Source organism: Nostoc sp. LEGE 12454, from assembly GCF_056620565.1.
The window spans coordinates 1-220,279 of sequence record NZ_JBWQXL010000011.1; the positions used below are offsets into that span (position 1 = coordinate 1).

The 220,279-nt window shown below is 41.7% G+C and carries 215 protein-coding genes, 1 tRNA gene and 2 pseudogenes; 92 read left to right on the forward strand and 126 right to left on the reverse strand.

Features of this window, described 5'->3' with window-relative positions; genetic code table 11:
* On the reverse strand, positions 1-321 hold the full coding sequence (locus tag AC1F2U_RS14105; protein ID WP_480261685.1) for a DMT family transporter: 321 nt from the start codon (positions 319-321) through the stop codon (positions 1-3).
* Between the two features lie 311 nt (positions 322-632).
* On the opposite strand from AC1F2U_RS14105, the gene AC1F2U_RS14110 reads away from it, so the two are divergent.
* From AC1F2U_RS14110 to AC1F2U_RS14120, 3 genes are all read left to right on the forward strand, one after another.
* The gene (locus AC1F2U_RS14110) at positions 633-1,811 is read left to right on the forward strand and encodes a GNAT family N-acetyltransferase (RefSeq protein ID WP_480261686.1); all 1,179 of its coding nucleotides are present in this window, start codon (positions 633-635) and stop codon (positions 1,809-1,811) included.
* 477 nt (positions 1,812-2,288) lie between these two features.
* The gene (locus tag AC1F2U_RS14115; protein ID WP_480261687.1) at positions 2,289-2,489 is read left to right on the forward strand and encodes a hypothetical protein; all 201 of its coding nucleotides are present in this window, start codon (positions 2,289-2,291) and stop codon (positions 2,487-2,489) included.
* A 457-nt stretch (positions 2,490-2,946) separates the two neighbouring features.
* Complete coding sequence (locus AC1F2U_RS14120) at positions 2,947-4,269, forward strand: serine hydrolase (RefSeq protein WP_480261688.1); 1,323 nt, start codon at positions 2,947-2,949, stop codon at positions 4,267-4,269.
* Between the two features lie 251 nt (positions 4,270-4,520).
* Here AC1F2U_RS14120 and AC1F2U_RS14125 read toward each other — a convergent pair whose 3' ends face one another.
* A complete protein-coding gene (locus AC1F2U_RS14125) occupies positions 4,521-6,689 on the reverse strand; it encodes a cytochrome-c peroxidase (protein WP_480261689.1) in 2,169 nt (722 codons plus the stop codon).
* A gap of 285 nt (positions 6,690-6,974) precedes the next feature.
* Here AC1F2U_RS14125 and AC1F2U_RS14130 point away from each other — a divergent pair, with 285 nt between their 5' ends.
* Together AC1F2U_RS14130 and AC1F2U_RS14135 are read left to right on the forward strand one after the other, a co-directional pair.
* Complete coding sequence (locus AC1F2U_RS14130) at positions 6,975-7,898, forward strand: DMT family transporter (protein WP_480261690.1); 924 nt, start codon at positions 6,975-6,977, stop codon at positions 7,896-7,898.
* Positions 7,899-8,405: 507 nt separating this feature from the next.
* A complete protein-coding gene (locus tag AC1F2U_RS14135; RefSeq protein ID WP_480261691.1) occupies positions 8,406-10,115 on the forward strand; it encodes an alpha/beta hydrolase in 1,710 nt (569 codons plus the stop codon).
* Between the two features lie 111 nt (positions 10,116-10,226).
* On the opposite strand, the gene AC1F2U_RS14140 is transcribed toward AC1F2U_RS14135, so the two are convergent.
* Both AC1F2U_RS14140 and AC1F2U_RS14145 read right to left on the reverse strand, forming a co-directional pair.
* The gene (locus tag AC1F2U_RS14140) at positions 10,227-10,670 is read right to left on the reverse strand and encodes a type II toxin-antitoxin system PemK/MazF family toxin (RefSeq protein WP_480261692.1); all 444 of its coding nucleotides are present in this window, start codon (positions 10,668-10,670) and stop codon (positions 10,227-10,229) included.
* The gene (locus AC1F2U_RS14145) at positions 10,664-10,906 is read right to left on the reverse strand and encodes an AbrB/MazE/SpoVT family DNA-binding domain-containing protein (RefSeq protein WP_094342324.1); all 243 of its coding nucleotides are present in this window, start codon (positions 10,904-10,906) and stop codon (positions 10,664-10,666) included. Before AC1F2U_RS14145 ends, AC1F2U_RS14140 begins: the two co-directional genes overlap by 7 nt.
* A 312-nt stretch (positions 10,907-11,218) precedes the next feature.
* Between AC1F2U_RS14145 and AC1F2U_RS14150 the strand changes: the two genes are divergently transcribed.
* The 3 genes from AC1F2U_RS14150 to AC1F2U_RS14160 all read left to right on the forward strand — a co-directional run bounded on the left by AC1F2U_RS14150 (position 11,219) and on the right by AC1F2U_RS14160 (position 16,283).
* Complete coding sequence (locus AC1F2U_RS14150) at positions 11,219-13,672, forward strand: ATP-binding protein (RefSeq protein ID WP_480261693.1); 2,454 nt, start codon at positions 11,219-11,221, stop codon at positions 13,670-13,672.
* Between the two features lie 52 nt (positions 13,673-13,724).
* Positions 13,725-14,198, forward strand: coding sequence for a response regulator (locus AC1F2U_RS14155; protein ID WP_480261694.1), 474 nt, complete (start codon positions 13,725-13,727; stop codon positions 14,196-14,198).
* Between the two features lie 279 nt (positions 14,199-14,477).
* Complete coding sequence (locus AC1F2U_RS14160; protein WP_480261695.1) at positions 14,478-16,283, forward strand: GAF domain-containing sensor histidine kinase; 1,806 nt, start codon at positions 14,478-14,480, stop codon at positions 16,281-16,283.
* A gap of 29 nt (positions 16,284-16,312) precedes the next feature.
* Here AC1F2U_RS14160 and AC1F2U_RS14165 read toward each other — a convergent pair whose 3' ends face one another.
* On the reverse strand, positions 16,313-16,813 hold the full coding sequence (locus AC1F2U_RS14165; RefSeq protein ID WP_480261696.1) for a hypothetical protein: 501 nt from the start codon (positions 16,811-16,813) through the stop codon (positions 16,313-16,315).
* A 454-nt stretch (positions 16,814-17,267) separates the two neighbouring features.
* On the opposite strand from AC1F2U_RS14165, the gene truB reads away from it, so the two are divergent.
* A complete protein-coding gene (gene truB / locus AC1F2U_RS14170) occupies positions 17,268-18,152 on the forward strand; it encodes a tRNA pseudouridine(55) synthase TruB (RefSeq protein WP_480261697.1) in 885 nt (294 codons plus the stop codon).
* Positions 18,153-18,510: 358 nt separating this feature from the next.
* Here truB and AC1F2U_RS14175 read toward each other — a convergent pair whose 3' ends face one another.
* From AC1F2U_RS14175 to AC1F2U_RS14190, 4 genes are all read right to left on the reverse strand, one after another.
* Entirely contained in the window at positions 18,511-19,290 is a 780-nt protein-coding gene (locus tag AC1F2U_RS14175; protein WP_480261698.1) for a hypothetical protein, read from the reverse strand.
* 201 nt (positions 19,291-19,491) lie between these two features.
* Positions 19,492-20,328, reverse strand: a complete 837-nt coding sequence (locus tag AC1F2U_RS14180; RefSeq protein WP_480261842.1) for a CheR family methyltransferase — start codon at positions 20,326-20,328, stop codon at positions 19,492-19,494.
* A gap of 21 nt (positions 20,329-20,349) precedes the next feature.
* Positions 20,350-20,898: a hypothetical protein gene (locus tag AC1F2U_RS14185; protein ID WP_480261699.1), complete on the reverse strand. Its 549-nt coding sequence runs from the start codon at positions 20,896-20,898 to the stop codon at positions 20,350-20,352.
* A gap of 185 nt (positions 20,899-21,083) precedes the next feature.
* On the reverse strand, positions 21,084-21,650 hold the full coding sequence (locus AC1F2U_RS14190; RefSeq protein WP_480261700.1) for an HD domain-containing protein: 567 nt from the start codon (positions 21,648-21,650) through the stop codon (positions 21,084-21,086).
* Between the two features lie 251 nt (positions 21,651-21,901).
* Between AC1F2U_RS14190 and AC1F2U_RS14195 the strand changes: the two genes are divergently transcribed.
* The 3 genes from AC1F2U_RS14195 to AC1F2U_RS14205 all read left to right on the forward strand — a co-directional run bounded on the left by AC1F2U_RS14195 (position 21,902) and on the right by AC1F2U_RS14205 (position 24,261).
* Positions 21,902-22,642, forward strand: a complete 741-nt coding sequence (locus AC1F2U_RS14195; protein WP_480261701.1) for an LmeA family phospholipid-binding protein — start codon at positions 21,902-21,904, stop codon at positions 22,640-22,642.
* Between the two features lie 33 nt (positions 22,643-22,675).
* Positions 22,676-23,227, forward strand: coding sequence for a DUF2231 domain-containing protein (locus AC1F2U_RS14200; protein ID WP_292729525.1), 552 nt, complete (start codon positions 22,676-22,678; stop codon positions 23,225-23,227).
* Between the two features lie 623 nt (positions 23,228-23,850).
* On the forward strand, positions 23,851-24,261 hold the full coding sequence (locus tag AC1F2U_RS14205; RefSeq protein WP_480261702.1) for a hypothetical protein: 411 nt from the start codon (positions 23,851-23,853) through the stop codon (positions 24,259-24,261).
* Between the two features lie 335 nt (positions 24,262-24,596).
* Here AC1F2U_RS14205 and AC1F2U_RS14210 read toward each other — a convergent pair whose 3' ends face one another.
* Positions 24,597-27,977, reverse strand: a complete 3,381-nt coding sequence (locus AC1F2U_RS14210) for an alpha-mannosidase (protein WP_480261703.1) — start codon at positions 27,975-27,977, stop codon at positions 24,597-24,599.
* 87 nt (positions 27,978-28,064) lie between these two features.
* Here AC1F2U_RS14210 and AC1F2U_RS14215 point away from each other — a divergent pair, with 87 nt between their 5' ends.
* Both AC1F2U_RS14215 and AC1F2U_RS14220 read left to right on the forward strand, forming a co-directional pair.
* Positions 28,065-29,705, forward strand: a complete 1,641-nt coding sequence (locus tag AC1F2U_RS14215) for a hypothetical protein (RefSeq protein ID WP_480261704.1) — start codon at positions 28,065-28,067, stop codon at positions 29,703-29,705.
* Positions 29,706-29,920: 215 nt separating this feature from the next.
* Positions 29,921-30,217, forward strand: a complete 297-nt coding sequence (locus AC1F2U_RS14220) for a hypothetical protein (RefSeq protein ID WP_322713521.1) — start codon at positions 29,921-29,923, stop codon at positions 30,215-30,217.
* A gap of 4 nt (positions 30,218-30,221) precedes the next feature.
* Here AC1F2U_RS14220 and AC1F2U_RS14225 read toward each other — a convergent pair whose 3' ends face one another.
* The gene (locus AC1F2U_RS14225; RefSeq protein ID WP_480261705.1) at positions 30,222-31,112 is read right to left on the reverse strand and encodes a lysophospholipid acyltransferase family protein; all 891 of its coding nucleotides are present in this window, start codon (positions 31,110-31,112) and stop codon (positions 30,222-30,224) included.
* 305 nt (positions 31,113-31,417) lie between these two features.
* Between AC1F2U_RS14225 and AC1F2U_RS14230 the strand changes: the two genes are divergently transcribed.
* The gene (locus AC1F2U_RS14230; RefSeq protein ID WP_480261706.1) at positions 31,418-32,338 is read left to right on the forward strand and encodes an alpha/beta hydrolase; all 921 of its coding nucleotides are present in this window, start codon (positions 31,418-31,420) and stop codon (positions 32,336-32,338) included.
* 255 nt (positions 32,339-32,593) lie between these two features.
* Here the strand turns inward: AC1F2U_RS14230 and AC1F2U_RS14235 are convergent, their stop codons facing one another.
* The 9 genes from AC1F2U_RS14235 to arsM all read right to left on the reverse strand — a co-directional run bounded on the left by AC1F2U_RS14235 (position 32,594) and on the right by arsM (position 39,899).
* Positions 32,594-34,435, reverse strand: a complete 1,842-nt coding sequence (locus AC1F2U_RS14235; protein WP_480261707.1) for an RNA-binding domain-containing protein — start codon at positions 34,433-34,435, stop codon at positions 32,594-32,596.
* A gap of 294 nt (positions 34,436-34,729) precedes the next feature.
* Entirely contained in the window at positions 34,730-34,915 is a 186-nt protein-coding gene (locus tag AC1F2U_RS14240; protein ID WP_480261708.1) for a type II toxin-antitoxin system VapC family toxin, read from the reverse strand.
* 2 nt (positions 34,916-34,917) lie between these two features.
* Positions 34,918-35,232, reverse strand: a complete 315-nt coding sequence (locus AC1F2U_RS14245; protein ID WP_480261709.1) for a ribbon-helix-helix domain-containing protein — start codon at positions 35,230-35,232, stop codon at positions 34,918-34,920.
* A gap of 96 nt (positions 35,233-35,328) precedes the next feature.
* Positions 35,329-35,658, reverse strand: a complete 330-nt coding sequence (locus AC1F2U_RS14250) for a hypothetical protein (protein WP_480261710.1) — start codon at positions 35,656-35,658, stop codon at positions 35,329-35,331.
* 50 nt (positions 35,659-35,708) lie between these two features.
* Positions 35,709-36,479, reverse strand: coding sequence for an SDR family NAD(P)-dependent oxidoreductase (locus AC1F2U_RS14255; RefSeq protein WP_480261711.1), 771 nt, complete (start codon positions 36,477-36,479; stop codon positions 35,709-35,711).
* 6 nt (positions 36,480-36,485) lie between these two features.
* Positions 36,486-36,692, reverse strand: coding sequence for a hypothetical protein (locus AC1F2U_RS14260; RefSeq protein WP_480261712.1), 207 nt, complete (start codon positions 36,690-36,692; stop codon positions 36,486-36,488).
* A 58-nt stretch (positions 36,693-36,750) separates the two neighbouring features.
* The gene (gene arsS, locus AC1F2U_RS14265; RefSeq protein ID WP_480261713.1) at positions 36,751-37,758 is read right to left on the reverse strand and encodes an arsenosugar biosynthesis radical SAM (seleno)protein ArsS; all 1,008 of its coding nucleotides are present in this window, start codon (positions 37,756-37,758) and stop codon (positions 36,751-36,753) included.
* A gap of 43 nt (positions 37,759-37,801) precedes the next feature.
* Entirely contained in the window at positions 37,802-38,767 is a 966-nt protein-coding gene (locus AC1F2U_RS14270; RefSeq protein ID WP_480261714.1) for an inorganic phosphate transporter, read from the reverse strand.
* 163 nt (positions 38,768-38,930) lie between these two features.
* Positions 38,931-39,899 carry an arsenosugar biosynthesis arsenite methyltransferase ArsM gene (arsM, locus tag AC1F2U_RS14275; RefSeq protein WP_480261715.1) on the reverse strand — a complete coding sequence of 323 codons (969 nt, stop codon included), beginning with the start codon at positions 39,897-39,899 and terminating at the stop codon, positions 38,931-38,933.
* Positions 39,900-39,919: 20 nt separating this feature from the next.
* On the opposite strand from arsM, the gene AC1F2U_RS14280 reads away from it, so the two are divergent.
* A complete protein-coding gene (locus tag AC1F2U_RS14280; protein WP_480261716.1) occupies positions 39,920-40,087 on the forward strand; it encodes a hypothetical protein in 168 nt (55 codons plus the stop codon).
* A gap of 74 nt (positions 40,088-40,161) precedes the next feature.
* Here AC1F2U_RS14280 and AC1F2U_RS14285 read toward each other — a convergent pair whose 3' ends face one another.
* The gene (locus AC1F2U_RS14285; RefSeq protein WP_480261717.1) at positions 40,162-40,836 is read right to left on the reverse strand and encodes a response regulator transcription factor; all 675 of its coding nucleotides are present in this window, start codon (positions 40,834-40,836) and stop codon (positions 40,162-40,164) included.
* Positions 40,837-41,005: 169 nt separating this feature from the next.
* Positions 41,006-41,293 carry a Mo-dependent nitrogenase C-terminal domain-containing protein gene (locus AC1F2U_RS14290; RefSeq protein WP_480261718.1) on the reverse strand — a complete coding sequence of 96 codons (288 nt, stop codon included), beginning with the start codon at positions 41,291-41,293 and terminating at the stop codon, positions 41,006-41,008.
* A 660-nt stretch (positions 41,294-41,953) separates the two neighbouring features.
* Here AC1F2U_RS14290 and AC1F2U_RS14295 point away from each other — a divergent pair.
* The 6 genes from AC1F2U_RS14295 (at position 41,954) to AC1F2U_RS14320 (ending at position 48,508) form a co-directional block, all read left to right on the forward strand.
* Positions 41,954-42,082 carry a hypothetical protein gene (locus AC1F2U_RS14295; protein WP_480261719.1) on the forward strand — a complete coding sequence of 43 codons (129 nt, stop codon included), beginning with the start codon at positions 41,954-41,956 and terminating at the stop codon, positions 42,080-42,082.
* 93 nt (positions 42,083-42,175) lie between these two features.
* Complete coding sequence (locus tag AC1F2U_RS14300; protein WP_480261720.1) at positions 42,176-43,669, forward strand: sensor histidine kinase; 1,494 nt, start codon at positions 42,176-42,178, stop codon at positions 43,667-43,669.
* 15 nt (positions 43,670-43,684) lie between these two features.
* Positions 43,685-44,113: a response regulator gene (locus tag AC1F2U_RS14305; protein ID WP_335000001.1), complete on the forward strand. Its 429-nt coding sequence runs from the start codon at positions 43,685-43,687 to the stop codon at positions 44,111-44,113.
* 84 nt (positions 44,114-44,197) lie between these two features.
* Positions 44,198-45,235 carry a sensor histidine kinase gene (locus tag AC1F2U_RS14310; RefSeq protein ID WP_480261721.1) on the forward strand — a complete coding sequence of 346 codons (1,038 nt, stop codon included), beginning with the start codon at positions 44,198-44,200 and terminating at the stop codon, positions 45,233-45,235.
* 27 nt (positions 45,236-45,262) lie between these two features.
* Entirely contained in the window at positions 45,263-47,734 is a 2,472-nt protein-coding gene (locus tag AC1F2U_RS14315) for a GGDEF domain-containing response regulator (RefSeq protein ID WP_480261722.1), read from the forward strand.
* A 156-nt stretch (positions 47,735-47,890) separates the two neighbouring features.
* Positions 47,891-48,508 (forward strand): class I SAM-dependent methyltransferase, encoded by a 618-nt coding sequence (locus AC1F2U_RS14320; protein WP_480261723.1) that lies wholly within the window; start codon positions 47,891-47,893, stop codon positions 48,506-48,508.
* A 96-nt stretch (positions 48,509-48,604) separates the two neighbouring features.
* Here AC1F2U_RS14320 and AC1F2U_RS14325 read toward each other — a convergent pair whose 3' ends face one another.
* Positions 48,605-49,102 carry a GNAT family N-acetyltransferase gene (locus AC1F2U_RS14325; RefSeq protein WP_480261724.1) on the reverse strand — a complete coding sequence of 166 codons (498 nt, stop codon included), beginning with the start codon at positions 49,100-49,102 and terminating at the stop codon, positions 48,605-48,607.
* Positions 49,103-49,433: 331 nt separating this feature from the next.
* Between AC1F2U_RS14325 and AC1F2U_RS14330 the strand changes: the two genes are divergently transcribed.
* Both AC1F2U_RS14330 and AC1F2U_RS14335 read left to right on the forward strand, forming a co-directional pair.
* Positions 49,434-49,628: a hypothetical protein gene (locus AC1F2U_RS14330; protein ID WP_480261725.1), complete on the forward strand. Its 195-nt coding sequence runs from the start codon at positions 49,434-49,436 to the stop codon at positions 49,626-49,628.
* A 616-nt stretch (positions 49,629-50,244) separates the two neighbouring features.
* Positions 50,245-51,423 carry a sensor histidine kinase gene (locus AC1F2U_RS14335; protein WP_480261726.1) on the forward strand — a complete coding sequence of 393 codons (1,179 nt, stop codon included), beginning with the start codon at positions 50,245-50,247 and terminating at the stop codon, positions 51,421-51,423.
* Positions 51,424-51,632: 209 nt separating this feature from the next.
* On the opposite strand, the gene AC1F2U_RS14340 is transcribed toward AC1F2U_RS14335, so the two are convergent.
* From AC1F2U_RS14340 to AC1F2U_RS14350, 3 genes are all read right to left on the reverse strand, one after another.
* Positions 51,633-52,352, reverse strand: coding sequence for a DUF4079 domain-containing protein (locus tag AC1F2U_RS14340; protein WP_480261727.1), 720 nt, complete (start codon positions 52,350-52,352; stop codon positions 51,633-51,635).
* A 336-nt stretch (positions 52,353-52,688) separates the two neighbouring features.
* Positions 52,689-54,308 carry a glycosyltransferase family 39 protein gene (locus AC1F2U_RS14345; protein ID WP_480261728.1) on the reverse strand — a complete coding sequence of 540 codons (1,620 nt, stop codon included), beginning with the start codon at positions 54,306-54,308 and terminating at the stop codon, positions 52,689-52,691.
* Between the two features lie 175 nt (positions 54,309-54,483).
* Positions 54,484-56,139, reverse strand: a complete 1,656-nt coding sequence (locus AC1F2U_RS14350; protein ID WP_480261729.1) for a glycosyltransferase family 39 protein — start codon at positions 56,137-56,139, stop codon at positions 54,484-54,486.
* A gap of 561 nt (positions 56,140-56,700) precedes the next feature.
* Here AC1F2U_RS14350 and AC1F2U_RS14355 point away from each other — a divergent pair.
* Positions 56,701-59,367: a bifunctional diguanylate cyclase/phosphodiesterase gene (locus AC1F2U_RS14355; protein WP_480261730.1), complete on the forward strand. Its 2,667-nt coding sequence runs from the start codon at positions 56,701-56,703 to the stop codon at positions 59,365-59,367.
* Here AC1F2U_RS14355 and AC1F2U_RS14360 read toward each other — a convergent pair.
* On the reverse strand, positions 59,341-60,171 hold the full coding sequence (locus tag AC1F2U_RS14360) for a GNAT family N-acetyltransferase (RefSeq protein ID WP_480261731.1): 831 nt from the start codon (positions 60,169-60,171) through the stop codon (positions 59,341-59,343). The genes AC1F2U_RS14355 and AC1F2U_RS14360 overlap by 27 nt on opposite strands.
* 754 nt (positions 60,172-60,925) lie before the next feature.
* On the opposite strand from AC1F2U_RS14360, the gene AC1F2U_RS14365 reads away from it, so the two are divergent.
* The 4 genes from AC1F2U_RS14365 to AC1F2U_RS14380 all read left to right on the forward strand — a co-directional run bounded on the left by AC1F2U_RS14365 (position 60,926) and on the right by AC1F2U_RS14380 (position 65,882).
* Positions 60,926-61,996 carry an LOG family protein gene (locus AC1F2U_RS14365; RefSeq protein ID WP_480261732.1) on the forward strand — a complete coding sequence of 357 codons (1,071 nt, stop codon included), beginning with the start codon at positions 60,926-60,928 and terminating at the stop codon, positions 61,994-61,996.
* A 487-nt stretch (positions 61,997-62,483) separates the two neighbouring features.
* Positions 62,484-63,806: a D-alanyl-D-alanine carboxypeptidase gene (locus AC1F2U_RS14370; RefSeq protein WP_480261733.1), complete on the forward strand. Its 1,323-nt coding sequence runs from the start codon at positions 62,484-62,486 to the stop codon at positions 63,804-63,806.
* 267 nt (positions 63,807-64,073) lie between these two features.
* Positions 64,074-65,291 carry an HhoA/HhoB/HtrA family serine endopeptidase gene (locus AC1F2U_RS14375; RefSeq protein ID WP_480261734.1) on the forward strand — a complete coding sequence of 406 codons (1,218 nt, stop codon included), beginning with the start codon at positions 64,074-64,076 and terminating at the stop codon, positions 65,289-65,291.
* Positions 65,292-65,510: 219 nt separating this feature from the next.
* Positions 65,511-65,882, forward strand: a complete 372-nt coding sequence (locus AC1F2U_RS14380; RefSeq protein ID WP_480261735.1) for a WD40 repeat domain-containing protein — start codon at positions 65,511-65,513, stop codon at positions 65,880-65,882.
* Between the two features lie 10 nt (positions 65,883-65,892).
* Here AC1F2U_RS14380 and AC1F2U_RS14385 read toward each other — a convergent pair whose 3' ends face one another.
* The 7 genes from AC1F2U_RS14385 to AC1F2U_RS14415 form a co-directional block, all read right to left on the reverse strand.
* Positions 65,893-66,105, reverse strand: a complete 213-nt coding sequence (locus AC1F2U_RS14385) for a hypothetical protein (protein WP_480261736.1) — start codon at positions 66,103-66,105, stop codon at positions 65,893-65,895.
* Positions 66,106-66,153: 48 nt separating this feature from the next.
* Entirely contained in the window at positions 66,154-67,056 is a 903-nt protein-coding gene (locus tag AC1F2U_RS14390; RefSeq protein WP_480261737.1) for an MBL fold metallo-hydrolase, read from the reverse strand.
* 11 nt (positions 67,057-67,067) lie between these two features.
* Positions 67,068-67,451: an aspartate 1-decarboxylase gene (gene panD, locus AC1F2U_RS14395; protein ID WP_480261738.1), complete on the reverse strand. Its 384-nt coding sequence runs from the start codon at positions 67,449-67,451 to the stop codon at positions 67,068-67,070.
* Between the two features lie 114 nt (positions 67,452-67,565).
* Entirely contained in the window at positions 67,566-68,078 is a 513-nt protein-coding gene (locus AC1F2U_RS14400; protein ID WP_480261739.1) for an inorganic diphosphatase, read from the reverse strand.
* Positions 68,079-68,499: 421 nt separating this feature from the next.
* Entirely contained in the window at positions 68,500-68,685 is a 186-nt protein-coding gene (locus AC1F2U_RS14405; RefSeq protein WP_334839187.1) for a TLTLP motif-containing protein, read from the reverse strand.
* Between the two features lie 1,074 nt (positions 68,686-69,759).
* On the reverse strand, positions 69,760-70,731 hold the full coding sequence (locus AC1F2U_RS14410; RefSeq protein ID WP_480261740.1) for an Npun_F2552 family protein: 972 nt from the start codon (positions 70,729-70,731) through the stop codon (positions 69,760-69,762).
* 88 nt (positions 70,732-70,819) lie between these two features.
* Positions 70,820-72,241 (reverse strand): aspartate ammonia-lyase, encoded by a 1,422-nt coding sequence (locus AC1F2U_RS14415; protein ID WP_480261741.1) that lies wholly within the window; start codon positions 72,239-72,241, stop codon positions 70,820-70,822.
* A gap of 130 nt (positions 72,242-72,371) precedes the next feature.
* On the opposite strand from AC1F2U_RS14415, the gene pgsA reads away from it, so the two are divergent.
* Positions 72,372-72,908: a CDP-diacylglycerol--glycerol-3-phosphate 3-phosphatidyltransferase gene (pgsA, locus tag AC1F2U_RS14420; protein WP_480261742.1), complete on the forward strand. Its 537-nt coding sequence runs from the start codon at positions 72,372-72,374 to the stop codon at positions 72,906-72,908.
* Positions 72,909-73,085: 177 nt separating this feature from the next.
* Here the strand turns inward: pgsA and AC1F2U_RS14425 are convergent, their stop codons facing one another.
* The 3 genes from AC1F2U_RS14425 to AC1F2U_RS14435 form a co-directional block, all read right to left on the reverse strand.
* A complete protein-coding gene (locus tag AC1F2U_RS14425; protein WP_480261743.1) occupies positions 73,086-73,961 on the reverse strand; it encodes an SMP-30/gluconolactonase/LRE family protein in 876 nt (291 codons plus the stop codon).
* Between the two features lie 122 nt (positions 73,962-74,083).
* Positions 74,084-74,680 (reverse strand): SMI1/KNR4 family protein, encoded by a 597-nt coding sequence (locus AC1F2U_RS14430; RefSeq protein WP_480261744.1) that lies wholly within the window; start codon positions 74,678-74,680, stop codon positions 74,084-74,086.
* 135 nt (positions 74,681-74,815) lie between these two features.
* Positions 74,816-75,757, reverse strand: a complete 942-nt coding sequence (locus tag AC1F2U_RS14435) for an NAD-dependent epimerase/dehydratase family protein (RefSeq protein WP_480261745.1) — start codon at positions 75,755-75,757, stop codon at positions 74,816-74,818.
* A 280-nt stretch (positions 75,758-76,037) separates the two neighbouring features.
* On the opposite strand from AC1F2U_RS14435, the gene AC1F2U_RS14440 reads away from it, so the two are divergent.
* From AC1F2U_RS14440 to AC1F2U_RS14470, 7 genes are all read left to right on the forward strand, one after another.
* Entirely contained in the window at positions 76,038-77,180 is a 1,143-nt protein-coding gene (locus tag AC1F2U_RS14440) for a glycosyltransferase (RefSeq protein ID WP_480261746.1), read from the forward strand.
* A gap of 111 nt (positions 77,181-77,291) precedes the next feature.
* The gene (locus tag AC1F2U_RS14445; protein WP_480261843.1) at positions 77,292-78,047 is read left to right on the forward strand and encodes an undecaprenyl-phosphate galactose phosphotransferase family protein; all 756 of its coding nucleotides are present in this window, start codon (positions 77,292-77,294) and stop codon (positions 78,045-78,047) included.
* 477 nt (positions 78,048-78,524) lie between these two features.
* The gene (gene gmd, locus AC1F2U_RS14450; protein ID WP_480261747.1) at positions 78,525-79,604 is read left to right on the forward strand and encodes a GDP-mannose 4,6-dehydratase; all 1,080 of its coding nucleotides are present in this window, start codon (positions 78,525-78,527) and stop codon (positions 79,602-79,604) included.
* 23 nt (positions 79,605-79,627) lie between these two features.
* A complete protein-coding gene (locus AC1F2U_RS14455) occupies positions 79,628-80,572 on the forward strand; it encodes a GDP-L-fucose synthase family protein (RefSeq protein ID WP_480261748.1) in 945 nt (314 codons plus the stop codon).
* Positions 80,573-80,644: 72 nt separating this feature from the next.
* Positions 80,645-81,220 carry a 5-formyltetrahydrofolate cyclo-ligase gene (locus tag AC1F2U_RS14460; RefSeq protein ID WP_480261749.1) on the forward strand — a complete coding sequence of 192 codons (576 nt, stop codon included), beginning with the start codon at positions 80,645-80,647 and terminating at the stop codon, positions 81,218-81,220.
* Positions 81,221-81,258: 38 nt separating this feature from the next.
* Positions 81,259-81,744, forward strand: coding sequence for a catalase (locus AC1F2U_RS14465; RefSeq protein WP_480261750.1), 486 nt, complete (start codon positions 81,259-81,261; stop codon positions 81,742-81,744).
* On the forward strand, positions 81,737-81,928 hold the full coding sequence (locus tag AC1F2U_RS14470; protein ID WP_480261751.1) for a hypothetical protein: 192 nt from the start codon (positions 81,737-81,739) through the stop codon (positions 81,926-81,928). Before AC1F2U_RS14465 ends, AC1F2U_RS14470 begins: the two co-directional genes overlap by 8 nt.
* Positions 81,929-82,075: 147 nt before the next feature.
* Here the strand turns inward: AC1F2U_RS14470 and AC1F2U_RS14475 are convergent, their stop codons facing one another.
* Complete coding sequence (locus AC1F2U_RS14475) at positions 82,076-82,708, reverse strand: DUF416 family protein (RefSeq protein ID WP_480261752.1); 633 nt, start codon at positions 82,706-82,708, stop codon at positions 82,076-82,078.
* 200 nt (positions 82,709-82,908) lie between these two features.
* Between AC1F2U_RS14475 and AC1F2U_RS14480 the strand changes: the two genes are divergently transcribed.
* Entirely contained in the window at positions 82,909-83,745 is an 837-nt protein-coding gene (locus AC1F2U_RS14480; protein ID WP_334716902.1) for a carbohydrate ABC transporter permease, read from the forward strand.
* Between the two features lie 91 nt (positions 83,746-83,836).
* On the opposite strand, the gene AC1F2U_RS14485 is transcribed toward AC1F2U_RS14480, so the two are convergent.
* Together AC1F2U_RS14485 and AC1F2U_RS14490 are read right to left on the reverse strand one after the other, a co-directional pair.
* Complete coding sequence (locus AC1F2U_RS14485; protein ID WP_480261753.1) at positions 83,837-84,490, reverse strand: sugar transferase; 654 nt, start codon at positions 84,488-84,490, stop codon at positions 83,837-83,839.
* Positions 84,491-84,955: 465 nt separating this feature from the next.
* A complete protein-coding gene (locus AC1F2U_RS14490) occupies positions 84,956-89,011 on the reverse strand; it encodes a hypothetical protein (protein ID WP_480261754.1) in 4,056 nt (1,351 codons plus the stop codon).
* Between the two features lie 634 nt (positions 89,012-89,645).
* On the opposite strand from AC1F2U_RS14490, the gene AC1F2U_RS14495 reads away from it, so the two are divergent.
* From AC1F2U_RS14495 to AC1F2U_RS14510, 4 genes are all read left to right on the forward strand, one after another.
* Positions 89,646-90,347, forward strand: coding sequence for a Crp/Fnr family transcriptional regulator (locus tag AC1F2U_RS14495; RefSeq protein ID WP_094349203.1), 702 nt, complete (start codon positions 89,646-89,648; stop codon positions 90,345-90,347).
* A 13-nt stretch (positions 90,348-90,360) separates the two neighbouring features.
* Positions 90,361-91,101: a DUF2232 domain-containing protein gene (locus tag AC1F2U_RS14500; RefSeq protein ID WP_414516326.1), complete on the forward strand. Its 741-nt coding sequence runs from the start codon at positions 90,361-90,363 to the stop codon at positions 91,099-91,101.
* A gap of 63 nt (positions 91,102-91,164) precedes the next feature.
* Positions 91,165-92,427 (forward strand): nicotinate-nucleotide--dimethylbenzimidazole phosphoribosyltransferase, encoded by a 1,263-nt coding sequence (locus AC1F2U_RS14505; RefSeq protein ID WP_480261755.1) that lies wholly within the window; start codon positions 91,165-91,167, stop codon positions 92,425-92,427.
* A 167-nt stretch (positions 92,428-92,594) separates the two neighbouring features.
* Entirely contained in the window at positions 92,595-93,542 is a 948-nt protein-coding gene (locus AC1F2U_RS14510; RefSeq protein ID WP_480261756.1) for a hypothetical protein, read from the forward strand.
* 656 nt (positions 93,543-94,198) lie between these two features.
* On the opposite strand, the gene AC1F2U_RS14515 is transcribed toward AC1F2U_RS14510, so the two are convergent.
* Entirely contained in the window at positions 94,199-94,570 is a 372-nt protein-coding gene (locus tag AC1F2U_RS14515) for a hypothetical protein (protein WP_480261757.1), read from the reverse strand.
* A 356-nt stretch (positions 94,571-94,926) separates the two neighbouring features.
* Between AC1F2U_RS14515 and AC1F2U_RS14520 the strand changes: the two genes are divergently transcribed.
* Complete coding sequence (locus AC1F2U_RS14520; RefSeq protein ID WP_480261758.1) at positions 94,927-96,084, forward strand: extracellular solute-binding protein; 1,158 nt, start codon at positions 94,927-94,929, stop codon at positions 96,082-96,084.
* 114 nt (positions 96,085-96,198) lie between these two features.
* On the opposite strand, the gene AC1F2U_RS14525 is transcribed toward AC1F2U_RS14520, so the two are convergent.
* Both AC1F2U_RS14525 and AC1F2U_RS14530 read right to left on the reverse strand, forming a co-directional pair.
* Positions 96,199-96,774, reverse strand: a complete 576-nt coding sequence (locus tag AC1F2U_RS14525) for a hypothetical protein (protein ID WP_480261759.1) — start codon at positions 96,772-96,774, stop codon at positions 96,199-96,201.
* Between the two features lie 47 nt (positions 96,775-96,821).
* A complete protein-coding gene (locus tag AC1F2U_RS14530) occupies positions 96,822-97,598 on the reverse strand; it encodes a class I SAM-dependent methyltransferase (RefSeq protein WP_480261760.1) in 777 nt (258 codons plus the stop codon).
* Between the two features lie 121 nt (positions 97,599-97,719).
* Here AC1F2U_RS14530 and AC1F2U_RS14535 point away from each other — a divergent pair, with 121 nt between their 5' ends.
* Positions 97,720-98,607 (forward strand): LysR family transcriptional regulator, encoded by an 888-nt coding sequence (locus AC1F2U_RS14535; protein ID WP_480261761.1) that lies wholly within the window; start codon positions 97,720-97,722, stop codon positions 98,605-98,607.
* Between the two features lie 22 nt (positions 98,608-98,629).
* Here the strand turns inward: AC1F2U_RS14535 and AC1F2U_RS14540 are convergent, their stop codons facing one another.
* Entirely contained in the window at positions 98,630-101,218 is a 2,589-nt protein-coding gene (locus AC1F2U_RS14540; RefSeq protein WP_480261762.1) for a U32 family peptidase, read from the reverse strand.
* Positions 101,219-101,460: 242 nt separating this feature from the next.
* On the opposite strand from AC1F2U_RS14540, the pseudogene AC1F2U_RS14545 reads away from it, so the two are divergent.
* Together AC1F2U_RS14545 and AC1F2U_RS14550 are read left to right on the forward strand one after the other, a co-directional pair.
* A pseudogene (locus AC1F2U_RS14545) lies at positions 101,461-101,877 on the forward strand (element excision factor XisH family protein).
* A complete protein-coding gene (locus AC1F2U_RS14550) occupies positions 101,865-102,197 on the forward strand; it encodes an element excision factor XisI family protein (protein WP_480261763.1) in 333 nt (110 codons plus the stop codon). Before AC1F2U_RS14545 ends, AC1F2U_RS14550 begins: the two are co-directional and overlap by 13 nt.
* On the opposite strand, the gene AC1F2U_RS14555 is transcribed toward AC1F2U_RS14550, so the two are convergent.
* Positions 102,190-102,456, reverse strand: a complete 267-nt coding sequence (locus AC1F2U_RS14555; protein WP_480261764.1) for a hypothetical protein — start codon at positions 102,454-102,456, stop codon at positions 102,190-102,192. The genes AC1F2U_RS14550 and AC1F2U_RS14555 overlap by 8 nt on opposite strands.
* Positions 102,457-102,681: 225 nt before the next feature.
* On the opposite strand from AC1F2U_RS14555, the gene AC1F2U_RS14560 reads away from it, so the two are divergent.
* Positions 102,682-104,091 (forward strand): hypothetical protein, encoded by a 1,410-nt coding sequence (locus AC1F2U_RS14560; protein ID WP_480261765.1) that lies wholly within the window; start codon positions 102,682-102,684, stop codon positions 104,089-104,091.
* A gap of 54 nt (positions 104,092-104,145) precedes the next feature.
* Here the strand turns inward: AC1F2U_RS14560 and AC1F2U_RS14565 are convergent, their stop codons facing one another.
* The 5 genes from AC1F2U_RS14565 to bchL form a co-directional block, all read right to left on the reverse strand.
* Positions 104,146-104,289: a hypothetical protein gene (locus tag AC1F2U_RS14565; protein ID WP_480261766.1), complete on the reverse strand. Its 144-nt coding sequence runs from the start codon at positions 104,287-104,289 to the stop codon at positions 104,146-104,148.
* Between the two features lie 11 nt (positions 104,290-104,300).
* Positions 104,301-105,215 carry a nucleotidyl transferase AbiEii/AbiGii toxin family protein gene (locus AC1F2U_RS14570; RefSeq protein WP_480261767.1) on the reverse strand — a complete coding sequence of 305 codons (915 nt, stop codon included), beginning with the start codon at positions 105,213-105,215 and terminating at the stop codon, positions 104,301-104,303.
* A 162-nt stretch (positions 105,216-105,377) separates the two neighbouring features.
* A complete protein-coding gene (locus AC1F2U_RS14575; RefSeq protein WP_480261768.1) occupies positions 105,378-106,781 on the reverse strand; it encodes a ferredoxin:protochlorophyllide reductase (ATP-dependent) subunit N in 1,404 nt (467 codons plus the stop codon).
* A 201-nt stretch (positions 106,782-106,982) separates the two neighbouring features.
* Positions 106,983-107,777 carry a DUF5331 domain-containing protein gene (locus tag AC1F2U_RS14580; protein WP_480261769.1) on the reverse strand — a complete coding sequence of 265 codons (795 nt, stop codon included), beginning with the start codon at positions 107,775-107,777 and terminating at the stop codon, positions 106,983-106,985.
* A gap of 32 nt (positions 107,778-107,809) precedes the next feature.
* Positions 107,810-108,676 (reverse strand): ferredoxin:protochlorophyllide reductase (ATP-dependent) iron-sulfur ATP-binding protein, encoded by an 867-nt coding sequence (bchL, locus tag AC1F2U_RS14585; RefSeq protein ID WP_069070723.1) that lies wholly within the window; start codon positions 108,674-108,676, stop codon positions 107,810-107,812.
* Positions 108,677-109,000: 324 nt separating this feature from the next.
* On the opposite strand from bchL, the gene AC1F2U_RS14590 reads away from it, so the two are divergent.
* On the forward strand, positions 109,001-109,132 hold the full coding sequence (locus AC1F2U_RS14590; RefSeq protein WP_480261770.1) for a hypothetical protein: 132 nt from the start codon (positions 109,001-109,003) through the stop codon (positions 109,130-109,132).
* A 245-nt stretch (positions 109,133-109,377) separates the two neighbouring features.
* Here AC1F2U_RS14590 and AC1F2U_RS14595 read toward each other — a convergent pair whose 3' ends face one another.
* From AC1F2U_RS14595 to AC1F2U_RS14610, 4 genes are all read right to left on the reverse strand, one after another.
* Positions 109,378-109,632, reverse strand: coding sequence for a TIGR02450 family Trp-rich protein (locus AC1F2U_RS14595; protein ID WP_012410754.1), 255 nt, complete (start codon positions 109,630-109,632; stop codon positions 109,378-109,380).
* 165 nt (positions 109,633-109,797) lie between these two features.
* The gene (locus AC1F2U_RS14600) at positions 109,798-110,181 is read right to left on the reverse strand and encodes a hypothetical protein (RefSeq protein WP_480261771.1); all 384 of its coding nucleotides are present in this window, start codon (positions 110,179-110,181) and stop codon (positions 109,798-109,800) included.
* Positions 110,182-110,306: 125 nt separating this feature from the next.
* On the reverse strand, positions 110,307-110,963 hold the full coding sequence (locus AC1F2U_RS14605; protein WP_480261772.1) for a GDYXXLXY domain-containing protein: 657 nt from the start codon (positions 110,961-110,963) through the stop codon (positions 110,307-110,309).
* A gap of 176 nt (positions 110,964-111,139) precedes the next feature.
* Positions 111,140-112,588 (reverse strand): DUF2157 domain-containing protein, encoded by a 1,449-nt coding sequence (locus AC1F2U_RS14610; RefSeq protein WP_480261773.1) that lies wholly within the window; start codon positions 112,586-112,588, stop codon positions 111,140-111,142.
* Positions 112,589-113,061: 473 nt separating this feature from the next.
* Here AC1F2U_RS14610 and clpB point away from each other — a divergent pair, with 473 nt between their 5' ends.
* On the forward strand, positions 113,062-115,680 hold the full coding sequence (clpB, locus tag AC1F2U_RS14615; RefSeq protein WP_480261774.1) for an ATP-dependent chaperone ClpB: 2,619 nt from the start codon (positions 113,062-113,064) through the stop codon (positions 115,678-115,680).
* A 95-nt stretch (positions 115,681-115,775) separates the two neighbouring features.
* Here clpB and AC1F2U_RS14620 read toward each other — a convergent pair whose 3' ends face one another.
* Positions 115,776-116,342: an SRPBCC family protein gene (locus AC1F2U_RS14620; protein WP_334879475.1), complete on the reverse strand. Its 567-nt coding sequence runs from the start codon at positions 116,340-116,342 to the stop codon at positions 115,776-115,778.
* 422 nt (positions 116,343-116,764) lie between these two features.
* Here AC1F2U_RS14620 and AC1F2U_RS14625 point away from each other — a divergent pair, with 422 nt between their 5' ends.
* The 6 genes from AC1F2U_RS14625 (at position 116,765) to AC1F2U_RS14650 (ending at position 122,436) form a co-directional block, all read left to right on the forward strand.
* The gene (locus tag AC1F2U_RS14625) at positions 116,765-116,959 is read left to right on the forward strand and encodes a hypothetical protein (protein WP_292729343.1); all 195 of its coding nucleotides are present in this window, start codon (positions 116,765-116,767) and stop codon (positions 116,957-116,959) included.
* Between the two features lie 106 nt (positions 116,960-117,065).
* Positions 117,066-117,230: a rubredoxin gene (gene rd, locus AC1F2U_RS14630; RefSeq protein ID WP_334719257.1), complete on the forward strand. Its 165-nt coding sequence runs from the start codon at positions 117,066-117,068 to the stop codon at positions 117,228-117,230.
* 51 nt (positions 117,231-117,281) lie between these two features.
* Entirely contained in the window at positions 117,282-118,523 is a 1,242-nt protein-coding gene (locus tag AC1F2U_RS14635) for a BaiN/RdsA family NAD(P)/FAD-dependent oxidoreductase (RefSeq protein ID WP_480261844.1), read from the forward strand.
* Between the two features lie 238 nt (positions 118,524-118,761).
* Positions 118,762-119,844 (forward strand): hypothetical protein, encoded by a 1,083-nt coding sequence (locus tag AC1F2U_RS14640; protein WP_480261775.1) that lies wholly within the window; start codon positions 118,762-118,764, stop codon positions 119,842-119,844.
* Between the two features lie 134 nt (positions 119,845-119,978).
* Positions 119,979-121,031 (forward strand): UDP-3-O-(3-hydroxymyristoyl)glucosamine N-acyltransferase, encoded by a 1,053-nt coding sequence (gene lpxD / locus AC1F2U_RS14645; RefSeq protein WP_480261776.1) that lies wholly within the window; start codon positions 119,979-119,981, stop codon positions 121,029-121,031.
* A gap of 673 nt (positions 121,032-121,704) precedes the next feature.
* Positions 121,705-122,436, forward strand: a complete 732-nt coding sequence (locus AC1F2U_RS14650) for an iron-containing redox enzyme family protein (RefSeq protein WP_480261777.1) — start codon at positions 121,705-121,707, stop codon at positions 122,434-122,436.
* A 327-nt stretch (positions 122,437-122,763) separates the two neighbouring features.
* Here AC1F2U_RS14650 and AC1F2U_RS14655 read toward each other — a convergent pair whose 3' ends face one another.
* Positions 122,764-123,669, reverse strand: coding sequence for a CoB--CoM heterodisulfide reductase iron-sulfur subunit B family protein (locus tag AC1F2U_RS14655; RefSeq protein WP_480261778.1), 906 nt, complete (start codon positions 123,667-123,669; stop codon positions 122,764-122,766).
* 423 nt (positions 123,670-124,092) lie between these two features.
* Here AC1F2U_RS14655 and acpP point away from each other — a divergent pair, with 423 nt between their 5' ends.
* The 6 genes from acpP (at position 124,093) to AC1F2U_RS14685 (ending at position 129,021) form a co-directional block, all read left to right on the forward strand.
* Positions 124,093-124,347: an acyl carrier protein gene (gene acpP, locus AC1F2U_RS14660; RefSeq protein ID WP_480261779.1), complete on the forward strand. Its 255-nt coding sequence runs from the start codon at positions 124,093-124,095 to the stop codon at positions 124,345-124,347.
* Positions 124,348-124,582: 235 nt separating this feature from the next.
* Positions 124,583-125,833, forward strand: a complete 1,251-nt coding sequence (fabF, locus tag AC1F2U_RS14665) for a beta-ketoacyl-ACP synthase II (RefSeq protein WP_480261780.1) — start codon at positions 124,583-124,585, stop codon at positions 125,831-125,833.
* A gap of 113 nt (positions 125,834-125,946) precedes the next feature.
* Entirely contained in the window at positions 125,947-126,102 is a 156-nt protein-coding gene (locus AC1F2U_RS14670) for a hypothetical protein (RefSeq protein WP_157816647.1), read from the forward strand.
* Between the two features lie 54 nt (positions 126,103-126,156).
* A complete protein-coding gene (tkt, locus tag AC1F2U_RS14675; protein ID WP_480261781.1) occupies positions 126,157-128,184 on the forward strand; it encodes a transketolase in 2,028 nt (675 codons plus the stop codon).
* A 123-nt stretch (positions 128,185-128,307) separates the two neighbouring features.
* Positions 128,308-128,601 carry a hypothetical protein gene (locus AC1F2U_RS14680; RefSeq protein WP_480261782.1) on the forward strand — a complete coding sequence of 98 codons (294 nt, stop codon included), beginning with the start codon at positions 128,308-128,310 and terminating at the stop codon, positions 128,599-128,601.
* A 9-nt stretch (positions 128,602-128,610) separates the two neighbouring features.
* The gene (locus AC1F2U_RS14685; RefSeq protein ID WP_480261783.1) at positions 128,611-129,021 is read left to right on the forward strand and encodes a PIN domain-containing protein; all 411 of its coding nucleotides are present in this window, start codon (positions 128,611-128,613) and stop codon (positions 129,019-129,021) included.
* A 33-nt stretch (positions 129,022-129,054) separates the two neighbouring features.
* Here the strand turns inward: AC1F2U_RS14685 and AC1F2U_RS14690 are convergent, their stop codons facing one another.
* The 3 genes from AC1F2U_RS14690 to AC1F2U_RS14700 form a co-directional block, all read right to left on the reverse strand.
* Positions 129,055-130,098: an HNH endonuclease gene (locus AC1F2U_RS14690; protein ID WP_480261784.1), complete on the reverse strand. Its 1,044-nt coding sequence runs from the start codon at positions 130,096-130,098 to the stop codon at positions 129,055-129,057.
* A 586-nt stretch (positions 130,099-130,684) separates the two neighbouring features.
* Positions 130,685-131,764 (reverse strand): hypothetical protein, encoded by a 1,080-nt coding sequence (locus AC1F2U_RS14695; protein ID WP_480261785.1) that lies wholly within the window; start codon positions 131,762-131,764, stop codon positions 130,685-130,687.
* Positions 131,765-131,817: 53 nt separating this feature from the next.
* Positions 131,818-132,801: a hypothetical protein gene (locus AC1F2U_RS14700; protein ID WP_480261786.1), complete on the reverse strand. Its 984-nt coding sequence runs from the start codon at positions 132,799-132,801 to the stop codon at positions 131,818-131,820.
* A gap of 512 nt (positions 132,802-133,313) precedes the next feature.
* Between AC1F2U_RS14700 and AC1F2U_RS14705 the strand changes: the two genes are divergently transcribed.
* The 5 genes from AC1F2U_RS14705 to AC1F2U_RS14725 all read left to right on the forward strand — a co-directional run bounded on the left by AC1F2U_RS14705 (position 133,314) and on the right by AC1F2U_RS14725 (position 139,002).
* Positions 133,314-134,066 (forward strand): response regulator transcription factor, encoded by a 753-nt coding sequence (locus tag AC1F2U_RS14705; RefSeq protein WP_334900939.1) that lies wholly within the window; start codon positions 133,314-133,316, stop codon positions 134,064-134,066.
* 53 nt (positions 134,067-134,119) lie between these two features.
* On the forward strand, positions 134,120-135,439 hold the full coding sequence (locus AC1F2U_RS14710; RefSeq protein ID WP_480261787.1) for a sensor histidine kinase: 1,320 nt from the start codon (positions 134,120-134,122) through the stop codon (positions 135,437-135,439).
* 28 nt (positions 135,440-135,467) lie between these two features.
* Positions 135,468-136,136 carry a phosphate signaling complex protein PhoU gene (phoU, locus tag AC1F2U_RS14715; RefSeq protein WP_322672278.1) on the forward strand — a complete coding sequence of 223 codons (669 nt, stop codon included), beginning with the start codon at positions 135,468-135,470 and terminating at the stop codon, positions 136,134-136,136.
* Between the two features lie 430 nt (positions 136,137-136,566).
* A complete protein-coding gene (locus AC1F2U_RS14720) occupies positions 136,567-137,196 on the forward strand; it encodes a Crp/Fnr family transcriptional regulator (protein WP_480261788.1) in 630 nt (209 codons plus the stop codon).
* A gap of 132 nt (positions 137,197-137,328) precedes the next feature.
* Entirely contained in the window at positions 137,329-139,002 is a 1,674-nt protein-coding gene (locus AC1F2U_RS14725) for an iron uptake porin (protein WP_480261789.1), read from the forward strand.
* Between the two features lie 82 nt (positions 139,003-139,084).
* On the opposite strand, the gene AC1F2U_RS14730 is transcribed toward AC1F2U_RS14725, so the two are convergent.
* Complete coding sequence (locus AC1F2U_RS14730; RefSeq protein WP_334835477.1) at positions 139,085-139,345, reverse strand: hypothetical protein; 261 nt, start codon at positions 139,343-139,345, stop codon at positions 139,085-139,087.
* 232 nt (positions 139,346-139,577) lie between these two features.
* Here AC1F2U_RS14730 and AC1F2U_RS14735 point away from each other — a divergent pair, with 232 nt between their 5' ends.
* The 3 genes from AC1F2U_RS14735 (at position 139,578) to AC1F2U_RS14745 (ending at position 142,362) form a co-directional block, all read left to right on the forward strand.
* Positions 139,578-140,180 (forward strand): DUF3318 domain-containing protein, encoded by a 603-nt coding sequence (locus tag AC1F2U_RS14735; RefSeq protein WP_094349161.1) that lies wholly within the window; start codon positions 139,578-139,580, stop codon positions 140,178-140,180.
* Between the two features lie 107 nt (positions 140,181-140,287).
* A complete protein-coding gene (locus AC1F2U_RS14740; RefSeq protein ID WP_480261790.1) occupies positions 140,288-141,850 on the forward strand; it encodes a hypothetical protein in 1,563 nt (520 codons plus the stop codon).
* Positions 141,851-142,170: 320 nt separating this feature from the next.
* Positions 142,171-142,362: a hypothetical protein gene (locus AC1F2U_RS14745; protein WP_480261791.1), complete on the forward strand. Its 192-nt coding sequence runs from the start codon at positions 142,171-142,173 to the stop codon at positions 142,360-142,362.
* A gap of 186 nt (positions 142,363-142,548) precedes the next feature.
* Here AC1F2U_RS14745 and AC1F2U_RS14750 read toward each other — a convergent pair whose 3' ends face one another.
* From AC1F2U_RS14750 to AC1F2U_RS14775, 6 genes are all read right to left on the reverse strand, one after another.
* A complete protein-coding gene (locus AC1F2U_RS14750; protein ID WP_480261792.1) occupies positions 142,549-142,953 on the reverse strand; it encodes a hypothetical protein in 405 nt (134 codons plus the stop codon).
* Positions 142,954-143,395: 442 nt separating this feature from the next.
* On the reverse strand, positions 143,396-144,169 hold the full coding sequence (hisA, locus tag AC1F2U_RS14755) for a 1-(5-phosphoribosyl)-5-[(5-phosphoribosylamino)methylideneamino]imidazole-4-carboxamide isomerase (protein ID WP_334835488.1): 774 nt from the start codon (positions 144,167-144,169) through the stop codon (positions 143,396-143,398).
* 47 nt (positions 144,170-144,216) lie between these two features.
* Complete coding sequence (locus AC1F2U_RS14760; RefSeq protein WP_334900929.1) at positions 144,217-144,516, reverse strand: DUF3593 domain-containing protein; 300 nt, start codon at positions 144,514-144,516, stop codon at positions 144,217-144,219.
* Entirely contained in the window at positions 144,513-144,848 is a 336-nt protein-coding gene (locus tag AC1F2U_RS14765; RefSeq protein ID WP_099099641.1) for a DUF2499 domain-containing protein, read from the reverse strand. The genes AC1F2U_RS14760 and AC1F2U_RS14765 overlap by 4 nt, the downstream gene beginning before the upstream one ends.
* Before the next feature lie 289 nt (positions 144,849-145,137).
* Positions 145,138-146,136, reverse strand: a complete 999-nt coding sequence (locus AC1F2U_RS14770; protein ID WP_480261793.1) for a glycosyltransferase family 2 protein — start codon at positions 146,134-146,136, stop codon at positions 145,138-145,140.
* 108 nt (positions 146,137-146,244) lie between these two features.
* Positions 146,245-146,955, reverse strand: a complete 711-nt coding sequence (locus AC1F2U_RS14775) for a TVP38/TMEM64 family protein (RefSeq protein ID WP_480261794.1) — start codon at positions 146,953-146,955, stop codon at positions 146,245-146,247.
* A 450-nt stretch (positions 146,956-147,405) separates the two neighbouring features.
* Between AC1F2U_RS14775 and csaB the strand changes: the two genes are divergently transcribed.
* From csaB to AC1F2U_RS14790, 3 genes are read left to right on the forward strand one after another with little or no spacing between them, the layout of a single operon-like run.
* Positions 147,406-148,443, forward strand: coding sequence for a polysaccharide pyruvyl transferase CsaB (gene csaB / locus AC1F2U_RS14780; protein ID WP_480261795.1), 1,038 nt, complete (start codon positions 147,406-147,408; stop codon positions 148,441-148,443).
* Between the two features lie 31 nt (positions 148,444-148,474).
* The gene (locus tag AC1F2U_RS14785; protein WP_480261797.1) at positions 148,475-148,792 is read left to right on the forward strand and encodes a hypothetical protein; all 318 of its coding nucleotides are present in this window, start codon (positions 148,475-148,477) and stop codon (positions 148,790-148,792) included.
* A gap of 17 nt (positions 148,793-148,809) precedes the next feature.
* Entirely contained in the window at positions 148,810-149,136 is a 327-nt protein-coding gene (locus AC1F2U_RS14790) for a hypothetical protein (RefSeq protein WP_480261798.1), read from the forward strand.
* Between the two features lie 49 nt (positions 149,137-149,185).
* Here AC1F2U_RS14790 and pgeF read toward each other — a convergent pair whose 3' ends face one another.
* Entirely contained in the window at positions 149,186-149,971 is a 786-nt protein-coding gene (pgeF, locus tag AC1F2U_RS14795) for a peptidoglycan editing factor PgeF (RefSeq protein ID WP_480261799.1), read from the reverse strand.
* A gap of 77 nt (positions 149,972-150,048) precedes the next feature.
* Here pgeF and AC1F2U_RS14800 point away from each other — a divergent pair, with 77 nt between their 5' ends.
* Together AC1F2U_RS14800 and AC1F2U_RS14805 are read left to right on the forward strand one after the other, a co-directional pair.
* Positions 150,049-150,867 (forward strand): biotin--[acetyl-CoA-carboxylase] ligase, encoded by an 819-nt coding sequence (locus AC1F2U_RS14800; protein ID WP_480261800.1) that lies wholly within the window; start codon positions 150,049-150,051, stop codon positions 150,865-150,867.
* 206 nt (positions 150,868-151,073) lie between these two features.
* Positions 151,074-152,657 carry a M23 family metallopeptidase gene (locus tag AC1F2U_RS14805; RefSeq protein WP_480261801.1) on the forward strand — a complete coding sequence of 528 codons (1,584 nt, stop codon included), beginning with the start codon at positions 151,074-151,076 and terminating at the stop codon, positions 152,655-152,657.
* Positions 152,658-152,770: 113 nt separating this feature from the next.
* On the opposite strand, the gene AC1F2U_RS14810 is transcribed toward AC1F2U_RS14805, so the two are convergent.
* Positions 152,771-153,451 carry a riboflavin synthase gene (locus tag AC1F2U_RS14810; protein ID WP_480261802.1) on the reverse strand — a complete coding sequence of 227 codons (681 nt, stop codon included), beginning with the start codon at positions 153,449-153,451 and terminating at the stop codon, positions 152,771-152,773.
* 340 nt (positions 153,452-153,791) lie between these two features.
* Between AC1F2U_RS14810 and AC1F2U_RS14815 the strand changes: the two genes are divergently transcribed.
* From AC1F2U_RS14815 to AC1F2U_RS14830, 4 genes are all read left to right on the forward strand, one after another.
* Complete coding sequence (locus AC1F2U_RS14815; RefSeq protein WP_190730096.1) at positions 153,792-154,289, forward strand: bifunctional nuclease family protein; 498 nt, start codon at positions 153,792-153,794, stop codon at positions 154,287-154,289.
* A gap of 148 nt (positions 154,290-154,437) precedes the next feature.
* Entirely contained in the window at positions 154,438-155,568 is a 1,131-nt protein-coding gene (locus AC1F2U_RS14820; RefSeq protein WP_480261803.1) for an aldo/keto reductase, read from the forward strand.
* A 205-nt stretch (positions 155,569-155,773) separates the two neighbouring features.
* Positions 155,774-157,582 carry an ABC transporter ATP-binding protein gene (locus AC1F2U_RS14825; protein WP_480261845.1) on the forward strand — a complete coding sequence of 603 codons (1,809 nt, stop codon included), beginning with the start codon at positions 155,774-155,776 and terminating at the stop codon, positions 157,580-157,582.
* Between the two features lie 195 nt (positions 157,583-157,777).
* Positions 157,778-158,395 carry a Uma2 family endonuclease gene (locus AC1F2U_RS14830; protein WP_480261804.1) on the forward strand — a complete coding sequence of 206 codons (618 nt, stop codon included), beginning with the start codon at positions 157,778-157,780 and terminating at the stop codon, positions 158,393-158,395.
* A gap of 28 nt (positions 158,396-158,423) precedes the next feature.
* On the opposite strand, the gene AC1F2U_RS14835 is transcribed toward AC1F2U_RS14830, so the two are convergent.
* Positions 158,424-158,654, reverse strand: coding sequence for a type II toxin-antitoxin system HicB family antitoxin (locus tag AC1F2U_RS14835; RefSeq protein WP_104899038.1), 231 nt, complete (start codon positions 158,652-158,654; stop codon positions 158,424-158,426).
* 282 nt (positions 158,655-158,936) lie between these two features.
* On the opposite strand from AC1F2U_RS14835, the gene AC1F2U_RS14840 reads away from it, so the two are divergent.
* Positions 158,937-160,742, forward strand: coding sequence for an RNA-directed DNA polymerase (locus AC1F2U_RS14840; RefSeq protein ID WP_480261806.1), 1,806 nt, complete (start codon positions 158,937-158,939; stop codon positions 160,740-160,742).
* Positions 160,743-160,852: 110 nt separating this feature from the next.
* Here the strand turns inward: AC1F2U_RS14840 and AC1F2U_RS14845 are convergent, their stop codons facing one another.
* On the reverse strand, positions 160,853-161,779 hold the full coding sequence (locus tag AC1F2U_RS14845; RefSeq protein ID WP_480261807.1) for a LysR family transcriptional regulator: 927 nt from the start codon (positions 161,777-161,779) through the stop codon (positions 160,853-160,855).
* A gap of 694 nt (positions 161,780-162,473) precedes the next feature.
* Here AC1F2U_RS14845 and AC1F2U_RS14850 point away from each other — a divergent pair.
* Positions 162,474-163,031, forward strand: a complete 558-nt coding sequence (locus tag AC1F2U_RS14850; RefSeq protein ID WP_094349133.1) for a hypothetical protein — start codon at positions 162,474-162,476, stop codon at positions 163,029-163,031.
* Between the two features lie 77 nt (positions 163,032-163,108).
* The gene (locus tag AC1F2U_RS14855) at positions 163,109-163,753 is read left to right on the forward strand and encodes a DUF3318 domain-containing protein (protein WP_292729213.1); all 645 of its coding nucleotides are present in this window, start codon (positions 163,109-163,111) and stop codon (positions 163,751-163,753) included.
* Positions 163,754-163,896: 143 nt separating this feature from the next.
* Here AC1F2U_RS14855 and AC1F2U_RS14860 read toward each other — a convergent pair whose 3' ends face one another.
* Positions 163,897-164,694, reverse strand: a complete 798-nt coding sequence (locus AC1F2U_RS14860; RefSeq protein ID WP_480261808.1) for a 7-carboxy-7-deazaguanine synthase QueE — start codon at positions 164,692-164,694, stop codon at positions 163,897-163,899.
* A 198-nt stretch (positions 164,695-164,892) separates the two neighbouring features.
* Between AC1F2U_RS14860 and AC1F2U_RS14865 the strand changes: the two genes are divergently transcribed.
* The gene (locus tag AC1F2U_RS14865) at positions 164,893-165,942 is read left to right on the forward strand and encodes a sugar transferase (RefSeq protein WP_480261809.1); all 1,050 of its coding nucleotides are present in this window, start codon (positions 164,893-164,895) and stop codon (positions 165,940-165,942) included.
* Between the two features lie 290 nt (positions 165,943-166,232).
* Here AC1F2U_RS14865 and AC1F2U_RS14870 read toward each other — a convergent pair whose 3' ends face one another.
* The 6 genes from AC1F2U_RS14870 to AC1F2U_RS14895 all read right to left on the reverse strand — a co-directional run bounded on the left by AC1F2U_RS14870 (position 166,233) and on the right by AC1F2U_RS14895 (position 171,936).
* A complete protein-coding gene (locus AC1F2U_RS14870) occupies positions 166,233-167,690 on the reverse strand; it encodes a YcjF family protein (protein ID WP_480261810.1) in 1,458 nt (485 codons plus the stop codon).
* Between the two features lie 103 nt (positions 167,691-167,793).
* Positions 167,794-167,870: transfer RNA gene (locus tag AC1F2U_RS14875), tRNA-Met, on the reverse strand.
* A 46-nt stretch (positions 167,871-167,916) separates the two neighbouring features.
* Positions 167,917-168,870 carry an asparaginase gene (locus tag AC1F2U_RS14880; RefSeq protein ID WP_480261846.1) on the reverse strand — a complete coding sequence of 318 codons (954 nt, stop codon included), beginning with the start codon at positions 168,868-168,870 and terminating at the stop codon, positions 167,917-167,919.
* Positions 168,871-168,979: 109 nt separating this feature from the next.
* Positions 168,980-169,480, reverse strand: a complete 501-nt coding sequence (locus AC1F2U_RS14885; protein ID WP_322694231.1) for a CGLD27 family protein — start codon at positions 169,478-169,480, stop codon at positions 168,980-168,982.
* Positions 169,477-169,935: a ribosome silencing factor gene (rsfS, locus tag AC1F2U_RS14890; RefSeq protein WP_181928677.1), complete on the reverse strand. Its 459-nt coding sequence runs from the start codon at positions 169,933-169,935 to the stop codon at positions 169,477-169,479. The genes AC1F2U_RS14885 and rsfS overlap by 4 nt, the downstream gene beginning before the upstream one ends.
* 726 nt (positions 169,936-170,661) lie before the next feature.
* Positions 170,662-171,936 carry a glycosyltransferase family 4 protein gene (locus AC1F2U_RS14895; RefSeq protein WP_480261811.1) on the reverse strand — a complete coding sequence of 425 codons (1,275 nt, stop codon included), beginning with the start codon at positions 171,934-171,936 and terminating at the stop codon, positions 170,662-170,664.
* Positions 171,937-172,296: 360 nt separating this feature from the next.
* Between AC1F2U_RS14895 and AC1F2U_RS14900 the strand changes: the two genes are divergently transcribed.
* From AC1F2U_RS14900 to AC1F2U_RS14925, 6 genes are all read left to right on the forward strand, one after another.
* Positions 172,297-173,475 carry a DNA cytosine methyltransferase gene (locus AC1F2U_RS14900; protein WP_480261812.1) on the forward strand — a complete coding sequence of 393 codons (1,179 nt, stop codon included), beginning with the start codon at positions 172,297-172,299 and terminating at the stop codon, positions 173,473-173,475.
* Between the two features lie 158 nt (positions 173,476-173,633).
* Complete coding sequence (gene deoC, locus AC1F2U_RS14905) at positions 173,634-174,314, forward strand: deoxyribose-phosphate aldolase (RefSeq protein WP_480261813.1); 681 nt, start codon at positions 173,634-173,636, stop codon at positions 174,312-174,314.
* 90 nt (positions 174,315-174,404) lie between these two features.
* Positions 174,405-175,394, forward strand: coding sequence for a DNA repair protein RecO (gene recO / locus AC1F2U_RS14910; RefSeq protein ID WP_480261814.1), 990 nt, complete (start codon positions 174,405-174,407; stop codon positions 175,392-175,394).
* Positions 175,381-177,033, forward strand: coding sequence for an MFS transporter (locus AC1F2U_RS14915; RefSeq protein WP_480261847.1), 1,653 nt, complete (start codon positions 175,381-175,383; stop codon positions 177,031-177,033). Before recO ends, AC1F2U_RS14915 begins: the two co-directional genes overlap by 14 nt.
* Before the next feature lie 354 nt (positions 177,034-177,387).
* Positions 177,388-178,536 (forward strand): glycosyltransferase family 4 protein, encoded by a 1,149-nt coding sequence (locus AC1F2U_RS14920; RefSeq protein ID WP_335196933.1) that lies wholly within the window; start codon positions 177,388-177,390, stop codon positions 178,534-178,536.
* A 150-nt stretch (positions 178,537-178,686) separates the two neighbouring features.
* Complete coding sequence (locus AC1F2U_RS14925; protein WP_480261815.1) at positions 178,687-179,082, forward strand: hypothetical protein; 396 nt, start codon at positions 178,687-178,689, stop codon at positions 179,080-179,082.
* A 19-nt stretch (positions 179,083-179,101) separates the two neighbouring features.
* On the opposite strand, the gene AC1F2U_RS14930 is transcribed toward AC1F2U_RS14925, so the two are convergent.
* The 9 genes from AC1F2U_RS14930 to AC1F2U_RS14970 all read right to left on the reverse strand — a co-directional run bounded on the left by AC1F2U_RS14930 (position 179,102) and on the right by AC1F2U_RS14970 (position 186,970).
* Complete coding sequence (locus AC1F2U_RS14930) at positions 179,102-179,911, reverse strand: peptidase (protein ID WP_480261816.1); 810 nt, start codon at positions 179,909-179,911, stop codon at positions 179,102-179,104.
* Between the two features lie 10 nt (positions 179,912-179,921).
* Positions 179,922-180,155 carry a preprotein translocase subunit SecG gene (secG, locus tag AC1F2U_RS14935; protein WP_480261817.1) on the reverse strand — a complete coding sequence of 78 codons (234 nt, stop codon included), beginning with the start codon at positions 180,153-180,155 and terminating at the stop codon, positions 179,922-179,924.
* Between the two features lie 91 nt (positions 180,156-180,246).
* Positions 180,247-181,845 carry a 2,3-bisphosphoglycerate-independent phosphoglycerate mutase gene (gene gpmI / locus AC1F2U_RS14940; protein WP_480261818.1) on the reverse strand — a complete coding sequence of 533 codons (1,599 nt, stop codon included), beginning with the start codon at positions 181,843-181,845 and terminating at the stop codon, positions 180,247-180,249.
* 221 nt (positions 181,846-182,066) lie between these two features.
* On the reverse strand, positions 182,067-183,761 hold the full coding sequence (locus AC1F2U_RS14945; RefSeq protein WP_480261819.1) for an ABC-F family ATP-binding cassette domain-containing protein: 1,695 nt from the start codon (positions 183,759-183,761) through the stop codon (positions 182,067-182,069).
* Positions 183,762-183,916: 155 nt separating this feature from the next.
* Positions 183,917-184,711 carry an Rpn family recombination-promoting nuclease/putative transposase gene (locus AC1F2U_RS14950; RefSeq protein ID WP_480261820.1) on the reverse strand — a complete coding sequence of 265 codons (795 nt, stop codon included), beginning with the start codon at positions 184,709-184,711 and terminating at the stop codon, positions 183,917-183,919.
* Positions 184,712-184,745: 34 nt separating this feature from the next.
* Entirely contained in the window at positions 184,746-185,243 is a 498-nt protein-coding gene (locus tag AC1F2U_RS14955) for a hypothetical protein (RefSeq protein ID WP_480261821.1), read from the reverse strand.
* A gap of 261 nt (positions 185,244-185,504) precedes the next feature.
* Positions 185,505-185,963, reverse strand: coding sequence for a hypothetical protein (locus AC1F2U_RS14960; protein WP_480261822.1), 459 nt, complete (start codon positions 185,961-185,963; stop codon positions 185,505-185,507).
* A gap of 116 nt (positions 185,964-186,079) precedes the next feature.
* Positions 186,080-186,538, reverse strand: a complete 459-nt coding sequence (locus AC1F2U_RS14965; RefSeq protein WP_480261823.1) for a DUF29 domain-containing protein — start codon at positions 186,536-186,538, stop codon at positions 186,080-186,082.
* 69 nt (positions 186,539-186,607) lie between these two features.
* Positions 186,608-186,970, reverse strand: a complete 363-nt coding sequence (locus AC1F2U_RS14970; protein WP_094328443.1) for a helix-turn-helix domain-containing protein — start codon at positions 186,968-186,970, stop codon at positions 186,608-186,610.
* Positions 186,971-187,209: 239 nt separating this feature from the next.
* On the opposite strand from AC1F2U_RS14970, the pseudogene AC1F2U_RS14975 reads away from it, so the two are divergent.
* A pseudogene (locus AC1F2U_RS14975) lies at positions 187,210-187,657 on the forward strand (hypothetical protein).
* A 9-nt stretch (positions 187,658-187,666) separates the two neighbouring features.
* Here AC1F2U_RS14975 and prfA read toward each other — a convergent pair.
* The 31 genes from prfA to rplC all read right to left on the reverse strand — a co-directional run bounded on the left by prfA (position 187,667) and on the right by rplC (position 205,707).
* Positions 187,667-188,764: a peptide chain release factor 1 gene (gene prfA, locus AC1F2U_RS14980; protein WP_163927947.1), complete on the reverse strand. Its 1,098-nt coding sequence runs from the start codon at positions 188,762-188,764 to the stop codon at positions 187,667-187,669.
* A gap of 104 nt (positions 188,765-188,868) precedes the next feature.
* The gene (gene rpmE, locus AC1F2U_RS14985) at positions 188,869-189,111 is read right to left on the reverse strand and encodes a 50S ribosomal protein L31 (RefSeq protein WP_069070756.1); all 243 of its coding nucleotides are present in this window, start codon (positions 189,109-189,111) and stop codon (positions 188,869-188,871) included.
* Between the two features lie 102 nt (positions 189,112-189,213).
* A complete protein-coding gene (rpsI, locus tag AC1F2U_RS14990; protein ID WP_012410698.1) occupies positions 189,214-189,630 on the reverse strand; it encodes a 30S ribosomal protein S9 in 417 nt (138 codons plus the stop codon).
* Positions 189,630-190,091 carry a 50S ribosomal protein L13 gene (rplM, locus tag AC1F2U_RS14995; RefSeq protein ID WP_012410699.1) on the reverse strand — a complete coding sequence of 154 codons (462 nt, stop codon included), beginning with the start codon at positions 190,089-190,091 and terminating at the stop codon, positions 189,630-189,632. The genes rpsI and rplM overlap by 1 nt, the downstream gene beginning before the upstream one ends.
* Before the next feature lie 116 nt (positions 190,092-190,207).
* Positions 190,208-191,056: a tRNA pseudouridine(38-40) synthase TruA gene (gene truA, locus AC1F2U_RS15000; protein ID WP_181928658.1), complete on the reverse strand. Its 849-nt coding sequence runs from the start codon at positions 191,054-191,056 to the stop codon at positions 190,208-190,210.
* Positions 191,057-191,175: 119 nt separating this feature from the next.
* Positions 191,176-191,526 carry a 50S ribosomal protein L17 gene (rplQ, locus tag AC1F2U_RS15005; RefSeq protein WP_094349105.1) on the reverse strand — a complete coding sequence of 117 codons (351 nt, stop codon included), beginning with the start codon at positions 191,524-191,526 and terminating at the stop codon, positions 191,176-191,178.
* 31 nt (positions 191,527-191,557) lie between these two features.
* Positions 191,558-192,505, reverse strand: a complete 948-nt coding sequence (locus tag AC1F2U_RS15010) for a DNA-directed RNA polymerase subunit alpha (protein WP_480261826.1) — start codon at positions 192,503-192,505, stop codon at positions 191,558-191,560.
* A gap of 311 nt (positions 192,506-192,816) precedes the next feature.
* Positions 192,817-193,212, reverse strand: coding sequence for a 30S ribosomal protein S11 (gene rpsK, locus AC1F2U_RS15015; RefSeq protein ID WP_069070761.1), 396 nt, complete (start codon positions 193,210-193,212; stop codon positions 192,817-192,819).
* Between the two features lie 54 nt (positions 193,213-193,266).
* Positions 193,267-193,647 (reverse strand): 30S ribosomal protein S13, encoded by a 381-nt coding sequence (rpsM, locus tag AC1F2U_RS15020; RefSeq protein WP_094328449.1) that lies wholly within the window; start codon positions 193,645-193,647, stop codon positions 193,267-193,269.
* A 118-nt stretch (positions 193,648-193,765) separates the two neighbouring features.
* The gene (gene rpmJ, locus AC1F2U_RS15025; protein WP_015129703.1) at positions 193,766-193,879 is read right to left on the reverse strand and encodes a 50S ribosomal protein L36; all 114 of its coding nucleotides are present in this window, start codon (positions 193,877-193,879) and stop codon (positions 193,766-193,768) included.
* A 119-nt stretch (positions 193,880-193,998) separates the two neighbouring features.
* Entirely contained in the window at positions 193,999-194,223 is a 225-nt protein-coding gene (gene infA / locus AC1F2U_RS15030; RefSeq protein WP_006276978.1) for a translation initiation factor IF-1, read from the reverse strand.
* A gap of 175 nt (positions 194,224-194,398) precedes the next feature.
* A complete protein-coding gene (locus AC1F2U_RS15035) occupies positions 194,399-194,953 on the reverse strand; it encodes an adenylate kinase (protein ID WP_480261828.1) in 555 nt (184 codons plus the stop codon).
* Positions 194,954-194,955: 2 nt separating this feature from the next.
* Positions 194,956-196,266 (reverse strand): preprotein translocase subunit SecY, encoded by a 1,311-nt coding sequence (gene secY / locus AC1F2U_RS15040; RefSeq protein ID WP_194043964.1) that lies wholly within the window; start codon positions 196,264-196,266, stop codon positions 194,956-194,958.
* A gap of 74 nt (positions 196,267-196,340) precedes the next feature.
* A complete protein-coding gene (gene rplO, locus AC1F2U_RS15045; protein ID WP_190942902.1) occupies positions 196,341-196,784 on the reverse strand; it encodes a 50S ribosomal protein L15 in 444 nt (147 codons plus the stop codon).
* A 103-nt stretch (positions 196,785-196,887) separates the two neighbouring features.
* Positions 196,888-197,415, reverse strand: coding sequence for a 30S ribosomal protein S5 (rpsE, locus tag AC1F2U_RS15050; RefSeq protein ID WP_094349099.1), 528 nt, complete (start codon positions 197,413-197,415; stop codon positions 196,888-196,890).
* A 93-nt stretch (positions 197,416-197,508) separates the two neighbouring features.
* Positions 197,509-197,871: a 50S ribosomal protein L18 gene (rplR, locus tag AC1F2U_RS15055; RefSeq protein ID WP_094349098.1), complete on the reverse strand. Its 363-nt coding sequence runs from the start codon at positions 197,869-197,871 to the stop codon at positions 197,509-197,511.
* Between the two features lie 2 nt (positions 197,872-197,873).
* The gene (gene rplF / locus AC1F2U_RS15060; RefSeq protein WP_163927942.1) at positions 197,874-198,422 is read right to left on the reverse strand and encodes a 50S ribosomal protein L6; all 549 of its coding nucleotides are present in this window, start codon (positions 198,420-198,422) and stop codon (positions 197,874-197,876) included.
* A 72-nt stretch (positions 198,423-198,494) separates the two neighbouring features.
* Positions 198,495-198,896 (reverse strand): 30S ribosomal protein S8, encoded by a 402-nt coding sequence (gene rpsH / locus AC1F2U_RS15065; RefSeq protein WP_094349096.1) that lies wholly within the window; start codon positions 198,894-198,896, stop codon positions 198,495-198,497.
* A gap of 20 nt (positions 198,897-198,916) precedes the next feature.
* Positions 198,917-199,465, reverse strand: coding sequence for a 50S ribosomal protein L5 (gene rplE / locus AC1F2U_RS15070; protein WP_094349095.1), 549 nt, complete (start codon positions 199,463-199,465; stop codon positions 198,917-198,919).
* A gap of 126 nt (positions 199,466-199,591) precedes the next feature.
* The gene (gene rplX, locus AC1F2U_RS15075) at positions 199,592-199,945 is read right to left on the reverse strand and encodes a 50S ribosomal protein L24 (RefSeq protein WP_069070771.1); all 354 of its coding nucleotides are present in this window, start codon (positions 199,943-199,945) and stop codon (positions 199,592-199,594) included.
* The gene (gene rplN / locus AC1F2U_RS15080; RefSeq protein ID WP_099101129.1) at positions 199,945-200,313 is read right to left on the reverse strand and encodes a 50S ribosomal protein L14; all 369 of its coding nucleotides are present in this window, start codon (positions 200,311-200,313) and stop codon (positions 199,945-199,947) included. The genes rplX and rplN overlap by 1 nt, the downstream gene beginning before the upstream one ends.
* A gap of 46 nt (positions 200,314-200,359) precedes the next feature.
* A complete protein-coding gene (gene rpsQ, locus AC1F2U_RS15085; protein WP_094349093.1) occupies positions 200,360-200,608 on the reverse strand; it encodes a 30S ribosomal protein S17 in 249 nt (82 codons plus the stop codon).
* A 6-nt stretch (positions 200,609-200,614) separates the two neighbouring features.
* Positions 200,615-200,842 carry a 50S ribosomal protein L29 gene (gene rpmC, locus AC1F2U_RS15090; protein WP_480261830.1) on the reverse strand — a complete coding sequence of 76 codons (228 nt, stop codon included), beginning with the start codon at positions 200,840-200,842 and terminating at the stop codon, positions 200,615-200,617.
* A gap of 3 nt (positions 200,843-200,845) precedes the next feature.
* Positions 200,846-201,271: a 50S ribosomal protein L16 gene (gene rplP, locus AC1F2U_RS15095; RefSeq protein WP_069070775.1), complete on the reverse strand. Its 426-nt coding sequence runs from the start codon at positions 201,269-201,271 to the stop codon at positions 200,846-200,848.
* 88 nt (positions 201,272-201,359) lie between these two features.
* A complete protein-coding gene (gene rpsC, locus AC1F2U_RS15100) occupies positions 201,360-202,142 on the reverse strand; it encodes a 30S ribosomal protein S3 (protein WP_094342453.1) in 783 nt (260 codons plus the stop codon).
* Between the two features lie 52 nt (positions 202,143-202,194).
* A complete protein-coding gene (rplV, locus tag AC1F2U_RS15105; protein WP_069070777.1) occupies positions 202,195-202,551 on the reverse strand; it encodes a 50S ribosomal protein L22 in 357 nt (118 codons plus the stop codon).
* Between the two features lie 108 nt (positions 202,552-202,659).
* Positions 202,660-202,938, reverse strand: a complete 279-nt coding sequence (gene rpsS, locus AC1F2U_RS15110; protein ID WP_012410721.1) for a 30S ribosomal protein S19 — start codon at positions 202,936-202,938, stop codon at positions 202,660-202,662.
* A 107-nt stretch (positions 202,939-203,045) separates the two neighbouring features.
* Complete coding sequence (gene rplB / locus AC1F2U_RS15115) at positions 203,046-203,909, reverse strand: 50S ribosomal protein L2 (RefSeq protein ID WP_480261831.1); 864 nt, start codon at positions 203,907-203,909, stop codon at positions 203,046-203,048.
* A 130-nt stretch (positions 203,910-204,039) separates the two neighbouring features.
* Positions 204,040-204,354, reverse strand: coding sequence for a 50S ribosomal protein L23 (locus tag AC1F2U_RS15120; RefSeq protein ID WP_094349089.1), 315 nt, complete (start codon positions 204,352-204,354; stop codon positions 204,040-204,042).
* Positions 204,347-204,985 carry a 50S ribosomal protein L4 gene (gene rplD / locus AC1F2U_RS15125; RefSeq protein ID WP_289800116.1) on the reverse strand — a complete coding sequence of 213 codons (639 nt, stop codon included), beginning with the start codon at positions 204,983-204,985 and terminating at the stop codon, positions 204,347-204,349. Before rplD ends, AC1F2U_RS15120 begins: the two co-directional genes overlap by 8 nt.
* A gap of 89 nt (positions 204,986-205,074) precedes the next feature.
* Positions 205,075-205,707: a 50S ribosomal protein L3 gene (rplC, locus tag AC1F2U_RS15130; protein ID WP_094349087.1), complete on the reverse strand. Its 633-nt coding sequence runs from the start codon at positions 205,705-205,707 to the stop codon at positions 205,075-205,077.
* A gap of 1,035 nt (positions 205,708-206,742) precedes the next feature.
* On the opposite strand from rplC, the gene ndhN reads away from it, so the two are divergent.
* On the forward strand, positions 206,743-207,219 hold the full coding sequence (gene ndhN / locus AC1F2U_RS15135) for an NAD(P)H-quinone oxidoreductase subunit N (protein ID WP_480261832.1): 477 nt from the start codon (positions 206,743-206,745) through the stop codon (positions 207,217-207,219).
* Between the two features lie 35 nt (positions 207,220-207,254).
* Here ndhN and AC1F2U_RS15140 read toward each other — a convergent pair whose 3' ends face one another.
* From AC1F2U_RS15140 to AC1F2U_RS15150, 3 genes are all read right to left on the reverse strand, one after another.
* Positions 207,255-207,752, reverse strand: coding sequence for an N-acetyltransferase family protein (locus AC1F2U_RS15140; protein ID WP_480261833.1), 498 nt, complete (start codon positions 207,750-207,752; stop codon positions 207,255-207,257).
* Between the two features lie 312 nt (positions 207,753-208,064).
* On the reverse strand, positions 208,065-211,376 hold the full coding sequence (locus AC1F2U_RS15145; protein ID WP_480261834.1) for an efflux RND transporter permease subunit: 3,312 nt from the start codon (positions 211,374-211,376) through the stop codon (positions 208,065-208,067).
* Between the two features lie 78 nt (positions 211,377-211,454).
* The gene (locus tag AC1F2U_RS15150) at positions 211,455-212,900 is read right to left on the reverse strand and encodes an efflux RND transporter periplasmic adaptor subunit (RefSeq protein WP_480261835.1); all 1,446 of its coding nucleotides are present in this window, start codon (positions 212,898-212,900) and stop codon (positions 211,455-211,457) included.
* A 544-nt stretch (positions 212,901-213,444) separates the two neighbouring features.
* On the opposite strand from AC1F2U_RS15150, the gene AC1F2U_RS15155 reads away from it, so the two are divergent.
* Complete coding sequence (locus AC1F2U_RS15155) at positions 213,445-213,984, forward strand: phycobiliprotein lyase (protein WP_480261836.1); 540 nt, start codon at positions 213,445-213,447, stop codon at positions 213,982-213,984.
* 264 nt (positions 213,985-214,248) lie between these two features.
* The gene (locus AC1F2U_RS15160; RefSeq protein ID WP_480261837.1) at positions 214,249-214,569 is read left to right on the forward strand and encodes an RNA recognition motif domain-containing protein; all 321 of its coding nucleotides are present in this window, start codon (positions 214,249-214,251) and stop codon (positions 214,567-214,569) included.
* 255 nt (positions 214,570-214,824) lie between these two features.
* Here AC1F2U_RS15160 and AC1F2U_RS15165 read toward each other — a convergent pair whose 3' ends face one another.
* The 6 genes from AC1F2U_RS15165 to AC1F2U_RS15190 all read right to left on the reverse strand — a co-directional run bounded on the left by AC1F2U_RS15165 (position 214,825) and on the right by AC1F2U_RS15190 (position 219,961).
* Positions 214,825-215,001 carry a hypothetical protein gene (locus tag AC1F2U_RS15165; protein ID WP_335196950.1) on the reverse strand — a complete coding sequence of 59 codons (177 nt, stop codon included), beginning with the start codon at positions 214,999-215,001 and terminating at the stop codon, positions 214,825-214,827.
* 314 nt (positions 215,002-215,315) lie between these two features.
* Positions 215,316-216,074 (reverse strand): YebC/PmpR family DNA-binding transcriptional regulator, encoded by a 759-nt coding sequence (locus AC1F2U_RS15170; RefSeq protein ID WP_480261838.1) that lies wholly within the window; start codon positions 216,072-216,074, stop codon positions 215,316-215,318.
* 175 nt (positions 216,075-216,249) lie between these two features.
* Positions 216,250-217,818 carry a metallophosphoesterase family protein gene (locus AC1F2U_RS15175; protein WP_480261839.1) on the reverse strand — a complete coding sequence of 523 codons (1,569 nt, stop codon included), beginning with the start codon at positions 217,816-217,818 and terminating at the stop codon, positions 216,250-216,252.
* Between the two features lie 135 nt (positions 217,819-217,953).
* On the reverse strand, positions 217,954-218,379 hold the full coding sequence (locus AC1F2U_RS15180) for a type II toxin-antitoxin system VapC family toxin (protein ID WP_104906391.1): 426 nt from the start codon (positions 218,377-218,379) through the stop codon (positions 217,954-217,956).
* A 7-nt stretch (positions 218,380-218,386) separates the two neighbouring features.
* Positions 218,387-218,602, reverse strand: coding sequence for a hypothetical protein (locus AC1F2U_RS15185; protein WP_480261840.1), 216 nt, complete (start codon positions 218,600-218,602; stop codon positions 218,387-218,389).
* Between the two features lie 126 nt (positions 218,603-218,728).
* Positions 218,729-219,961, reverse strand: a complete 1,233-nt coding sequence (locus tag AC1F2U_RS15190; protein ID WP_480261841.1) for a damage-control phosphatase ARMT1 family protein — start codon at positions 219,959-219,961, stop codon at positions 218,729-218,731.
* Between the last annotated feature and the right edge of the window lie 318 nt (positions 219,962-220,279).

Sequence of the window (220,279 nt, forward strand, 5' to 3'; positions counted from 1 at the left end):
TCATTGACTTGCATTGATCCCAATTACCCCAATGATAATTAAGGAGATCGACACAAGTTTGATGAATGTGGCAGATTCCCGAAACCAAATAATCCCAATAAGAGCTACTAGAATAGTTCCCAATCCAGCCCAGACAGAATAGGCGACACTTACTTCAAGTCTCTTGAGAGCAAAGGTCAAAAAAGTAAAACAAAGTCCATAGAAGACAAATATTAATACTGAAGGAACTATTTTAGTAAATCCCTCCGATAATTTCATGCAAGTTGTGCCTGAAACCTCAAAGAGGATTGCTAATATAAGGTAAATCCAACTTGTTGACATATTTTTTGTAAGTGGTTTGTTAAGAGCAACTGCCCTAAAAATAGAATAAACACTCCTAAAGTAACTCATTAAAAATTTTTACAAGTGTAATCTCAATTCTCCATGAAGATGCTTTAGAGGGTAGGCGTCGCGGGAGATAAATATATGCAGCTTCACAAAGAAACGGTATAGGTGTTCCAACATTTAAAACCAAACGTGCAGTAGTATAATTGAGGCTGATTCCGGGGCTTTATGGCGATGAAATTGCTCAAGTATTAGGGCAACATCTGCTGTAGTGTGATTGTGTTTTTGTCCTACTAATGGTATGAGAGATGACGGCTCAATTTGAATACAGCACTCTTGCCCATCCACAGGATATTCAGCAGCTTGGGAGTATCTTTGAGCAGTGTTTTATCAGCGGAGTTGGTGGCGAGGAAGCTTACATCAACCTGATTGGTGTAGAAAATTTTCGTATTATTCGTCAGTCAGAGCAATTAATTGGTGGATTGGCAACTCTGGATATGGGTCAGTGGTGGGGTGGTGAGCGTGTACCAATGACGGGAATTGCCGTAGTGGGTATTGCTCCAGAGTATCGTGGTTCGGGAGGTGCGATCGCTCTCATGCAGCAGACGCTCAAGGAACTTTATGCTAGAGGTATACCGCTCTCTGCTCTTTATCCAGCTGTGCAAAGTTTGTATCGAAAAGTCGGGTATGAGCAAGGGGGTAGCTGGTGTAATTGGGAAATTGCAACTAAAAGTATCCAAGTGCGAGAGCAACCCCTACCTTTAGAACGAATAGTGAGTATCAATCATCAAGTATTTCATCAACTATATCAGCAGCAGGCAAGACTAACGCATGGATATTTAGACCGACATCCCGCAATCTGGGAGCGCTTAATCCAACCAGATGAGAAGGAAATATTTTACGCATATTTTATCGGTACAAAAGAGAAACCCGAAGGCTACATTCTCTTTAGCCAACATTCAACAGAAGATGGCGCAATCTTGCGAATCAAAGATTGGGTAATTCTCACAGCTGCGGCTGCACAAACATTCTGGTCTTTTCTTGCCAGTCATCGCTCCCAAATTGAGCGCGTGCGATGGAGGAGTTCTGCAATTGATTCTTTGACATTGCTGCTACCAGAGCAAACTGCCAAACTTAAGAATACGATGCGTTGGATGCTGCGGGTAGTAGATGTAGTCAAGGCGCTGGAGATGCGGGGTTATCCATCGGGAATTGAAACTGAATTGCACTTAGATATTCAAGATAATTTGCTAGATGCAAACAATGGTAAATTCATTCTTTCTGTTGCCAATGGACGCGGTGAAGTTACAAAAGGTGGAAAAGGTGAGTTGCAGCTAGATATCCGAGAACTAGCACCAATATATACAAGTTTGTTCACACCCTACCATTTGCAAATAGCCGGAAAACTGCATGGGACAAAAACAGCTATTTCAACAGCTACGCAAATATTTGCAGGTAGTTCTCCTTGGGTGGCTGATTTTTTTTAACGTGAGATGTCAACTAACTTTTTTCGAGGGACAGTTTAGTTTTAGTCAAACCAGCCAGAGGGATTAATTTTGTCAAGCTTCGTCAAATAAGGAAAAGTAGATGTTTTTATGAAACCCCTGATTTCTCCTATTCTGGTTTGATACATTGCTGATGTCACATTTCGGAAATAGTAGTCTGTCAAGGAATAATTGACGAGTCCATTCTTTGTAGAGACGGCGATTTATCGCGTCTCTCTAACGTGTTAGTTTTTTAGACGCGATAAATCGCGTCTCTACATGAGGGTTTCTGGCTTATCCCAAGCGTATTGGGATAAAACTAAAACTGGTCTGACTTGTGTGTACACCGTAGCCCCGCAAGCGGGGAGGGGCTGGGGGTGGGGTGCAAGACTTGAGGAAATCATAACTAATTATACGGACATGATATTAAAAAGGTTTGGTCCAGCCTCACAAAGAAATGGTATTAGAGAAGGTTAATTTTTGCAGGTCAATGCATTAAAGATGCAGGTCAATGCATTAAAGGTGCAGGTCAATGCATTAAAGGTGCAGGTCGATGCATTAAAGATGCAAATCGATACATCAAAGGTGCAGGTCGATGCATTAAAGATGCAAATCGATACATCAAAGGTGCAGGTCGATGCATCAAAGGTGCAGGTCAAGAGACTTGTGTGTACACCGTAGGCAAAGGAGGCGGAGCCTCTAGGAGGACATTCCCAGCCTCCAACTGGGAACGAGACAATATCTAAAAGCTGGTTCTAAGCTGGCTTTCACATTAAGTTGACACCTATAGGCAATGCCGTGCCCTGACGCGAAATCTATATGTATTAGGGTTTTAGTGAATAAGTTTTACTTTCTCTCTCTACAAAACATAAGTTGGAAACATAATTAATCCTTCGCTCGTCCTTCCGCTAGATTAACAATTTCTGTTGTTGTCAACTCACACCACAAATCAAACTGTCAGCGATTTACTTTAAATAAGTAATGATGATTTATCGTGCTTATCTAATCCCAAACATCATCTCACAAAATAACTCAACGGGATTTATGACTTTTTCTCCGGAAGTTCAGCACAGTCATCAGAAAACAATCTAAGTAAACCTGATTAGTTTCTCCTTACTTGCACACCCACATTCACAACATGAAATCACATCTACTGGCGATTGGTTTAAGCAGTTTGGTTCTAGTTGCAGGACAAGCTAAAGCCTCACAATTACAGTCTTGGTACTATGATTCTAGCCAAAACCAATTAGACCTAACTACCACTTCGGGAATAGAACCAAAAGCCTTTTTATTAGATAATCCTAATCGATTGGTAATTGACTTACCCGGAACTAATTTTAATTCCGATACTGTCAAACGAAGTTTTGGTAAGGCGGTGAAAGAAATTCGCCTCGGCAAACCAGACTCTCAAACCACTCGTTTTGTCGTCGAGTTAGCTCCTGGTTATGATGTTACTTCCCAAAATATATCAGTTAAAGGAGATTCCCGTTCTCATTGGAGTTTCAAATTCAATTCATTTAACCGCCAAAGTAATCCCATTGTTGGAGAAAATCGAGAAGATATTGCCATCAAATCCACAGATGCATCGACATTTGCCGGAGTTGTGAATCTTGGTCAAGAGATGGCTGGTATTACTTCTCAAATTCGTACTTTGTTAGCAAGTTATAAAACATTAAATCCAGGAATATTTTTCTTAGATTTAGATACAGGAAACTATATAGATATTAATGGCGAAAAAAGATTTGCTGCTGCCAGTACAATCAAATTTCCCTTATTAGTGGCTCTTTTTCAAGAAATAGACGCTGGTAGAATTAAACTCACCGATAAATTAGTGATGCGGCGCGATTTAAAGGTTGGCGAATCTGGAATTATGCAATACAAACCCATCGGCACTAAATTTAGTGTCTTGGAAACTGCTACCTTGATGATGACAATCAGCGATAATACCGCCACAAATCTGGTTCTCGATCGCTTGGGTGGTGCCACAAAAGTTAGTCAACGTTTTCGTAGCTGGGGATTGCAAAATACAGCAATGCGGAATCTACTTCCAGACATTCCTGGCAAAAATACAACCAGTTCCAAAGATTTAGTCAGATTGGCGGCGTTAGTTTTTAACAATCGTTTGCTTTCCCCAAGTAGCCGCGATCGAGTTTTAGGCATTATGCGCCATGTTAAAACCAATAGTTTACTACCAGCTGGTATCGGCCAAGGAGCGACCATTGCCCACAAAACTGGTACATTGAGATTTATCATCGGTGATGCCGGTATTATTCAAATGCCCAACGGCAAAAGCTATTTAGCAGGTGTTTTGGTGCAAAGACCAAACTACGATCGCAGAGCAGGCGATTTTGTCCGTGAAGTTTCCAGAAGAGTCTATAATTACCTAGACAATACCAAAGTTAGTAATATACAACCGATAGTTGACGATGCCTCCGGCGGGCTACGCCTACCCACTCGTTAGTCAAGCGATACTAGTCCACCACATCAACTTTGAAAAGTGCTGAGTGCTGAGTAATTCACTCTAAGCCAAGGCACTCACTACTCAGCACTGAGTAAGATAAATAAGTTCGTAGTAAGGACTTTAGTCCTTGGCTTGAGGGCTAAAGGCCTCACTACAAACTCCGCAATTGCACCAAATAGCAAAAATAGGGACGTACCTCTGTACGCCCCTACATATCTATCTGTATTCAGGTATTTCGTCGTGAAATGAGATTAACTGAGGAAATTTGGTGTACCACCATTACCACTCCTACCAACAGCAGGAATTTCCACTGTGTCATCTGTAGCTTTACCAGTGCCGTCATTGACAACGTAATTAGTGTTACCTACATGTCCATTAGGGATAAACAATTGTGGATGGTCAAAGGGCGCTTTATCAAAGCGAACTCGGTCATCAGTCAGTCCTTTTAAAAAGGCGACCAATTCCTGTTTTTCTACTGGTGAAAGATTTAGCGGCGGAAGTACTCCATAATCGCCACCACGATTGTAAAAATCAATCACTTGCTCTAGAGTTGCCTGACCTCCATTGTGAAAGTAGGGAGCAGTTAGTTCCACATTGCGAAGTCCGGGTGCTTTGAAAGCTCCGTTTGCAAACACAGGTTCACTGGAATTCAACGGTGGATTAAGGGTTGGGGGATTTTCGCCCAGGAGATCCTTAAATTTACCCAACTGAGCCAATCGTGCTTCTGAAAGCGGATTAGGTTGACCGTTATTCTGCAAACCGTCATAACCACCCAAACTGGGGTCTTCTGTGGTCGGTCTGACACCGATATTGAAGAAGCCAGTGTCTTCAGGGGATTTGGGGCCGAACGGCGCACGTTTGATTCGTCCCTCTTTAGCCACATTGCTGACTGAAGCAGCTGTTAATTCTAATCCACTGTGGCAACCAATACACAGAGCTTTGCCCTCAAACAGTCCTTTCCCTCGTTGCTGCTGCGCGGTTAAGGCGCTGGTGTTTCCTTCCAAGTAGCGATCGTAGGGCGTATCATAGGAAATGAGCGTAGACTCGTACAATTGAACTGCCAGCCCAAAGAATAGCGAGAAGTTGTACTCTAGCAATGTGTACTCATTAGTCGTCAAAGAGCGATCGGGCCTCTTGATAATAGTCCGTTTACCGTCAGAGTCAACTTGGATGAGTCGATTAGAATTCCACCACTCCGGCTTGAAAGCCTCTTGAATCATCTGAGTGTAGGTTTTATCTTTAATTCCAGGTTGAGGCGATCTACTATCTTTACCTAAAACGCTGTCTTGTGGATGCACAATCTGTTTAGCTAGCGGTCTTAGAGGTAGTAACTTTTTCGCAAGTTTTCGGGGGAGCTTTTTACCCTTATCAATCCTCAGAGGTGTTATGTCAATTCGCCCGAATTGATTAACCCCCCCGAACTTATCACCAATTTCTTCAAAAGTGCGACCATCTGCGGATGCCTCAAAGGAACTGAGTGGCGGCCCGACAGCTTGAGATGCCAAAGACGAGTTCTTGAGGCTGACTTTTACAAATTCTACCCTAATTGGGTTTATAGCCTTGACGACAGCAGCGTTAGGATCTCTTAAACCGAAGGGATTCACTCCATTAAAGATATCTTGTGCCCTGCCATCCCAAAAGTTGCGGAAGTTGAATGCGGCATTAATCACGGTTGGCGTGTTACGCGGCGCAACGCGCCGCACATTGATACCTTTTACGTTAAACACCGAATCTGGCTCAGTTGTAACTTTGTCTTCTGCATTCCCAGGTGTGACATCCACAAACTTCGTATTGAAGATCCCCTGAGAAGAACTGATATCGTTACGGTCAGATACAACAGTCTTAGGATCGTTTGGGTTTGACAGCTTGTGGAAAGGAAAATCTTCTGGTTTGAGTTGATAGTTTGGTAGTCCGCCGACATTGAAAACTGAATCTGGATTCTCTGTACCATCGGCGTTGACCCGCAAAAGCCCAGGAGCAATCTGATTTTTGGATCTATTGTCAGCTCCAGCATGGAAATGACAACTAGCACAGGAGGTCTTTCCATCGCTCCCAACCTGCATATCCCAAAAAAGAGTCTTTCCTAATTTGATTGCAGCCGTTTTGTCTTTTACGAAGTCTCCAAGATTGTCAGGTTCTGGAACCGATACACTCTTGAGCGAAACTGGAGGCGGGCCTGTAACCTTTGCTGATACAGTATTTCCAGCTATTACCGCTGCCAGAATAATGGCAGCAATTGTTATAGTCCTTGAAAATCTCGATCTCAAGTAGTTAGGCTTGCCATATCTGAATCTCCACTCTTGCCGCTTTATTTTTGTCACCAAAGATTTGAGCAAAAATCGACCTCTTGAGGTCAGCAATAAGTAACTAGATAAGGCAGTCGTAAAGATTACTAAGCTGATTATGGGTATAATCCCCATAGTTGTATTATAAAGTAACACCGAGATAAAGTATACATTTCCGAGGAAGTTTGAAAATTAATATTCATGTAAAATGAACAAGCGAATTACGAATTTTACGTGAACACAAAAAAAACACCCTCTTCGGGTTACGAATCATAAATTGAGTTGGATAAATTGATTATTTTATATTGAATTTGCATTAACTAAACTATTAATATATTTTATCGATAAGAGTTTGATAAAATGTTTAAATATTTAAATTAGATATAACTTACTTATCAGTCCTAATTTTAGGATATTTTAATGTTACTACATCAAAGTTCTGGTCGGTGGCGCTTAGGGCTAGCATTATCATTATTGACAGTGTTATTGTGGGGAGTTTTACCTATTGCTCTTGCAGTAACTCTACAAGTACTTGATGTCTATACCGTAATTTGGTTTCGTTTTTTAGTATCATTTATACTGCTTGCTGTGTATTTAGGGACACGCGGCAAATTACCAAAATTAGAACAACTGCGCTCTGCTTCTGGAAAATTATTAGCGATCGCGACAATATTTTTAGGGATTAATTACTTTTCGTTTACCCAAGGTTTAGCATTAACATCGCCTGCTAACGCTGAAGTTCTCATTCAATTATCTAGCCTTTTATTAGGTTTTGGAGGGTTAGTAATTTTTAAGGAACGTTATCGGCTGTCTCAATGGATTGGCGTTAGTGTAATGATTTGCGGTTATGTTTTATTTTTTCGCGAACAACTAACGAATTTAATTACAGCACATGGCACATATATACTAGGTAGTGTTTTAATTGCGTTAGGATCGACAGCCTGGGCTATTTATGCTTTGGCACAAAAGCAGTTATTACAATCTTTATCTTCCACCAGTATCATGTTGGTCATTTATGGAGGCTGTGCTTTATTATTCACTCCTCTAGCTAAAGTTAAATCACTTTTGATACTTGATACTTTCCATTTAGGAATGTTGATTTTTTGTGCCTTGAATACCTTAATTGCTTACGGTGCTTTTTCTGAATCATTACAACATTGGGAAGCATCACGAGTAAGTGCAGTAATAGCTTTAGCTCCCATTGTGACATTAATAGCAGTCGCGGTTGTATCAGTTATTGCACCTTCTTGGACACCACCAGAACACTTCACCCTCATAGCAATATTTGGAGCAGGTTTAGTAGTTACAGGTTCAGTAGCGATCGCCTTGGGAAAAGCTGATTAAATGCCATGTTTTTCAGGATTTTTACTAGGTTTTTTATCTAGTAAATTTGTGCAATATTCAAAGCTACAACATAAATACTGAGGCAGACTATTTTTTATTTGTTATGATTTAATAGTGAAGGCAAACTACTGAAGTCAGCCGGATACTTTACCCATCTGCGTGACTTTGTAGGATTTGATTGTTGACTTTATAGCCGAAATATCCTTGCAAAAGAATTCAAAAATCAAAATTCAGGAGTCAGAATAAATTACTAGGGCATTGGGAATCACTACTTTATTTGACTACTCAATCTAAGATTTGGTAGAGATTTTAAACCCATTTATACCCATAATTTGAAGCCAGCTACATTCGCAAGTCATACATAATTCATCGTGAATTATAACTACTGACTCCTAAATTCTGTTTTGATAAAGTTGAGGCTAATAACTTTAAGTAAACCAAGCAGGGCGCCCGAATAACTACCAAAGCCAACACTTGATAAAACCAGACCACCGAAACAGTTGAGCGATGAATAGTTTGTTTGGTAATTGGGCCAGCACCCTCAGAAAAAATTCTTTATTGCTGGTTCTTTCAATGGTGCTGCCAACATTTGGAATTAGTAATTCTGTCTTGGCAGCAGAGCGGATTTATGCATCTTATTCAGCTTTGGAGCTTTCTATTTCAGTCAGGACTTTAGAGAACTACGCCAAAACAGGTGTAATTAACGAAGACTTAGCAGCCTATCAGCGATATCTGCCTTTAGAACAGCTTCAAGAATTGCGGCGGATTTTGCTTAATCGTGTAAAAGTTAGTCCAGTAGTAGTTTCACAACTTCTCTACACACCACAAGGAGAATTTTTACTGCATCGATTGGCGCAAGTGATTAAAACCAGTCAATCAGAACCAGGATTTGGTACTTTGCGTTCGGCGCTAATTTTAGCCTCTGGTGAATCGGGAGGCTTGACACTTTTAAATGTGTTGCGTAAATATCCCACCAGCAGCATTCGCCTTGATGTCGCCGAGACTTTGGAAATAGCTACGGAATTGGAGAAACTTGTTAACCAAACCCATCAGGCGATCGCAGCTGTTTCCCAAAAGTCTAAAATAGAAGCTGAGAGCATTTCCCAACCAAATTTCTCGCAATTACCCGATTTAAAGGTTCCGGGAAAATTTAAGTCGCAAAAATACATCCTGAAGTTTTTCGACTCCACCCGCAATCGGCTTTTATTGACTGATGTTTACATTCCCAATGTCCAGAAGACTGCACCGATAATTGTCATTTCTCACGGCTTGGGTTTAGACAGCAGCAACTTTCAATATTTAGCCACTCATCTAGCTTCTTACGGATTTGCCGTCGTTGTTCCCAATCACCCTGGTAGTGACGCCAAGCAATTGCGTTCTCTGCTAAATGGACACGCCATTGAAGTAGCAGAACCAAGCGAATTTCAAGACCGACCTTTGGATGTAACATATATACTGAATCAATTGCAAAAAGATAATCAATCTGATTCACGGTTTAAAGGTCGCCTAAATCTGCAACAAGTCGGAGTATTTGGTCAATCTTTGGGAGGCTACACAGCCTTGGCGTTGGCAGGCGCTAAAATCAACTTTGAGCAGCTAAAACAAGACTGTCAACCAGCAGCACTACAAAATACCTGGAATATGTCTTTACTGCTCCAGTGTCGCGCTTTAGAATTGAGCATTAGTAAGTCTGGCAAAGATTATAACCTGCGGGATGAGAGAGTAAAAGCTGCGATCGCAGTTAATCCCATTACTAGTTCGATTTTCGGCAAAGCTGGTTTAAGTGAAATTAAAACTCCAGTGATGATTGTCAGCAGTAGTGATGATACAGTTGCACCAGCTTTATCCGAGCAAATTTTACCTTTCTCCTGGTTGCCAAATTCCCAAAAGTATCTCGTCATGCTTGTTGGTGGCACACACTTTTCCACCATTGGCAATGCAAATCCTGGAAATCAACAAGTAGCATTACCTGCTGATATGATTGGCGATGCTTCTCAAGCGCGTCGTTACATGAATGTTTTGAGTTTACCTTTTTTCCAAACATACATTGCAGGCAAGCCGCAATACACACCGTACCTTAACGCCGCTTACACTCAAAGCATTTCTAGTAAATCTCTTGGTTTGAGTCTCGTCAAGTCATTGAATACAACTGAATTAGCACAATTATTGGATATTAAAGGAGCCAAAACCGTAAAAAAAAAGTTCCCAACACCATAGTCAGCTTCGGATTTTGGATGTTGGATATTGGTGTTGCATTGCTGCATGTAATGATTTTTATTTGATTTGTACAGACGTAATTAATTACGTCTGTAAAATTTATTTGCGTCTTTATAAAATCAGAGGTTCAATTTTTGCTTGGACTTCTTCAATTAGCTCCTGTTCAACTTTCTCTACAAACAAAACCTTTCTAGCTTTCCAGTCTAGTGATTTGATCTGATCGGCTAGCACCACGCCACTGGTTATCATTCCGTCAGGAAGCGGAACCTCAAAGTTAAGACCTTTTTTTTGATTAGTAATCGGACAAATTAGAACTATAGAAGCCATTCGATTGTATTTTAATGGCGACATAACTAAAAAAGGACGATAGCCCATCTGCTCACGCCCTTGAGGTTTTAGTTCAATATTAAGCGTTTCAGCAATATCTTCAAATGACATTCCTGATGTTCCCAGAGCTAATACACGTCGGATCGAATCAGCCGTAATTTGCTTTGTAGTTCCGCAGTCTAACTTGACAATATCACCTCTATCTGGAATGTATGGTTTAACTACCAAACTTCATTCCCCACAGCAGATCCAGTATCTATTTCAGAATGGAAATTATCTGGAGTCATACCTTCCAATAATTCATCAAGCGTATATTTTTTTCGCTGCTGCGGCGTGATGACAATACTATTGCCTGAAATGCTGAAAGTTATATCTGTCCCCTCTTTGACATTAACTTGTTCAGCCAAAGCTTTCGGAAGTCGAATAGCTAGACTGTTTCCCCACTTAGCAACAACTGTAGTCATAACTAGCTCAAAATAAATGCTTTCTTAGAGAATTTCATACCCAAATATAATACTTTCGGAGCTTGACGCACCTATTTTGGACTATTTTACGTATCTACTTTGAATATACCATAATTTGTATTTTCGCTATGTTATGGAAGCCTTGCCACGCGACTACACCATCTTCTAGTTATTTGCACTTACCTTAACTAGTGTAAAAACCATAATTAGCACAGATATATGCGATCGCACTCATACTTCTCGACCTATACTTTAAAGAAATATGACATTTAATTGCGTTATTGTAAAAGTCAGCTTTACATAAGTTCAGTTATGAGCCAGCCGGAATATACTACAGCCCAAGCTACTGCCCTGACTAACCACGATCGCAAACCTATTCACATACCTGGCTCTATTCAACCTCATGGCATTCTCCTGGCACTCAGTAATCAGCTAGAGATATTACAAGTTAGCAATAATACCCAAGTGTATTTGTGCAAAGCTCCAGAAGATTTGCTCGGTCAACCTTTGAGCTATTTACTTGAACCTCAACCAGTGGAAATTGTCAAGCAGTGCTTAGTAAAAAAGGTTGGCAGCGCTAATGCTTTTAAAGTATTAATAAATACTTTGTATGGGGAAATATACTTTGATGCTATTGCTCATCGTACAGAAGAAGCTGTGATTCTGGAGCTAGAACCAACTGACTCGGAATTTGAGGTGAGTTTCTTAAACTTTCATAGTTTTGCGAGTGAAGCGATCGCTAAAATGCAAAGGACATCCAATCTGGGAGAATTTTTGCATTTAGTTGCTGAAGAAATCCAAAAAATCATCGGTTTCGATCGGGTGATGGTCTATCAATTTGACGAGTCAGAAGCGGGTTCTGTTGTTGCAGAAGTTAAACGAGAAGATTTATCACCTTATTTAGGACTCCACTATCCCGCTACAGATATTCCAGCGCAAGCTAGGGAGTTATACACGCGCTGCTTTCTCCGATTTCTCCCCGATTTGACTGCCGAACCTGTCAAACTAGTTCCAACGGAAAATCCGACAACACATCAGGATCTTGACTTAAGCTATTGTCTGCTACGGAGTTTTGATTGGTGTTGTACTGAATATCATCAAAATATGGGAGTAAAGGCTCTTTTGGTGATTTCAATTATTCAAGAGCAGAAGCTTTGGGGATTAATATCCTGCCACCATCAAACACCGAAGTATATTTCTTACGAAGTCCGTAAGATGTGCGAATTTTTGGGACAAATTGCATCTTCAGAATTAGCGCACAAAATTAGTCACTCGGAATGGGATTATAAAGTAAAACTCAAATCGCTACAGTCAGAGTTTCTAGAATCTATTTCCCAAGCAGACAATTTTATCGATGCCCTAATCAAACCGGAAATTCGCTTGCTCGATCTTGTTAGTGCTTCAGGAGCGGCGGTTTGTCTGGATAATGAAATTAACCTTGTGGGAACAACACCGAATATTGATGAAGTTCAGGCACTCATTGAATGGGCGGATACCCAAGTTAGTGACAACCTGTTTTCTACCGATTCTCTGCCGAAGCTTTACCAAGAGGCGCTGATATTTAAAGATACTGCTAGTGGCTTGTTGCTACTGCGGATTTCTAAAATTCGGCGCTATTACATTCTTTGGTTTCGCCCTGAAGTTATCCAAACGGTACACTGGGCAGGAAATCCCCAGGAATCCATGCAAGCTCAGGCAGACGGTAGCTATACCCTATCTCCCCGAAAATCCTTTGAACAATGGCAAGAAACGGTTAGATTAACTTCTCTACCCTGGAAAGCTTGCGAACTTGACAGTGCGATCGCTTTGAGGAATGCGATCGTTGGTATTGTACTCTCGAAAGCGGATGAATTAGCTAAAATCAACCTGGAGTTAGAGCGCAGCAACCAAGAACTAGCATCCTTTGCCTACGCCGCTTCCCATGACCTCAAGGAACCTTTGCGGGGCATTTATAATTTTTCAACAGTGCTGTTAGAAGACTATGCCCAAGTATTAGATGATGATGGTATTGAGTGCTTGCAAACAGTAGTATCCTTGTCTGTACGCATGGAAACTCTGATAAATGCTCTATTGCGACTCTCGCAGTTAGGACAAGCACAACTGCGCTTGCAAGCAACTGACCTCAACGAATTACTCAACCAAGTAATTGACATTTTTCGTGCTAGTCGCCAAGACTCCGGGCTTGTGGATATTCGCATTCCTCGCCCTTTACCAACAGTTTTATGCGATCGAGTCCTGGTTAATGAAGTCTTCAGTAATCTGCTTGCTAATGCGTTCAAATATAACGATAAGACAGAGCAATGGGTTGAGATTGGCTACTTTTCTCAAGAAGAGGCAGAGGAGCAGAGGGGCAGGGGAGCAGAGGGGCAGGGGGGCAGGGGAGCAGAGGGGCAGGGGGGCAGGGAAGCAGGGGAGCATACTTCTTTACGGGAGGCTGCGCCAACGACTGCGCTCAGTAAACGGGGAAGCAGGGGAGAAGTTGCCATCGTTTCCCCTCTGCCCCTCTGCCCCTCTGCCCCTCTGCCTCTTGTGCCCCATGCTCAATGCCCAATATTTTATATCCGAGATAACGGTATTGGAATTCCAGAGCATCACCTAGAAACTATCTTTAGATTATTTAAGCGGCTCCATTCTCAGGAAAAGTACGGTGGAGGAGCAGGTGCGGGACTAGCTATTGTTAAGAAGATTGTTGAGCTTCATAACGGTCAAATTTGGGTTGAATCTACCGTAGGCGTTGGCTCAATTTTTTATTTTACGCTGGAATAGTTTAAGATAGTAACCAAATATATATTTTTGTTAAGCTCTTTTAAGACCACGAATGACAAAAAAACTTCATGAACCGCTGCTCGTTGTTGAGGACAGCAATGAAGATTTTCGGATGCTACAACGTCTAATGCGGCGTATGTCCGTCCAGAATCCCATACACCGTTGTACGAATGGGGATGAGGTTTTAGAGTTTCTTTATCAACAGGGAAACGATCCCTACGCTAAGGACGAAGACCTACCCAACTCAAAAGTAGCATTACGACCCTCTGTAATCTTGCTCGATCTCAATTTGCCAGGTATTGATGGGCGTGACATTTTAGATCGGCTCAAGCAAGATAAGAGTTTCAAGGGAATCCCCATCGTTGTTTTTACCACATCATCTAACCCCAAGGATATTGAATTGTGCTACCAAAAGGGCGCAAATGGATATCTGGTAAAACCGATGGATGCTCAGGAACTAAAAAAGACGATCCAGGCATTTGTAGACTACTGGCTTGAAGCCAATACGCCGCCTGTGTTGGATTAATTTTTTTATTTTTTGTCGATCTAACAGCAGGGGAAAAATGATAATAAAGGAGACGGCTCAGAGGACACAGAGACATTTTCCTCTTTGAGTCACTGTGTCTGTTTGTCTTTGTTAGATTCCTTTTCCCGATTTTCCTGTTTTTGACTATTTGGTATTTCTTTAGGATTACTAAAGAATTTAGATTTTATTTACACTTATTTTATATTATTTTTAGAATTATGCAAGAAAACACAATCTGGATAAAAGGGATCTATATGGCTCCCTGATCCTCATAACCTTATGTTGGACACATGGACGCTACTTATCATCGATGATTGTGCCGCAGATCGGAAAATCTATCGTCGATATCTTTTGAAAGATCCGCACCAGTCCTACCAGATTTTGGAGGCAGACTGTGCAGAAGAAGGACTTGCTTTGTGCCAAAAAGTACGCTGCGATGTCATTTTGCTGGATTTTTGCCTACCTGATATGAGTGGGTTAGAACTTTTCGATCGCATTCAGCAAGAGATATTTAAGACTTCTGTCCCCGTGATTATGTTGACAGGGCGCGGTGATGAAGAAATCGCTGTGCAGGTAATGAAACGGGGTGCTTTGGATTACTTAGTCAAGCACAATCTTACACAGGATGTGCTGCAACTAGCAGTCCGCAACGCCATTAAGCAGTCGTGCTTGCAAGCCCAACTGCTCAAAACTCAGGAGAGACAACGCCTAATTGCCACGACTGCTTTACGAATTCGCCAGTCTCTTAATCTAGAGCAAATTTTGAATACGGCTGTAGCCGAAGTACAGCAACTTCTGAAGTGCGATCGCGTGATGGTTTATCAGTTTGCCCCAGATACAGATGGTAAGATAGTCGCCTCATCAGTTGAGTCATACAGCACTGTAGCATTGTGCGATCGCGTTGGCCCTGGAGCAGGGGAGCAGGGGAGCAGGGGAGCAGGGGAGCAGGGGAGCAGAGGGGCAGAGGAGCAGAGGAGTAGGGAGGAAGTTGCAGTAGGTATTTCCCCTCTGCCCCTCTGCCCTTCCGCCCCTCTGCCTCTTGTACCCAATACCCATTACCCCTTATCCCCAGAGGGGGGCGTACCTTCGCCAATCCCTTATATATATGAGCTTGGCTTGTGTAATTGTGTCAGCCTAAAAGAGCAATTTAATACTAAAGCAAATCTGGTAGTTCCGATTAATCTGAGCAACAATGGGAACCCAACACCCAAGCTTTGGGGTTTATTGATTGCTCACCATAACTCCGGGGAGCGACACTGGCAAACTGATGATGCAGAAATGCTCAATGAAGTTTCAGTACAGTTAGCGATCGCTATTCAACAGGCGGAATTGTTAGCCCAAACTCAAGCAGCCCTTGCCAAAGAAAAGCAACTCAACGTATTTAAATCCCAAATAATTACAACGGTTTCCCATGAGTATCGAACGCCGCTAACTTCAATTCTGGCTGCGGCATCAACTTTGGTAAAACATAGCCAGCAACTAGATGAGTCTAAACAACACAGGTTCTTGGGAATAATTGAACAGAAAGCAAGGTATATGTCCAAACTTGTGGATAATATGCTTCTGGTTAACCAACTTGAACTGGAAAAACCCAAGTTTCAACCAACCTCAGTTGATTTACTACAATTTTTTTCTGACCTTTTAGAACAAGAGCGAGAAACAGTAGGCGATCGCCACGAATTGATTTTTCAAATTACAGGTAATCATCATGGATTTTGGGGCGATCGCGGACTTTTGCAACAAATTTTTATTAACTTAATGTCCAATGCAATTAAGTACTCTCCAGATGGAGGTAGTGTAGAATTCCACCTGATCGGCAAAGAATCAGAAGCAATTTTTTACATTAAAGATCGCGGAATTGGCATCCCGATCGCAGATCAAGAAAATTTGTTTCAATCCTTCAGTCGTGGAAGTAACGTTGACACAATTCCTGGTACAGGCTTAGGGCTAGCGATCGCTAAAGCTTGTGTCGAGTTACATAGTGGCAATATTACTTTGTCAAGTGAAGTGGGGCAAGGAACTAAAGTTACAGTTAGCTTACCGAAAATATGTCCAATTGGTCAACTATCCCCATCATCCACTTGATTTAGATAATTTTAAAAAGCATATTGTAATTACCTATCTTGAATTTCTATCTTGCTAATCAACCATTCTTTGATTGTTTTTCCGCAAGGCTCAGAACTTTGGCAATCACTGACATTCTCTAGAGAATAAGACATTTTTACTTTTTTGTTGACGTATTTATCTGGTTCGCAAACCTCAAAGACTGCACCGACACCTTCATATACTTTGCCATTTTCATCGACAACAGTAACGTAGCATTTTAAGTCTCCGTTTTGCATATCTTTGATAGTACCAGAACTTGGATTATCGTTTTTAATTTCCTTAGATTGATTGTTTTTAGGAGATGTTTTTTCGGTTGATGCTGACTTAATATTTTTTTTGTTATTATCTAGTTGATTTACAGAAATAGATTCAGAATTAACTTGGGTAGCTGTTGCAGTATTTGCTGGATTAACTTTATTCTGTTGAGAAGCACTATTGCCAGAGTTACTACAACTCACAATCAACATAGAGCAAAAAAGCAATGTAGTAGTGAAAAGTGATTTTTTCATTTGATTTATGTTAGTAAAAACTATTGATAGTTGTTTTGCTAAAAGCGCTATAGGTCAATACAGTTCAGTTAAGCGTTTCTTCCTTTTCTTTGCGTCCTTTGCGTCCTTGGCGGTTCGTTAAAAAAATTGACTTTGGCAAAGGATTTTAGCCTTAAATGAACCGTATTGCGCTATAGGTAAAATCTTTGATTGACAATAAAAACTTTCATGAAGTTTTCTATGGAATTTCTTGATTATTACAGTTTTATGTCTTGGAAGTTAGAAATGACATCGTGATATTTGCGGAAAATACTCGGCGTTATCTGCACTTTTTGGATATTATTCGGTAAAGTGCTTAGAGAATGTCTTGATACTGATAAAATAATGCTTAAATAAACTTGAATTGCTAAATATTAATGCTTTGAGCATTAAACTAAGTATTTAATAGAGTTTAGAAGCTGTAAGTATTGATTTTGTGTTATTTCAAGGTTTTCTCAACTTAAACAAACCATTTGGCTGGACTTCCCACGACTGCGTAGCGCGGGTGCGGAAATTGTTGCGCCTCAAACGTGTAGGACATGCAGGAACCTTAGATCCAGCAGCAACAGGGGTTTTACCGATCGCACTTGGTAAAGCCACAAGATTATTGCAATATCTGCCAGAAAACAAAGCTTACAAGGCTACCATTCGTTTGGGTGTGCGGACTACAACGGATGATTTAGAAGGTGAAATCATTAGTTCTCAAGCTTGTGCTGGATTGAGTTTGGCAGAGGTGAAAACTGCACTGGCACAATTTGAAGGCAAGATTGAGCAAATCCCACCAAATTATAGTGCAATTCAAGTGGATGGGAAACGTCTCTACGACTTAGCACGCCAAGGGAAAATGGTGGAAGTTCCAGTGCGAACAGTGGAAATTTTTCAGATAGATATTTTGGATTGGAGAGAAGGAGATTTTCCCGAATTGGATGTGGCGATCGCCTGTGGATCTGGTACATATATTAGAGCGATCGCTCGTGACTTAGGTGCAATCTTAGAAACTGGTGGCACTCTTGCGGCTTTGATCCGTACCCAAAGCAGTGGGTTCGATTTAACAGATAGTCTCACTTTTACCGACTTAGAAACTAAACTGCAAGGCGGGACGTTTCAACCTCTTGCCCCTGATGCAGCGTTACAACATTTGTTGTCTGTGACTTTACCAGCAACATCTGCTCAAAAATGGTGTCAAGGTCAGCGAGTTTCTCTGAACTCTGAGGTTACTGGGATAGTAAGAGTTTATCAAGAAGAGACTCACTTTTTAGGTGTTGGACAATTGCAAGATGAAGTGTTGATTCCGCAAATGGTTTTTGAACCAATTTCTTGAAGAAGAATTCAGGAGTGGAGCCGGAGACACTCCGCCTCCGGTAAGAATCAAGATGTTCTCTACAAGACGCTCCGTATAGCTTGCTTTATTCGCTGCAAGGGTACGCTGACTCGCATTGGTGTCAACTTAAGCTGAAAGCCTTTTCAAATCTCGTTTCCAGCCCAGACACTGGAAATGCACTTCAATTGCGGCTCTGCCGCCAGAAAGGGAGGCGGAGCCTCTAGGACAGCATTCCCAGTTGGAGCAGGGGAACGAGACAACGAGACAATATGTAAAAGCTGGTTCTAGGCTGGCTTTCACGCTATGCACCAGTTGCACGTAATTTAATTCTTAATTCTGACTCCTGAATTCTTTCTTGTTAAACTAAATAACTTGTATTTGGTACGATCGCAAAGAAGGCATACTCATACCAAGCAGTCCAGATGAAACTGCGAATCCATCGCTGACGCTTTTCGGGACTCAATTCATATTCAAACGCCCCACGAGATACATCAATGGAAGATAGATGAGAGTTGCAACCGCAGCCATGCTGATAAGTAAAACCGTATTTAGAAGCAATACTTTGCACCTTCATTTGAATAGCAAACACCTTACCTGCATGGAGTATGGCATCCCAAGAACGTTTGTGTTCGATATCGCGTTGGTCAAATCGCAAGGCACGTTCTTCAAAAACATGATCGCGGTAAATTGGGGCTAAATGCACGTGATAAAAGCTAGCAGGTAGTTCATAACCAAACTCATTGAACAAATCTATGCCAATACGAGCCACTTTTACTTCATCAGCGTAATCGATTCCTTTTGACTCCACATCACGGAGAATTTCTGCAAAGTTCGGATAGCTGTGTTTGAGAAAGTCTTGTCCAAAAAACTCTAGGGTTTCCCATGCTAGTTGTGCAAATAACTGGGAAAATGATGGTATTAGGTGAGCTAGTTGGGGGCGATCGCTAAATAAATCAACATCACCACGTTCTAATTTATACAAAAATAGCTGTGCCATCTCAACATAGCTTTGGGGTTGGGAAAGTCCGACACTCGTGGTTCCTCTAGCAATGTCTTGCCATATAGAAGGTAGTTGAGAAACATGAACCGCATTTTCTCCAGCAATGACTGCAACAGGAGGACATTCGAGAAGTTGCATCGACAATCTCCTTTAATACTTTAATGTGTAATTTACCTTAAGCGATCGCTAAATGTATCTTATGAACACAATAAAAAATGTTTGACAGACTGTCTTTTGACAACGAGCGCAATTTTATTCATAATTTTCGGGATATTGGGCATTAGTTATTTTAGGATAATTCATAATTCATAAATCAATTACCTATTCAAAGCATTCTTTTTACCCACCAGCTATTTTCCTATATATTTTCTCACCCTTAATTAACTCTTCATAGTACTGCTCATAAGAGGTGAACCTGATAGATTCTTGTCTTCCTAAACCCAAGATGCCAAAGGTGCAAAGGCTATTATAAAACAGTTCGTGTACTCGCTTTTGAAGTGTCTGATTAAAATATATGAGGACATTACGACAAAGAATCACATTAAACTCATTAAAAGAACTATCAGTGGCTAAATTGTGCTGGGCAAAAACAACATTTTCTCTTAGGGACGCTCGAAAAATAGCATTGTCATAAGCTGCTGTATAATATTCTGAGAAAGATTTCTTGCCGCCTGCTTTCAGATACAGGTGTGTATATTCCTGCATCATTTTCAGCGAGAAAATCCCATTTTTGGCATTTTGTAATACCTTCTCGTTCGTATCAGTGGCATATATGCGGCAACGGTGATAAAGTCCTTCTTCTTGCAGTAAAATTGCCATTGAATAGACCTCTTCACCAGTTGAACATCCAGCGTGCCAGATCCGAATAAATGGATAGGTTTGTAAGAAGGGAATAACCTGATGTCTGAAGGTATTATAAAAGCTGGGATCGCGAAACATTGATGTTACATTCACCGTCAGAGCAAGCAAAAATCTTTCTAAATAGGCGCGATTATGCAGTAACCGCTCTTGCAATGCAGAAATATTTGCTATCCCTTCTAATTGCATGAAGCCCTGAATACGGCGCTTAAGCGATGAAAGAGCATAATTGCGAAAGTCATAACCGTAGTACTGATACACACCTTCCAAGAGCAGGTGTATTTCTATGTCCTCCAAGATCGGTTTGGGCAGAGGCATAATATTCATAATTCATCGGTTTCAGTTTAACCAAGTGGCTTTTATTACTAAAACAGCGATCGCAATTATTGAAATTCCAGCTAGCCATCTAACCTGATAGCGCAGATTTTTTATTTCTTGGCTCAGGCTTTCTCTTTGTGGGATGGAATATGGTTCTAGTTGTACAACTTCAATAGCTACTTGTTCGGGTGTCTTTTGGGGATTTTCAAACGAGACTTGCGTGTGTAGCCAATTAGTAATCAGTTGCGGACAGTTCTTTTTAAACCAATTTAAAGCTATGATTCTAAAAACTGGTTTAGACATTCGGGCAATTAATTTCATCACCCTGTTTAAGGGTTTCAGCCGAAGCTTTTGATTAATCAAATTGACTGAACCAACATCATAAAGACAATCCAGAATTAGTTTTACAGTAGCTTCTTCACTGTTAATCAAGTTTTGCAGTAAAAGCAGAACATCACGCATACGCTCTGCTTCCGTATACTTTTCTGCCAAGTTTTCTGGAGGACTTACTGAAGGATTTACAGTTGGATTTACAGTTGGATTTAGGGTGTTTTGTCTTACTATCGTCATATTGGTAACATACCAGCCATAATAATCTCAGTACACCTATCTACCGAGAGAAAGATTTTTTATCTAGAGATAGAACCTAAAAGCCAAAATTCCTTCGTGAGAAACATGACTATATCGTGTTTGTAAAAAATCTGTTTGTCTAGTTCTAATAAATCTTTTATCTACTTCTGGATAAATAAATTTTTTTATTTAGATGCTAAGACTTCAATTTCTGAAATCACCCGTTCTAATTCCTCAATTATTACAGTGCTTTCAGTCTTTTTAAAGGCATCTACAAGCGCTCGATAATACCAAAGAGTACCTTCTTTACGCCCATGAAAACGCTCCCAAAGTGATTCGCCCAAAATGCGATAATCTTTGAGAATAGACTGGGCATTGTAAAGTTTATCCGCTGATGACACCAGCAGAACTGATGGGGAAGCAGTAGCAATATGAGCAATGTATGCCTCCTTGCGCTGTCGCCAAGGGGGTTTTGGAGTTGTATCAGCGTCAGTACAACCATCTACAATTGCCGTTACATTGTCACCAAAGCGACGGCGAATTTCTTCTCGTGTTGCAGCGCCACCTTGATCTTCGATCGCATCGTGTAAGAGAGCTGCGATCGCTTCATCTTCATTTGCGCCGTATTCTAAAGCAATACTGGCGACACCTAATAAGTGGGCAACATAAGGGACGCCTGAACCTTTACGAACTTGGTTAGCGTGTAGTTGGGTGGCGTAGGTAAGGGCTGCGGTAAAACGTTCTGAGAGCATTGTATAAAAAAGTTTTAGCAGTCAGAATAACTCAACTGAAATATTGGGATTGTGTCAATTTTATAACAAATCGCTCCAAGTGCAGAGGTCATAAAGGATAAAAAGGGTACGGAGGTAAAATTAAAATTTGAAATTTGAAATTAGATAGACAACGTTTAAATCTATATTCCATCGCCAGATAGATAAAACTCTGCTGTTAGTTTATTAAATTTACTCAAGGATGTGCTTTAAACTAGGAGTTAATTTAGATAATGGCAGACAATCCTGGATTAGGAGAGCAAGCGCTCAATAAAGCGGCAGAAATAGGATTATCTAGTCAATTAGATGAAGTCGAAAATTTAGATGTAGACATCAAGACAGACCCGCTGAAACTGGTTCAGGGAGAGGTGGATGAAGTCACGATTGAAGGTGAAGGTTTAGTTATGCAGAAAGACCTCCGTATGGAGGAATTGGAAATGCAAATGACTAATGTTGCCATTAATCCTCTAAGTGTGGCTTTTGGTAAAATTGAACTAACTAAACCAACTGAAGCTAATGCACAAGTTGTGTTAACCGAAGCTGATATCAATCGTGCTTTCAACTCAGAATATGTGCGATCGCAACTGCAAAGTCAAAAAATACATATTAACGGACAACTGACGACTATTGAACCTCAAAATGTAGATTTTCGATTACCGGGTAATGAGAAAGTAGCACTAAATGCCAGCATAAAATTAGTAGAAGCTGGTGAAAATCAGCAAGTTGCTTTTTCCGCAGTCCCCAGAATTAGCAGTAATGGAAAAAGTGTTGCTTTGGAAAATGTCGAGTATGGCGAAAGTGAGGAAATATCGCCAGAGTTGACAAAAGCTTTGATCGATCAAACTAGCGAAATTTTGAATCTAAGTAACTTTGATTTAGATGGCATGAGTCTGCAAGTCAACCAACTAAAAGTAGAAGTAGGCAAACTAATCCTACAGGCTGAAGCTTATGTGGAAAAAATTCCTTCAGCTTAAAAATGTAACGTTCATAAATTCAGGATACTAATAATGGAAACTACAGAAACAACGCAAACAGGTTCAACACCTTTTCCAAATATTCCACCAGTTATTGAAAGTAACGACAGTGAGTATCGTGATACTGGTGTACCCAGTACAGTTGCGATCGCCGGACATCCCCTACACCCCTTGAGCGTGATCTTTCCCATAGCATTTTTAGCTGCTGCCTTGGGAAGTGACATTGGTTATTGGTTAACTGGCGATTTCTTTTGGGCTAGGGCTTCGCTATGGTTAATCGGACTTGGATTAGGTGGAGGCATCCTTGCATCTGCGATCGGTCTGAGCGACTTTGTGAAAATTGAACGAGTCCGCAAGCGCACCGCCGGTTGGACGCATTTGATACTTAACGTTTCTATACTAGTTTTATCACTCGTTAACTTTCTCCTACGCTTGGGTGACGCTGAATCCCGAATCGTACCTTGGGGACTGTTAATCTCGCTTGTTGTCGGTACGCTAACCAGTGCTTCTGGTTGGTTCGGTGCTGAACTCTCTTATCGCCACAAAATTGGTGTAGTGGGTGGAGGTAGCAGAAGATATCCTTAAAGGATGTGTAAGGCAGTGTTTCGACTACGCTCAACAATCAGACAGGAGGCAGAAAGCAAGTGGTAACAGAGCGTAGTCGTACCACTTCGTGGAAGCAAGCTACGCGCAGCGTCTCGTAGAGAAGTGCAGCCTCTTGTAGAGAAGTGAGGCATGAAGATAGGAAAACGCAGCACTTAACAAGATAGTTGCCTGAAGCTACAAATCCAGTCACAGATTATTATTTACAGCTTCCGCTAAGAATATTTAGCAGTTATCGTTTGTATTTGATACAGTTTTGATACATCTTGTGGAATCGAAATAAGTCCGATCTAAAGCTTTTCTAAATTAAAAGTTGGGAGGATATTTTCCTTGCTCAGTAAGGCTTTTGAACCCATCTAACAATAAAAAATATAGCTTGTTTAATTAATAACTGTATACTTTATCTATGTGGTAAAAAAAATACATCCTGTTAAATACTAACTATTTATATACACAAACTTATAAAAATTGCAATTATACAAAAGGGTGAAATTGCAATATTGAATTTCATACTAAATTAAGTTTAAAAAAATGCGCGATCGCTAATTTTCAGACTTTAAAGTGTTTTAATAAAGTTATTACCGAAAGTTTAGAGAAGCAAAAACATGAAAGGTTTCAGGAAACTATCCTCAATAGCAGTGTTGCTATTTGCCTTTGTGTCTCCGCCCTCATTAGCTGAAGCGAAAGATATTTCTCTAAGTAATGTTCTGAATGAACAGAGCGTTGCGCCAGATGCCAACCTGGTTGGAAATAAAACCGGAGAGGTTTTGATTGCTCAACGGTGGTCAAGAAGATACCAGAACAGACGACGGCAGATAATCCGACGACGGCAGCCCTACGGACGATACCAGAGAATCCAACGACGGCAGCCTTATGGACGATACGAGAGAATCCAACGACGGCAGCCCTACGGACGATACGAGAGAATCCAACGACGGCAGCGTTTTGGAGAACGCCAGATTATAGAACGACGGCAGCCCTACGGACGATACCAGATTATCCGCCGACGCTATTAGAGATAGCAGTGAAAACTACGTAGACATAATACCCTTCTCTTAACCGAAAGGCTGCGCGTAGCTTGCTTCCAGAAAGTGCTATGGGAAGGCTCCAGCTACATGAATTTTGCCTACTAAGGATTTCGGATAAGGCAGATAATTAGTTTTTAAAGATGTCTATTGAGGAATGGTGATACAAATAGGCCAATTGTTAATAGGATATCTGGTGAAAAAGAATGTAGAGATGCAGTGCTGGTAAATCTCTACAAGGGTTTTGAATAGCACATATTTAATTTCACCAGATGTCTAATGGTTAGTAGTTGTTCTATTAATCACTAACCATTAACTATAGTGGCTCACTCCAGCCTGGGATTAATCGCTGGTATCACCTTGAAATTGGCGATTTTCCAAGGTTGTATCATCAAGATTTGTTGCTGAGATGAAAATTCAGTACTGTCAGAGCGCTCTAATAAATCTACTGTATTTCCAAGATTTAACCCTAAATCACTTTGCAAAGATAACTCGGCTGTTTCTCCGTGAGATTCATAACATCGCAGAATTAACTGCTGTGGATCGTCTTCAGATGGCTTCAAGGCCATCAAAATTAAATTTTCAGCTGATAAATCTAGGAAACTTACTCCTTCAATAGTGCCAGTAGCGGAGGGTTGAGCCAGCGGCCAATTGAATATCACTTGCAACGGTATATTCAATTCATAGCCACGCCGTACTGTATGGGCTGATTCCCAACTATCAGCATGAGGATACAAGGTATATTTGAACTCGTGAAAACCTCGGTCAGCTTTTGAGTCTGGCCAATTAGAACTGCGTAGCAGTGTTAGGCGGAGTTGATTTGGTTTGCTGTCATAACCGTATTTACAATCATTGAGCAAACTGACACCATAACGATTTTGGATTGCGGTATCTGTGTGTGTGTCTTCTGCTGTTAAATCAGCCCAACGCAAAGCAGGAACTTCCCATTTTGCTTGTTCTGCGGGGGTTTGCGGTTTAGTTGGACGGCGAATCGCGCCACAGGGAATTTCATAAGTAGCAAAGTCGGCTTCAATATTTAGAGGAAAAGCAGCTTTCACTAATACATGATTTTCTTGCCAATTGACAGTTGTAGCAATGTTCAGCAGAGGTGAACCAGCTTGCAGAATATAGTCTTGGCAAAATTCCGATTCACCCAACTGACGCACCACGCGCACACGACTTTGCACCGGGCCTTGTTCTAACCACTGAATAGATTGAAGATTTGTTGAGGGTAAGGGATGTTGAGCATAATTGGGGTCTATATTCCAAGCATCCCAATATTGCCCACTGTCTTTAAAAGCTTGCAGTTGATTCCCCGCCCCACTCAAAACTTCTCGCTGATAAGTTTTGTCAAAAACACTTGATAAATCTCCGGTGTCAGGATCTATAACAACTCGCAAGAATTCATTTTCTAAAATCCAGTCTGGGAAAAGTGGGGGAGATGAGGGAGAGACGCGATTAATCTCGTCTGTAGTGGAGAGTGAAGGGGAAAGCCAAAATATGCGGTAGCCTACGGGGGGAATTTCGGTAGCGAGAAATAGTATGGTTGATGGTTCAGATAATTGGGAGACTAGCTGGTTTCCAGAAGCATCGTAAATCTGCCATCCTTGGGTATTTGTTGGTGGTGTGGGTAAGGCTACAGAGATTACCTCAGAACGTTGCCAATTGAGAGAATTGAAAACAAAAATAGGCAGACTATCGGGTTTTGGTGGTTCTGATAGGGTAATGTGAGATGCGATCGCTAAAAGTGATTCTTGTAATATTTTCGTTCCCACTTCTTCCACTTGCTGCCATTGGGGCAACGCATCTGTGTAAACTTGGGTAATTGAAGAGCCAGGTAAAATATCGTGAAACTGTTGAAATAACACCTGCTTCCAAGCTGCTTCGATTTCTGCTTTAGGATATGTCATACCACAGCTTACAGTTGCCAAGGTAGCAAATAGTTCAGCTTGATATAATAAATTTTCACAACGACGATTCCAGCGTTTTTGATCTGCGTGGGTAGTGTAGCAACCGCGATGAAATTCTAAGTATAGTTCGTCATTCCAAGTAGGGAATGACAGAGAATCATCACTACTGTCTTCTGCCTCACTTCGACTCCTTTCGACTTCGCTCAAGGCAAGTCGCTCAGTGACCACCTGCCTTCTGACTTCTGCCTCCTGCCTCCTGCCTCCTGCCTCACTTCGACTACGCTCAGTGACCACCTGTCTCCTGCCTCCTTTACTGATTTGCTGTAAATACTTTTCAGCCGTCGTAAATTCTAAGTCTGGGAAGAAAGGTGACTTTTGCCAGCGTTGGGCGGTTTCTAACATATCACGGGTGGGGCCGCCGCCGTGGTCGCCGACACCGGGAAGCCAGAGGGATTCTGGTAAACCAGTTTGAGTTTGCCATTCAAGAGCATAAGTTGCCATTTTAACTGGGTCTATAGCTTCACCGATGGGTGCAGACATCAAACTAAAGACTTCACTGCCATCAGGCGATCGCCACCAAAAAGCCCCATAATCAAATTTAGTAGTATCATTCCACCGCAACTTCTGCGTCACAAAATACTCAATTCCGGCATTAGCGAAAAACTGCGGTAAAGTTGCACAGAAACCAAAAGAATCTGGAACCCATTCTACAGTTGAAAACTTGCCAAATTTCTCCTGGATATAGCGCTGACCATACAATAACTGACGGACTATTGATTCACCTGCAATTAGGTTGAGTTCAGGTTCCACCCACATTCCGCCGACAACTTCCCAACGTCCGGCGGCTACCTGTGCTTGAATTGCCCTAAACAAATCCGGGCGATGTTCTTCAATCCAAGCATAAAGTGCGGGACTTGAATGACAGAAAATTAACTCAGGAAAATCTGCTTGCAACTTCAGAACCGACTCAAAAGTATTTTGCGCCGCATTCCAAGTTTCACTCACAGGCCATAGCCATGCTAAATCTAAGTGAGCATGACCCAGTAAAAAAATTTTAGATTTTTGATCCCCCCAACCCCCCTTCAAAAGCAGGGGGGCTAAGAGGTCGGATTGAATTAGGTTTTGGCGTAGGGACAAAAACGATCTTACTAACTCTTCCTCGGTGTCCTCTGCGCCTCTGTGGTTCGTAACCTCCCCCACCATCGCCGCCAAAACATCCAACCTCTCCAGCGCAAATTTTTCCAAATAAAGTTGCACCACAGCTAACTCATCAGCCACAAAACCCGGATCGGGATTATTATCAACATAAGACTCATAAACTAGGAGCGATCGCACTAAAGCACCATCACAATGTCCCGGACTCACTAACCGCAAAGCCACAGTGAATTCTTCCCCTGGCGTCACCCCCTGACTGAGAAGCACTCTCGGCGAACAATCAAATAAATCACCCTCCAGCACTAACTCGCCATTTACATAAATCTCAGCAGAATCCGCCCACCAAACCAGCGCCAGCCGCAAAGACAACCCCGCCAAGGGATAACCGTGTAAATCTTGGGGAACCACTAATCTTTGCACTAGCCATAGCACTTTTTTCCCGCCCGTCCAAGCAATATGTTCTTTAGCATTCAACTGGACAGGTTGCCAATAAGACAAATCAGCAGCTACAACATCAGTAATAACTAGGTCAGATTCCTGATACAGCCACGTAGACTGAAGATTAACTTGACAAAAAGAGCGCAGTTGCTCAATTGCTTGTGAGATAAATTTGGTCTGGGATTGAGAGACAGTCGGGGTCATATATTCGCTAAGATGAGGTGTTGGTCGTTTTTATTGTTTGGCGCGAGTCTCACAACTTAACAAGACTTGAACTAAAAAATTACTACTATGTCTTCTGGTTCCTCTGGTCGTTATCAAAGCAGACTATTTAACTTTGTCCACCAGCAATCTCGGCGGGTGACACAACAGTGGGAACACACCTTCCGGCATTTGCAAGTCGCCACTAAGTGGGGTGTCGAGGTACTACTTTACCCAGTGTATCTACTGTTTCAGTCATCTGAATCATCTGGGAAAACGCTACATACTAAAGAACCACAAACTAGATTAAAGTTACAACCAAATGATACCGATTTTCAGCCTGAAACTCTACCTAATGCTGATAGTCCCATTCAAAACGTACTAGAGGCAGTCAATTACCTGTCATCAGATGAACCCGCCTCCACTCCTACGAAAGCATCTGCACATTTCAATCCCTTGGCTTTATTGGGAGTTTTTCGGCTGAAATTGGTTGAAAATAACTCTAGTCTTACTCAATCATCAAATATTACGGCTAATCAAGCTGTCAGTCTCAACCCTTCACAATTAGACAATGCCCTTCAACAGCGTCTGCCAATAGTGCGAGGAATTGCCACAAATTTGATGAATCGAAATTTAGTACTTGTTACTGCCGACAATGAAATTCTAGATATCTTAACACCCGAACAACAGGCAAAATTAGAAGACCGAATTATTAACGAAGTTGCTAATTACTGGCAGTCCTGGCGTTTCATTATAGCTAAAAAAGAAACGCAGCTATTACCACAAATTGACCGATTATTAGCAAAACTCACTGACGTAAATCCAGCTAAAATTCCAGTTTTAGCTGAGGGTATACCAAAAAATTTACTCAATACAGATAGATTTTTAGCATTTCTAGATATAGCCGTTGCTAAGTTGGAATCGAATGCTTTAGTCCCAGTGCAAGAACGCAGCCAGGAAATTGTCCAAGTTGCCCAAACTCAGTTAAACATATTTCTTTATGGCAAAGAGCAATTAGCTGCCAAAGGAGAAATTGCCCCTAACGCTGATGGTTTAGAAACTCATTCACAGAATTTTCAGGCTTTGATTGAGGCGGCGCTGAATTACTTTTTTGGTGTTGGTAATAGAAAAACACTTGAGACAACAATTAGTAATGAGAAATTGCCAGGTAAACTCTTTTCGTCACGCTTTAGAAAAGCCTTATCCAAAAGCCCTCTGGGAGAGAACCAGGATTTCACAAACGATCCTTGGCTAACGTGGAATGATTTATTTGGTAACACCGAAACCGTTGCTGACAAGCCAGTTACACTTTCTGGGAGGAAAAATCCTGCTTTAGCCCCAAGTTTATCAATAAGGCATTTTCCACAAAATAATTTGAGTGTAAAACAACCTAAATTCGGATCTGGTTTGGTACAAAGAAAACAACCAAGTAGTAATCTCGCCTCAAGTCAAAAAACATCTGGAAAAGTCGCCTTTGTAAAACAAACTCAAACCGGTATTTCCCAAACTAAAAGCGAGAGTCGTAACGGGGAAATGTTGAAACCACAGTTTCACCAAAGCAGTCAAGTTGAGGCGCAGCCAGACTGGATAGAAACGAAAGCAACTTTAACTGGCTATGAAAAGCACCCCTTAGAGCAACTTTTGGAATGGCTTGATTATGTTATGGTCTGGCTAGAAGAGAGATTTGTCAAGATTTTTCAGTCGTTGCGGCAGCTGTGGCAAGGGAAATAATACTAATTCGTAATTCGTAATTCGTAATTCGTAATTTGTAATTCGTGATTAAGACTTGTCAGATTGCATCTAGGTTTCCAGGTTTATATCTGTAGCCTAATTTTGGATAATTTGTATAAGCTGGCAGATATTTTTGAATAAACTATTATAATAGTAACAATTTTTCAAGTTAAGGATAATCAAGATTATCTATAATGTTATTGGTGGCTGTCTAAGTGAAAATTATTGTTTACTGTAAATACTTCAATTTCAAAAATCCATTAGATAAACCGAAAATTGAGACGTTTGTGGTAAATCTGCCTCAAATCCCTAAGATAGGTGAAACAATTGTAGTCGAAAGAATTTCACCCCAAAAGCAGTTTGTAATTATCTTTGAATATATTGTGACAGCAGTGCAATTTAATGCATCTAGGGAATCAGCTGATTCAGCAGATGCCCAGGTAAGTGCATTTTTGAACCACTGTTGGGAGGGAACATCAAATTTCAAAGTTACAAACTTTTTAGAAAAATAATTTCTTACCACAATATATGATTGAGTAAATAACGTAACAGCTTTAATCCGGTTGGTTCGGGGTAATCGGTTGGCAACAAAGCCAGCATTGCATTTTGCAATTTTTCCAAAGCAATGTCTACTTCCTGGCGCTTTGGTCTAGTTTTTTGGGGAAAGTGTAACGGTTCGCCTACCCGAATTGTTAACTCTTTTCCCAAATAGAGATCGTGAGTTCCAATCAGCGCAACTGGAATAATCGGTACACCAGCCCGCAAGGCATAAATTACCGTCCCGCGTTTTAAGGGAAGATGCAATTGAGCTTCAGCAGTTCCTAGTCTTCCTTCAGGAAAGAGAATCATCCCATCCCCACGAGTCAAAATTGCCAGAATAATCCGGTCTATCTGTCGCAGTGTATGCATGTCTTCCCCTGTGGGTACTGTCTGTTTAATTGCTGCGGCTAGCTCAACTAAATCTTGCCTTCCTGCTTTAGCCGCTTCTATGACAGCAATTTCTTCTTTCCACACCCGTTCCAAAGGAATCACGCCTCCTGCAAAATCCAGGATGAAGCGCTTCCACCACTTGTTATAGAGGGTACGAGCATCGCCCAGGATGTAATAGTAAGGTTGGGTAGGGAGTTCAGCTAGGAGGAGTAAAGGATCGATGTGGTGGAGATGGTTGACTGCTAGAATTGCAGGTTTCTGAGGTATCCTGTCGAGGTGTTCGACCGTTACTTTGAAAAAGGAATGGATAAGCGATCGCATTACAAAGCGACGCAGCCCTGAGTTTGCTCTAGATTCAAAATGCCCTTGACTAATGGCTTCGAGACGATTGAGAGTTTTTTCGATCATCTGGCGAACAGCGCGATCGCTAGCCGCAGCTACACCCTCTTTTACTCGCTTGATTGCAGCAGCACTCAAGGGTGGCAAAGTTTCTAATTGTGTATTATCTTCCTGCTGATGGCTAGATTTTGAATTGGAAGTTACCCCATCAGCTAGGTCTTGCCGAACAGATTCCCTAGAATAACTTTTGATAACACCCTCTTTGAATTCATAAAATAATCGTAATTCTTGAGGTTATATTATTAACCAACCCACGGTTAGAAGTTGTGGAATCATTTTCAGGATATTTTAACTACATGAGAGTAACTCAATTAACTCTAATTACTCTATTAGATGTTAACTTTTTAGTAGCTTGTTGGGAAAATACGTAAAAAATTAACCAGATGATTGACCGTAGCGATCGCCTAGCTTCTCGTAAAGAAGGCAGATTTCCAGGTGTTGGAGGACTTGAACTGTATTACCAAAGCTGGCATCCAGAGGGTAAAGTCCGGGCAATATTAGCTATTGTGCATGGACTTGGAGCGCATAGCGATCGCTACAGTAATGTAATTGAGCAGTTGATACCCAAGCAATACACTATCTACGCCTTAGATTTGCGCGGTCATGGACGCTCACCAGGTCAGCAAGGCTATATCAACGCTTGGAGTGAGTTTCGTGAAGACTTGGGAGCTTTTTTACAGTTAATTCAGACTCAGAATCCTGGATGTCCAGTTTTTCTCTTGGGTCACAGTTTAGGCGGGGTGATTGTCTTAGATTACATTCTGCGCTATCCCCAACAAGCATCATTATTGCAGGGAGCGATCGCTCTTGCGCCAACCTTGGGGAAAGTTGGGGTTTCACCGATTCGGGTACTTTTAGGAAAAATGCTCTCACGGGTGTGGCCGCGTTTCACCCTGAATACAGGCATTGACACCAGTACTGCTTCACGAGATCCGCAGGTTGTAGCTGCGATCGCTCAGGATACAATGCGACATACCCTTGCTACTGCCCGTCTAGCTACAGAATTCTTTGCAACAGTTGATTGGATTAATGCTCACGCAGGTGATTGGCAATTACCATTGTTGATTTTGCACGGTGGCGCAGACCGAGTGGCTTTGCCAGGCGGAAGCGACATCTTTTGCCAACGGGTAAAGTATACAGATAAGCTGAGAATCGAGTATCCAGAAGCTTATCACGAAATTCAGCGTGACCTCAATTATCGGGAGGTAATGGCTGATTTGGAAGATTGGTTAGAGCGACATCTAGCACCTGAAACAGCGCAGTTAGGAAGGGGAAGTGGTGAGTTAGAGTTTCCCAGTTTTTAGCTTTCAGTACAGAGGCTTGATTACTCTATCGTCAAGCAATGCATAGGCGTAGCGTGTCGTAGTCCCAAAGCTTGAGGATATGAATAATGCAATATGCCAAGGTATAGAGAATTTATTGCATAGTCGCAGTTGATACGAATATTGTTGTAAGACTGTTGACCCAAGATGATGAATTAGAATTCAACAAAAGTCTAAAAATTTTCAAGGCTTAAGATGTTTTTATAGCAAATACGGTGAAGTTGGAGTTGGTATTATTTACAAATCAAGCTTAAGCTGTATTGGCTCTTTCTGCTCAGGCTGCGGTTTTGCATCAGAGGGTTTTAAAGAAGTTACTTTGGAGTCATCGCTTGCAGGTATATCTATATCTTGGGTCAAGGTTGTATGTTGTTTGGCATCTTCAATTAAGTCTACAGGTACTTTGACATCTTTGGTCAAGATATAGTAAGCACTACGTCCTCCAATCCCCATTTGGCATAGCAGTCCTCGACGGGCAAGTTTACTCAGTAAGTAGGTCGCTTGTCCACCATTGATGCGGCATAACTCAGCTGTTTGTGTTCGTGTAATACGTTCATGCTTACTTATGTATTGCACAATCATCTGTTCCATCTGTAGTTCTTCAAAACCACGACGGCGAACGTATGCTGCTGGACGACCCATTTGGCGATAAACTGAGGCACTAAGATGGTACTCTCGTTGCCGTGCAGTCTTGATTCGCTCTACCAAACCATTCTCCATCAATTCTTCAAGGACGCGGCGAGCATTGGACTCTCCTTTTTGAGTCAGACGCCCTGCTTCAACGATATTTATTTCTCCTTCTTGCCTAAGATAATTGAGGAGTATTAGTTCATCCAAGGTAAGCAGCCGTTTTAGTCGCCTCTCCTCAGCTAAAATAATTTTCACAAAATCTAAATCAGCTTTTCCACCAGGTAGCCGAACAATGACATTTGAATTGGTAGTAGCGGAATAATCTGGCAGTGGATGTCCAGTGCGTAATTGACCAGAATATATAAGTCCAATTCCACGACCAGTACGTTCTACCAAACCTATTCGCTTGAAGATATCAGCGAGTAATGGATTTCTTGGTAAAGGGCCGCTAACTAATAAAGAATCCAATTGAATGCCTTCAACAAAACCCCCTGGATTTCTAATAACTAACGCATCATCGTGTGTCTGAATATGAACTGCTCCTATACGATTGTAATCGCGGTGGGTAAGTGCATTATTAACAGCTTCTCGAAATGCACGTGGATCATAAGCTGGAACACCTACACGAAAGAGGTCAACTGTTAATTCATTTTCTTCATTTCGTAAGCTAAATGCTTCCATAATGCGCTCAAAAACGCGCAACAAAGGCCAGCGATAAAATTCATTGATTGCAACATCTTGACCCCTTAACACTTGAAAAGCTACTTCGTGCGTCGGAACTTGCTCACTCAAGACACTTTCTCGCCCAATAACAAGTAAACCCGCAAGTGTTGGTACTAAATCATCTCCCCGTACAAAACCCAAAGCTTGTGCTAATTCCCGGTCAGATAAATCTTGAAGCGATATATCGCCACGATATTCACTTAGCAATCGCCGGAGACGAACAAACTCAAGTGGATCAAGGTCATCCCAGGTAGTTCCAGTTATCAGCCGTGCTGTCACATCACGCTGACCTCGGTCAGCATACCAAGTATCTATTTCACTCGCATAAAGTGGTTGGCATTGAGGTTTTCCACGCGTATCTAATCGACGTATCAGCGTTCGACCATTGCTTGTTGATACCAATTGCGGTGCAGTGGGTACGTTTATTACAGCCACGCGTCCTTCAGGCAAATCAATCATTGCCGTTTCTACGGACAGAGATGGTGTTGTTTTACTTGCTATCAAAGCAGACAACAAACCTGGAGAAGATTCTGCAAGCTTTTGATTTAAGCCTGTTATACAACCATCATCCTCCACACCAATAACTAGTTTGCCACCATGCTTGTTAGCAAGGCATACTACAGCTTCTACCAATTCATTCTCAGGTAGTGGTTTGCGATCGCTTTTAAACTCTACAGTCAGAGTTTCGCCATCACCTATGAGTTTTATGAGTATTTCTGGAGTTATCATGCCTATAGTATCCTAGCGATCGCATGTTGAAAAATAACAACTACAGTGTTGTTGGATCAACCGCTACAATTCCTTCAGACGCATAACGAATGAAATCTTTAGTATTGAATGTCAAAATATGCGTCACACTATTTGCCTTCATATTAGCAACGAGACGAGCATCATGCACTTGGACACCTGACACACTGAATGCAACAACAAGCTTACGCCACTCAGGGTAAATAGTAGGCATATCAGGCAACAATGGAAAGAGGCGTTCAATCAGTCGCAGCAGCCTATCTGCATCTGTTGGTGTTAAGCCAAATCCGTTTTTGCTGGTCTTGTAGCAACATTCCAAAACTCAACGCAGTTTTGCACGGTGATTTGCAGTGTATGCCCATCGCGTCGCAGTTTTCGGATCGCAGTTCGTATTATTGGGTGTAGTGGGTGAGTGCGATCTACAAAACGCAGTAGGATGTTAGTGTCTATGAGGTATACCACTGCTAAGGATGATCCTCATAAATACTCTCACGAGTCACAGCATAATCTGACAGCACTGCTAAATTTGACCCAACACATAGCGCAAATTCGTCAGCTAACTTATCTGCAACGACTTCAAACTCCTCATTGTTCAGTTGACCCTGTGTCTGAAGCTTTGCCATCAACTGAGCGCATTTTCCTTCTTGGCTTTTGCACTGTTGATCTTGAAAGATTAGCTCTTGAAGATATTCACTGGCTGAACTATAACCGCCTTTAGCTACTTGTTCTTCGACAAAGACTTTCATCGACTCAGGTAAGGAAATCTGAATGTTAGTCATACCTTAAGATATCTGGTGGGCGATTTTATCTACTACGTTAGCATTGCGATCACATCTACTTCTATCAAACAGGCGATCGCACCTTCAAATGTAGAGTCAATTGTTTGTATTATCCGAAAAATATATTGTTGAGGATTGAGAGTTTTTTTCAACCAAAATAGGTTCTCCCTTTACTCCTCCACGAGTAAGAGTACAAATCTTATAAAGGTTTTCACACGCAAAGATTGCTAGAACTAGCTCTTTCCCTGTTTGGTAAGAGGATGGTAAAGCTTTTCCTACCTCGCATTCCATATCAATTTCGCGATCGCGCCACTGTAACTTCCAAATACGCTTTTCGGTTATTGGTGCTTTAAGAGACTGAGCAAGAGCACTATAAACCTGCTCTGCTTTGATATCATCCTTGGCTGCTGGCACAAAAAACTTCATAGGCTGAGGTTACAAATAACGTAGGTTTCATTAGCATCAGCGTAACGCAGTTACCAAGGCAATCTGCTCCCATCCCACGAGAAAAGGTGTCCACTATCGCCTTCTTGAAGCTGTTCGATGACAGCCAATAATTGGGTAACAGTACGTTCCACTGAAAATAATTTTTCCGCAGGGACATTTCTCTGGAAAGGACGAGAAAGACGCGTATCAGTTGTACCAGGATGCAATGTTACTATTAATGCTTTCGGACAACTTCTTTTATACTCAATTGCCGCAGTTCGCATCAACATATTGAGTGCTGCTTTAGAAGCCCGATAGCCATACCATCCACCAAGTTGGTTATCGCCAATGCTGCCCAATTTAGCAGAAATAGTGGCGAACACGCTGCGTTCTTTATGACGAAACAGAGGCAATAAATGTTTAGCCAGTAAGACAGCACCAATACTATTTGTCTGAAAGTAGCGCAGCAAATTTTCTGAATTGATCTGTCTTAAGCTTTTTTCAGGTTGCAAAGTATTTTCATGTAACAGTCCTACACAGTTGACTACCAAATGCAGTTTGTCAACTTGTCTATGTATTTTTTGAACAGCTTCAATAATCTGTAACTCGTCAGTGATATCCATCTCCACACAAATTAATCGCTCAGGATATTCGTCTGTAAGAGTTATTAACTCTAAGGCCGATTCCGGTTGACGAGAAGTTGCATAAATTTTAACTATTCTGCGATCTTGTAGCAATTTTTTCACCAAACCCAAACCAATACCTTGGCTGGCTCCCACAATCAAAGCATTGACAGGATTAATTTCATCGATAAAAGACATATCAATTTAGATAACTTGTGGAGGTATTTGATATTCATAGCGAGAGACAAAATAAGCACCAATTTGTCTCTGGCTGCGATCGCGGAAACCAAAGCCTTGATATACTGCTCTCAGGCGCGGACGCGAATCATCGCAATCTAGACGTAAATAACGTTTACTAAGTGTTTGTGCGCGTTCAACAGCCCAAGTCAACAGTGTCGAACTACGAAGCAATGTACAAATGCTGACTCTTCCTCAGAGATATCGGGCCAGAAAAGAAATACTCTAGTTCTTAGAGCAAAGCGCCACCACAACTAGAACCACACCCAGCAGTACAACCATAGCAATAAGCAGCAGTTTGTACCTCACCGATCGGGTCTAAATTGCCAGCTTCTAACAATTTACCAACTGTCAAAGTTTCACCATTACGAGTTTTTGCAGGCAAATTCATCATTTGGTTAAAGTCACAATCATATACATTGCCGAGATAGTCAATTGAAAGTTCATCGCGACACATTAAATGTTCAACTGTGCTGGGATTAAAATGCGACTCTAAAAACTGCAAATAGCTAGCGTACAGTTTTTTCCGTTCTAAATGCATTTTGGTTCTACCAACTGGTAGATTGGTAAAGGTGAAGAGGTTGTTAAACACAATATTAAAATGTTCTTGTAAGAACATTTTGTAATCTCGTTCTAGGTTGCTCTGTTCGGGAGCTAAAGAAAATTTTTCATCGGTGGGTAACTGGGGATTAAAAACCAAGTCCAAAATTAAGTTTTGGTCTTTACCATAGCCGAGTTGGTTAAGCCACTGCAAAGCTTTGACTGAACTATCAAAAACACCAGTACCGCGCATTTTATCAACATTATCTGCTAGGTAACAGGGTAGAGAAGCCACAATTCTTACTTGGTGTTTAGCAAAGTATTCTGGTAAATCACCAAATCCCTCTTCAAAATAAATCGCCAAATTAGACCGGACAATGACTTGTTTACCAGTTCCTTTTGCTGCTTCTACCAGTGGCTTAAATCCATAATTCATTTCAGGTGCGCCACCAGTCAAATCCACAATTTTAATTTCGGGAAATTTATGGATTACTGAAATCAATTGTTCGCAAATTTCAGGAGAAAGTTCTTCTGTACGTTTTGGCCCGGCTTCGACATGACAGTGTGTACAAGCAAGATTACAACGCTTACCTAAATTAATTTGTAAAACAGTGATTCCTTTTTTTGTCAAAGGTGAACTGAGTTTGTTTTTAAAGGCTGTGACTGCTGTATCTCGTATTATTTTTGCTTGAGTTTGCATTAGTTACTACTCCTAAAAAGTTGCACAACAATCTTTAATTTTTCTAACCTTGCAATAATCTGTAGGTTATTGCACTAATAATTGCAGCAGTTGGTAAAGTTAAAATCCACGATAGTAGAATCTGATAAAAAACACGAGTATTAGATTTAGATTTTTTGTTAATTAATCCAACACCAAAAATAGAACTAACTGAAACGTAAGTGGTAGAAACTGGAAGCCCAAACTGAGTAGCTGCAATGACTAGAACTCCAGTTACTATATTTGCTGATAAGCCTTGAGTCTGATTCATTGAGGTAATCTTTTCACTCATGGTTATTGCAACTTTTTGGGAGTTCAGTAAACCGCCAAGTGCCATTGCGATCGCTATCACGATCGCTCCTCCCTGAATCGAGAAATATTCAATAATTAGGATGAGTGAAACAATCTTAGGAGTATCATTTAATCCTCTAGCAAAACTGATAATTCCAGCGCTGAAAAAATGACAACCATCAATCATTTTTTGGTTGACTGGTAGATGCCATTTTGAATTAATATAGCCAGATAAGCTGTAAATTCCTGCTCCCAAGGGAATAGCAACGATTGGACTGAGTAATAAAGGCAAAACAAAGGAAGTTCCTAAAGCTGCAAAATTAACTTGTAGTCCGATCGCAACTAATCCAGCGCCAACCAGCGCACCTGTTAAACTGTGAGTTGTGGAAATGGGAAACCCGATGAGGGTAGCAATGATTACAGTCAATCCAGTCGCGATCGCGACTGCAAGATGAAACTCTGGAGAATTAGCGATCGCATCAGGTAATAGTCCTTTTCCAGACAAGTTTTTAATTAATGCTCCTGCTAAAAAAGTCGCAGTTATTGCACCAGCAAAAGTTGTGAAAGTTGCCCACAAAATTGCTGTTTGATAGCTGCTAGTTCGGCTACCAAACAGCGTCGCTACACCTTTAAAATTATCATTTGCTCCATTTGAGTATGCTAAAAAAAGCGTAGCTAAAAATAGACTAATTAACAACATTTTGGAGTTTATAAAAAAGAAGTCAGAATTCAGAATCTAGAATTCAGAATGTAATTAGTGAAATATTCAAATTGTGCATTCATCACCCAGCGATGCACTGAGCTTGTCGAAGTGTCGCACAGAACCACTCTGAATTCTGACACCTGAATTCTTTCTGAACAAATTAACAGCAGCCACCACCGCTATAGTGCCAGGTTGAATTGGTAACAATTATTTCTGCTGGGTTACTAGCAACAAGTTTAGCAGCAGTTTTATCACACACCGCAGCCGGAATACCTAGCTGAAGTATATGACCTGCAAAATCATCAAAGAAGGGTTCAGAACCAGCATAAATTGCTGTTTTTCCAGTGAAAATGCAAGCACCATCTTCTGGAATTACAACTTTAAATGAGACTGAATCCAGACTTTCTAAAAGTAGGTTTTCTTCTAAATTATAAGTCTGGGAATCTAGTAGGCGATAAGGACGACGGGCACGAATTTCAACTTGGCCAAAACCAGCATTTATAATCTTTTCAGTATACTCTTGATATGTGAGTGCGCCTGATAAACACATGGCTCTGAGTCGCTCATCTTCTTGAAGATGTGCTGGAATGGGACGAGTCGCAATTGGATCGCTCATCTGCAAGCGTCCACCTGGTTTTAACACCCGATATGCTTCTTTTAAAGCACGAGTTAAATCTTCTGGTTCAAAGATGTTGAAAAGACAATTTTGTGCCACGATATCAACGCTAGCATCAGCAACAGGTAAGTTAAAAGCATCACCTTCGCGGATTTCGACAAAGCTAGTGTTAAACCAGGGGTTTTCTTGAGCAGCAATTTCCAAATTACGTGTAGCTGCTTCCCGCATGGCCCCAACAGGTTCAACGGCAATTACAGCACTTGCATAACGGGAAAAATAAGCGAATTGCAACGCTTCTAAGCCGCCACCAACGCCGACGTACAGCACAGTAGGTTGCTTTCCTAGTTCGGTGGGGTGAACAGTGGTGCCACAACCATAATTCATTTCCTGCATTGGCAAAGGAATTTTCAATCCTGGTAATTGCAGGGGCGTACTTTGTACACAACAAAGTCCAACTTGCGGGGTTTGGGCAACTTCGCGATAGAACTGCGCTGCTGTTTCTAGATAGGTCATGCCACTTTGAGTTTTGGATTTTGGATGATTACAGCTTTGTGCATCCTAATATAATTAACTCTGAGTTGGATGAGTTTTTGGTGAGATTGCCAAAAACCCTAAATATTTTTATGATGAAGGATTGGGGACTAGAAATACAACTCTTGGAAAGGCTGTACCAACGACAAGTGGTAGTTGAGCGTAGTTGAAACTCAGTGTATCGCTGGGGATTAGGGGAATAAGGAAGAATGATTGAAAAGTCTTTCGCTTGTCTTTCTCGAATTCAATCATGCAATGTGTAGCCAACACCGATCACAGTTTGAATCAGGCATTTTTCGTTATTGGCTTCAAGTTTCAGGCGCAGGTAGTTAATGTAGGGTTCAATGATGTTGGCATCGCCCATGAAGTCATAACCCCAGACTTCCTCTAAAATGCGATCGCAGCTAATTATCTGTCGCGGATGGGCCAGCAAATATTCTAGTAAATCAAATTCCTTCGCAGTTAACTCTATTAACCGCCGATCTCGATATACTTCCCGCGTGCGACGATTTAAACTCAGGTCTTCAAATTCTAAAATATCTGCGTACTCTACTTGATTGTTTCTTCGTAGGCGAGCGCCGACTCTGGCTAATAATTCATCAACGCTGAAGGGTTTAACGAGGTAATCATCAGCACCAGCGTCTAAACCTGCAATGCGATCGCTCACTTCATCTTTGACGGTTAATAAGATTATCGGCACTTTCTCAGCGATACTCCGCAGGCGGGTGCAAATTTCCCACCCCGACAACCCAGGCAACATCCAGTCTAAAATTACTAAATCCAGATGCAACTCCCTGGCTGCGGTGAGTGCAGTTAATCCATCGTAGGCAATACTGACTTGATAACCTTCATAATTCAATTCCAATTCGATAAATCGTGCCAGTTTGACCTCATCTTCAATCAGTAAGATGTGCGTCATGATGATCTTAATAATTTCAGCAGGATACGGGAAGCAACAATAGTGCCAGCTACTTAATAGCCAAACATCTAATTAGGTGTACGTTAGCTTAGTATAAACCTGAGTAAGTAACAACCGTAAATCTGCAATTACCGATCGCTGCTCGATCGAAGAACAATCCAACTGGCTATCAGCAATAAGCTGTGATATCTTCACCACATTCATCGGCAAGATAACAGAGCGCTCTAAAACGCAAACCAACCACTTCCTCGTATAGAGGATTTAATTTACACATAGGTGGAATATGCAATAGCTTCCGGCCAAGCAGCATGATGTCTCGCTCAAAGGGACATTGAGCAGGAATAGCTTTGCATAGAAAATGAGCCAATTTGGAGTTATGAATTTCTATCGTTTCCAACCACTCGCGGACTGGGTGCAGTAAATCTTTGTATAAGCGAATTTGAATAAAGCTTGTCATAATTTTTCACCTTGATAATTTCAAACTAGATTGAGTTTTTTGTATTTGAACCTCTATAAATAAATACAGTTAGGTTTTATAGTTTTATGCACTTGTTACTTTTTCTTTGGTTCTCTACAGAGGTAGAAATAGTAATGTTAACTACACATTCAAGTACTACAGTTCCCGATAATTTGTCCTGACTTTCCACTTCATATTGAAAAACCCATCCAAAACTGAACCCCCTAACCTTTCTCTAGTAGAGAAGCTCGATTTTCAGGGCAAAAACGTAGACAGGATAACGCTTTTGGGCAAATTGGTACTATTTGACAAACATTTCGGCTCAATCTCTGGACGATGCAGAATTTTTCAGGTTACTGATAGTACTTTACGTTTCTATTTAGTCTACGCATTTGTCAATCAATTTAATATCAAGCTAATATAAGTAAAGATTTTTAAGTGTAATTGCTGATGTCGTTTAGCACATTAACATAATTTATGCAAGCGAAAAGATCGTGAAGATGGCTGCGGAAATATACTGAATCATTTAACAAAATTTATTATTTGCCTTCTCATGTCTCAGAAAATATACGGTCACAATCATTAACTAATTATAGATATCCTTTATTAGAGCTAATTCGCTCTCAAAGTTAAGAAACTTGGTATCAGTTACTAAAAACTATGACGAGTAGTTGGGCTGCTAGTCACCCTTCTCTTTCAAAGACGGGAACGCGTGACGATTCTAACGGCGCTAACGCAGCGATCGCGATCGTCTCATTGGCACAGTCTCTCGTAAAGAAAAGAAGATAGCCAGTAGAGACCGACTGTTACCGTTCTACAGCACTGGCTCACCGTTTTTACCAATTTAGCCAGCAGCTACTTTTTCAACTAGGAAGGTAAAAAATGGAATGGGCTATTTACAAAAAGAATACAGGCAGTTTTGTAATAGCAGTCGCAATTATGACTGGTGTTGGGGTTATCTCATATCTTAGTTTGCTTCAGTATAGAGAAAACGCTCAATGGGTAACACATACACGCGAGGTGCTTGAAAAGACAAAAGAAGTAATGTCACAGATTAAAGATGCAGAGACTGGACAACGAGGCTATCTTCTCACAGGCAAAGAACGGTATCTGGAACCGTATCGCACTGCAACTGGCGAGATTGCTCAGAAACTTAAGACTCTACGCCAATTGACTGCGGATAACCCGAATCAACGGCGGCGGCTCGATCGCCTCGAACCTCTGATAACTAAAAAACTGGTTTTGATTGAACAGACGATTAACGCTAGGAGCAAAAACTTAGAGTCCGCGTTGCAAATAGTTCAGACAGATCGGGGTCAGCAGATTATGGAGGACATCCGAATCCTGACCACAGCTATGGAGAATGAAGAGAATGAGTTGTTGAAACAGCGATCGATGAAGGCGAACGCTAGCGCTCATCAAACAACTTTGCTGACTATTTTTGGTAGCATTATCGCTTCTGCGATCGTCGGTTTCGCAGCTACAATCACCAATCAGGAACTGATCAAACGCAAACGGATGGAAAATTCTCTGCAAAAGGCTCGCGATGAGTTAGAAATAGAGGTTAACAAACGGACTGCCGAACTGAGAAACACTAACAATGAATTGCAAACTGAAATTAATGAGCGTAAAAAGGCGGAGTCAGAGATTCTGCGTCTGAACGTCCAGCTTGAGGGGCGAGTTGCAGAACGCACAGCACAACTCGAAGCCACTAACAAAGAGATGGAAGCATTTAGTTATTCTGTGTCTCATGACCTGCGCGCCCCCTTGCGGAGCATCGATGGCTTTAGTCAAGCACTCCTAGAAGATTATGCTGACAAGCTGGACGCACTAGGTCAAAACTACCTCCAACGAGTGCGTGCAGCCACCCAGCGAATGGCACAACTAATCGATGATCTACTGAATCTGTCACGATTGACGCGTAGTGAGATGCGTTACGAAAAGGTCGATCTCAGCGCACTCGTGGAGGCGATCGCTACAGACTTGCACAAAACCCAACCAGAACGCCAAGTAGAGTTTATCATTACGCCGGGATTGGTTGCTAATGGTGATGCTCATCTGTTAAGGATCGTGCTAGAAAACCTGCTAGGTAATGCGTGGAAGTTTACAGGAAAACATCAAAAAGCACGCATAGAATTTGGGCTTTTACAGCAAGATGACACCCACGTGTATTTTGTCCGCGATGATGGCACAGGCTTTGATATGGCCTATATTGACAAACTCTTCGGTGCTTTTCAGCGCCTACACGCCATGACTGAGTTTGAAGGCACTGGCATCGGACTAGCTACTGTGCAGCGCATTATTCACCGTCATGGCGGCCGTGTTTGGGCTGAAAGTGCACTAGAGCAAGGCGCAACATTTTACTTCACCCTTTAACTAGAGGAATACAACATGATTTTACTTGTAGAAGACAATCCTGACGATGAAGCGCTCACCCTACGCGCACTTAAGAAAAACAATATTCTGAACGAGGTAGTAGTAGCGCGCGATGGGGTAGAAGCCCTAGATTATCTCTTTGGTAAAGGTGTATACGCCGATCGCGACATGAGCGTTATGCCGAATCTCATCCTGCTAGATTTGAAGTTGCCTAAAATGGATGGTCTAGAAGTTTTGCGACACCTACGAACCGATGACAGGACAAAAATCCTTCCCGTCGTCATTCTCACCTCCTCCAAAGAGGAGCAAGACTTAATCAATGGTTATAGCTTGGGAGCCAACAGCTATGTTCGGAAACCAGTAGACTTTTCCCAATTCAGTGAAGCAGTGCGACAACTAGGATTGTACTGGTTTGTCTTAAACGAATCACCACCAAGGATATAGCTTCTACCAATCCTCCAAAATCAGGTTATAGACGTAAGACTGACTTTCTTAATTACGAATTACGAATTACGAATTACGAATTACATGGGTATACCACTGCGTGTATTACTTGTTGAGGATTCAGAAGATGACGCTTTGTTGCTGCTGCGCGAACTGCAACGTGGTGGCTACGAAGTAACTTTTGAACGGATTGATACACCCACAGCCATGAAAGCTGCGATCGCAGAGCAAACATGGGATATCGTTATCTGCGATTATTCTATGCCCACCTTTAGCGCCCCGGCGGCATTGAAGCAGGTCAAGGAAAGTGGACTTGACTTGCCATTCATTATCGTCTCAGGCACTATTGGTGAAGATACGGCAGTCGCCGCGATGAAAGCTGGTGCCCATGACTACATTATCAAAGGCAATCTAGCACGGCTTATTCCTGCTGTTGCCCGCGAGCTGCGTGAGGCACTAGTGAGGCGGGAGCGTAAACAAGCAGAGGAGCAGATTAAAGCATCGCTTCAAGAAAAAGAGGTGCTGTTGAAAGAAATTCATCACCGGGTAAAAAATAATTTGCAGATTATTTCTAGTCTGCTCAACCTGCAAGCAGAGTATCTCAAGGACAATCAAGCTCTTGAGGTATTCAAAGATAGCCAGAACCGGATTGAATCAATGGCTCTGATCCACGAGAAACTATATCAATCTCAAGACTTGGCAAAAATTAATTTTGCCGACTATATTCAAGATTTAGTAACTAATTTATTTTATTCATACAACGTTAATTCCAGCGATATTACTTTGAAAATGAATGTTGAGGAGGTTTTTCTAGCTATTGATGCAGCTATTCCTTGCGGTTTGATTATCAACGAACTTATTTCAAATTCCCTAAAATATGCCTTTCCCCAAAGAGAACCGGGAGAAATTTATATTGACTTTTGCTCCAGAGAAGGAAATTTGTTTACACTTACTATCGGTGATAATGGTGTCGGCTTTGCCCAAGATTTTGACTTTCAAGCGACAGAATCATTAGGTTTACGATTAGTCAAAGGTCTAATACATCAGCTACAAGGCAATATCGATTTTATCAGCGACAATGGAGTAGAGTATAAAATTATATTTCCGAATAAAATTTTCTAAATTTAGAATTAGAAGTTAAATAAAATCATGAACCCAGTAAATATATTAGTTGTTGAAGATGAAATCATCGTGGCAATGGATATACAAAGTCGGCTCAGGAAATTTGGATACACTGTTCTGGGACTTGCTGATTCGGGAGAAGAAGCAATTAAGAAAGCAGCAGATGATTCTTTAGATTTAGTTCTAATGGATATTCACCTTAAAGGAAAGATGGACGGTGTGGAGGCGGCTCAGATAATTCATAATCTTTTTAATATTCCAGTCATATATCTGACTGCTAATGCAGATGAATCAACATTGAATCGAGCCAAGGTGACAGAGCCGTTTGGCTACATTCTCAAGCCTTTTAAAGAAAAAGAATTAAAGTTCACGATTGAAATTACCCTTTCTAAACATCAAACAGAAAAAAAATTAAAACAGAATGAACAATGGCTAACTACTGTACTTAAAAGTATTGGAGATGCTGTAATTACCAGCGACGAAGCTGGAACTGTAAATTTTATGAATCCAATTGCGGAGGTACTAACGGGTTGGAATTATGCAGATGCATTTGGTAAAGAAGCAACAGAAGTATTCAATATTGCTCATCAAGCAACTCATATAATAATTGAAAATCCTGTAGAGCAAGTCCTTCAGTCGGGCGTTACGATCGGTCTACCAGAGCAGACGATACTTATTGCTAAAAACGGTACAGAAATACCAATTGATGATAGTGTTGCACCAATTAAAGATGACAGTGGTAACATCACGGGTGCAGTTTTGGTCTTTCAGGATATCACCGAACGCAACCAAATTCTGGAAGCACTAGCGCGTCGCCAGCAAGAATTCAAAGCACTAGTTGAAAATGCACCTGATATTATTTCTAGATTTAACCCTCAATTGCGCTACGTTTACGTTAATCCAGCTATTGAAAAAGTTACAGGAATATCAGCCGAAACATTTATCGGCAAAACAAACGCAGAATTAAATTTGCCAGAAGAATTTTGCCGGATATGCGATCGCAAGCTTCGGCAAGTTTTCCAAACTAAGGAAGAAACGGAGTTTGAATGCAGTTTAGCGATCGGCCAGCAAACAAGACATTACCATACCCGCCTTGTCCCAGAACTAGCTAATGATGGTTCAGTATATTTTGTTTTAAGTATCGCTCGTAATATTACTGCTCTCAAACTTGCGGAGGCGCAATTAATTTATGATGCCTTTCACGATATCCTAACCGGTCTGCCAAACCGTGCCTTATTTATGGAACGGCTAGAGCGTGCGCTCATGCAGGTAAAACGACGCGCGAACTATACATTCGCTGTTCTCTTTCTAGACCTAGATCGCTTCAAAGTTGTCAACGACAGTCTCGGTCACATGATTGGCGATCAACTACTAACTGCCCTTGCTCGGAGATTAGAAAATTGCCTGCGTGCTGGAGACACAGTTGCCCGTCTAGGAGGAGATGAATTTACAATTTTGCTTGACGATCTCCAAAATGCCAATGACGTAATCAGCGTAGTGGAGCGGATACACGAAGCTCTGACATTTGCGTTCCAACTCAGTGGTTACGAGGTATTTACCACCGTCAGTATTGGCATCGCTCTGAGCAAGGGTAGTTATAACCGACCGGAGGAACTCTTGCGCGACGCTGACATTGCAATGTATCGCGCTAAAGCATTGGGTAAGGCACGCCATGAGATATTTGACTCAACCATGTACACCCAAGTAACCCAGCTATTAGAGTTAGAGATGGATCTACGACGGGCAGTTGAACGCCAGGAGTTTCAGGTTTACTACCAGCCAATTATTTTATTAGAAACTTACAAAATTATTGGCTTCGAGGCTCTCGTTCGCTGGCAACACCCGCAACATGGATTAGTATCTCCAGACCACTTTATTCCCCTGGCAGAAGAAACTGGGCTGATTATCCCTATTGGTTATTGGGTACTAGGCGAGGCTTGTCGGCAGATGCGTGCTTGGCAAGTACAATTTCCTACCGATCCACCCTTGACAATCAGTGTAAATCTTTCCACTAAGCAGTTTTCACAACCCAGTCTGATTGAGAAAATTAACCAAATTATCCAAGAGACTGGTTTAGAAGTTGGCAGTTTAAAGCTGGAGATTACCGAAAGCGTACTTATGGAGAATATTCAATTAGCAACTTTTATGCTCTTGCAGCTGCAACAGATGAATATTCAATTACACTTAGATGATTTTGGCATCGGCTATTCATCCTTGAGTTACCTGCACCGCTTTCCCAGTAATGCCTTGAAGATCGATCGTTCCTTTATTGCTAAGATTGGTGCTAATGGAGAAAACTTAGAGATTGTTCAAGCGATCGTCGCTCTAGCACAGAGTCTAAATATAGATGTAATAGCAGAGGGCGTAGAAACACTAGAGCAACTAGCACAACTTAAAGTGATGAAATGCAAATATGCACAGGGATATTTTTTCTCCCAACCCCTCGATAGCAAGTTGGTAGAAACATTAATTTTATCTGGCATTGAACCTAGATATTAGCCAGTCTTTAGCTTCGTGTAACTAAGCCAACAAAAACCCGATATTACAACTAATTCTGAACCGCTATAGTTAATTTGTGTTGTTAACCAAATTCTTGGAGGCGCAGCTAAACTTACTCTTAAAAAGCATCAAGCTTTAAGCAAGCTGTGAAAACTAATGACTGATAACTTTTTCAATAATAAAAAGCTACTTTTTGACCTATGGGCATCAAGTTACGATTGGTTCTTTCCTTCAGTGTTTTATCGAGCCGTTCACCAACGGTTGCTGGAGTACGTCGATTTACCAGAGCTAGCAAATGTACTTGATATCGGCTGTGGTACTGGACGCTTGCTTGAGCGCCTTGCTACTCAGTTTCCCAATCTCCAAGCTACCGGATTGGATTTATCTGCTAATATGTTGCGGGTAGCAAGACAGAACAACCGCCACCGTCCACGCTTAATTTATATTGAGGGCAAAGCTGAGTCTCTTCCCTTTGCTGATGGTCAATTTGATGCCGTTTTCAGTACTATCAGCTTCTTGCACTATTTGGAACCAAAACAGGTGGTTAGTGAGATAGCACGGGTACTTTCTCCCGGCGGACGCTTTTATTTGGTTGACATTACTTCCCAAAAAGAGACAGAACCTCAATTATTGCCTATCTCTCCCCGCGGAATTAGACTCTACAGCCCTAATCAACGTCAACTTCTTGGCTCTTCTGCTGGGCTATTGTGTTTGAATCACCATTATTTACTAGGGCCTGTCTTACTAACGATTTTTAGTAAACCTCCGATTTGAAAATGGAGGCAATAAAAAGTTGGAAACATCTTGTATCAAGCCTTATTCTGCATATCTTAAATTACGAATTACGAATTACGAATTACGAATTACGAATTACGAATTAGTCTGACCTCGATATTCCATAAATACTACAGGAACTTTGAGCAGCCTTTTAGCTAACTGCGAGAATCTAAATTTGTCCTTGAGCGTAGATAAGCCTCTTGTCTTGGGAAATTGTGGCAAGTCTTCAAAAGATATTGGCACAAAGTCAAAGCGACTGTAAAACTGCACCAGTCGTTGACCTAAGCATTCCAGATAGAGTGGTTGCGTTGCTGTATTAATCAAATGCTGCGTTAGCAAACTACCCAAACCGCGACCTCTCCAAGCTGATGCAACGACCAAGCTACCAAGTTCTTGTGCCCCTGAAAAGTTACGCAGCTGTCCGCAAGCTATAAGATTCTCATTGCATTCAATTACCCAAAATTGCTGCCAATTTAATTGGGTTGGATCGAGTTTGGCTGAAAATACCAGCAATCGAATCGACCACTGATCCCCAGAGGTTGCCTTGCGAAGGATACATCCAGATGGTAACGATAGATTGTTCTGGTTCATTAATTAGACTTTGATAGTTTGTATCACCATCATCACACCATATTATTCACCTAGCCAGACTCAGATTGCTTGCTATTTCCTGGCAACTATCAATAAGGCAATTTTAAAAGCATCTCGGAGATAAAACCCCTTTTAGGTTCTCCATTAACGATAGCAAGGGTTCTAAGGTTAACAACTTCTATATTTATGGATTTTTATCAGCAGACATGAGTAGTACAAAACAATACTTAGGATAGAGGGAGAAATCAGCCATAACTATATTCTAGATAGATGCACCCATACTCCTAATTTTTTAAGATAATCCCAAGGATAAATAATAAGGGATGTAATCATGGCTGAACAACAAAAATCTAATAATGAACAACCTGCGTCAACTGCTTCTGCTGACGGCGAAACCCCTACCGAAGAAAGTATCCGCAAAACTGGTGATGCGGAAAAGAGTGATGCTAAATCCACTGCTACTCCAGAAGCTCCAGAAAACGATGGTGTAGCAGGTAGCCCCAATCAAGGAACTGAGTCACGTTAATTGATTTGAACCTTCCCAAGTTTTAATCATCTTGTCAGGTCTTGTGTAATTACCCTAATAGAGTATGTATCGAGTGGATATGTGGTGTAACAGCTACAATTATCCACTTATTTTTTGTGTTATGAGCTACATTATCTCTACGTGCGTTAGGGTTGCTTATCGCAGGTATCGCAGTCCCAAACCCCAATGCATCCACCAGCATAAAGCGTTGCAAAACAGTGGGATGAATATATGATTGATGGGGCAAAGCGGATGCAGCAGTTGATTTAAGACTTGCTAGTATTATTCTCCTTTGGGGAATCGGGGTTAGGAATTTATGCTCATTAACTGTAATATAGTACTGAGTCTAGCTCTGAGTAATTTACATATAGTGCGAATGAGGTTTTCCACCCTCTTTATACTCGTCGAGAACAGTATGGCGATCGCATCTGGGCTGAGTCGAAACCGGGCCGGGCATAGGAACAGTATTTTATTTTACTCTCAACGCAAATTAAGGTATCTTTAAATATATATCTAATAACTGCTTATTAACCTTCTAATAAACGCATAAATTCTAGCCCTATCTAAAAAATAGGAAATCAGGTGATTATCTAACAAATTGATATAACCCTGTACTATGGAAAAGCTCACAATTCACATTCTATTAGTAGAAGATAGTGCAAGTGATGCTCATCTGCTACGCCGGATATTTTTAAATTTAGATCGAGAACAATGGCAGATGTTACATGTTGAACGGTTATCTGAGGCAATAGAAGCTAGTAGGGAAAATTCTACGTCTACCCTTGATAATTCTCAGATAGAGAGTCCAAAGCAACGCAGATTCGACCTAGTTTTGTTAGACCTCAGCCTTCCAGACTCTATTGGACTAAACACGTTGAAAAAATTTAGGGCAGCAGTACCTGATATCCCAGTTGTAGTGTTAACAGGTGTTGATGATGAAGATTTAGCACTGCAAGCATTAGCAGAAGGAGCGCAAGACTATCTAGTTAAAGATAAAATCACTATACAACGGTTAGTGCGTGCCATTCGCTATGCCATTGAAAGAAGCGAAATTCTCAACCAACTACGCGAGAGTGAAGAACGCACCCGTCAAGCACTGGCAAAAGAACAGGAACTCAACGAGTTAAAGTCAAACTTTGTAGCAATGGTTTCTCACGAGTTCCGCACCCCCATGACTACGATTCGGACGGCTGTAGATATACTTGAATACAACAGCAATAAACTAACTGATATCCGCAGAACTAAATATTTCGATCGAATACAAAATGCTATCAACCAAATGCTTAATCTCTTAGATGAGATATTGTTCTTGAGTAAAACGGAAGCAGCTAAACTCCAATACAAACCTACGCTGTTAAATTTAGAAAATTTCTGTAGCGAACTCACAGATATTCTTCAACTCAATGCAGGTAGTAAGCACAGGATTATCTTTACTGTTCAAGGTGAATCGACTCAAGCCCAGATGGATGAAGACCTACTAAATTGTATCTTAACCAATTTGATTTCCAATGCCATCAAATATTCCCCTGAAAGTGACACTATTTGGTTTGATTTGATTTGCAAAGATTACCTCGCCATTTTCCAAATAAAAGATCGAGGAATGGGGATTCCTCTCAAAGATCAAACTCATCTATTTAAAACCTTCTATCGCGCCAGTAATGTGGGTGTAATTCAAGGAACAGGACTAGGACTTACTATAGTTAAAAAATGTGTAGAGTTACATGGTGGTCATATTCAATTAGAAAGTGAGCAGGGTGTTGGCACAACAGTAATTGTCACTTTACCACTACAATAGACCTCTGGCACAAATACAAAATTTGCCCTCATCCTCCAACCCCTTCTCCCAAAATTGGGAGAAGGGGAGGCAAATTTAAAGTCCCTTTCCCAAGCTTGGGAGAGGGATTTAGGGTGAAAGCTCATTGATTCACACAAGAAGTCTAATGATTAGTCAAGTAAATTATAATAGTTAAGCATTAGGTATTGGTGTGAGTTATTCTCCTCGGCTTATTTTGGTGCTTGGGAATTTGGTGTTGGACAAGTTTTATTAGCAAAATCACACTGATAAATATAGGGTTCTTGCCAACTTAGGGGAATTTCTAACAAGTCTCGCGTTCCTGTCATACCTTGTCCAATAAATAGCAACAAAGCAATGCAGTTTAAAATCGTATGAACGAGACGCCAACGATTAGACTTATCTTGATAAATATCTTGAACAATTGCTAATGAAAAAATCATTAGTAGTGCTGCGGTAATGCCAATATAATAATGTGACCAATACCATTCATTGGTGCGGCGATAGACTCCATCCTGACAGCCTAGAATTACTAAACCTGCACCAGCTAAAGTGGCAAAAACTGCCCGCCACGCCCGCTGCTTTGCCCAATAAAGAAATACTAATGAGGCGATAGTGGCAGCAAATATTAGCAGTATAAAAATCACTTGAAAAGGTGTTTGATTCCATAATTTATTTTTGATAATATGTTTGCCAATAGGGTAGCTTAATCCGATTAAAGTTAATCCAACAACTGCACTTGTGAGCCTTTCACCTAACTGCTTATGTTCTGCACCCACCACTGGAGGAATTTTACTCTTACTACCTGCTAAAATTTGCAATCTGCGTTGGCGTGTTTGCCAAGCAAAATTAACTACTGTACCGATGAGTGGAAACACGAATATAATTGCGATCGCTGGATGTAAAAGACTAAGAAAATCTGTTATTTGCATACAACACCTTTCAATAAATCATTGAATTCATCACAAAGGATAATTTAAAGCATCGTACCATTACTTAAATGAATTTCAGATGAGAATTTGTTTAATATTTATTTTTGTTGTTTTTAAATGATTTTAATCAAGAAACTATTTCAATACCTTATAAAAGACGATGACTTTAGCAAATATTTCCATATATCAAAAGATATATAGAAATATTTTTTAATATAAAATTACGCAAATAATAGTCGAAAAGAATTATTTCCAGGTAGGAGCAATAAAGTATCTTTTCTATGAGACGCAAATTCACTTACATGAACTGTTCATACCTACAGTGTGTAGTTTTGGCTAAGTCCTAATTTTTTCAAAAAATACATTGCTACGTGGATTTTCTATTTTCCAGAGCAAGTAATTCTTGTCACCATACACAACAAACGTTTTATAATTATAATTTGTTTCTATTTGCTTGCGCCAGCTATCTGAAGGATTTAGTAAAAAAATATCAGTGAACCCATTCGGAATATTGGGTATAGAACGGTCTTTTACTAATTGAAACTGCACTTTTGGCTGTACAAGATAGCTGAGAGAAAAGACGTTCCCATAATTAATACTAGAACCATTGCTAATCAGAAGTGGATGGGTAGCCTGATTGATAATTTTTGCAACTTGTGGATTACCGTAACTAATAACCTTACTCCACCAAGTTTCAGCCTGAGAACTCACTCCATAAGAAACTAGCCCGCAAATAATCACTAGTCCCATGATTATTTGCCAGATTCTCCGGCGTACAAAACTCTTATTATGTAGCTGCGTAGCTAGTAGGTAACTAACAGCTAGTTGAATTCCTAAATAAGAAATCAATAAATAACGTTCGGCAAGCGATCGTATACCCCCAAAAAGTAAATCTGGTAGCATTAAAGGTAATGCAGGAATCATAATCAGCGTGACTATAAACAACCAGATTTTATAGTTAGTTTTCCGACAAATAAAATAAATAGAATATCCAACAAAAACTAAAAAAAATGGCGTAATTACATAGGTAAACGGATTTTCAAAGCCTAAGTCTAAATCAAGAAAAATCCGATTTAACTGTAAAAGCCAAGATTTAATTAAAGCATCTAAGGGTAAATGTCTTTTTGTCCAAGCTGTTGAACTTTTTAATTGCAACAAGTTTACTATCACAACCAGTATCCAAGGTGTAAAAGCTAAAAACCCTGCTAAAGATGCTAATACATAAGCTTTTACTGTTTTAGTAAACTTAAATTTCGCAGTGGCAATTACATAAATACCATGAGCAACTACGACAAATCCACTGAACAAAAATGTATAGAGACTAAGCACCAAAGTGACTGCATACATTCCCCAATTTAATATGCGTAGTACTCGCTCTTGTGATTCTAACCGTAATGCTCGTAGTAATGAAGCGTTGCATAGTAATACAGTCACTATCCAGAGAATATATTCTCGTGCTTCTTGGGCGTATACTAAGTGAATAGGGGAGATTGCCATAAGTGCGATCGCAACCTCCGATACCCATGCCGATGCTTTAAATAATTCTCGACACAGCCAATAAATACTCGGAAAAATCAACAAACTGATAAAGGCAGATAAACTTCTAATTACCGTCACCGAATTGCCAAAAATTCCCACCCAAAGCCGAGCCAGTATATAATACAGTGGTGGATGCTGTGGATCGTCTACTTCCAAAGATATAATGGTGTCACGTAAGCCTTTCTCCATATTGGGACTTTGGAATTTGGCAAAACTTTCCTTATTAATTATGCGACCATTAAATATTTGCTGCTTGGCTTCATTTGATGTATAACCAGAAATCCGTAATGAAGTGAAAGTCTCATCGTGCCAGTAAACTTTGCGGTCAAGGTTAAAAAAACGAAAAAATATACCCACCATTAACAAAACTACAATGAGAAATCGTAACCTATTTGAAGCAAGTTGGAGATACCGCATAAATAAATTTCACAATAACTTGTACAATAATTATCTACTTTAATGAAACAACTTTTTTGATCGAGTGGGAAAAGTAGGTTTAATAAGATGTTTTGTAGGAACCCTTCAAGCAGGCCGATCTGTAAAGAAGGAACTTTTCAAAAGTTGGCAGCTATGGAAGAATTGTTTGCTTAATTCATAGCTCGGCAGATAAATGATTATTAGATGAGATATTACGTCGGCGCAAATTACGAGTTTTAGCGAATTTCCAAATTGAATAATAGTTATCACTATAAACAATATCTGTCTTGAATTTATACTTTTTTTCTATTATTTTACCCCAAGCCTCTGAAGGATTAAGTAAAAACACATCAGTAAACCCATCAGGAATTTTAGGAATTTTTTGATTATTCAATAACAGAAATCGCACTTTTGGTTCCAAAAGATAGCTTAAAGAAAAGACATTACCATAATTATTACCCAAAGCATCACTAATCAAAAGTGGACGATTACTCTGATTAATGATTTGGGCAACTTGGGGATTGCCATAATTCATACCCTTATTCCACCAAGTTTCTGCCTGTGAACTCACCTTAGCAGAAATCAAACCACAAATAATCACTAATACCATGATTATGTGCCAAAAGTTTCGACGCGATCCGCTCCCATTATATAGTTGCGTAGCTAGTAGATAAGCAACAGCTACTTGGATTCCTAAATAAGATGGGATTAAATATGGTTCGATAGACGATTGTATACTCCCAGCAATTAAATCTGGCAGTATTATGGGTAATGCTGGTACTACAATTAATGTGATGAGAAAAGACCAGACTTTATAGTTAGTTGCTCGACAAATAAAATAAATTGAATATCCTATCAAAATCAAAAAGCTTAGTGCAATTAAATAGCCTAGAGAATTTTCTGAACTAAGGTCTATATCAAAAAAAATCCGGCTTAACTGCATTGACAAAAATGGAAATATAGGTATTAAATCGGACTGTGTTGTTGTTTTGTCTGCGGAAATCAAAAATTGAAAAAAATCACCAATTACAACTGTTATCCAAGGCATGAAAGCTAAAAAACCTACTAGTGATGCTAGCAGATAAGTTCTTACAGTTTCAGTAAACTGAAATTTTGCAGTTATCATTACATAAATTCCATGAGCAACTGCTACAAATGCACTCCAAATAAATGTATAAAGACTAATGGCTAAAGTGACTGCATAAAGGCTCCAGATAGCGAATAAATCTGGTTTTTGTCGTTCTTCTGTTAGCTCATCTTCTAGCCGTATGGCTCGCAGCAGAGACGCACTGGATAGTAAAATGGTGACTAACCAAAGAATATATTCTTGTGCTTCTTGGGCGTATACTAGGTGAATTGGAGAGATAGCCATGAGTGCGATCGCAACACCAGGAACCGATAATGGCGCATTAAATAATTCTCGACATAGCCAATAAACACAAGGGAAAACCAGCAAACTAATGCAGGCTGATAAACTTCTAATCGCCGTCACTGAATTACCAAAGATTTCCGTCCACAATCTGGCTACTATGTAATATAACGGTGGATGTTGAGAATCTTGTTTTGCCAAAGACATAATTGTATCATTTAAGCTTTTTTCTGGATTTACACCTTGAAACTGGGCAAAACTTTCTTTGCCAATCACACGATTATTAAAAAGTTGCTGTTTAGCTTCATTTGCCGTATAACCAGAAATCCGTAATGAAGTGAAAGTCTCATCATGCCAGTAAACTTTACCATCAAGATTAGAAAAGCGAAACAATATACCCATCGTCAATAAGAAGATAGTTAAAAATCGCAACCAACTCGGAGCAAATTTGAGATGGCGCATAAGTGGGTTTCCTAAAAAGTTTTCTCAAATCATCTAATTAATTGGGCTGTATGAGGTGTCGCAGCTACGCCTGTCGTAGACATAACCAAGACTTCAAGCAAAGCCTATTTGTTAAACATCGCCAACCAAACTTGAATTTGATTGGGAGGATTGGCAATTAACACCTCTGCTTTATTAACTACAAAAATAAATGGGCAAGGTTGTATCAAATCCCGCAAAACTGGATTTGGTTTTGAAACCGAAATATCAATGGAATATAAAATAGACTAGGTATAGCCGCATCTGTGGTCAGGTGACTCCATAGCTACCGTGTATTGAGCGATCGCTTTGCGGATTATAGTTCTCAATTCTCCTAACGGCGAATAAAGGATTGTTTTTGCCTCCAGCACAGGATGGGGTGTAGAACGAGCGATGCCTGCGGCGGACTACGCCACTTAGTATTATTAACCGATCGGAATTTGAGGTAGCAGTTTAAAGTAGCTGTATCAGCAGATTGATAATACTCCTTTGCCAAGAAGATAAACTTTTGCTTTTAAGCTATCGGAGGCTAAGATCGCGCAGATGCGACAGCAGAATTTCTTGCGTTCGATTCCCAAAGGGTTATTGAGAGTGCCACTCCGTGTAGCCCTTGTAGTACCTTTCGTCGTGCAAATCTCTGTTGCTGTAGGCTTAACAGCGTTCTTATCTTTAAAAAATGGTCAGAAAGCTGTTAATGAGGTTGCTACTCAGCTGCGGAATGAAGTTACAACTCGGATTCATCAACATGTCACCAATTACATAGAGATTCCCCAACTCGTCACTCAGATTAACGCCAATGCTATCCATATTGGTCAGTTAAGTTTAAAAGATGCAAAAAGTTTAGAACGCCATTTATGGCATCAAATGCAGTTATTCAAGCTTTTAAGACCGATCGCTTTTGCAAGTACACAAGGAGAAATTCATTCGGTCGATCGCCTTCACGATGGTTCACTAGTCATCCGCAAAAAAGATCGATCAACGGGTAATAATTACTATACTTACACTACAGATAATCAAGGTAATATTGTCAAGTTACTTCAAGTTAACCAAACTTTCGATCCTCGCACTCGTCCCTGGTATAAAAATGCTGTAAAAGCAGGTAAAACTACTTGCACAGAAATTTATTCATATTTCTCTTCATCAGGTCTAGCGTTCAGTGCAACCCAACCTCTTTATGACCAGACAGGTACTTTGCTTGGAGTGACTAATGCAACGTTATCTCTCTCACAACTGAGTGAGTTTTTGCACAGTTTAAAGATTGGTCGCTCAGGAAAGACATTTATTGTCGAGCATTCTGGAGAGTTGGTAGCAACTTCAAGCGCGGAGGAACCTTTTATCCTGAGTTATGAGGGAGGAAAAAAGACATCCAAACGGCTCAGAGCGATCGCTAGCAGCGATCGGATTACTCATCTGACAATACAGTATTTGCAGTCACAATTTGGTAACTTTAAAAACATTTCCCATAGTCAGCAGCTAGAATTTGAAATTGATGGCAAGCGGCAATTCGTACAATTAATGCCCTTTACAGCCGACTGTGGGCTAGATTGGGTGATTATCGTGGTGATTTCAGAAGCCGACTTTATGGAGCATATCGAAGCTAACACCCGAACCACTATGTTGCTGTGTTTAGGAGCGTTGATCTTGGCTACAGGCATAGGAGTGATTACTTCTCATTGGATTACTCAACCAATTCTCTGTTTGAGCTTTGCCTCAAAGAAAATCGCTAATGGGAAGTTAGACCAAACCGTTAAAGTAGAAGGTATCAACGAACTAAGAGTTCTTGCTCAGGCTCATAATCAAATGGCTACTCAATTACAAGATTCATTTGCTGGACTCTTAGAGGCTAACAGGCAATTAGAAGCTGAGATTAACGAGCGTAAGCAGGTAGAAGAACAGTTACGACATAATGCATTTCACGATGCACTGACAGGTCTACCAAACCGAGCTTTCTTTATGGAGAGCTTAAAACACACACTCCAGCGAGCCAAGCGACAGAAGAATTATTTATTTGCTGTACTATTTCTCGACCTGGATCGGTTTAAGGTAATCAATGACAGTCTCGGACATCTAAAAGGAGACCAATTTCTAATTGCTATTGCAAATAGATTAGAAGTATGCATACGCTCTATGGATATAGCTGCACGGCTTGGGGGAGACGAATTTACAATCCTGCTTGACGAAATCCAGAATGTGTCAGAAGCCATCAAAGTAGCTGAACGAATTCAACAAGAACTGACATTACCCGTTGAGCTTGACGGACAAGAAGTATTTACAACGGCAAGTATTGGCATCGCTCTGAGTTCGACAATAGACTATGACCAACCAGAAAACTTGCTAAGGGACGCTGATACAGCTATGTACCGAGCCAAGGCGTTGGGCAAAGCCCGCTATGAACTCTTCAACCAAGAAATGTATACTAAAGCTCTGGTCAGATTGCAGTTAGAGAACGATCTACGGCGAGCGATAGAACGCCATGAGTTTCAGCTTTATTACCAACCGATTATTTCTCTCGCTAATGGCAGACTTTCAGGTTTTGAGGCTCTGCTGCGCTGGCAGCATCCAGAGCGTGGTTTGATTTCTCCTACAGATTTTATCCCCCTAGTAGAAGAAACCGGAATGATTGTCGAGGTTGGCTACTGGACACTATATGAGGCGTGCCGCCAGATGCAAAGCTGGCAGGTGAGCCATCCAACAAACTCGTTAGAGAAAATCAGCGTTAATCTCTCAGTCAAGCAATTTTCTCAACGGGATTTAATTGAACAGATTGGGGAAATTTTGCACTCGACTGGTCTTGATGCTAGCAGTCTTATGTTAGAAATTACTGAAAGTGTAATTATGGAAAATGGCGATGAGGCAAATATCGCACTCTCAGAACTTCGGAAGATGGGTATTAAGTTATCAATTGATGATTTCGGTACAGGCTACTCTTCATTAAGCCGTCTCCATAGCTTTCCGATTAGTGTGTTGAAAATTGACCGTTCCTTTGTCAGCCCGATAGATGCGAATGGCAAAAATTTAGAAATTATTGAGATAATTATCACATTGGCACACAAATTAGGTATGGATGTTACCGCCGAAGGAGTAGAGACAAAAGAGCAGCTAGCATTTCTGAAAAAGTTGAACTGTGAATATGGACAAGGATATTTTTTCTCGCGTCCGTTAGAGAAGGCAGCAGCAGTGGCATTAATCGTGAAAAATTCTCAGTGGTAAGGCTTTTTTGAGAGGATTTGGATAACGCCATCTGGCAAAGTCTGCAATATTAGATATAGTTAAAAAATCAATAGTTTTAAACTGCCGATCGATAGCAGGAAGGCTGCATATTTTAGCTCCAATATTCAAGTATGCCTGCAAAATTTTCGGAATCTCAACATTAGATGAATCTGGACAATTTTGAGTCAGTTCTAAACAAAATTGTGAATTTGGGTAAACCAAAATACTTGGATGTATCAAGTTATTCTGCCGAAAATAATCATAAGCGCAACTAGCTTGCCCAGGACATTGTGTGAGTAATGATGCACAGCCAAAGAAATATTGGTTTTTACTCCAGATGAGATAATTTGCCAGACCTTCCCAGAGTAGTAAAAGTGTCTGACTATTGCGATATTCTTTAGCTATACATGCACGCCCAACTTCCACTGATACCTGAAGCACAGAATTGGGAATTCCATTAAGATTAAATATATCGGTAGCATCAAATCCTAGTCTTTGAGAAGCCATTATATAGGTTTGCATCCGATAAGTTCCAATCGTTTTACCTGTATGTTTAGAGATTAAAATTAAATGATGGCAAACCGCATCAAACTTATCTATATCCATCTGAGTAAAGTTAGAAGCAGAAAATCCCAAACCTAGTTCAAGATTAAAAACTTCAAAGCGCAACCGAAAAATTGATTCTAATTCTTCTTCAGTTGAGGCCAGCCGTAGGGTATATTTTTCAGTTTGAAGGACGGGAAAATCTTCAAGAGGGGGAGGAGGATTCAGTGGGTAATCGATGTTGCGTCCAGAAACTTCCATCTATCTTCCTACTTAGATTTGCGAAATTATTCTACTAGGATTTAGGCACTATACAAACAGGTCACATTATGCATTAATGTGTCGAAGTGTAATTGAGACAGTTTTCGACAAAAGATCCTTTAGAGCAATACCCTTCGGTTAAGGATTTTTTGTACTGATTTTTGACCTGTAAAGACGCGTTAGCATAGCGGGGCGATCGCGATCGCGCAGCGTCTCGTACTCAGTCCAATTTCGCCTCTGTACCAAGGATTTTAGGTTTCGCTGAACGATATTGTGGTCTAGAGAGCTTTATTTACTTTCTTAGATTAGGGTTAGAGTGCTTTTATTATGGGCATTAATTCCCAAAAAATCTGGCAATAAGATACAAAATTTTCTTTTGATATACGCTATAGATGTAAGTCATAGCATTTTACACAAACCCTGATATACAGCAGAATTCTGAATTCAGGAGTAAAACACGCTTTATATTTAGGTAACAGACTTAGTTTGTATACCTCACTTTCCTTGAAATCTGCTATATATTGTGACGAGCATTACCCTCAGTGAGGGAGTTATGTCAATTGGTCGGCCGAGAGAAGTTGCTATGGTGTTCAAAAGTTTAAGTATTCGCAACAAGCTTTATCAAAAAGATTTTTAGAATTTCCAGCTTCAAAACCAGTTATGAATTTGCTAACTGCACATCATAGAGCTATTCCCGCTTGCTAGAGTGTGAGTAGTTCACGTAAAATATAGTGCCATTGTTGCGGCAGTTCTCATGACCTCATCTGCGTCGTTTGACACATTAGAGTCTTTACAGGCGGATATCGCTGAATTGATCGTTCGTTTACCGACATTAAAAAATCGGCAATTTATTCAGCAAGCACTTACTACTATTGTTCGTCTAGCTGATAACGAAATTGAGCGTCTCGATTGGAAAATATTATCCGCTGCATTAGCAGATATGGAGCGCGGTTTCCAGCTTTTTTATAATTACCGACACGTTCGCAAAATCACTATCTTTGGTTCTGCTCGTCTAGCGCCAGATAGGCCAGAATACCAAATGGCCCTTGAGTTTGCTCGTGCTGTTTCTCAACTAGGTTTTATGGTGATGACTGGTGGTGGTGGTGGAATCATGCAGGCGGGTCATGAAGGTGCTGGACGAGAAAATTCCTTTGGATTAAATATTCAGTTACCCTTTGAACAGCAAGCAAACCCTTTTATAGAGGGCGATCCCAAGCTAATTAACTTCAAATATTTCTTTACCCGCAAGCTGTTTCTTCTCAAAGAAAGTGATGCTGTAGCCTTGTTTCCGGGAGGCTTTGGTACTCAAGATGAAGCCTTTGAATGTATGACATTAAGCCAAACTGGTAAATTTGGGCCAGTACCTTTAGTTTTAATCGATCGCCCTGGTGGTGATTACTGGCGCTCTTGGAGCGAATATATTGATAAGCAATTAGTGCAAAACGGTCTTGTCAATCCTGAAGACCCCAGCCTTTATACGGTGACAGATAATCTGGATGTGGCTTGTGATGCTATCACCGGTTTTTATCAGGTTTATCATTCTAGCCGCTATGTAAGCGATAAGTTAGTCATCCGCCTGAAGACAGATATATCAGACGCTCTTTTAGAAAAACTTAATGCTGATTTTAGCGACATTATTATTCAAGGAAGAATTGAAAAAAGTCAGGCATTACCTCAAGAAGCACAAGATGAAACTGTTGGACTACCTCGCCTCATTTTATACTTCAATCAACGCGATTTGGGACGCTTGTACCAGATGATTGCCACAATTAACCGGATGGGTACTCCTTCACCAGAGGATGCAGCGCATCCAGAAAGAAAGTAGGTAAGCTAAAACACATCTAAATTTGCATATTAAAATTTTCTCAATATCTTGTGGGGCGGACATCTTAACCGCCCTGATTATGCAACTTAAATGCTGATTAGTTTATTAAGGGAAAAAAGGGGGAGAATTTTGAATTACTTTCCCTTTACTTGTTTCAAGGTTATAGAATTACGTCACCGATCGCGCGCAGTGTAAAGTCTTTTCTTCTCAGGCTGTCTGCGACATGCTGCGCGTAGCTTACTTCTTTGCAAGAGTACGCCAACGGCGTAGTATCTGCACCGATCAAAAGTATTTTTATATTCATGCGGCTATCTTCATGAGCAATGGGCATTTTGGCATTGTCCAAGCAAGCCACGAAAACAATATGATTCACCCTACTTACAGATGAGAAAAACACTAGTTATTATGACTCAATACTGATTTTTGTAAAAAAGCTTGTATATTAGCACAGTAAACAACGCTTGAGATCCTAACAGAGGAATAAAAAATGCTGGAATTATTGGGTTCAGGTTTGGTGTCGCTTTGGCTGGAAATGGCTGGGGTACAAATCAAACCTCTAGATGCCTTAGATGCACTAACTTGGCAAAGTAGCCCTGGCTTAGTTCTTGCCCCCGATCCAAATCCAACTGGGGCGACTACAGTGCAGGAATATTTGAAAAAGCTCATTACATCAAAAGTGGTGGCGCAAAATCTGGCTGAGAGTCAGGGAATTTGGATGCAGTCGGGACCAATGCTGATGGCAAATCACCAAGGTACAACACCTTTGCCGGCTGCTTCTTTAACTAAAATTGCCACTTCACTAGTTGCTTTGAAAACTTGGGGGCCAGATTACCAATTTGATACTTTGGTGAGTGTCACTGGGCCAGTGGTAAATGGAGTTGTGCAGGGCGATTTGGTGGTTACAGGCCGTGGCGATCCTTTGTTTGTTTGGGAAGAAGCGATCGCTCTTGGTAATACTCTCAATAAAATGGGCATTAAGCAAGTAAAGGGGAATTTGATTATTACTGGCAGTTTTGCCATGAATTTCCAACGTCAACCGATGCTAGCCGGTCTGATGCTCAAGCAAACACTAAATCGTGCCACTTGGGGACGCCCTGCGATTTATACACACTCAATCATGCCCAAGGGAACGCCCAAGCCTCAAGTTCTCATTGCAGGTGCGGTGAAAGTTGAGGCACAACCAAACCCCCAACAAACTTTATTACTGCGTCATCGCTCATTGCCCTTGAAGCAACTACTCAAGGAAATGAACGTTTATAGTAACAACGATATGGCAGAGATGCTGGCAGATTCAGTGGGAGGAGCAACTGTAGTCCAATCAACTGCTGCCAATCTTGCTAGAGTGCCACAAGTAGAAATTCAGTTAATCAATGGTTCTGGACTGGGCCCCGAAAATCGCATTTCCCCCAGGGCTGTTTGTGCCATGTTTATGGCTATTCAAGCTGAAGCATCTGCCCATCAACTGAATTTGGCTGACTTGTTTCCCATGTCTGGATTCGATCACCGGGGGACACTACACACCAGACACATTCCCCTGGCGACTGTGATCAAAACTGGTACTCTCCGGGATGTGAGCGCTTTAGCGGGAGTGATGCCCACACGCGATCGCGGTTTGGTTTGGTTTGCTATTATCAACCGTGGGACAAATGTCTGGGGTTTGCGGACTGGACAAGACCAACTTTTGCAAAGTGTTGTTAAACAATTACAACTACCTCTCACCGTTCCTGTTAACCTCACTCCCCACTCAGCCATCAACTCTTTACCCCAGCTAGGTGCAACTAATCGGAATGAAATTTTATACAAAAGTTAGTTCATCTATAGTCTAGAGTTAAAAGAGAGAGCGGACTAATCTTATTAGCAATCCAAAAGTTTTATTTATGGGTAAAAACCGAACTTGTAAAGGGTAAATGTCCATAATAGCTTTTGGGTTAAATTTTCTATTAAGTTGATTATATGTAGTTCGCAAAATGCCCTAACCCCATGAGTGGAAAAAGCAGGCGAAACCTGAAGTAAAAATAACTGTAAATAGATTTGTCACGACTAAGCAAAAATTAGGCTTATAAATTAGGTTGTGATTATGCGATTTCCCAAAATATCTCGGTCTCTACGTCAACTAAGTACTCATGTTTTAGCGATCGCGCTAGGAGTTGTGCTAGCGGTTAGCACATTGCAGGTGTTACCCTCCCAAGCCGAACCAGCACCTACAAGAACTGCTCTTGATACTTCAAATCTAATTGCTCAACGGCAATCACCAGCCACTGCTGCGATCGGTAGCAGTAGCTTTGTTACAGCAGCAGTAAATCGTGTTGGTTCAGCAGTTGTCCGCATTGATACCGAGCGAACAATTACTCGCCGCGTCGATCCATTTATGGAAGACCCCTTTTTCCGTCGGTTTTTTGGTGATGGTTTCTCCCAACAAATGCCGCCTTCTGAGCAGTTACGCGGTTTAGGCTCAGGTTTTATTATTGACAAGAGCGGGTTAGTTATGACTAATGCTCATGTGGTCGATAAGGCTGATAAGGTAACAGTCCGACTCAAAGATGGGCGCACCTTTGAAGGGAAAGTTCAGGGTATTGATGAAGTCACAGATTTGGCAGTAGTCAAGATTAACGCTGGTAACGATTTACCAGTCGCCCCCTTGGGTTCTTCCACTAATGTACAAGTAGGAGACTGGGCGATCGCAGTTGGTAATCCTTTGGGATTTGATAACACCGTTACCTTGGGAATTGTTAGTACCCTCAAACGTTCCAGCGCCCAAGTCGGTATTAGTGACAAACGTTTGGATTTCATTCAAACAGACGCCGCCATTAACCCTGGTAACTCTGGTGGGCCACTATTGAATGGTCAAGGTGAAGTAATTGGTATTAACACAGCCATTCGCCCTGATGCAATGGGTATTGGGTTTGCAATTCCCATCGATAAAGCCAAAGCGATCGCCGCGCAACTGCAACGCGATGGCAAAGTTGCTCACCCTTATCTAGGCGTGCAAATGCTAACTTTGACACCCGATCTCGCCAAGCAAAATAACACCGATCCCAACTCTCCTATTCAAATACCAGAAATCAATGGTGTTTTTGTTATGCGAGTCGTCCCCAATTCTCCTGCGGCATCTGCGGGTATCCGGCGCGGGGATGTAATTCTGCAAGTTGATGGTAAAGCAATTACCAGTGCTGAACAATTGCAGAATGTTGTGGAAGACAGTCGCCTTGGTCAAGTATTACAAGTAAAAGTGCAACGAGGTAATAAGACAGAGCAGCTTTCAATACGCACAGCTGAGTTACAAAATGCTTCGTAGAACACATCTGTTATTGGTGTCAACTTAAGCATATTAGACAGTCTAGAAAAGCTTTCTCTCGTTCCCAGCCAGAGGCTGGGAATGCCCCCTGTGAGGCTCCGCCTCGTTTACTAGCGGCACCAGCCCAATGAGGTAGATTTCCCGATTCTAGCTTCTTTTCCACGCAAATATGTAATTTAAAAAATTTATTATCACTGAACTCTTTTCTAGAGTCTGTTTATGTTTCCATGTCTTCATACCTTTGACGAACCTCATTCAGAATACTTAAACAGCTTGAGCTTAAGCCCAGATGGAATTCTTTTGGTAGGCTGTTTTCACAATTTTGTCAAGGTTTGGGATTTAACTACTGGGAATACCAACCATTCATTTGAACTACATGGAGATCGGTATGGTCACTTTAATACTTTGGTAAATCCAGACTGGAAAAGCATCATCAGTAATGATAGCTATGGCAATCTTCGAACCTATGACTTTTGGACAGGAGAGGAAGTCTTCTGTTTTCAAGGAGATTCCAGTGCTTTAGCATTTACTCCTGATGGAAAAATATTAATCAAAGTTTGGCATAGTAATGAAAGTTGCCGTAATCATTAAAGCATCTGTCTTAGCTAATCCCGCCTAATGCTGAAATAACATCTTGGACTGGCTGATGCCGAAATTTACCTGTATGAAAATCAGCTAGCGTTTGTTGGGCATCCGTCGCTATTTCTGCACCACGATTTTCGCGGTGGCGGTTTTGGAGAATCTTGATCGGCGTTTCTTGCTGCTCAGGGGAAAGTTGCAAAGCGTCTTTCAGCACTCGATCGAGAGTACTCACGATCGAGTTAGACTATCAACTGCTCTTAGAAACTCGATCGTGTCTAAATCACTTACCAACAACTAATACCAGACCTTCATGGGCTAGTATGGCTTGAGGAAAAGCAGATTTAATATCTAATTGAACCCGATCGAGAAAATCATCATGGTCATCTGGGTGGTGATGAGAAATAGCTAGCCGTTTGACACCAGCACTCAGAGCGGCATTCACCGCAGCTTGCCAGAGTAAATCAGCAGAATCATGGTTGTGAGATGTCGGCGGAGTGTAAGTAGCATTGGCAATCAGTAAGTCAACGCCTTTAATAAACTCTAAAATCCTCTCTCGCTCCACTTGATCGGCATTCTCGTGCAAATCCGTGATGTAGGCAACACTATACTCTTGCCAAGTAACTCGGTAGCCAACTGACCGCTGAGTTTGATTAATTAATGCCGTTGTAATGGTGACATCATCTAACTTCACGTCACTTTCTGGAGTCAGATTGTAAAATTGCAATTCTGACTGCATTACCTGTAAAGGGTAAGGAAAGTGTGGCTGGAGCATCTGATCGTACAGACATTGTTTGATTGAAGCTCCATTTGAGGCAGCTGTGCCGTAAATATGGAAGCAATTTTCCCCAATAAATGCGGGAGCAAAAAAGGGAAATCCTTGAATTCGGTTTGATTGGCAGTTGGTAAAAAATAAATGGGCTTCTAGTGGCTGTTGCAGTTCTTGCCAAGTTTTACCCAGTATGCGTAAGCCAGTACCACCATCAAAAATCAAGCGTTTCCCAGCTACATGTATTTCTACACAAGCAGTATTACCACCATAACGATTGGTGTTGCTACTAGGAGTGGGTATCAAACCTCTGACACCCCAGAATTGCACGATAAATTCACCTGCTGGGCTACTGGGCAGGGTAGATGACTTTTCAGGTATGTAGCTCTGGGAATCCGACAACTCAAAATTTGACATTTTCCTTGAAATTAGACCTTAGCGAGCAGGTCATCGTAGCGCCGCACTTCCAACAGCCTGTTTTTTTCGTCCACAATGACTACCGTAGGAGAGTAACTTTTTAACTCTTCTGGAGTGAACTGCCCGTAAGTCATTATAATCAAGCGATCGCCAATAATGCCTAGACGTGCCGCACCTCCATTTAGCTCAATGATTCCTGAATGGGCTGGAGCGGGGATCGCATAAGTAATAAAGCGCTGACCGTTGGCACTATTAACTACTTGCACCTGCTCATAAGGTAAGATACCAGCTTTTTCCAAAAGGATTTCATCAATGCTGATACTACCCACGTAGTTGATATTCGCCCCCGTAAGGGTGCAATTATGAATTTTTGCCAAAAGGAGAGTACGCTGCATTCTGGTTTGGGTTTGGTGGCAGTTTTTTGCGAACCGTAACAAGCGAAAGTGATTAAAGTGAGGAGTTAAGAATAAAAATTTATAACTCTTAACTCCTAACTCCTAACTCCTCTATTATCCTCTATAAGCTTTGATGGATTTTTCTACTAAAGCTGCAACCTTGTCCACATCTTGCCAACCAAGAATTTCAGTCACCTTTTTTTCCAAATTTTTATAACTACGGAAAAATTCGGCAATTTCCTCTAAGCGGTGTGGTGCTACATCATTCAGGGATTTTACCTGAGTGTAGCGCGGATCTTTGTCAGGAACACAAAGGATTTTTTCATCGCGATCGCCACCGTCAATCATCTCTAAAAAGCCAATTGGTCGCGCAGCAATAATACAGCCGGGAAAGGTCGGCTCGTCAATTATGACCATACCATCTAGGGGATCGCCATCATCAGCCAAAGTATTCGGTACAAAGCCGTAGTCATAAGGATATTTTACCGAGGAGTAAAGTACTCGGTCTAGAGCAAAAGCTTCTAGTTCCTTGTCGTATTCGTATTTATTTTTACTTCCGCCAGTAATTTCAATCAGAACGTTGATTAGGCCAGGTTTCGGTTGGGCAGGAATACGAGATAAGTCCACAAAAAACTCCTCTGATAACGGTGAATCATGGGGGCACTCAGTCAGCTTCGCTCCCCGTGTAGAATTTTAGGGCAATATGGATCTCTTCCCAAGGTATTTGTTCTATGGCATAGCGCACAGGGGAAGAAACTTTCAGATGTAACCTATTCCCTTGAATTAGCCAAAAAATAGAAAAAGCGTTACGAGCAAACTTCGCAACGCTTTTTCCAAGAGGGTATTATGGATATCCTCTGCCCTTAATTGTTGTTAGAGAGATTTCTGTCCTAACTTTGTTAAGACAACTCAAATTTGGAGTCACACAATCCAGATTTAGCTTATTCTTGACGAACTACACCTACATCTACAGAGATTGTCTACAAAATCAGTGTTCTGCTTTTTGTAGGTATCCTCATGAGGAAATGTGACTAGGAAGCTCAATCGATCAATCTTGATTTCCTTGTATGTTTTGGATCAGAGGTTGCTGGTTATTTTGAACATTAGTTGAAGAATAGTGGGCGATGACAAATACGGGTAAGGTAAGAGTCAACAGAGCGATCGCAGTTCCCACAATGTCTGCCAAACGTTGGGAATATGTAGCGGCATTGGCAGACTGGCTATTTGAATTCATACAAAATTGAAGTTCTTCGTAACACTGTGTAGATTTACTCTCTGAGTGAGAGTATTAATGCTATTTTAGCTATTTTTAAACTGTAAAATGTGTAGCATTCTACAATTTAAACCAGTTATACAACTGTCATAGCAGCCTTTTTATACATGGAATTCTTAATACAAAGTTACAAGTAAACAAATCATGTTTTATTTTGTAATTAATATTTTCAGGTGTTTCCCTGTATGGTGTAACGGGTTGCATACGCAAAGCAAACTTTGACAGCATCATAAGTTACATTTTTTCGCTGATTAAAGATTAATTAGCAAAACATATTTATCCGATACTTCATGATTATAACATCCTATAATGCCTTTGATAAGGTCATTTTACTGGAATTGCTAATTTGTGATACAGGACACAAAACAGCAATTGCACTGATAGATATTCAGTGCTTTTGATTGTTATATAGTAGTTATACACAAAAATATTTGACACCAAAGAAGAAATAGGTAGTAATGATTTTTGTAACCAATGATAACTACCGAATAAACACAGATACATCAACTGTATAAGGCAGAATGGATTCAGTGATATCACTAAACAAATATTTAAGAATTTAAATTTTGCAATCTGTGTAATATCACAGCACTTTTGTCAATCTACATAAAGATAGAGTAAAAAAGTTTTAGAAGGTGGCGTAGACGTGTAGTAAGTTATTACCAAACTTTCCCCATATCTGAACAAAATACCCAATCCCAATTTCCAAATTATAAATCTGTATAACTTTTTGGATAAATTAAAATCTAAGACGAAAGATTTGATAACAAATTAATCAGCTAAAAAAACCGCCACTAAATATAATAGGGCGGTTTGGTTAAGCAATCGGAGGGTAATTACAGATTACTCTGCTAATAAATGAAATTGCTGTAACGACGTTTGCACTAAATTGGGCATTGGGCAAAACAGTTCTGAGTGCTAAGTGCTGAGTTAGGAGTTAGGAGTTAAGAGTTATTCTCCCCCTGCCTCCCCTGCTCCCCTGCTCCCCTGCTCCCCTGCTCCCCTGCCCCCCTGCCCCCCTGCTTCTTCATCTTCCTACTCCCTTCCATAAACACTGATTGGTTCCTTGATAAATCGGGTGTAAAGATGCTTAAACGTAGACTTAATTACGCGGGGCATACCAAAATCAATGGGCATTAACTTGTCTGGTAGCCGCCAATCTTCTATTTTTAATAAGTCAGGATTTAAATGTGGAAACTCTATGGCAGCAAGTTCTGGACAAACTCCTAGCCTTTGAGAAGCTGCAACTGTGGGCACTTGTTCAGGAGAAACATTGAGGATTTCCACCATTGCCCGATCTAAGGCAAATATATCTGATGCGGCTGCTAAAATGCCCAGTTGGCGAGGTTCTCCGTTGCTGGGGCCATTACCTTCATGACCGATGATGCCATCTAATATGGTTAAGTCAGGGTTAATCGCTCTGGCAGTTTCTACTAACATTTCACCAAATCTATTTGCGTCTTTTCCCGCTTCCATGTGCCACCAAGCTTTCATTTTGCCGGGGACACAACCAAACAAGTTTTTTACGCCCAGTGTTAATGTCAACTGGGCATGTGATTTAACTTTCGGTAGGTTAATCACTACGTCTGCTTCCATTGCTTCTTTAGACAGTCGCAGATGGTTAAAATTGTCACTGACGGTTTGGTAACGCTGACCGTGAAAATCGATGATGGGAAGATTGAGTTCTTCTAAAATAGGCAGATAGCCATTTGCTATTGCTACGCCCTTGGCACTGCCAAAAGCAGGACTATCGCCCAAAAAGGGCTTACCGCCAACCTCAATTACCATTTGGGCAATTTCATAAACTAGTTCGGCACGGGTGATACATTCTTTACCAGGACGCGATCCTGTAAGTAGGTTTGGTTTTAGTAAAACGCGATCGCCTTTTTTTACAAATGCTGCTATTCCTCCAAAAGGTTCCAGCAGCGTAACTAAGGATTCTCGTAAAGCCTCTCGTGCGTATGATGTAGCCCGAATGAGACTAACAGCTGGTTTTTGAGTCTGCATGGTATAGGTAGGTGATAGGGAATAGGGGACAGGGAACAGGCAATAGAGGATAGTAACCTATAACCTGTAACCCATAACTCATAACCTATTATTCTGTTTTGAGCGGTAAGATACCACTCATTTGTTCTAGATTTAACACTGTGGCTAAATCTGTTTCACTCATTAATCCTCGTTCTAAAACAATTTGCCGCAGAGATTTACCAGTTTCTAAAGATTCTTTGGCAACAGCTGCGGCATTTAAATAACCGATGTGGGTATTTAGTGCAGTTACTAAAGCTAAACTGCCTTCGGCATAAGCTAAACAACGTTCCTGATTAGCAGTAATTCCCTCAATGCAGCGTTCGGTGAGTGCAGCGATGGTATTGCCAAGAATTTCGATACTGTGAATTAGGTTATAGGCAATTAGCGGCATCATCACATTTAATTCTAATTGTCCGGCTTGTGCGGCTAAAGCGATCGCACTGTCGTAACCCATCACCTGAAAACACACCATTGATGTCATCTCTGCCATGACTGGGTTATATTTCCCTGGCATAATCGATGAACCGGGTTGCACTGGAGGCAGTTGAATTTCTTTCAAGCCTGTTTTTGGCCCCGAATCCATCAACCGTAAATCATGAGATATTTTGGCTAAATCCTGGGCTAAATTCCGCAAAGCACCGGAAACATTTACAAATGGCGCCATACTTTGCATAGCTGCCATGAGATGCGGCGCAGGTTCTAATGGAGTATCAATCAATTCTGAGAGAACTTCTACCACGCGAGCGCGATACAAAGGATGAGTATTTAATCCCGTTCCGGCTGCACTACCTCCCAAACCCAGCACCATCAAATCTCCAGAGGCTGTATAAATCCGGTTTTGGTGTTCTGTAAGAATTTGCGCCCAAGCCCGAAAATTCTCACCCAAGCGCACGGGTACTGCGTCTTGTAAGTGGGTTCTGCCAGATTTGACGATATCTTGAAATTCTACAGCCTTTTTTTCTAAAGATGCGATCGCACCATCTATTGCTGGGTGTAATGTCTTGGATAATGCCAATAATCCACCAATGCGAATTGCAGTCGGAATCACATCATTGGTAGACTGCCCATAATTAACATGATCGTTCGCACTAACACGTTTGTAATTGCCCTTTTCTTCACCCAGAATTTCTAAGGCGCGATTTGCCAAAACTTCGTTGACATTCATGTGGTGGGATGTTCCAGCACCCGCCTGATAAATATCCACGACAAATTGATCGCGGAATTTTCCAGCTAAGATTTCATCAGTTGCTTGCACAATCGCCTGACTAATATCTTGGGGAATGCAATTTAGTTCTCCATTGACAATTGCTGTAGCTTTTTTAATTATCAACCCAGCATCTACGTAAGTAGCTAAAGGCTTGATACGGCTAATGGGGAAGTTTTCAATCGCCCGTAGTGTTTGAATACCGTAATAAACGCTACTAGCAATTTGGCGATCGCCCATCGAATCGCGTTCGATGCGGAATTGGGAATCTGTGTGTTCAGTCATAGTATTGTTTTAGGAGAGCTACAGAAAACAGATTTTCCCATGCAGGTACACTCAGATACACTAATCTGCATATATTTTGCATATTTGCTTGGCTGTTTGTTGCTTTACACTAATTAATTTTGAATTTTCAATGACTTTACCCAACTGGATTACCTTCTCTCGCCTTCTGGGTGTACCATTTCTGCTTTATGGCTTGTACAACCCCACACCACAAGCTAGGTGGATATGTTTGGCGATTTTTATTGTTGCGGCGTTAACTGATTGGTTAGACGGCTATTTGGCGCGAAAACTCAACCAAATTAGTGAGTTGGGTAAATTTCTCGATCCATTAGTCGATAAATTTCTAGTACTTGCGCCGTTGCTGGTTTTTATTGAACTAGGAAAAGTGCCTGCTTGGGGAGTGTTTTTGATTTTAGCGCGGGAATTAGCGATCGCTGGTTGGCGGGTGAATCAAACGACAATTACCGGAGCGAATATTTGGGGTAAACTCAAAACTGTCAGTCAAATAGTTGCGATCGCACTTCTGATTGCACCACTACCTGAAGTATGGCAAAGTCCCTCTCTGATTGCCTTTTGGATTTCTGTTGCTTTGACTTTAATATCTGGAGCAATTTATTTAATACCACAAAATCAAACCAGTCAAAATACACCGTTAGGTACAAAGTGAACTAAAAAAAAGCTGCATAAGACTGATGTTTACTATTTAAAACTCCCTGAATAAAACTTTGCCTAAATTCATAGCCAATAGACTCAAAAAACTTTGCGTTCCTCTGCGCTATACTCTGCGCCCCTTTGCGTTTAAACTTAAACCCTCAATCCACTTCACTTGCACACAGATACTACTTTATTTATCAAAATCATAGCTAGGTAATCCAGCAACATCAGTTTGGAGAGCAAACAAATCACCTGAGTAGAAACTTTTTTCAATCTCCCCTTGGCTGAGTCCAACTGAAGCAGTGGTAATATAAAGTGTTTGCAAATCTTCGCCGCCAAAAGTGCAACTGGTTGGCAATTGTACAGGTAAATTTATCCGCAATATCTCTTCACCCTTAGAGTTGAAACGAATCACACACCACCCATCCCACATGGCTGACCAAATATTTCCTTTACTATCTATTGTCAACCCGTCGGGGTAGAAAGATTCATGAGTTAAATCAACAAAAATCCGGCGATTAGTAATGCGGCCTGTTGCTGAATCAAAGTCGTAAGCATATATTTTTTGCTGAGGAGAATCAGTTAAATAAAACGTTTTTTGATCGGGACTCCACCCCAGACCATTAGAGATTGTCAATCCTGTTTCCATCACATGCAATGAACCGTCACGATCGTAGCGATAGAGGTTAGCCTGGGGTTTTTCTGAAGAACACATTGAGCCGATCCAAAAGCGGCCTTGAGGGTCACATTTGCCATCATTGAGACGGTTCTCTGGCAGATTTGCTTCAATCTCCAAAATGGGAGTAACTTCACCTGTCTGGGTGTTGAGGAATGCCAGGTGATGACGCAGTGCCATAATTAATCTATCTGCACCTGCTATTGCGATCGCGCATACCACATCTCCCACATCAAAAAACAAATCTTTCCCGGTAGCAGGATTGAACTGATGTACCCGATGGTTGTAGATATCAACCCAGTAAATTAAGTTTTGGCTAGAATCCCAGATAGGGCCTTCACCCAAACGGGCACGGGCTTCTAGAATATTGTGGAGTGGATATTGTACCATAAGTAGTTAATTTAAGTATTAAATAAAGTATCTATTTCTACTTAGTATCTGCTTAGTCTCTACTATTAAATTATTGGTTTAACTTAATAAATTCTGGATTTTATACTTGATTATCATTCTTTTCAATATAAACCATTTTGATAATAATAATTCGGGTTGAAATTTACTATAATTTTTTCTTCTAAATCATAATTACATTCCAGATATCTATCTTCATCCAAAAAATAAGCATTTTGTTGATAGCATTCGGTAATTATTAAAATAAAATCTTTAATACTTTGACAAATTATATATAAAACATCATCTTTAGGAGTCCATACAACTGATCGATCGTCTAGCAAAGTTCTGACGCAATAGTAATCACCTCCGCTACCGCGTAAAAAAGGAATCATATCTGGCTGCCATCCCCAACAGTCTGGATCTCTATGTACGCTATGCAAAAGATTTATAACGCTATCTACTTTATCAATTTCGATTAAATCGTACCCAGGAAGTAAGTATGTAGGAAAATAAAAATTATTAGGAAGTTCAAAACAACACCCTTTAACACATGAATATATAGCGATTAAACCTTCAGGTATCGGATGAATTGTAATGCTATTCTGAATTTCATCATCAAGTAGACCTTCTTTTAAAACAGCGATGTATCCAGGTCTTTGTTTTTCAATAATTTCTAGGAGATTTCTGAAATATTGTTGAATTTTTTCGCTATCGTTCATCTTCAAAATTCATATTTGTTGTTTAGAAATACGAAGGACTGATAAATTAGCAGCAAAATTGCGCGAATTGAGTATCAATGCAGATGAAATATAAGCCTCAGATACCCGACTTATTTAAATAAGTCGGGTATCTAGTTATGAAACAGCTTGTAAAATTTCCTCATCTACAGAAAAATCAACATCAACTTTGTCTTTTGCATTAGCCAAATAGTCATTTTCCAGAGAATCTTGTAAACCAGAAATCAAATCATATTCAGGATGCCAGTTTAATTCGGTTTGGGCTTTATTTACCGAAGCAAAGAAATGCTGCACCCGCATCGGAAAAGCTTTGCGTTTGCCGAAATCAAACTTTTTCGGGTCGTAATGGACGATTTTTACAGCATCGGGTGATTTGCCAGCCGCTACAGCACTAGCACGGGCTAAACCATCAAAAGTGACAAAGCGATCGCCTGAGATATTATAAATCTGCCCTATGGCTTGTTTATTGCCCAAAACCTGAGTCATTGCCAGCGCCAAGTCTTTTACATGACCTAGCTGCGTAATATGCAAGCCATTTCCGGGGATAGGAATGGGGCGATCGCGCACAATTCTGTCAAAAAACCAGCCTTCCAACTCATTATAATTACGAGGCCCGTAAATATAAGTAGGACGAATAGAAGTAAAAGGCAATCCCAATTGAGTCAGGTAAGCTTCTGTTTCATGCTTACCCTTATGGCGACTTTTAGGGTCTACTGCATCGCCTTCTATGTGGGGCAATTGATCGGATTTGAGATACACCCCCGCAGAACTCATATACACAAAATGTTGCACTCGGTCTTGAAAAATTTCTGCTAGTGGTTGAGTATCAGTAAGTTCTCGCCCGTTATTGTCAAAAATGACATCAAAGTTTTCTTGTGATAATTTTGCTTTTAATTGAGTAGCATCTGTGCGATCGCCTATAATTTGTCCTACTCCCTCTAAAGAAGGTGTTGGCCGATTCCCGCGATTGAACAGCACCACCTCGTGTCCTTGTTCCACTAGTAGTTGAGTCAAATAGACACCAATGAACCGAGTACCACCCATAATCAGAATTCGCATAAATTCACCCTTTCTATATCAGTTGTCATCAAGGGAGTAAGGACTTGGGGCTAGGGAAACAAAAAGGACAAGGAGAATAACCCATCCCCAATACCTAATGCCCAATGCCCCATTCCCAATCTGAGATTATCAGGTTGCCGCATCCATCTGGAACCTCTGAGGGAAAGATTCCGTCTTATGTGCTAATCTGGGGCGCTTCCCATTAATTAATCACAAGGGGAAACTTTTCAGTTAACGTCATCAAGTTAGCCTTTGTATTTTCCACTTATTCAAGTTAGCTGTGCCCTTGAAATATGCTCTAGTTCATGAGTGGCTGACACCCAAAGCCACAGGTGGTTCAGAACTCGTTGTACGAGAAATTTTGAATCACATTGATGCTGATTTGTATGCTCTCATAGATTTTGAATCCAGCAATAGAGAAAGTTATTTATATAAGCGTCAAATTGGCAAGACGTTTCTCCAGAACTTTCCCTATGCCCGCAACGGTATACAAAAATACTTGCCTTTGTGGCCCTTGGCAATTGAACAACTGGATTTGCGGCATTATGATGTCATTTTGTCTTCATCCCATGCTGTTGCCAAAGGAATCCTTACCACTCCCGAACAGATGCATATTTGCTACTGTCACAGTCCTATGCGTTATGCCTGGGACTTGACCTTTGATTATCTGCGCTACAGCAAACTGGGTAGTGGCTTACCTGGATGGGTGACGCGATATTTATTACATCGTTTGCGCCAGTGGGATGTATTGAGTGCCAATCGCGTTGATTATTTCATTGCCAACTCGCAACATACAGCTCGGCGGATTTGGCGTTGCTATCGGCGAGAAGCAACAGTCATTTATCCACCAGTGAATATTGCGGAATTTCCGTTTCTATCTGAGAAAGAGGACTTTTACCTGACAGTTTCTCGGTTAGTAAGCTACAAGCAAATATTGTTGATTGTCAAGGCTTTTAATCAACTAAAACGACCATTAGTAGTCATTGGTACAGGAGATGAAATGAACAAGATTCGCGAGATGGCAAACTCAAATATCCAAATACTGGGTTGGCAACCCGATAATGTGGTAAAAAAATATATGTCTAAGGCTAAGGCGTTTGTGTATGCAGCTTGTGAAGATTTTGGTATTGCCCTAGTGGAAGCACAAGCCTGCGGCACGCCAATAATTGCTTATGGTGCAGGGGGTGCTTTAGAAACAGTGCGAGATATCCGCTCTAGTGCGGATACAGGGACAGGTATATTTTTCAAGACGCAAACAGAGGCGGCTTTGGTGGAGGCAGTAGAAAAGTTTGAAATGTATGAGGGTTCATTCAATTCCGAGTATATGCGATCGCACGCCGCGCAGTTTTCACCGCAAATCTTTGCTGATCGTTATCTAGATTTTGTAAACAAGTGCAACGAAAAAAGACCATTTTTGCAATGATGGTCTCGATTAACGTCTTATTTTTTTAGGCTTTTGGCAATTTCCCCCAGAAGCATCTCATTTTGGCTTTAATATTGGGACTATGTGTGGTGTGGATTATTAAGGAGTATGATGACTGCCCAGAGCTCACTCCTCTCCGGCAAGCGAGGCGTAAGGCAAGACACTAGAGCGTCTACGCGTTTCTTAAAACGCGGTCAGAAAACAAAGACGCCAAAAGTTAAGCCCAAAGGTTTATCTTTTCAGGGTTTAAACGGAGAGTTAGCCAAACGACTGTTCGATATAGTGTTTTCGCTGTCGGTATTAATTTTGTTCTTCCCCGTCTACTTAATTTTGACCTTGCTGATTGCCTTTAGCTCAGAAGGACCAATTTTTTATGTCCAGGAACGGGTAGGGAAAAATTACAAAGCGTTTAATTGTATTAAATTCCGAACAATGGTAAGTAATGCGGACGAAATCCTCATGCAAATGATGGAAACATCGCCCGAATTGCGGCAAGAATTTGAGAGCAGTTTTAAGCTGAAACAAGACCCCCGGATTACCAAAATTGGTCGGTTTTTGCGAATTACTAGCTTAGACGAATTTCCCCAGTTCTGGAACGTTTTAAAAGGGGACATGAGTGTAGTCGGTCCCCGACCCTTGGTAACAGAAGAACTGCCAAAATACGGTTGTCACATTGACGAGATTTTAACAATCCGTCCAGGAATTACTGGTTTGTGGCAGGTATCTGGGCGTAATGACATTCCCTATCCTCGGAGAGTCCAAATAGACCTGCATTATGTCAAATTTAGGAATTTCTGGCTTGATTTATGGATCATATTAAAAACTGTTGATGTGGTAATTCTACCCAAAAATAACGGTGCATACTGAGTAAATACTTAGGGTGGATTCTGTGGGGCAGTTAATGCCCCTAAGTACCAATTCTCCCCTCACGCTCAAGGATTGCTCATTTTGGTTTCTATAATTTGTGCTTTTCTACTTAATTCAGACTTCTGTGAGTGTGGATATTTGGCACTTTTGCCAGAAGTCTAATTTCAAATGGCTATTTTATTAAGTCTTCACGAAACTAGAGATATATAAAGTTTTGACAAAAAACAACATACATAAAAATAATCTCGATCTATATGGTAAAAAAAATATAAATACACATAATTAAATAGTTTTGAGTTATCTAAAATATTGGACTTACGTGCTAGATTGCTTTTTTCTCAGTATATTTATTTACGGAAAAAGTCTCATAATAACAAGAACTCGTAGGTTTCCCATTAGGCAATTCAGCAATTAGTTGCTAGGTTGTATCAGATTGGCTGTAAATTTTTAATCAAAGACAATAAGGCATAATTGAGTATGACGCAACAGAAGCGAGCGTTAATTACTGGTATTACTGGACAAGATGGTTCATATCTAAGTGAGTTTTTGTTAGAACAAGGTTATGAAGTTCATGGGGTAATTCGCCGGACTTCTACCTTCAACACAGACCGTATCGATCATATTTACGAAGATCCCCACAAAGAGGGAGTACGCTTGTTTCTTCACTACGGCGACTTGACGGATGGTACAACGTTACGGCGTATTTTAGAAGAAGTAAAGCCAGTAGAAATTTACAACCTCGGCGCTCAATCCCACGTCAGAGTCAGTTTTGATTCACCAGAATACACAGTAGATGCAGTAGGAATGGGGACATTGCGTCTGTTGGAAGCAATTCGAGACTACCAACATCGTACCGGAATCCAGGTGCGATTTTACCAGGCGGGTTCTTCAGAAATGTACGGTTTAGTACAAGCAATACCTCAAACTGAGACAACGCCTTTTTATCCCCGCAGTCCCTATGCCTGTGCGAAAGTTTACGCTCACTGGCAAACTGTAAATTATCGTGAATCTTATAATTTATTTGCTTGTAATGGCATACTTTTTAACCACGAGTCACCACGGCGGGGTGAAACCTTTGTAACCCGCAAAATTACTAGAGCGGTGGCTAGTATTGTTGCTGGTAAGCAGAAAAAGATTTACATGGGTAATCTAGATGCCAAGCGAGATTGGGGCTATGCCAAGGATTACGTCAAAGCAATGTGGTTGATGTTGCAGAAAGACCAGCCAGACGATTACGTAATTGCTACTGGTGAAACCCACTCGGTACGAGAGTTTTTGGAACTGGCATTTAGTTATGTGAATCTTAATTGGCAAGATTATGTAGAGTTTGATGAGCGTTACCTGCGTCCATCTGAGGTAGAGTTGTTGATTGGCGATTCTACCAAAGCACAGCAGAACTTGGGCTGGACACCATCAGTAACCTTTGAAGAACTAGTTTCCCTAATGGTAGAAGCAGATTTACAAGCATTGGGTCATACTTCACCCAATGGAAAAGGTTCGCAATTTCCAGATGATATTGCGACTATTCGTCAAACACTGGGCGCTTTGCACTTCTGATTCGGCATCACAGAGGATAAAATATGACCGCCTTAGAACTAAAAAATAAACGCATTCTAGTCACTGGTGGGTCGGGGTTTCTAGGCCGTCAGGTGATAGATCAACTGTGTAAAGCAGGAGCCGATCGCGAGAAAATTACAGTACCGCGATCGCGCGCTCAGGATTTGCGTGTCTGGGAAAATAGCCAACGTGCAGTTGACCAGCAAGACATAATCATCCATCTAGCAGCTCATGTGGGTGGTATCGGTTTGAACCGCGAAAAACCCGCAGAGCTATTCTACGATAACTTGATCATGGGAACCCAGCTAATTCATGCTGCTTACCAAGCTGGAGTAGAAAAATTTGTTTGTGTTGGCACAATCTGCGCCTATCCTAAATTTACTCCAGTGCCATTCAAAGAAGACGATCTTTGGAATGGCTACCCAGAGGAAACTAACGCCCCTTACGGAATTGCAAAAAAAGCGCTTTTAGTTCAATTGCAATCTTACCGTCAGCAGTACGGTTTTAATGGGATTTACCTACTGCCAGTAAATTTATATGGCCCGGAAGATAATTTTGACCCCGGAAGTTCCCACGTCATTCCAGCATTAGTTCGCAAAGTTCACGAAGCCCAAATTAATGCAGAAAAGCAACTTGCAGTTTGGGGTGATGGCAGTCCTACCCGTGAGTTTCTCTATTCAGAAGATGCAGCGTGCGGGATTGTGATGGGGACTCAATTCTATAACGAATCGGAACCAGTTAACTTGGGAACTGGTTATGAAATCTCCATTCTTGATTTAGTAACTCTAATCTGCGAATTGATGGAGTTTAAGGGGGAAATTGTGTGGCAAACTGATAAGCCTAATGGTCAACCCCGCCGCTGTTTAGATACTGAACGGGCAAAGCAAGCCTTTAATTTCACGGCTCAGGTAAGCTTTGAAGAAGGGCTAAAGAATACCATTGAGTGGTATCGTCAACACGCTGCATAACATAACAATGTTCAGGTGAATGTAGAGTGATACAAGCTGGGTAATGCCCAGCTTATTTTTTTGACTATTTTTATGGACAAAGTTAATTATCAACTAAATAAAGTAGAACTGCGCCGCACTCTACTCAAAACACGTCAATCAATGTCTGTTGGAGAATGGAGAGAAAAAAGCGATCGCTTATGCTCTCATTTACAAACCTCTGCTTTGTTCACGCAAGCAAAAACAATACTTGCTTATTTCAGCTTTCGCCAAGAACCTGACCTTAATCCCCTATTTGCCAACATCAAATACCGTTGGGGATTTTCTCGCTGCGTTAATAAATCCCTGTCTTGGCATATTTGGACACCTAACGATTCTATCCAAAGCGGTGCTTATGGCATTATTGAACCACACCCTAACGCTCCAATCTTAGATGCTGCGGAAGTAGATTTGATTCTTGTACCCAGTGTAGCTTGCGACTATCAAGGATATCGTTTGGGTTATGGTGGCGGATATTACGATCGCTTGCTCAGTTTACCGCAGTGGCAGACAAAGCCGACTATCGGAATTGTCTTTGATTTCGCCTATTTATCCCAAATACCTATTGAACCTTGGGATAAACCATTACAAGTTATTTGTACGGAAACCGGATTGACTCGAAAAGGTTGAAGCGTTCAGGATAATGAAGACATCTCATCAAATGTTTTATGACTAACCCAATGTCATCTACCACTGAGCAGGAAGCAATAATTGACGAGATTATCGCAACTAGCCTCCAAGCTCAACAAAAAACAGGCCCAGACCTCCGCCAAATTCATAGCAAAAGTCATGGACTCCTTTGGGGAGAGTTTATTATTGAACCCAATCTTGCTGAAGACCTGAAAGTAGGTTTGTTCAAAACGCCCCAAGCCTATCCTGTGTGGATTCGTTTCTCTAGTGGTGGTTCGCCTGAAAAACGTGGTAAATTCCACTCCGATAGCCAGCCTGATGTTCGCGGTATTGCCATTAAGGTGATGAATGTGGACGGGCAAAAAGTGCTGGATGACGAAGAAAAAACTCAAGATTTTATACTCAACAATTATCCTATTTTCTTGACCAAAGACGTTCGTGATTACGCCGATCTTTCTCAAGCAGGTAGTGGAAAACTTTCCCCAGAACGGCTAGAAGAACTTGGTTACGTTGAAATTGAGTAATTATTCAAAAGCCAAATCAATTGGAATTTTAAAGAAGGCTTTGGATATTTCTTATTATGAAGCACAAAATATCATTCACAATAGTCAAACATGGAGTGATGTCAAAGAACGTGATGCAAAAATAAACAACGATTTATGTGATTTTCTGGAAGGATTAGGGAGTTCAGAAAGTGAAGAGACTTAATTATATTAATATGCGAATAAATTCCATAACAGAATTAGGTGAATTGCTTTAACCTGATTTTTTATGATAGGTTAGAATAAAATTAACCATTCTCTACTTTACACCTACACAAATAATTTGAAAAATTAAGGCGGATTACTATATAGCTCAAGGTAAATCAAGCAGACTTTTTCGCTGATTAACAAATGAAGTGCGAAAGCATTGTATAAAATTAATATCTAATTTTTCAACGGGTTTTAAATTTTGTAAATCTTCACTTTGCTTTCCGATTTCTCGTATGGCAAACACGTGTTTACTAAATTCTTCTTTTTGTTCTTCAAGTGATTTTTCCTCCCACCAATTAGGATCTTCAATATCTTTCATGGCAGAGAGATATCCATCAATCGTGTTCGTTACACACTTTGGTACTTTAATGATATTTTTTGGTGTTGGATCAAGACAGGCTTCTAAAGTGAAGCAAATTGCAGAAGCAGCTTCTTGTGCTTCAACATCATACTGCGATCCTGAAACACCATCAGCATTGGGAACTGCTTCCTGACATACTTTCAATAGTTGACGAATTTGTTTGGCATTCACTGGTTGTCCTTCAATAAATGACCATACTTCGTTGAGTGCATTTCTAAAGATAGAAGGATCGCCCCAACCATCTTCTTGCTTCACAAGACTATAGTTAGGTAAAAGTCTTTCGCAACAGCTAGCAGCAAATACAAGTCTGTGAACAGGTGATAATTCTGTTAACTCTGCTTCCAAAACATTAAATTCGTAAAGTTTAAGATTCATCTTATTTATAGTGTTATGCCTATCAAGGCAGTGGTGCAGAGGGGTTAATATTTACTTTATTATTATTGTGATTGACACTCTTACATTCTGAAAGTCACAGATCCCCGAATTCTCAAAAAACTTGGCGTTCTTGTTTATAACGAACGATATAGAATTGCTTTAACCAAATTGTATAATTACAATGGAAAATTCGTAATCAAATGCTGAACTGGAAAAAATCACGATCGCAGATTCTACTAATGTATGCGCTATTGGGAGCGATCGCACTGTTGATGCTCTTTCCTTTACTATGGCTAATTAGTACAGCCTTGAAATCGCCTACGGAAAATATTTTTCAGTCGCCGCCACAGTTGCTACCGAGTCAACCGACACTAAATAATTTCTCTAGTGTGTGGAACTCTCTACCTTTTGGACAATACTTGTATAACAGTACCTTGGTGTCAGTACTGACTGTGGGCTTAAATCTGCTGTTTTGCGCCTTGGCTGCCTATCCGTTAGCAAGATTGTCGTTTGTGGGGCGAGACTGGATTTTTGTAGCGATCGTCTCTACGATTATGATTCCCTTCCAAATCGTGATGATTCCTCTATATATTTTGACAGTCCAGATGGGTTTGAGAAATACTTATTTAGGGATGATTTTTCCGAGTTTAGCTTCTGCCTTTGGCATTTTTCTGTTGCGCCAAGCTTTCATGAGTGTCCCCAAAGAAATAGAAGAAGCCGCCCGCATGGATGGCAGCTCAGAGTTAGGATTATGGTGGCATATTATGTTACCAGCAGTTCGCCCAGCATTAGTAACTTTAGCTATTTTTGTATTTATTGGTGCTTGGAGTGACTTTTTGTGGCCTTTAATTGTCATCCAAGACGAAAATTTATACACTCTTCCTTTGGGAGTCGCAAAGCTAGCAGGTACATTTTCTCTTGACTGGCGCTTGGTAGCTGCTGGCTCAGTGATTGCGATCGCTCCAGTATTATTACTATTTTTGTTTTTACAACGTTACATTGTACCCACAGAAACGGGTAGCGGCGTTAAGGGTTGAAGAAGAATTCAGAAGTCAGAAGTCACAATAAGAAAGTGGTAGATGAGGGAGAAATAATTAATGCCCAATGCCCAATGTCCCATTCCCAAATTTAATAAGCACCAGTCTTTTTAAATACCACCCAGATAGTTTTAATAATCAGACTCAGGTCATAAGTTACAGACCACTTGCGTTGATAATCTATATCCATTTTCACAATGGTTTCAAAGTCTGTAATACTGGAACGCCCATTAGCTTGCCATTCTCCGGTAATGCCTGGTTTGACTCGCAATCTATCCCAGTGGTGTGAATCGTAATTACTGACTTCATCAGGAGTAGGTGGACGAGTACCAACTAAACTCATGTCCCCAATCAGAACATTCCAAAATTGAGGGAATTCATCCAAGCTAGTACGCCGCAAAAATTTACCAACAGGAGTAATGCGAGGATCGTCAACAGATTTAAAAATGTGACCTTTAGCTTGGTTCTCAACCAAATGCTTGAGTTTATCAGCATTGACTATCATGGAGCGGAATTTCCAGATGCGGAAAGTTTTTCCGTTTAAACCACAGCGAATTTGGGAATAAAATATTGGACTTGGCTCATGAATAAAGGTAGCAATTGCTACGGGAATTGCTATCATAAATGTAATAATCAGCCCCACAATTGCTCCAACAATGTCAATTAATCGTTTTCTCACGCTTAAAATTGACGGGTGTGAAGGCTGTTGCAAACAATTAACTGAATAAAGATAAAGATTATTCACAAGGGCTAACTTAGTTTTATAACAGGAATTTTTACATTAGTAGTGTAGACATAGACATGATTGTTGGGCGATTTTCACTACTGTTGTCGTTACTACCGAGTGTTAATATACACAAATTTTAGCCGATATAAAAACCAAAAACCAAAAATTTACAGAATCTTTCAATTCAAGTGATAGATTGTAAAATTACGGTATTTTATCCATCTAATAAAAACTAATAAAAAGATACTACTATCGTACATATCCCAAAAATTACTGTGCTGAAGTACTAGTAGTAATTCGCAAAATTCCAAATGCTTATGTTATGAGCATTTGGAATTTTGAGTAGTATTCTTATTTCTAGCGCAATCTACTAGTACAACACGGCGGAAATAAACCAATCATTCTAAATCAACGAAACCCTTATGCTGGATTCATTTTTAATTTTTAATTTTTAATTTTTAATTCCGCCTTGCGGTACTAGTCTCAACGATCGACCTCTAAGGGAAAATTCACCGTATATGGTTCCTCGAGTGATTGCTGATTACTAGCCTTAATTGCATCTAAATAGCGACGTAAAGATAACAATTGTTGAGAATTGGGACGATAAGTGAGACTTCCTTGTTTTTCAAAAAGTGGTGCTGTGGCGATCGCCTGATAGTCAGGATTTTCTTGCGAACTCTGGGTGAGCCAGGTTGATTCTGTGACTGAAGGTATCAAACCGGAAGGCAGTTCACCTTCCAAAAAAGCCAGCAGCCGTTGCTGGCAAATGCGAGTATTGATCCCACGACCCTCAAATAAGTGGATAACTTCACCGAAAGATAAAGGACGGTCTGGTAGCAATCGCAACAATTCTGTAAACAAGAAATAATCAGTGTATTGTTGCCTGGGTATATCTAAAATTTGGGGATGCAGAGGCAGCATCGCCAAACCATAAGCAACCCGACTGCAATTAGGAGCGCCGTTTTCGCCGAGATATAAATCTTGAATAATTTTAGTGCTGGGGAGTTTTTGCCGTAACCAGCGATTCACCGTCCCGATACAAGCCACTCCACCAGTCAGGATAGCTTGATTAATGGCTTCTGTGGGAATGCCACGAGCTACCAATAACTTGTTGAGTTCTCGGTTCAGGCGGCGGACAAAGGGAATAAATACCTGGCTTTCTAAGTCTCGTCGCTGCAAAACCCACCGCTGATCGGCTAATTCCAGGGTAAAAGAGTCTTGGTGTTGCAAAATCAGTTTTAGGGCTAATGCCGCATCTAATACCGCCTGTCCCAGTAGAGAACTTTCTAAACGCTGCTGGAGACGAATGCGAGCGGTGATATCTGGTTCTCCGACTCTAGGTAGTTCTAATTCTTCCAACCCTAAAGTCTGCCAACGCATTTGGTCTAAACCGGGAATTGACGGTTGCCATTGCCAAGGATTACTCGTGGTAGTTTTGCTATTGCTTGGTGTTTCTAGGCGTGATTGCCGAGATTTCGGTGGCAATAGCAGCTGGCAAATTATATCTTGTTCAATACCCTTGCCAGCATAAGCAAAACTATGGAGCATGAAATCATTGTATGTCAATTGCTGCAAGGTTTCTGGTAGATTCACCAGCAACATTTCTGTGGCAGTTGTCCCAATGTTAATCACAAGAGTGTTGCCAACAATGGGATGTTCGCTAGTTTTTGCTGGATGAGAACCTTGAGCATCGCTTAGTTTTACTTGCTCACCGTTAACAGCATCGAGTTCTGGGAGTAGACTAGCGATCGCTTCTTCGACAAAAAAGACTTGCTGCGGATGTTGAATGAGTTTGCTAGTGAGTAAAGCTTCCCGCACGTTAAAGCGGTATTGTTCCGACCAGCTAGATGGACAGGTACAAATTACACCAGCAATATTATTGATAATCTGGGGAAAATCTTGTTCGCCGATCCCAACAGCAGCAGCCATTAAACTAGGGGTGGTACTTGTTTTTTCGGATTTGAGGGTTAATAGTAATTTAGAGAGCGATCGCACAACCCAAATCAAAGGCCCTGCCGAAAATTCATTTAATTGCAAAACAGGTTCCCATTTCTGTCGTTCGCTCTTGTAGGGAATGGCTACTTGTAAGTAAGGCTTCAGCTGCGCCGAGTAGAGATTATTTTTCGTCGGATCTGCTGTCGATCTTGGTGTTGCAGGAGTAGTAGCCGAGCGATCGGGCGCTTTATCTTGGGCAACAGCCGCAGGTGCTGTCTGCTCATGTGCTTCGATAGTTTCGTTTTCACCGTGGGGTACAGAAGTTGTAGGCAGATAAACCTCTGTTGGTAAACGAAACGATTGCTGAAAGGAACTTGTTCCTGGCGGATTTTCTGCTGACCAGTAGATAGGATGTACAACAAAAATCGAGCGATTTAATAATGCGGCGGAAATTCCTGTTGTACCTAAATCAATTCCTAAGTACCAGACTGATTCTAGAATATTGGATGAAACTTCTGGATTATTTATAGAGTTGGTAATTGGAGGTAAAAAACTTTCTGGAACAGGAGTTGTGACTTCCTTTTTTTCAGTTTCTACCTGGGGAACTGCCAAACTGGAGAAAGCAGCAGTTGATGTATTCTCTGCTATTTGGGCATTTTCAGGAGAAGTTGTGGGGATTGTGTCTTGAATGTTATCAAGTAGTTCCGAGAAAACACTCAAGTTGCGATCTGGCGGCGACTCAGAATTTAGCTGCCGATCGAAATTAGCCAAATCCCGATCTAATTGCTGCAACTGTTCTTCATCTAAAGAAATATCTGGTACGGCTGGAGACTGGTTTGACTCAATAGAAAGTAAGTTTTCTTGGGGTGAAGCAGCAATGTAGTTATCTGAAGACAGTTCGGAGCGATCGTTGTTAATTAATACTTCCGATGTGGCGATATTTTCGCTAGGCTCTGCTAAGGCAATTTCTGGTACTTCTGGAGTCACTGGTGCTGTAGTTGTGGCATCATCCGCAAAAGATGAGACTTCCAGCAGTTGCAGTTCGCTATCATCATCAGGCAATAGGTCAGTTGCTGTAGTTGTGGCATTATCCACAGAAGATGAGACTTCCAGCAATTGCAGTTCACTATCAGCATCAGGTAATAACTCAGTTAGGGTATTAATTGTATCAACGCTAGCTGGCTGAGTGCCGATTTGTGGCAAACTGTCTATTTGTGGAGTAGAGAAGCTAAGAGGTGAATCTAGGTCAGTATCTTCTTCAAAAAATAGTTCTTCCTGTGGCTCTGATGAATCTGTGGTTTCGCCTAAAGTCTCTTGAGTTGAAAGACCCGTATCTGGAGTAATAACCGCAGAATCCACGGTTGGAGAGACAGGCGGGGTCTGGGTGATGTTCAATGGTGATGGAGAGGCTGTAGAAGCAGATAAGTCATTGATGGGAACATCGAGGCTGGGATTATTAACATCACCAGCATCAAACAAACTAGCGTAAAGTTGGTCTACTTCATCACCAATTGCCGCAGAAATATCTTCTGGTAATTCGGTCGGGGTTTGAGAATATTCAGATGAGTCTACACCAAGCTGCAACAGCACTGCATCTAGATCCTCTGTGAGGGTAGTTTCCTGTTGCTCAATTGCGAGTGGAGATGAAGTTTCTGGCTGTATAAGCTCTAAGGATTGGGGCGCAACTCCAGCAGTAATCTCGGTTGGTTCAGTCAATGATGGTAGTGTCTCAGATTCTTCTCCCAGCAAAGATGACTGTAAACTAGAGGATTCTTGTTGCAAATGCTGGGTCAAATTGTTGACAAAGCTGGCCATCAGCTGTTCGCCTTGCATCCCCTTGCTATGCATTCTTGCCAGTGCTTGGGACAAGGATTCGTGATAAGTATTAATGTTACGCTGTAGTGCTTCAAAGACTACATTCACCGTCCCATCTAGTGATAATAGGCGTCGATCTAACTCCCTAGCTAGCTGGGTTAAGCGCTCCACATCGTCAGAGGATTCTAATAAAGATTGAGTTGCAGAGGTTGGGTAATTAATTCCTTCTGAAGAACTGGCGGAATTTTCCCTCGTCTGTCCCATCAGTGGTGTTAAAGTTGGCACAAGGCGACTCATGAGTACCTGTAAAAACTCGGTAATCATTTGCTCCTGGTTTGTCAACTGCTGCGCTAAGGAGTAGTTTTGCAATCGCTTTTGCTCTAGTTGCCGAATTTCTTGTATGAGACTGGCTCGCTCTTGCAAAAGCAATTCTAATTCCGATCGCAACGGCTGAATCAATCTCGAAAATTCATTATTTAATTGTCCGGCGCCAACAGTACTCTCTTCCTGACTGGGTTCGAGCGGCGGTAGTGGATACTGGTTATTACCACGATCGATAAATTTTGTTAACAAAGGCGAACGCGGTTCTTCAGAAGACTGATTTGAGATGCTGCTCTCTAATGCTTCTTTTTCTTGTAACCTCACCAAGAAGTCGCGAATTCGCTCTAAAACTTCTTTAGGTTCTTGCGCCTGACCAGACAGAAATCTAGACAGGCGCTTGCCACCGCTGACAAGTAAGTTGTCAATGTCTGCGATCAGCTTTTGAATTTCATCTGTACTAAAAGTCACTTTGATTACCTTAGTTAGAAATGTATGTCAACTAATATGACAATTAATTTACAATCACTGTATCCCTATGGGGATCTTGCTACGCGCAGCATCGACCATAGAAGAAGTTTTAAGTGGCAAAAGCCGCTACTTGGAATTGTGACTAGTCATTATGTTATGGATTACTGTGAGTCGTGGCAATCTTCAATCATCCAAGAAAACAAGGAAAAAAGTTTCTCTATGTCCTCCCATCTCCTTGTCTCCCCCTCTCCTTATCCTCTTCAGACAGCCTTTGCTCGAAAAGCTTAATTTTGCAGGTCATTGGTTGCCTATTTTTGAAAATCGCTAAAATACCTGAGCAATAATTTACTCCCTTTAGTATCATTAATGTTGTTTGCCTATATTCATAACTAATCAAGTTTGCAGTGCAGCTAGCCCCTAAGCAATCCAACCGCAGGCTATAAACTACTTTTTGCAAAACTTTTACCCCGTTTAAACTTATAGGTAAAGATTATTTAGAAAAACTTCTTGTCGCTTTCTTGTGTAGCATAGTTTAGTTTTTTCTTTGAAAGGGAGCTGTGCAATGATAGCTTAGGCTACAAATGGCACTCCTGTTTTTTATGTGTACATAGCAGCTTGAATTAAAGATGTCGTAATGGAAGATCGATATAGCTTGCAAGCACAGGCTAATTCCTGGATGATCGCCTCCGCTCCCTTTTTTCAAGGGTTGCCAGAAACTGCTGTGGAATCAGCCCTCACCCATCTCGTTACCCGCACTCACCCAGCCAATCAGGTGATTCTGCTGGAAAATGACTGGGGTGGTTCTGTGTATTTTATTATGGACGGATGGGTAAAAATTCGCACCTACAATCTGGAAGGAAAAGAGGTAACGCTGAATATTATTGGCAAAGGTGAATTGTTTGGTGAAATGGCGGCGCTAGATGAAGCACCTCGATCCACGGATGTGATTACCTTGGCCCCAACGGTAATTGGTAGTATGCCTGCTCAGGATTTTGTCAAATTACTTCAGATAGAACCCTTGGCGGGAGTTCGATTGGCGCAACTAATGGCACGACGTTTGCGGCAAGTAAATCGCCGATTGCGGTTGCGGGAATCTGATAGCCAGTCAAGGGTAGCAGATACGTTGTTATTTTTGGCAGAAGGACAGGGAAAAAAAGGGCAAACTGGAACCGAAATCCCCAATTTACCTCATCGGGAATTGAGTAGTTTGAGCGGACTGGCGCGGGAAACGGTGACACGAGTATTGACAAGGCTAGAAAAAAAAGGCTTGATTAAACGGGATCAAGACACTATTTGTATTCCCGATTTGTCAGCCTTAGAAAGAATGATCGTTTAAAAACTTGTCAGATATGAGTATTTTAGATTCTCTCCCAGATGAACCGGAGGAAGATCCATCCTCTGAATCTCCAACTCCTCAGAATCATTGGTTAGATAAAGAACAGCAGTTAATGCCTCCTCAAATCAAAGCTGATGCGCCCTTGAGGATGGTGGAAACGGCATTTTTAGCCAGTACCGCTAGTTTAATTTGGTTTATTAATTTTTACTTTCCTTTAGGCCCAGTTTTGCGGATATTTTTTCCAGTGCCGATCGCTCTAGTTTATCTGCGTTGGGGCAAACGTGCGGCATGGATGGCAGCACTCACCTCTGGGTTACTGCTGACGGTATTGATGGGGCCAGCTCGCAGTTTGCTGTTTGTCATGCCCTACGGGTTCATGGGCGTGCTTTTGGGCGCTACGTGGTGTCGTCGTCGTCTTCCTTGGATTGTTTCTATCACTTTGGGTACGCTATTAGGTACTTTAGGAGTCTTTTTTCGGCTGTGGTTGCTGTCTGTTTTGTCGGGTGAAGACTTGTGGATTTATGTGATTACCCAGGTAACTGAGTTTATTGAGTGGGTATTTTTTAACTTGAGTTTGTTGGCGAGTCCTAGTGTATTTTTGATTCAAGTAGGAGCGATCGCTTTAATTTTACTCAACAACTTTATCTACCTTTTTGTGGTACACCTGGCAGCATGGTTGCTTTTTGACCGCCTGGGCAACCCTATTCCTCGCCCACCACACTGGGTGCAAGTTCTCATGGATTATGAAGGATAATTATTAGTCATTTGTCATTTGTCATTGGTTAAACGATCGGTCCTAAATAATAACCAATGCCCCATGCCCAATTCCCAAATTAGTATTTATACTCAAAAAGAGCAGGGTGAACAATGGCTGCGAAGGTATCGTGGTTGTCTACCCGTATTTGCTTGTATTTTAGGATTTACTGAAACTGGTTTAATTCCAGGGATTTCAGCAGCTGGTCGCACTCCAGAAGATCGGAAATATACAGCTTGTGCCGATGCTGAGTTTTTGTATTACGGCCCAGAACATAAAGCCCAATATCCCCTACCACCATTGGCGGCTGGGGCTTCACCTGTGCTGATTTCTCGCGCTGTATTTGAGTCACTAAAGATACCAATTCATTTATTTAATGCTGGTTTACCCCAAGCTCCTGCTGTGCCAGTAATTGATTTGGGTGGCGCTCCTGCTAAGTGTTTAAGTCAAGGGGCTGCTATGGAAATTACAACAGTACATCACTTGTTTGAACAAGGGCTACTTTGGGGAGAACGCCTAGCCGCCAATATTCAACAGGGGTATTTGATTCTCGGTGAGTGCGTCGTCGGAGGTACTACAACTGCCCTGGCAATATTAACTGGTTTAGGTATAGATGCTGCCGGAAAAGTTAACAGTAGCCACCCTGTTTGTAACCACGCGCAAAAGTGGGCACTAGTGCAAGCTGGACTGGAGAAGATAAGGGAGAGCAGGGAGCAGGGGAGGCAGGGGGAGCAGGGGGAGATAAACTTCCAATCTCAAATCCAAAATCCAAAACTTGTACTGAGCGAAGTCGTTGGCGCAGCCTCTCGTAGAGAAGTATCTAAAATCCAAAATTCTGTAGATCCGCTACAACTCGTAGCCGCAGTGGGCGATCCGATGCAAGTGGTGGTAGCTGGGATGGCGATCGCTGCTAGCCGTAGTTGTGGTGTAATGCTGGCTGGAGGGACGCAAATGCTGGCGGTTTATGCGTTGATGAGTGCGATCGCTCAAGCTTACGCTTTATCATGGCAACCAGAAGCAGTAGTTGTAGGCACAACCCGCTGGGTGGCTGAAGATCCTACTGGCGCTACAGTTGACTTAGCTCTCAATTTAGGAAAAGGCAGCTTAACCCCCAGTGGAGGAACCCCTCCCCTATTAGCAACTCATCTGAGCTTTGCTGATTCTCGTTATCCCCAGCTGAGAGCTTATGAGCAGGGCTTTGTGAAAGAAGGTATGGGTGCTGGAGCCGCTTGCATAGCCGCCCATCTTAGCCAAGATTGGCAGCAAGACCAACTTTTGGCAGCCATTGAAGCCCAACTTGAACGGCTAAGTACAGCATCTTATTAATTCTTAGCGAATTAAATTCGGCAAGATTCTGCGTTCCATTAATGCTGGCATATTCGATGGCGCTAGGCACAGAAGAGTAGTTGAGCTTATTCTTTCTTGGTTTATTATCTAATTGGTAAACGCGTAATATTTCTATCTGCTAAAGCGGTTCTGGAGCTACAAATAAAATGACTGTTTTATTAATTACCATCCTGTTGGCAATTAACTTAGGTGCTGGATGTTATTTGACTCTAGCTAATCCTCTAAAACTCTCAGAGCAAACATCAAATAAACTTATTTTTATTATTCGACCAAAAGTATTTTTAGGTGTGGGAATATTTTTTAGCCAATTATTTGTTCTATTTTTATTTGCGACTATTGTCTTTACACCTATTACACAACTTGTCTGCAATCGTTATCCAAGCAATATATCTACTTCAAATATTGATTTGAGTGCAGGACAAAATACTCTAACAGGAATGTGTAAGTTAACAGAAAACTATTGGTTTGGTCAAGCAAAAAGTGAAGTGCTAGTTTCTGAGTTACTAGAGGCTAAATTGGAAACAGAGATGCAAACCGATAGTCAAGTTAAGCCTAGATACTCATATAAAATTTTACTATTAACTGATAAAGATAGCTTTCCTTTTACAGATAGAACATACCCAAAATTTAAACTTGAAGAATTACAATCAATAGTATTAAGAATTAACCAATTTTTGAAAAACCCTACAGAGAACAATTTAGCGGTTATACTTGATGACACTTTTATGGGTTACATTGTTGTCAGGTTTACTGTATTCTGTGGAATATTAGCGTTGCTAGTAGCGTCACTAGGTTTATTTATCACTTGTAATTTTGATAAAGAAACAAATACTGTAAAACTTAGTCGTTACAGGTGGTTTGGAACGTTAGGAAAAACAGTTTTTCAATATTCCTTAAACGAAATTACTGATATTAAGCTTGAACGGATTGATACTAGTATAGACGAATACTTTTTTCGGGTTATTTTAGTACTAGAATCGGGTGATAATCTACCATTAACGCCCAATTATACTTCAAATTATATAAATGGAGATTCTATAGTTAGAGTAACTAAAGATTTTCTGGAACTAAAACATAAAGATAGTGCTAGATAAAAGCGTGAGATTGGTAGACTCAGAAAAATATGAGTTCTGAAACAAGCTATGTCTCACATAAGCTTTTTAATAAAATTTCTAGCCTCTGTAATTTAATTATTTCACTTTGAGATTTATATATTTCACCAGCTTTATGACAATCTTTTTTGTTTTGCGTTTACTCTTTTCTTTGGCTGCAAATCTTTTAAGAATTTCCGACTTGAAATCTTTGTAAATTTCTGCCGTTTTATCAATTGGGATTGAGTCCCTTATTTACAATAGCGGTTGAGTAGGAGCAGGTTGCAAAAGGTCAATCTTAGCGAAAGCTGTCTGACTCGTCATCAACCAATTTGAGAACAAGATACCAAAACGCTAATGAGAAAAACGCAGATTAATAAGAAAATATTAATTTTTAAACCAGACACAACCCTAAGACTGGTGTCGTTAGGGTTGTTTTTTGTTTCATAGTGAGGTCTAGACTAAAAACCTATGGGTAGATACATCACACTATTACGTAAAGATATGTAATAGTGTGTTTAACTTTTTTATCAATTTGATGGCTGGATTGCTTACTTGTATCTAAGTATATGCTCATAAAACCATCACTCGATATTGAACCTAAAGGCTTGTCTTATCTACCTCAATCAATTTTTTATTCGTTGAACTTCAGGTTAAATTTAATGAATTCTCTCTCTAAGTAATTGTTCTTCTAAAGCAGCAATGCGATTGTACGCTGCTGTTAATTGCGCTGTCAGTCGTTGTATTTGAATTTCTGGTGTTATGTTATCTCCACTTTGACGATGCATGTCTAGATAAATGCCATCTGTCAATACATCCTTGTGTTCCATTTCTGGATTTAAATTGTTACGTCCTTTAAACTGGTAGCCTCCAGCCGCGCCATTTTGTTGGCAATTATCCTTTGCTTGTGTATTGGCTAAAGAACACTCTGAGAAAGTTTGAGTGACTTTACCATCAAGCTGCTCAATTACTTGGCACAGGTCATCCAGCTTTTGGCTTAAAGTCAGGATCTGCTGCTGTAATAGCTCCATTTAATACCTTTATTCGTACATTTTCTCTATGTTATTCAATTTACTCTCAACCTTAACGATACTTATGGATTATTTAAGTATTGATAATTTTTAGTGGAAATGTGACATTTCAATCATTACTTCTAAATATAAGTAAGGCTTCACCATAAGTACCACGAAGTAAATTTATGGATAAAAATTAATCTTGAGGTATAAATTTGCCAAAAAATCGCTAATTTGAGTCAAATATTCAAAATTAACCGTATTATAAAGAAAAAATACCGATAATTCTCCAGATCCACTTTTTCAACTAGTCAGCCACTGGTGAATCTCTGCTTAATATTAGGTATAATCAAAAATCTCAAAATCCAAAATCAATGGATCGACGGTCTTTTTTGCTAGGTACAAGCACACTGGCGCTTTCACAACTGCTTTTTGGCTGTGGTGGAAACAAGCAAACGCAACTAAAAGTACAGTTATTAAAGGGTTCTATACCTGGTCAGGTGGTGAATCAGTTCCACAAAGGTTTGCAGCAACAGGTGCAGTTAAAGTTTGCTCCAGTTGAGCATATACAGGATTTATTTCACCAATTACAAAATTGGCAGCAGAAGCCAAAGACCAGCGATGAGCAGGGATGGAGTCGTTTTATACCCTTTAGGCAAGGTCAAAAAGCTGCTGACACAGACCTAGTGACATTGGGAGATTACTGGCTACAAGCAGCTATTGAACAGAAATTGATTCAACCACTCCAAGAAGTACAGGGAAAGCAATTAAAACAGTGGTCTGCTTTAGATGAAAGGTGGAAACAACTGGTAACGCGCAACGATCAAGGTATTTTGGATACTCAAGGGAAGGTGTGGGGTGCGCCTTACCGGTGGGGTAGTACGGTAATTGTTTATAACCGTGACAAGTTGCAAAAATTGGGATGGACACCCAAAGATTGGAGTGATTTGTGGCGAGATGGAATGCAGCAGCGTATTTCTCTACTCAATCAACCACGAGAAGTTATTGGTTTGGTCTTAAAAAAGCTAGGAAAATCTTATAATACAGACAATCTTGACCAAGTACCAGACTTGGAAAAGGAATTACAGATATTAAACCAACAAGTAAAGTTTTACAGTTCCAATAACTATTTGGAACCTCTAATTATGGAAGACACTTGGCTAGCGGTTGGTTGGTCAAGCGATGTGCTTCCTGTTCTGGGACGTTATCCGCAGCTTGCCGCAGTTATCCCTCAGTCAGGAACAGCAATCTGGGCGGACTTATGGGTACGTCCCGCAGGGATTACTAAGGATAGTTTATCAGATCAATGGATTGATTTTTGTTGGCAACCAAGCACAGCTAAACAAATTTCGGTGCTGACTAAAACTAATTCGCCAATTTCTACAAATATTGCCGCTTCCGATATCCAAGAACCATTATGGAGTTTGTTAGAGAGCGATCGCAACATTTTCGATAAAAGTGAATTTTTACTTCCCTTACCTCCATCAGCAATAAAACAATACGAGTCTTTATTCGCCAAAATTAAGGTTTAATTGGGAATTGGGCAGAGGGCAGAAGAGGCAGCACTTCGGCTACGCTCAGTGACCGAGGGGCAGAGGGGAAAAACTTACTGTAACTGCTCCCATGCTCCCCTGCTTCCCCAATCGCTACAAATAACGCTGTAAACCGATCTTGTTCTTAATAGTGGTTTGGATACTACATAAAGCTGGACTTGTACTAAAGTTGCAAGTGTAGGTTGCCAAAGGTTCTTTTTGATAATTAAATACCCGGACGTTGTAACCAAAGTTCCGTGCAGCGCTACCCAAGCGATTTACAAAGTCGTAGCGCTCTATATACTCTAATAAGCTCCAAATTTGCTGATTCACGATCAAGTCTACTCGTGCAGGTTCTTTGTTAGAAGCTGGATATGCTATCCAATTATCCAATAGCTTTTTTTCGGAGTTTTGTTGTGCCCACCATAAACTGGGAACGGTTAATCTTTCTGGATGAATGGTGTTAGCTGTGATTACATAGTCTTTTGGCTTGGTTAATAAGTCTAGTTCTAAAGGCGCACTAGAAGGTGACGGTATTGAACGAGTTTGCGCTAGTGAGGGCGGGATTAGTAAAGTGGTGAGGCTAATGGTTAGTAGTAATGAAAATGATGTCTGGCGATGGCTGCGCCAACGCCTGCCGTAGGATGCCCAAAGGGCTGTAGGGCGATCGCACAATTTAGGTATATGCATAGCTGATACTAATTCGTAATTAAGGCATTAGTAAAAATTCGCACAGTTTAAAGTTTAATGGCAACGATGCGAATTCTTCGATAATCTGCTGTCCAGGTTCCTTGCTGATACAGCGTCGGCTTGAGATATTTTTCCACGACGCGAATTACTTGTATTTGTTGCTCACCAGACAGTCCTTCTAAAAAAGTGCTGGCGAACATCTGAATCCAGTTTGCCATACCTGCTTCTCCTTGTGCTAAAGCAGTTGGACGATCAAAAAGCATAGCATGAATGACATCAAAGCCTTGCTGTTCTAATAGGCTGGCGTATTCATCAATACTAGGAAAATACCAAGGATTTAGGGCTTGTGCGGAGATATTAATTGCTTCTAAGGCGCTTTCCAAAGCTGTGGCGATCGCCAAAACATTCCCTTTACCACCAAATTCTGCCACAAAACGGCCTCCGGGTTTGAGGGATTGATATATGGAAGCGATCGCACTATCTGCTTCTTTCACCCAATGCAATACAGCGTTGGAAAACACAGCATCCAATGGCTTGTCTATTTGAAGGTTCCTAGCATCAGCAACATCAAAGCGAATATGGGGATAGTTTTCTCTTGCCTTTTCGATCATCGCGGGTGCAAAATCAACTCCCATGACTTCAGCACCAGTTTGGGCAATTTTTTCTGTGAGTTGTCCTGTACCACAGCCTAGATCCAGTATGGATTCTCCTGGCTGAGGGTTAAGGAATTTTAGTAACTCCTCACCATACTGCCAGACAAAGGCGTGTTTATCTTCGTAGAGAGCAGCATCCCAAAAATTTTTAGGTATTGAAAGATTATTCATAAGTAGTGAAATTACAGTGTGTTGATTTGCGGATATCATCACAGTAGAAAAGATTTTTAATTATGTCCAATATATATTTTCACCTTAACTAATATTTTAAAGATATGAGTTTAAATAACTGATGGAACTACGACACTTGCGCTACTTTGTCACCTTGGCAGAAGAATTGCACTTTGGACGAGCGGCGGAACGATTACACATTGCTCAACCTCCCCTAAGTCAACAAATTCAGCAGCTAGAAGCGGAATTGGGTTTTGAACTGTTTCACCGCACGAAACGAAAAGTACAGTTAACAGAAGCGGGGCAAGTGTTTCTGGGTGAAGTGCAGCAAATTATGAGGCAATTACAACAGGCAATCCAAGTCGGGCGGCAAACTAGTCGCGGCGAAATTGGACAATTGGTGGTCGGGTTTGTCAGTTCTGCGGCGTATAATATTTTGCCTATTATTTTGCGAACTTTTCGTAGTTACGTTCCTGGTGTGAGCATCGAGTTGCGTGAACTGACTACAGATCAGCAGTTAGAGTGGTTACGAGAAGGTCGAATGGATGTAGGATTATTGCGTCCACCTGTTGAAGAAAATAGATTTAGCTGCGAAACAATTTTTCAAGAGTCGCTGATGATAGCACTACCTGAAGCACATTTGCTAGCAAGTCAATCTAATGTATGTTTGACATCCCTTGCCAATGAACCGTTTATTTTATTTCCCAGGATATTAGCACCAGGACTTTACGACTTAATCATTAGTCTCTGCCAGCAAGCAGGCTTTAGTCCCAAGGTTGCCCAAGAAGCTATTCAGATGCAAACGATTGTCAGCCTAGTAGCAGCCGAGATGGGTGTGGCGATCGTGCCAGCATCTTTGCAAAATTTGCAACGGATTGGGGTAATTTATAAAACTGTACAAGAACCTACCCCAAAAGTAGCGATCGCGATGATTTGGCGAAACAATGAGAGATCGCCAACTGTGTTGAAGCTTGTGGAAATAGTTAAACAAGCTGCCCAGCAGTGGTGAATAGGGCAGCTTGCAATAATTATTATCGCAATGCAGACACTCCCATAGGGCCACGAGTTACACCTAGCTGATTTTGCAGTTTCAACTCGCGCCAGAGTTGGGAACCTGTAATCTCGCCTTGCAGTAGTTGACGATAGCGATGTATTGTTTTACTCACTTGTTCTGGTGTTTCATTTACAAACTCGATGCGAAACTGACGTAATCCCAGTTCTATGAGGCGCTGTACGTACTCGGCTCCGGTTTGAGCAGTACCGTTGAATACAGTATTGCGACAACCTACATCTGCTTTGAGGACGTGTTCGCTACCAACGCGATCGCGCAATTTCACTTCCTGCTTTTCACAAGGTCGTCCACAGTTAGTGTAGTCTGTACCCGTTGATAGAAAAGCACAAAATACACAATGTTCCATGTGGAACATCGGCATGTGTTGATGGATTGTCACCTCAAACCACTGGGGTGGGCAACTGGTAAGCAAGTCTTGTAGTTGGGTAATATTCAGGTCATAGGATGCGGTCAGCCGTTCTAAACCAAAGTGTTGCTGAAAGTAGTCTGCTGTTAAGGGATTAGCAACGTTGAGCGAAAAATCTCCGATACAACGGTCTTGAGCAAAGAATTGCAATTGGTCATAGTTCCGTATCAGATAGCCATCTGCTTCCGAGGCACGGACTTGCTGTAAAATCCAATTTTCCCCCGGTTTAGTAATTCGGGGAGGTGCAACCCAAATTGTGGGGAGTGAGGATTGTTGCCTCTGTTTATGTACTAGCTGCACGGCTTCTCGGTAGGCGCGAGGGTCTTCAAATTCACAGTACAGTGTTTCAATACCAGCTTTAAGGGCGGCTTGGAGTTGGTTGAGGTTTCGTACTAATACTATGAGTGCAGGAGATGAAGGGGATAAGGGAGATGAGGAGGGTAGTAGGCTTTGGAAAGAAACATCAGAACGTAATTGCCAACGTTTGGGTTGACTCCGCAATTCTTCCAACTGCACGACAATTTCCCGCCGCATCCGGTTCAATTCACTGACGGGTAGCATCAAAGTACCACTGAGGTGGTTAGTTAGCGTTCCCAAACAGAAAGGTGTATTACCTAAACGACTGAATTGTTCTTGTAAACGGTCTGTATCTAGGGGTTTGGTGTGCGCTTCAACCAGTGAAATTGCAGACTCTACTTGGACAATATTACCGAGTTGATCGCGGGCGATCGCAATCAACGCCTGACCAACTTCTCCATAAATCTCCAAGTCAATCGGGCGCTGAAATTGGGGGTTCTCGCCTGCAAAACTCTGACGCACTTGCTTATCGAGTTCTGGATCGCTGGTTTTCCAAATGCGATCGCCTATATGCACTCGGCGTAAGTTTAGGTCATTTCTACCAAAGGTCAGCACACTTTCCTTACCCTTGGAAACCACCCCATAAACTCGCCCACCTTCTTCCTTTGCCTCTGGATGACCGCAGTCAAATACAATTCCATCCCCTGGTTTGACAGGCGCTTCCAATTTGACTGTTACCTCTTCGTTGTGAATGCGGCTGACTTCACCTAAATAAACCCCACGTTTTTTACCAAAGCGGGCGTGAACTAGTTCCTGATTATTAATTCCGCCAAACCAGCCCGTGTAGAGTCCGCGAGAAAATGCCATTTCTAGGTTGTAATGTTCTTGGTCTGATTGACCTCTCCCCCAGCCCCTCTCGGAAGCGGAGAGGGAAACTTTTATTCCCCCTTCCCTGGTAGGGAAAGGGGTTAGGGGGTTAGGTCTTTCCAATTCTGTCATTACACTATCCAAAGCTTGCCGATAAACACGGGTGACATTAGCAACATACTCTGGAGCTTTCAGGCGACCTTCAATCTTGAGACAGGTTACTCCTGATTTCACCAAATCTGGCAAAACATCTAACCCTGCTAAGTCTTGAGGACTGAGTAAATATTTGCGCTCTTTTAAATCCACAACTTCCCCATCGGCGATTAAATCGTAGGGCATCCGGCAAGCTTGGGCACATTCACCTCGGTTAGCAGAACGTCCACCTAAAGCCTCACTAGTCAAACACTGACCGGAATACGCTACGCACAAAGCACCGTGAACAAAAACTTCCAAAGGCAGCGACGTTTCCTGTTGGGCAATCTGCTGCTGTATTTTATTGATTTCTTTGAGAGAACATTCACGCGCCAGCACCACCAATTGACAACCAAGAGATTTGGCAAATTCCACTCCAGCCGCACTAGTGATGGTCATTTGCGTGGAAGCATGGATGGGAAAATTGGGGGAAAGTTGACGGATGAGACGGCATATACCAATATCTTGAACGATCGCTGCATCCACACCTGCTGCAATAATTGTGCGGAGATATTGCTGTGCTTCTGCTAGTTCTTTGGGAAATATGAGTGTGTTGACAGTGACATAACCCTTTACGCCCCGACGGTGAAGGAATGTCATCAATTGGGGTAAATCCGCCTCAGTAAAATTTTGTGCCCGCATTCTGGCGTTAAACCGATCCAAACCGAAGTAAATCGCATCTGCCCCATTTTCCACAGCAGCTTTAGCACATTCCCAATTACCTGCTGGCGCGAGTAGTTCTGGACGTTGAAGAGAGAGTTGGGAAGAAGGGCGATCGCTTTTCATTAGATTTAGAGAGGGTTAACTAGCACCATAGTGATTTTATCTAAGTTGGTGGGGAATGGGGCGATCGCTCTTTCATCTGTGGTTCATTCAATCCTCTTCTCCTCTGCATCTGGAGTGAGTAGACAGGCGAGAAGAGACAGAACTATATTAAATTTAGTTAAAAAAAGTTTCGCTAAGTTGTTAATGTATTAACAAAATGGAAATTCTTAAATCAAGCACCGCCATAAATTGGAATTAAACTTGTGTCTGCTAAAGATGCTTTTCATACAGTTGTCAAAACAGTACTTGAGAAAGATGGCTGGTTAATCACTCACGATCCTTATGCTCTCCAGGCAGGAACCCTTGAATTATATGTTGATTTAGGAGCAGAAAAAGTTATTGCAGCCGAAAAACAAGGACAAAAAATAGCTGTTGAAATTAAAAGTTTTCTAAGTCCGTCAAAAATTACAGAACTTTATGCTGCATTAGGACAATTTATTATTTACCGAATTGCTTTACAAAAATAAGAAGCCAATCGTACTTTATATTTAGCGGTTCCTAGTACTGTTTACAATGAGTTTTTTATCCTTCCATTTATCCAATCTGTAATTAAAACTAATCAGCTCTGTTTACTAATTTATAATATTGAACAGGAGGCGATCGCCCAATGGCAAAGCTAGAAGTATATCGACAATATATTAAAAATTTGCTTGAACAACACGCTACTACTGTTTGGGATAATCGCATTCAAGCACAGACAATTTTTGATACAGAACACGATCGTTATCAATTAGTTTATGTAGGTTGGCGCGATCAAGAACGCATATATGGCCCTGTTCTCCATTTAGATATTATTGACGAGAAAATCTGGATTCAGCAAGATGGAACAGAGGTAGGAATTGCTAATGAATTAGTTGAATTAGGTGTCCCAAAAGAGGATATTGTTTTAGGTTTTCAGTTGCCCTCTGTACGAAAATATACAGACTTTGCTGTTAGTTAAGGGCTGGTTTCAAGCCGCGTTCAACAGCCACTTTTAAGGCTCTTGCTTTACTTACTAAGCCACGTCGATAGACCTGCATGAGTTCATCTAGTTGACGAACTTCTATATAATTCAGCTGTTCCTCTCGGTGACGGGCTAGCAAGTCACTGAAAACCTCTTGCTGCTGAGTTTCCATCTGCATATCGCACAGAGTTAAAACCTTCTCATCTGGTAATGACTCGATAGCTAGTTCAGTGATAGCGCGGTCAATTTCAGCCATTTTCTACAAGTTTACCTTTTACTTATGATTGTATCTGCGATCGCTCTGCATCTTCTGATTAAAAAGAGCGATCGCTTTTCTTTGTTGGCGTGGATGGTTCGTTAAAAAGAGCGATCGCGATTAGACAGAATTGAACTCGCATTAGTATTAGCTGAATTGTTAGACAACATATCAATGGGGGAATACTGAGTAAAGTGTAGATATTTTAGCAATCAAGAGAAGATTATGACTATACCATTGACAGTAACTTTTACACTTGCTAGTTGGATTGCCAAAGGACTGCAAGATGGAACTTTAATAAGGGTTGGAGGTGTAATTATAAACGCAACAAGCAAACATATTGTTACTTGGTTAAGAGAATCCAATAATTCTCCAATTTCAGCACTAAGTTCTTCCCCTAACAATTTACTCAACCTTGCTTTCTCTGGTGCAAATCTTGTTGCTTCTGGGGCAAATGCTGCTGCTACAAAACAAGGATTAGCTGATGTCAGTGGACGCTTGGGTGGAGTTGAACAAACAAGTTTAGGTAATATAGCTGTTTCAGGGATAAATCTGATTGGAACAGTTGCTAATACGGCTATTTCTGGGAAAGGCTTCGCCGATGTCAATGGACGTTTAGCTGGGATTGAAAATCAGTTAGGGGAAATTGGGGAGAATCTACAATTCATTCAAGGTTTTTTGCAAGTAACTACTGCTGCTAGCGTACTTAATCTAGGTGTTTCAGTAATGGGGTTTGCTGTAATAGCACAGCGCCTTAATGAGCTAGAAAAACGCCTAAAACAAGCGGAAGAACTATTGAACAAAGTCAACCGCAAAATTGACCTGAGTTTCTATGCTAATTTCCATGCTGGAATAGAATTAGCACTTAATGCTTTCACGATGACTAAACCTGAAAATCGTAGAAGCAGTGCCTTACAAGCTATCAATCGCTTCTTAGAAGCAGAACATATTTACAAAGATTACACAGTTAATGAACTTTCCCAGAAAAGCCCAATTATTGACAAATATATACTGACATTATCTCTAGCCTATATTGCGGAAGCACGTTGTCATTTAGAACTAGAAGAACATGAAACAGCGCTTCGTCGTTTTCAAGAAGGAGCAAAATTTATCAGGTTGCTGCTTCACAAATATATTGAGCTCATGCTTACTTCTAATCCAGCAGTATACTTACATCCTCAGTTTAAAGGTCAGATTGATTTACATAAACTAACCCAAATTTACCAATGGATTGACCCGAATTTTAATGAAAATACAGTTTTCGAGATGCAACGCGAGAATATGTTTAAACTAACTCAAAGTCATGATGAATGGTTATCATCACTTCCATCGGCAATTGTAGATCGTAGTGAAATTCAATGGGGCATATTCGGAGGAAATCCTACTCCATTCACAGGGAGATTTGAAAAAGAAGCTTATAAACGTCTTCCCCAAGTATTTGAAGTAATGGAATCTATGATTGAAACTAATCGCCGCTTTGAATCTTACCAAACAGAATTGCAAGCCATATCCCAATTAGGAATCAGCTTTCATGACTGGCTTAAATTAACTCCGTCTACAGAAATTAAACCAGAAGGTGCAGAATTAATGTATATAATTCCATCCAAACCTTTAGAGTTACAGCCTTCCATCTGAACTAATTACAGGATTAAAAATGAATTAATCAAGAAAGTCTCTGAGAGTAATAATCTAGTTTTGATATTCGGCTAGGGTCTTGAGTGATAAAAGGTCATCTAACTTAGTTTCTGGAAAAGGTTTCTTAGCCTTTAAAAGAATTCCATCACCCACATCAATAATAATAAATTCTTGCTTGTTTGCTAGTGATGATTGCATTTTAAATTCCTTTAATTCATAGATTCAAAGTCAGCAAGAAGCCAAGTGATTCCATCCATTATTATGGAAAATTTTTCTTCAGGTATGTTTAACTCATGAAAACATTTATCTCTATATCTTTCTTTTTCAATAAAATTAGTGATGGCTTTAATTAATGGCTTTTTTACTTCGTAGCTCTCTTCAGCTTTAGCGATTGCACCTGTGGGGATTTCGTTATTTACACGCAATATTGCTAAGTCAATCAAATCTCTAGATTGTGTACTTGAATCGTTCCATCGGTCAGCATTAGCCATTAGTTTTGATGTAAATCTATCGCTTATACTCAGACAAGGTATTCTTGTCCATTTCGGATAAACAGGAGAGTCTAAAGTAAAAATCCCATTGGCTACAATTTCTACTTTAATAGTTGTTTCATTGATTACAATAGGAAAACGAATACCATATTGATTTATTGTACTGTCACCTAATTCGATATCTATTGTACTTTCAAATAATGCTACAATTCCTTCATTACAAATCAAATTTCTTAAATATCTGTAATTTTCAGTTCCATAAGGGAAGAGGAAATCAATATCTTTACTAAGCCTGTATTCATCATATTCTAACGCCAAGAGTGTACCACCGCCAAAGTATGCAGAAGCTTTTTTGAAAACTTCTGGATTGAAAGCATTAAGGATTTTAAGTATATTATTATGATGATCGAGATGAAACATTTCAAAATCCGCTAATATCCAGGAATTATATTTTTTTGCTAAATAATGAACAAAATCCTTTTCTTCTTGTTTTAAATTTTTGAAGGTAGTTTGATGATGCCAATTGCGTTGATACAATTGAACAATTTCTTTCTCACTCATTTGATATACATTTTTTAGCTGCCAACCAATAGACTCTAGAAATGGTAGCTTTTGTGGATTGAGCTTAAGCATAATTAACTCTAATGGTTAAATTTTCTCTAAGTTATGATTTAGCGATATCCACCTGATTGTAACTATTTTTAGGCGCTCTTCCTTTGCGCCTTTGTGAGACAAAAAAGGCGAACTTTTTGGGTTCGCCTTAATTATATGCTGTTGCTCAATCCAAACCTATATCTAAATCTTCGCTTCTTCTCTCACCAACTTATCCCAACCCAAATCTTTCAAATTATTATTCCGACGCAACGGACGAGTCACCAACTCTAACATGTCACGCGCATTCGTAAAGCCGTGAATTTGAGCAAAAGTGAACTCCACAGACCACTTTGTATTAATACCCCGTGCTTCCAAGGGATTAGCGTGCGCCATACCAGTAATTACCAAATCTGGTTTCAACGCATAAATTCGCTGAAGTTGATTGTAATTATCCGGCTTCTCTACAATCCTTGGTAGAGGTGAATTCATTTCCTGGCAAGTTTTCTCCAGCAATGCCAACTCAGCAGCTTGATAGCGCTTATCCATGTAGGGAATGCCGATTTCGTGAACTGTCATTCCGCAACGGATTAAGAATCTTGCTTGGGAAATTTCCAGCAAGTTATCACCCATGAAGAATACAGACTTACCGCGAATCAGTTTGACGTAATCTTCTAAGCCTGCCCAAATTTGTGCTTCCCGTTCATCCAAACCCTTGGGAGTAATACCGAACACCGAGCAAATTTTCTCAATCCAAGCGCGGGTTCCATCGGGGCCAATGGGGAAGGGTGCGCCAATGAGTTTACACTTGCGGCGGCGCATTAAGGTGGTAGCAGTACGGCTGAGGAAGGGGTTGACACCAGCGACATAATACCCTTCTTCTAGTACTGGCAGTTCTGTGAAGCGCTTCGCGGGTAGCCAGCCGGAAACTTTGATGCCTTGTTTCTTCAGCTCCAAGGTTAACTGAGTAACCACGGGGTCGGGAAGAGAGCCAAAGAGAACTAAGGGTGGATGATCCACGTATTCAGATTCATCTTGGGCGACATCTTCTTTCTTCTTACCGAAGTTGAGCAATTTAGCGATCGCATTACGTTCGCTCTTCTCTGTTTCCGCCACAGGAGCCTTATCAGGACAACGGTTAGCCATTGCTGCTAATACGGTGTCTTCCCCTTGGGTGAAGGCGTAATCTAGACCATTTGCTCGCGCGACAACGATGGGAATCCCGATTTCGGATTCTAGTTTCGGTGCTAAACCTTCTAAATCTGTTTTGATAATTTCCGTGGTGCAAGTGCCAATCCAGACAATTACACTCGGATTGCGATCGCGTTTAATTTGCAAGCACAACCGTTTTAACTCTTCATAATCACTCAGCTGTGCTGAAATATCGCCCTCTTCCAACTCTGCCATTGCATAGCGGGGTTCAGCAAAAATCATCACCCCCATCGCGTTTTGCAGGAAGTAGCCACAAGTTTTTGTCCCAATCACCAAAAAGAAGCTATCTTCAATTTTTTGGTATAACCACGCCACGCAGCTAATTGGGCAAAAGGTATGGTAATTCCCGGTTTCACATTCAAAGCTTAAAGCTTCTGGTTGTTGAGCGATAGTCATTTTGGTTTTTTCTCCCCTTGATATTTAATGGCAGTTCAACCAATTTTTAGATTTTAGATTGATAATTTTGGATTGAAGGCTGGGACAACAAAAGTATCCGCTGTCTAACGACAATTTCCCTAATTCCTCATCCAAAATCGTTCGACTGAGCGTAGCCGAAGTCCCATATCTAAAACTTAAAATTGCGAAGAACGGCAATAATTAAGCATTGGGGAAGAGGCGGGCAATTTCTGATTCATCAAAAACGCCTGCTGGCAGTTCTTCCCCCAAAAAATCGTTATTTTCTTCAGCCTTTTGTAAAGCTGTTTCATCACCCCAGACATCTGATAACACGTCTTTAAACGCATTCTCATCTAGTGGACTATCTCCAAGCGCCTCGTCTTCGTCTTCATCCAGCTTTACTTCCGTTGCAGCTGTTGTATCGAAGGCAATTTCCCCAAATTCATCTGCTTCTAAGCTAGAGCTTTGGAGAGACTCATCTTTTGAGTTGTGTCCGTTGGTTAAGGAAATATCGCCAAAGCCATTTTCCGTTTCTTCCAACTCGCTGACTGCCAGGCTTTCATCCTCAGAATCCACCATTGCGAACTCTTCAACTACTGCCACCGCTGCAAAGCCATTCGTATGAGCGTGTGTCAATGTTTCATCTTCAGGCTTTTCATCAATGACATCTGCTGCTTCTTCTACGTATTTTTCTACATCTGGGTTGACGACGAAGCGATTACCGAGAGCTAAATCTGGGTCAAAATGCAAATCCAGCACCTCAATTAGGGTATCGGCGTCAGGATTGAGTTTGGCAAAGGGCAGCATTAACTGCGCTAGCTTTGGCTCTAGGGCGTTAAGAACTCCCAGGATGAGGTAGGAAGGTGGTCGCTTCCCGCCATCAGGGGTGTACACCGATTCCACTTCCATGTGGAGGGTAATCCAGTCTCGATTATTCTGGAAAAATTGCAACCACTTTTGCTTTATTGAATCTGTAAAGCTGTGAAAGAATGCCATGTTATTGTCCCCCATCCTGAGAACTTGGTGATTTATACAATCATCAAGTCTAGTTCCTCTTCTGAATTAGGAACCTGGGGTTTACCCGGATTTAGATAAAAATCGGATAACAAAGCGAACAACTCCCGATCTGGTGTGTCATTAGGTACAACACCTTCGGGACGCGCTAGAATTTGGTCGGCGATGTTGAGATAGTAGTCGCAAACGTAGTCTAGGGAAGGATCTTGCTCTGCCATCTCAAACAAAGTCTTACCTTTCACACGGGAAACACGGATATCTTCAATTAAAGGTAAAACTTCTAGAACTGGCATGGGCACTGCTTCTATATATTTTTCAATCAAGTCGCGCTTGGAGGTGCGATTGCCAATTAACCCGGCTAAACGCAGTGGGTGAGTTCTTGCTTTTTCGCGGACTGAAGCAGCGATCCGATTAGCAGCAAATAAAGCATCAAAGCCGTTGTCTGTAACAATCAGGCAGTAATCTGCATAGTTGAGTGGTGCTGCAAAACCACCGCAAACTACGTCACCTAGAACGTCAAAGAGAATTACATCGTATTCATCAAAAGCGTTGAGTTCTTTAAGTAATTTCACGGTTTCACCGACTACGTATCCACCGCATCCAGCACCCGCAGGTGGCCCACCAGCTTCTACGCAATCAACACCGCCGTAGCCTTTGTAAATTACATCTTCTGGCCAGACATCTTCGTAGTGATAGTCCTTTTCTTGAAGGGTGTCGATAATTGTCGGAATCAAAAACCCAGTCAGGGTGAAGGTGCTGTCATGTTTTGGGTCGCAACCAATTTGCAGCACTTTCTTGCCACGTTTAGCTAGGGCGACGGATATATTACAGCTAGTTGTGGATTTACCGATACCACCTTTTCCGTAGACTGCTAGTTTCACTGTTGTTTCCCTCTTATAGCTTTTTGTCAAACTTGTGGCTCAAACATTTGCCTTCACCTTTCCTGAGATGGCGATGCGTGAGGTCTGTTGATGTCATTATTGGGCAAATTACCTAGAAAAGAAAGTGGCTCCTAATCTGTAAAACGGTTTTATCCGATGAATTAAAGCTTAATTATGACTATTGGGATTTTTATCAGGCTTAAAGACTTTAAAAGCTCTTAAAAGAGCCATTAAAAAAATTTTATTACTTATTTTTATAAAAATAGTTACAAAATACAAAAAACTGAAATCTGCTTTTTTGAATGCTTTTCATAGAATTAGCTGATGTTTTTACAACGTGTTTTCAAGGCATTGGGGCGCAGAGTCAACGGTAAAGAAAGGTATGTGCAGCCTGATGCTGGAAATACTACTGGAATTTGCGTTAGCGTAGCTCACCGTTCGCGTAGCGTCTCGTAGAGAAGGTATCGTAGATAAATTGCTAGTTTTCAGTCGTTAGTCACAACTATTTAATTGCTGCTTGAGAGTGAGTGAGTGTGATTTTGTAAAATATTATTACTTTTGCAAATATTTTCTAAGTCTAAGCCGAGCGAATAGGATTCGTGGCTACACAAATTTAGCCCACCTGCGTGGGCTAAGAGTAAGAGAAGAAACGTAGAGTGTGCGTAAGTCCTAATTTATTTCAGTCTATGTATTGAAGGTAATTAGGACACCTCAGTTTCAATTTCCTGGATTTCCTGTAATGTTTGCCAGCCAGCCTGCCACTGGGAATTATCTTGTAATAATTTGGCATTTATCCAAAAACGGACTTTAGGATCGCAAGAAGCAACCATTTCGGCGTAAACCCACTTAGCCTGATTTTTACGATTGACAACTTGGAAGTGCCGCCAGCCATCAACTTTTCGCTGTGCTGTCCATTTAGAACCGACTAGGTAAGGAAACTTTTGTTTTTTAGTCATTTGTCATTTGTCACTTGTACTGAGCGACTTGCCTTGACTTGTGCCGAGCATCTCGACTTCGTTCGATGGAACCGGAGCCGAGATAGCGAAGTCGAAAGGAGCCGAAGTATTTGTCATTAGGTATTGGGAAAACACTTTTTTTATCGCCAGTCCCCAATACTCAAATTAAGATGTCACCAAATCACCATTACGGGTAAACTTCTGGCAATCCAACTCACTATCTTGCTGGACGCATAGCGAAAACCATCTGATATGACTCCAGCAGGTATTAATGTTGTTGGTAATTTTGCGCTTTTTCTTGGAAAGTCGTTGCCTTACAACTTCATTAAGGCAAAGAATTTCTAACGTACCCGTACCATCTTCGTAATCGACGATGCGAAATAGGCAGTCTTGCAACATAGCACGGCTGCTGCTGTCGAAGAACCGCTTAAACCTCTGTAGCTTTTCCCCTTCAGTCATTTGGCTGATGGGTTTTATTTTCAAGAAATCCTCATCCTCAAAATCAAAGTTATCATCTTCAAAGTCGTAGGGGTCAATCATTTTCAGCATCCACTAGGCGACCTGGAATTATGGTAACTCTGTGTGAGGGCAGGGGAATAAGGAGATACGGAGATGGTTTTGTACCATTGACTTGAAAGTTGATGGAGTTTAACAACACCTTGCACTGCTGAGAATTAAAAATGATATTTGCGATCGCGTACCCACATATTTATAGGTATCGCTTTACCTTGTGCATTCACTTTCACTTCCACTACTATCGGTTGCGGCTGTCCTGGTTTGATTGATCGGGCTTTAGAGATATCATTGTTAATATCGTTCCGTTGATCCTCTGGGATGTAGTAAGTTTCTAAGCCATAAGTAATCGAATTATAGCCACTATATTGACCTTTTAAGGCTATCTGATTTGCAGCTAAGGAAGTTGGGAGTTGTCCACTTACGCGCACAGGTTTCCAAGCTTGAGGAATTCCACCAGAGGATTTTTGCTCTTCCAAAATTATATACAAGTTGGTTCCCTGCGCCAAAGGCTCGCCTCGTTTATCGGTAGCAGGATTTTGCTTCACCAAATCTCCCCAACCAGGAAGTTTTTTTAAATTATCTATGCGAGAAATTTGATAATTTAGCGTCACAGAGTAACCGCGCAGCAAATCGTAAGGATCTACAGGTAGAGTTTGCAAAATAGCTGTTTTACCTGTAACAAATGTGTAAACTGATTGGGCTGGTACTGCTATGATGATCGCTGTTTGAATTAGCAGGGGAACTACAAACCGCCAAAAAGCTATAGGTTTTTTTGAAGGTTCATTTTGCAAAGGTAATGCTTGATTAGTTTCCATAGGGAATAATCCGAAAAATGAGTTTTAAGTATTGAACAATCGGCTTTTTTGAAATTCATAAATTTATTACATAAATTCTGCATAAAAATGCACTTGATATTTATTAAACGAACCACGAAAGATGCAAAAAAAGATATGGTTCAAGTAATTAGTGCTTTTTTGACAGAGATTTTGTATTATGACCGATTCTCATCAGAAGTTGATAAAACTGGTAAAGACGACAAATAACGTTCAAACCACAATCCAGCAAAAATTACAGCGACACCGCACAAAACAAAAACTAAAGATTTTAAGAGTAAAGCGGTGTCGTACTCTAGCGTTCGGCTGATAATTTGTAGTGTTAATAATATTAGTCCACCCCAAAAATCGCGTCGTTGTCCTGACTCCAGCGCTTCGCGAATTAGTTCAAACCCTAACACTGCTAAAAGGACATTAAAAGCAAATATGGGAATGGCTGGAATCAAAGTGATAGCTTGATGAACGAAGATTAATAAAGCAGTTATGACAATCAAGCTGCCAATAAAGATTGTCTTGAAATCTATTCCTTGGCGTTCCCTGTTGCCTGTTGCTCGTAGCAAATGCCACCATTGCCACAGAGCTAAAACTGTGAAAATTGCCACATCAATAAAGGGTAGCGAAGTTGCTAAGTGATTATTTTGAAATTCAGTGTAATAACCAACAGATGGATTTGACCATAACCAACGGAAAGACAGGTAGTAAAACGTGATGCTGAAAAACACCCTAGCTAAAGTCCTAGCAAAGGGCTGAAATAGCCTGGAAGAAACTCGCCAAAATAGTAAGTCATCATAACTCCACAATAATGCTGGGGGGAGGGCAAAGGCGGCTATAGCAATCCAAGGTGGAGCATCTTTATATGTCAGAACTTGCAGCGACTGGAGATGAAATTGCCAAGATGTAACAAATGCGATCGCCGCAATTCTGAAAATCCAACGGGAACGACACCAGTAAGCTAAAGGTACAAATACTACACCTAAGAGTAGGGGCAGATGTTGTATTACCAGCCGCGCCCATGTCAGCTCATTTTGTGCAAAGTACCCATCGAAGCATCCGATCGAATACCCGATTAGTACTAGAATCAGGGCAAGCATCCCCAAGGAAGTCAAGCGCAAACCGTAAGCCATTAGCAAAACAGCCAACCCCCAAATTAAGAACAGTTCGTAACTTGAACCGCTAATATGGAACATTTGCGCCAACAGCGCTATATTTGCGCCTATCGTCAACGCACCTAAAAGTAGCAAGCCTTCTCCAAAGACCTGTTGGCGGCGTTTTCGGCTTCTTGGGGAAATATTATTGCTTGCAGGTTGTCTCCACAAAATAAAACCAGCAATATTAGTTATCAGGAATAAACTTAACAGTAGTGTTAACTTGGCTTCTCTATTCAAAGCTTGCCAGTTGGCAGCTACAAAAGTAATTACACCTAAGCCTAACAATGTTGCACCCACAGCGATCAAGATAAAAACGAAGCGATCGCGAGCGGCAGTTTCTAGATTATTAAATTGATACCTTTGTGCGAGTATTTGGTAAAAATCGGCATCAATAAGTCCTTCATCCTGCCATAGTTGCGCTTCTTGACGCAACTGGCGGCGAAAATTATCAAGTAACATGATTTTCTCCGAGGCTGTAAGCAAATGGAATATGGGACGAGAAATATGCTCGTCAAATCAATGAAGCTAATTATACTTACAGTGTCGCTCGACTGTTTTACGCAATACAGGTGTGAAAGTAAAGATGGGCTTGACACCATTTAAGGCGATCGCCTAGTTCATTGCCTTAAACATCTCACGACTGCCTAGAAAGTACAAATAAGGAGTTTTTATTTCCAAGAGCGGTAATACTACTCTATAAAGATGTAAAGACCGATCCAGCTAGTCGCCTCTATGTTTTTACAATGACGATATCAGAACAAAACTGATTCTTGTTCTGTATGCGATGGACACTTCGCCCAAAAAGTGTTCCCCCAAAGTTCTGATATCTGAAGACAAGCTGCTGTCCGGGCGATTATATCGGAAGTCGGCACTCAGATAACTCTGGGCAGCATTGTCTCATGGTTGGGCGTTTACGTTCCTCAAAAAAGCCTATGCAACCAACTAATCCAAATCAATTTACAGAAAAAGCCTGGGAAGCGATCGCCCATACCCCGGATATTGTGAAACAATATCAACAGCAGCAGATAGAAAGCGAACACCTGATGAAAGCGCTGTTAGAACAAGATGGTCTAGCAACTGGCATTCTCACCAAGGCAGGTGTTAATCTTCAAAAACTGCGCGATCGCACTGAACAATTTTTTCAACGTCAGCCGAAAGTATCCGGTACTAGCAGTTCTGTTTACTTGGGACGCAGCTTGGATACACTTCTAGATCGAGCAGACGGATATCGCAAAGAGTTTGAAGACGAATATATTTCAATTGAACACTTATTACTGGCTTACGCTAAAGATGACCGTTTTGGCAAAGGTTTATTCCAAGAATTTGGTTTAGACGAAGGCAAGCTAAAAAATATTATTAAACAAATTCGTGGGAGTCAAAAAGTGACCGACCAAAATCCAGAAGGCAAATACGAAGCACTGGAAAAATACGGGCGTGACCTTACAGAAGCCGCGCGTAAAGGTCAACTCGATCCAGTGATTGGGCGGGATGATGAAATTCGTCGGACTGTACAAATTCTCTCTCGCCGCACTAAGAATAATCCTGTGCTAATTGGTGAACCGGGTGTTGGTAAAACTGCGATCGCCGAAGGATTAGCACAGCGTATTATTGCAGGTGATGTACCTCAATCCCTCAAAGACTGCAAACTAATCGCTTTAGATATGGGTGCTTTGATTGCAGGGGCAAAATTCCGGGGTGAATTTGAAGAACGTCTAAAAGCGGTATTAAAAGAAGTTACTGAATCTACCGGCAAGATTGTTTTATTTATTGATGAAATTCACACTGTTGTCGGCGCTGGTGCAACCCAAGGCGCGATGGATGCTAGTAACTTGTTAAAACCAATGTTGGCGCGGGGCGAATTGCGCTGTATTGGGGCGACAACTTTAGATGAATACCGCAAACATATCGAAAAAGATGCCGCATTGGAAAGACGTTTCCAGCAAGTTTATGTGGATCAACCCAGTGTAGAAGATAGTATTTCGATTTTGCGCGGGTTGAGAGAACGTTATGAAAACCACCACGGGGTGAAGATTTCTGATAGTGCTTTAGTTGCAGCCGCCGTATTGTCGAGTCGATATATTAGCGATCGCTTCTTACCAGATAAAGCCATTGACTTGGTAGACGAAGCCGCCGCTAGGCTGAAAATGGAAATTACCTCCAAACCTGAAGAACTCGACGAAATCGATCGCAAGATTCTGCAATTGGAAATGGAGAAGCTATCGCTGCAAAAGGAAAGCGATGCCGCTTCTCGCGAACGTCTAGGAAGACTGGAAAAAGAAATTGCCGATCTCAAAGAAGAACAAAAAACGCTGAATACTCAATGGCAGTCTGAAAAAGATATCATTGACAAAATTCAGTCTGTTAAAAAAGAGATTGAACGGGTCAACTTAGAGATTCAGCAAGCAGAACGCGACTACGACCTTAACCGGGCTGCGGAGTTGAAATACGGTAATTTAACTAGTTTGCATCGTCAATTGGAAGCAGTAGAAGCTGAATTGGCAAGCACTCAAAGAAGTGGGAAATCACTATTACGAGAAGAAGTCACAGAAGCTGATATTGCCGAAATTATTTCTAAATGGACGGGAATTCCGATCAGTAAGTTGGTGGAATCTGAGAAAGAAAAACTGTTGCATTTAGAAGATGAACTGCACCGTCGGGTGGTTGGACAAGAAGAAGCAGTCACAGCTGTAGCCGATGCAATTCAGCGATCGCGCGCTGGATTAGCCGATCCTAATCGTCCCATCGCTAGCTTTGTTTTCCTTGGGCCTACGGGTGTTGGTAAAACCGAATTGGCGAAAGCGCTGGCGGCGTATATGTTCGATAGCGAAGATGCGTTGGTGCGAATCGATATGTCGGAGTACATGGAGAAACACGCCGTCTCTCGCTTAATCGGTGCGCCTCCAGGATACGTAGGCTACGAAGAAGGCGGACAACTTACAGAAGCGATTCGCCGCCGTCCTTACTCAGTGATTCTCTTCGACGAAATCGAGAAAGCACACCCCGATGTCTTCAATATCTTCTTGCAAATTCTTGATGATGGTCGCGTCACAGATGCCCAAGGTCATAAGGTGGACTTCAAGAACGCTATTATCATCATGACCAGCAACATCGGTTCGCAGTACATTCTTGATATCGCCGGAGATAACAGCCACTACGACGAAATGCGCCGTCGAGTCATGGAAGCAATGCGGAATAGCTTCCGTCCAGAGTTCCTGAACCGGATTGATGAAATCATCATCTTCCACGGTTTAGATAAGAAGGAATTGCGGCATATTGTGCTATTGCAAGTGGAAAGATTGCGGCAAAGATTGAGCGATCGCAAAATATCTCTCAAACTATCGGATGCTGCCCTTGACTTTTTAGCAGAAGTAGGATACGACCCAGTGTATGGGGCGCGTCCACTGAAGCGGGCGATTCAGCGAGAATTAGAAACGCAAATTGCTAAATCCATCTTGCGCGGCGAATTCAACGACGGCAACACCATCTTTGTAGATGTGCAAAATGAAAGGTTGTCGTTTAGCCGTTTACCAGTTGAAGTCTTTACCGGATAATTACACCTGATAAATCACACACAAAAACCCGTTTTCTCACAGAGAGCGGGTTTTTGAATTATCTAGAAGTAAAGTGAAAATCCTATCAGCAATGCCTAAACTTTTGATTGAGTCTTACACATAACTTGTCGCATTTTACGCATATTTGCAGGCAACTCTAAATTCATCGCTTGTTGAATAAAAATAGATGGAATTGGAATTAGAGGTGTCGCTTGCACAGTATAAGCAAGTATTGTGCCATTACCACAATCTTGTAGTTCTAAATTGGCGTTAAAGTCCTCAAAAGTCCCATTTACCATGCGAAATTGGATTTGCTGCCCCAGCACTTCTACAACATTGAGGTAAATTTCCACTTGAGCCGTAAAAAAGAAGAAGGCTTTTTGTGCTGCTTGATACAGACGTTTGACTTCACCTTTATGTATTACCTCACTCTTGGTGATATCGGGAAAATATTGTACCCAGCGGGGATAATCAGTTAATTGCTGCCAAACGTGCGATCGCACCATCGGCAAATACATCCAGGCTGTCACCGCCCCACCCGATAGCTTGTGCGATCGCGTTTCTAGCAGAATTTCACCCTGTACCAGCAACTTTTGCTTGTCTTGACTCCAAGCCATATCTGAACCTGCAATAATTGAATCTGATATATAAGACGCAGACATAATGATTAAGTTACTCCTCAACTCATCCACCTAAATAGAGTTGAAACTACAAGCCATAAAACTTGATTTAGATCCAACCCATTATTAAATTAGTTCCAGTTTAATACTTATCTTTTCCGGAAAGGATGATTTTTTGCTCATCATTTCAGTTACTTTACTGTAAAAACTGTGTTTCTTATCACAATTAACATAATTAATACTTCAGTGACTTTTGTCAAAGTAATACTTGTAAATGAAAAACTGCGTTGTTAACAGCTAGAATGGCACAAACACGATTTAACATCAAGTACCTTACCCTAAAGTTTGGATAGTATCTCTCAGTTTTTACGTGTTATTTCTGATGAAACTATAACTTCATCGTAACTTCATATTTTAATTATCAATATCAAGTGTAATGTCTGTTGAGTTGAGAGGAAAATTAGGTGAATCAATCTTCTTTAAATCGTAGATTAATCCAGATTTTTGGTACACTTCTCGGCATTAGCGTTGCCGTCTGGGTACTGAGAGGTATTGGTATTCTCACTTTTATCCCAGGTGGAATTATTTGGCTCTTGCTACTTGGGGCGATCGCGATCGGAATTATCAGTTACGCCCAAAGGACATGGTGGCGTTTTTAGTCATTTGTCATTTGTCATTGGTCATTTGTCATTTGTCATTTGTCAACTGATTGCCAAAAGTATTTAATAGGGAAGCAATGTCAACAATTTACGAGGGGAAAGGAACATGGCAAAGTATAAATGTACTGTTTGTGCCTATATATATGACCCAGCAGAAGGCGATCCAGATAGCGACATAGCACCGGGAACAGCCTTTGAAGATATCCCAGAAGATTGGTCATGTCCAACTTGTGGTGCGACAAAAGCCGACTTTGAACCTGATGAAGAGTGAAAATAACAGCTAGCCTAGAAAGTAGGTGCTGTAAAAGAGACATTTTTGAAATTGTTACCGTTACAAATTGTAGTTATTGGGGGTGGGGCAGCAGGATTTTTTGGCGCGATCGCTTGTGCTAAAGCCAATCCTGATGCCCAAGTTACTTTACTCGAAGCCAGTCGCCAACCCCTAGCGAAAGTGCTAATTTCTGGTGGCGGACGCTGCAACGTCACTCACGCTTGCTTTGAACCGGAGGAGTTAGTGCAAAATTACCCCAGAGGTGCAAAAGCTTTGCGGGGTGCTTTGACTCGGTTTGGGCCTCAAGATACAGTAGCTTGGTTTGCTACTGGTGGAGTCTATCTCAAAACGGAAGCTGATGGCCGGATGTTTCCTGTCACCAACACTTCAGAAACCATTGTGGAATGCCTAATTAAAGGGGTGGCGAAATCTGGGGTAAAACTCCGTATCGGTACGCATGTAACTTCCGTGAAACAAACCGCAGCAGACGGGGGATTTGATATTTTTCTGAAGTCGGGAGAGACGATTAAATGCGATCGCCTACTTTTGGCAACCGGTAGCAGCCTTGCGGGTTATAAAATTGTCCGAGAGTTAGGTCATCAAATTGAACCGCCAGTACCCTCGTTATTTACCTTCAACATTGTCGATCAAAAGCTGCGGGAATTGGCTGGAGTTAGCGTTAACCCCGCTCAATTGCGGTTCTCTGCGGGCGGAAAATCCCAATTACAACAAACTGGGCCATTGCTAATTACCCACTGGGGTTTGAGTGGCCCGGCTGTTTTGAAGCTTTCTGCTTGGGGTGCAAGAGTTCTGCACGAAAGCCGCTACCAAGCCAGATTATTGATTAATTGGCTGCCTGATTTGCACCAAGAACAAGTGCGAGAAAAAGTTTTAGCAGTTAAAGATGAATGGGGAAAGAAAGCGATCGCATTGCATCGCGGCGTTGACCTACCCCATCGTCTCTGGCAATATATCATTGCCCGTGTAGGCATTACTACTGATGATCGTTGGGCAGAAATATCTAGTAAAACCTTAAATCAACTGGTGCAAGAACTTACTCAGGGACAATACTTAATCAACGGTAAAGGAGCCTTCAAAGAAGAATTTGTTACCTGTGGCGGTGTCAAGCTCAAAGAAGTCAACTTCAAGACGATGGAAAGTAGGTTAGTTCCTGGTCTTTATTTTGCCGGAGAAATCTTAGATATTGATGGCGTTACCGGTGGGTTTAACTTCCAAAGTGCTTGGACAACAGGGTATTTAGCAGGCATGGCAATGGCGAATAACCACGAATAGTCTGCCGATCCAAAATTGATGGATTTGGAGTGACACAAAGACGCGGAGATTTTTCTCCGTGTTAACCTCAACGCATTTACCAGTTCTTTAGGAACAAGCGATCGCTACTTAACTATATTTACTTATCAAAATTCTTACTAATTCTCCAGCATTTCCCACCTTGCCACTCTACATTCATACCAGCCACCCTAGAGAAGGCAAATTTTTCCGGGTGTATTACTTTTTTCATAAAAAATATATGAATACTGATAAAAATGCTGCGTCTGAAATTAGGTTGCAGGGAAGCCAGTATATGCTGCATGGCTTTCCAGTGCTTGGTGTTCCTGATGAGGAGCGTGCTGTAAAATACTTCAGCCTCAATCCATTTTTACCAAACGCTCAGAATCGTTGCCCGATTGAATGTGCCTATTGTGTCTGTCATCAAGACCGTGAATGGCATCATCATCCACAAAATTTTCAGGATGTCTCAAATCCAGTTGACCTGCTCAATCTTTTGCTAGATTACATTTTTGCTACCCAGGAGGGACAAAAGGGCTTTCCAATTTCACTGTGCGATTACTCTGACCCTTTTATTCCAGTCCATCGAGAACGCGTACTATCAATTCTGGATGCACTTATTGACCGCAAAGCTGCCAACATCGTTTACATCACCACCAAAGTCCATCCTGGTCAATCTTTTCTAGAGCGCCTCAAAACAACTTTAGAGCGACCTCATTCACTTCGAGTCACTGTCTTTGTTAGTTTACCACCCTTGAAACCAGGCTATGAACAAGCCTCAATTCAGAGCCGGGTAGAGTTGCTGCAAGATTTAGTAAACCTTGGCATTCCCTGTTGTTGGTATCTGCGTCCACTGGTTGAAGAGTGGTTTGATGAAGCTTTAATGTGGCAATTAGCACGTACATTATTGCCTTATGTTTCCCGTCACGTTATTTTATCTGGGCTTGTGATGTCTGAAGAGATTGAAGCGAGTCTGTTAAAACAGGAATTAATCGTTCCAGAATGGGATCGTACACAACCAGGACGTAAGCAATACTTGTCATTGGAGTTCGAGTCAAAACTACGCTCAATTCTCAGCACTGTTGCTAGCGAGCAAAATATTTCTCTGGGCCCAGTGATGGGACATCGGCTATGCGGTACTAACGGCAATCATGCCTATGGCTGCTTGATTTGCGCTAAACAAAACCGTTATTGCCAACTTTTTCAACTTCATCACTATGGTGAAACGATCGCTACCGAAGATAATCAACGCCTCAAGACGCTATTGAGACAAGATTCTGTGAAAGTAAGCTCACGAGAGCCATCAACAGAAGAATGTCAGTAAAGTTAATCCAACCTGAAGTGAATTTAGGAACAGTCTGATTGCCTCACCGCTACGCGTCTACAAAATTACTGTATTGGAGCATAAAGAGGGAAAATTATCTTGCGATTGTAGATCAATTTTGAACACACCCAACAATGAAATTCAGCGAAATCCTCCGTCAATTTGGTGACGCAGCCACCAATCATAGCCTGACTAGCAACCCAGACCAAGACTTAGAAATTACAGGGGTAGCAGCCATTGATGAAGCTACCAACGGTACGATCAGTTATGTAGAAGGTGCAAAATTTGGGTCTTTTGTTGGCAATACCAATGCTAGTGCTTTAATTTTGCCCCAGGACGAAAAATTACAAGCGCTTGCACAAGAAAGAGGTATTGTCTGGATAGCAACCTCAGATCCGCGATTATTGTTTGCCAAAGCGATCGCACTTTTTTATCAACCATATCGCCCTACCCCAGAAATTCATCCCACTGCTGTGATTCACTCCACCGCAAAAGTTGGTAGTGATGTTTACATTGGCCCCCATGCTGTGATTCAACAAGGCGTAGAAATTGGCAATGGGGCAATCATTCATCCGAATGTGGTGATTTATCCAGATGCCAAAATAGGCGATCGCACCACCTTACACGCCAACTGTACTATCCACGAACGCACCCGCATCGGTGCAGATTGCGTCATTCACAGTGGTGCTGTCATCGGTGCAGAAGGCTTTGGTTTTGTTCCTACCCGGACTGGTTGGTTCAAAATGGAACAATCCGGCTATACAGTTTTAGAAGATGGCGTGGAAGTTGGCTGCAACAGTGGTATTGACCGCCCAGCCGTCGGAGAAACACGGGTAGGTCGCAACACAGTAATTGATAACTTAGTGCAAATAGGTCACGGTTGCCAAATTGGTTCTAGCTGTGCGATCGCAGGTCAAGTTGGCATGGCGGGAGGGGTGAAACTGGGAAATCGCGTTATTTTAGCTGGACAAACAGGAATAGTCAATCAAGTGAAGATGGGAGATGGGGCGATGACATCTGCTCAAACTGGAATTCACAGCGATGTTGCACCAGGAGAAGTTGTCTGCGGAACTCCAGCCCTTCCTTACAAACTATATCTCAAGGTATGTGCTGTTTATGGTCGCCTGCCAGATATGTATCAATCGCTAAAACAATTGCAACGTCAATTCAAAAATAGCAATGAATAAGCTGAAAGTTATCTAAATTACATAACCAAATTCAAATTAACTCTTGTGGGGCGTGAATCTTGCACGCCCCATTCTGTATTCTTCTTCAAAAGGATTTTGTTTTTATTCCTATTGACAGATGACAAAAAAAGTTTATTGATAATTTTATCCCAACTTTAGAAATTTGTAGAAAAAAGTAAAGATTTAGTTAATGATGTTTTTTTATTTGCTTACGAAAAAATAAAACACTAGAATTTTTATTAGGACAAAGTACGAACTTTTACGGAATTCCTTTAAAAAGAGGTAACTAATTATTCACAGCAACTACGCGTACAGATCAGTTAACCAAAAACAAAAATTTTTGGAACGCATTATAGTTAAAGTTTAGCCTCAATTATTGAAGATAATGTCAATTTTAAAGCTTATCCTAACCTAAATAAGGATTTGCAAACTTGTGAAATATGGTTACAAAAGGTTTGCACATTTTGCTATGTAAACTGCCTTAGTAATTGTCCATTATTCACATTCAATCAGTCAATCAAGTATTTGTTAATAAGCATTTGCAAACATACTCCAAAACATAGTTACAAAGGGTATGCATTTTTTGCCATGCAAGCTGCGTGAATAATTGTCTATATATTCACGCCCAATTAGACAATCAAACATCAACAAAATCCATTTATCTCCTAGAATAATGACTGCAATTCTTTCTTTGGATACTAAGATATCGAACCAATTACAGCAAATTTTGTTAGAACTCACAACTGTACAGGATTTGTCTTTACATCCCTTTGTTCAACGCTTTGCCAAAGGAGAATTTTCACAAGATGCAATCCGCCAGTTTGCAATGAAAATGCTACCTGGCTCAAACAGATTCAATATGGCTTTTTTGAAGGTTGCGTCTAAAATGGATAGTTACCATGCTAGAACGATTATGCTAGAAAATGCATTTACAGAGCATGGAGAACTCGACTCAGACCTTGCTCATGTAGCATTATTTATGCGTTTTATGAAAGGTATTAATTGTCCTCAAATTGATATCAATGCCGATGATGGAGCGTTTCTCATTCCGGCATTACGCTTTAAAAAATTTGAATTTTGTGATGATGAACCGATAGTACGCTCTTTAGGAAGATTTGCAGCAATTGAGCAAGTCTTACCTGGAATTTTCATCAAATACATCGAAGGACTTCGTAAGATATTTAAAGGTATTGATGACCATACAATCGAATATTTTCATCTCCACTGCCACTTAGACCCAGAACATACAGACGAATTGATTCAAGTGGCTCAAATTTATACCAAGTCTGAGAAAGATGTTGAACTCTTCCGTGAAGGAGTCGAAGATATGGTTAAATCAATTGGCGATATGTTTTCTTGGATGGATGAAAACATCGAAAAAGAAGCGTTGACTTTACAAAGCTAATACCAAATCGATTCTCAAAATTAGAGTTTAATAAAAGTTATCCAAAATTACCAGTCTTATATATTACAAGTTGGGTAATTTTGGAAATTTTTTTATCAAAACAATTATTCCTGTCCAAAGTCCAATCAATTAACCAGGCAAGGGACTTACAGCAGTTTTCTTTTGCATGAGGTACAAAGTCACTGGTTTTGAAGCAGGAGGCAGTGTTTCGACTACGCTCAACAACCAGGCAGGAGGCAGGAGGAAAAAGAATAATTTGATTTGTGAATCCTTGGTTCTGTACCTCATTTAGTTGCAAAGTGCTGTAAGTCCCTTGTACTCCATAAACTAAAATCCTAATTTTTCCAACACTGGCTTTGTGGAAACAATGTGACGGTCTAAACCCAGTTCTTTTGGACTAACGCCAAGTGCCAAAGCAATCAATTGGGGTAAATGCAACACTGGTAAACCTAGCTTCTGTTCAATCACCTTTTCTACCTCTGGCTGACGCGAATCTAAATTTAAGTGGCACAGAGGACAAGGTGTAACTATACAGTCAGCACCAGACGCTAAAGCGTCCTGAATATGCATCCCCGCCATTTTAAAAGATTGGGTAGTGGCATAACTAGCAAGGGGCCAACCACAACATTGCGTCCGCCCTCGGTAATAAATTGGTGTTGCACCCACCGCCCGAAACATATTTTCCATCGCTTCCGGTTGAAAAGGGTCGTCATAAGGCATAGATTTTTGGGCGCGGAGGAGATAACAGCCATAAAAAGCCGCACATTTTAATCCAGTTAACTTCCGGGTGACGCGTTTGGTAATTTCCTCTAAACCGTAATCTGTTACTAAGGCGTAAAGAAGATGTTTAACGTCAGTACTGCCGCGATAAGGCGAACAACCTTCTTTATTTAACAAGCCATTAACCTGTTCAATGTAAACAGGGTTAGAAGTCTTACATTCTTTCAGGTGTTCGTTGACGTGACCGATAACACCTTGACAAGTGCTGCAATGGGTAAGTAAGGGCAGATTTAATTCTTCTGCTAGGGCAATATTTCTGGCGTTGACTGTATCTTCTAGCAGTTGCGAATCTTCTTTAAATGTGCCGGAACCGCAGCAAGCAGCTTTTTTAAGTTCAACTAGTTCAATGCCCAGTACTTGGGTGAGCGCTTGAGTTGATTGGTAAAGTTCCCGACAGGCCCCTTGAGCAACACAACCAGGGAAGTAAGCGTATTTCAGTGTCTGAGGTAGCATAGAAGTATGTTTGGGTTAGAGCGATCGCTCTAAACAATAACTGTTTTATCATTCCCTTGTTAGCACTAAAGTTCTGATGTTTGACGTTTAGCTACCCTTTAAGCGTCTAGGTTAAAGGGTCGCAGCATCTACATATTCTTAATTGCTAGCAAGGCTGTAAATACTGGTCGAGACATTGTAAAAAATTTTAGCAATAATAAAAAAACCAAAGCATTTACACGGTATCGACGATGGCGTAGCACGCTCTACTGCTCAAGTGTTTATATAAAACTTATCCGATTTATTTTAGGAATGGGAGAGGTTTTATAACAGAAAAACCCTTGGAAGTATGCCGGCGATCGCGCTTGACGATAAGATGTATATGCTCAAAACAATGTCTCCTCTAAAGAGCAGATCGTAGCAAGTGGTTAAGGACTTTTATTTATGAGCCAAGCGGAACTTTTTGAAAAGGTCAAGAAAATCGTCATCGAACAACTGAGTGTTGATCCCCCAGAGAAAGTCACACCACAAGCCAAGTTCATGGAAGACCTGGGAGCAGATTCCCTCGATACCGTTGAGTTGGTGATGGCTTTGGAAGAAGAATTTGATATCGAGATTCCCGACGAAGCTGCCGAGCAGATTACATCGGTTCAACAGGCAGTAGATTACATCAATAACAAAGTTACCGCCTCAGCTTAACTGGGGATTGGAATTGGGGATTGAGATTGGGGAGATTTTTCTCTAATATCTAGCCACTTTTCGCGTGACGCTGCTAATGTCACTAATGCTGACGTTAACGACAGTCACTTGAAGTCAGCAAATCCGATGCCAGTCGCTCGTAAAGGAAACCTTTAAGACCGCGCTGGCTCACCAGTACCTAGTCGCTAACCTCAAATTTTTTGCCTGCTGCTTTTTCGCCATTTTTAACTGAATCATGACAGATCATACACGTAAACGCGTTGTTGTAACTGGTGTTGGCGCGATTACACCTATAGGTAACACAGCAACAGAATATTGGAATGGATTATTGAGTGGACGCAATGGCATTGACTACATCACATTATTTGATGCGTCTCGCCATGATTGCCGGATTGCTGGTGAGGTGAAAAACTTCGATCCGCATGATTACTTGGAGCGCAAAGAGGCCAAGCGCATGGATCGATTTTCCCAATTTGGGGTTGCAGCAGCAAAACAGGCTCTAGCTAACTCGGAGTTAGCGATCAATGACCTGAATGCAGAACAGGTAGGTGTCACGATCGGTTCTGGCGTTGGTGGGATTAAGGTATTAGAAGACCAGCAAACTATCTACCTCAACCGTGGTCCCGATCGCTGTAGTCCATTCATGATCCCAATGATGATCGCCAATATGGCCGCAGGATTAACGGCAATTCACACGGGTGCTAAAGGGCCAAACTCTTGTCCTGTAACTGCCTGTGCTGCTGGTTCTAATGCCATTGGAGATGCTTTTCGCTTAATTCAAGGGGGATATGCCCAGGCGATGATTTGTGGGGGAACGGAATCAGCTGTCACACCTTTGTCGATAGCTGGCTTCGCCGCCTGCAAAGCACTCTCTTTTAACAATGATGACCCGGCTCATGCTAGCCGTCCCTTTGACCGCGATCGCAACGGATTTGTCTTGGGTGAAGGTGCGGGAATTTTAATTCTCGAAGAACTGCAACACGCCCTAAGTCGCGGCGCTCACATTTATGCCGAAATGATCGGCTATGGCATGACCTGTGATGCCTACCATATCACCTCCCCCGTACCCGGTGGACTCGGAGCCGCTAGAGCGATCGAACTGGCTCTTAAAGATGCTGGAATAACTCCCGAACAAATTAGCTATATTAATGCCCACGGCACTAGTACCCCAGCTAACGATTCAACTGAAACCTCAGCAATCAAAAAAGCTTTGGGAGAACATGCCTATAAGGTGGCAATTAGCTCCACCAAATCGATGACAGGTCATTTATTGGGCGGTTCTGGAGGTATTGAAGCAGTCGCAACAGTACTAGCGATCGCTAATGACCAAATTCCACCGACAATCAATCTGGAAAATCCCGATCCAGAGTGTGACTTAGATTACGTGCCTCACTCTAGCCGCGCTCAAAAAGTCGAGATAGCAATATCCAATTCTTTTGGGTTTGGCGGTCACAATGTCACACTGGCCTTTAAAAAATACGTTTAAAAGAAGGCAGGAGGCAGGTGGTCACTGAGCATAGTCGAAGTGAGGCAGAATTCAGAATTCAGTAGTTTAATCCGACTCTGCTCGTTTGCCCAATGCCCAATGCCCCATGCCCTATGCCCAAAGTATCAGAAATATCATTCCGATATAATTTAAGCGTTCAGCATGACCCAATTATCAGCTTGATTTATCACCAGAAACTCAGGAGATCCCGCTTGTCCATCGACAAGCGGGAGTGGGATGATGAGGATACTGTGGGGAATCTAAAATAACCCCAGCAAGAGAAGCTACGAAGAGTGCTAACCCGTCGTTAAAAACAAGAGATTATGACTGTTGCAACCCAATCCGCCAAAGAATTGTCCGTCGAAGAACTGGCTATTAACTCGATCCGCTTCTTGGCTATTGATGCCGTAGAAAAAGCAAAATCGGGACACCCAGGACTACCAATGGGTGCGGCTCCGATGGCTTTTGTCCTCTGGGATCGCTTTTTGAAGTTTAATCCCAAGAATCCCAAATGGTTTAATCGCGATCGCTTTGTCTTATCTGCCGGTCATGGCTCGATGTTGCAGTACGCCCTGCTTTACTTGACAGGCTACGACAGTGTAAGCATTGAAGATATCAAGCAATTCCGCCAATGGGAGTCTAAAACCCCCGGACACCCCGAAAACTTCATGACCCCAGGCGTAGAAGTCACCACTGGCCCATTAGGTCAAGGAATTGCTAATGGTGTCGGTTTAGCGATCGCCGAAGCGCACCTTGCCGCTAAATTTAACAAACCCGATAGCAAGATTGTTGACCATTACACCTACGTAATTGTAGGTGACGGTTGCAACATGGAAGGAATTTCTGGTGAAGCTTGTTCTTTTGCAGGACACTTAGGATTAGGCAAACTCATCGCTCTGTACGACGACAACCACATTTCGATCGACGGTTCCACAGATGTGGCATTTACCGAAGATGTTTCCAAGCGCTTTGAAGCTTACGGTTGGCACGTCCAACACGTCGAAGACGGCAACACCGATTTAGAAGCGATCGCCAAAGCAATTGAAGCGGCTAAAGCTGTCACCGATAAGCCATCTTTCATCAAAGTAACAACCATTATTGGTTACGGTTCCCCCAATAAAGCAAACACTGCTGGCGTTCACGGCGCTGCCCTTGGTGGAGACGAAATAGCATTGACTCGGAAAAATTTGGGTTGGGAATACGAGCCTTTCGTAATACCCGAAGAAGCCCTCAACCACACACGCAAAGCAGTGGAGCGCGGCGCAGGTTACGAAACCGAATGGAACAAAACCTTTGCCGACTACAAAGCTAAGTATGCCCAAGAAGCGGCTGAATTTGAACGTTACCTAAGCAGCAAGCTACCCGACGGTTGGGATAACGTACTACCCACCTACACCCCCGAAGACAAAGGACTACCCACCCGTAAACACTCAGAAACTTGCCTCAACAAACTGGCAGGGGTTTTACCTGAATTGATTGGTGGTTCGGCTGACTTGACCCACTCCAACTTGACCGAAATCAAGGGCAAGAGCGACTTCCAAAAAGGGCACTACGAAAACCCCAACATCCACTTTGGTGTGCGGGAACATGCTATGGGCGCAATCTGTAATGGTATAGCGCTGCACACTTCAGGATTAATCCCCTACGGTGCTACCTTCTTGATCTTCACAGACTATATGCGTGCTGCCATCCGCTTATCTGCCCTTTCCCAAGCTGGCGTGATTTGGGTGATGACTCACGATTCCATTGGACAAGGTGAAGATGGCCCGACACACCAACCCATTGAAACTCTAGCTTCCTTGCGAGCTATTCCTAATTTATTAGTGTTTCGTCCCGCAGACGGTAACGAAACCTCTGGCGCTTATAAAATAGCGATCGAGCAAGCGAAGCAAAACGCTCCGTCTCTATTGGCGTTCACCCGTCAAAACGTCCCCAACTTGGCAGGTACATCGGTTGAAGGCGTAGCCAAGGGTGGATACACCGTGGTGGATAGCGAAGGTACACCTGATATCATTCTGATTGGTACTGGTTCAGAACTGAGCCTCGCCGTCGGCGCAGCCGAAAAACTTACAGCCGAAGGTAAGAAAGTTCGTGTTGTCTCGCTACCTTCATGGGAACTGTTTGAAGCACAGGATGCGGCTTATAAAGAATCCATTCTGCCGAAAGCTGTCACCAAGCGTTTGTCTGTAGAAGCTGCCGCTAGTTTCGGTTGGCACAAATATGTAGGTACTGAAGGCGATACTGTTAGTATCGATCGCTTTGGTGCTTCGGCTCCAGGTGGTGTTTGTTTAGAGAAGTTTGGTTTTAGCGTTGATAATGTATTAGCTAAGGCTAAACAATTGTTGGGTTAATAGCAACAGAATATTCTCAAAATATTGTGGGTGGGCTGAAAAGCCCGCCTTTTTTTTACATAGAGAAGGGTTGAGGGAGATTAACTATAATTGAATAGATTAGTTACGAATTAGGAGGAAGTTATGCAGGAAGTTTCAGGGAAAAGAGATATGGCGATCGCACGGTTATCAAAAATCGTCGATAAGTTAATTCAAGATAATAGTCTTTATCAAGAAAGATTAGATAAACAAGAAATTATTCAACATCTAATTAATTTATTGGATAAGTTTTCACCAGAATTTATAAATGCTCTTTCTGAAAGGGAATTAACAGATAGAATTGATAGTATTCTAGTGATAGAGGCAGTTTCTGGGACATTAAATGACTTAACACCAGACCAAATAGAGATGTTTGATGCAGCAGTAGAAAGGAGATAGGAATAAATAATGGGCTATCTTCTCGACACGAATGTATTAACGGCTATTCTGAAGAAGAATCAGAAGGTAAATATTAAGCTAGAGGAGGTGCGTTTTCTAGGAGAAGATGTATTTATAAGTTGTATAACATATTTTGAATCCAAAAGAGGATTGCTTTATGCAAATGCTACCAGACAGATATCTGATTTAAATGAATTCTGCCGAAATTATAAAATTTTATTTTTGGATGATTTAGAAATTATAGAAAAAGCCTGTGAAATTCATGCAGATTTAAAGAGAAAGGGTAGGAAAATACAAGAGGCTGATGTATTGATAGCGGCTACGCCAATTGTACGCGGTTTGGTTCTGATTTCAGATGATTCTGATTTGTTGGGAGTCGAAGGGCTTAATTTAGAAAATTGGTTGAGAATGGAATCTTGATGAAAATTACTCAAGTTTCCACTTGATTGAATTTTATGAATTACAGCGTTGTAAAAACAGACTCCATCTTGATTTCAGGGCCTCAGTATCTGGTTTGAATTTAGAACATATTAGCTTTCTCCCTTCTAAGTTTCTATATCGAGTATCAAGAACTTTTGAATGAAGTTTAATCTCTAAAGTTTCAGGTTCAATACCTAAAAGGTCAAGATCAAATAAAGTATGTAAATCTGCACGTAGCAGAAGTCCATTCTCTGGGTGATTGTCCTCAGAACCTCGATAGGGTGAAATGTGAGCAGCTTCCACAACATCAAACAACTTACAGCCAGTAATCATGCACTTACCACCGTAACGTAAGCGCAAAGCTTGCCGAAATTTTGACTGCCCACGGCGTTCTCTGATTTGCCGCATTACCAGTTGGCGGCGATCACCTTCTATTCGAGAATACTCAGTGATATCTAGATCCTCAGTAATTTCGTCTTCCTTGGCATCATCAGCTTTGAGATAGTCTAAATCGCCGTTTTTATTCAGTAGTTTGGCAACAGACGGTGCTTTATCAAGTAAAGTTGCTTCAATTTGTTTGATATCTATTAACTGTATTGAAGATTGTTTATTATATTTTGGACAGGCTTTTCGTAGTGCCTGAATACTGACTGCTCTTTGTGCTGGCACAAAACTATCACCAAAATATGCAGTGAACTTCTTACGCTGCACAGTTTTACTCGTAGGTTTATCGAACTCATTAGTACATATCTTACAACGGTATTCAGGTTTCTTTGTTTCTCGTGAGTAGAAGTTAGTTTCCCCACAAAAAGGACAATTTAATTGTTCTTGTTCCTCTAAACGACTTTTAATTATTTCGATTCTTGCAAGACCAATTAGTTGCGTTTTATTGCGTAGTAAAACAAGAGCGCCTTCAGAAATATTACACGAGTTTGATACTCTATTTTGGTATTCATATTTTTCCGATATTTTGTCAGTATAACCACTATTGCCACTATAGTGTTGTTTTTCATCATCACCAAGTGCAAAAAGTAACCACACTTGTGGTGTGTTGTCATCTAAATTGAATTTATTCATTTGACAAATCTTTTCTAAGCCAGAAGTATTTTTATAATTCCCAATTACAACAGACTTGTAACCAGAGCGTGCAACTACGTAGAAAAAATGCCAAATTATTTATTAATCACCCACATTTAAGAATATCTTGCACTTCTGATTGTGTTGCAATTTGTTTCAGGGAATGCCTCAGAAGAACAAGACAAAACACCCATTACGAAACCTTGTAGAGACATAGCACTGCTACATCTCTTTTTCATCAGATGCCTATTAAGATTTGTATTTATCCCGCTAAAAGTGAAGGTTGCTACAAAGGTAATATTATTTACTAATTTGTTTCAGTTAAACTTAAATTTTCTGTGATATATTGATGTAATCAATGATACTTGTAATCTAAAACATATTAAAAATTAGTATTATGTCTAGTCAAGAACAAAATTCCAACAAAGCATTTAAGCAAACGCAGGCTAGCGTAACAAAGAAAAAGAAAGTACAACCTCCCCCAGACCTCAAAAAACCAAAGAAAACTGAATAAAAAGCATTATAGTTACTTGCAGAGACTTAATTGAATTTAAGTCTCTACAATTTTCATCAAAAATAAATCAGCTTATTTATTTTTCGCTTGAGTCTTTGCCTGTTCTAAAGCTATTTCTTTGATTGCCTGATATGAATTAACATTTGAATTACCTTCAATAGCTTTAACTGCCAAATCCTGAACTTGTTTTAGAGCGGATTCAAGTTGTTTAGAAAGATTTTCAATTCGCGTCTCTTGATTAGTAATAGTTTGTTCTAGAGATTGCAGTCTTTGTTCATAGAAACGCTTTTGTCCTTCCACTTCCTTAGAATATAAATCTGATTTTACTTTAGCTTGGTAGTGGGCGATGCCTTTGCCTTCTTCTGTAGCTTTTTTGATGGCTGCTTCTTTATCTTTCGGAAAAGCCTCTACCTTAGCTTTTAATTCTTCAAATTGTTTCTCTCTTTCAGAAATTGCTTTCTCTCGTTCAGCCCACTGCTTTTCTGTTTCTTGTAGTAATTCTTCTAATTGCTTATATAGCACTTTCTGCTCTTGCTCGTATTCGTCATTTTGCAATTGCCGCTGGAGTTCTAGGTTATACTTGTACTCTGAAGCATCGCGTTGCCGAGTTTTATTCAAATTTTCATTCCGTTCTTTTATTGCCCGTTGCTGTTCCTCTTGTTCTTTTCCCCAAGTATTTCTTTGCTCTAGTATTTCTTGGAATAACACTTCAGAACGTTGGCTATATTCTTCTTGATAAGCTTTAGTATTATCTTCATAGGCTTGGATGAGAGTATCCAAGATATCATCAGAAACTTCTAAATTATGCAGTTGTATTAATTGTTGTATTTCTTCTTCTAAAGTTTGCCTAATTTCTTCCAACTTAGAGGCTTTTGTGGTTAGCTGTTCCGATAATTCATTAGCAGCACTGCCAAAACCTAATTGAATTTTTGCCAAGCTTTCAATTGTATTGTTCATTTTTTGTTGGACACTAGAAAGCTGATTCATAGCTATTTTTTGTTCTAATTTAGGCTGTTCTTTAGTTCCAGACTGGCTTTCTTTGCCAACTTTATCAAGCTCTGATTTCAGTGCTGCTTTTTCTTTTGCCAACTCCTCATACGCCTGAAGAATTTCTACTTTAGTATTCTTATCAGTCGGTTTTTTCCCCACCACAACAAACCTCCTCTTCAGGAATTCAAAATGATTAAGATGCTACGAACTCACAACTATTTAGGGTTAGAACTACCAAAAGCCCTCATAGCTAAGTCTTGTGCTTGTTTTAATGCAGTTTGCAATTGAGCCGAAATCCCTTCTATTTGCTCAGATTGTTTCTTAATTGTTTCTTCCAGAGATTGAATTTTTTGTTCATAGCTCTGTTTGTTAGATTCCCATTCTCTTTCAAATAAATCAGCCTCGATTTTAGCTTTTTGGCTTGTTTCTTTAATTGCTTCTTCTCTAGCTTTCTTAACGGCTTCTTCAAGTTCGCTAGGAAATGTAGTTACCTTTTGTTCATAATCTGCAAAGAGTGGTTGGCGTTCAGCGAAGATTTTTTCTCGCTCTGCCCAATCTTTCCCTTTCTTTTGAGAATTTTCTTGTATTTCCCTTTGTTGTTGGCGCTTTATCCCTTCGTAGCTGTCTGTATTGAGTTTACGAGTAGTTTCTAACTTATACTGAAATTCTTCTTGTTCTTGCTGGCGAGATTTGGCTAATAAATCGTTATATTCTTGAAGTTTTTCTTCATACTCTGCTTGCTCTTTTTGCCATTCTTTCCGTCTGATTGTAATTTCTTTCTCTATTGCTTCCTTTTTGCTAATAGTATCTTGTTCGAGAATTTTTAATTTTTCTTGATGTTCTTGACTTAAAATGTCTAAAGTATCCGCTACAACTCTAATTTGTTGCAGTTCTTGTAGACGTTGGGTTTCAATTTCTATAGCTCGGTTCAATTCATCTAACTTGGAATTTTCCTGAGCTAGTTTTTCAGATAATCCGTTGAGAATACTGCCAAACTCTAATTGTAAATCAGCTAAACCTTTGACAATACTATCAACTGTATATGCAGAAGCTGCTTGCAGAATTTCTTGACTTTTTGCCTTTTCTGCTTCCTCTTGTTTGGTTGCTATTTTAGATTCAAGTTTTTTTCTTTGGATAATAATTTGTTGAAATGCTTGCATTAGTTGTTGTTTGCTGTCTTTGACTCCAACTGTAGTCATCTTCCAACTCCCTTCAATAGGCAAATGATTTATTGGGTAGCAAGCCATACCAATGACTACCCTATGCAGACATCAGAGTAGCCTTTTAATCAACATTTTTAACGCCGTGGAAATACTGAAATGATCCACATCTGACACTTAGTGGGTACGAATTTTCCACATATATGTCCTTCTGTTTTTCAGTTATAGTTTTCCCTTTGAGGTTTAATAGTATTTTTGTACTAGGATAAATATACCTAAACTAATCTCCTCTGTCAAGATAATCTTCATGCGATAATGTCTTTGGATCTTGTGAAGACAGAATCGAAAATTCAAAGTCCTTAATTAAAAAACTATTAGAAGCTTGCAGCCACAGTGATTTATGATTTAGGACACTGCAGTGGTGTATGTTACTTTTTGTAAAGAAAATCTAAAAGAATTAACCCTAGTAGAAGAGTGGTTGCAGTAAGGCGAGATAATAGACTTAATCATCCTAATTGATACAAGCACAGTCATAGACTTTTGTGATATCAATGTATACCAGTGAATCGACCAAATACTCTGCTAGAACGGACATTGGACAAACCAGCCGTATTCTAGTAGTAGAAGATGAAGAATTAATCCAGGAAATGCTAGCTGTAGCTCTGGAAGAAGAGGGTTACGGGGTGATAACTGCCCCTGATGGGCGGTCTGCTATAGAGTATCTCAAAAGTTTTGAAACCAATTCGGGGGAACTTCCCTTCGATTTGGTCATTCTTGATTTGATGCTGCCGCAAATCAATGGGCTAGATATTTGCCGTTTGCTGCGTCATCAAGGCAACCCAGTACCTATTTTAATGCTCAGTGCTAAGGGTAGTGAAACTGACCGTGTTTTGGGGTTAGAGGTGGGTGCAGATGACTACCTGACTAAACCCTTTAGTATGCGCGAGTTAGTGGCTCGTTGTCGCGCTTTACTCCGCCGCCAACGCCTAAGTAATTTACCACCAATACCAGTATTAAAATTTAAGGATGTCTCCTTAAATCCCCAAGAATGTCGCGTGCTAGTCCGCGGTCAAGAAGTGAATCTTTCTCCCAAAGAGTTCCGCTTGCTGGAATTGTTTATGAGTTACGCCCGCCGGGTATGGTCACGGGAGCAATTGCTCGATCAGGTTTGGGGGCCGGATTTCGTGGGCGATAGTAAAACCGTAGACGTTCACATTCGGTGGTTGCGCGAAAAATTAGAGCAAGACCCCAGTCATCCCGAATATATTGTGACTGTAAGAGGTTTTGGCTATAGGTTTGGATAATTAGTTGGGATAGTTGTTAGTTTTTAGTAGTCACCAAGAAACTAACAACTCAAATGCTTTTATTGGGATTTTTTCTGGGTTTAGCGGTAGGCATTGGGTTTTCGATTTGGCAGCAGGTTCAACTTAACCGCTACCTGGGGCGCTTACTCCGACCGTTAACTTTGCGTTCTGACAAGATGGGACTGCTGTTGATTCCTGGGTTGCGGCAAGAAATAGCGATGGTGAAACAGCAGCGGCAAGATTTGCAGCAGTCGTTGCAAACTTATCAAGACCTGCTAGATTTTGCACCAGTGGGATATTTGCAAGTGGATGAGGAAAATCAACTGCTGTGGTGTAATAGACAGGCGCAGGAAATTTTGTATCTGCAAAGGTGGCAACCAGAACAGGTGCGCTTGTTATTGGAGTTGGTCAGGTCTTATGAACTCGACCATTTAATTGAGCAAACTCGCGATCGCCAAAAGCCACAGACGGGAGAATGGATATTTCATCCATCTTGTGATGATGCGGCAGAGATGGCAACAATCAAATCTCTGGCTTTGCGGGCTTCTAGCTTGCCTTTACCCAATGGACAAGTGGGAGTATTTTTAGAAAATCGTCAACCCCTATTAGATATAAATCAGGTACGCGATCGCTATTTTTCCGATCTTGCACACGAACTCAGAACACCGCTAACTTCGATTCGCTTGGTTGTAGAAACTTTACAAAATCGGTTGGAACCACCTTTGAATCGCTGGGTTAACCGCCTCATGCAAGAAGTTGACCGACTAATTAACTTAGTGCAAAGCTGGTTAGACCTTACCCAAATGGAAGCAAACCCAAATATGCAATTGCAAGCCAAAGCTGTAGAATTGCGATCGCTCATTACATCTGTTTGGGAAACTCTAGAACCCTTGGCACAGCGCCAACATCTGTCTTTTTCTTATTCTGGCCCCGAAAATCTTTGGATTAAGGCAGATAAAGCCCGGATTTACCAGGTTTTTCTGAATTTGCTAGACAACAGCATTAAGTACAGTCCTCCTTGCACAAGCATTTACATTGAAGCGAAAATCTTATCAACAAAGGATAACGATCCTGTTTCCTCAATCTTGGAAATAAATCTTATTGATTCTGGAGTCGGCTTTTCTGAAGCAGATTTACCCCACGTTTTTGAGCGATTTTATCGAGGAGATAAAGCGCGAACTCATTCCCCCCAAGATAGTAACTCCATAGGAGCGATCGTTGGCAATGGATTAGGTTTAGCGATCGTTGAGCAAATTTTAATTGCCCACGGTGGTTCAATCAAAGCGATGAACCATCCAGAAACTGGTGGTGCGTGGATGCAACTTCAATTTCCTGAAGTTATGGCAAACTCCCTAAGCCAAGACTATAGTTAGTAATATCTTCACCTTTGAGACAACAAGTGTGAAAGCCGTCGATAATACTCCCAATCCTCAAAGACCACAACTCGCACGCGCCATTAGGCGCTTAGAACGGGATGTATTACGCATGGGTGCCTTGGTAGAACAATCATTTCGCCTCAGCCACCAAGCGTTATTTGCTCGTAACTTAACAGCAGCTGAGGAACTCCCTAGATTAGATAAAAAAATCGATCGCTTTTATAGACAAATCGAATCAGATTGTACGGCGATTATGACGCTACAAGCGCCTACGGCTCCCGATTTGCGCTGCTTGAGTGCCTTTATGCAGCTGGTGCGAGATTTAGAGCGCATTGGCGATTATGCTGAGGATTTAGCTGAAATTGCGATTAAAATTTTCCCCTACGCGCCTCATACGTCAATGCCCGACATTGAAGCTATGTCTCTTCACGCGCAGGCGATGCTAGCAACAAGCTTAAAGGCTTTGGGAGATTTCGATGAAGCCAGTGGACGCCGTTTAAAACATCTAGATGATACTGTAGACGATGCCTACGATCGCGTTTATCAGACTTTAGCCCAACAACGAGATGTGTCTGGTGTAGTCGAGCCAATTATACTGCTAGCACTGGCAATTCGTTGTCTGGAACGCATGGCAGATCACGCTACGAATATCGGTCAAAGGGTAGCATATATTGTCACCGGTCAACGCTCCTAATTGATATGCTGCCCAAATCCCCGACTTCTACCCTTCAGGTATCTGCAAGAAGTCGGGGATCTAAATCCAGCGAGTTAGTAAGCGTCATTCCACCCTACCATCTTCATAATTTTTGCGCCGACATACTTACTTCGTCTTCAGAAAATACCAAATAATTAAAAATAAGTTAATTCAATATTTTACTAAAAGCTTACCTATTCTTAAACTTACACAATTAAAGTAGCGGATAAACAACTGAAAATTTTGAGCCTATCTCGCTGATAGATACCTTAACCAAAAGTTGTTACTATCAGAAGATTTTTAGTTAGTCTCTAGCTCTGATTGAGAAGAATAGACTTTTCGATATATAGGTAAACTTTGATACAAATTATTAGAGTTTCTTAACCATTGTCAATAGCGAGATTCCCTGATAATTGTGTAATTACGGTTAATGATGTATTCCCCAAGTCCTACTTCAAATTCTTCTGCCGTGTCAAATGGTTCTGCTTTGGGCGAACAATTACCCCAACAGATATTTACCCGTCGAGAAGTAATTCCACCTTACAATGACGTAATTTGGCGAATTGAATATGGTGCAGTTCGTACCTTAACGTGGAGTGAAGATGGAACATTCATCACTCTCGGTTATTGGGGACTAGGGGATCTGATTGGCTATCCTTTGTCTAAGGTGAAACCCTACCAGATTGAATGTCTCACGGGCGTAGAAGTAAGCATTGTGCCACCTCATTTGTGGCATCAAGATATTAATGCTTTGTTGTCTCATATTCAACAAGCAGAGGATCTACTAAGCATTGTGCATCGAAAACCAATTTCGCTACGCTTATGGCAGTTTTTAGTCTGGTTAAGTGAAAAATTTGGCCGTGACATAGATAGGGGCAAGCTAATTGATTTAAATGTTACCCATCAGGATATTGCTGAAGTTTTAAATACTACGCGAGTAACTGTTACCCGACTCTTACAGCAGTTAGAAGAACAAGGAACAGTTTTACGTTACAAACGCCGCATTATCTTGCGATTACCAAATAAATTAATTAAGAACTATAGTTCAGCAGCTTGTTAAATGAATTGCTTGTAATAATCACAAGATAAAGGTATAATCGTCGCTGTGATTGTGTGTGAAATCCACGAAAGAAAAGTGTTTAAAGCATTTTATCATGACTGGATTATTTTAGGTGTGAGTGAAATTAAAAACATGACAAAACGATTCTGGAATCTTTTTAAGGTTAGTCCGGTTGTATTAGCTGCTACATTTTTCGTTGCTAATAGTGCCTTAGCAGGTGAAGTCAACGAACAGGTAACAAATGTTGGCCAGTTATCTGAAACTCAAGAGTCTAACGACATGAGTCAGGTAACATCAGTTTCTCAGTTTTCAGATGTGCAGCCTACAGATTGGGCGTTCCAAGCTTTACAATCTCTAGTTGAGCGCTACGGCTGTATTGCAGGTTATCCTAACAGTACCTATCGTGGGAACCGTGCTTTAACCCGTTATGAATTTGCCGCAGGTTTGAATGCCTGTTTAGATCGGGTTAACGAACTGATTGCTACAGCTACTGCCGATTTGGTCAGCAAACAAGATTTAGCTACTTTACAGCGCTTACAAGAAGAATATTCTGCTGAATTAGCAACTCTGCGCGGTCGCGTTGATGGACTAGAAGCCCGCACTTCTGAGTTAGAAGCTAATCAGTTCTCCACTACCACCAAGTTGGTTGGAGAAGCAATTTTCGCCGTGTCTGATGTTTTTGGTGACACTAGAGCAGTTCCTGGTGGTGCTCCTACTCAAGACTTGAATTATAACACCACTTTTTCTGACCGGGTGCGTTTGAACTTGTACAGCAGTTTCACTGGTACAGACCAGTTGCAAATCCGCTTGACTGCTAACAATACCATTTCTAATGTTGGTAGTGCTGCAACCGCTACTGGTACTGGTACTAACATGAGCCGCTTGTCTTTTGATGGAGATAACGGCAACTCGGTTGTGATTGATAAAATCAACTACGCTTTCAACTTTTCTGACGCGGTGCGTGTCAAAGTTGACGCTAGTGGTGGTGAATTATGGGAAAACGTAAACGCCTTCAACCCTGATTTTGCAAGCTCTGCTAGAGGTGCGCTCTCTCGCTATGGACGTTTTAGCCCGATTTACCGTCAAGGTCAAAATTCTGCTGCTTTGACTGTTACTTTAAATCCTAACAAAGCTATCAGTTTGACTGGTGCTTATTTAGCACCTTCAAGTGGTGCTGGTAATATCTTTGGTGCTAATAATCCCGGTCTTAATAATGGGCTGTTCGATGGTGATAACACCATCTTCGGTCAATTAACTTTCAAACCCAGCAAAGCCTTCAATATTGGTCTCACCTACGCCCGTAGTTACTTCGCTGGCAATGCAGCTAATAGTCTCTTCCAAGGAACAGGTAGCGCTTTTGCCAATAATCCCTTTGGGGCTGGTACTCGCACTGAATCCAATAACTACGGTATAGAAGCTACCTTCCAACTAGGCTCTACTTTGGCTATTAGTGGTTGGGGGGGTTATACAACTGCTGATGCTCTTACTGGTGCTAATGCGGGTACAGACGCGGATGTTTGGTACTGGGCTGGATCGCTTGCTTTGAAAGACTTTGGTGGAAAAGGCAATGTCTTAGGTGTGATCTTTGGTCAACCACCCAAAGTTACTGGTGGTAGCATCAAAACAGTTGCCGGCAATACTACCTTCGACGACAGTACTTCTTATCACTTAGAGGGTCTTTACAAGTACAATGTTTCCGATAATATTCAGGTAACACCTGGCTTGTTGGTAATCTTCAATCCAGAGCACAACGATGCTAACGATACTGAATATGTAGGTACTCTACGTACTACTTTCACCTTCTAAAATTGGTGATGAAATATAAATCTCAGAATTAGATAAACAAAACCCCACCTAAAAGTGGGGTTTTGTTTAGGAAGAAAATTAGCTATGTAGGATTATAATCTGGCTGATTAGATACATCTTTTGGTGGGCGATCGCTACTCCAAGCCCACCACACAGAACCACAGTGACAGTAATAGAACTCTTGCCATTTGCGACGACGGTCTTCTGTAAGAACAGGCGATCGCCTATTTAGCCAAACTTTCTCAGCTTCTAGGCTACTTGAGTGGCATTTAGGACAGCAAAAATCATAAGCGTGTATTGCCTTATTCGTCCATTCAGGTGGGAGGGTAGCAAAAGCGTCCATGTAGTTACAAATATAGTCTTAATGGCAAGCCAAAACTTTGAGGTTTGGAATTTGGCGGCAAAGGAATACTATAAAATCCCGCCATACTATCAAACTGCTGAATAAATATTCTTATAGCTCGATCTGAATTTATTCAAGACTGTGAGAGCATCTCATAAATCAAAGGTTAACATGAAAACTTTATTTTTTACACACCTAGTTACTATGCACATTATGGCTAATAATTAAATTTATGGAGCCAAATGTTGAAATTCGCCGTTTGTTAGATGTGATGCCTGCCTCTGGTCGGATGACGACAAAAATCGTCAGTAAGCCAGAGCAAGCAAAAGTAATTGACGCTTCCTTTCCCCAACCCTGGAACCAAGCGCGACCGATATATATTAATTTTGATTTGTGGCGTCGCCTGACAAAGCCGCAACGAGACTTGCTGTTGTTGCAGATGGTTAGCTGGTTGACGGGGGTAAAGTGGTTTAAACCCGACATTTATCAAGGTGTGGTGTTGGCTGGCCTGTTAGGCGGATTCTTAGAAGCAGCACAATCAGATGTAGTGGGCGTTGCTGTAGCTGGGGGATTAAGTGCGATCGCTGCTTTTCGGATCTGGCGCACTAATAAATCTCAAGAGTCAGAGTTAAATGCCGATGCAGCCGCAATTAAAATAGCACAGCGGCGTGGTTATTCAGAAGTTGAAGCAGCACAGCATCTATTATCAGCAATTGAAGCGGTAGCCAAAATTGAAGGGCGTTCCAGTTTGAATTTTACTGAGTTGATTCGTTGCCAAAACTTACGAGCGATCGCAGGTTTATCACCAGTGGGTATACCAGAAAGTTATAAGTAAAAATAAGTAATAATTCAGAAGTCAGAATCCATCTGGCTGAATAGTTAAAGAATCAGAATAATATCTGATGATATCGCATTTACAGCAATCTTGATGATACAACAAAATTGGATTCTGAACTAATAATGTTAAGCAATAAAATTAGCAAGTTTACTTCAAAATCACCTTTGAATTCTCCTTGGTTTATTATTCTTCTTTTTTCTTTTCTTGGTTTAATAGGTATCCTTAACCATTCTATGTGGCGAGATGAACTAAATCCCTGGCTGATTGTCAGAGATAGTGAATCGTTGGGGGATTTAATTGCAAATATTCATTATGAAGGTCATCCTGTTCTATGGTATTTTTCTTTGGCAATTCTGAGAAAAATAGTCTCCGATCCTATTATCATGCAAATTTTCCATTTGGCAATTACCGTTGTTTCAGTGACACTTTTTTGCCTATATAGCCCTTTTAACTATCAACAAAAATTTCTATTTTCGTTTGGGTTCTTTCCTTTTTACGAATATCTTTTAATTTCTCGAAACTATGCCTTTAGTATGTTATTTGTTTTTGCATTCTGTACAATTTTTGCATCTAGAAAAATAACTTATGCTTATTTGGCAATTTTATTGGGTTTACTAGCAAATAGTAGTGCTTATGGTTTACTAGTATCATTTTCTTTATTATTGACTTTGCTGGTTGAATTTTGTTTTGATAGCGAACATCGGCAGCACTATTTTAGTCAAACCAAAAAGTACGACTTATTTTTAAGTATTTTAATGATCGCATTATCTTTTATTTTATCCATTTATATTATTACTCCTCCGACAGATAGTTATCTTCACGGTGGGTTAAATAATGGTTGGCTAATAGAATTAGATATCCGTCATCTATTGAGAAGCGTCGGCAGAGTATTTGGTAGTTATTTATTAATTATTCCTACACATAAAAGATGGTTGGATTTAATTGTTTGTGCGACAATTGCTTTATTTATTGTAGTTTTAACTTTAATAAAATTATCTGAAAAGCCAGTTATTTTCTTTTTCTACATGATAGGCAATTGTATATTATTTGCCTTTACATACTTGAGATTTTTAGGGATGCCACGGCATTTTGGACATTTCTATTTAGTTTTAATAGCAGCTTTATGGCTGGGAAGTTATTATCAAAAGTCTCTAGTTTTACTTAATAAAATTTCTCTTGTTCCACGTTCAATTACATTTATTCATAAATGGCATTATCTGGCTTTTATGCTCATTCTTTATGTCCAGTTTGGGGGAGGATTTTATAGTTTTTCAAGAGATTTAGTTATACCATTTTCTGCTAGTCGCGAAACAGCCCAATATATTCACAAAGCTGGGTTAGATAATGAGTTTATTGTTGCCAGTCGAGATGCGAATATGGCTCCTTTATCTGGTTATCTCAATCGAAAGTTTTACTATCCAGAGATTGAAAAAATGGGAAGCTTTACTTTATTTAAAAAAGGTCGTCAAGAAGTGGAACAAGCTGAGGTATTAAGCCAGATTAATTCTCTACTTCAAAATCAAGATGAGCGAAAGAAAGTTTTGCTGATTTTAAATAAAAAATTGAATGTTAACCGCAGTGATTTGAAAATTGTTCCTATCAAAGATTTTCCGAGAGGCTGGGTGGATAACGAAAGATATTATCTTTATTGGATAGATGAAGTATAAGAATAATGCGCCACAGAACTTTGTAGTTTAATATGGTATAGACTTTTTTGTACTAGAGGATCGGAATTTACATTTGAATGTGTCGCCAAAACACCCCACAAATAACGCTTTTGCATCTTTTGACTAGCTTCCCACCGCTGATAACTAGCTTGGATGCGTGAGGCTAATCTACACTGGAATAAGAGAATGTGTGTTTAACTGACTTAGATATCAAAAACTGAGGAGTTTTGTCATACCTTCTCGGTGTTGCTTATGAGGTGATTACCTCGTGTGGTAAAACTTAACTTAAATTCTGTCAGTTACTAACGGAGTTGATGGGAATGAGTACCTTAATTTTTATTGGCTTGATAGTGGTTTACGGAGGCGGTGCTTGGAAGTTTTGGAAAGGGTTTGAACGGACTAATTTTAATCCAAGTTTGACTAATCGGATTGGTTTATCTTTGCTATGGCCAGCTTTGTTTATTACAAATCAGTCTTATCGTCGAAACTTTAGAAAGGCGTTGAAGGGCTAGGATTACTATTAAACCTAACGTCATCCGATCCTGACGGTGGTATATATCTCAAAGAAATCTAACCTACAACCTCGCTCCCCTACTAGGGAAGCGAGGTTAGGTTTGCTCCTTTTACGAAGGAGAGCAATTAGGGAGGGATAAGTTAGTTAACCGTTGGAAAATATTTTAGGTCGATGAATTTACGAATTATTTACCATTGGTTAATAGATGGATTGCTCCACCTACAGCTGCACCATCAATAGCATTGCCAAGGGTATCTCTTTTATCGCCAGTAATTACGCCTGTTACTGCGCTAGTCCCTGCACCGACTCCGACATCTTGAACAGCGTTCCGGTGACGGCGATTGCGAGTATTTCTCAGACCATTTGCACCGTTGACGGCTGCACCAGTGACACCACCCTTAACAGCATTCCCTAATACACTGCCATTTCCCCTAACAGCTCCGGTTACAACGTTGGTAACAGCCCCAATACCTGCATCTCTTAGTACTTGGTCATCAGCAGCAGCGGGTTTGGCGGGAACTAAGCTTACACCAGCTAAACTTGCAGCCATGAGGCTGGGTAAAAGTGCGCGTTTTAGGATTTTATTCATTGTGTTACCTTCTCAAAACATCAAACAATTTTCTAAAAACTTAAGTTACTAGAGTCTGATAAAATCTGAATTTTTTATCTAAACTACAGCAACTATTTATTGTTTGAGAACATATTTATTATTGCATTTGCAAAGTCATAACTGCATCTACTGAAAGCATGAATATAAATTCAGTCCACAGAAGGCCTTGCTGATTTATTAGGCAATGCTAGGGATTACATATTGACACAATTAACTAAATATGCAGTGTGTATTTTTTCGTGAATCGCAAGCTTTTTCTAATCAGAAATCGCGTAGTGTTTACCCTATCTATCCAAAGGTAGTTGTCAAAATAATTAAACTAATATCAATTCAATTAATGATTGCAATACATTCTTGGGTAAAGACGCGATGAATCGCGTCTCTACAAGATGGTCTATTTGTCGAACTTGCCAAGAAAATGTCAAGCAAAGGTAGAAAAACCGAGATTGGGTGGAATATCTTGAATTCGCCCCGGCCCGATCGCTCGTAATGCTTCTTTGAGTAAAATATCCCCAGTATACAAGGCACGTCCCACAATTACGCCAGTCACGCCTTGAGGTTCTAACGCCAACAAACTCAACAAGTCGGTGACAGAACTTACCCCACCAGAAGCAATTATCGGGATGGAAATTGCTGCTGCAAGTTCTCGCAAAGCTTCTAAATTTGGGCCTGTCAGTGTACCATCCCGGTGGATATCTGTGTAAATTATGGCGGCTGCGCCCAATTCTTGCATTTGTACAGCCAGTTGAGTTGCTAAAACTTCCGAGGTTTCTAACCAGCCGCGAGTTGCTACTTTGCCGTTACGGGCATCAATACCGATAATAATCTGTTCGGGAAATTCTTGACAGAGTTCTTGCACTAACTGGGGTTGTTCTACGGCAATGGTTCCGAGAATTGCCCATTGTATACCTAGATTAAATACTTGTTGTACGCTGTTGCGATCGCGCAATCCTCCACCAATTTCAATGGGTACTGACACTGCTTGAGCGATCGCTTCAATTGCCTCTAAGTTTACTATTTTACCTGCTTTGGCACCATCTAAATCAACTATATGCAATCTGGTAGCACCTCGATCTACCCACTGTTTGGCAACATCAGCAGGATTTTCGCTAAAAACTTGCGAGCGATCGTAGTCTCCCTGATACAGTCGCACACAGTGACCTTCTAGTAAATCAATCGCTGGAATTACGTCCATCTAACTCTTCCTCATTGCAATCCAAACACTATTTATCGCTGAATTTATTATTTTTCATTTTTCATTTGTAATTGCCTTACAGCTTGCCCAAAACCCAGCACAAGCAAGATGTTAGAAAGCGTCAAAAATAGTTCTGCACCACCGTGCAACCAATCCACATTGGCTAAAGACTCGCCATAATGCAATACAGCATAAATCCCCGCCGGGATAGTAATGGCAACAAAGACGAGAGTGCCGTAAAATCCATACAGCGCCAAACGCGGCATTTGCGGACTGCGGCTGATAAACCACAAGAAACCCAAATAGGGAAACAGTGAAAGTGCAAACAGGGTTTCTTTAGAAATCATTGCTCTGATTTGATAGGTTTTGGTTCAACAGTGTTAACAGATTTGGTAGAACGCCAAATCAAAAACGCCGCCGCCCAAAGCGTAAAATTACCAACTAAAGTCATGGTAGCTTGAAGCGTTACCATCCATTCCAAAGATTCGGCGTTGTCGAAATAATGCCAAGTACAAGCACACATAGCGCTGACTAAAGCTGGTAACATCGCCAGGGATAATCCCCACCAGCTGCGGTTATTAGTCAGTTCGCCGTAAATCCAGATTAACCAAATGGCGACAATCCACTCAATAACGCTAGAAACATGAATAATCCAGGTGGGAATCGAAAGGGTGTGCATAAGAAAGTTAGGAGTTGAGAGTTAAAGATTTGGAGTGGAGAGTAGCACTGTCAAGGTGATATGTAGCTTGAATTTTATATTTGTTTAAACAAACTTTTATAGGACTTACGCACACTTTACGAATTCTTGGCGTTCTTCTCTTCGAGACGCTTCTCTTTCAGAGACGCTAAAGCGAACGCGAAGGCGTCTTCTCTGCGAGACGCGAAGCGCGATGGCGGTTCGACAAATAAAGCTTTTGGGCGATTTTTGCGTAAGTCTTACTTTATTATGCAACGCCAAAGAAATATTCCTATTTGTAAGCGTCTTCTAAATTATCTAATTTGTCAGAATTGGTCGTTGAGTTAGAGGATTTGCGCTCAAAACCACCTACCTCTGCCAAAGTATAGAGGGGCCTGGCTTTAACTTCTTCGTAGATGCGCCCTATATATTCACCTAAGATACCAACGCTGACTAACTGCACAGATCCGAGAAAGAAAATTGCCATCAAAATAATCGTAAACCCAGTTAAAGGTGAATGGGGGACAAAAAGACGCCAATACAAGACTAATAAAGCCATGAAGATGGCCGCCGCCGCTGCTATTAAGCCTAAGTAAGTTGATAACCGCAGTGGCACTATTGAAAAAGACACTAGACCATTGATAGCAAGGGCTAAGGATTTGCTAAAAGTGTATTTAACTTCCCCAGCAAAACGGGGGTTGCGCTCGAACCGAATTGCTGTTTGCTGAAAGCCAACCCAAGAACGCAAACCACGAATATAGCGGTTACGTTCTGGCATAGAATTGAGAATATCTACAATCTGCCGATCCATTAGACAAAAATCACCAGTATCAGTAGGAATCTCTACATCTGCAAGCTTCTTAAGGATACGATAAAAGAAATAGGCAGTAAAACGCTTAAACCATCCTTCTTTTTGGCGTTGAGTGCGTTGAGCGTAGACGACTTGATAGCCCTGTCGCCATTTTTCAACCATATCGGGGATTAGTTCTGGTGGGTCTTGTAAGTCAGCATCAAGGATGATAATAACTTGACCCCGAACAAAATTAAGACCAGCAGTTACTGCAATTTGATGACCAAAGTTACGAGCAAAGCTCAGATAGCAAATGCGTGGGTCTTTTTGATGGAGGTCTCGTAGTAATTGTAGGGAGCGATCGCGGCTACCATCATTGATTAAAATTAATTCGACAAGCCCATCCATCCGATTCATTACTGCACTCAGTCTGCGGTATAGTTCTGGAATAATTTCTTCTTCGTTATAAATTGGAACAATGAATGAATACTTTGGTAACATCTAAAAATATTGTTTAATTTTTTTTACAGCCAAGATAACAGGCTGCCTGCGATCGAAAAGGTGTGGTTCACAGTATACCTAGCAACACTCAAGTTTCGTTCTCATACTTTATTTATTCTTCGGATTTATGTTATCTGAAGAGTCTAATTTTTTCAGCCTTTCTACAGCTTTTTTGGGAAAAGTTCGACGATGGCGATACCAAGTAGACCCTGCTACCAGCGTTCCAGTTAAGCCTAATGCAAGTATTAGCGGCAAAAAATCGTTTGTATTCACTGCCTTCAGACCAGAACTACCTAGTAATACAAAAGGTAAGACACTAGGAACAGTACCAAGTGTTGTACCTAGAACATAATCTTTAAAGCTAATCGAAGTCAGTCCCGCGACAAAGTTGACCAAGCCATAGGGCATAATTGGTACTAATCGGATGGCAAACATATAAAAAAGCCCTCCACGACGCACTTCAGCATCCATAGCTTGCCAGCGTCCTGCTAGTCGTTTTGCAACTGCTTTGCGCCCAATAGTTCGAGTAAAAACAAAGGCAATTATTGCCGCAATGACTGCTGCAAGACTAGTCCAGACAGTACCCAGCCAAGGGCCAAAAATGGCACCTCCAGTCAAATTTAATACTGTTGAGGGCAAAACTAACATGGTTGCCACAACGTACAAAGCAATATAAATAATAGGTGCCCAGATACCAGAAGATTTCAGCAAAGCTTGAATTTGTACTGGTTCAATGCCGCCAAGAAGATATACGGTTATACCAGTTGCAATTATGCAACTCAGCGTGAGTAGCAAAATACCAGTTTTCAAGTTCCACATTAGAACTCTACTCCTACTTTTTGTGTAACAAAACCAATCTTTTGAAAATTTAAATCCTTGTAGAGACACGAAATTTCGCGTTTCTACAAGGATTTTTCACTAGATGTCTATTGTATTAGCTAGTTTTAAAGATAAGCGATCGTAACCTTTATCCAAGTATCGAAGCACAGACCAAGAAACGCAAGCTAGCAAGACTTCTGTCGATAAAACCGGAAGTGTTCACTTCGGAGTTGAAAAAATGTGAGTAATTATAGCAGCTTATCCTGCTTAGGACAAGTCTGTTATGGATAGCTGTGACAGTAGCTCTATGACGATTTGCCAATGAATGTCCTAAGTTGTTTGACCACTGCTATAGAACTTGGGAATGAGTTTACCATCTATATGGGAGACAGAGATTCATTTAACAATAGCTATTAATTAATCCAAAATCCAAAATCCAAAATGGTCAAGATGCGGGCATTATTGTCTGGGTATTACGGTAAAGGTAATGGTGGTGACGAAGCTTTATTAGCAACGCTTTTGCAAATGTTGCCATCTCACGTAACGCCTGTGGTGCTTTCTGGTAATCCAGAGGAAACCCGCGATCGCTACAATGTAGAAACCTGCGATCGCATGGCTCCCTTAGCTGTACTGCAAGCTTTACGTTCTTGTGATGCCTTGATTTGGGGCGGTGGGAGTCTGATTCAAGATGTTACCAGTACCATCAGCCCATTTTATTATGGGGGACTGATGGCATTAGCGCAGAAAATGGGTTTGAAAACCATTGCTTGGGCGCAGGGTATTGGCCCGTTAGTGCGTCCGCAAACTCGTTGGTTAGCACGGCAAACCTTTGGTAATTGTACCAAAATCAGTGTCCGCGATCGCGCCAGTGCCGCTTTATTATCTGATTGGCAAATTCCTTGTATGATAGCTCCTGACCCAGTTTGGGCGTTGGAATCTAAACCAGTACCAGGACTTTGGGATTTACCTGCGCCGAGAGTTGCGGTAACGTTGCGATCGCATCCCCAACTTACAGAAAAACGTTTAGCAAACTTAACTCGTGCTTTGGTTGACTTTCAAAAAGCTACGCAAGCATTTATTTTATTATTGCCGTTTCAAAAAAGTGAAGATTTAAGTATTGCCGAAGCCATTCAACCACACCTTAAAGATGTCAGCAAGATTTTGTGTCTGGAAGATCCGCAACTTTTAAAAGGGGTGTTTCGTGGCGTTGAAATGGCGATTGGGATGCGCCTGCACAGTTTAATTATGGCTGCTGCTGAAGGTTGTCGCTGCTTTGCTCTCAGTTATGACCCCAAAGTAAATCGTCTCATGGAAGACTTAGAAATGCCTGGTTGGGATTTAACGAGTTTACCCGATGATCCCAATTTAATTGGTCTGACTTGGATGGAGCATTACGCCAATGGCGATCCTTTATCATCAGAGAAAATCCAATCTTTGGTGGATGGTGCTTTACTGCACCGCGAGTTGTTGAGTGAAGCTTTGAGTTAGGTTTTTATTTAGATATAAACAAGACAATGATATGACACAGGTATCCCAACCAAAACGCACTCGCATTTTACCAGCATCAACCTTAACACCTGAAGAAGTAAGCCATCGTCAGGAACAGCGTGATGCTCTTGCTGTGCGGTGTCGTGCTGTTTTCGAGCGCTTACGTCCAACTCCGATCGAAATGCATTACAACTGGCATATTGCTATCGACTTTGAAACAGAAGAGTATCTCATTGACCCAACACTTTTGGGGATAATGCAAAAAATTCATGATGCTTATGGCAATACTAACGAAGTAAAACTTACTATATTCCGACTCAACGATACAGGAACCTGCGGCAGGTTATGAGTCTCAGTTTCTGGTTAATGCGAATATCACCTGACCTTCTCTCGATAAACCATATCAATGAAGAGAATATTTTAGAAATTGGTACTAGCACAGAAATAATTTCTGTAATTTATGAACTTTATCCTGACGTTGAATTCCATGATGGTTATTATTACTTTCCAGGATGCACTAGAGAAAATCCTAGTGATTTTTCTGTATGGAAAGTCTGTTTAGATGATGAACCCGTAAAGTTGATTTATCTCTCGCCCCATGTTGGCATGTGTGATTTGAGAATTATTCAGGATCTCTGTCATCATTTAAAATGCCGTATTTTTGATCCACAACATGGCGAATTTATATATTGAATCCAAGCTGATAAAGCGATCGCTCTATCAGCCAAAACACATTTGAATGCTAGTGACTTGTTTTGCCGCTGACAATCCCTGACCACTGTACTTTTTTTTCTTTTTCCCGGCGGTAAGAAAAGAAATGCTCTGGAGTTTGGAAAGTACAATAAGGTGCGATCGCAATTTGTTCTGCACTAATCCCCATATTTTCCAGTTGTAAGGTATTCACTCGCCGCACATCTAACCGTACCTTTCCTGGATCGGGGTCTTCTAGCAAAGGTGAATTTGGTAATTCATGCAATGCTTGAACGATTTTTTGTTCGTCTTCATCTGGTATGATGCTAGCCCCGATTTCGGCAGCCACTTCGGTAGAGACTTGGTAAACCTCACCAGCGATCGCTGGGCCCATCGCAATTCTCAAATCATCAAGTTTGCTGCCTTGAGATTGTAGTCGAGCGATCGCCAAGGGCACAATCTTTTTAGCAGTCCCCCGCCAGCCTGCGTGTAATGCTGCCACCCGTCCAGTTCGCACATCCCCAATCAACACGGGTGTACAATCTGCGCTAGCGACCCAAACCGCTTGTAGAGGCTGTTCGCTCATTAAACCATCTGCCGATGCGAAATCCTCCTCAGCAGAGTTTAAGAAGCTTTCAACTTCTTGGGGGGTGAGAACAGTATTGCCATGAACCTGCTTTAAGCGATAGACTGATGCCTCTGGTTGCAATACTTCTGTGATAACTTGTGGCGATCGCGGCCAAAACTGCTGGGTAAAGAAGCCGTGATGCCAACGTTCCAGAATACTACAAGTTAGATAGGGCAGTCCTTCCCAATTGCGCCAGTGCCAAGTGTGCATCTTTAACCAAACCTAAACAGAACTCACTCATCAGCCAATCAATGCTAACTTGAACAACGGAATTTGGATTAACTGCTGTGGGATTTAATCTGCAAAACTTGGAAGCAGCCTTGCAAGCAGGGCGTAAGCATACATATTTACCATTTTCTCTTCACTTTTTTGAAAGCGTCTCCTCAACCAACCAAACCCTCTGGAACTTACTCAAGCAAGGGGCTATTTCAGGGACAGTAGTAATCGCAACTGTGCAATCTGCTGGGCGAGGACAATGGGGCCGGCAGTGGATTTCTCCGGCTGGGGGATTATATATTTCCGTGGCGATTTCTTTCGACCACAAAATAGAAGCTACTGACAGCTATCAGCTAACTTTCGCTACTGCCTGGGGAATTGCGTCGCAATTGCGCCAATGCGGTATAGATGTTGGGATAAAATGGCCTAACGATTTAGTTTTAAATGGTCGCAAACTAGGCGGCATTTTGACAGAAACCAAAGTAAACAAAGGACAAATTACCCAAGCAGTAATTGGTGTTGGTATTAACTGGACGAATCCAGTACCAGAAACTGGAATCAATCTGGAATCGTGGCAAGCTTCCCAAGATTTCAGACCAATTTCGTGTCTGGAAATGCTCACCTCTAAAGTCTTGCTGGGAATAGAATCCGGTATAGAGTGCCTTTGCGAAGAAGGAATAAGCATACTCTTGTCTTGCTATCTAGATTTGCTTACAAACATGGGCGATCGGGTCTACGTCAATAATCTTTTAGGTACTGTAGTTGGGGTGACATCTCAAGGAAATTTACGAATTGATTTAGAAACACATGATACAAAGGGACTAAATACACCGGAAATTTATATTGAACCCGGTACAATCAGTTTGGGGTACCATAAATCTTCCGTTTAAATTTGAGGTTTGTTCAAAATTTCGCTCTTTGGGCAAGACAAACCACTAGCATCATCTCTTTAGGCTAATTACACACAACTGAGAGAACAAATGGGTACCATAAATCTTCCGTTTAAATTTGAGGTTTGTTCAAAATTTCGCTCTTTGGGCAAGACAAACCACTAGCATCATCTCTTTAGGCTAATTACACACAACTGAGAGAACAAATGACGCAGCGCAAAAATTCTGCCCCTTATCGTTTGCATTACTTATGGCAGCAAAGTCTGACAAAAAAACGTTTTGCCTCAACGCTACCAGCTCAGAGCCTCTGTTGGCTGAGTAGCGTTAGCCTCCTTAGCGGTGGCTTCGTGTTTGCCCAAACGGAAGCACAAATAGACAACATCGTTCCCACTGTTGAAAGTTCTCAACCAACAGCAGTTACAAATCCAGTTAAAGCCTCGACTTATAAAAAACAGGCTGTTGCGTCGCCGCAAGCCGCTCAAGCGCAACCGGAATTTTCCCAACGGCGAGCCAGACTCAGACAGAGATTAGGCAAGCCAGAGGTTGCTCAATCAAAAGAGCCAGTTAGGCAGTCTACACCCAAAATCGAAGCAGCTGAACCTGTTGTGATTATCAGACAGTCAAAGCCCAAAGTAGAAGCCTCCCAGGTTACTCCTGTAAGGGTTAGACAGGAAAAACCCAATACCCCTTTCCGCTATGCACCTGAAAAACTTCCAGAAGTTGCTCAACCATCAAATAACTCTAATAGCCCTGTCAGTGCAAGGGCGGAGAAAACCAAGGATTATAATAACGCTTATATCGATCCTAATAGTTATGACAGTGGTGCCACAGGTACTTATCAAGCACCAAACTCTGTAATTCTTACAGAACGCTCCAGTGGTTGTCGAGCCACTTTGCCATCAGGGCAAAGTGTATTAGGCGGCGTTTGCGCCAAAGTACCCCAAAGGAGTGTAGCTGATTCTAATGCTAAACCAGCACCTAATTGGCTCAGAAGAAGTCAAAACGCCCAATTACCAGTAGTTCCACCCGTGCGGCAGATTGCATCTTCTACTGGCAACACCAGCAGATGGCGTGCTACTCCAACTCAAAGTGGTTCTAGCGGTGTCACCAAGAGCGCATTTCGCTCGAATCGGTTTATCCCGACTCCCGCTGAATTCAGTCCTACAAGAGTTAGTGCAACTCCTATTGCACCGAGTGGTGGTACTTTACCGCCACCAATGGCAGATGGTAACATTGCACCCCGCCCCAGCAACGTAGCTTACGATTTCTCACTGGCATCAGTATTGCCGCAAATTCCCTACATGGGGAGAGTTGCATATAGTGGTACGGGAATGATGTATCCCCTGTCTATTCCCGCTCCCATTACTTCTTTGTTTGGTTGGCGAATTCATCCAATCACAGGTAATCAACGCTTTCATGCTGGTACAGACTTGGGTGCGCCTACGGGAACACCAGTTTTGGCTGCTGCTGCGGGTCAAGTGGAAACTGCTAACTGGGTGGGTGGTTATGGTTTAACCGTGATCCTGAATCACAAATCCGCTGAACAAACTCTCTACGGTCACATGTCAGAAATCCTCGTTCAACCCGGTCAGTGGGTACAACCTGGAACTGTCATCGGGCGAGTTGGCAGTACTGGGAACTCCACAGGTCCTCACTTACACTTTGAAGTCCGCCACCTGACACAAGATGGGTGGGTTGCTTCTGACCCAGGCGTGGAATTACAAAGTGCCCTCAGCCAATTAGTGCGAGGCTTGCAAACCGCCCAGGTAAGCCAGCAACCAGGCAGCTAGAAGAAGCTGAGGGGCAGGAGAGCAGGGGAACAGGGGAACAGGGGGAGGAATAACTAATGCTCCATACCCCATTCTTAATACCCTGCTCCCCACTCTCTATCCCCATTCCTAAATTACAAATACCCGTGTTCTGCTAGGAATGCGGGTGTAATGCCATCTATACTATTGTCATCATTAGCTCTGGTGTGGGGGTTGCCAGAATAAAGGAATTTTTCGACGTATTTGCCGAGAATATCCCCTTCTAGATTCACTAAACTGCCAGAAACCAAATAGCGAAGATTTGTCTCGCTGTATGTCAGGGGAATTACCGCTACTTTGAATTGGGAGAGTTCTGGCTCATAATCGGCGACTGTGAGGCTGATGCCATTGACGGCAATGCTACCTTTGGGGACAATGTACCGTGCGATCGCAACGGAAGCAATAAAGGTCATTTCCCAAGAAGTAGCCGTTTGTTCTGCCACTAGCAATCGACCGATGCCGTCTACATGACCCATCACAAAATGACCGCCAACTTTGCTGCCTACCTTGAGCGACGCTTCTAAATTGACATATCTCTGTTGGGTTTGCTCACCTCCCAACGTCGTGCGGCGTAGAGTTTCTGGTGAAGCCGTGGCAATAAACCCGTCTTTTAAAACTTGTTCTACTGTCAGGCAAACACCATCGACAGCAACACTGTCACCATAAGCCAAATCTTGCATAATTACTTCACCCGACTGACTTACACAAGTAATTTGCCAAGAATCGCCCCCTAAGGGTTCCATCGTTCCTAATGCTTGGATTAATCCTGTAAACACGGCTTTTTTGTCAAACTAACTCTATTTATTGCCTAATTTTGCCTGAAGTCAATTGGTAATTGTCACAGAAATCTCGAACATCCAAGTATATTTTCTGACTTTTTTTAGGATAGGAATATTAACACATTAGCATCCTTCACAAGGCATACTTGGTTAAGAAGGTTATTCTTTAAGAAGACCAATTTGACTTACTCTGGTTTTCACCACAAGTTCGGAGTTTAATAGAAGCAATTATAGAGAACGAATGCTTATGTTTATTACTGTCACCAAACCGCCTAAAAAGTGGTGTTATTTGTTACACGCTATCAAAGGCTCTCAAAGCATTGTAGAGGCTTAGGCAATGATTGAAATGAAAGTCGCTGGCATAGCATTAGATGCCATAACCCGCAGCCCGATCGTCCTTTTGAAAGATTCTTCAGATCGGCGGGCTTTGCCAATTTACATTGGTCAGGAACAGGCTAGGGCAATTATGGGCGCACTGGAGAATCAGAAGCCTCCTAGACCCTTAACTCACGACCTGATTGTGAATATTTTAGAGACTTGGAACATGACTCTAGAAAAGGTGATTATTCATTCCCTGCAAAAGGATACATTTTATGCAGCTTTAATTGTCCAGCAAGGCGAAGTCAAAAAAGAAATTGACGCGCGTCCTAGCGATGCGATCGCTATTGCCCTCCGTACAAATACTCCCATTTGGGTAATGGAAGAAGTCATTGCCGATGCTTCTATCCCTGTAGATCGCGATGCAGATGAAGCCGAACAGCAAGCCTTCCGTGAATTTATTTCTAATCTCCGTCCTGAAGATTTGATCAAGCGCTTTGGTAATGACGACAGCTAAATTAAAGTTATGAGTTATGAGTTAGGAGTTATGAGTTATTTTGCTTCAACTCCTAACTTGTAAGCAAAAAAAGTTAGGAGTTAAGAGCTATGATTTACTTCCTTCAACTCCTAACTTATAACTCCTAACTCTGAACTCTTTGTTAAAAATGCAATACCGACGCTTTGGAAAAACGAATCTGCGCCTCTCGGTTTTTTCCTTGGGAACGATGCGCTACCTGGCTGATTTTGAAAATGCTCACCAGACGATCGAACAAGCCTTAGCGCTAGGAATTAATCATCTAGAAACCGCCAGAGGTTATGGCAAAAGCGAGGAGTATCTTGGTAGAGCGCTAAAAGCTGGGTTGTCAGTACCCCGAACGAAGCTTTATGTCACTACCAAAATCTCAGCTACAGCAGATACTGACACCATGCGTCGGTGCATCGACGAATCTCTAGAACGATTACAGCTAGATTATTTAGATTGCTTAGGCGTTCATGGTTTGAACACTTGGCAACATTTAGAGTGGGTGCAAGCCAAAAATGGCTGTATGCAAGCAGTAGAGGAAGCAGTTGCTGATGGCCGAGTACGACACGTTGGTTTTTCCACGCACGGATCATTAGAGGTAATTCAGGCAGCAATCAATACAGATTTATTTGAATTTGTCAATCTGCATTATTACTATTTCTTCCAACGGCACGCACCAGCAATTCAACTAGCTGCCGAAAAGGATATGGGCATTTTCATTATTTCCCCTGCTGATAAGGGAGGACGCCTCTACACACCACCACAAACTCTAAAAGACCTATGTTACCCGTATTCACCCTTAGAACTGAATTATCGGTTTTTACTTGCTAATCACCGTATTACTACTTTGAGTATAGGGCCAGCTAACCCAGAGGAATTAAGAGAACCTTTGCAAATTGCTGACCATGATGGAGAGTTAACATCAGCAGAAATTTCCACTTTCTGGCGGTTAGAAAATCATCAAAAACTTGCTTTAGAAACTGATAATTGTAGTCAGTGTTATGCTTGTTTACCTTGTCCAGAAAATATCAATATTCCAGAGGTATTGCGGTTACGTAATCTTGCCGTAGCATACAACATGAAAGACTATGGCCAATATCGTTACGGAATGTTTGAAAATGCCGGTCACTGGTTCCCTGGAATGAAAGGCAACCGTTGTACAGAATGCGGTGATTGTTTGCCTCGCTGTCCAGAAAAGTTAGATATTCCAGCTTTGTTAAAAGATACTCACCAAAAATTAAATGGGAAAGCAGGTAGGAGATTGTGGGGATAAAAATGTAAACAGGAGTCAGAATTCAGGAGTCAGAATATCCGTTAACTTCAGTATGGTATTCACCACCCAGTCGCATACTCGTCATTCTAGCTCCTGAGTTCTGAGTTGTTTATTGTTAAAATTATATAAAGATTAAGAGAGTTAGGAAGATCCGCCCAAGCTGGGGTGTCTCACCAAAAAAGATGAAAATTAAAAAAAAAGAAATATCCTACGCCAATCACTGACGGTTTTCCGCTACAGTGGACGGGCTGTAAACTTAGTATGGACTACTAGCCGATCGCTTACTATTCTTCTGGCTAGTTTAACAATAGTTGCTGGTCTTTTACCCGCGGCAATATCTTACATCAGTAAGTTAATTGTGGATGCAGTGGTACTTGCCTCTCAAGTTAACTCACAAAGCAATGGTTTTGTCAATATTTATCCTTCCCTATCTTATGTAGGATTAGAAGCGATCGCTGTAATTTTACTAGCAGGGAGTCAGCGGGGAATCACTATTTGTCAGTCGTTATTGCGGGCGCTAATGGGTCAGCGAGTAAATGTACTCATCTTAGAAAAGGCGCTGACACTCGATCTTAGGCAGTTTGAAGACTCAGAATTTTATGACAAATTAACTAATGCCCGACGAGAAGCATCAGTTCGTCCCCTTTCGTTAGTAAACCGCACCTTTGGATTGGTGCAAAATGGTCTTTCCCTGTTCACCTACGGTATTTTGCTAGTAAATTTCTCAGGTTGGGCAGTGGTGGTGCTGGTTTTGGCAGCTATGCCTGTATTTATTTCTGAAACAAAGTTTGCCGGAGAAGGCTTTCGCTTGTTTAGTTGGCGTGCAGCAGAAACTCGTCAACAGCACTACTTAGAAAATCTGCTAGCAAGAGAAGATTTTGTCACAGAAGTCAAACTCTACCAACTGGGAGAGATGTTGCTAGGACGTTACCGCAACCTGTTTGAGCAACTTTATGGCGAAGACCGCGATTTAACTCTCCGGCGAGGATTGTGGGGGTATCTCCTGGGTTTAGTCAGTACTGGTGCTTTTTACCTAGCTTATGCTTGGATTGTGTTGGAAACAGTGTTAGGTAAGATTTCTTTGGGAGATATGACAATGTATCTCACCGTTTTTCGCCAAGGACAATCTACTTTTTCCAATGCCCTCACTTCTATTGGAGGGATGTATGAGGATAACCTATATCTATCAAATCTCTATGATTTTCTGGAAGAAGAAGTACCAAAATCTTGGGGTAAGGCAACCATTGGTTTAAATCCCCAAGATGGTATCCGTTTTGAGAACGTCTCATTTACTTATCCAGGAAGTTCCAAGCCAGCATTGAGAAACATTTCGCTACATCTCAAACCCAGAGAGAAACTGGCAATTGTCGGTGAAAACGGTTCCGGTAAGACTACTTTAATCAAACTACTTACCCGACTTTACACCCCAGACTCTGGGCGAATTTTCTTAGATGGCTTGGATTTGCAGGAATGGGATGTGGATGTGTTGCGGCGTCGTATTGGTGTGATTTTTCAGAACTTTGTCCGCTACCAGTTCACTGTGGGGGAGAATATTGGCGTGGGCGATGTAGAACATCTCGAAAACAAAACTCAATGGAAAAGTGCTGCTGAAAAAGGCATGGCCCAATCTTTTATTGACCAATTACCCCAAAGCTTTCAGACTCAACTTGGTCGTTGGTTTAAGGGAGGACAAGAACTTTCTGGGGGACAGTGGCAGAAGATTGCACTGTCTCGTGCTTTTATGCGATCGCAAGCAGATATCTTGGTGTTAGATGAACCAACATCAGCAATAGATGCCCAAGCTGAATTTGAGATTTTCAATCATTTTCGCGCTATTACTCAAAATCAGATGGTACTTTTGATTTCTCATCGCTTCTCAACAGTACGAATGGCTGACAAAATTCTAGTTATAGAAAACGGGGAAGTTATAGAACAGGGAACTCACGAAGATTTGTTACAGCTAGGAGGACGTTATGCCAAGTTGTTTCTGTTACAAGCAGCTGGTTATCAATAGGAAAAGAAGCTAGTAGACTTTGTGAATTTAGATAGCAATGCCTACGGTGGTCACTAAGCTTTGTCGAAGTGCGGGCTGCGCCTACGCTCACTTTGTAGAAAGCACATAACATCTCTATCTAATCACGTTAAACTGTTCAGTAAATATGGGTCACTAGACACTCCGTATCGTTAAACATTGCTACCCGATCAAATTATGCAAATAACAAAACAGCGATACTATACCCCAGAGGAATATTTAGAGCTAGAAGAAACTGCTGACTACAAAAGTGAATACATTGATGGGCAAATAATTCCTATGGCAGGTGGAACAATAAATCACAATCGTATAGCTGGTAATTTCTATGCTGTGTTAAACTTCGCGTTCAGACAACAAGAGTACGAAGTGTTTAATAGCGATATGCGTCTGTGGATAAACCAAAAGCGTATCTACACGTATCCAGATGTGACAGTAATAGTTGGTGAACCAGAATTTTTCAACAATCGTACAGATATTATTACAAATCCCCAAGTTATTGTTGAGGTTTTGTCTAAATCTACTAAAAACTACGATCGCGAAGATAAATTTCAGGCTTATCGAACTATTTCCACTTTCCAAGAATACCTATTAATTGACCAAACTCAGATTCATGTAGATCAATTTTCCAAAACTGGGAAAAAGCAATGGACGCTTCGTGAATATGATGAAGAAGATGAAGCGATCGCACTTGTAACCGTACCTTTTGAGATTACTTTACAAGATTTATACAACAAGGTGAAGTTTGAGCCTGTTGAGTTTGAAGGGGAAAGTGCTGATGTTGAGGAATTGGGGTAAGGTGCGATGCACTGTATCTTAAAAATATTTAAGCCACTTTTAACGGTTTTTGAGGAAAAGTAATTGGCTCTGGCAAAGGTTTTCCTTGCTCTTCATACCATTCAATCAGAGATTCAATTACTTCTTGCCCGTGTTTAGCTGCTTCTTCATAACTTTTACCATGAGTGTGGAATTGCTGCCAAGGGAATTCCGGTAAGTGTACTAAGTAGCAATTATCTTCATCTGACCATTGAATTACCATACTGTAGCGATCGTTCATTCTTTATTCTCCGTACAATCATTGTTGCTTATAAAACTGAGCAGGTGTTAACCTGACAGAATTAAGTTTGGACGCACTGCTTCAGCGTGAAAACATGAGGCAGAGTGAGCCAGTCAACAGGAAATTCCCATAACTTAAAGTAACTTTTGTTACTAATGCATATTTTAGGTTATTAAGGAAGCTTTGCTACCATAATGCCTTTGCTTAAATTTAGGCTATGCAAAGCTCCTTTGTAAAAATTTTTATCTAATTAACTTACAAAACTTTCTTGCTGTAAATTATATGAAAACTACAGAAAGATTTCATCTTCAAAGAGTAAAAGATTTACAAGAAATTTTTTCTGAGACTAATCTAGTAGAAGTTTGGCGTAATGTAGTTCGTCAACAATTACGGTCGCAAGACATTAGTGATTTACATGATTATTATGACTTTAACATCAATATTAAGGAACGTAGTGCCTTTATCCAACAACAAATTCTTAGTGGTCAATATCGTGCTAAATCTCCCCTAATTTATAAATTAGAAAAAAAGTATGGTGTATGCAGGCATATAATGTTACCGTGTCCATCTGATGCACTTGTTCTACAGACTATCGTTGAAAAAAGTCTGCAAGAAAAGCTATTAAATTCTCAACCTAGTAAACAAGCTTATTATTCTAGAGATAAACACACTCTTAAATTACCACACGAATTCAGAAATTTACGGGATTATCCCTGGCATATACAGTGGAAAAAATTTCAAAAAGAAATTTGGAAATTTGGTAGTAATTGTAGTTTTTTGGCAGTTACTGATATTGCTAACTATTATGACAGTATTGGACTTAGAGAACTACGTCATATAATTTCTAGTCAGATTGAAACACCCGAAGTTGTTTTGGATCTTTTATTTACTATAATTGAACAACTTTCATGGAATCCAGACTACTTACCATCATCATTGAAAGGATTACCAACTATCAATCTAGAAGCAGCAAGATTATTAGCTCATGCATTATTATTTGAGGTTGATGAAGTTATTCAATCCAGAACAGATGGTAATTTTGTTCGCTGGATGGATGATATTAACTTCGGCGTTAACTCTTTTGAAGAAGCTTGCGAAACATTAGGAATAATAAATGATGTGTTAAAAAGTAGAGGACTAGCGTTAAATCTTGGGAAGACTAATATATATAATCCTGAAGAAGTTGAAAGACATTTTTTGGTTAGAGAAAATAAGTTTTTGGATTCAATAAATACAAATGAAACTGATACAATTAAATATAATAAAATAGTTTATCAACTTTATGAAAAATTTAAAAAACATCAAGAGTTTAGTAATTTAAAAAGTTGGGATAAAGTTACTAAACGTTTTTTCACAACAGCAGGCAAACTAAAATCTAATATATTATTAGATAATATAAAAGAATTATTTTTAAAAAATCCTAGCATTAGAAGCAATATAATTTACTATTTATCATTGTTAGGTTTTTCTGATGAAACTTCAATAGTAGTTATAGAAATATTAGAAAATTTAAAAGTATATGATGATGTGACTCTGTTCTACATCGTAAAACTTTTAACTGATTGGTCTATTCCAAATAATCAATATTGTAAAGAAATTATTAATAAAATTTACTCAATATTAAAGAAAAATAAAAAACCATTTGATTACTATTGCACAGTATGGTTTATGGCAAAGTATGGTAAACCTCAAGAAATCCTATCTTTAATACAAAGTAATAAATCGCTTTGGATACACGATCCATTTTTGAGAAGACAAATAATATCTGTAATTCCAAGAATTATTTTTTACAGATATGATTTATGCCAAAAAATGTTAGATGAGGAAACATCTTCTGGACTAGAAGATTCAGGCTCAGTAGCAAACAATATCAGATATCTTGGGAAGCAAGAAAAATTATCTTTTGATTTAAATGCTTACCTATTCCCCAAAACTAAACAAAATCCTTATCCACTTGCAAAATATTTAATCCTGTTGGCTTGTTTATCCTCAGAACATTTAAAATCAGATGAAATTGTAAAGAAAAAAGTTTTTGAATACATCAACGATCCTTGGTACTTAAATTGGCTTGAGACATACGTTTATTAATTGTGTGCTTCATAATTAAATGACTGCTAATCATCTCTAATTTCACAAAGCATGATTAGTTCTGATCGCCCCCACCATCCCCTATCAACTTAGATAAAATCACTATGGTGCTAGTTAACCCTCCCTAAATCTGATAAAAAGCGAGCGCTCTTGTAAACGTAGATACTTCTGACAACTTGTAGAAATTCCTTTAGTACAGGTGTCATATCCTCTTCCCGCCACACTATAGCCGTTTCTACTAACGGTGTTTTCTCCTCTAGAGTACGATAAACTACACCAGTTCTCTGAAGATTTTGCAATGAAGACGGTGCGATCGCAACCCCCATTGCCGCTGAAACCAATCCGATAATCGTCTGCATCTGAATCGCTTCTTGAGTCACTTTTGGGCTGAAGTCTCCTTGCTGACAAAGACTTAGGATTTGGTCGTAAAGTCCGGGCCCCAAATGGCGAGGGAACATGATAAAGTTTTCGTTTACTAGCGATCGCACTGAAATCTTTTCTTGTTCAGCTAAGGTATGAGTTTCTAACATAGCGACAATTAACGCTTCTTGCTGAATGCACTCTTGATTGAGTGTGTTGTCTTCTAAAGGTGGATGGGCAAAACCTACATGGATGTGCCGATTCTGTAGCGCTTGCTCCTGCTGAGCTGTGGTTAATTCTTGCAATACCAACTCTACTTCTGGAAACTGTTCTCTAAACCGCCGCAAAATCACAGGAAGCAAATCGTAAGTTACCAAACTGGTAAACCCAATTCGTAATTGTCCCTTTTCACCTCTTCCCGTTTTTTGGGTTAGCTCAATTGCTTTTTGGAGTTGAGCTAAAAGTTGATAAGACTCTTGCAAAAAAACTTCCCCTGCTTCTGTTAGCTGCACCTGTCGTTTGGTTTTGCGATGAAACAGTTCTACCCCCAATTGCGCCTCTAATTGCTGAATTTGCTGACTTAAGGGCGGTTGAGCGATGTGCAGTCGCTCGGCGGCTCTACTGAAGTGCAGTTCTTCAGCTACAGCAATAAAGTAGCGCAGATGTCGCAATTCCATTTTTTTGATATTTTATAAGTTTCAATTATTTATAAATATATAAACGCAAAGAGGCGCAAAGTAGCGCAGAGGTTTTAGAAAAATTATAACAAAAATTAGAGGTGCGATCGCTATAATTAATGCTGATTTACGCATAAATTTCATTGATACTCGACGCTCAAAAATGTATTGTTCACTACAATCATTCCGCAAAAAAAAATTGTTGCTTGTAATATAAAACTGTATCAGCTTCTATGCTATATTTATTCGCTTTTAAAAGCAGTATTTGAAGTCTTTACGTCTATTCTCAAAAGCCTCAGCTCCTATGTATAAATTATTTAAACTTGGCTTCAGCTTTCAAGTTTGATTACAAATCCTGCCACCATACTTGATATAACAAGATATTCATTCAAACTAGAAAATAATATTAAAGTTTAAGCAAATTAGTACTATATATTTCACTGGCGAAGATTTGAAAAATAGTAATTATTGCTTCTTAAATAATGAGCAACAGTCATTCAAAAAATATCATTCATAGCGCCGACCGATCATCTATTTTTCTCATCTTGAATGCACCATGCCCCAGAACCCGTGCCCAATACCTTAATTGCATACTTCTATGGGATTAGAAGTATCCACACCAACCCAAACAACTACCTCTAGCAGGTTAAACTAGGTCTGGTAACAACTGCTCCACGTTCCTTATGAGGCTTTTATGGGAGCTAACCTCAAACAGATTGCCAACTATTTAGACAACCTTGGTTGGGACTACCGTTTTGATGATGAAGAAGACCGAATTATAACAGGTGTAGAGGCTGATAATCTAGAAGATTTCCTAATAGTTGTCCAACTGGATGAAGAAGGAAAATTTTTCCGGGTATTTGCCCCTCAAGTTCTGGGAGGAATCCAAGACCATCCTCACAAAGCAGCTATCCTCCAAACAATGCTTGCCATTTCCTGGGAAACCAAAATGTTGCAATGGGAGTATGACCCATCCGATGGTGAAATTCGTGCCATTATTGAGTTTCCTTTAGAAGACTCGATTCTTACAGAAAAACAATTTCACCGTTGTCTGAGTGGATTAATTCAGATTGTGGATGGCATAGCAATACCTCGCTTGACAGAAGTGATGGCAACAGGCCTCGATCCGGGGAATATAGAACTTGGGGAAAGACTATTACTCAGTATCCAAGAAGAAGCCCCAGGATTGTTAGATTTACTAGAAAAAGCAATGGAAGCACGAAAAAAGCGAGGAACTTTTCCTAGTGAGTGAGACGGATCGTTACTTAAATAGCTATACTCCAAAGTGATACCCTCACTATATACTGAAATTTTCTGGGGCTGGATATTATGACATCCTATGCAACCTCCTCTGCCAAAGCGGAAATGAGCGAACTCCGGCGGTTAAAAGCCTTACTACCGCCAGAACTGCAAAGCTGGGTCACGGTTGAAGGCACAACTGAGGTCAATCCACCCCTGGTTCGCTGCGAAGAAATTGGGAAAGACCAGGTAGAAATTCAAATTGATTTGGTGAAATGGGATGCCCTCGCAATGGATCAGCGTAATCTGCTGTTCTGGCATGAGGTTGCTCGCGTTCAAAATGACACAATTCCTAAAGATGGTTGGGAAATGGCAGCACTAGCCATTGGTTTAGGTGGTGCTGTAGGGGAATTGTGGGTACAAGATGGATTGCTGCTGGTGTTAGCTTTGTCGCTTTGTGGCGTGTCAGGCTGGCGACTGTACCAAAAGAATAATGGGGAAAAGCAACTAAGAGAATTGCTCAATGCTGATGAGAAAGCGATCGCTTTAGCAACTCGTTTTGGTTATAGCCTCCCCAATGCCTACAAGAGTCTCGGTAGCGCCTTGAAAACCCTGATTGATAATACTCCTAGTAAGCGCCAACGATCGAGATACGAAGCAAGACTCTCTGCCCTCAAACGCAGTGCCAATAAGGCAAAAGCTAAATCCAAAGCTCCAGATGAGGGCGCACTATAGTAAATTCTATTTGAAATGGAATAAATCAGCCCTGCTGTTAGTAATTGGGCTGCTGCCTTCCTAATTAATTAGAGGCAACAGCCCAATCACCATTTCATACAATCTTACTTTTTTCTTGACTACATCTTTATCAAACTAAAATTTTACAACTGGTTCAGCATTTTATGTGTCTGGGGGATCACGCGCACGTGCTTGACAAACCTCTTCATCAAAGCTTGCCACATCAAAACTCGATCGCTGGAAGGCGCAAGTACAGGTACTGGAGAAAATTGTTCTGATACTGCCAAAGGCGTAACAGGTTGTAAAAATACTGGGATATCTGGACTAACCTCTGCCACCAACGAAGCTGAACGTTCCAACTCGGCGGGATCTGTGTTTTGAGACACAATTATCTTGACAAAAACATTTAAATATGAGTCATGACATAACTGGAGAAATTTACTATGTTCTTGCCAATGACTTTCGCCGCTAACACTGGGCAATTTGAAATCCATACCTACAGAGTCTAAGTATGGGATAATCATTGCTAGTTGTTCTGGGCGATGTCCGCCGGTTTCTAAGTATATAGGTAGACCAGTTATGGCTCGCACTTGGGGTAGAAACTGCGTTAGAAATGAGGCATGAAGAAGTGGTTCGCCGCCTGTTAAGCTAATGCTATCGTGTAGACAAGGCAGATTTTGCTGTTCCACCCATTTGATTAATATGGGTAATGGGACAGGGTTAGAGTGAATTTCAAAGTCGCGCAATCCAGGCGATCGCTCTATCCGACAAGTTGTAGGTGCATTCCAAGTGTGGGCACTATCACAAAAGTGACAGCGCAAATCACACAAAGCAAAACGAATAAATATCTGACGTGTCCCTACATTCAGTCCTTCCCCTTGAATGGCAGAAAAGACCTCAATCAGGCGTGCGGTAGGTGTAACCGTATTTTTAGCAATCATTTGATGAGAGCAACGCGATCGCGCTGCGTCGGCACAACAGCAAGGATGTTTTTTGGCTTCTTGTTCTATTGTGAATCGTCGCTAGCGATCTCCAATCTCAGCCTCGGAAAATAGCAGTTAGTCCTGATTACCACTAATTCCGATATTAGGTTCAGTAATTTTGTAGGACAAAGTAATGTTTGGCAGATTACATTATACATGGCAACGAAAGTGCACAGCTTCATGACTAGCCAACCGACAGAGGTCGATTTTCCAGTTAATTACCTAAACGACATAGCTATAGTGCAGGTGCCGACGCGGTTGAGCGTGCTGGAGGCTTTAGGCTTTAAGCAAACCTGCCAAGGCTTAATTGGGCCCAATTCACATCCCAAGCAAATCATCATTGACTTTCACCAAACTACTTTTATGGATAGTAGTGGTTTAGGTGCCCTGGTAAGTAATTTTAAATATGCTCAGACTAAGGAGATTACATTAACACTGCGGAATGTAACACCTCAAGTCATGGCAGTCCTAAAACTCACAGGGTTGGATCAGGTTTTTCCTCTAGAGCTTGTGGGGGATGGGTCGTTAATAGAACCAGATGACCTAATAGATAATCGGAAGACAACTTCCCGTAAAGTAGAGCAGTTGCCCACTACTCACCCTTCTATGGCATCTTGGATGAAACGGTTCTTAGATATAATCGGATCGGTGATTGGTTTATTAATTACAGGAATATTGTTTATTCCAATTGCGATCGCTATTCAAATTAACGATCCCGGACCCATTTTCTTTAGTCAAATTCGTTGTGGTTGGATGGGTAAGCGGTTTAAGATTTGGAAATTCCGCTCTATGTGTGTGGATGCGGAAGCGAAGAAATCCGAAGTCAAGAACCAAGTGCAAGGTGCTTTTTTCAAGAATGAAAATGACCCTAGAATTACTAAGGTAGGGCGCTTTTTACGGCGAACTAGTCTTGATGAATTACCCCAATTTTGGAACGTCCTCAAAGGAGAGATGAGTTTAGTAGGCACTCGACCACCTACACCCGATGAAGTGGAACGCTATGAAGTACCAGAGTGGCAACGTTTAGATGTAAAACCCGGCATGACTGGCGAATGGCAAGTAAATGGACGTTCTACAGTCCGTAGTTTTGAAGATGTAATTCGTCTGGATTTGCAGTATCAAAAAAATTGGAGTTTACTGTACGATTTAAAGCTAATTTTCAAAACTATAGCTATTCTGTTTAATAGAAACAGTGGTGCTGTTTAGCTAATTATCCTTATTCACAATTTTTTGAGAACTCGCAACTCTCACGATATTCTTAAATACACCCAAGCCTATTTTAGGCTTGGGTAAATTTTAGGTTTACTTACAACAGCACGCAAGTGTCAGCTAAGTTTAGATTTGAGATTTTAGACCGATCCCAGAGATGAACCCTGTTGATTCAAACAAAGATGTTTATGTCTTTTTATCCACTATTAAAATCAGGGATTGAAACAAATTTGGGATTTTGAATCATTCAATCCAAAATCCCAAATTTGGTAATCCTGTGTATGAGATTATCCCATTGCCTTCTGAACACTAACTACTTCAACCTGCTGCACCTCTGGCAACAAACGCTTCATGCCTTGCTTAACAAACCCCTGCAAAAAACCAATCTGCTGATTTTGCTGAAAGACCTTTTGCAATGTTTGCCGCAAATTCTCCAAATTCAAACCAGTCCCAGAATCTATGGCTATTTCCTGCTGTTGGAAATACTCAACTAGACTTAACCCTGCGACTCTAGTTAGATAAGCTGCACTTACTCCCTGCACTACGCCACCAGCAACAAAGGTAACGGCATTACTTTTCAGAACAGTACTAATAGCCTTTGTAGAAAGTTCAACTAAACCCAATTTCAGCATTAAACTTCCCATTGTTCCAGCTACGGTTTGTGCCTGTTCTAGGGAAAATTTTTGCTGATAGATATTACCCAAATCCATTACCATTTGACCATTAATTGCCGCAGTTGCCAGAATATCAAAGGCTGGTACTGGGTTAGCAAAGGCAGCGGCAGCAGCTATCCACTGATATTGTTCAATAATTGGAGTGGCGCGATCGCGTCTGGTTCCATTCAGCCAATTTTTCGCCTCAGCTTTCAACAACCCGGCTTTTCTCATGGTTGTCACCCAAACTAGCCGTTGTCTTTGCGGTGCCAAAACTTCATCTAACTGCTGTGTTAACTGCTGGATATCTGCTGCTGGTTGTTCCATCCACTCTTGCACAGAACCATCAGCCTCATGCTTTCGGACTTTGATGGCAATGGGAGAGGCCGCAGTTGCAACTACACTTCCCTGCATCCGCTGTTTCAATGACAGCAAGATGTTGGCGCTTTCATCGGTTAAATACTGGTCTTGTTTATTGAAAACCAGCATGGTAGGCTGATTTGCAGCCTTTAGCTGCTGTAAGGTTTTAAATTCTGAGTCTGTCAAATCACCGTTTGTCAGAAATAGAACAAAATCAGATTTTGCTACTTCTGCTAAAATAGCCGCATCTGAATTTTCACCTACTTCTCTAAATAAAGGTGGTGTCTCTTGTAGAGATACGAAATTTTGTGTCTCTAGATTTTGCTCTAGCACTTGAATTAAAGTGCTCTTACCCACGGATTTACCGCCAGTCACAGCTACTTTAATTTTTTGTCTATCTAATTCCAGCAACAATTGAGCAACTTGTTCTCTGAGTGTCTCTAAGGCTGGATGATTTTCTGCTTCTTGTGCTAGTTGGTTAATTACAGTTTCAGTTTTAGCGATCGCACTTTCCACAGTCGCCCGATCCACCACCATACCATCTAGCTGCTCCAAACTGTGTTTGGGGCGATTTTGCTGGAATAACCACAAACCACCGCCTACAGCTAAGGCACTCAACAAACCAAACTCACCCACCTGCACTATAGAATCGTGCCAACTGTCCAACATCCACAGGGAAAAGGAAAGTCCCAATCCTCCCACTAAAATTGGTCGCTGCAACTTCACAACCATGATTCTCCGCGCTTTTTGGATGGCTATTTCTTCCAGAATAGATCAAAATAAAACAAAACCCTGCAATCTTTACTGATTGTAGGGTTTTGTTTTATATTTTATTTGGTGGCGGGAAGTGGATTTGAACCACTGACCTTCGGGTTATGAGCCCGACGAGCTACCAGGCTGCTCTATCCCGCGTTGCTCTCGACTTATTTATAGTAACCTATAGTCAAGAGTTTGGCAACTACAAAAACGATAATTCTCCAATTACTTCTAAACGCTTGTATTTTCCCAAGGTGACAAACTTTTCTGAGAGGCTTTCGGCGGCGCTGGGACTAATCCACCCCATTTGCTGGAGTAAGTGAATAGCAACGGCATATTTTGCTCGTTTTGCCCCATCCATGACTTTGATTGCTAATCCCAAGCCTTCACCGAGTCTACCAATGCACTGCACTCCTTCGGCACCAGTTTTACTGACTAGTTCTCCTGGAGTTAAACGCATCAGTTCCGTATCAAATTCTCCATCTCCTGCTACCATTGCGGGGTGATGAGTCATAGCACGAACAATGCGCTCCATATCCAAGTTGGTACTAGAGGCTAGCAGTGCATACAAAGATGCCATGTGACCGAGTTGCATTAGATAAGTTGGTGCGCCACAGTCGTCATGAGCGCTGATAAATTCTGCGGCTGGCATTCGCAGCAACTCTGCTACTTTGCCCAAAATTAACTGTTGTATTGGGTGCTTGCGATCCAAATAGTTATTCAAGGGCCAATGGCGTTGCTGACAAACAGCTAACATGCCCGCATGTTTTCCAGAGCAATTGTATTCCAGAGGACTCCGTTTGCCTTCAGGAATTGGACACTGGAGTATAGTTGGATCGAGATCGGCCCGCCAAAGGATGTTAAATACCTGTCGGACTTGATCGATTTTTCCTTTATGGGAACTTGTGATAATTGCTAAGTCGCGATCGCTGAGTTGATAGCGTTCCAGCGTACCTGTGGTAGTTACTGCAAGTGCCTGAAATGGTTTGAGGGCTGAACGGATAAATGCAGCAGTTTCAGAATTTCCAGCAACGGTTAGAACCCGTCCTCGTTCGTCGCAGACAACAGCTTGGACTATATGCCTGGATTCAATAATACCTTCCCGCAGCAACCGGACTTCCAGTGCTGTGGCTTGAGTTCGTTTTCCCATTGTCATGGGTTTATATTTATCACCTTTTTTAATTAATTTAGTCATTGGTCATTGGTAATTAGTCCTTAGCTAATGACTAATGACCAATGACCAATGACCAATGACCAATGACGTTTTAAAACAAATGCCAACCTATAGTACCAATAACGTACATTCCCGCCAAGCCAGCGAAGGTAAATTGTAACCGCCGCAGAATGGGTTTGATTTCGTATGAGACAATTAAGCGATCGCGGTTAAGGACTTCCTGTGGCTTTGTCCAAGTTTGACCGTCGTACCAGCCGGACTCTTCATAAAATACTGTGGGACTACAAAGGCGATCGCACACGTAGAACCAGCCTAAGTATAACCTTACCAGTATCAGCACTAACCCGACACTGGCTCCTGCTGCACCACAGAGAATAAAATGTGCAATATACTTGTGAGGAGGAAAACTTGCCGCAGCTATAGGCCCTGCGAAGAGCCAAGATAAACCCCAAATCCAAACAAGTTTCGTGATATACTCGCGCCAATGTAAAGTGGTATCACGAAAAAGCCAGGAAGTTTTTAACTCTTCGTATTCATTGAGTGGTTGTTGGTCTGTAGGAACTGGGCAATTAGAAACCGAAGACCTAATCATGTTGGCTTACCCTCACCTTCATCAGATTCTGGAAGGGAAATACGTTCTGCATGAATCCAGAACGCTTCTAAATTATAAAACTCCCGTTCCTTGGGCATCATGATATGAACGATCACATCACCGTAATCTTGTAGTACCCAACTGCCCTCGACTTTTCCTTCTGTCCTTAAGGGACGGCGTTGCAACTCAGTTTCGACTTTTCCTTCAATTGCTTGAGCGATCGCCCTTACCTGTACCTTAGAATAGCCAGTCATCATCACAAAGTAATCCGCCAGGTAGGATACCTCTGCTACTTTGAGCAATAGAATCTCACCTGCTTTGCGATCTGATGCTGCAACAGCGATCGTTGCAGCTAATTTTTCGCTTGCCTCTTCGGTTTGGCCGTGGCTTATTACCGCACTCTTCGTCAGTGGGACAGATTGCAATGGGAAATTTCCTTGGAAATAATCAGTCATTAAACCTCAGGTGCTTTCTTCCTTTTGAAACAATTGTTGACATTTACTTACAAACAACGAACAATTGATCTGACAAATGTGTCAATAGGTTTTTTTGAATACTAACAAAAAAACAGGTGTCTATGGGATTAGTTTGATAATTGGCTGTTTAGATTTCGATATCCGCAACAGCTGAAAAGCTGATGGTTACTGTGCAGCGATAAATCAACCAATAGCTTTCCAGCAGGAATTGACAGCGAAAATAATTGCAGATTAATCAAACAGCATAATATGTAATCTAAAGCTAGTAATTTGCAGGTAACTACACATTTATGCTTTATACTGTCTGCTAAAAATTACGATACAACACAGCACACTAATTACAGGTCTAGCAAAAGTCCGATTTATTATATGCGCACAAAAACAAGTATCAATACATACTTCATAAGCACTAACTCACGGGTTAGACCTCTTGCAGAAATCAAAAATAAATAACCCCATCCCGCATTTGAGTAAAGCAAGCGCTCCTCTCCCCGATGCTTTGGGGAGGGGTGTTAGGGACTTTTGCAAGAGGTCTATTGAATGAAGTGAGCCGTGAGATTTTTAGTTCAACAATCCACCTGACAACCTGCTTGTGTATTGCTATATTTTTAATAGTAAAATTAATTACTCTTAAAATCTCTTAATACTTAGACATCAGGGCATAATCGTAATTTCTACAGATGTAACATAACTTTACAGCAAAAATTAAACTTCTTGTTTCGTAACTATGCCTCTAGATTGAATTGCTCTACGTTCTGCTGTCAATGAGTAACACAAGGACTCATACTGATTTAAAGCTTGCTCAAAAGCATATTGCTCAACGGCATATTGGCGACTTTTGTAACCCAGAGTTTTGACTTTTTCGGGGTTTTGGTACAAATCTAAAATAGCCATCGCTAAAGCTTGGGGATCTTCTGGAGGAACGATAACTCCGCCGCCACTTTGCCTAATGGCTCTTGCTGCCGTACCATTATCGGGTACAGAAGCAACTAAGGCCCCTCCACTAGCAAGTAACACTTGAATTTTTGACGGCATATTGAAGGATACAACATTTTTCTTTTGTACCACTAAACCAACATCCGCAGCTGCTAACATCTGTGGTAAATCTTTGCGGGGTTGAAATGGCAGTAACAAAACATTATCTGCACCGCAGTCTAGACATTCCTGTTGCAATCGCTGTAGACCTTTTGCCTCTCCAACGATGACAAAGACAATATCTGGGATATGGCGCAAGGCAGAAGCAGCTTTGACGACGCTTTCTAAGCCTTGGGTTAGGGCAATGTTACCAGAATACAGTACTACAAATTTGCCGTTTAGATTATGTGCTGTGCGGAAAGGGTTATCCTCTTTAGGCAAAGGGCGGATAAAATTTACATCAACCCAGTTGGGAATTTGCACAATTTTGTCAGCTTCTACGCCTTTAGATCGCAAATTTTCCACAAACCCATCGGCAATGACGCTAATTTTAGTGGCAGTGCGGTAAGCAAATTTTTCCAATAATGTAAACAACCGGATAAGTAATTTATTTTTCAATAGACCGACATGGACGGCTGCTTCTGGTAAGATATCTTGTAAATTTAAAATTACAGGACAAGCACGTAACCATCCTAAAAGAGCAACTGGTACACAGCTTGGCAAAGATGGCGATGTTGAGAGAATCACATCTGGGCGCCAACCAATAAGGGCGGGTACAAAGCTAGTGACAACGAAACTAGCATCTAATAACACCCTATCTAAAAGGTTGGGTTGTGGACGAATCCAAACGTAACTGCGTTGAATTTGAACGCCATTTTTGTATTCGTTGACATACCATTTACCCCGATATTCCTGGTAAATTTGCCGCTCAGGGTAGTTGGGCATAGCGGTGACTACACGTACTTCATGCCCACGTTTCACTAGTCCCTCTGCTAATTCAGTCATTAGTGGGGCAATACCAATCGGTTCTGGATAGTAGTTGTAGGAGTAAATTAAAATCCGCATAAAAATTTAGTCCGAAGTACCCCGGTTTTTTATTTAATGACAAATATTTGTCTGAAATATCTTTGGGCTTGGAAACCCCTATATTTAATTGTGACTCCAGACTCTTTTTCTGTCAGGTATTTTATTTAAAGATTGAGTAAACTTTAAGATGTAATACTTAGAGAGAGTGTAAAATTTTTTGACTATTTAAACAGTTTTTCAATTGTTATTTTTTGATTGGTACTTACGTAGAAACCCTAAGTGTATTAGTTTTTGCAGACCCTTAAATCAAAATTGGGATAGTTAGTATAAGTTACGTACATAAACCATTTTCCTAGAATCTGAATATTAATAATACTTTTTGATCGTACTAGTAATTCAATGAGCGATCGCCCTTGTATTTTCTCTTTTTTTGCTGGCTCAGGTTTCCTCGATTTAGGTTTTGAAACCAGCGGTTTTAATATTGTTTATGTCAATGAAATCTTCGCCCCATTTCTCGCTGCCTATCGCCATTCACGAGAAGTTCTAAAAATGCGATCGCCTGAATATGGATATCATCACGGTGAAGCAGCAGATGTAACAAAACTTATTGTCGAAAAAGAAGCACAACTCCTTCAGGAATTAGTCAAAAACTGCCGCAAATCTCATAATATAATTGGTTTCATTGGCGGGCCTCCCTGCCCTGATTTTTCTATTGGTGGAAAAAATAGAGGAGGTTTGGGAGAGAACGGTAAGCTTTCCGCTTCATATATTGAATTAATTTGCCGAAATATTCCCGACTTCTTTTTATTTGAGAATGTTAAAGGTTTGTGGAAGACGACAAAACACCGTTTATTTTTTGAATCCCTCAAGCAAAAATTGCAGGAATCAGGATATATATTAACAGAACGATTAATTAATGCTATCGAATATGGCGTACCCCAGGATAGAGAAAGAATTATTTTAATTGGTTTCAAAAAGAATTTTCTTCAAGATATAGGAATCAAAATCGGTAGTGAAAAGTTACTAAATGAGGCATATTTTCCTTGGAATAATTATATTTTATATCCTCAAGAAAAAGTTTTTGCTTACCACTGGTGTAAGAGTGAGCCATTCCAAGAAAATTCTTTAATACCTTGTCCTGATGGCATACCTGAAGAATTAACAGTTGAATACTGGTTTAGAAAAAATAATGTTCTGAAACATCCCAATACTAAAAACTGTTTTCAACCAAGGGCAGGTATCACAAAATTTGCTGATATTGATGAAGGGGATGATTCTAAAAAGTCTTTCAAACGTCTGCATAGATGGCGTTACTCTCCGACAGCTTGCTATGGAAATAATGAAGTACATTTACATCCTTACAAAGTCCGGCGGATTTCTGTAGCAGAAGCTTTAGCTATCCAATCTTTGCCTGCAAATTTTGTACTTCCAGAAAATATGTCACTCACTAATATGTTTAAAACTATTGGTAATGGTGTCCCATATTTGGCATCGCAGGCATTGGCTCAAAGTATTATTAACTTCTTAGGAAATAGTGCAAAAAACCCTGTTGATATTCCCAGTATTACTACTACTTAGCGTGAACTTAAACACTTGTAGTAATCCTGGGATATCTGTAAAGACAATTCAGCAGCTTGTTTTCAGGAGAAACTCGTAATAAATGTGGTTTAATATATATATAAGAAATGTTTTAATTTTTTATAAAGTTTAATAATCAATCACTGGCAGAAGACACGATGGCAGCAGACTATCCAGATATTGATATTGCGCCATTCATAGATCACTCCCTGTTAATGCCAACAGCTACTCCAGAGCAGGTTGAGCAATGGTGTGAAGAAGCATATAGATTCAACTTTGCGGCGGTTTGTCTGTTCCCCGCTAATGTCAAGCAAGCAGTCGAACTCCTCCACGGTAAAAACCCGAAAGTTTGTACGGTGATAGGCTTTCCTTCTGGTGCAACGACTTCAGCAGTGAAACTGTATGAAGCTCAAGAAGCGGCGGATAGTGGGGCCACTGAGTTGGATGTAGTCATGAACTTAGGCTGGTTGAAAGCTGGCAAAACTGAAGAAGTCCACCGAGAGATTGCCGAAATTTGTGAAGAGACTGGGCAAACAGTCAAGGTTATTTTGGAAACTAACCTGTTGACAGATGCAGAGAAAAAAATAGCTGCTGAAATAGCTATGGAGGCGGGAGCAGCATTCTTGAAAACTAGTACAGGTTGGAATGGTGGTGCAACTGTGGCAGATGTACGACTTTTGCAGGAATTGGCAAAAGAAAAGGTGGGAATTAAGGCTTCAGGTGGTATTCACACTATCAATCAAGCCCTAGACTTAATCGTAGCGGGTGCTACTAGATTAGGCACATCTCGCGGTATGGATTTGATCCGTCAGCGCGATAACCTGGGAAAGGGTGAATAGTCATTTGTCCTTTGTCATTTGTCATTTGTCCTAAGCTAATGACCCATGAGCAATGATTAATAACTACTAATGACTAGTGACTAATGACTAATGAGTAGAACCTATAAAGCAACTGGTATTAATCTTAAAACCCAGGCGCTAGGAGAATCGGATAAAATAGTGACGATTTTGACACGAGAATTCGGTCTAATTCGAGCCGTGGCTCCAGGGTCACGTAAGCACAACTCCAGCCTGGGCGGTAGGAGTGGAATGTTTGTTGTCAATGAACTATTGATTGCTAAAGGGCGATCGCTTGATAAAATTACTCAAGCACAGACTTTAAAAACTTATCCTGGTTTAGCTAAAGATTTGGGAAAACTGGCTGCCAGTCAATATTTAGCAGAAATAGTTCTGTGTGAAGCTTTGAGCGAACAACCCCAAGAAGAACTTTATGATTTGTTCAATGAACATCTCCATCGCTTAGAGGCGGTGTCTAGTGCAAATCCATTTGGTGTTTTGGCTCATCTGGCTCATGGTGTATTTCACCTTTTAGCCTTAGCAGGACTGACGCCACAAGTGCAAATCTGCTGCCTATCTCAACGTTCCCTTAAGCCAGACTTCACAGACCCCAACTGGCAAGTAGGATTTAGCATCCCTGCGGGTGGAACGGTTTCCTTAGAAGCTAGGGAACGTTTACGAAAAGAGGGGGAGATGAGGGCAGACGGGCAGAGGAGCAGGGGAGCAGGGGAGCGGGGGAAGATTAATAACCAATACCCTATGCCCAATGCCCCATCCGAAATGCCGCCAGTTGCTTCAACGGAGGGAACCTCCGCAACGTACTGGCTCCCCAATACCCAAACAATTGTTGTGCATCAGCAAGAAATACCCGTGATTTCTAGTCGTTTGGGTGCTATGGAACTAGCTTTGCTTCAACATCTGTCACAACCAGAGATAATGCAAATTGATGGTGCTAGAGATCGTAACTGGTTATCTGTTGAGCAGATTTTGCGCCAGTATGCTCAGTATCAATTAGGTCGCCCTATTCGCTCTGCTACCTTGATCGACTCTTATTTTGCTGCCAACCATGATGCAACCGTCTGATTTGGATAAAAAAGTCCTGCCTTTGTCACCTAGCCTCGCCAAAAAACAGAATAGAGTATCAGATCCTACAGTCAGGAATCACTTGAGTGCCGTTTCCAAGTGTACACCTAGTCAAATAAATGGCCAAGAAATGTCCCCAAAAGACGTTTCTAAAAACGATCAAAGTTGGACAACGGAGATCCCAAAAACTGATCTTCCAAGCCAATCCGAAAAACAATCAGAGGACAAATTAACCACTGCTGAGGTAGATAGTAACGGCGCTAGCAATGGGCAAAATTTGCCAGTAGCCACTATACCAGAAAAAGAATTACCGAAATTAGATGGGTCTGGTTCAGATGGAGAAGCTATTGCAGGGAATGTAAAACAGCTAGGATTTTTACCTGTATTAAAAAACCCTAATTTCTTGGCTCTTTGGGGCGGTCAAGTTTTCTCTCAACTAGCAGATAAAGTTTATTTGGTGCTGATGATTGCCTTGATTAATACTCAGTTTCAAGGAAGCAATCAGAGTATTAGTGGTTGGGTATCAGTCTTGATGATGGCTTTTACTATTCCAGCCGTATTGTTTGGTTCCGTTGCTGGCGTGTTTGTCGATCGCTGGTCGAAAAAGGCTGTACTGGTAGCAACAAATATTTGGCGCGGCATTCTGGTTTTGTCAATTCCCTTCATGCTGTGGTTGACTCATGATTGGAAACCCATAGGATTGCTGCCAGTGGGTTTTGTAATTATCTTGGGTGTGACTTTTTTAGTTTCGACTTTGACGCAGTTTTTTGCCCCGGCAGAACAGGCGGCAATTCCCTTAATTGTTGAAGAACAGCATTTACTCTCGGCTAATTCGCTTTACACAACAACGATGATGGCATCGGTGATTGTTGGGTTTGCTGTTGGGGAACCATTGTTAGCGATCGCTGATGGACTTTGGCTGCAAATTGGTGGTAGTGGTAGTTTGGGCAAAGAACTTTTAGTAGGTGGCAGTTATGCGATCGCTGGAATAATTTTGTTCCTCCTGGCAACTAAGGAAAAACACCACCACCCCGATACAGAATTCCCTCACGTATTCTCTGACTTGCGAGACGGTTTTGCCTATCTCAAAGCAAATCATCGCGTCCGCAATGCTTTGCTTCAACTGATTATCTTGTTTTCTGTCTTTGCAGCATTAACTGTTCTAGCTGTTCGGATGGCAGAAATAATTCCCAATATGAAAGCCTCCCAGTTCGGCTTTTTACTAGCAGCTGGTGGTGTTGGCATCGCGGCTGGAGCAACAATTCTCGGTCAATTTGGTCAACGCTTCTCCTATACTCAGCTAAGTCTGTGCGGATGTATGGGTATGGCCGCATCCCTGATTGGTCTGTCAGTATTTACAACTCAACTGTGGCTCGTCTTGTTGCTGGTAGCGCTAGTGGGCATCTTTGGGGCACTAGTGGGAATTCCCATGCAAACTGCCATCCAAACAGAAACACCTCCAGAAATGCGTGGTAAAGTTTTTGGCTTGCAGAACAATGTAATTAATATTGCCCTTTCATTACCTTTAGCATTAGCTGGTGTCGCAGAAACCTTTCTGGGATTACAGGTAGTTTTTTTGGGATTAGCTGCGATCGTCTTTTCAGGAGGTATATTAACCTGGTATAACTCACACAAGTAGTTATCAGCTAACAGTAGTTATTATTCATTACCTTGACGTAATTAATAATTTACTTAAAGCTTTTGTGTTCGTGGTAAACTGTTGCCAGTGAAAATTTATCACATACTTGCCGGATATGAATCTGACATTAGTCGGAATAAGTTGTTGAAATATCAGAAATTAACAACTTATAACTAAAATAAATAAAGCCATCAATCGACTGGTTTAATCAGCTGACAATAAGCTTTTTAAACTAGGAGAAAGTTTTGGGAATTTTTAATAAATAAAAACCAGCAAGTATAGCTAGATAAAAGGAAAATCACAAAGGACACTAAGTAATAGATTCAACCCGCTTTTCTTACAGCTAAATAAAGAATGCGTATAGCCTGGATTGGAAAAAAATCACCCTTTTGCGGCAATGTTACCTACAGTCGAGAAATTACCAATGCCTTGCTAGATAGGGGACATCAAGTTAGCTTTCTTCACTTCGCCCAGGAAGAGTCTGAACCTGATAATTGGCCAAATCTTCAAGAGGTTTCCCTACCTTTCATTTACAAGTCCCAGGTTTACACAATTCCCACTTTTAAAGCCACCAAAGTTTTAACCGATTCACTGCGGGAAATCAAACCAGATGTAGTCCATGCTTCCTTGACTTTATCTCCTCTAGACTTTTTTCTACCAGAAATCTGTGAGGAGCTGAGGTTGCCCTTAGTTGCCACTTTTCACACACCGTTTGCTGGCAAGGGCGCAAAGCTGGTATCGGGAACACAACTTTTGGCTTATCAGCTCTATGCGCCTTTTTTAGTTAACTACGATCGCGTGATTGTATTTTCCCAAATTCAGCGAGAATTATTGGCAGGGATGGGTGTAAGGGAAGAAAATATTGCCGTAATTCCCAACGGTGTTGATACCGCCAAGTATTCTCCAGGATTTTCTCAAATCAAAGCAGAATTAAAAGCCGAACGTTTATTTGTCTATCAGGGTCGCATAGCGCCAGAGAAAAATGTTGAAGCTCTCCTCCGGGCTTGGAAGCAGTCGGCAATGGCGCCTGGTAGTAAGTTACTAATTGTTGGCGACGGCCCTTTAAAGTCTTCCTTAGAGCCGTTTTTTGGTTCAGAATACGGCATTATCTGGTTGGGATTTGTCGCTGATGAAGACCGACGCATCGAAATTTTGCGGGGCGCAGATGTATTTGTTTTGCCTTCATTGGTAGAGGGTTTGTCCTTATCTCTGTTAGAAGGAATGTCGTGTGGGTTGGCTTGTTTAGCAACAGATGTGGGTGCAGATGGAGAAGTATTGGAAAAGGGTGCAGGTGTAGTTATTAGTACCAAAACAGCGCGATCGCAATTGAGAACCCTCTTGCCAGTGTTGCAAGACCATCCAGAGTTAACAACCCTACTGGGGCAAAAAGCTAGACAGCGTGTATTAGACCGCTATACCCTTAGTAAAAATATTAGTCTGCTGGAAGAACTTTATAAAGGAGTTTTAGCACAGCGACCTCTACCACTTAGTCGTAGAGCGTAGGGAAAGGGAAAAAGTGCGATCGCACTGGAAATTCTAAGATGCTAATGAGTGCGATCGAGCAACAATGTTAGCCAGCATTGGCTAGTATTTTAGTCATGCAATTATTTGTGATTTATGAATACAGATACCTGACTAAAGAAAGTTAACGAAATGAAGTATGATGCAAGTCAGATAAAGTTGAGAAATATCCCTGACTTAGAACAGCTAGAAGATGGAAAGTGCTGCCGAACATACGTCTATTTCTTCACAAATCCGTTGCCTGAGCAAAACGTTATCGATCAAATTGCAAATAGTTTAGAGAAGAAATTCACCTTTTCAAAGGAAGTATATGAGATTCCTGAAGATGTTGAAATTTGTGCATCTATTTTCATCGAGCGTTTACAAGATAACGAAGCCAGAGTTCGTGTCTTGACAAATCAACCAGAAGAAGATTGCGTTTACATCTTTGGGACACATACTCTGCCACGCAAAATTGAGGAAAGGTTTGGAATTGTACAGTCGATTCAGGGACAACAGCGAGAGACTTGGATTACTGACAGACGTTAGGGTATTACCTATCTATCGATCAATTAATCTTTGAATTATCCACTAAAGACCATCCTAAACTGCTTGGCTGTTCATAAACCCGCTTTAGAGTATTTACATCTCTTGCAGAAATAGGTGACGGGTTACGAACTTGAGAAAAGTATAAAGCATCAGTTTGTAGCGGACTATGACCCCAAATTCCTAGTGCATGACCGAATTCGTGGCGGGCTGCTGCAATGAGATACTCACCTGTTTGACTAGGACTTAGCAAGATGGTGAAGCGGTGGGATAAAACTTTGTTACTGGTGTATAACTCGTAAGTAGTTTGTGCCGATCGCGCACGGGGTATATTACTACCAGGGGAAATTTGTAGAGGTGGCGCTTTTCGCGCGATCGTAATATCAGCAACTTCTGGCTGTTCGACTACTGTTAAAGGTAAATAATTACTCCACTCCTGTACACCCTGCAAGACACGATTAACCCATGCTTGAGCTTGTTTTTCGCTGATGGCTTTTGGCGCTTCTACGTAAACCCGAACAGGAAATTGCGACCAGACTAAATAACCAACTTGGGTTGTTGTGATTTGGGAAAAGTAGTCACCACTGTTAGTGTTATCTTGCCACTGTGCCAGTGTGGGCGGTAAGGGATGGGGTTTTGGGGAAGTAGGGAGAGAAGTTATTAAATCTGAATGTACATATTCTGGTATTATCGCAAACCCATTACTCAACTGGATATTAGTAAAAACGATTAACAGCCCTGTGCTAATAAACAAGGCAAGAGCTGTAATTAACCGTCGTGAAATTAAATTTATTAGAGTGTTAAGTATCGGGTGTTGGGTTATTCTCCCCATTTACCTATCCTTATTTAGGCAGCCAACCGGCACTTAAAACTACTGTTAAACCGAGAAAAACTACTGTCAATGCCCAAGTAATTCGGTTTAAGGTGTTTTCTGCACTCTTGGTGCTGCTAAATAGCTGGGCTTGTCCGCCAATGGCGCCAACACCATCACCTTTAGGGCTATGCAGTAAAACTAAGATAATTAAACCAGCGGCGGAAAATGCCCAAATGCCTTGCACGATATTACTAACTGTCATGGTAGGAATCTCATTTATAAAAAGTTTCAAAAAACAGAATTCAGAAGTTAGGAGTTTTTAGTAAACTCCTAACTCAGTAATCAGCAATCTTTTACAGCCCTACTTGCACGGGGGTGCGAGTACGTTGCAGCTCGTATTCTGCTGTTTTCAGTAGCGATCGCCCGGTCATTTCTGGTGGCTGAGGCAGCTGTAAAATCTCTAGAATCGTGGGAGCGATGTCGGATAGCTTACCATCGCTTCGCAGTTCGACATTTGTACCATATCCAGGGATTTTAACTCTCTCTCCTTCCACCAAGATGAAGGGGACTGGGTTAGTGGTATGAGCCGTCCAGGGATTACCCCCTTCATCTAGCATATACTCAGCGTTGCCGTGATCGGCAGTAATAATTGTAGTACCACCGGCTTTGATAACGCTCTCTAACAAGCGTCCCAAACAGCGATCGACTGTTTCAATTGCTGTAATGGTAGCGTCGATTTGACCAGTATGCCCTACCATGTCTGGGTTGGCATAGTTAATCACAACTAGGGAATACGTACCCTTTTGAATCGCAGCGATCGCTACATCTGTAACTGCTGCTGCTGACATCGCTGGGGCGCGATCGTAAGTTGCTACCATCGGGCTGCTTACTAGTTCCCGATCTTCTCCGGAAAAAGGTTCCTCCAGACCCCCATTAAAGAAATAGGTGACGTGGGCATATTTTTCTGTTTCGGCGGTGCGGAACTGATTCAAACTATGATTGGCTATAACTTCTCCCAGAATGTTACTGAGATTCTGAGGCTCAAAGGCTACAGCCACGGGTAAATCTGAATCATACTGTGTAAAGGTGACAAAAGACAGAGGTGTGATTTGCTGTCTTTCAAAACCGTTAAAAGTGGGACTGACTAAAGCTTGAGTCAGTTGTCTGGAGCGATCGGGGCGGAAGTTGAAAAATATCACCCCATCCCCTGGTTGTATTGCGCCGGGAGCAATTCGGATTGGGTTGACAAATTCATCTTTTATCCCTTGGTCGTAAGATGCTTGCAAGACTTCCACAGCCTTGAGACCATTACCGACACTATCTTGTATCATCATGTCGTAGGCGCGTTTAACCCGATCCCAGCGGCGATCGCGATCCATCGCGTAGTAGCGACCGCTGAGGGTGACTATGCGCCCAATTCCTATGCGGTCTATATAATCTTGCAGCAGTGCGATTGTTCTTACACCGTCAGTAGGGGCGGTGTCACGACCATCGGTGATAGCGTGAATACAAACTTCTGGAATTTGCTGATCTTTGGCTAAGTCAAGTAGTCCGAATAGATGGGTGATATGCGAATGTACCCCTCCCTCAGAACAAAGCCCGACTAGATGCAGCTTGCTATTCCGAGAACGAACTTCCTGGCAAATTTTGACAAGTGCTGGGTTTAAGGCAATAGAACCGTCTTCGACTGCATCGGAGATGCGTACAAGTTCTTGCGGTACCACTCGTCCAGCACCAATGTTCAAATGACCAACTTCCGAGTTGCCCATTTGACCTTCTGGCAACCCTACGGCTTTTCCTGATGTGTGGATGAGGCTATGCGGGTAAGCTGCCCATAAACTGTCCACAATGGGAGTTTTAGCAGCAATAATGGCGTTTCCTCGCGTTTGGTCGCAGTAGCCCCATCCGTCTAAAATGACTAGCACCACAGGAGCAACAGGTGCTTTGGTCATAGTAAAATTGCCCTTTACTTTTTGTAATACCCGAATGATACCACTGCTAATCCACGCCGCAAGTGAATTTTTGCTTATTAACTTCTTTTACGAAGGACTTGCGGTTTTTGGAAATATTTTTTAAATTTTAGTAATTTTCCTGTGATGTTTCGGAACTCTCATAAAAAGTGATTACTTAGTAATAGCGCTAAAACGCTACTACTAAGCCATTTTCTAGTTTTTCATTTCCTTTTCGTAGAAGCTTTAGCAGCTTTCGCTGCTTTTTTCGCTGCTTTTTCGGCTTCTATTGCAGCTAACTTTGCCTGTTCTTTTTCTTCGGCAATTTTCTGGAGATAGTAATGATAGTCTCCTAAGTAAACGCGGAATTCACCATCACGAATTTCGACAATTTTGTTAGCTACTTGAGAAATAAAGTAGCGATCGTGGGAAACTACAATTGCCGTACCGTCATAATTTTTGAGCGCTTCTTCCAGCATTTCCTTCGCTGGAATATCTAGGTGGTTTGTCGGCTCATCTAAAATTAGTAGGTTAGCAGGACGTAAGAGCATTTTTGCCAATGCCAAACGAGCTTTTTCTCCTCCACTTAATGCTCCAACCGCCTTAAATACTGTGTCACCAGTAAATAAGAAGCGTCCCAAAAGCGTGCGGACTTCTTGATTATCCCAGTCGGGAACTTCATCATGGATAGTTTCCATGACAGTTTTCTTCAAATCCAAAGCTTCAGCTTGATTTTGCTCAAAGTAACCGGGAATAACGTTGTGATCGCCTAATTGAACGCTACCTTCTGTGGGTGGTTCCATACCCATAATTACGCGCAAAAGGGTAGATTTTCCAGCACCGTTGGGGCCAAGAAAAGCAATGCGATCGCCTCTTTCAATTAGCAGATTTGCTGCCAAAAACAAGATTTTATCACCATAAAGATGAGTTAAATCTTTAATGTCCACTACTTCGCGTCCACTGCGGGGTGCAGGCGGAAAACGGAAATGTAAAGTTCTTACGCCTGCAATGGGTGCTTCAATGCGCTCGATTTTGTCGAGTTGCTTTTCCCGGCTTTTTGCCTGGGTACTGCGGGTAGCACTGGCGCGGAATCTATCAACAAAGGTTTGCTGTTTCTCTAATTCTTTCTGCTGACGTTCGTAAGCACTCAGTTGTGCTGATTGACTTTCGGCTTTTTGTTCCAAATATGCCGAGTAGTTACCAAGGTAGGTACTGGAAACACCACGTTCAGTTTCCACAATTTGGGTGCAGAGGCGGTCAAGGAACTCCCGGTCATGGGAGACTATTACCATCGGCGTAATCAGCCCTCTGAGGTAATTTTCCAACCACTCAATGGTTTCTAAATCTAGGTGGTTAGTCGGTTCATCCAGCAGCAACAAGTCAGGTTTTTGCAGCAGAATTTTACCTAAACTCATCCGCATTTGCCAACCACCACTGAAGGCACTGACGAGGCGATCGCCATCTTCTAGCCCAAACCCCATCTCTGGTAAAATTTTCCCGATGCGTGCATCTAAGTTGTAGCCATCCAAGGCTTCAAATTTGCGCTGCAAGCGATCTAACTTGTCGATTAGTCGATCCAGTTCCTCTGGGGTAGCCGTTTCCATCTCTTGTGGTATGTGCGCCAGAGATAGCTGTACTTCGTTGGCTTCTTTGAAGACAGTCCAAAATTCTTCTCTAACGGTGCGGGTGGGGTCTACTTCAAACTCTTGGTTGAGGTAAGCTATGTGTAAGCTATTAGGACGGATAATTTCGCCTGCGGTGGGTTCAATTTCCCCAGAGATAATTTTGAGTTGGGTAGATTTTCCAGCACCGTTGACACCGACTAAGCCAATGCGATCGCCTGGTTTAACTTCCCAGTTGATATCTTTGAGAACTTCGCCTGTGGGATAAATTTTACTTATATGTTCTAGTCGCAGCATTAAGTTTCTCTCAGGTAGGGAGTGGGTGGTTGAGGACGAAGTACTAACACCGCCTCTAATATTAACAAAAATTAACTATAAATTCGTCGTGAGAAAGTCTGGAAGCCGCAAACCAAATTTGGCTTGAGCCACGGATAAAATTTATCACATCTATCTCAAGGCTGGCTTTGTATTACTTGTCTAACTTCTTCGACACTCAAATCTAACGCCTGTGCTACTTGTTCTACAGTTAACCCTGCTGCCAACATTGCTGGTACTGCTTTTAATTTGCCTTCAACCTTACCTTGTTCAACACCTTCCTGAAAGGCTTCCTGATAAAATCTGGTTTGCTTTAACTCGCTTAAGCTAAACATTTGCTCGATCTCCTCCCTACTCATTGTGGGAAATTTATAAACCAAAATAGTCTCTATAAATTGTAATAATTGCTGCTGTTTTAGCAGTGAGTTTATCTCTGACTTAGTTCTATCTATCAACTCCCTTGCTTGGACAATTGCGATATCGTCAGTTGCAATTACTAATTTAGCAGTTGCAATGCCAATTGGAAGCGATGCAGCTTCACCTAATTCATCCAAATAAATGCGCCTGATGCGCCCACTTGTGAAAAACTCACGGTAATGTTTGATATTGCCTGTATCTACATTCCTGTTTGGGTATAAAACCACAGCACCCCAATCATTTAACGGTTGATTCTGACGGAGGTATAAACATATTTCTGCAATTAGCCGTGAATAAATTTCCCCATCAGCTTGAAATTGCACTTCAACAAAGTAAATCTGGTTCTCGCTTCCTTGTGTGGGCAGAAACACACCATCGATTCTGAAGGCTGTTTGTTTGATTTCAACTGATGAAAATTGATAAAGGCTAGCTGATTCTGGAGGATTACCAATAAGTTCAAAGAAGATATCAGGGAATTCTTGAAACAGCCGATAAAAGATGATGTCTGTTTTCACAATTTTATTTCATTTGAAAATTTTGATTTGCCGTTCATGTGTTACTTTGTTCTTCAGAACCATCTCGCACTTTCAGCAATTGCTCTTTTGCCATCCCTAATATACGTGAAAGGGGCGCAAATAAACTATCATCAAATGCTTGCCCAGCATAAATATTATTCAGTTCGGTAGGGGATAATTTAAAGGTGTCACAGAACTTAGCGAACTCTTGGTTACTCAAGTCAAGCTCTTTTTGCCTATCCTGAAGTAAAACTGCGATCGCTCTAGTTCCATGCTTTGGACGCTCACTAGTTTTTACATATTTTTCCATTAAAAAATTGACTTTCCTGGTATCGCCGCCGATTTTTTTAATTAAATCAGTACAAGCCATTTTTAGCGCTTTCTTTAAAACTTCTTCTTCATTTAAAATTTTAATAATTTCACTGGCATATTCTGGTTTAAAAAACCCCACCAAATTCCCTTGATGGTAAACTGGGATATAAGGATTATTCGTTTCAATTTGCCAATCTAAAGGCTCATTGCGTAGCGACATAGCTGCACCCCTAAATATTTTAAGATTGCACCATTTTAAAACCATTTATTGCTTAACTGCCAGTAAAATACACTAGCCCTGGCGATTAAAAATCGCAGCTATACAGACAAAACCCACGGAGGTGGGTTTCGACTTGCTGGAGTCCACGCAGACGGACTTAGTTTGTACAGCCATTACGTATTTCTAGCAGAACCTCTAACTCAGCCAAAATTAGCGATCGCCAGGTGAATAAATGCGATTTTACTACTCACACGCCTAGTTTTATGATTCGTATTCTTCAAAAATTATTACAGCAGCTTCTAAGTATCGATCTAATAGACGATGATCGTATATATCAGGTAATACTAATTCGACTGCCCTAGTGGTTTCCATTACTCCACCACGATCTTCTCCATCTTTAAAAGCTGCCATAGAACCCCATAGTCTAGCTATTGCAGTTTGAATTTCTTCCCTTTCAGGCAAATACCATATTTCTCGACTAATTTCATTACACTGTAAAGGAGTTAAAAATTTTGGCTCTGACAAAGCTTGCTGAATATATTTATTAAGCTGGGAGAGTTTGTCTGATTCAATCTCGAATGAATATATTTGTATGCATTCTATTGCCCATTGGATTGCCAAACTATAGTGATATTTTTGTAATTTCAGTGCAATTGGATAAGCCCAAAGTATTTGTTTTTGCGCTATAGTTTGTTTTACATTTTCTATTAATTGTTTCATAGATGTAACTATATCTAACTACCTTGGAGTAAAACTTATAAGTATATAATTTTTTTCACCTCGTTCTACTTAAGGTATCTCCAAATAACAAATGAGCGTTATAACAATGCTAGTAATTATCCTTCCCAGTCTTGACGAGTATCGCACAGAAAATTATCTGCGATCGCATCATCAAATAAATAGGGGCAATGCTCGGGAAAAGTTCGTAATGGTAAGTTAGTTTCTCGTAGTGCCAAATCCACTCCCGCTTCAAAGCCATCTAACAAGGCTTCTTCTATTCGAGACTTTAAGCTAGGGTTCTGCCGCAGATGCCTATTGATGGCGCGGCGCTGTTCTCGAATTGTTAAAAACCAACTGCGAGAGCGTTGTTCGGGTTGATACTCCCACTTCAAGAGATGACTGAGTAATACACTCAGACGACTCACGAGTTCTCGATACTCCAGTCTCCCTAAAGCTTGAATTTCCTCTTGCAGGTTTTGCCAGTCTAGTTCCATAACTAGCCTCTGTTCTAACGCTTTAGCCTGCTGCTGTGTCCAGCCATAGAAATCTTGGTCATACAAAAAAGGTTTGTCCATAGAGTTGAATCTTGACAGCAAAAGATCGTGAGCTAGTTTGATGATTTAAATTCAATCCTGAACAAACATTCAACTTGCTTTTGCTTCATCCCCAGATGCTTCAGCCACAGCCGCCAATCTCTCTGCCGCAGCTTGCACAATTTGAGCCACTTGAGCCAAAGGCATGTGCTGGATTTGTCTCAGAATCAGACTCAAATCTGAGGTTTCTGGAATTGGCTTGCCATCAATGCAGCTAATTAACTCTTCCATTGTGTAGCCTGCTTTCGATGCGATTCGAGCCAAATTCTCTGTATCTGGAACCTTCACACCTTTTTCCCACATCTGAACAGCAGTAGCAGATACCCCCAAAAGCTTACCAAATGCTCGCTGACTCATTGAACCGCGAGCTAGTTTAATGATTTCAATCAGTTTTTGTTTGCTTTCGATCTTCACTGCTTATATAGCTAGCCAACTGTATTTACAAGTCTACTTTCAATATTACAAGTTTACTTTTATATTGACAGCCTTGTGTTTTAGTACTAAACTATATCTCTGGTTGTAAATCGCCAACTACAGTCATCAAGCTAGTAGGCTAACCCATCTATCTTTAACCAACCCAAAAAACTTAGTTTGCTACGGCGCTTGTGCTAGTAGCTAGACTTTGCTGCGAGAAATAATATCGAAGGTGCATCATGTTTCGCAAGCCACGGAAAATTAACCAATATCGCCGCAAAGGTAAAAACCTTATAGCCACTAATAAAATTAAACCAGAACAGTGGAACATTTCTGACGCAGAAACTAAAGAAGCTTTAAAAGTGAAAGGCTACGATGTTAAGCAAATCAAAAAAATCCACCTTCTGAAGCATCAGGTATGTATTTCTTACTGGGATGCAAAAGGCAATATATGCAGCAGCTTTTTTAGCTACCGGATTTTTGCACGTTGGCAAGAAGAAGTGGAAAAGCTAATTTATACCTGTGAAACTCTGAAGGAATGGGCAAAATTAAATTACCTTATGAAGTACGAATTTTCCTATTATCATTATCCCAGTGAAATAGAAGATATACTCCACGCGATATTAGAAACACCACCTGTCTGTGTTAAAAGCAACAGAACAACAAGTGGTTTTACAGGATATTTAACAACAGAAATTAGTTAGCGGCAGAAGTCGCTAACTCCGCCAGCCGTTCCTGTTGGTCTAGAGATATACAAGATTGGATAAGCGTCTCTAAATCACCATCCAAAACAGGGGTAAGAGAATAATTCTGACCTAACCGATGATCGGTAGCGCGGTTATCTTTATAATTATAGGTGCGAATTTTTTCCGATCGCGATCCAGTACCAACCTGCGATCGCCGCATGGAAGTAACAGCTGCTTGTTGTTCGCTTAACTTGATGTCATACAACTTTGCCCGCAGAATTTGCATCGCCCTTTCTTTGTTTTGCAACTGGCTGCGTTCTTCTGTACAGAAAATGCGTATTCCCGTCGGTTTGTGCATTAAGTCAACGGCTGTTTCCACCTTGTTGACGTTTTGTCCACCAGCACCACCAGAACGGGCTGTAGTCATTTCAATGTCTTTAGGGTCAATGTGAATTTCCACATCATCCACCTCTGGCATAATTGCCACAGTAGCTGTGGAAGTATGAACCCGTCCCCCAGATTCAGTTGCCGGCACGCGCTGCACACGATGCACTCCAGCTTCAAATTTTAACTGGCTATAAACGTCATTACCTTTAATTTCGAGAATGACTTCTTTCCAGCCACCCATTTCTCCGCGAGATTCGCTCACTAGAGAAACTTTCCAACCTTGAGTCTGGGCATAGCGGGTGTACATCTGCATCAAATCACCAGCCCAAATACTTGCCTCATCGCCACCAGTACCAGCCCGAATTTCCAACATGATATTCTTTTCATCATTGGGGTCGCGTGGTAGCAGCAAGACTTTCAAGCGAGACTCTAAATGTTCTATTTTTTCTTCAAGTTCTTTTACTTCCAGTGATGCCATTTCTTGCAACTCTGGGTCACTTGCAGATTCTTTGTAAACCTGACGCGCTCCGATCAAGTCTTCTTGGGCTGTTTTCCAAATTTCATAAGTATTAACTACCTCTTCCAAAGAAGAACGAGACTTAGCAATTTCCTGATACTCATCAGGATTGCTAGCCGTATCGGGGTCGCCAAGACGACGTGTTAATTCATTAAAAGTTTGTTCAACGGATTTTAGTTTGTCCAGTAAGTATGATTCAGCCATGACGATTGCGATCGCTCCTTAAAAAAATAACAAATTGGCTCGAGCATATAAATGAAAATCGACCCAGCTGATGCAGGGCCGTCGTTAACAGCAGAGCCAACTCGCTACTTTTTGTCTTGTTCGTCGCCAGATGTTTGAGTGCTGCTCATACCGTACTTGCGGAGGAAGCGCTCTACTCGACCCTCAGTGTCAATAATCTTCTGAGTGCCGGTGTAAAATGGGTGATTTCCAGACCAAACATCTACATGCAATTCTGGCTTGGTAGAGCCAATGGTCATAACAACTTGACCGTTGCAGTAAACTTTAGCATCTGGATACCACTTGGGGTGAATATCAGCTTTAGCCATTGTTCTTTTTGTGATGAATCTATATAAATTATAACTTTCAGCGTTCAATTGCAGCTATAGAGTGGGGAGTGGGGAGATGCCCCATGCCCACTTGCCCAATTTCTAACGCTTAGAGTACTGAGGTGCTTTCCGGGCTTTATGTAAACCATATTTCTTCCGCTCTTTTGCTCTCGGATCGCGAGTCAAATAACCTTCGGTTTTCAAAGGTGGGCGATTGTCTGGGTCTAGTTGGCATAAAGCACGAGCAACTCCCAAACGAACAGAATCAGCCTGTCCGGTCAAGCCGCCGCCTTCTGCTTTTACCAAAATGTCATATTCGTTTTCTAATCCCAGAGTTTCCAAGGGTGCTTTGATCACTCCCAGGTAGTTGGGGTTAAATTGGAAATACAAGTTTCCATCTTTACCGTTCACAGTCAGTTGACCGGTTCCTGGAACCAAGCGTACCCTTGCTACTGCGTTCTTACGACGGCCAGTACCCCAGTATACGGCGCGACCGCTATTAGCATCTGCTACTACCATTAATTTTCTTCTCCAGGAATTGTACTAACTTTTAGTTCTTTAGGTTTTTGAGCATCATGGGGATGCGTAGGCCCAGCGTAAACTTTCAGCTTGGTGAACAACTGTTTACCGAGGCTATTTTTAGGTAGCATACCTTTAACAGCTTGTTCTAAAATCCGCTCTGGTATGCGGTCTTGCAGTTTAGCGAAAGTTTCGGTTTTCATCCCACCGGGACGACCAGAATGACGGCGGTAAAGCTTTTGAGTGCGCTTTTTGCCTGTGACTGCTACTTTCTCGGCATTAATGACGATTACGAAGTCACCTGTATCTAAATGAGGTGTATATTCGGGTTTCTTTTTGCCTCTCAATACCTGAGCGATTTCGCTGGCAAGGCGACCGAGACGTTTATCGGTGGCATCTACTATGTACCACTCACGCTCAAGGGTTGCTTGAGAAGGAAGGTATGTTTTAACTGTTGTCATTTGTCATTTGTCCTTTGTCATTTTTAATTTGTCATTAGTCATTTGTCTTTTGTCATTTGTCAGTTGTCCTTTGTTATTCACTAACGACTTTTGTACAGACGCGATTAATCGCGTCTCTACTGACCAATGACTAATGACTCTTGACTAGTGACGAACTTTGGCAAGGTGTCGTACCAAATCTCTTTTGGAAAGGGAAAATCGGGATAGCCGACTCGCAACAAGCACAAGCCTTGAGGCGGTGCGGCATATTTCACTTCTTCCCGGCGTTCTTCTTTCCAGAGTTCCGTGAAGCTAGAAAGTGTTCGTTGTCCAGAACCTACTTCTACCAGCATCCCTACCAACAGCCGTACCATGCCATACAAAAATCCATCTGCCTGTATTTCAATATGGATAAATGGCCCACTGCGACGACACTCTACTGCTTGCACCTCTACCCAGGAATGCGATCGCTTTGAGCCTGCACGGTGAAAAGCAGCTAAGTGATGCTTTCCCAAGAGAGGTTTCAAGGCAGCTTGGATTAAAGATTCATCCAGGGGTGCATAATAATAATGCCAACTGAAGGGTCTTACAAACAAGTTAAGCCGATCTTCAGTATATATTGTGTAGCGATACCGTCGATAGGCTGCACTAAAGCGAGCGTGCCAACGGTTATCGACACTAGCTGAAGCCCTGATTAATATATCTGGCGGCAGGTAGCTGTTGAGAATTGTTGCCCACTTGTGAGGCGGAATGAAACCTGTAGCTTCAAAATGGGCTACTTGAGCAGCAGCGTGAACTCCAGAATCGGTTCGCCCAGCACCGTGTAATGTTACATGATGCCCAAGAATAGTAGCGATCGCAATTTCAATCTCTTCTTGAACTGTCCGGTGTTGTTTTTGCCTTTGCCAGCCATGAAAATGAGTGCCCAGGTATTGGATTACCAAGGCTACTCGATGAGTTTGTGTAGGCTGGTGGCTTTCTAACATACAGATTTTGTCCTTTGTCTTTTGTCATTTGTCACTTGTCCTTTGTTATTCACTAATACTTCGACTACGCTCAGTACAAGTGACCAATGACTAATGACTAATGACCAATGACCAATGACTTAAACCAATTCAATTATTGCCATTTTTGCATTATCACCCCGACGCGGTACGGTACGCAGGATGCGGGTATAACCGCCCTGGCGATCGCCGTATCGAGTTGGAGCTTGCTCAAATAGAGCGTGAACCAGTTGTTTGTCGAAGATATAGCCAAGGGCTTCCCGACGTGCTGACAAGGAGCCATTTTTGGCTAGGGTAATCATTTTTTCCACTTCACTTCTTAGAACTTTCGCTCTAATTAAGGTGGTGGTGATCTTACCATGACGGATCAACTCGGTGGCGAGCGATCGCAGTAAAGCACGGCGTTGATCGGCTGGTTTACTGAGTTTTTTGACGCGACAACGGTGACGCATAATTATGCACTATGAATTATGAAGGTTTTTCTTAAGGGTGTTTAGAGCCTCTTTCCATTGGCAAGGTGATGCCCAAGCGTCGCTGCAAAGCTTCCACGACTTCTTCTGCTGACTTCTGCCCAAAGTTCTTAATTTCTAAGAGGTCTTCTTGGGTATAATCCAACAAATCTGCCACAGAGTTAACTTGTGCCCGTTTGAGACAGTTGTATGCCCGCACAGAAAGTTGCAATTCTTCGATGGGTATCTGGGCAGTTGGGTCGTCTGGAATATCCGAACCTGTGTCTGTTGGTTCTAGGGAGATGTCCTTCAACGGGTTGAATAAATCTACCAAGATTGCAGCAGCAGAAGATAGTGCTTCTTGAGGGGAAACACTGCCATTTGTCCAAACTTCCAACAGTAGTCGGTCTTTTGGAATCAAGCCTTCCCCACGAGATTCTTCAACACTGTAGTTGACTTTTCGCACTGGCATAAATATTGAGTCGATTTGGAGAAAATCCAACGATGTGGCTTCCTCACGTCCTCGCTCTACGGTGCGATAGCCTTTGCCTTTTTCGATCCGAAATTCCATTTCCAGCTTTCCACCCTCAGCGATGGTGGCTACATACTGGGTCGGATCGATGACTTCTACTTCACTGGGTAAATCAAAATGTGCCGCAGTGATTGTTGCTGGGCCGCTAACGAGTAATCTACCAATCTGGGGCTGCGAAGAATAGTTTTTCAGGATAACTTCCTTCATTCTCATGAGGATTTCCAACACATCTTCCCGCACGCCCGGAACTGTGGCGAACTCATGTGAGACGCCTGCAATCCGCACTGCTGTAACTGCTGTACCTTCTAGATTAGACAGCAAAACCCGCCGCAGTGCGTTGCCAACAGTTGTTCCTTGACCGCGTTCTAGAGGTTCCAATACAAATTTACTGTAATGGTTCCGACTTTCTTCGGTATTCGACTCTACACATTCAATTTGAAACTGCGCCACGGATGAGCCTCCCTTTTTCTAAGGTGCTGCTAGCAGACAAATCAATTGCCTCCAGAATTGAATTTATGTCCTGTAGATTATTAGGTTTATCAAACTATTAGTATAAAATTACGGTATAGTTTGACACTCCCATTCAGCTTGCAGGCGCTAATAATATTTTGGGTAGCCCGAAGCTTAACAGCTTTTCCGGTGGGAAAATCTGACAGGCTTCTGGTCGCCCAAGCTTTAACTCAATGACAGTTTGAACGTTAAACACTCAAGAGGTCATTGCTGGCTGTAACTTTTCGTCCTCACTGCCCAAGTTTTGATATTTAAACTCGACGGCGCTTGGGTGGACGACAACCATTGTGAGGAATGGGGGTAATATCCCGAATCAGTGTGATTTCCAGTCCTGCTCCTTGAAGTGCCCGGATAGCGGTTTCTCTACCTGCTCCTGGCCCACTAACCATTACTTCAATTTGGCGCATTCCTTGATCGATAGCTCGACGGGCTGCACTTTCAGCTGCGGTTTGCGCTGCAAAGGGAGTTCCCTTTTTGGCTCCCTTAAAACCGCTAGAACCAGCGCTAGCCCAGGAGATGACATCTCCATTTTGATCGGTAATGGTGACAATGCTATTGTTGAAAGTAGACTGGATGTAGGCCATTCCACTGGGTACATTCCGTTTCTGCTTTTTGCTCCCGGTTTTTTTAGTTGGTTGTCTCGCCATACTTGTTTAGTTGATTTAAGGTAAAACTTGCTCGGATTAGCAAGCGTTGCAAAATTATTTCCCTGGAGCCTTCTTCTTCCCGGCCACTGTCTGCCTTCTGCCTCTACGGGTTCTGGCATTGGTGCGAGTTCTTTGTCCTCTGACTGGTAAGCCCATGCGATGACGACGACCTCTGTAGGTACCAATGTCAACTAAGCGCTTGATGTTCAAAGACTCCAAGCGCCGCAAGTCGCCTTCAACTTGATAGTTGGTTTCTATTTCCCCTCGTAGGGCTGTTACATCGGCATCACTTAAGTCCTTAACGCGGGTGTCTGGGTTCACACCAGTTGCCGCTATAATTTCTTGAGCGCGTGATAATCCAATTCCGTAGATATAAGTCAGACCGATCTCGACGCGCTTATCGCGTGGAAGGTCTACTCCGGCAATACGTGCCACAATGAACTCTCCCTATTGTTCTCGCAATTACTGTTGGTTGGAAAAACGTGATTAATCGCGTCTTTTCGTTTTAATAATGATGATATGCGTGTTACAACTCACTCTGTTGGTAAGAGTGTTATCCTTGACGTTGCTTGTGCTTAGGGTTCACGCAAATCACCATAACGCGACCACGACGTTTGATCACGTTACACTTTTCACAAATTTTCTTGACTGAGGCTCTAACTTTCATGGCCTTTTATTTTTTGACTCCAAATATAAAATTATAGCATTTCTAGGGAAATTAATCCAGTTAAATGACCAATAATACAGTCAAAAAAATGGTTTTATGGTAAAATTCTCTACATATACTTACTTCTTACGTAATCTATAGGTGATTCTGCCTTTGGTCAAGTCGTAGGGTGTTAACTCCACCTTGACGCGATCGCCGGGCAAAATCTTGATATAATTTCGGCGAATCTTGCCGGAAATGTGTGCTAGCACGTTAAAGCCATTGTCCAAGTCAACGCGAAACATCGCATTGGGCAAGGACTCTGTAACCGTGCCTTCCATTTCAATCAAATCTTGCTTAGACAATTTGTTTTTTCCTCAACTCAACAATTTCGTGTTCAGTTGCAGCGCTTCATCTGCAAAGAAACACATTTTAAGAAATATATCAACAGTTTATTAATATATCTTAGCTAAAATTGATCTTTTTCTTGGGAGGGGAAGTGGGGAATAGGGAATTATATACTCTCTATTCCCCTTCTTTTCACGAAGCGATTACCTTTTGTAGCTCACCAGTGACATCTTCTTGGGACTGATTGCCATTGACTGTTAGGAGTTTTTTGCGATCGCCATAATAATCAATTAAAGGTGCAGTTTCAGCGCGGTACACTTCTAAACGACGACGAATCACCTCTTCGGTATCATCTTTTCGTCCTCTAGCTAGCAAACGTGCGATGACAATTTCATCTGGTGCATCTAAATTGACTACCCTTTCGCCACCTTGATGTATTGCTTCCAGTAACTTCTCGAGAAAAGCTGCTTGGGTCACTTTCCGGGGGAATCCATCAAGAATCCAACCATTTTTGGCATCTGATTGATCGAGGCGCTCTTTTACTAAGTCTTCCACTAGCTGATCGGGTACTAACTCGCCGCTATCAACATAGCTTTGAGCTTTGATTCCTAAAGGAGTCTGCTCTTTCATGGCTTGTCTTAATATTTCACCCGTAGAAATATGGGGAATATTCAAGTGTTGAGCCAAAGTTTGAGCTTGTGTTCCTTTACCCGCTCCAGGTGGCCCCAAGAAGATTAATCGCGTCACTATTATTTCACCATTCCTTCATAGCGCTGAGAGATGACATAAGTTTGGACTTGTTTGGCTGTCTCAATTGCTACACCAACTAAAATTAACAACGAGGTTGCACCTATCCCCTGGAAAGTTTTCACATTTAAAGCGCTTTCCACGGCGGTGGGGATAATCGCAACAAAGCCCAAAAAGATCGCACCCAAAAAAGTGAGTCGGTTTGACACGCGTTCTATATACTCACTAGTTGCCTTACCGGGACGAATTCCGGGAATACTAGAACCCATTTTCTTCAAGTTCTGCGCCACATCTACTGGGTTGAGAATCAACGAAGAATAAAAGTAGCTGAAGAAAATGATGGAAACCATGTACACCAAGGCATAGACCCAGGAGCTAGAACCGCTTGGACTCAAATAAGTGTTAACTATATTCGCCAAATCGGCATTTTTAGTAAAATTGGCGATCAGCAGTGGCAAACTGAGGATGGCAGCAGCAAAAATAATTGGCATTACGCCACCTTGATTTAGCCGCAGGGGCAGATAGCTGCGCTGCTCTGCTAAAACTCTCCGACCTACTTGGCGACGAGCTGAAATAATTGGGATGCGGCGCATTCCTTCTTGCACAATCACAATACCAACAATTGTTGCTAGGAAAACTAAGATCAGCACGATTACCCGACCTACTGTTTCCCGACCACCTACTTGTACCAAGTCGATGGTGTCACCCAAGGCTTTTGGTAATGACGCAACAATATTGACAAAAATCAACAATGATGCGCCATTCCCAATACCCCGTTCTGTAATCAGTTCTGATGCCCACATCACGAACATAGAACCAGCAGTCAGAGCGATCGCAGTTTCAGCGACAAATATGGGCCCTGGTTTTAAGGCGAATTGCTGGAGGAATAATGCCGAAAAAGCTGTACTTTGAAGAATTGCCCAAACCACAGTGACATAGCGGGTAATTTGCGATATTTTTCGCCGACCCGCTTCGCCTTCATTTTTCTGTAAATTTTCTAAAGATGGAATTGCCGCAGTGAGCAATTGGATGATAATAGACGCATTAATGAAGGGCAAAATCCCTAAAGCAAAGACTCCCAAAGTCGAAAGTCCTCGCCCAGAAAATATATCCAATAAGCCGAATATGGAATTACTGCCCGATATGGCTTCGGCAAATCTCGGTCTATCAATCCCTGGTACGGGTAAGAAAATACCCAGGCGAACCAAAATTAAAATACCGACGGTAACAAGCAGCCTACCTCTTAGGCCAGCTGCCTGCGCCATCTGCATAAAAGTTTCTTGAGCCGTTGGGGCTTTATCTCGACTGATCATAGAGTGCTACCTTTATAGTGAACCAAGCACTGGCAGCGAGTTGGCTTGCATTTAAGTGCGCTGTTCCGGCTCACTCATAAGACTTCACAACTACCACCAGCTGCCTCAATTTTGCTACGAGCTGAAACTGTAAAAGCTGCCGCTTGTACCTTGAGCGGAATGCTCAATTCCCCGTTACCTAAAACTTTCAGTGGCCCCTTGACAGCAGTCAGGATACCTGCGGCTTTCAATGAGGTCAAAGTTACTTCCGTATTAGCGGGAAGGGAAGCTAGCTTCTCTACATTAATCGTAGTGTAAATCCTCTGATTAACAATCGGAAAGCCCTTCAGCTTCGGTAAGCGGCGGTACAATGGCTGTTGACCACCTTCAAAACCTGGTCGGGTACCACTACCAGAACGAGATTTTTGACCCCGCATACCTAGACCAGCACTAGCGCCTTGTCCGGCAGAAATACCTCTAGCTACACGCTTCTTGCGTTTCTTTGAGCCTTTTTGCGGCTTAACATCATGGAGTCTCATAAGTTATCAAGTTCTCATTTGTCGTTTGTCATCTGTCTTTTGTCATTTGTCATTTGTCCTTTGTTATTCACTAATGACTCATGACTAATGACTAATGACTAAATTAGATGTAGAGATTTTGAATAGGAATACCGCGATCTTCGGCGACTTCAGAAAGGGTACGCAGTGTAGATAAGGCATTAACTGCGGCTCTAGCATTATTGAGCGGATTGTTGGAGCCTAGTTGCTTGGCTAAAACGTTACGAACTCCTGCTAATTCCAACACAGTTCGCACAGCGCCACCCGCAATTACCCCAGTACCAGGTGAGGCTGGGCGCATCATCACCTTCGCACCCCCACCGACGCCATCAATGGGATGGGGGATGGAGTTTGATTTCGTGATTGGGATATCAATCAGGTGTTTTTTGCCGTCAGCTACGCCTTTTTTAACGGCGCCAATTACATCTGAAGCTTTGCCTACTCCAACTCCAACCTGACCGCGTTCGTTACCAACGACAACGATCGCTCGGAAGCTGAGTTTTTTACCACCTTTGACCACTTTACTCACACGTCGGATTTGGATAACCCGCTCTTGCCAAGTGGTTTCTTCTTTTTTGGCACGCTTTGTTCTACTTTTACGCTCTGTTGCCATAATTTATGCTCTGGTGAACGTCAGTTGTCAGTTGTCATTTGTCATTTGTCCTTTGTCATTTGTCCAATAACTAATGACTCATGACCAATGACTTTAGAAATCTAAACCAGCTTCGCGTGCTGCATCAGCTAGTGCTTTGACACGACCATGATATAAGTTACCACCGCGATCAAAGACTACTTTGGTGATACCTTTTTCTAGCGATCGCACTGCGATCAACTTACCAACTTGCACCGATGCGTCGCGGTTTGCACATGACGCTAAACTAGATTTCAACTCTGGTTCTACAGTCGATGCTGCAACGATGGTTTGATGCTGAGTATCATCAATCAACTGGGCATAAATATGCTCATTGGAACGGAATACCGCTAAACGGGGACGTTCTGGGGAGCCAATAACTTTGCCACGAACGCGTCGATGACGACGGTTTTTTGATTCTCTACGAGTAAGTTTCATTTCTACTTCTTACCACCCTTACCAGTCTTACCAGCTTTCCGTCTGACCACTTCACCGGCATAGCGAATGCCTTTACCTTTGTAAGGTTCTGGTGGACGAACGGCACGAATTTTGGCGGCTGTGTTACCGACGATTTCTTTGTCATAGCCGCTAACAATGACGTTAGTGGTACCTTCTACGGCAAACTGAATTCCATCTGGTGGTTCAATTTGCACTTGATGGCTGTAACCCATATTCAAAACTAGGTTACGCCCTTGAAGTTGTGCCCTGTAACCAACGCCTTGAATTTCCAAACGGCGCTGAAAACCTTGGGAAACTCCCTCGACCATGTTGGCAACTAAAGTGCGACTCAAGCCGTGCAGTTGCTTTGAGGTACGAGTTTCATCCCGACGATTTACGTGTAATATTTCCCCCTCTTGAGAGAGTGAGACATTATCTCTAAGAGTGCGAGAAAGTTCTCCTTTCGGGCCTTTCACCACAATATTCGTACCATCGATCGCCACTTGAACTTTGGCGGGAATAGTAATTGGACGTTTACCAATACGTGACATGACTTTTTGTCCTTTGTTATTTGTCCTTTGTCCTTTGTCTTTCACTAATGACAAATGACTAATGACCAATGACTACCAAACGTAACAAAGTACTTCGCCACCCAAGTTCTGACGCCGCGCTTCGCGGTCAGTCATAATGCCACTGGATGTAGAAATAATGGCAATGCCAATGCCGCCTAGTACCCTTGGTAATTCTTTTCGATTTGAATAAACACGCAAGCCAGGCTTACTTACCCGCTTTAAGGCGGTGATCAGAGGCTGACGGTTTTTTCCCTTGTATTTCAGGGAAATCACCAGATTGCGTTTTACCCCTTCTTCTGCTTCTTCGATTTCAGCAATAAAGCCTTCCTCCCGTAGCACTTTGGCAATGCTTCGGGTCAATTTTGTAGCTGGCACTTGTGTAGTTTGATGCCGCGCCAGGTTGGCATTGCGGATGCGCGTCAGCATATCTGCAATTGTGTCGTTAGCCGCCATCGTTCCCTCTATAGATGAACTTACTGATCGCGAAAGGGCATTCCTAATTCTTTAAGTAAGGCGCGTCCCTCTTCGTCGTTTTTTGCTGTGGTGATGATGGAAATATCCATCCCACGCACTTGATCGATGCTGTCGTATTCGACTTCTGGAAAAATTAGCTGTTCTCTCACACCCAAAGTGTAGTTACCGCGTCCGTCAAAGCTTTTAGGGCTAACGCCGCGAAAATCTCGAATTCTGGGTAGTGACAGGCTAACTAATCGATCGAAAAAGGCATACATCCGTTCGGCTCTGAGTGTCACCATGATCCCCACAGGCATCCCTTGACGAATCTTAAAGCCAGCGATCGCCTTTTTCGCCCGTGTCACCACTGGTTTTTGACCTGTTACCAGGGCAATTTCGTTGATGGATGCCTCTAGAGACTTCGCATTTTGAGCTGCTTCACCCAAACCTCGGTTAATCGTAACCTTTACCAACTTCGGTACTTGATGAACGTTGGTATATTGAAACTGATTAATCAGTTTGGGGACGATTGTCTCTTGATATAAGGTTTTGAGTCTTGTTGTCGGCATAGTTTTTTGTCCTGATATCCCTGGGCTTGGTCAGGGAACTTTTATTGTCCTTTGTTATTTGTCCTTTGTCTTTTGTTATTTGTCTTTTTACTAATAACTAAATGACTAATGACCAATGACTAATGACTATTTATCTAGAATTTCGCCAGTTTTCTTGAGTTTTCTGACCTTTTTACCTTCTGAGGTAAAGGTGTAACCAACACGACTGGCAACGTTTTGCTTGGTGGAATAAAGCATTACGTTGGAGCTATGAATCGGGAATTCTTGGGTAATAATTCGCCCTGATTCCCCTTCTTGCTGTGGTTTGACGTGCTTAGTTTTAATGTTGACACCTTTGACGATAACTTTACTCAGTTGGGGAAGTGCCTGAGTAATTTCGCCAACTTTTCCTTTGTCTTTACCAGCAATCACTTGTACAGTGTCGCCAGTTTTGACGTGCATTTTGTGGAATACTTTGGGCGTACCCTGTTTGGTTGCCATTAAAGCACCTCCGGAGCCAGAGAAACAATTTTAGTAAAGTTTTTATCGCGCAGTTCCCGTGCAACTGGGCCAAAAACCCGTGTGCCTCTGGGATTACCGTCTTTGTTGATGATTACAGCGGCGTTATCATCAAAGCGAATACTCATGCCGCTGTCACGATTTACAGCTTTCCGAGTCCTGACAATTACTGCTTCCACAACATCAGACTTTTTAACAGCCATGTTGGGTGTAGCATCTTTGACAACTGCGATAATTTTATCGCCGATAAAACCATAACGACGGTTGCCTCCGCCTAAGATGCGGATGCACATCAGTTTGCGGGCGCCGCTATTATCTGCGACATTCAGGTAAGTCTGGGGTTGAATCACAATTATTCTCCCTTGTAATGTTGTTAGAAACTAACAACGATGAGGTTTAAGTAGGCTTGACGTTCAGGACTTCTGTGATTTTCCAGCGCTTGGTTTTACTCAGGGGTCTAGTTTCCTGAATGCGAACGCGATCGCCTACTTTACACTGATTTTCTTCGTCGTGAACTTTATATCGTTGGGTGTTAACCACAATCTTGCCGTACTTGGGGTGAGGAGCGCGGTTTTCTATGGCGACTACCACAGTTTTTTGCATTTTATCGCTCACTACCAAGCCAACTCGTTCTTTAACTGCCATAATCTCCTACTTTTCTTCTTTAGCCGATTGACTTACTGCCCGTTTGCGTTCTGTTTCTAGCGTCAGCAATTGGGCTAGGCGGTGGCGCAATTGTCGGAACTGATGGGGCTTTTCTAGTTGTCTGGTGGCTTTTTGCAAGCGCAACTGAAATAGTTGTCTTTTGATCGCGACAATTTCATCAGAGAGCTTCTCGTCGCTTAATTCTCTAGCTTCTGAAATTTTGGGAAGAGGCATAAGCTACTCCTGCTCCTGTGGTTGAGAGCGCACAATAAACTTAGTTTTGATGGGCAATTTAAATGAAGCCAAACGCATCGCTTCACGAGCGATTTCTTCAGAAACTCCACCGATTTCAAACAAAATCCGTCCCGGCTTGACTACAGCTACCCAAAACTCTGGATTACCTTTACCGGAACCCATCCGGGTTTCAGCAGGACGCATGGTTACTGGTTTATCAGGGAAAATCCGAATCCAGATTTGTCCACCCCGACGAATATAACGAGTCATTGCCCGACGGGAAGCCTCGATTTGACGCGAGGTAATCCAAGCAGGTTCTTGCGCTTGGAGTGCAAAATCACCGAAGTTGAGGGTACTACCACGGCTGGCTAGTCCTTCCATCCGTCCCCGCTGTTGTTTGCGGAATTTAGTTCTTCTAGGGCTTAACATGGTTTCTTACTTGTCATTTGTCATTTGTCCTTTGTCATTTGTCATCTGCCATTTACTAATGACTTAATGACTAATGACTAATGACGATTTATCCTTCATTTGAGCGGTCTTCAAATTGCTGGCGACGACGTTGTTGTTGACGGCGACGGGGTTCTCGATCGCGATCGCGGGGGTCACGTTCGCGATCGCGGCTTGCTGGTGGTAGTGGATCTGGTTCCTGTCCAGGAATAATTTCTCCCTTAAACACCCATACTTTGATACCCAAAATGCCGTAAACAGTTTTTGCCGTGCAATAAGAGTAGTCAATGTCAGCCCGTAAGGTATGTAAAGGTACTCTACCTTCACGAGTCCATTCTGTCCGGGCAATTTCCGCACCGTTGAGGCGACCGCTAACTTGGATTTTAATACCTTGGACACCAGCGCGTTGGGCGCGTTGAATCGATTGGCGCACTACCCGCCGAAAGGAAACCCGGCGTTCCAATTGTTGAGCAATGTATTCGGCAATTAAGTAGGCATCAGCATCAACTCGTTGAACTTCAACTACGTTAATGCGAATTTGGCGATTACTACCCAATAATCCTTGGAGTCCGGTACGTAAGGATTCAATACCTTGTCCACCGCGACCCACTACTACCCCAGGTCTAGCTGTGCGTACTTCTAAGTCGATTTGGTCAGCTTTGCGCTCAATCCGCACTTCGGAAATTCCGGCGTTATTTTGAGCCTGTCTACCCAGCTTTTGTTCTATGTATTGACGGAGTTTGTAATCTTCTTGTAGAAGTTCTGGATAGCGATCGGGAACAGCAAACCAACGGGATTGATGTTCATGTGTAATACCCAGGCGAAAACCAACTGGATGAATCTTTTGTCCCACAAATGCTTCCTCTAAAATTTCTTACTTTACGCAATTTATTGGGTAAACGTGCTTATTTTTCTGGAGCAGCTGCAACAGCTACGGTAATATGACACGTCGGCTTGCGAATTTGGTAAGCTCGACCTTGCGCTCTTGGTTGGAAGCGCTTCAACGGTGGTCCTTGATCGGCATAAGCCTGAGTAATCACTAGTTGAGTCCGATCTAACCCAGCGTTGTGTTCGGCATTGGCAGCAGCGCTTCTGAGAACCTTCAATATGGGTTCAGTGGCGCGATAAGGCATGAATTCCAGGATGATTAACGCTTCTCGGTAAGATCGTCCGCGGATTTGATCGAGTACCCGACGCACCTTGTAAGCCGAGATGCGGATAAAACGAGCGATCGCTTTTACTTCAGTAGTATTAGTAGCCATAATTTTCTCCAATTTTGTCCTTCGTCCTTCGTCCTTTATCCTTTGTCTTTTGTCGAAAGCGAATAACTAATGACCAATGACAAATGACAAATGACCAATGACTAATAACTACCTACCTGCTTTTTTGTCGCTTTTTCCATGACCTCTGTAGGTGCGTGTCGGGGCAAATTCACCCAACTTATGTCCTACCATCTGTTCATTTACAAAAACGGGAACGTGTTGGCGTCCGTTGTGAACAGCTATGGTATGCCCTACCATTAGAGGCAAAATTGTCGAAGCTCTTGACCAAGTTTTAATAACTTCTTTTCTGTTGTTGTCGTTGAGCTTTTCAATTTTCTTTAGGAGATGATCCGCAACGAAAGGACCTTTTTTTAGAGAACGACCCATAGTTCAATTTTGGATTTAGGATTTAGGAATTAGGAGTGAGGAGTTAGGAGTGAGGAGTTAATAAGTTAGATTCAACTCATAACTCATAACTCATAACTTCTAACTCTTTAAGATTCACGACCACCGCGACCGCGTTTAGAAGACTTACGACGACGACGCACAATCAACTTGCTGCTAAGTTTCTTGCGATTGCGTGTCTTCGCACCCAATGTGGGTTTACCCCAAGGTGTAACAGGCCCCGATCTACCGATAGGCGCTCTACCTTCACCACCACCATGTGGGTGATCCACTGGGTTCATGACGCTACCTCTAACCTTAGGACGGCGACCTTTCCAGCGATTTCGTCCGGCTTTACCTGCACTCAGGTTTCTCGCATCGGTGTTGCCTACTTGCCCAATGGTGGCGTAGCACTCGCGTCGAATCAAGCGGACTTCTCCTGAAGGTAACTTGAGAGTTACGTAATTACCTTCTTTTGCCACGACTTGGGCACTAGCACCAGCAGCACGTACAATTTGACCACCTTTACCAGGAGTGAATTCTACGTTGTGAACACTAGTACCTAAAGGAATCTTCGAGAGTGGTAAAGCATTACCATCTTCAAAGGGAGCTTCAGGACCAGAAACAATTATTGTTCCAACTTTCAACCCGTTGGGGTGAAGGATGTACCGTTTCTCGCCGTCTTGGTAATACAAAAGGGCAATTCTGGCATTGCGGTTAGGATCGTATTCAATTGCTGCGACTTTGGCAGGAATATTATGTTTATCCCTTTTAAAATCGATGATCCGATAAAGCTGTTTATGTCCGCCACCCCGGCGACGACTAGTTATCCGCCCGTGATTATTCCGACCTTTAGCGCGATGCTTCGAGGTTGTTAAGGATTTTTCTGGCTCGGTTCTGGTAATTTCCGCAAAGTCAGAGATTGTAACTTGGCGAGTGCTGGGGGTATAAGGGCGATAAGAACGGGTACCCATATTTTTAAGTGCTGAGTGCTAAGTGCTGAGGAGCCAGTGCGTTGCGGAGGTTCCCTCCGTTGTAGTAACTGGCGTTGCTGAGTTTTGAGTTTTGAGTTCATTAACTCTTAACTCCTAACTCACAACTTTTTTAGACTTCTGGGAATAGAACTTGTCTAATCTTGTCTTCATCCCCAGGTGCGACGGTGACAATTGCTCGCTTATATTGGGGTTTATAACCAATAAATTTACCAACGCGCCGCTTTTTACGCGGTGGTAGGATGGTGTTGACTTTTACAACCTTGACCTGAAACAAGTCTTCGATCGCAGCCTTGATTTCTGGCTTTGATGCCTTTGGAATTACTTCAAAGGTGTACTTGTTTTGCTCCATCAAGATGGTCGCTTTTTCGGTGACGATTGGGCGACGTACTAAGTCAGCAAGGTCGCGGGGGTCAAAGCTAGGCACTGTAGACCTCCTGAATTTTTTCTAGGGCTGATGCCGTAACTACAATTTTGTCAGCGTGCAGTAAATCAAAAACATTTAGCTGGTCAGCTGCAATTAGTTTTAAATTTTCAATGTTGCGGGCTGATAAATAAACATTATCTGTATCCGCAATTTCAGACAAAATTAACAGTGCCTTGCTTTCTGGTACTATTCCCCAACGGGCAAGCGCTGCCACTAATTCTTTAGTCTTCGGGCGAGATAGCTCGGTGCTAAATTCTTCTACTACGATCAAGTCGTCAATACGACCGACAAATGCTGTCCGCAGTGCTAAACGTCGCTCTTTGCGGTTCAATTTCAGGTCGAAGTCTCTAGGCTTTGGCCCAAAGATCACACCACCACCACGCCACAATGGTGAACGAATAGACCCTGCACGAGCGCGACCAGTACCTTTTTGCCGCCAAGGTTTACGACCGCCACCTCTGACTTCAGCACGAGTTTTTGTGCTGGCATTTCCTTGACGAGCATTGGTCAATTGCCGTACTAAGGCGCGGTGCACAATATGAGACGCTGTTCCTTCTTTGGCAACGCGCAACTCGAAGGTCGTCTCACCGACCTGTTCTCCTTGCCAATTTTTAACTACGCTTTCAACCATCTTTGTTATCTGTCCTTTGTCATTTGTCATTTGTCATTTGTCTTTTGTCCTTAGCCAATGACTACTGACTACTGACTAATGACTTTTGACTATCCCACTGTTTTTGCAGGTACAACACTTACTAGAGCGCCTGGTTTACCAGGAATAGCTCCTTTAATTAGCAATAAGTTGCGTTCTGGATCGACTCGCACTATGGTCAGTTTGCGGATTGTAATACGTTTTCCACCCAAACGACCTGCCATCCGCTTACCTGGATAGACACGACCTGGTGTTGTACCAGCACCAATAGAACCCGGCGCTCTGTGGTTTTTGGAACCGTGTGACATTGGCCCGCGACCAAAGTTGTTGCGCTTCTGGTTTCCCGCAAAGCCGCGACCGATGCTTGTACCGACGACATCGACAATTTGACCCGCGCTAAAAATATCTGCTTTAATCTCTTGACCTAAAGCATAATCACTAGAGCTATCAGTGTGATATTCATTTAAGTGACGCAATGCTGGGGCAGATGATTTAGCCAAATGACCCAATAATGGTCTGTTTAGTGCCTTGGGTTTGACTTCGCCATAACCAACTTGAATGGCAAAGTAACCGTCGGTTTCTTTCGTTTTAACTTGTGTAACAGTGCATGGCCCTGCTTGAATGACAGTTACAGGAATAGATACTCCTGCTTCGTCAAATATTTGAGTCATGCCCAGCTTGGTGCCGAGAATACCTACAGACACAGTAACTGGTTCTCCTTTCTACTTGCTGACCTTGGAATTGGACTTTAGAGGACACGCTTTGTACGCATCAGTTTAGGCTGGGTTAGCCTGCGAAATTTGGAATGGCTTCAATAAACCGCTCCAAATGCTTTCGGACACAACAAACCGTGTCCTTACTGCTTGGTGAATCTGTTTAGCTTCACTCATTAGATCACCAGAACAGCCACAAGTCTCTTCCCGTTGGGAAGGAGTAACTTCTGGAATCAATGCAAGGCGCTACAGCTTTAAGCTGTGTGCAGCAATGCTTTTGTCCAAGCAATTGCTCTGGCACTTTCTGGAGGCAGCGCTGTCGGCGGGTTTTCCGATTTGTACACGCCCGAAGGGCGGCTTCCCGGAGATTGGCTACTGCCGTGTTGCAGTTGGACTTAAGCGGTTGTTACCGCCCAGTATCCGTTAACTGAGACTCACGTAATGCCATGAAACCAACATTGCTGCTCAGTTTTACTTCCTTAAACACCTTAAACTATTGTTTAAGCTTTTGCCTGCTTTTTTTTGAGGCACAGGAGTAAACGTACCTTGGAGCTTAGGATTAACTTTAGTTATTCTTCCATAAGCTCTAATGTTGACCTGAAAGCTTTCTTAGTTTACCAGTCTACGATCGCTCTGAGTTAGATTATCCAATTTGGATTAAGTCATCAGTTTTTGATGCTAACACTACCCCAGAATGACAGTAAAAAGTCAACCTAATTTGCGTGTTTGGTCACAATCTAATAATATAAATTATTTATTTATGTTTGTCCAGTAATTTATAGAGCTATTTTTAGGGAGTGGGGAAGAAGCAAGGGAGCAGGGGAGCGGGAGAGGCAGGGGAGGCAGGGGAGGCAGGGGAAGCAGGGGAGCAGGGGAGAACTTGCAGTAAGTTCTTTCCCCTCTGCCCCTCTGCCCCTCCGCACCTCTGCCTCTTGTACCCAATGCCCAATACCCAAAAAAAATGCTTTTAATCTATCGGTTCAGGGTAAATAATAGAGATATCTAAGTGGGATAAGACGAAAATCTATGGCACTAATTACCACTGGCAACGGTTTAATCCGCGATCTGGAAAAGTTTGGCGCTCTTGGAGTGTATGTACCTCTGGAAGGGGGTTATGAAGGTCGATATCAGCGCCGACTACGGGCAGCTGGCTATACTACCCTTCACATTACTGCTAAAGGACTGGGTGATGTAGCTGCGTATCTCACAAGAATTCATGGAGTCAGACCTCCTCATCTTGGGAAAAAAAGCACTGGTAGCGGTGCCGCAGTGGGTCATGTGTACTATTTGCCGCCAATTCTTAATTCTCATCTAGAACAGCTACCACCAAAGTCAAAGGGGCTGGTCTTGTGGATTATTGAAGGGCATATTCTTTCTAATGAGGAACTTGAGTATTTAACGAATTTGCCTCAACTAGAACCACGAGTGAGAGTAATCATTGAGAGGGGTGGCGATCGCTCTTTCCGTTGGACTTCTCTAGAAAAAACTCTGTTAGCTAGTTAGTCCTTTGTCATTAGTCATTAGTCATTAGCTTATGACTAATGACTCAATTCAATCAGCATTTCAATAATGCTGAATCGAAAACTACAAGATGCAAATAACCGCCGTGAAGCCTCGTTAGCAATTGCTGTATCTAGACGAATTTGCTTGATACCCATCTGACGAAAGCGTTCAATACTTAGCATTACCATCTGCCGGGCAATTCCTTTTTGGCGATATTCCGCCTCTACCCAGATATCATGAATAAAAGCAAATTCCTGTAACCGATAAATTGGTATTTCTCGCTCAACTGTTGCTACCAGAAAAGCTACAATTTGCCCTTCATTTTCGGATACTAGAAATATACTGCGTACGCTGGAAGCGTCGGCGAAGCCATCGCTATTTGCCAAACGCGTCAACCATTTCTCATAACGCTGTTCTGGATGCGGTAGAAAACCATACTTACCAGAATCCCAAGACTCATGCAAAGCACAAATTTTGGCAACCATTGGTAAAACTGCGGGTACGTCAGTGATTGTGGCGGGGCGGATCAGCATAAGCTTTCAAGCACAAAAATCACAAACAAGAAAGAATGCTTTGCAGTGAGGTATTAGTTTTTATTCACTTACTCAGCCAAGATTATCGTTTTGTTGACCCTAAGCGTCATAAACTTTGGAAAACTTTGTTTTTAGCATTGAAGAAGAGCTGGCTTGGTTAGAACAGGGATGATATCTAAGTGGATATCTGAAATGGTTATAAGGTTTAGAGACTATGGCAAACGGTTGTCTATTTATAACCATTCCAGAAACAAACAGCGATCGCGATCGCCAGTAAAATCGGTATTGCGCTATGTGCAACTTAAATGCTCATTAGCTAATAAATTTTTTCGTAACTCCACGCAACCGGATTAACACTGGTTTCGCCCAATTTCCACCTAGCAAATCGTGCAGCAGAATATAAAAACAGGGGATGATAAATAATGTCAGCATCGTTGCGATCGCCATCCCAAAGAAAACTACAATCCCTAAAGGCTGCAAAAACTCAGAACCTTCGCCAATACCCAATGCTAAAGGGAACAGTCCTAAGATAGTGGTGACTGTGGTCATGATAATTGGCCGCAAGCGTTGAGGAGCAGCTTTCATAATGGCAATTTGGCGAGTACAACCAATTTCATCCCGAATTTGGTTCGCTAGTTCTACCATGAGAATCCCTGCGTTTACCACAATTCCCACCAGCAAGACGACACCAACAATTACAGTTGCGCCAATTGCAGTTTGGGTAATGTAAAGTCCAAAAATTCCTCCAGCTAACGCCAGTGGTACGGTGAACATAATTACCAATGGGTCAATCAGGGAATTGTATTGTACCGCCATGACTACAAAGATTAAGAACGTTGCCAACGCCCCCAAAGTTTTTAAAGCATCCTGAAGTTGCTGATTAGTTTCTTGGGCAGAACTAGGCACAATTGAAACGCCATCAGGTAAGTCTACATCTTTAAGTACTTCGTTGACTTCTGCGATCGCTTCACCCAGACTAGCTCCCTCGCTCAGATTACCTGCCACAATAAAAGCTTGACGCTGATTAATCCGTTGCACCTCACCAGGCGCTTGACCTTCTTGAATGTTCGCAACGTCTGAAAGGCGGATTAGTTGATTGTTTTCTGTAAATAGCGGTAATTGTTCTAGCTGGGAAGGACGCGCAATCGCTTCCTTATTTAGCTGCACCCGCACATCTACTAAACGATTACCGCGTTGAATTTGCGTGGGAACTGAACCTTCAATTGCTGTTTGAACTGTTGCACCAATTTGTTGAGCGCTCAACCCTAAAGCCGAAACCCTCTCCCAGTCGGGGCGAATTTGGATTTCCGGTTGTCGGGGGTCAGCATCTGGTCGGAATGTCGCTAATTTTGCCCTTTCCTGCAATGCTTGCAGCACTTGGGCGCCTGCTTGGGTTAAGTTTTCTTCATTCTCACCTTGCAGAATCACGTCAACTTCTGACCCTTGCACTGGAGAATTACTTAAGATTAAACCCCGCACCTGACCAGGATTGAGGCGTAGCAGAATTCCTGCTAAGTTGAGTTTGTTAAATTCCTGAGTTACTTTTTTGACGAAGGCTTCGACATCTGTGCCTGGTTTTAGATTGATGGTGCTACTGGCACGTAAAGGATTCTCTGTAGTATTGCTACCAAACAAAGAACCACCCACAGTTGTGAAAGCAGACTCGGTTTCTGGTTGTTTTAGCAAAATGTCATCGACAATTTGCATAACTTTTTCAGAAGTTGCTAAAGGTGTACCGGGAGGAAACTGCGCTCTTAAGGTAGCTTGACCAGTACTTATCCGGGGTAAAATTTCTTGGGGAATTTGACCAAACATAAAGAAGCTACTGCCGCCTAAAATTACCAAAGCAGCAATAACGACGAGGAGTCGATAGCGTAAAACCTTGGTTAAGAAGTTACCGTATCCCCGCGTCGCATCTTCAAATCGGTGATTAAACTGTCTAAGTAGCCAAAATTCACTAATCCGACTAGACCAGCGAATTCCCAAGAGTCGAGAAGACAGCATCGGTACTACTGTGATGGCGACGACAAGGGATGCTGCAACTGCGAAGCTAATTGTCAGAATCAGTTCATTAAATAGCAGTGCAATAAAGCCACCAATTAAGAGGAATGGCACTACAGAAACTAAGTTGGCTCCTGTAGCAGCAACTAAAGCAGATTCTACTTCTTGGGAAGCTGCGATCGCACTATCAATAAAGAATCTTGAATTTCTCCCCTTCCCCTCTGCTCCTCGGCTTATCTGCTCCCCTGCCTCCATCTCTCTCTGATTGGGAGTCATCCCTGTTTTTTCGGAAATGTTCTCCAAGATCACAACCGATGTATCAATTGCTTGGCCGACTCCTAATGTCAGACCGGCTAAACTGAATACATTCAAAGTCAAGCCAAATATTTTCATTAGAGCGATCGCTGCCAGAGTACACAGCGGAATCGTCAAACTGATAATAAATGTTTGCCTGAACGATCCCAAAAATAACAACACTGCTGCCGCTGCTAACAATGCCCCAGAAATCCCCGAAAAGATGACATCATTTAAAGAATTACGGATGAAGACAGATTCATCTGTGGTGGGACTCAAGGTCATGTCTGCTGGAATTAAACCCGATTGCCGTAATTGTTCAATTCGCCGCTTAACAGCATCTACAACGCTAATTGTGTTGGCTTCAGGCTGCTTTTGGATTGAAAATTTTACCGCAGGCTGACGGTTGAGGTAAACAAATACTCGTTGTTCTTCTGTATCGTCAATTACCTCTGCAAAGTCTCGCAAGTAGACGCGGCGGGAAGGTGCAGGAGTAGTAGTGGTAGTGCTAGTGGTATTACTACTATTAGTGGTATTAGCACGAGCAGGAGAAGAAACTTCCAAGGAAAGGTTTTCAATTTCTTTGGCATTTTGGAAACGTCCGACAGTCCGAGTCAATGGCTCGGAATTTTGCCCCAGAATCCGACCCCCAGAAGTATCTTGGTTACGTGCTGTTAATTCATCTAAGACATCATTTAACCCGACACCCAAAGCTTGCAATCGGTTCAAGTCAATAAGTACTCGTACTTCTTCCTCAGCACCCCCGGATACGTCAACAGAAGCGACTCCTGGTACTACACTGAGTTCACGCGTTAACTCTTCATCAGCAAATACGCGTAAATCTTTCCCTTGTAACGAGGCAGATGTCAGCGCCAATTCATAAACCGGCAATTGAGAAGGATCGACTTTGAATAAGCGCGGCTCCTCTATCGTATCTGGTAGTTGTCCCCGACCTCGGTTAAAAGCAGCAGTAGCATCGTTTAGGGCTTGGTCAATATCGCCCCCTGGTTGGAAGTACAAATCGAGGCTGACTTGTCCTTCACGGGTGCGGGAAAAAACTTGCACTACATTCTCGGTTGCCCGTAAAGCTTCTTCTAAAGGTCTGGTGATTTCATCTACTGCTACTTCTGGTGAAATACCAGGGGCTTCTAGCCGGACGCCAATTCGCGGATAGGTAATAGCCGGTAGGAGATCGACTTGGATAGTTGTGAGAAAAAATACCCCAATGACAATTACTGCCACAGTGAGCATGAGTGTGCCAATGTGTTGGCGGATAGCGATCGCACTAAGGCTAAATCCGCCATTGCCATTATTATTTGCCTGTTGCATGATACTAAGTGATAAGTGCTAAGTGCTGACTACTGAGTACTTTTTTCATTGGTATGGTGATTATTGCTCACCTTACTATTACTTTTCTGAAAGAATTGAAAGACTTACAGTGTCACCTTCTTTTAACGGCTTACCACTACGAACAACATAGCGCTCTCCCGCTTGCAAGCCGGATAAAATTTCCACTTTGCCATCAGCCTTTTGTCCTAAGGTGACAGCACGCGTCGCTACTTTCGTCTTACCATCTGTGTCTTTCACCACAAATAGCGTCCCCGATGACTTTTCTTGCTCTTTCTGTGCTACCTTTGCTGCCCCGGCTTGTTTTTGAATAGCTGTTTGCGGCACTACTACCCGTTGTTGTCTCTGGTTTTCAAAATTGACTCGCGCCAGTAGTCCGCTGCCAATCTTACCTTGAGTGTTGGGAATCACTACTTCTACAGGTATCAAGCGAGCTGTGGCGTCGGCAGCGGGGGAAATGCGCGTAACTCTGCCAATTAATGTTTCTTTGGGGAAGGCATCTAAACGGACTTGTACAGACTGCCCAACTTGAATTTGTGCCAGTTCTAATTCGGAAACTTGGACGACGACTTTGACACGGTTAAAGTCGCCAATTTTCAAAACTTCGCTACCTGCTTGCAGCAGGTTGCCTGGTTCTGTCACCTTTTCTGTAACTACGCCAGCGATCGGAGATACCAGCCGAGCATAAGACCTACGCTCTTTGGTTTGAGCAACCAATGCTTGTTGAGCAAGTACTCTACCTTGGGCGGCTGCGACGGCTTGCTGTTCTGTCCGAACTTGTTCCTGAGCTGCCCGGAGTGCTTGGGCGGCTGTTCTTGCCTGGGTACGGGATTGCTGGGCAGTTTGTTCAGCGATCGCTCCAGCTTTGAACAACCTCTGCTGCCGTTCTGAGTCTGCCTGGGCTTGTACCACTTCTAGCCGTGCCCGTTCTACGTCTGCACGAGCATTGCTTACCTGATTATTTGCCCTAGCTACTTCTGATTTGAGAGCTGCTAGTTCTGCTTCTGCTTGCTTTAATTCGGTCGAAAGGATGGCATCATCTAAGCGCCCGACGTTTTGCCCAAGCTTTACTGCATCGCCCACATCTAAGTTCAAAGCCAACAACCGAGCTTCTACTTGCGATCGCAGTGACACAATTCGGAAGGGTGTTGTATTACCTGTGTATTCTGGCTGTGTTTGCAGCGTATCAGTTCGAGCGATCGCCGCATCTACAGCCGTTGCACCACCACGTTGTCCCCTACCAGGACTCTGAGATTGTGCATCAGCTGGTTCTTCCTTGGGTAGCGCTCCACAATTCGCTGTCAGCAGTCCTATGCCCAGCAAACAGGGAATCAATAATATGGATGCAAAAGGGGAAGACACCTTTGTGTCAACGCTACTCTTTGTATCTGCAACAGCCACATCAGTCTTCACAACTGAATTTAACTGGGTATTAATTACCTGGTTAGCGGCTGCCAAAGGTGAGATTTTCGCCTGCTTGTGCGGCTTATTTCTGTCCAAAATCATTTATTTTTCTTGTATTTGGGGAGCTTTTTGGGTTAAACAGCCGTGCATTACCAAGTAATTTTGAGACATTATGAATAGTGAAAAGCGGCGAGAGTCAATTGGCTATCTTCTTGCAGAACTTTGTATCAAAAATTACTTTTTATTTTCAAAAATTCTCACCACTTTAACTCATTAAATTGAGTCGGCCGCTTTTTGGCTGCCGATGCAATTCTTAATTCAGTATAAATATTTTTAAATTTCTTGCAATCTGCCCTTAGTAGAAAACTTGTATTTACTGAAGATACGGGACTTTTACACCCCTACTTCTAATCTGGGCAGTACTAAGTAACTATACTTAGGCTGATCTAACCAGATTTAATATAGCCAAATGCCTAGTAATTTTTACGGTCGATCAAATATATTAAGAATAGTAAACATAAGTTGCTTTTTTGACGCTGTAATATTTCGGTCGAGCGTAGGCGTAGCCCGTCGTAGACATCGCATATACAGCCAAGAAAAGGGCGATATATATTACAGCCATCAATATTAGTCAGGAAAGTTACAAGTGACATCATTGCTAAAAATTGCCCAAACTGCTGACGAAGCCCAGATTTCCGAATTTTTCCAGGAATCAGAGGGTAAGTGGCGATCGCAACGGCGCTACTACACCCTACCCAAGGGAGAAACTAAGGAGATGGAGAGTATAGTTACGATCCATTTTCTCAACCAAGGCTGTGATGAATTGCAAAACCTAGCTCAGATGCACGATTTGCCTGATACAGGTAGTTTGATCTGTGGTGCAGCAGTTACATGGGAAAGTATGGATGTGCTAAAGGACAGGAAAGAGTCGCAAGGTTCAACAATATTTGGAGCTTTAGGAAACATTTTGTATCGCGATCGCGGTTTTGCCATATCCAAACCAGTTACCGCTCAGTATTATTTCTCTAACCCTAAAACAATGTGTTTGCGAACTGAGTACAACGGTTCTGTGTTTGAAGAAGAGTTAAAGCTAATTGGTAGCAAATACCGCACCAGACAAACCATCATCTCCCGTGCTGGCGAGCAGTTGATGATTGGTCAATATTTAGAAAAGAGAGTGGATTAGTCGATCTCCTGGGTGCGGTTCACTAGAGCCTCACCCGTTTTTAGACCAGCCAGCATCTAGCTATTAACCACCTATATAACTTTTTATAACAGTTTTTCAAACTTTTACCCAGAAAATTGGTTGTTATGTCATCATGGGAAGTGAAATGAGAATTAATTCGGCGACAGTGTTTGATTTTAGTATTGACAGGCTTTTTCCTTTTGGTATTACAGACTTCTCTCCGAAATCTAAATCTCTACAAACTTATGATTTTGGAGACATTTGATGTCAATTTACGTAGGTAACCTCTCCTATGATGTTACACAAGATGCGCTGAGTGCTGTATTTGCAGAATATGGTGCTGTAAAGCGTGTTCAACTACCCACTGACCGTGAAACAGGTCGTTTACGCGGCTTTGCTTTCGTGGAAATGAGTTCAGAAGATGAAGAAGCAAAAGCTATTGAAGCTCTTGATGGTGCTGAATGGCTTGGTCGCGACCTCAAGGTAAATAAAGCCAAGCCTAAAGAAGACAGAAGTGGTGGTTCCTTTGGTGGAAACCGTGGTGGTGGTGGCGGCGGCTACAATCGCAGCAACAACCGCTACTAAGCTTAATTAAATTTAGAAAAGGCTCAGGCAAAAATGCTTGAGCCTTTTTTATGCAAAACGATTGCTACTAATTATATTTTGCGATCACTTTAACTTTGATTTTTATACGATCGCACCCTTGAGCAAGTTAATTAAAAAAACCCGCTGATTGGTAGGGATTCCAGCGGGGTTAAATAATACAGTTTTTGTTCAGAGAAACCAACACTAAACTTAATTACAGAGCTACTAAAAACTTTTACGACTAATAGTAACTATTTATAAGTGTTTATGAGCTAGTTTTTTAGTATGATGTCTGTGATGTTTAATGTGATGAACTTTAGCAGATTTTACGCTAGTATGACGGATAGTTTTAGCTTGAGCTTGAGATGCAAAAGCGGTTACAGGTGCAGCAAAAATTAGAGCCAAAAGTAAAGCTTTAGCAAACTTATTCACTTGAAAAATCCTCATTAGGTAATCAACAATTTAACTATCCAATAGACGTATGTCATAAGTTTGTAATTGAGATGAACCTTTCATGTCTATTTTTACATTCGTCAAATATAGGATTTACTCGGTTAAGGCGAGAGACGCGATAAATCGCTGTCTCTACAATCTAGAATTTTCATCAAAAAAGCTTAATCGAATCGTATGGACTTACATGGAATACTTTGCTAAAAAATACTTGCTGGTATTTCAATCTTAAATGTAACAATCTGGACATCATCCAAATAACTGTAATTTGGCTATGATACTTGGGTTAATTTTGATTAGGAAATGGTGATAGACATCAATTCTTCTGATATTTCAAAGTTAGCTGTGACATTTTGCACGTCATCCAAGCTTTCTAGAGTATCAATTAACTTGAAAAGCGATCGTGCCTGATCGGGATCGGTAACTTCTACACTATTACTAGGAATCCAGCGCAATTCGGCATCAGTTACCTTAAAGCCTTGATTTTTGAGTGTCTGGCTAAGGGTTTCTAAATTCCCAATATCAGTAAATACCTCAGCCATCTCATCTTCAGTCATCTCATAAGACTGGGCAGCGCCTTCGAGTGATGCTTCTAAAAGCTGTTCTTCGTCAACTACACCCTGCACAACACAAACGCCTTTTTGGTCAAACATCCAGCTAACGCAACCTACTTCGCCAAGATTGCCACCATTTTTACTAAAAGCTACACGCAAGTCAGCAGCAGTGCGATTGCGATTATCTGTGAGGGCTTCGATTAAAATCGCTACACCATCAGGGCCATAACCTTCGTAGCGAATCGCTTCAAAAGTAGCATTATCGCCGCCAAAAGTGCCTGCACCTTTAGCGATCGCTCGTTCAATATTATCATTGGGAATACTCGCAGCCTTTGCCTTGTCAACTGCTGTGCGAAGTTGAAAATTCAGCGCTGGATCTGGCACGCCGCTTCTAGCCGCAACGATAATCGCCCGCGATAACTGAGTGAAGGTTTTTCCCCTTTTTGCATCTACTACCGCTTTTTGGCGCTTAATATTTGCCCATTTACTATGTCCTGCCATAATTTGAGATGATCGTAACTCTATTTAAGATTAGGATATACCTAGCTTTTGTCTCAATGCAAAGGTGCATTTGGTAAAACACCAACAGAACCACTCAAAGCAACCCAGCAGTACTGAGATTTTATTTTTAAATGAGATGAGGAATGATGTAGTTTAATTACTTGCCGCATCCCGTTTAGATCGCAAAAGGTTCAAGTTCCGTGTTATGCCACTCTTGTTCAAACCGTTCAGTAATCAATGGTCTGATGATAAATTTGGGCGGGCTACCATCCAAAACATCAATCCGCACACATGAATAAGGCAGTCGGTTTTGGAAATTATAGTTATGACGCCCCACAAATAGCGTTGAATCTGCAACTTTCCGAGTGGGTTTACCTGCAATCTCAGCAAAAGTTTCCATCAATTCAGTCCCTTCTCGCCGTTGATAGCGGGGACGATGACCGCTGCCACCAGAAATAATACAGTTAATATGCGAGTCTGCAAATCCGGTGTCAGTTGTGCAAAGATGCTCCAAACAGTGAGCGTGACCGTTTAAAATCAAATCGACTATGGGACGTTCTTTAATTAGAGTACCAAGAGTTTCTGCCACTTGTTCAAATACCCAGCGCAAACGGTGGCGAACCGCCAAGGTTTGTGCCTGATTCCATTTAGTAGCTTCTGTGACGTAGGGAGGATGGTGGAAAAAGATTACACGTCCGCGCACTTCGGAGGTGTTCCAAGATTCGATTAGTCTGCTTCGCAACCATTCAAGTTGTTCAAAATCGATCGCAGGCATTTGATGAGATCCTAGTTGTTTTTCAATGTCGATTTTGATTTCGTTTATTTGGTCTAATTTAGCACTGAGGTCATCAAGTTGTTCCGCTTCGGTGGGTTTATCTGGGTTGAGTCCATCATATATTTTCAAAATCTCCAATTCTTCTCGATCTATTTCCTGGCGACGCTTTTGTAATTCCCGACGGTAAATTTCCCCTTCTTTCGTTGCAGGTAAAGGTGATGGTGTATTAAAGGTATTAGAATCCAGTGCGAAAAAGTCAATTCCGCCGTAACGAAAGGTGTAATAGCGATTAGGTAAACGGGTAAACTGTCCAGGTTCATAACGCAAACAGCGCCCTGTGTCGGTCTTAGCGGTGTAGTGCCGATCTAAATGACGTTCTAACTCTTGTGGAGATATCGCCTGAGTGTAGTCCATAAATGCTCGTGCATAGGCATTACCTTGATACGATCCATGCCAGCCAATCTCGATGTCTTTGTAGCGGAACAGGCGACGCAGTGACGATGTTGTGCCAGTAAATAAACGGTACATCAAAGGTACATCGTAGTAATCATGATTACCAAGGACTGGCAAGAACGGCAGATTAAACACCATGCGATCGTAAGGAATGCCTTTCGGGTTGTCACCACCGACAATAAATTCCCGGTAAGGCTCAATAAAGTTTGTTGAATAATATTCTTGGGAACCCACCACATAGATGACATCGCCAGTGTGCAACACAAAGCTGCAATCATCGCGGTGAGGAAGCATCAGTTCGGCAACTTTTCGTTGGGGGTGGTGTCTAGAATGAGATTTAGTGCCGGAATCACCAATAACCATAAAGGAAAATTCTGGATTATCCTGCCTGCGATCGTCAATAACTAGACTGGTTTGGTCAATTCCCCGTTGCACAAAACTTGGATGCATCCACCGCACCCGTTCCTTCATCTTTTGAATTTTCACAGGAATCGGTGGATCGGAAATCAATTTCATGGCTGATAACTCTTGAATGCTTAACGCACACGCCGATTGTAACGAAATATTTAATTGTCATTTGTCATTAGTCATTTGTCATTGGTGAATAACCAACGCCCCATGTACCACGAGCTAATGCCCAATCCCCAATCCTTACGGTAAATTTTCTCGCAGTAATGCTCGAAAGCCTGCTTGTTGAAAATGCTCATCAGCGGTCAGTGCTTCAGTGATGCCGCTATATTGCATAACAATAAAAGATACGCAATCGACAAATCCCCATTCTTTCTCTGTTCGTTCGCGATATAGCTGAAAAGCACGTTCGTAGAGTTCTTGGGAAAGGGGAACAATTTCTACTTTGGAGTCTGCTACTAGAGAATTTAATAATATGATTGCCGCCTGACGATAAGGTTGTTGGGATAAGGCATTGCCAATTTCCAACATCACCGCCTGTGTTGTTACCAAACGAGTTTCTGCTGCTTGTAACATTTTAGCCAAATGTAAGGCTCGGTCATGCAAGCGATCGCTCGGTGCAGATAAGGCAATGGCAAATGATGTATCAAGAAAGACTTCAGAATGCATGAAAAGTTTATTTACTGTACAAATGTTTATCTATATTGGCAGACCAGTCAGGCGGCCCTTCGAGGTTGAGCGATCGCGCCGTTTGCAAAAATGATACCGTTTCCTGTTCGCTTGGCGGTAAAATTTCAATACTCATTCGCACGCGGGTATTAATTGGCAGTGCGATCGGTTCAGCCGGATAGAACACTTGGCCATTAAACACAGCTGTGATTTTTTCTACCATTTTCCTTAGAAAGTTTTTCTAGTCTATCCTAAGCTGGTTGTGGTGATACGGGTAGAGTAGACGACCCTATAAGTAGTGAAGATACGTATACTTCTTTTACAAATTATCTCGATTTTTCAAAATTGCCTAAATCACCAATTGAATTACACCCCACTGTCCATTTGTCAACCAAGAAGAGTCAGATTTTGCTACTTTCTCAATAACTTCTGGTTTTAAACCAACTGCTACTTCTGACTTTAGGGTGCGTAGAGCTACCATTGGAACGGGTAGGTAGCAGACTATATCTGCAATGTTGGTGGTAAAATTCCAATGGCGATCGCCTAATAATCGGCGATAATTGGCATCTCCTTTGACTATAACCAAACTTGCATTGGCTAACTCATTTTTGAGGTAGTTGGGTATTTCCCAAAAGGCTAAAGGCGATGTCCAAAAGTAATCTTCAGATAGTACTAAACGCCCTGATGTAATATTGTCTTGCAGTCTTTGGGTAAAGGATGTAAGTTGTTGATTTCTAGTAGCGGCTAAAAAACTTATTGTGTCATGTACATCCTTAATCATGGCATCAGATACAAAAGTTGGATGTGGCTTTAAGTGTAGGTAAACCCGATCGATCAGTCCGCTACTTAATAAAAAGTCTACTAAAAATAAATCACAAACAAGTTCAAAACCAGCATTATCTACAACAAAATCAATCCGTCCCCCTTGAGAGTTGGTTAACAATTCCGTGACTTGGCAGGCATCATTTACTAAAATATGAGCTAGTTGGGTTTGAATATCAAAACGACTGCGATCGCTCTCGGATGCTGACCATAAACTCAAGTCAACTCGATTTTCCCACAAAGCAAAATATAACAGCGCTATTAAAGCTGTTTGATTTGATTCTTCCTTCAGTTGAGAATTATTTAACCAATTGTTAGCGCGATCGCACAGTAGAATAATCGAATCCAAAGATGCTTCTAAACTTTGAGACTTTTGTAACTCAAATGGATCGATACCTTGCGATACACCAGGGCGAAAATAATTGGTAATTTCTAGAATCAACCGAAAAAAATAAGTTTCGGCAAAAAACCAAGGAACATCTAGCCAACGCTGACCTTTGTATAATTCTAAATATGTATTCCAGGCTGAAAAATCTACAGCAGTCTTATTTAAAAGAGGTTGCACATATCCTGCTGGCAATTCTTTTGCCAGGTTTTCTAAGCTGGTATTAATTTCAGACGAGAAATTATTTTCAGCGATAACTTTGCGAGCGATCGCAGGCATTCGTTGAGTAACTGTATACTCAGTAAAAGAACCAACTTCTGACCCCAAAAGAGACGGTGGTATGGGTAATTTGGGGATGTGGGATATATTCGCCACAAACTTTGATTCTCCTCATCTTTTCAGTTATTCTAACCCCGTATGCGACCTTCTTTCAAATCTAATCAACTCAAAAGCGGGATAAATCGCTGTCAAGACGAAAGACTGATTATTGTAGAGGCAGCGATTTATCGCGTCTAGAGTTATAGGGAGATGCAAAGATGGATTCCAGCACCCCTAAATTGTCTATTGTGAATCCCCGTGCGATTCGTTGTAAGTGAATCACGGTACCCAGTCCGTAAATAACCTTACCAACTCGCAAGAGTTGAACTCTCAATCAGATGTAGGTGAAAGTCCTACCCGCCAGGTTCAGGCGTG

Coding starts and splice junctions, on each gene's coding strand:
- AC1F2U_RS14105 (WP_480261685.1), bottom strand. CDS start 321: ATGTCAACAAGTTGGATTTACCTTATATTAGCAATCCTCTTTGAGGTT.
- AC1F2U_RS14110 (WP_480261686.1), top strand. CDS start 633: ATGACGGCTCAATTTGAATACAGCACTCTTGCCCATCCACAGGATATT.
- AC1F2U_RS14120 (WP_480261688.1), top strand. CDS start 2,947: ATGAAATCACATCTACTGGCGATTGGTTTAAGCAGTTTGGTTCTAGTT.
- AC1F2U_RS14125 (WP_480261689.1), bottom strand. CDS start 6,689: ATGGGGATTATACCCATAATCAGCTTAGTAATCTTTACGACTGCCTTA.
- AC1F2U_RS14130 (WP_480261690.1), top strand. CDS start 6,975: ATGTTACTACATCAAAGTTCTGGTCGGTGGCGCTTAGGGCTAGCATTA.
- AC1F2U_RS14135 (WP_480261691.1), top strand. CDS start 8,406: ATGAATAGTTTGTTTGGTAATTGGGCCAGCACCCTCAGAAAAAATTCT.
- AC1F2U_RS14145 (WP_094342324.1), bottom strand. CDS start 10,906: ATGACTACAGTTGTTGCTAAGTGGGGAAACAGTCTAGCTATTCGACTT.
- AC1F2U_RS14150 (WP_480261693.1), top strand. CDS start 11,219: ATGAGCCAGCCGGAATATACTACAGCCCAAGCTACTGCCCTGACTAAC.
- AC1F2U_RS14155 (WP_480261694.1), top strand. CDS start 13,725: ATGACAAAAAAACTTCATGAACCGCTGCTCGTTGTTGAGGACAGCAAT.
- AC1F2U_RS14160 (WP_480261695.1), top strand. CDS start 14,478: ATGTTGGACACATGGACGCTACTTATCATCGATGATTGTGCCGCAGAT.
- AC1F2U_RS14165 (WP_480261696.1), bottom strand. CDS start 16,813: ATGAAAAAATCACTTTTCACTACTACATTGCTTTTTTGCTCTATGTTG.
- AC1F2U_RS14175 (WP_480261698.1), bottom strand. CDS start 19,290: ATGCAACTTCTCGAATGTCCTCCTGTTGCAGTCATTGCTGGAGAAAAT.
- AC1F2U_RS14180 (WP_480261842.1), bottom strand. CDS start 20,328: ATGCCTCTGCCCAAACCGATCTTGGAGGACATAGAAATACACCTGCTC.
- AC1F2U_RS14185 (WP_480261699.1), bottom strand. CDS start 20,898: ATGACGATAGTAAGACAAAACACCCTAAATCCAACTGTAAATCCAACT.
- AC1F2U_RS14190 (WP_480261700.1), bottom strand. CDS start 21,650: ATGCTCTCAGAACGTTTTACCGCAGCCCTTACCTACGCCACCCAACTA.
- AC1F2U_RS14195 (WP_480261701.1), top strand. CDS start 21,902: ATGGCAGACAATCCTGGATTAGGAGAGCAAGCGCTCAATAAAGCGGCA.
- AC1F2U_RS14200 (WP_292729525.1), top strand. CDS start 22,676: ATGGAAACTACAGAAACAACGCAAACAGGTTCAACACCTTTTCCAAAT.
- AC1F2U_RS14205 (WP_480261702.1), top strand. CDS start 23,851: ATGAAAGGTTTCAGGAAACTATCCTCAATAGCAGTGTTGCTATTTGCC.
- AC1F2U_RS14210 (WP_480261703.1), bottom strand. CDS start 27,977: ATGACCCCGACTGTCTCTCAATCCCAGACCAAATTTATCTCACAAGCA.
- AC1F2U_RS14215 (WP_480261704.1), top strand. CDS start 28,065: ATGTCTTCTGGTTCCTCTGGTCGTTATCAAAGCAGACTATTTAACTTT.
- AC1F2U_RS14230 (WP_480261706.1), top strand. CDS start 31,418: ATGATTGACCGTAGCGATCGCCTAGCTTCTCGTAAAGAAGGCAGATTT.
- AC1F2U_RS14235 (WP_480261707.1), bottom strand. CDS start 34,435: ATGATAACTCCAGAAATACTCATAAAACTCATAGGTGATGGCGAAACT.
- AC1F2U_RS14245 (WP_480261709.1), bottom strand. CDS start 35,232: ATGACTAACATTCAGATTTCCTTACCTGAGTCGATGAAAGTCTTTGTC.
- AC1F2U_RS14250 (WP_480261710.1), bottom strand. CDS start 35,658: ATGAAGTTTTTTGTGCCAGCAGCCAAGGATGATATCAAAGCAGAGCAG.
- AC1F2U_RS14255 (WP_480261711.1), bottom strand. CDS start 36,479: ATGTCTTTTATCGATGAAATTAATCCTGTCAATGCTTTGATTGTGGGA.
- arsS (WP_480261713.1), bottom strand. CDS start 37,758: ATGCAAACTCAAGCAAAAATAATACGAGATACAGCAGTCACAGCCTTT.
- AC1F2U_RS14270 (WP_480261714.1), bottom strand. CDS start 38,767: ATGTTGTTAATTAGTCTATTTTTAGCTACGCTTTTTTTAGCATACTCA.
- arsM (WP_480261715.1), bottom strand. CDS start 39,899: ATGACCTATCTAGAAACAGCAGCGCAGTTCTATCGCGAAGTTGCCCAA.
- AC1F2U_RS14285 (WP_480261717.1), bottom strand. CDS start 40,836: ATGACGCACATCTTACTGATTGAAGATGAGGTCAAACTGGCACGATTT.
- AC1F2U_RS14290 (WP_480261718.1), bottom strand. CDS start 41,293: ATGACAAGCTTTATTCAAATTCGCTTATACAAAGATTTACTGCACCCA.
- AC1F2U_RS14295 (WP_480261719.1), top strand. CDS start 41,954: ATGACGAGTAGTTGGGCTGCTAGTCACCCTTCTCTTTCAAAGACGGGA.
- AC1F2U_RS14300 (WP_480261720.1), top strand. CDS start 42,176: ATGGAATGGGCTATTTACAAAAAGAATACAGGCAGTTTTGTAATAGCA.
- AC1F2U_RS14305 (WP_335000001.1), top strand. CDS start 43,685: ATGATTTTACTTGTAGAAGACAATCCTGACGATGAAGCGCTCACCCTA.
- AC1F2U_RS14310 (WP_480261721.1), top strand. CDS start 44,198: ATGGGTATACCACTGCGTGTATTACTTGTTGAGGATTCAGAAGATGAC.
- AC1F2U_RS14315 (WP_480261722.1), top strand. CDS start 45,263: ATGAACCCAGTAAATATATTAGTTGTTGAAGATGAAATCATCGTGGCA.
- AC1F2U_RS14320 (WP_480261723.1), top strand. CDS start 47,891: ATGACTGATAACTTTTTCAATAATAAAAAGCTACTTTTTGACCTATGG.
- AC1F2U_RS14325 (WP_480261724.1), bottom strand. CDS start 49,102: ATGAACCAGAACAATCTATCGTTACCATCTGGATGTATCCTTCGCAAG.
- AC1F2U_RS14330 (WP_480261725.1), top strand. CDS start 49,434: ATGGCTGAACAACAAAAATCTAATAATGAACAACCTGCGTCAACTGCT.
- AC1F2U_RS14335 (WP_480261726.1), top strand. CDS start 50,245: ATGGAAAAGCTCACAATTCACATTCTATTAGTAGAAGATAGTGCAAGT.
- AC1F2U_RS14340 (WP_480261727.1), bottom strand. CDS start 52,352: ATGCAAATAACAGATTTTCTTAGTCTTTTACATCCAGCGATCGCAATT.
- AC1F2U_RS14345 (WP_480261728.1), bottom strand. CDS start 54,308: ATGCGGTATCTCCAACTTGCTTCAAATAGGTTACGATTTCTCATTGTA.
- AC1F2U_RS14350 (WP_480261729.1), bottom strand. CDS start 56,139: ATGCGCCATCTCAAATTTGCTCCGAGTTGGTTGCGATTTTTAACTATC.
- AC1F2U_RS14355 (WP_480261730.1), top strand. CDS start 56,701: ATGCGACAGCAGAATTTCTTGCGTTCGATTCCCAAAGGGTTATTGAGA.
- AC1F2U_RS14360 (WP_480261731.1), bottom strand. CDS start 60,171: ATGGAAGTTTCTGGACGCAACATCGATTACCCACTGAATCCTCCTCCC.
- AC1F2U_RS14365 (WP_480261732.1), top strand. CDS start 60,926: ATGACCTCATCTGCGTCGTTTGACACATTAGAGTCTTTACAGGCGGAT.
- AC1F2U_RS14370 (WP_480261733.1), top strand. CDS start 62,484: ATGCTGGAATTATTGGGTTCAGGTTTGGTGTCGCTTTGGCTGGAAATG.
- AC1F2U_RS14375 (WP_480261734.1), top strand. CDS start 64,074: ATGCGATTTCCCAAAATATCTCGGTCTCTACGTCAACTAAGTACTCAT.
- AC1F2U_RS14380 (WP_480261735.1), top strand. CDS start 65,511: ATGTTTCCATGTCTTCATACCTTTGACGAACCTCATTCAGAATACTTA.
- AC1F2U_RS14390 (WP_480261737.1), bottom strand. CDS start 67,056: ATGTCAAATTTTGAGTTGTCGGATTCCCAGAGCTACATACCTGAAAAG.
- panD (WP_480261738.1), bottom strand. CDS start 67,451: ATGCAGCGTACTCTCCTTTTGGCAAAAATTCATAATTGCACCCTTACG.
- AC1F2U_RS14405 (WP_334839187.1), bottom strand. CDS start 68,685: ATGAATTCAAATAGCCAGTCTGCCAATGCCGCTACATATTCCCAACGT.
- AC1F2U_RS14410 (WP_480261740.1), bottom strand. CDS start 70,731: ATGCAGACTCAAAAACCAGCTGTTAGTCTCATTCGGGCTACATCATAC.
- AC1F2U_RS14415 (WP_480261741.1), bottom strand. CDS start 72,241: ATGACTGAACACACAGATTCCCAATTCCGCATCGAACGCGATTCGATG.
- pgsA (WP_480261742.1), top strand. CDS start 72,372: ATGACTTTACCCAACTGGATTACCTTCTCTCGCCTTCTGGGTGTACCA.
- AC1F2U_RS14425 (WP_480261743.1), bottom strand. CDS start 73,961: ATGGTACAATATCCACTCCACAATATTCTAGAAGCCCGTGCCCGTTTG.
- AC1F2U_RS14430 (WP_480261744.1), bottom strand. CDS start 74,680: ATGAACGATAGCGAAAAAATTCAACAATATTTCAGAAATCTCCTAGAA.
- AC1F2U_RS14435 (WP_480261745.1), bottom strand. CDS start 75,757: ATGCGAATTCTGATTATGGGTGGTACTCGGTTCATTGGTGTCTATTTG.
- AC1F2U_RS14445 (WP_480261843.1), top strand. CDS start 77,292: ATGACTGCCCAGAGCTCACTCCTCTCCGGCAAGCGAGGCGTAAGGCAA.
- gmd (WP_480261747.1), top strand. CDS start 78,525: ATGACGCAACAGAAGCGAGCGTTAATTACTGGTATTACTGGACAAGAT.
- AC1F2U_RS14455 (WP_480261748.1), top strand. CDS start 79,628: ATGACCGCCTTAGAACTAAAAAATAAACGCATTCTAGTCACTGGTGGG.
- AC1F2U_RS14460 (WP_480261749.1), top strand. CDS start 80,645: ATGGACAAAGTTAATTATCAACTAAATAAAGTAGAACTGCGCCGCACT.
- AC1F2U_RS14465 (WP_480261750.1), top strand. CDS start 81,259: ATGACTAACCCAATGTCATCTACCACTGAGCAGGAAGCAATAATTGAC.
- AC1F2U_RS14475 (WP_480261752.1), bottom strand. CDS start 82,708: ATGAATCTTAAACTTTACGAATTTAATGTTTTGGAAGCAGAGTTAACA.
- AC1F2U_RS14480 (WP_334716902.1), top strand. CDS start 82,909: ATGCTGAACTGGAAAAAATCACGATCGCAGATTCTACTAATGTATGCG.
- AC1F2U_RS14495 (WP_094349203.1), top strand. CDS start 89,646: ATGGAAGATCGATATAGCTTGCAAGCACAGGCTAATTCCTGGATGATC.
- AC1F2U_RS14500 (WP_414516326.1), top strand. CDS start 90,361: ATGAGTATTTTAGATTCTCTCCCAGATGAACCGGAGGAAGATCCATCC.
- AC1F2U_RS14505 (WP_480261755.1), top strand. CDS start 91,165: ATGCCCAATTCCCAAATTAGTATTTATACTCAAAAAGAGCAGGGTGAA.
- AC1F2U_RS14510 (WP_480261756.1), top strand. CDS start 92,595: ATGACTGTTTTATTAATTACCATCCTGTTGGCAATTAACTTAGGTGCT.
- AC1F2U_RS14515 (WP_480261757.1), bottom strand. CDS start 94,570: ATGGAGCTATTACAGCAGCAGATCCTGACTTTAAGCCAAAAGCTGGAT.
- AC1F2U_RS14520 (WP_480261758.1), top strand. CDS start 94,927: ATGGATCGACGGTCTTTTTTGCTAGGTACAAGCACACTGGCGCTTTCA.
- AC1F2U_RS14525 (WP_480261759.1), bottom strand. CDS start 96,774: ATGCATATACCTAAATTGTGCGATCGCCCTACAGCCCTTTGGGCATCC.
- AC1F2U_RS14530 (WP_480261760.1), bottom strand. CDS start 97,598: ATGAATAATCTTTCAATACCTAAAAATTTTTGGGATGCTGCTCTCTAC.
- AC1F2U_RS14535 (WP_480261761.1), top strand. CDS start 97,720: ATGGAACTACGACACTTGCGCTACTTTGTCACCTTGGCAGAAGAATTG.
- AC1F2U_RS14540 (WP_480261762.1), bottom strand. CDS start 101,218: ATGAAAAGCGATCGCCCTTCTTCCCAACTCTCTCTTCAACGTCCAGAA.
- AC1F2U_RS14550 (WP_480261763.1), top strand. CDS start 101,865: ATGGCAAAGCTAGAAGTATATCGACAATATATTAAAAATTTGCTTGAA.
- AC1F2U_RS14555 (WP_480261764.1), bottom strand. CDS start 102,456: ATGGCTGAAATTGACCGCGCTATCACTGAACTAGCTATCGAGTCATTA.
- AC1F2U_RS14560 (WP_480261765.1), top strand. CDS start 102,682: ATGACTATACCATTGACAGTAACTTTTACACTTGCTAGTTGGATTGCC.
- AC1F2U_RS14565 (WP_480261766.1), bottom strand. CDS start 104,289: ATGCAATCATCACTAGCAAACAAGCAAGAATTTATTATTATTGATGTG.
- AC1F2U_RS14570 (WP_480261767.1), bottom strand. CDS start 105,215: ATGCTTAAGCTCAATCCACAAAAGCTACCATTTCTAGAGTCTATTGGT.
- AC1F2U_RS14575 (WP_480261768.1), bottom strand. CDS start 106,781: ATGACTATCGCTCAACAACCAGAAGCTTTAAGCTTTGAATGTGAAACC.
- AC1F2U_RS14580 (WP_480261769.1), bottom strand. CDS start 107,777: ATGGCATTCTTTCACAGCTTTACAGATTCAATAAAGCAAAAGTGGTTG.
- AC1F2U_RS14590 (WP_480261770.1), top strand. CDS start 109,001: ATGTTTTTACAACGTGTTTTCAAGGCATTGGGGCGCAGAGTCAACGGT.
- AC1F2U_RS14595 (WP_012410754.1), bottom strand. CDS start 109,632: ATGACTAAAAAACAAAAGTTTCCTTACCTAGTCGGTTCTAAATGGACA.
- AC1F2U_RS14600 (WP_480261771.1), bottom strand. CDS start 110,181: ATGCTGAAAATGATTGACCCCTACGACTTTGAAGATGATAACTTTGAT.
- AC1F2U_RS14605 (WP_480261772.1), bottom strand. CDS start 110,963: ATGGAAACTAATCAAGCATTACCTTTGCAAAATGAACCTTCAAAAAAA.
- AC1F2U_RS14610 (WP_480261773.1), bottom strand. CDS start 112,588: ATGTTACTTGATAATTTTCGCCGCCAGTTGCGTCAAGAAGCGCAACTA.
- clpB (WP_480261774.1), top strand. CDS start 113,062: ATGCAACCAACTAATCCAAATCAATTTACAGAAAAAGCCTGGGAAGCG.
- AC1F2U_RS14620 (WP_334879475.1), bottom strand. CDS start 116,342: ATGTCTGCGTCTTATATATCAGATTCAATTATTGCAGGTTCAGATATG.
- rd (WP_334719257.1), top strand. CDS start 117,066: ATGGCAAAGTATAAATGTACTGTTTGTGCCTATATATATGACCCAGCA.
- AC1F2U_RS14640 (WP_480261775.1), top strand. CDS start 118,762: ATGAATACTGATAAAAATGCTGCGTCTGAAATTAGGTTGCAGGGAAGC.
- lpxD (WP_480261776.1), top strand. CDS start 119,979: ATGAAATTCAGCGAAATCCTCCGTCAATTTGGTGACGCAGCCACCAAT.
- AC1F2U_RS14650 (WP_480261777.1), top strand. CDS start 121,705: ATGACTGCAATTCTTTCTTTGGATACTAAGATATCGAACCAATTACAG.
- AC1F2U_RS14655 (WP_480261778.1), bottom strand. CDS start 123,669: ATGCTACCTCAGACACTGAAATACGCTTACTTCCCTGGTTGTGTTGCT.
- acpP (WP_480261779.1), top strand. CDS start 124,093: ATGAGCCAAGCGGAACTTTTTGAAAAGGTCAAGAAAATCGTCATCGAA.
- fabF (WP_480261780.1), top strand. CDS start 124,583: ATGACAGATCATACACGTAAACGCGTTGTTGTAACTGGTGTTGGCGCG.
- AC1F2U_RS14670 (WP_157816647.1), top strand. CDS start 125,947: ATGCCCAAAGTATCAGAAATATCATTCCGATATAATTTAAGCGTTCAG.
- tkt (WP_480261781.1), top strand. CDS start 126,157: ATGACTGTTGCAACCCAATCCGCCAAAGAATTGTCCGTCGAAGAACTG.
- AC1F2U_RS14680 (WP_480261782.1), top strand. CDS start 128,308: ATGCAGGAAGTTTCAGGGAAAAGAGATATGGCGATCGCACGGTTATCA.
- AC1F2U_RS14685 (WP_480261783.1), top strand. CDS start 128,611: ATGGGCTATCTTCTCGACACGAATGTATTAACGGCTATTCTGAAGAAG.
- AC1F2U_RS14690 (WP_480261784.1), bottom strand. CDS start 130,098: ATGAATAAATTCAATTTAGATGACAACACACCACAAGTGTGGTTACTT.
- AC1F2U_RS14700 (WP_480261786.1), bottom strand. CDS start 132,801: ATGACTACAGTTGGAGTCAAAGACAGCAAACAACAACTAATGCAAGCA.
- AC1F2U_RS14705 (WP_334900939.1), top strand. CDS start 133,314: ATGTATACCAGTGAATCGACCAAATACTCTGCTAGAACGGACATTGGA.
- AC1F2U_RS14710 (WP_480261787.1), top strand. CDS start 134,120: ATGCTTTTATTGGGATTTTTTCTGGGTTTAGCGGTAGGCATTGGGTTT.
- AC1F2U_RS14720 (WP_480261788.1), top strand. CDS start 136,567: ATGATGTATTCCCCAAGTCCTACTTCAAATTCTTCTGCCGTGTCAAAT.
- AC1F2U_RS14725 (WP_480261789.1), top strand. CDS start 137,329: ATGACAAAACGATTCTGGAATCTTTTTAAGGTTAGTCCGGTTGTATTA.
- AC1F2U_RS14730 (WP_334835477.1), bottom strand. CDS start 139,345: ATGGACGCTTTTGCTACCCTCCCACCTGAATGGACGAATAAGGCAATA.
- AC1F2U_RS14735 (WP_094349161.1), top strand. CDS start 139,578: ATGGAGCCAAATGTTGAAATTCGCCGTTTGTTAGATGTGATGCCTGCC.
- AC1F2U_RS14745 (WP_480261791.1), top strand. CDS start 142,171: ATGAGTACCTTAATTTTTATTGGCTTGATAGTGGTTTACGGAGGCGGT.
- AC1F2U_RS14750 (WP_480261792.1), bottom strand. CDS start 142,953: ATGAATAAAATCCTAAAACGCGCACTTTTACCCAGCCTCATGGCTGCA.
- hisA (WP_334835488.1), bottom strand. CDS start 144,169: ATGGACGTAATTCCAGCGATTGATTTACTAGAAGGTCACTGTGTGCGA.
- AC1F2U_RS14760 (WP_334900929.1), bottom strand. CDS start 144,516: ATGATTTCTAAAGAAACCCTGTTTGCACTTTCACTGTTTCCCTATTTG.
- AC1F2U_RS14765 (WP_099099641.1), bottom strand. CDS start 144,848: ATGCACACCCTTTCGATTCCCACCTGGATTATTCATGTTTCTAGCGTT.
- AC1F2U_RS14770 (WP_480261793.1), bottom strand. CDS start 146,136: ATGTTACCAAAGTATTCATTCATTGTTCCAATTTATAACGAAGAAGAA.
- AC1F2U_RS14775 (WP_480261794.1), bottom strand. CDS start 146,955: ATGTGGAACTTGAAAACTGGTATTTTGCTACTCACGCTGAGTTGCATA.
- csaB (WP_480261795.1), top strand. CDS start 147,406: ATGCGGGCATTATTGTCTGGGTATTACGGTAAAGGTAATGGTGGTGAC.
- AC1F2U_RS14785 (WP_480261797.1), top strand. CDS start 148,475: ATGACACAGGTATCCCAACCAAAACGCACTCGCATTTTACCAGCATCA.
- AC1F2U_RS14790 (WP_480261798.1), top strand. CDS start 148,810: ATGCGAATATCACCTGACCTTCTCTCGATAAACCATATCAATGAAGAG.
- pgeF (WP_480261799.1), bottom strand. CDS start 149,971: ATGCACACTTGGCACTGGCGCAATTGGGAAGGACTGCCCTATCTAACT.
- AC1F2U_RS14805 (WP_480261801.1), top strand. CDS start 151,074: ATGACGCAGCGCAAAAATTCTGCCCCTTATCGTTTGCATTACTTATGG.
- AC1F2U_RS14815 (WP_190730096.1), top strand. CDS start 153,792: ATGATTGAAATGAAAGTCGCTGGCATAGCATTAGATGCCATAACCCGC.
- AC1F2U_RS14820 (WP_480261803.1), top strand. CDS start 154,438: ATGCAATACCGACGCTTTGGAAAAACGAATCTGCGCCTCTCGGTTTTT.
- AC1F2U_RS14830 (WP_480261804.1), top strand. CDS start 157,778: ATGCAAATAACAAAACAGCGATACTATACCCCAGAGGAATATTTAGAG.
- AC1F2U_RS14835 (WP_104899038.1), bottom strand. CDS start 158,654: ATGAACGATCGCTACAGTATGGTAATTCAATGGTCAGATGAAGATAAT.
- AC1F2U_RS14840 (WP_480261806.1), top strand. CDS start 158,937: ATGAAAACTACAGAAAGATTTCATCTTCAAAGAGTAAAAGATTTACAA.
- AC1F2U_RS14845 (WP_480261807.1), bottom strand. CDS start 161,779: ATGGAATTGCGACATCTGCGCTACTTTATTGCTGTAGCTGAAGAACTG.
- AC1F2U_RS14850 (WP_094349133.1), top strand. CDS start 162,474: ATGGGAGCTAACCTCAAACAGATTGCCAACTATTTAGACAACCTTGGT.
- AC1F2U_RS14855 (WP_292729213.1), top strand. CDS start 163,109: ATGACATCCTATGCAACCTCCTCTGCCAAAGCGGAAATGAGCGAACTC.
- AC1F2U_RS14860 (WP_480261808.1), bottom strand. CDS start 164,694: ATGATTGCTAAAAATACGGTTACACCTACCGCACGCCTGATTGAGGTC.
- AC1F2U_RS14865 (WP_480261809.1), top strand. CDS start 164,893: ATGGCAACGAAAGTGCACAGCTTCATGACTAGCCAACCGACAGAGGTC.
- AC1F2U_RS14870 (WP_480261810.1), bottom strand. CDS start 167,690: ATGGTTGTGAAGTTGCAGCGACCAATTTTAGTGGGAGGATTGGGACTT.
- AC1F2U_RS14880 (WP_480261846.1), bottom strand. CDS start 168,870: ATGACAATGGGAAAACGAACTCAAGCCACAGCACTGGAAGTCCGGTTG.
- AC1F2U_RS14885 (WP_322694231.1), bottom strand. CDS start 169,480: ATGATTAGGTCTTCGGTTTCTAATTGCCCAGTTCCTACAGACCAACAA.
- rsfS (WP_181928677.1), bottom strand. CDS start 169,935: ATGACTGATTATTTCCAAGGAAATTTCCCATTGCAATCTGTCCCACTG.
- AC1F2U_RS14895 (WP_480261811.1), bottom strand. CDS start 171,936: ATGCGGATTTTAATTTACTCCTACAACTACTATCCAGAACCGATTGGT.
- AC1F2U_RS14900 (WP_480261812.1), top strand. CDS start 172,297: ATGAGCGATCGCCCTTGTATTTTCTCTTTTTTTGCTGGCTCAGGTTTC.
- deoC (WP_480261813.1), top strand. CDS start 173,634: ATGGCAGCAGACTATCCAGATATTGATATTGCGCCATTCATAGATCAC.
- recO (WP_480261814.1), top strand. CDS start 174,405: ATGAGTAGAACCTATAAAGCAACTGGTATTAATCTTAAAACCCAGGCG.
- AC1F2U_RS14915 (WP_480261847.1), top strand. CDS start 175,381: ATGCAACCGTCTGATTTGGATAAAAAAGTCCTGCCTTTGTCACCTAGC.
- AC1F2U_RS14920 (WP_335196933.1), top strand. CDS start 177,388: ATGCGTATAGCCTGGATTGGAAAAAAATCACCCTTTTGCGGCAATGTT.
- AC1F2U_RS14925 (WP_480261815.1), top strand. CDS start 178,687: ATGAAGTATGATGCAAGTCAGATAAAGTTGAGAAATATCCCTGACTTA.
- AC1F2U_RS14930 (WP_480261816.1), bottom strand. CDS start 179,911: ATGGGGAGAATAACCCAACACCCGATACTTAACACTCTAATAAATTTA.
- secG (WP_480261817.1), bottom strand. CDS start 180,155: ATGACAGTTAGTAATATCGTGCAAGGCATTTGGGCATTTTCCGCCGCT.
- gpmI (WP_480261818.1), bottom strand. CDS start 181,845: ATGACCAAAGCACCTGTTGCTCCTGTGGTGCTAGTCATTTTAGACGGA.
- AC1F2U_RS14945 (WP_480261819.1), bottom strand. CDS start 183,761: ATGCTGCGACTAGAACATATAAGTAAAATTTATCCCACAGGCGAAGTT.
- AC1F2U_RS14955 (WP_480261821.1), bottom strand. CDS start 185,243: ATGTCGCTACGCAATGAGCCTTTAGATTGGCAAATTGAAACGAATAAT.
- AC1F2U_RS14960 (WP_480261822.1), bottom strand. CDS start 185,963: ATGAAACAATTAATAGAAAATGTAAAACAAACTATAGCGCAAAAACAA.
- AC1F2U_RS14965 (WP_480261823.1), bottom strand. CDS start 186,538: ATGGACAAACCTTTTTTGTATGACCAAGATTTCTATGGCTGGACACAG.
- prfA (WP_163927947.1), bottom strand. CDS start 188,764: ATGGCTGAATCATACTTACTGGACAAACTAAAATCCGTTGAACAAACT.
- rpmE (WP_069070756.1), bottom strand. CDS start 189,111: ATGGCTAAAGCTGATATTCACCCCAAGTGGTATCCAGATGCTAAAGTT.
- rpsI (WP_012410698.1), bottom strand. CDS start 189,630: ATGGTAGTAGCAGATGCTAATAGCGGTCGCGCCGTATACTGGGGTACT.
- rplM (WP_012410699.1), bottom strand. CDS start 190,091: ATGACAACAGTTAAAACATACCTTCCTTCTCAAGCAACCCTTGAGCGT.
- truA (WP_181928658.1), bottom strand. CDS start 191,056: ATGTTAGAAAGCCACCAGCCTACACAAACTCATCGAGTAGCCTTGGTA.
- rplQ (WP_094349105.1), bottom strand. CDS start 191,526: ATGCGTCACCGTTGTCGCGTCAAAAAACTCAGTAAACCAGCCGATCAA.
- rpsK (WP_069070761.1), bottom strand. CDS start 193,212: ATGGCGAGACAACCAACTAAAAAAACCGGGAGCAAAAAGCAGAAACGG.
- rpmJ (WP_015129703.1), bottom strand. CDS start 193,879: ATGAAAGTTAGAGCCTCAGTCAAGAAAATTTGTGAAAAGTGTAACGTG.
- secY (WP_194043964.1), bottom strand. CDS start 196,266: ATGATCAGTCGAGATAAAGCCCCAACGGCTCAAGAAACTTTTATGCAG.
- rplO (WP_190942902.1), bottom strand. CDS start 196,784: ATGAGACTCCATGATGTTAAGCCGCAAAAAGGCTCAAAGAAACGCAAG.
- rpsE (WP_094349099.1), bottom strand. CDS start 197,415: ATGGCAACAGAGCGTAAAAGTAGAACAAAGCGTGCCAAAAAAGAAGAA.
- rplR (WP_094349098.1), bottom strand. CDS start 197,871: ATGAAACTTACTCGTAGAGAATCAAAAAACCGTCGTCATCGACGCGTT.
- rplF (WP_163927942.1), bottom strand. CDS start 198,422: ATGTCACGTATTGGTAAACGTCCAATTACTATTCCCGCCAAAGTTCAA.
- rpsH (WP_094349096.1), bottom strand. CDS start 198,896: ATGGCGGCTAACGACACAATTGCAGATATGCTGACGCGCATCCGCAAT.
- rplE (WP_094349095.1), bottom strand. CDS start 199,465: ATGCCGACAACAAGACTCAAAACCTTATATCAAGAGACAATCGTCCCC.
- rplX (WP_069070771.1), bottom strand. CDS start 199,945: ATGGCAACCAAACAGGGTACGCCCAAAGTATTCCACAAAATGCACGTC.
- rpsQ (WP_094349093.1), bottom strand. CDS start 200,608: ATGGCAGTTAAAGAACGAGTTGGCTTGGTAGTGAGCGATAAAATGCAA.
- rpmC (WP_480261830.1), bottom strand. CDS start 200,842: ATGCCTCTTCCCAAAATTTCAGAAGCTAGAGAATTAAGCGACGAGAAG.
- rplP (WP_069070775.1), bottom strand. CDS start 201,271: ATGTTAAGCCCTAGAAGAACTAAATTCCGCAAACAACAGCGGGGACGG.
- rplV (WP_069070777.1), bottom strand. CDS start 202,551: ATGGCTACTAATACTACTGAAGTAAAAGCGATCGCTCGTTTTATCCGC.
- rpsS (WP_012410721.1), bottom strand. CDS start 202,938: ATGGGTCGTTCTCTAAAAAAAGGTCCTTTCGTTGCGGATCATCTCCTA.
- rplB (WP_480261831.1), bottom strand. CDS start 203,909: ATGGGTACCCGTTCTTATCGCCCTTATACCCCCAGCACTCGCCAAGTT.
- rplD (WP_289800116.1), bottom strand. CDS start 204,985: ATGGTTGAAAGCGTAGTTAAAAATTGGCAAGGAGAACAGGTCGGTGAG.
- ndhN (WP_480261832.1), top strand. CDS start 206,743: ATGGCACTAATTACCACTGGCAACGGTTTAATCCGCGATCTGGAAAAG.
- AC1F2U_RS15140 (WP_480261833.1), bottom strand. CDS start 207,752: ATGCTGATCCGCCCCGCCACAATCACTGACGTACCCGCAGTTTTACCA.
- AC1F2U_RS15145 (WP_480261834.1), bottom strand. CDS start 211,376: ATGCAACAGGCAAATAATAATGGCAATGGCGGATTTAGCCTTAGTGCG.
- AC1F2U_RS15150 (WP_480261835.1), bottom strand. CDS start 212,900: ATGATTTTGGACAGAAATAAGCCGCACAAGCAGGCGAAAATCTCACCT.
- AC1F2U_RS15160 (WP_480261837.1), top strand. CDS start 214,249: ATGTCAATTTACGTAGGTAACCTCTCCTATGATGTTACACAAGATGCG.
- AC1F2U_RS15170 (WP_480261838.1), bottom strand. CDS start 216,074: ATGGCAGGACATAGTAAATGGGCAAATATTAAGCGCCAAAAAGCGGTA.
- AC1F2U_RS15175 (WP_480261839.1), bottom strand. CDS start 217,818: ATGAAATTGATTTCCGATCCACCGATTCCTGTGAAAATTCAAAAGATG.
- AC1F2U_RS15180 (WP_104906391.1), bottom strand. CDS start 218,379: ATGCATTCTGAAGTCTTTCTTGATACATCATTTGCCATTGCCTTATCT.
- AC1F2U_RS15185 (WP_480261840.1), bottom strand. CDS start 218,602: ATGGTAGAAAAAATCACAGCTGTGTTTAATGGCCAAGTGTTCTATCCG.